The organism is Collimonas sp. OK412 (assembly GCF_900112135.1).
Lineage (GTDB): Bacteria > Pseudomonadota > Gammaproteobacteria > Burkholderiales > Burkholderiaceae_D > Collimonas > Collimonas rhizosphaerae.
The window spans coordinates 57,672-255,512 of record NZ_FOLC01000007.1; the positions used below are offsets into that span (position 1 = coordinate 57,672).

Genomic DNA, 197,841 nt, shown 5'->3' on the forward strand with positions numbered 1-197,841 from the left:
GCCGCCGACCCCGCTTGCCCGGGTTTTGCCGCAGCCGCATCGCCAGACTGATGGCTGCGGCCCCAGATCAGGTAAGCCGCCAGCGCCAGCACGACGACCGCGGCCAGCCACCACCAGCCGCGCTGGAATCCGCCCTGGCGTTGGCTGGCAAGGGCAGGCCGGGTTTGGCTGGATTGGTCGGTTTGAGAGGTCGGTGTAGTAGTCATCGCAGGCAGGAGGTCAGTCAGAATGTGGACGGATGCAATGCAACAATTTGCCGGGGGGCTGGCCTGCGGCAGATTGTTGAAAAATAATTACATGAGTTTAGCGAGTAAATTTTACCGCCGTGTGTATTTATTAGAAATTGTTTCAAATTAATGAAAGACGCTGCGAGGCAGTGTAGCCGCTGGCTAGGCGGTCGGCAATTGGGTTGTTTCGGCAGGATCCGCCGGCAAACGGCGAGGCCGCGGAATATGCGCCAGGAGGGAGTCGGGCCGGGCTGGTTCCGGGGCTGCGCCGTTTGCCGGGAGCCGGCTGCGGCCCGGTCGGAAACCGGGCCGTTTTGCAGTTAAGGGGCGGCGTCAGGACCGCCGCGGTGACCACCGCGATGGCCGAAACGATGCTGTTCCATTTGCTTGAAGTGGTCGTCAAACACCTTTTGCTGGACTGGCGTCAGCGCGGCGTAGAACTCCTTGACCGCAGCGGTGCGGTCGGCCAGGCGGCTTTCAGCCCGCTTCAGGAATTCCATCTTGTGCTCCATGCGTTCAGGGGCGGTTTGCTTGGCCCATTCTTCCTTGCTCGGGCGTTGCGGCTTGTCGGTAGGCGGGACCGGCTTGATTTTGCCGATAAAGGTCTGCCATGCGGGTTCCTGGGCCGAGGTGATTTTCAGGTCGTCATGCAGTTTGGCCTGCCGTTTTGCCATCTTTTCAGCGAATTTGGCCTGTTGTTCCGGCGTAGGCGCGTGACGTCCCGGGCCGCCGTCGACCTGGGCCTGGGCGGTCATGCCCATGGCAGCAAAGCTCAGTGCGGTCACGCCAATCAGCAGTTGTTTGCGAAGCTTGAACATCGTGAAATCTCCATGAATTTAAGTGCAATCCGCACAGTTCGCATTGGACCGCGCTGGTGTATCGCCGGTTTTTCATGGAAGTCCAGCTTTGTATCTGCATGTATGGCATCCAGTTTGCTTTGTATCTTAATGTGTCCACACAGGTGGCAGATATGCCAATATACAAATTACTATCGTCTTTCTTGTGCCGAGTTGCCATAATCCTAGAAACTACAGCCGCCGGCAGCTGCCGCCTACCAGGGATTGACCGCATTGAATACTTCGCCATTCATCATTAAGCACTTCTTTTTTCGATTGGCCGCACTTCCGGTCCTAGGATAATCACGCATATGGAAACTGCTGCTCACATATTGGTGGTCGATGACGACCACGAAATCCGCACCTTGCTGGCCGAGTACCTCGACGCCAACGGCTTCCGCACCTTGATGGCGACCAACGGCAACGACATGCGCAAGGTGTTGTCGGAAGCGCGGGTCGACCTGGTGGTGCTGGATCTCACCTTGCCGGGCGAAGACGGCCTGACGCTGTGCCGCAACCTGCGCGCCGATTCGAACATCCCGGTGATCATGCTGACCGCGCGCGGCGAACCGCTGGACCGCATCCTCGGCCTGGAAATGGGCGCCGACGATTATTTGTCGAAACCGTTCGAGCCGCGCGAGCTGTTTGCCCGCATCCGCAGCGTCTTGCGCCGCACCCAGGCGCTGCCGCCGAACATGGCCTCGCCGGAAGCCCAGCAGATCCAGTTCGGACGCTGGACGCTGGACCTGATCGCGCGCCACCTGGTCAACAGCGAGGGGCTGGTGGTGGCCCTGTCTGGCGCCGAGTACCGTATCCTCAAGGTGTTCCTGGACCATCCGAACCGGGTCTTGAACCGCGACCAGCTGCTGGAGCTGACCCAGGGGCGCGAATCCGATCCCTTCGACCGTTCGGTCGATATCCAGATCAGCCGCCTGCGCCAGAAACTGGGCGACGACGCGCGTACCCCGGTGATCATCAAGACCGTGCGCAACGAAGGTTATGTATTGGCCACCGCGGTGACGGTTGAGTCGTGACGCAGCGCGGTTGTGCGCTCGGATAAAGTAGAAGAGGAATGCCGTTCGTGAGAAATTTTTTTGGCTCGGTTGCCAACCGGGTATTCCTGATCCTGCTGACGGGCATACTGGTCGCCGCCGCCGCCACCAGCTGGCTGGCTGAAAACGAGCGGCGCAAGGCTTTCAAGGAATTTTATGAATTCCGCATCGCCGAACGGGTCGAGCAGATCGTTTTTTCGCTCGACAATGTCGGCCCCGACATGCGTTCCGTCGTGCTCCAGACCAGCGAGAATTTTGGCCTGGAAGCCAGCATGGTCAAAGACACCGAGAACGCCGTCGACGACAATCCGTCCCTGACCTCGCTGCTGAAGGCGCGCCTGGGCGCCGATCGCAGCATTGTGGTGGACAAGCAAAGCGACTGCAAGCTCCATATGCGCAGGAATTTCGATTTTCGCCGGCCTGAGGAATGCCAGGTGGTATACGTCAGCCTGAAAGACGGGGCGCTGCTCAAGCTCAAGCTGCGCATGACGCGCGGCCCCGGCGCGCCTCCTCCGGCGCGGCCGCCAGGCATGCCCTACCTGTCGCCTTATTTCGCCTTGTTCCTGACGTTGATCGGCGGCCTGGCTTATTTCGTCGCCAAGATGACGGCGCGGCCGATCAAGCACCTGGCGGTTGCCGCCGGTGAACTGGGGCGCGATATCGACCGGCCGCCGCTGGACGAAACCGGTCCGACTGAAGTACGGCAGGCAGCCACCGCTTTCAACGCCATGCAAGCGCGCATCAAGCGGCAGATCCAGCATCGCACCCACATGCTGGCGGCGATCACCCACGATTTGCAGACGCCCCTGACCAGGTTGCGCCTGCGCCTGGAAAAGGTGGGTGAGGCCGATTTGCGCCGCAAGCTGCTGGAAGACCTGGCGGTCATGCAAAGCATGGTGCGCGAGGGCCTGGACCTGGCGCGCAGCATGGATTCGGCTGAAGCGATGCAAAAGCTCGATATCGATTCCCTGCTCGACAGCGTGTGCGCGGATGCTGTCGACGCCCGGCAGGATGTGACGCTGGAAGGGCGCACGCGCGCTTCGATCATGGCGCAGCCGAACACGCTGCGGCGCTGCCTCACCAACCTGGTCGACAATGCGACCAAATACGGCCGTTATGCGCGCCTGCTGGCGGTGCGTGAAGGGAACGACATCGTGATCAGGATCCGCGACGGCGGCACCGGCATTCCTGCCGAGTTGCTGGAAACGGTGTTCGACCCGTTTTTCCGCCTGGAGACCTCCCGTTCGCGCGATACCGGCGGCACCGGGCTGGGACTGACCATCGCACGCAATATCGCCGAGAACCACCGGGCGACGCTGCAGCTGCGCAACCATCCGGAAGGCGGCCTGGAAGCGACCTTGAGGTTGCCGGCCTTGAACGGCATCTGAAAATAGCCGAGCGGCGGCCCAACAGAAAATCTTCCCCTGAATGCAAAAAGACATGCCTGAAGCATGTCTTTTTTTTTTGTGGTTGCGATCAGCCGGGATCAGTAAGGAACATAGTCTGGCGGCGGACCGTAGTTGCCGCGTTGCGGCGGGTAATAGTCAGGCGGCGCCGAGTACTGCGGAGCCGGAGCATACTGCTGGCGACGGCTGTTTGCATAGCCGCCGGCGACCGGCACCTGGTTGCCCTTGGCGTACATGCATTGGGTATAGACATTGTTGTACTCGCGCTGCATGCCGTAGCTGCTGCGCGCCGCCGAGTCGCCGGCGACCGAGCTGCCGGCCAGCAGGCCGACGCCGCCGCCAATCGCCGCACCGGCGCCGGCACGGCCGGTTGCCGCACCGATCAAGGCGCCGGCCGCGGCGCCGATCACGGTGCCTGCCGCTGCCGTTCCTACCGCATTATCGGCGGCTGCTTGCGGCGCGTATGGTCCTATACGTTCCTGGGCGTAACGCTGGCAGACTCCTTCGTCGTTACGGAACTGTTCATAGCTTTTACCCGCACCCGGCAGCGCCATCACATTCGGGCCTGACGGCGCGGTAACGCAGCCGGTCAGCATGACGGCCAGCGAGGCCGCGATTATCTTGGTCGTTCCACTTATCATCACACACCGCCTTATCTAGGTTGAGCTTCGTCCGGCATTACCTTCATCCAGCCCTTCGGGCAGCGAGGAATCTGGGGGTAGTAGCCAGCCGGACTAGGGCAGTAATAAGCATAGTTCGGGGCTTTTTCTATATAGGTTTGCGGCTCAGGTTCAACGTAGACCGGCGGTGGGGCGTAATACACCGGTGGCGGCGCGTAATACACCGGCGGCGGGCCCCAATACAGCGGTCCGCCTATGGTTACACCGAAGCGCGGGCCGTAAAAGCCGCCATGTCCGTAATAGCCGTAGGCAAAACTGGCCGAGCTGGTGACCATCAGGCCCGCAGCGGCAAGTACCAATAGAGCAATTTTTTTCATGATATGTCCCACGCATTTATCAGTGATTTAATCATAATCCCGGACAGCCGCAAGCGCAAAAAGGAGTTACGTCTGGTTGCAAATGTTGGCGTCAAGATCAATCATTTTAACTCTTTGATACAAAGCGGCTTATATGGGCGGAATGCAGGAGAGCCAATGCGGAGAATTGTTGCAGGACAGCAGGAGATTTTTACTTGCCCCTGCGCGGCAGTCTGCAAGGCAGTCGGCTTGCGACCTACTCTATAATCAGCCGATCCTCCGCATCGACAGACGACAGAAAACAGGTGAAAGAAATGCAGCAGCCAAGCGCACAACAGCAATCCTCCCTCCAGGGCGTCAAGGTGATCGAACTCGGCACCTTGATCGCCGGTCCTTATGCCGCCAGCCTGCTGGGCCAGTTTGGCGCCGAAGTGATCAAGATCGAAGCGCCGGGCGACGGCGATCCCCTGCGCAAGTGGCGCAAGCTGCACAACGGCACTTCGCTGTGGTGGTATTCGCAAAGCCGCAACAAGAAGTCGGTGACCTTGAACCTGAAGTCGGAGCAGGGCCAGCAGATTGTGCGCGACCTGGTCAAGGACGCCGATATCGTGATCGAGAATTTCCGTCCCGGCACGCTGGAAGGCTGGGGCCTGGGCTGGGAAGATTTGTCGAAGATCAATCCGAAGCTGATCATGGTGCGTGTATCCGGTTACGGCCAGGACGGCCCTTATCATGCGCGGCCCGGGTTTGCGGCGATTGCCGAATCGATGGGCGGTCTGCGCAACCTGGCCGGTTATCCCGACCGGCCGCCGGTGCGGGTCGGCGTCAGCATCGGCGATACGCTGGCGTCGCTGTATGGCGTGATCGGCGCCTTGCTGGCCATGCACCATCTGAAAGCGAACGGCGGTACTGGGCAGTTCATCGACATCGCTCTGTACGAAGCGGTGTTCGGCGTGATGGAAAGCCTGATTCCGGAATATGCCGAGTTCGGTTTCGTGCGCGAACGCACCGGCGCCAGTTTTCCGGGCATTTCACCATCCAGCACTTATCCCTGCCTGAGCGATGTCCGCGGCGAACACTATGTGATCATTGCCGGCAACGGCGACAGCATCTTCAAGCGCCTGATGCACGCCATCGGCCGCAGCGACCTGGCGGAAGATCCGCGCCTGGCGCGCAACGACGGCCGGGCGCAGCATAACGACATGCTTGATGCCGCCATCACGGAATGGACCTCGCGGCATGGCCTGGAGCATGTGCTGCAGGTGCTGGAACAGGCGGAAGTACCGAGCAGCAAGGTCTATACCGCGGCCGATATCCACCAGGACCCGCATTTCCGCGCGCGCGACATGATCCAGCAGCATGTGCTGCCGGACGGCCAGCCGATAGATTTGCCGGGCATCGTGCCCAAGCTGTCGGCGACGCCGGGCCAGACCAACTGGGTGGGGCCGGAACTGGGGCAGCATACGGCGGAAGTGCTGGCCACCATTGGCCGGAGCGCCGAGCAGATCGCACAGTTGCGGCAGCAAGGCGTGATCTGAACAGCTTCAGACCGGAATGTGGATAACCACCTTTAGTCCGTAAGGTGCTGTGCCGCGGGCATGCTGCAGCTCGATCCTGCCATGCAGCCTGGCCACGATCGACTTGACGATCGACAGTCCCAGGCCTGAGCCGTCCTGGCCGCTGCCCAGCACCCGGTAAAAGGGGTCGAATACCCGCTCGCGTTCAGCTTCTTCAATCCCCGGACCGCTGTCTTCCACTTCGATCGATACCAGGCCGGGCTGCATGCCGGCGCGCAGCTCTATGCTGCCGCCTTGGGGGGTATAGCGGATGGCGTTGTCGATCAGGTTGCGCACCAGGGCGACGATATCGACTTCCTGCGCCGCCAGCGTGATCTCGGTATCTGCTTCGATGCCTATATCGACCTGCCTGGCTTGCGCCAGCGGCAGGCTGTCCTCCATCACGCGCCGCAGCACGGCTTGCAGGGAAACCTGGGCGAGCTGGGGCGCGCCGGTATTTTGCGAACGCGCCAGCGTCAGCAGCTGTTCCAGCAAGGCTTTGCTGCGATTGAGGCCTTGCCGTAACGGCAGCAGGCGTGCTTTCGAGGCCGGCGAAAGATCGGTTGCGGCCAGGTTTTCCGCCTGCAGCGACAACGCCGTCAGCGGCGAGCGCAATTCATGGGCAGCGTCGGCCAGGAAGCGCCGCTGGGCATCCATGTTGTCGGCGACCCGCCGCAGCAGGCGATTGATCGAGCCAATCAGCGGCCGGATTTCATCGGCCACCTGCTGCTCGGCGAGCGGACGCATGTCCTGGTCGTCGCGGCGGTCGACTTCCTGCGACAGCAGGGCGATCGGCCGCAGCATGCGACGCACCAGGAAACTGACCAAGGCGATCAGTACCGGGATCAGGACCATGAACGGCATCATGGTGCGCAGGCCGCTGTCGCGCGCGATCTCGTCGCGCACCGCAGTCTGCTGGCCTACCGCCAGGCGCTGGCCGGAAGGCGTCGTCTGTACGAACAGACGCCAATGCACACGGCCCGCCTTGAATGTCTGTATGCCGTCGCGCAGATCGGCGGGCAGCCGCAGCGCATCATCGTCACCCTTGGCTGGCGCGGCCGGCGCCAGGACCTGGACGATGACTTTCGATTCCTCGTCCTTCATTTTCCCAATCGCATGGCGGTCCGGCGTGGCCGGCGGCAGATCGCGGCTAAGCACCAGCGCCGCTACCTGGCGCAGCTGGTCATCCTGCAGGTCGTTGGCTTCATGGTAAGCAGAATAAAAGGAAAACACGCCGGCCGGCACCGCCATCGCCAGGATCACCAGGGACAGCCACAGCGACAGCCGGAACTGCAACGAACGGCTTAGTCTTGCCTGGAAACCATCCATCCCAGTCCCCTGACATTTTTGATTGACGCCGCGCCCAGTTTTTTACGGATCGAATGAATCAGGAATTCCACCGCATTGCTTTCGACTTCTTCATTCCAGCCATAGATGCGGTCTTCCAGTTCCTGGCGCGAGAGGATCGCTCCCGGTCTCAGCAGCAGTGCATGAAGCAGGGAAAATTCGCGCGCTGACAGGCGGGTTGCGACACCGTCAGCGGTTACTTCGCGCGTGCTGGGGTCGAGGAACAGGGAGCCGTTGCTCATCACCGGATTGGCGTTGCCGGCCTTGCGCCTTACCACCGCGCGCATGCGCGCCAGCAGCTCGCCCATCTCGAACGGCTTGACCAGGTAATCGTCGGCGCCGAGGTCGAGGCCGCCGATGCGGTCTTCGACAGCGTCGCGCGCGGTCACGATCAGCAAGGGCAGCGCGCTGCCCTGCTGCCGCAGCTGGCGCAGCACGGCGAAGCCGTCCTGGCGCGGCAGGCCGAGGTCGAGCAGCATCACATCGTAGCTTTGGCCGGACGCGGCGCTCAGGGCAGCCGCGCCGTCATGCACCCAGTCGACGGCATGGCTGGCGTCGCGCAATGCCGTCTGCACCGCGTCGCCGATCATGCGGTCGTCTTCCACCAGCAGTACTCTCATTGCGTGCCTCTCCATGCGCCAGGTTGCCTTTGTCGCTGATTCTACCTTGCACGCCGCCTATTTCAATATCCAGCCGCGCCGGATCAGCGGCGCGAACAGGCGTTGGTGAATGAGGGAAGCGGCTCGGAACAGCGGCCCGATAAACCATTTTGCGCCGCTAAAGCAGAGTCCCGCGCTGAGCGCGGCGACCAGGGCGGCGCCCAGCATGTCCAGCGGGAAGTGGACGCCGAGGTAGATGCGGGCCCACGCCATGGGCAGGCCGAGCAGGCTTAAGGCCAGTCCCAGCGTGCGCAGCTGGCGATGCAGCAGGAAACTGAAAGCCACGGACCACTGCAAAGTCAGGTGGTCGCTGGGGAACGAAGAATCGGCGGCATGTGCAAGGAAATTCGTGCCAAGGCCGATCATGAACGGGCGCGGATGCGGCCACAGCGCGCCGACCAGCATGCTGACGGATAACGCGAGGACGCCGCAGGCGGCGGCTTCCAGCATCAGCTTGCGCGTCTGTTCGCCGCCGCGCAGCCAGCCTGACAGCAGGATGGCCGGGGCCAGGAAAATCAGCCATTCGGCGCATAGCATGGCGGCGTTCAGCAAGATCGGCGAGGGATGGGGGCTGGCATTGATCAGCAGAAACAGCGAGTGATTCAGTTCTTCCATGGGGGCCTTTGGCAAAGTGAGGCTAAACGCCGTATCGGACAGGTGGAAGCAGGATAGTTGCGGAGACTTAGCTATTACTGAGGAGAAGCGGGATGGGCGCCGCGGCCGGCCGTGCGCCATGAAAAAAGCCGGCGCTGACGTTAGTCATGGCCGGCTTTGCTTGCTGCGGGATTAAAAAATCAGAAGCGGGTACGCATGCCGACTGCGAATTCGGTCTGGTTCTTGAAGCCGTTGGCAGATCCTACGAGATAGCCGCCGCTGAGTTTCATATAATCGGCAGCCAAATACAGTTCTGTGCGCTTCGACAGGTGGTAGAAGGTCGAGGCGTACAGCGTCTTCTTGTTGCCGCTGCCGGTCGCAGTCGAACCGCTGGCGTCTGCATAGGCATTCAAGGTGCTGGTGCCGGCCGCATTGTAAGCCGCATTTTCAGCTTTCATTACCTGATAGCCGAGTTCATAGTCGAACGAACCCTGCGGCGTGAACTTGGCCGACACGGTGTACGCGTCGTCCTTACGCTTGCCGAGCGCACCTTGTTCTGCTGTGTAATGGAAATAGCCCGCATTCAAACGGACCAGGTCGAACATGTAGCTGCCGCCCACCGAATACGATTTGTGCTTTTCCAGGCTGCTGTCGATGCCGTTGCCGACGTCGGCCTGGTTGATGAAACCGGAAACGATGAAGTTCGAGCCGTTGTAGCCGATCGCCGCAGATTTTGTGGTGTTGCGCGCGAACTGGCCTGCTGTCTCGCCGAACTGATAACCAAGGCCGGCGACCACGCCGTTATTGAATACTTTCTTCCAGGTCACGCCATTGTCGTAGCGTGTGCCGGTTGCGCTGCCGGAGTAGAAAATCAGTTGCTTGAAATTGTTGTTGTTGGTGTAGCCGCCTTCTTCCAGGCCGAGCTTGGAGCCATATGCGTCGCCGTAGACCTGGGAGAAATCACGTGCCAGAGTATTTTGGCGGCCCAGAACGACCTGGCCGAAAGTAGTGTCTTGCAAGCCTACCCAAGCGTCGCGGTTGAACAATACGCCCGGGGTATCCATTTCACCGGTGCCGACCACGAATTCGGCTTCCAGTTTGAAAATCGCCTTGAGTCCGCCGCCGAGGTCTTCTGCACCGCGGAAACCGATGCGATTGCCGCTGAACCAGGCTACCGGGATACCGGTCAGGCGGTCGCCGGCCTTGTCAGCATGATTGACGGTGCTGATGGTGGCGTCGATCAGGCCATAGATCGTGACATTGGTTTGCGCATAGGCGGCATTGACGCATGTCCCCAGAACTGCCAGCGCAAGTAGCGTTTTTTTCATTGTTGTCTCCAGATATTTATAGTTGGCTTTACCGACCGCTTGGATCGGTGTAGCAACTATAAAATTCGCAAGCTTACTGATTGCTTTCAGGACGCCAAATGGCTGCCTCTCGGCTGTTGGATTTGCACCACAGTCAGGAGGAATGAATCCTGTTCTTGAAAGCTGCTGGTAAGTTTTTCTGGAGATTGCAGCCGGTTACCATGCTGCTTGTCCTGTATTCGGCGGGCCCGCGAAGGTAACTGTAACGATCAATCCGTTGCCGGCGGCAGGGCTGGACAAGACAATTTCCGCCCGGCTGGCCAGTGCGATTTCCCGCACGATGGCCAGTCCCAGGCCGCTGCCGTCCGAACCTGCTTCGCTCAGGCGGTAGAAACGTTCAAATACATGCTCCCGTTCTGCCTCGGGAATCCCTGGGCCATTGTCGACGACGCGCAGCACCACGGCATGTTCAGCCGTGGCGACGGCGACGGTTACCTTGCCGCCTGCCGGGGTATACCGCAACGCATTGTCGACCAGGTTGGCGACCAGTTCTTCCAGCATCGATGGCGTGGCATGGACCGTCACCGGCGCGCCTGCGAATTCAAAGCCAAGATCGATATTCTTGGACTGCGCCAGCGTCGCCAGCTCCTCCAGCACGCGCCGCACCACTTCGACCAGGTCGACATCGGTCTGGCGCAAAGGATGGCCGACGCCGGTTTCGGCGTTGGACAGCGTCAGCAGCTGGTTGACCAGCCGGATCCCGTGCTGCACGCCTTTGTTGATCGCGCGCAGCGCGGCGTCCTTGGCGTCGGCGTCGTTGCTGCGCAAGCCGTAGTTGACCTGGGTGTTGAGCACGGCCAGGGGCGTGCGCAGCTGGTGCGAAGCGTTGGCGATGAAGCGCCCATGCGCCGACACGTGGTCGTCCAGCCGCTGCACGTAGTCGTTGATGGCGTGCACCAGCGGCGCCAGTTCGGTCGGCACCGGCGCGGTGTCGAGCGCTTCCAGGGCGCCGGGCTTGCGGCGCTGGACCCGGTCGCGCAGGCGCATCATCGGCGCCAGGCCGTGGCGCAATCCGAGCAACAGCAGCAGCACCATCAGCACCAGTATCGCCAGCTGCTGCTGCACGGTGTGTTCCCACATGCGGTCCGACAGCGTCTTGTAGGAATGCTGGGTCTGTGCTACTTCGATCAGTACGGGCTCCTGCGCGGGCACACCGAACACCGGTTGCGAAAAGGCGACGATGCGCACCGGATCGCCGCGGAAGCTGGCGTTGAAATAGACCGATTCTTCATTGCGAGGCATGTGCGGCGGAGCGGGCAGGTCGAGCTGTCCGGCCAGCAGCTTGCCGTTGGCGGCGACTACCCGGTAGTAGACGCGGTCGTGTGAATCCGACTGGAACAGTTCCAGTGCGGCAGGCGGAATGGGCACTTGCAATACGTCGTCTTCGTAATGGATCTGCTCGCCGATGATGCGCGCCGAACCGAGCAGCGTGCGGTCGTGCACCACCGTCGCCATCTCGATCGCATTATGGTAGGAGACCCAGATGTTGAAGCCGACGAACAGCACCAGCGGCACCAGCAGCCACAGCAACAACTGGGTGCGCAGGCTGCTAAACTTCATGATGCTGCTTAAGCAGATAGCCGAGTCCGCGCAAGGTGATGATGACGGCGTCGCCATGTTCCAGTTTCTTGCGAATGCGGTGGATATAGACCTCGATGGCGTCCTGCGACACGTCTTCCGCCATTGCGTACAGGCTGTCGGCGAGGGCTTGCTTGCTGACGGTTTTCCCCATTTTCATGATCAGGGTTTCCAGCACGGCATGTTCGCGCCGGGTCAGGGTGAGCGCCACGCCGTCGATCGAGAAGATCAGGCTGTTGCTGTCGTAGCTCAGAGATCCGCACTGCAGGATCGGGTTTCTCTGCTGGTTGGAGCGGCGCAGCAGTGCACGGATGCGGGCTTCCAGTTCGTTGACGTCGAACGGTTTGGCCATGTAGTCGTCGGCGCCCGTATTGAGGCCGACGATACGGCCCTCGACCGAATTGTTGGCGGTCAGGATCAGCACCGGCACGTTGTTGTTGCGCGCGCGCAGGCGCTTGAGTACTTCGCTGCCGTCCAGTTTCGGCAGGGACATGTCAAGGATGACCAGTTCATATTGCTGCGTCAGCAGCAAATGGTCGGCGTCGGCGCCGTTATAAACGCAATCGACCGTGTATTTATTGCGGTGCAGGGTCAGCGCCAGCCATTCGGACAGGGGCCTGTTGTCTTCTACCAGCAAAATTCGCATGTTTGTTTCCGTCTCTGGGACGCCATTATTTTATGACTGCATGTGGCGATGAGGCGGATTATGAAAGGCATGCCCGGACTTGGCTATCGATAAATCGCTGTGCCGGCAAATTTCCAATTGCCTTGCGAAAATTGCACATGATAGTATTGGTCCATCCAATAGACCAATTGTGTGCAAAGCAATTGGTCCATGGAAACCAATTCGAGACCGACAATATGCCTGATACGACGCCTGCTCCCCTACGCATCGATGCCCACCAGCATTTCTGGCTGCTGGCGAACCGGACAGGGCAATGGCCGCCGCCGGAACTGGCGGAAATCCACCGCGATTTCCTGCCGCCGCAGCTGGAACCCTTGCTGCGGCAGCACGGTATGACGGGCAGCGTGCTGGTGCAATCGCTGCCCAGCATGAGCGATACCTTGTTCATGCTCGGCCTGGCCGAACGCAGCGAATTCGTAAGGGCCGTGGTGGGCTGGGCCGACTTGAAAGCAGCCAACGCCGAGCCGCAGATACAGCTGCTGGCCAGCCACCCGAAAATGCGCGGGTTGCGGCCCATGCTGCAGGACCTGGCCGACGACTGGATCTGCGATCCGCAACTGGCGCCGGCAATCGCTGCCATGCAGCGCCACCGGCTGAGCCTGGATGCGCTGGTCCTGCCGCGCCACTTGCCGTCGTTGCTGAAGTTCGCCGAGCGCCACCCGGACCTGCCTATCGTCATCGACCACGCCGCCAAGCCGCAGATCGCCAGCGCCGAGATGGAACCCTGGCGTACGTCGATGAGCCGGCTGGCGGCATTGCCGCAGGTGCATTGCAAACTGTCGGGACTGGTGACCGAGGCTGCGCCCGGCTGGCAGGTCGCCCAGCTGCAGCCGTATGCATCTCACGTGCTGGATGTGTTTGGCGCGGAGCGGGTGATCTGGGGCAGCGACTGGCCGGTGGTCAACCTGGCGGCCGATTACGGCAGCTGGCTGGCCGCGACCGATGTCTTGCTGGGCGGCCTGGCGCCGCTCCAGCGGCAGCAGGTCATGGGCTTGAATGCGCAGCGCTTTTACCGCCTGTAGCGCGGCTTAACGCAGGAACACCTTGTTCATGATCTGCGTAACCGGGTAGGCCACCAGCGACTGCACGGCAGGCGGCAGGTCCAGCGGGCGCATGATCATCTTGATCGTCATGTCGGGCGACAGGTGGGCGCGGATGGTGGTGTTCATCTTGCTGTGGATCTGCTGCAGCATGGCCTGGTCGTCGGCATGCCGCGGCGCCCTGGTGCCGAGCACATGGCGCAGGGCGCAAGCGGCGTCCTCGTTTTTCATTTCCAGGGTGCGGCGGCGCAGGGCGCCGAAGATGCGGTGGCGGCGTAGCCCCTCGTGCTGCCGGAAGCGGCGGAAATAGCGGAAGAAATGCTTGTAGTGGTTCACCTCGTCCTTGGCGATGCGCGAGGCCAGGTCCTTCAGCACCGGTTCATCGGTGCTGCGCGACAATGCGCCGTAGAAGGTGGCGGTCCCGGCTTCCACCACGCAGCGCGCCACCATTTCCAGGCCCTTGCTGGGCTCCAGCAGTTCAACCTTGCAATAGGTTGAATATTCGTCGAGAAAATTGCGGTACGCCGTCGGCCAGTCGAATTCAGGCCATATGTGCTCGACATAGGCGCGCAGCGCCTGGCCATGCTGCAATTCTTCGACTTCCCACTGCTCGCGCAGCCAGGTGGAGATTTCCGGCTCGTCGCCGTAGTAATCCACCAGGTTCTGGGTGTACAGGTCGGAGCCGCTTTCGACAAACGACGCGCAGGTGACCAGGTAAAAAAGGTTTTCGTCGGGCCGGACTTTGGGGATGTTGATTTTTGAAAAATCCAGGTCGGCGATTTTCCAGTGCGTATTCTGTTCGCTACCTCTGTGCATAATCAATCTCTCCATGTGGTTGTGACTGATATAGGACTACTTAGGTATGACGCATGCTTTTGCAATAGGTTCAAGGTACACGATTTTGCCGCGATGTGTGCATTTCGGGCTCATGCTAGGATTAAGCCTTATTTTGCAGCGAGGCCAATATGAGCGATCACACCAATGAAAACGTCGAATATCGCGGTTACGTCATCGTGCCGAAACCGGTGCAGGGCCATGATGACCTGTGGCATGACGGCTACCAGATATTGAAGGCGGGGACCAGCGTTTCCAGCCGCACCAACACCGAAAGCGCGCACACCAGCCTGGCTACCGCCTATGACAGCAGCGTCGAATTTGCAAAAATCGAGGTGGATAACCTGGTTGCGCTGACCGAATAAATTCTTCCGCGGCGGCAGTTGCCCGGCAAGCGCCGGTTTGTAAAAAAATACAAAAGAGACAAATGCTCATGCAACGATCTATCTGCGCTGCGGCGGCGCTGCTGGTGTTGTTGGCCGCAACCTCGAGCCAGGCCAGGGACACGCCGCCGGCCTCTGTCACCACCTACAAGATTGCAGGATTGAAAAAACCTGCGGAAATCCTGGTGGACCAATGGGGTGTACCGCACATATACGCCGCGAATCAGGACGATGCTTTTTTTGTCCAGGGTTTCAACGCAGCGCGCGACCGCCTGTTCCAGATCGATTTGTGGCGCCGCCGCGGCCTGGGACTGCTGGCGCAGGTGTTCGGTCCGGCCTACGTCCAGCAAGACCGCGCCGCGCGGCTGTTCCTTTACCGCGGCGACATGCAGCGCGAGTGGCAGTCCTACGGCCCGCATGCGCAGCAGGTGGCGAATACCTTCGTGGCCGGCATCAATGCCTATGTCGATCATGTCAACGCCCATCCCGAAAAATTGCCGTTCGAGTTCAGGCAGCTGGGTTATGCGCCGGCCAGGTGGCAGGCGGAAGATGTGGTACGCATCCGCAGCCACGGCCTTACCCGCAACCTGGACAGCGAAGTGGCGCGCGCCAACGTCGCCTGCAAAGCCGACCTGAAATCCGATGAAATCCGTTTCGGCCTCACGCCAAAATGGGAGACGACGATGCCGGACGGCCTGGATCCGTGCCTGCCGAAGGACTTGCTGAAAGTGTTCAAGCTGGCGACCCAGGGTGTCAAGATCAACAAGGACAGCTTGCAGAAAGGGCAGAGCGACGCCGCGGTGATGGCCGTTGCGGAGAATCCGGAAGAGGTCGCCGAGGGCAGCAACAACTGGGTGGTGGCGCCGGCAAAATCGGCCACCGGCCGCGCCATCATGGCGAACGATCCGCATCGCGCCTATTCGGCGCCGTCCTTGCGTTACATCGCCCATATCAATGCGCCGGGCTTGAACGTGATCGGCGCCGGCGAACCGGCGCTGCCGGGCATTTCGATCGGGCATAACGGCAGCGTCGCCTTCGGCCTGACCATCTTCAATATCGACCAGGAAGATTTGTACGTCTACAAGCTTAACCCTGAGCATTCCGACCAGTATGAATACCGGGGAAAGTGGGAGCCGTTCAACATCATCATGGAACAGATCCCGGTCAAGGGTGCTGCGCCCGTGACTGCCGAACTGGTGTTCAGCCGCCATGGCCCGGTGATTTTTTCCGAACCGGGGAAAAATCGCGCCTTTGCCGTCCGGTCCGGCTGGCTGGAGCCGGGCATGTCGCCGTATTTCGGCAGCATCGACTATATGCGCGCCAGGAATTTTGCCGAATTCAAGCACTCCTTGCTGCATTGGGGCGCACCGACCGAGAACCAGGTGTATGCCGACACCAAGGGCAATATCGGCTGGGTGCCGGGCGGCCTGGCGCCGATCCGCCCCAACTGGGACGGCTTGCTGCCGGTGCCGGGCGACGGCCGTTATGAATGGGCCGGCTTCTGGTCCGGCGACCAGCTGCCGTCCAGCTACAATCCAAAACAGGGCTGGTTCGCCTCCGCCAACCAGATGAACCTGCCGGATGGCTATCCGTATCGTGAACGCAAGCTCGGTTTTGAATGGACCAACAATTCGCGCTTTACGCGCATCAGCGAAGTACTGTCGGCGCTGAACAAGGTTTCGCTGGAAGATTCCATGCGCCTGCAAAACGACGACCTGTCGATTCCGGCGCGGCGCCTGGCTGCATTGCTGAAACCACTGTCTTCCAGCGACGCCCGGACCCAGGCGGCGCTGGATGTATTCACCGGCTGGGATTTCGTCGAGCGCGCCGATTCGGCACAGGCCGCCTTGTTTGAAGTCTGGCTCTCGCGCCATCTGGGCAAGGCGTTCAAGGCAGCGGTGCTGAGTCCGGCCGCGGCGGAGGCGATGGGCGCGCCCGACACCGCCGTGCTGCTGGATACCCTGGAGCAGCCGCAAACGCGTTTTGGGCCGGATGCCGCACGCAAGCGCGACCAGCTGCTGTTAAGCAGCTTGGGCGAGGCGTATGCCGAACTGCAGAAGCTGCAAGGCGAGGACGCCAGCCAGTGGCAGTGGGGCAAGCTGCATCACAACCAGATGGAGCATCCGCTGGCGGCCGCGGTGGATGACGCTACCCGGGCAAAATTGAATGTCGGTCCCATGCCGACCCATGGTGGCGCGTATTCGCCCAATCAGTCGACTTATCGCAGCAGCGATTTCCTGCAGACCAACGGCCCTTCGTTCCGGGTGGTGGTCGATGTCGGCAACTGGGATAACTCGCGTGCGGTCAATTCGCCGGGACAGTCGGGCGATCCGGATAGCCCGCACTATCGCGACCTGGCCGACAAGTGGCTCAAGGGCGAGTATTTCCCGCTGCTGTATTCGCGGGCGGCGGTGGAGAAAGCCACTGTGCAGAGGATTCGCTTGCAGCCGGAAAACTGAGCTGCCGGCGGAAAGTAAAAAGGGCGCCGGTCGGCGCCCTTTTTACGCTTGCCCGATGCGCTGCGTGGTCTGCGGATCAAACCAGTGCAGGGCCGCGGCGTCAAAACCGGCGGTGATCTGTTGCCCGGTCACGACCGCGGTCGCGGCTGGCACTCGCATCACCAGCAGCTGGTCTCCTATCGAAGCGTGCACCAGCAGGTCGGCGCCCAGCGCTTCCACCAGTTCTGCGCGCAGGTTCAAGCCGGGGCGGCCGAAGATCAGCTGTTCCGGGCGCAGGCCCATGATGCAATCGCGGCCAGCGATGGTGCCGCAGGTAGAGGGCAGCGCGACGGCATCGGCGTTGGCCAGCGTGAAGCTGTTGCCGTCCGCTGCCAGTTTTCCGTGCAGCAGGTTCATCGGCGGCGAACCGATGAAGCTGGCGACAAAAGTGGTGGCCGGCCTGGCGTAGACCTCGGCCGGCGTGCCTATCTGTTCGGCGCGGCCGCCGTTCATGACGATCATGCGCTGGCCCAGGGTCATGGCTTCGACCTGGTCATGCGTTACATACAGGCTGGTGGTGCCCAGCGTGCGGTGCAGCTTCTGGATTTCCAGGCGCATCTGCACGCGCAGCTTGGCGTCCAGGTTGGACAGCGGTTCATCGAACAGGAACACCGCCGGTTCGCGCACGATGGCGCGTCCCATCGCCACGCGCTGGCGCTGGCCGCCGGACAGCTGGCGCGGGGTGCGCTGCAGCAGGGCGCCCAGCTCCAGGATCTTGGCCGCCTTTTGCACCCGGACTTCGATGTCGTCCTTGCCCAGGCCGCGGATCTTCAGGCCGTAAGCCATGTTCTCGTAGACGCTCATGTGCGGGTACAGCGCATAATTCTGGAACACCATGGCGATGTCGCGGTCTTTCGGTTCCAGCTGGTTGACTACGCGGTCGCCGATCACGATGTCGCCCGAGGTGACTTCTTCCAGCCCCGCCACCATGCGCAGCAAGGTCGATTTGCCGCAGCCTGAAGGGCCCACCATGACGATGAATTCGCCGTCGGCGATATCGATCGAAATGCCGTGGATGACATCGACCGCCTTGGGCGCCTTGCCGTAGGTTTTCTTGACGTTTTCTAGGTGTACTTTTGCCATATCACTTCTCGGAATCAACCAGACCTTTAACAAACCATTTTTGCATCACTACCACCACCAGGCCCGGCGGCAGCATCGCCAGCACCAGGGTAGCCATCACCATGTTCCATTCCACCGCCGAATCGCCGCCGGCGATCAGGGTCTTGATGCCTATCCCGATCGGGTACATGTTTTGGTTGGTGGCGATCATCAGCGGCCACAGGTACTGGTTCCAGCCGTAGATGAACATGATGACGAACAGCGCGATGATATTGGTGCGCGACAGCGGCCAGATCACGTCCTTGAAAAAGCGCAAGGGGCCGGCGCCGTCGATGCGCGCGGCTTCGGCCAGTTCGTCCGGGATGGTCAGGAAGAACTGCCGGAACAGGAAAGTGGCGGTGGCCGATGCGATCAGCGGAATGGTCAGCCCGGCATAGGTGTTGAGCATGTGGAAATCGGAAACCACCTGGTAGGTCGGCGTGATGCGCACCTCCACCGGCAGCATCAGCGTCATGAAAATCATCCAGAAAAACAGCGAGCGCCCGGGGAAACGGAAGTACACCATGGCGAATGCCGACAGCATGGAAATCGAGATCTTGCCGATCGCAATCGCCAGCGCCGACACCAGGCTCACCAGCAGCATGCGCGCCACCGGCGGCGCCGAGACGTTGCCGGATGCGCCCTTGGTCAGCAAGGCGCCGTAATTTTCCACGAGATGACTGCCGGGCAGCAGCGACAAGGGCGCTGCAGCGGCCTCCTGCGCGGTTTGCGTGCTGGCGACAAAAGCCACATACAGCGGGAAGGCAATGATGATGACACCCAGGATCAGCACCAGGTGGCTGACCATGTCGAGGATGGGGCGGCGCTCAATCATGGGCGGCTTTCATGAGGTTTTTCATGCGTACTGGACTTTCTTTTCAACATACTTGAACTGCGCCACGGTGAGCACGATGACGATGGTCATCAGGATCACCGACTGCGCCGCGGCGCTGCCCAGGTCGCCGCCCTTGAAGCCGTCGATGAAGACCTTGTAGACCAGGATCTCGGTGTCCTTGCCGGGGCCGCCCTGGGTGGTGGCTTCGATGATCGCGAAGGTGTCGAAGAAGGCGTAGACGATGTTCACCACCAGCAGGAAGAAGGTGGTGGGCGACAGCAGCGGGAAAATGATGGTGGCGAAACGTTTGACCGGGCCGGCGCCGTCGATCGCGGCGGCTTCGACCAGCGATTTCGGTATGGCCTGCAGGCCGGCCAGGAAGAACAGGAAGTTGTAGCTGACCTGTTTCCAGACGGCGGCGATGACGATCAGTATCATCGCGTGGCGGCCGTTGAGCACGTGGTTCCAGTCGATGCCGACGTGATGCAGCCAGTTCGACACGATCCCGAGCGTAGGGCTCAGCATGAACATCCACAACACGCCGACCACCACCGGCGACACCGCATAAGGCCAGATCAGGAAGGTCTTGTAGATGGCCGCGCCTTTTATCACGCGGTCGGCAAACGCGGCCAGCATCAGCGACAGCGACAGGCCGAGCACCGCGACCAGGATCGAAAAGACCGCGGTGGTCTTGAACGAGGCAAGGTAATTGCTGTCAGCGAACAGGGTGCGGAAATTGTCGAACCAGACGAATTCGGAATAGCCGCCGAAGGCGTCCTGCAGCAGCATCGACTGGTACAGGGCTTGCACCGCCGGCCAGACGAAAAACAATAGGGTAACGATGATCTGCGGCGCGACCAGCGCATAGGGCAGCCAGGCAGACTTGAAGCGTGCGCGTTTTTCCAAGATGAGGCTTTCTTACCGGGCATCCGCGTTGACGCGGGATTTCAGGGCATGACAGGAGCAATTCCCGCAGTGCAGGTCAACACTGCGGGGGAAACCAGGTATCCGCTGGTTTTACTTGTTGGTTTTTTCAAAACGTTCCAGCAGCAGGTTACCGCGTTCCACCGCGGTATCCAGCGCCTGTTTCGGCGTGATCTTGCCGGTCCAGACGTTTTCCAGTTCTTCGTCGATGATGGTGCGGATCTGCGGCATGTTGCCGAGGCGGATGCCGCGCGACTTGTCGGTGGTCTTGGTGATCATCTGCTTGACCGGGACATCGGTGCCGGGATTGCGCTCATAGAAACCGGATTTCCTGGTGATTTCGTAAGCCGCCGTGGTGGTCGGCAGGTAGCCGGTTTCCTGGTGCCATTTGGCTTGCACTTCCGGTTTCGACAGGAACTTGAAGAACTTGGCGACGCCTTTATAGTCTTCGGTTTTCTTGCCGCCCATGACCCACAGCGAAGCGCCGCCTATCATGGTGTTTTGCGGTGCGCCGGGCACGTCGTTGTAATACGGCAGGGTAGCGATGCCGAACTTGAACTTGGAATTTTTCGCAATGTCCGCATAGCTGGACGAAGAACCGGTCAGGATGCCGCATTCGCCGGCATAGAATTTCGAAGTCGCTTCATCCTTGCGGCCGGCGTAGGTAAAGTAGCCTTGCTTGGCCCAGTTGGCCAGGTTTTCGATGTGCTTGACGTGCAGCGGGCTGTTGAATTTCAGGCGCGTGTCGAGGCCGTCGAAACCATTGTTCCTGGAGGCGAATTCAACGTTGTGCCAAGTCGAGAACGATTCCAGTTCGACCCACGATTGCCAGGTAGTGGTGTAGGCGCATTTGGCGCCGCTGGCTTTCAGCTTGGCGGCGTCGACCGCGAGTTCCTGCCAGGTCACCGGCGGCTTGTTCGGATCCAGTCCGGCCTTGGCGAACATGTCCTTGTTGTAGAACATCACGGTGGTCGAGCTGTTGAACGGCAGCGACAGCAGGCCGCCGCCTTTAGGCGCGGCGTAATAGCCGCCGATGGCCGGTACATAGGCGGAAGGATCGAACGGTTCGCCGGCCAGCTTCATGACTTCCGACACCGGCTTGATGGCGCCCTTGGAATACATCATGGTGGCGGTGCCGACTTCAAACACCTGCAGGATGTCGGGGGCGTTGCCGGCGCGATAGGCGGCGGTTGCCGCTGCCATGGCTTCGTCGTAGGCGCCCTTGTAAACCGGGGTGACCTTGTATTCCGACTGGCTCTTGTTGAATTCGTCGGCCAGCCCGTTGACGCGGTCGCCGAGAGCGCCGGCCATCGAGTGCCACCACGATATCTCGGTGGCGGCGTGCGCCGCAATGCTCATGGTCGCTAGTGTGCAAGCAATAGCCAGTGCTTTCAATTTCATCAGGGCCTCCGTAAAATTTTTTATGGTAGCGAAATCATATGACGACTGCATGACAGCAGCAGCCTCGCTGTAAAGCCGGATTCTATAGGTGAGTTTGTCAGCCGCGCAATGTTTGTTTTCCTTGTGCGCGATGAAAGCCGGAATGCGGCCCGGTTGACGGGCTTGGTTTGCGGCTCGCAGTTGCCGGATAAGCGCAGCTTCTGGAATCGCATATGGTGTAATAATAATTACCAAAAAGTCAGAGGTCTGTCTCTAGCATTCATATTGCAAACCGGCGTATTCTCAAATACCATCAATCAGGGTTGTTTTTGAATTGTGATCGATGAAAGTGTAAATTAAATTACACGGTAAAAATATCTGGAGACGCCATGCCTCACGTATTTGCCTGCCGTACCGCCGGCTTGATTGCGCTTGCCGTTTGCCGGAGCAACGCATGATCCCGCGCCTGTTGTTCAATTCCGACCATGAAGAGTTTCGCCAGAGCCTGCGGCGCTTCCTGCAGGCTGAAGTCTTGCCGCGCCATGCCGGCTGGGAGGAACAAGGGTTTGTCGACCGCGATATCTGGCAGCGCGCCGGCGAGCTCGGCTTCCTGTGCACCAACATGCCGGAAAACTATGGCGGCTCCGGCGTCGACCGCAAGTTCAGCACCATCGTGCTGGAAGAGCTGGCAAGCAGCAACGCGTCGGGCATAGGCTGGCCGCTGCATTCCGACATCGTCGCGCCTTACCTGCTGCGTTACGGCAGCGAAGAACTGAAGCAAGCCTGGCTGCCGAAGATGGCCGCCGGCACCGCGATCACGGCGATCGCGATGACCGAACCGGGCACCGGTTCGGACCTGCAGGCGATCCAGACCACGGCCATCGAAGATGGCGACGACTACATCGTCAACGGCGCCAAGATATTCATCACCAACGGCTATAACAGCGACATGGTGGTGGTGGCGGTGAAGGTGGGCGACAAGAGCCGCGGAGCGAAGAATGTATCGTTGCTGGTGATAGAAGCCGGGCGTCCCGGTTTCAGCAAAGGCAAGCCATTGAAGAAGATCGGCATGAAAGCGCAGGATACCTGCGAGCTGTTCTTTGACAACGTACGGGTCCCGAAGAGCAACATCATCGGCCAGGTCGGCGCCGGCTTCACCATGCTGATGCAAGAGCTGGCCTGGGAACGGCTGCTGATCGCGATTACCTCGGTGGCCAATGCGGAAGCGATGCTCGCCGCAACCATCGAATACACGCGCGACAGGCAGGCTTTCGGCCGTACCGTATCGTCATTCCAGAATACGCGCTTCAAGCTGGCGGAGATGAAAACCGAACTGCAGATCGCGCGCGTGTTTGTCGACCGCTGCGTCGAGCTGGAAGTCGAAGGCGAGCTGCGGGTGGATGCCGCCGCTGCCGCCAAGTACTGGTGTTCCGACCTGCAAGGCAAGGTGCTGGACCAATGCCTGCAACTGCATGGCGGTTACGGTTTCATGCAGGAGTACCCGATTGCGCGCGCCTATATCGATGCGCGCGCCCAGCGGATTTACGGCGGCACCAACGAAATCATGAAAGAGATCATTTCTCGGTCAATATGAGTGATGAGTGCGGTTTTTTCTATTTTGAATAAAGACAGAAACTATGGAAAATGAAATGCAAAATGCATTGCGCTACGACGGCCGGGTGGCGATCGTCACTGGCGCCGGCAACGGCCTGGGCCGGGTGCATGCCTTGCTGCTTGGTGCGCGCGGCGCCCATGTGGTGGTAAATGACCTGGGCGGCGATGTCCATGGCGGCGGCAAGTCCAGCGCTGCCGCCGACCAGGTGGTGGCGGAGATCAAGGCTACCGGCGGCAGCGCGGTCGCCAACTACGATTCGGTGGAAGACGGCAGCCAGATCGTGCAGGCCGCGCTCGATCATTTCGGCGGCGTCGATATCGTGATCAACAATGCCGGCATCTTGCGCGACAGCAGTTTCGCCAAGATGACAGAGGACGACTGGGACCTGATCTACCGGGTGCACGTGCTGGGGGCGTTCCGCGTCACCCATGCGGCTTGGCCGCACATGCGCAACAAGGGTTACGGCCGCATCGTCATGACCACCTCCGCTGCCGGCATCTACGGCAATTTCGGCCAGGCCAACTACAGCATGGCGAAGATGGGCCTGGTCGGCATGGCGAATACGCTGGCGATCGAAGGCGCCGCCAAGAACGTGCTGGTCAATACCATCGCGCCGCTGGCCGGCTCGCGCATCTCGGAAACGGTGATGCCGCCGCAGATGATGGCGGCGCTCAAGCCGGAGTTCGTGGCGCCGCTGGCGGCATACCTGTGCCACGAGAGCTGCAGGGAAAACGGCAGCCTGTTCGAAGTCGGCGCCGGTTTCCACGCCAAGCTGCGCTGGCAGCGCACGCAAGGCCATCATTTCCACGGGCAGGCTTTCGGTCCCGAACAGGTGGCCCGGCATTGGCAAGAGATCGTCGATTTCGACGACGCGACCTATCCTGCCAGCATAGGCGAATCGTTGACATCCATCGTGCAGGACGTCGGTTCGCCTTTCGGCCAGGGCAAGCCATGATGCGTAATGGCTAATCCGCTTCTGTCCGGCATCCGGGTGCTCGACCTGACCCGTTTGCTGCCCGGTCCCTTCTGCAGCTTTTACCTGGCGCAGCTGGGAGCCGAAGTGGTCAAGCTGGAAGAGCCGCAAGGCGGCGATTACGCGCGCATGCTGTCGCCTGAACTGTTTACCCTGCTCAACCGCGGCAAGAAATCGGTCACCCTGGATTTACGGCAGCCGCAAGCGGTCACCGTGCTCAAGGTCATGGCGGCGCAGGCCGATGTCCTGATCGAATCGTTCCGGCCCGGCGTGATGGACAAGCTGGGCTGCGGCTACCACGACCTGAAGCTGATCAATCCGCGGCTGGTCTACGCCGCGCTCACCGGTTACGGGCAGACCGGCCCCTACAAAGACCGCGCCGGGCACGACATGAATTACTGCGCCTATGCCGGCTTGCTGGACCAGACTGGCGCTGCCGGCGGCCCGCCGGTGCTGTCGAATTTCCAGGGCGCCGACCTCGCCGGCGGTGCGCTGACCTGCGCCCTCGGGATACTGGCGGCGGTGATCGGCGCGCGCGCCTCGGGCCAGGGCACCATGGTCGATGTCGGCATGCTGGACGGCACGCTGGCGCTGCAGGCGCTATCGCTGGCCACTATCCGCACGCTGGGCGGCAGCGCGGAGCGCGGCGGCGATATCTTGAGCGGCGGCCTGGCCAACTACAGCATCTACGCTTGCGCCGACGGCAAACATGTGGCGCTGGCGGCGCTGGAGCCTAAATTCTTCCTCAATTTCTGCAAGGCGGTGGATCGGCCCGACCTCGCGGCCTTGCCGCTCGCGCCGGGAGCGGATGGCGCAGCCTTGAGAGCGGCTTTAAGCGCATTGTTCAAGACCCGCTCGCGCGATGAGTGGGAACAGCTGCTGGCCGGCCGCGACTGCTGCGTATCTGGCATCTACACACCACAGGAAGCATTGGACAACCCGCAGGTCAAGGCGCGCGGCCTGGTCCGCATGGAAGACGGCAAGCCTGTATCGGACCTGCCGATCAGGTTCAGCGATGCTGTCGGCACGGCTGGCGATTGTCCGGCGCTGGGAGCGGATACTGCCGATGTGCTGGCGGGCCTGGGATTTGATGCGGCAGCGCTGGCCGCGTTGCACGCAAGCGGCGCGATTTGAAGCAAGGCTGTTCAGCAAAAATATCGGTAAACGGTTATCCAGATCGATGTGCGAGGAGAGGCCATGGACGTGCAAAGAATCCGGTCGCCGACCATGAAAGTCAAGCGCGGCGAAGTGGAAAAACGCTACGCCGCGTTGATGGAGAAGGAACTGCAGGTGCGGGATGCAGTCGGATGGGAATGACAGGCCGCTTGCCTGCATCCGCTTGCATTACTGCCGGCAACAGATTTTTAAACAACCAGAGGAAATGCAATGACAGTCAACGATATCATCAAGCTCATGCCGTCCTGCCTGAACACCGTAGCGGCGGCGGACATGAAAAGCAGTATCCAGTTCGATATTTCGAAGCCGATGTACCTGCTGATCGATCATGGAACCTGCGCCGCGCACGAAGGCGTGGTCGACTCCCCCGATGTGGCGCTGACCATGGCCGATGAAGACTTGAAGGCCATGCTTAAAGGCGAGCTGAACGGCGCCATGGCCTTCATGAGCGGCAAGCTGAAACTCAAGGGCGACATGATGCTGGCCCAGCGCATTCCTTCCCTGTTTGACGCCAGCAAGATCGGCTGAGTTGCCTGCAGCTCTTCGTCGTCGCCGAGGAAGAGCCTCAGCGTATCCCTGTATCACTCGAAGCGCTTGCCCTGTTCCGCCATTGTCACGAGGATTGCCGCCGGCGCGAAATAACTGCCGAACCGGGCTGACAGCTGGTTTGCCCGCTGGACAAAATCGGCGACGCCGTAGGCATTGATGTATTGCAGGGCGCCGCCCTGGAACGGCGCGAAACCCCAGCCGAAAATGCTGCCGATGTTGGCGTCGGCAACGGTCAGCACTACCTGTTCCTCGTAGCATTTTGCCGCCTCGTTGGCTTGCACAAACATCATGCGCTCGATCAGGTCCTTTTGCGGCAGCTGCGTGGCGGCGAGCGGAAACGCTTGCTGCAAGCCGGGCCACAGGTGCTTGTTCTGGTTTTCGGGATAATCATAAAATCCCTTGCCGGTTTTCTTTCCCTTGCGGTCCAGCTGGGCCACCATTTTTTCCAGCCCGGCATCGGCCGGATGGCCGGCGAAGGGCTTGCCGGCCTCGGCAAAATCCTTGCGCGTCTGTTCCAGGATATGCAGGGACAAGGACAAGCTGACTTCGTCATGCACGGCCAGCGGTCCTACCGGCATGCCGGCCTGCAAGCCAGCCATCTCGATGGCGCGCGGATGCTGGCCTTCCATCAGCAGCTTCAAGCCTTCCATCACGTAGGTGCCGAATACGCGCGAGGTGTAGAAGCCGCGTGAATCGTGGACCACGATCGGGGTTTTCCTGATCTGCTGCACGTAGTCGAAGCCGCGCGCCAGCGTCTGCTGGCTGGTCTGCTGGCCGACGATGATTTCAACCAGCGGCATCTTGTCTACCGGCGAGAAGAAATGCAGGCCGATGAAATTTTCCGGCCGCACGCTGGCTTGCGCCAGGCCGGTAATCGGCAGGGTAGAGGTGTTCGAAGCGAACACGGCGTCTTTACTGATCAACGCCTCGGTCTTGCGAGTCACCTCGGCCTTCACCTGGCGATCTTCAAACACCGCTTCGATAATCAGGTCGCAGCTCGCCAGGTCGTTGAAATCCACGGTAGGCGTGATGCGCTTGAGCAGGGCTTCCTTGCCCTCCGCGGTTTGCTGCTTGCGCTTGATCGCCTTGTCGAGCAGCTTGCTGGAATAATCCTTGCCGTGCGCCGCGGTTTCCAGGCTGTTGTCCAGCAACACCACGTCCATGCCGGCCTTGGCCGAGGCATAGGCGATGCCGGCGCCCATCATGCCGGCGCCGAGGATCCCTACCTTGCCGACTTTGGACGGCGCAAAGCCTTCCGGGCGCGACTTGCCCTTGTTGATGGCGTTCAGCTGGAACCACAAGGTGCCGATCATGTTCTTGGCCACCGGCGACAATGCGCAATTGACGAAGTAGCGCGATTCGATTTCGCAGCCGGTATCGAAATCGACGATGCCGCCTTCGAATACGCAGCTCATGATATTGGTCGCCGCCGGATAATTGCCATGCGTCTTGGCGCTTGCCATGGACGGCGCGATGGCCCACAGCTGGCCGTTGGCCGGACTGCGCGAGTCGCCGCCGGGCCAGCGGAATTTCTTGTCGTCCCACGGCTGCTTCGCCTTGGGATTGGCCAGGCACCAGGCCTTGGCTTTTGCCAGCAGCTGTTCCCTGTCGCTCACCAGCTCCTGGACAATGCCTTGCTGCAGCGCCTCTTCGGCGCGCAGTTCCTTGCCTTCCAGCATGAGCTGCAATGCGCCCTGGATGCCGATCATGCGCGGCAAACGCTGCGTGCCGCCGCCGCCCGGCAGCAGGCCGAGCTTGACTTCCGGCAGGCCGAACTTGGCTTTCGGGTTGTTGATGGCGATGCGGTGATGGCAGGCCAGCGCCAGCTCCAGGCCGCCGCCCAGGGCGGTGCCGTTCAGCGCAGCCACCACCGGCCGGTCGCACAACTCCAGGCGGCGCAGGAAACCTTTGAATTCCTGCACCAGGTCGAAAGCTGCTTGCGCGTCGGTGATCTGGAACAGTTTTTCAATATCGGCGCCGGCGACGAAATCCGCCTTGCCCGAGGTGATGATGACGCCGGTGATGGCTGGATCGGCTTCGATGGCGGCAATCGCCTCCATGAACGGCGCCGTCAGCGCTTCGTTCAATACATTCATCGACCGTCCTGGCATGTCCAGGGTCAAGGTCACGATATTGTCGCTGTCTTTTTGGAAATTTACACTCATGATCTGGATCCAGTCCGTTAGACACGTTCGATGATGGTGGCGATGCCCATGCCGCCGCCGACGCAGAGCGAGATCAAGGCGCTTGCCTTGCCGCTGCGCTCCAGTTCGTCGAGCGCGGTGCCGAGGATCATGGCGCCGGTTGCGCCCAGCGGATGGCCCATGGCGATCGAGCCGCCATTGACGTTGACCCGCTCCGGGTCGATATCGAGGTCGCGGATGGCGCGCATCACGACCGCGGCAAACGCTTCATTGATTTCAAACAGGTCGATATCCTTGGCTGACATCTTGGCCTTGGTCAGCGCCTTGCGGGCGGCAGGAGCGATGCCGGTCAGCATGATGGTCGGCTCCGAGCCGGTGACGGCGGCGGCGACAATCCGGGCGCGCGGCTTCAGTCCCAGCCTCTGGCCCATCTCCTTGCTGCCGACCAGCACCAGCGCAGCGCCGTCGACGATGCCGGAGGAATTGCCGGCATGGTGCACATGGCTGATTTTTTCGACGGTAGTGTATTTGCGCAGCGCGGTCGCATCGAAACCCATCTGGCCGATCTGTTCGAAGGACGGGTTCAGTGCTGCCAGGTTTTCCATGGTGGTCTGGGCGCGGATGTATTCGTCATGATCCAGCAGCACCAGGCCATTGAGGTCCTTGACTGCGACCAGCGACTTGCTGAAGCGCCCTTCGGCGCGGGCGCGCGCGGCTTTCTGCTGCGACTGCACGGCAAAGCTGTCGACATCGCTGCGCGAGAAATTTTCCAGCGTAGCGATCAGGTCGGCGCCTATGCCTTGCGGCGCAAAGCCGGTGATCTGGTTGACCCGCGGATCCATGAACCAGGCGCCGCCGTCCGAACCCATGGCCCAGCGCGACATGCTTTCAACGCCGCCGGCCACCACCAGCTGCTCCTGGCCGGACATGACTTTCATTGCCGCCAGGTTGACCGATTCCAGGCCCGAAGCGCAAAACCGCGATTGCGTCACGCCCGGCACCGACTGGTCCCAGCCGGCGTAGAGCACCGCAGTGCGGGCGATGTCGGCGCCTTGTTCGCCGACCGGCGTCACGCAGCCGAGCACTACATCGTCGACTTGCGAGGTATCGAGGCGGTTGCGTTGCTGCAGCGCCTGCAGCAGCTGGGCCAGCAGGTTGACCGGCGAGACCTGGTGCAGGCTGCCGTCTTTCTTGCCCTTGCCGCGCGGGGTCCGTACGGAATCGAAAATATAGGCTTCAGTCATAGCGTCTCCGGCTGGTATTTGCTTGTATGCGCTTGTATGTTTGCGTAATTATAATTACACTTCGATCGATGTCTCGCTTGATGTCCGATCCATGCTGAACAGCCACTGTAGTTAAAGCAATGGCCAGCGTCAATTGGTAATCTACTCTAAACCAGGACAGGAACTGTCTGGAGCGCGATAGTAATATTAATTACACGTATGGCAAAACCATCACTCAGCCCATGGCCTCTGAAAAACAGAAAATCGTATTGGACCGCGCTCTGCTCAAGCCATTGATCAGGCAAAGGATAGAAAACGCTGTGCTGGATTTGTTTTCAGAACGCGAATTCCACAGCGTCGCCTATGGAGAAATCGCTAGCGCCGCCAGTGTCTCCTTGCAGACTATCTATAAATACTACGGCAGCAAGGAAGCGCTGCTGTTTGCCTGCCTCGAGACCTGGCTGAGCACCCTGGCGTCGCGCATGCTCGATCACCTGCAAGGCATCGAGAGTTGCCAGGACAAGCTGCGCAAGGTGTTCTGGGTAGTGCTGGATTTTTTCGACCGCAATCCCAAGGTCAGCCAGCTGATCATGAGTTCGCTGCAGATCAGCGCATGGGGGCGCGACCGTACTTTCCGCCAGCCGGAAATGATGGAAGTGCTGATGAAAACCCTGGCCGACGGCAGGGCGCAAGGCGTGCTGATCGACGAAGTGGATGAAAAGATCCTGCTCGATTATTTCATCGGCATCCTGGAAAGGCTGGTGCACATGCACACCATGCGCGGCGCAAAAGAGCCGCTGGCATTACAGGCCAATGCGCTGTTCAGGATGCTGTGGCGGGCCATCGCCAAGCCTGAACCGGTTTAGGCAAATCTGGCTTGCCCATAAAAAAATAGCGCAGGCAATAAAGCCGGCGCTATTTTCATTTGCGGCGCCGATAAGATTTTATTCCTTACCGGCCATGACAAATTTGTCTTATGCGAAATTCTTCGAAGCAAATTCCCAATTCGCCAATGCCCAGAATGCTTCCAGGTATTTTGGACGGGCGTTGCGGTAGTCGATGTAATAAGCGTGTTCCCAGACGTCGACGGTGATCAAAGGCTTGGCGTCGGTAGTCAGCGGAGTGGCTGCATTGGAAGTCGACACCAGGCCGAGCGAACCGTCAGCGTTCTTCACCAGCCATGCCCAGCCGGAGCCGAAAGTGCCGACTGCAGTCTTGGTCAGTTCTTCCTTGAACTTGTCGAACGAACCCCATTTGGCGTTGATCGCATCTGCCAGTGCGCCGGTTGGTGCGCCGCCACCTTTTGGCGACAGGCTGTCCCAGTAAAAAGTGTGATTCCAGATTTGCGCTGCATTGTTGAAAATGCCGCCGGAGGATTTCTTGACGATCTCTTCCAGAGTCGCGTTTTCGAATTCTGTGCCTGGAACCAGGTTGTTCAGGTTGGTCACATAGGTCTGGTGATGCTTACCATAGTGGAATTCCAGGGTTTCCTTGGAGATGTGCGGAGCCAGTGCGTCCAGATCGTACGGGAGAGGCGGGAGTGTGTGTGCCATGGTGCGTCCTTTCTATAGTTTTATTGGGATTACAAGGAAGCTGTTGCCTATACATCTATCTCGTGAACAGTTTCCCGGAGAGGGCTATTGTAAAGCGCTTAGCTATTCCATGCAGCATGCTCGCGCTTTTATTCAATCCGCCATGTGACTTGCGTCGCCAAGAAACATGCCCTCAATCAAGCGTCGCCTGCACGCTGTCTATGCCGACCTGGGCGCTGCCTTCAGCCAGCTGCACGGTAATCACGTGGCGCGGCTGCAGCGCCCGCGGCGTCCGGATTACCTGGCCTTTGGCGTCGGAGACGATCGCGTAGCCGCGCTCCAGAGTGCGCTGCGGATTCAGCAGTTCCAGCTGGGCGTTGAGTGCTGCCAATGCCTGGCGGCGATCGCGGTTTTGCGCAGCCATCGCGCCGTTGAGGCGACGGCTCTGCTCCAGCAGCGCAGTGCGGGATGCAACCGTGCTGGGTATTTGCGCGGCCAAGCGGGTACGCAGATTCAATAATGCATGGCGCGATTGCGTCAGCGGGATGCGGGTGGCGTGCAGCAGCCTGGCTTGCAGGCTTTGCAGCTTGACGCGTTCGTGGGCGATGGTGGTGGCCGGACTGCTCAGGCGCCGGCTCAGCCAGTCCAGGGTCTGGCTGGTTTCGGCCAGCCGCCGGCGCAAGGCGCGCGTCAGGTCGTCGGCATGGGTTTCCAATGTCGCCAGCCAGTCGGCGCGCGCCACCGTCGCCAGTTCGGCGGCGGCAGTCGGGGTGGCGGCGCGCAGGTCGGCGGCAAAATCGGCGATGGTGAAATCGGTTTCGTGGCCGACGCCGGAAATCACCGGCATGGGCGCGGCGACGATGGCGCGCGCCACCGCTTCATCATTGAACGACCACAAGTCTTCGATGCTGCCGCCGCCGCGGCACACCAGCAGCAGTTCGCACTCGGCGCGTGCGGCGGCGGTATTGATGGCGCGCGCGATTTTCTCCGCTGCGCCGTCGCCTTGCACCGGCGTCGGATAAAGGATCACGCGCACATGCGGCGCACGGCGCGCGAGCGCGCTCAGGATGTCGCGCAGCGCTGCAGCCTGCAGGCTGGTGACGATGCCGATGGTGCGGGCGAATTGCGGCAGCGGCCGTTTGCGGGCCGGATCGAACAAGCCTTCCGCATTCAGTTTTTCTTTCAGGCGCAAGAATGCTTCGTACAGGTTGCCGACGCCGGCGCGCCGGATCGCTTCGACGTTGAGCTGGTAATCGCCGCGCGCCGCGTACAGCGTCACCAGCGCCCGCACTTCCACCTTGTCGCCGTCGCGCGGAGTGAAGCCGGCATGTTGGGCGCGGCCCTTGAACATCACGCCGCGCACTTGCGCCGCATCGTCTTTCAGCGTGAAGTACCAGTGGCCGGAGGCGTAGCTTTTGAAATTCGATATTTCGCCGGCAACCCAGGCCAGCGGGAAGCTGCGTTCCAGCAAACGCGCCACGGCTTGATTCAAGGCGGAAACCGTCAGTACTGGCGGTCCGCTGGAACGGTTGTCGGTGTCGCTGGAGAAATTCATACGGGCTTTCCGGGGTTCTTGATTGGCTGGAGCGTTGCCATTGTAAAGCACGGTCGCTGAACATCAATGGAAAAGCGAAACAAATCAAGGGCTTGTCCAGATTACAGTGTGCTTGCGCACAAGCTTATCCACAAATTCTGTGGGTAACTGCGGATCAGCCGGGGCTTGTGGATATCCATCGCCGCGGCTGCGGCAAAAACGCCAGGAAAGATGCATGAAAATCGTCGCCACCATCTGTAAACGGCTGTTCAAGGCGCATTTGCACCTATCCCCAACAGTAGTGAAAAGGCGTTTCCAATCAAGGACTTCGCGTGAATCCAGTGGGCTTGTGCACAAAGTTATCCCCAAAATCTGTGGAGAACTTTGCCGAGGTGGCGTCCGAAGATCCTGCACGTTTTTCATGCAGCACGAAAAAATCCTTTCAAATCATCGGCTTAAGTTTCGAGTTAAGTACTTGTCCACAATCTTGTTCACATAATATGTGTGGAACTTCGGACGGCAAGCGCCGGGCGTTGTTTCAGGCCGCTTTTATCCAGCCGTTGTGCGCCGTCCAGGATTCGAACAGGCGCGGCCAGGCATGCGGCTGGCTGCCCGGTTTTCCCAATCCCCAGCCATGTCCGCCATCCTGGAATACATGCATCTCCGCCGGGATCTGCGCGGCCTTGAGCGCGTTGAACATCAGCAGGCTGTTCTGGATCGGCGCAATCGGATCGTCCGCGGCTTGCGCCAGGAAGGTTGGCGGCATGCCGCTGCCGACATGCCGTTCCACCGAAAATTCTTCGCTGGCGGCAAGGTCCGGATGCTTGCCGACGATTTCACGGCGCGAGCGCGTGTTGTCGTAGGGCGGCATGAAAGTAAGCACGGGATAGATCAAGCCGGCGAAATCGGGGCGGGCGGAAAATTGATCCGCGGCGTCGATGGCTGCGTAACGCCGGGCATCCGGTTCTGCCGCTGTGGTTCCCGCCAGATGTCCGCCGGCGGAAAAACCGAGGATACCGATGCGATTGGCCGCCAGTCCGTACATTGGCGCCAGCGCCTTGATCAGCCGCATGGCCCGCTGGCCGTCCTGGAACGGTGCGATGTTCGACCAGCCTTCGCCTGGCAAGCGATAGACCAGTTCGAATACGGTGACGCCAATCGATTGCAGCCATTGGGCCGCCGGGATGCTTTCGCTGCCTCGCTCGATATGCCCATAACCGCCGCCTGCAATCACCAGCACCGCGCTGCCGTCAGGCCGCTCGGGACGATAGACCACCAGGCGCGGGCGCGAGACGTTGGTGACCGATCCTTTGGCATTGGTCTGTTCCGGTCCTTCGGGACCGTTTCCTCCGGGCGGCTTGGACCAGAGCGGAATCTCCTGCTGTTCCGCGGATGAGGATGCCGCGTAAAGATGGCGTGGAGCGACCAGCGCCGTTGCTCCCATGGCGCCCATTCCTAACAGGGTCCGCCGTTTGATGTTGTCCATGTCAAAAGTCCCGTTGAAATTGCCGATGTGGTTACGCCACTGATAATAAGAGGGCGGTAGGCCAATGTAAAATATAATAAAAACGGCATCTCCATACTTTATATGTATCGGTGTACTACATTGAGGGCAGCATGGAATTGAGGCACTTGCGTTATTTTGTGGTTGTTGCCGAGGAGAGGAATTTCACGCGTGCGGCGAAACGGCTGAACATGCAGCAACCTCCGCTCAGCCAGCAGATCCGCATGCTGGAGAACGAACTGGGATTTGCACTGTTTCACCGGCATCCGAAAGGCGTCGACCTGAGCATCGGCGGCGAGGTGTTTTTGCACGAGGCGAAGTCGATCCTGGCAAATGTCGCCCAAGGCACGCAGCGCGCGGCGCGTGCGGCAAGCGGCATCGAAGGCATCATTTCGGTAGGGTTCACCAGTTCGGCTGCAGCGCATCCCCTGATTCCAGAAATCCTGCGGGCGCACCGCGCGGCAAAACCTGGCGTCGCCGTCAAATTCAGCGAAGGCAATGCGGCCGAACTGACGAGCGCGGTCGCTTCGGGAAAACTCGATCTCGGGTTCCTGCGCATGCCGGTCAGCCGTCCTCCCGGACTGGCGTTCCACCGCCTGCTTGACGAGGAAATGCTGCTGGTGTTGCCTGTCGGACATGCGCTTTTGCAAAAGCGGCCGAAAAAAGGCATGCCGGTGATTTCCCTGAAGTCGTTGCGCGACGAGCAGTTCATCCTGGTCCGCAATCCGGGCGCTACAGGCATGTATTCCGGTTTCATCGATGCCTGCGTACGCGCCGGATTCTCGCCCAGCATCGCCGTCGAAGTCGACCGCATGCTGACCAATATCTGCCTGGTAGCCGCCGGCGTCGGCATTTCCGTCGTGCCGGCATCCATGAACGGTTTCCATACCGACCAGGTGGCGTATTGCCGTGTGCTGGAAAGCGGCGGTGGATTCAGCGCGCCGTTAACGCTGGTGTGCCGGCAGGCGGACACGCTGCCGGCCGTGCAACATTTTCTGGCGGAGGCTGGCCGTTTTGCCAGAGTGGGCGGGTGAAATCTGCACGTTTTTGATGCAGCACAAAAAAGTCCTTTGAAATCATGGACTTCGATGTACGGTTTTGGACTTGTCCACAGTCTTGTTCACATAATATGTGTGGAACTCGGAGCGTTGCCCGGCCACTGTGAAATTAAGTGAAAAAATTTCCGCTCCGCAACGCTACTCGCCCTTGCTCACAAGCCTTCAACAAGTTACATTCTGCATCCATGCTGATGAACCCCCTCATCCGCATTTGCCGATATTGAATGCGATTTCACCAAGGAGTTTCTTTTGTTTGCCATTATTCAAGCTGCGGGCTGGCCGATCTGGCTGTTGCTGATTGCCTCCATCATTGCCACCGCATTGATTATCGAACGTCTGGTTTACCTGCGCCGGCCGCGCATCCTGCCGCCGCAGCTGCTGCAGGAAGTGATACGGGTTTATCACAACGGCAAGATCAATACCGAAGTACTGACCAACCTGGAAACCAACTCGCCGCTGGGCCGGGTGCTGGCTGCCGGCCTGCGCAACGTCGATGCGCCGCGCGACCTGATGAAAGAATCGATCGAGGAAGCCGGCCAGGCCACCGCGCATGAACTGGAACGATTCCTCACCACGCTCGGCACGATTGCCTCGCTGGCGCCGCTGATGGGCCTGTTCGGCACCGTGGTCGGCATGATCGAGATTTTTGGCGCGACCAATGGCGCCGGCGCTGATCCGGCGCAGCTAGGCCACGGCATTTCGGTGGCCCTGTACAACACCGGTTTCGGCCTGGCGATCGCCATGCCGGCGCTGATTTTCTACCGCCATTTCCGCGCGCTGGTGGACAGCTTCATCGTTGACATGGAGCAGCAGGCTGTGAAATTTGTCGATACCGTTCATGGCGCACGCAAATGAACTTCCGCAAAGGCAAGGGCCGCGACGACCCTGAAATCAACCTGATTCCGTTTATCGATGTCTTGCTGGTGATCGTCATTTTCCTGATGGTCACCACCAGCTACAGCAAATTCACCGCGCTGCAGATTACCTTGCCGACGGCCGACGCCGACAAGGCAATGGTGCAGCCGCAGGAAATCAACGTTGCCGTCAATCAGCAAGGACAGTACGCAGTCAACAATGTCCAGGTCTCGTCGAAGGATGCGGCATCGCTGGCGCTCGACCTGAAGAACGCGGTGCAGGCCGACGGCAAGTCCAAGGGCGACCCGGTGGTGATCATCAACGCCGACGCCATGGCGACCCACCAGACCGTGATCAATGTGCTGGAAGCGGCGCGCCTGGCCGGTTTCGACAAGATCACGTTTGCCGCCCAGACTAGTGGGCACAAATAAGCCTTCGCTGGAATCGGTCCTGAGCGCCGCCTGGCAGCGGCGCGGTTTGCTGGCATGCCTGCTGTGGCCGCTGTCGCTGTTGTTCGGACTGGCGGCGGCGCTGCGCCGCCGTTTGTATGCCGCCGGCTGGCAAGCCAGCACGCGTTTGCCGGTGCCGGTGATCGTGGTCGGCAACGTCTTTGTCGGCGGCACCGGCAAGACGCCGTTGACGATCTGGCTGGTGCAAGCGCTGCGCCAGGCCGGTTATGTGCCGGGTGTGATTTCGCGCGGTTACGCCGCGCGGTCCGGCGACGGCCAGGCCGCAGTACGGCACGTGACCTCGGCGTCGCTGGCTGCCGAAGTGGGCGACGAGCCTTTGCTGATAGCCGCGCGCGCGCAATGCCCGGTGGTGGTGGGCCGCAACCGGGTAGCGGCCGCCGAAGCGCTGTTGCAGGCGCATCCTGAAGTCAACCTGATCCTGTCGGACGACGGTCTGCAGCACTATCGCTTGCAGCGCGACATCGAAATCGTGCTGTTCGATGCGCGCGGCGCCGGCAACGGCTGGCTGCTGCCGGCCGGGCCGCTGCGCGAACCGGCAAGCCGCCGCCGCGACTTTACCGTGGTGAATGCGGCAACCATCCCGGCCTCCATGCCGGCTTCCGCCATCCGCATGCAACTGGTGGGCGAGCAGGCCGAGCAGCTTGGCGATCCGGGCCGGACCAGGCCGCTGGCCAGCCTGCAGGATCCGGCCTTGCGGCTTGCCGCCGCCGCCGGCATCGGCAATCCGCAGCGGTTTTTTTCGCTGCTGAGCGCGGCCGGACTGAAGTTCGAGGCGCTCGCCTTGCCCGACCATCATGACTTTTCCGGCAACCCGTTTGCCGCGCTCCAGGCCGAGATCATCCTGATAACTGAAAAGGATGCAGTAAAATGTCGGCAAATAGAAACCATCAGGAACGATCCGCGCATCTGGGTCGTTCCCGTGACGGCGCAGATCGATGCTGCGCTGTCGCACCAAATTCTGGAGAAACTCCGTGGACATTCGACTGCTTGACATCCTGGTTTGCCCGATCTGCAAAGGTCCGCTGCATTACGATAAAAAAGCCCAGGAACTGATTTGCAACGCCGACAAGCTGGCTTTTCCGGTGCGCGACGGCATCCCCATCATGTGGGCCGACCAGGCGCGCGACCTGAACAGCCCGGCTGCGCCGGCTGCAGCTCCTGCGGCATAGGCGGCGTTTATCGTGAGTTCGAGCAAGCCTTTCACCGTCATCATTCCGGCGCGGCTGGCGTCGACCAGGCTGCCTAACAAGCCGCTGGCCGACATCGGCGGCAAGCCGATGATCGTGCGCACCGCCGAGCGCGCCGCGCTGTCCGGCGCGGCGCAGGTCATCGTGGCGACCGACCATGCCGAAATCCTGGCGGTCTGCGCCCAGCATGGCATCGCCGCGCGCCTGACGCGCGCCGACCATCCGTCAGGCACCGACCGCATTGCCGAAGTGGCAGCGGCGCTGGGACTGGCGGCTGACGCCGTGGTGGTGAACGTGCAGGGCGACGAACCGATGATCGAGCTGGAGCTGATCGCCGCCACTGCGGCGCAGATCACCGGCGAGGTGCCGATGGCGACCGCGGCGCACGCGATCGACTCGGTGGCGGATGCCTTCAATCCGAATGTAGTCAAGGTGGTATTGAACCAGGCCGGGCGCGCGCTGTATTTTTCACGGGCGACGATTCCCTGGCACCGCGACGGCTTTGCACAGTCGCGCCAGGATTTGCCGGCAGGCTACCTGCCGCTGCGCCATATCGGCTTGTACGCATACAGCAATGGTTTTTTGCAAACCTATCCGACCCTGGCGGTGTCGCCGCTGGAACAGATCGAGGCGCTGGAGCAGTTGCGGGTGCTGTGGCACGGCTATCCGATTGCGGTGCATATTGCGCCGGCGGCGCCTGCGGTGGGCGTGGACACGCCGGAAGACCTGGAGCGGGTAAGACGTTTTTTCAGCGCTTGATAGTGTGCAAAAAGAGCGCAAAGGCATCACGCAGCGGGCAGGAAATTATCGTTGAACCAACAGAAATAGTGCCGCGAGCTGGCTGTTTGGTAAAATTGTATGGTAAGTTTCATGCAAAGATAGCGTGGTACAAATAAAAGCATATCGGAGACGTCGCAGCAAACCCAGCAACCATTGGCCGCGCCGTCGCCACAATCAATTCACAAACTCACCTTAGGACTTTAACATGCGCCTCATCCTTTTAGGAGCGCCTGGTGCCGGTAAAGGCACGCAAGCGACTTTCATTAAAGAGAAATTCAACATTCCGCAGATTTCCACGGGCGACATGTTGCGCGCAGCAGTCAAGGCCGGCACTCCGCTCGGCGTCGAAGCGAAGAAGGTGATGGACGCAGGCGGCCTGGTCTCCGACGACATCATCATCGGCCTGGTCAAGGACCGGCTGAAGCAGCCGGATTGCGCCAATGGCTACCTGTTCGACGGTTTCCCGCGCACCATTCCGCAGGCTGACGCCATGAAGGATGCCGGCGTGACGATCGACTATGTGCTGGAAATCGACGTTCCCGACAGCGCCATCATCGAACGCATGAGCGGCCGCCGCGTGCATTTGTCGTCTGGCCGCACCTACCATGCCAAATTCAATCCGCCCAAGGTGGAAGGTAAGGACGACGTCACCGGCGAAGACCTGATCCAGCGCGACGACGACAAGGAAGAAACCGTCAAGAAGCGCCTGTCGGTGTATCACGAACAGACCGAGGTGCTGGTCAATTATTACGGCGACTGGGCCAAGGCGGGGCTGCCGGGCGCTCCGAAATACCGCAAGATCGCCGGCGTCGGTCCGGTTGAACAAATACGCGACAGCGCGTTTGCGGCGTTGGAAGCATAAACAAAAGCGGACTTCGGTCCGCTTTTTCTTTTGATCAACAAAATAATTTAGAATTCACCAGGGATCATTCGTCAGGACCGATCAACAGCACAGCAGCAAACCAGCCCGCTTACCTCTCCAAGAACAACAGGGCAGCGAAAAGAAATGCATTACGCAGTATTGATCTGCAGTCCACCCATTTGGGATACATGGTTGCAGATGAAATGGTGTAGTTGTTTTACTTTGTCGTGAAGCCGTACAAAAAAATTGGAGGAGTCAACATGGCATCAAGTCTATGGTTTGCCGTCGCTTGCGGCATCATTGCCGTTGTCTATGGGCTGGTCTCGCGCAGCTGGATCCTGAAGCAGGATCCCGGAAATGCGCGCATGCAGGAAATTGCCGCGGCGATCCAGCAGGGAGCTGCGGCCTACCTGGCGCGCCAGTACCGCACCATCGCTATCGTCGGCGTGGTGTTGTTCATCATTATCGCGATACTGCCTGGACTGGGCCTGGTGACCGCGACCGGATTCCTGATCGGCGCGGTGCTGTCGGGAGCCTGCGGCTTCATCGGTATGAATGTTTCAGTGCGCGCCAATGTGCGCACCGCGCAAGCCGCCACCAAGGGCATGGGGCCGGCGCTGGATGTCGCTTTCCGCGGCGGCGCCATCACCGGCATGCTAGTGGTCGGGCTGGGGCTGCTGGGCGTGACCTTGTTCTTCTTGTGGCTGCTGGCGTTCGCCGGACCTTCCGGACTTTCCCTGCACGACATCATCCGACCTTTGATCGGACTGGCGTTCGGCGCTTCCCTGATTTCGATTTTCGCGCGTCTCGGCGGCGGCATCTTTACCAAAGGGGCCGATGTCGGCGCCGACCTGGTAGGCAAGGTGGAAGCCGGCATCCCGGAGGACGATCCGCGCAATCCCGCGGTGATCGCCGATAACGTCGGCGACAATGTCGGCGACTGCGCCGGCATGGCGGCCGACCTGTTCGAAACCTACGTGGTGACGCTGATCGCCACCATGCTGCTGGGTTCCTTGCTGATCCACGGCGCCGAACTGCAAGCCGTGCTGTATCCGCTGGCTCTGGGCGGGGTGTCTATCCTGGCTTCCATCGTCGGCTGTTCCATGGTCAAGGCCAAGCCTGGCAAGAAAATCATGTCGGCCTTGTATACCGGCCTGTGGTGGGCGGCGATCCTGAGCCTGATCGGTTTTGTCGTGGTGACCTGGCTGATCCTGCCGGAGCCGATGCGGGTGCCGATGATGGGCTCGGCCCTGATCGGCATCGTGCTGACCGGCCTGATGGTGTACATCACCGAGTATTACACCGGCACCGATTTCAAGCCGGTGCGGCACATCGCGCAAGCTTCCACTACCGGCCACGGCACCAACATCATCGCCGGTCTTGGAGTCTCGATGAAATCGACTGCGTATCCGGTGCTGGCGGTGTGCGTCGCCATCCTGGCTTCATACTGGCTGGGCGGCCTGTACGGCATTGCGATTGCCGCTACCGCCATGTTGTCGATGGCCGGCATCATAGTCGCGCTGGACGCCTATGGCCCGATTACCGACAACGCTGGCGGCATCGCCGAGATGTCCGGCTTGCCTGATTCGGTGCGGGCGATTACCGATCCGCTGGATGCCGTCGGCAACACCACCAAGGCGGTCACCAAGGGTTACGCCATCGGCTCGGCCGGCCTGGCGGCGCTGGTGCTGTTCGCCGATTACACCCATGCGCTCGACTCGGTGGGGAAAAGCACGGTGTTCGACTTGTCGAATCCGCTGGTGATTGTCGGCCTGTTCATCGGCGGCCTGATTCCCTACCTGTTCGGGGCGATGGCGATGGAAGCGGTGGGGCGCGCAGCGGGCGCGGTAGTGATCGAAGTGCGGCGCCAGTTCCGCGACATCAAGGGCATCATGGACGGCAGCGGCAAGCCGGAGTACGACAAGGCGGTCGACATGCTGACATCATCGGCCATCAAGGAAATGATCATCCCGTCGCTGCTGCCGGTGGTGGTGCCGATCCTGGTCGGCCTGATACTGGGACCGGCAGCCTTGGGCGGCTTGCTGATGGGGACCATCGTCACCGGCCTGTTCGTGGCGATTTCGATGACCACCGGCGGCGGCGCCTGGGACAATGCCAAAAAATACATCGAGGATGGCAACCACGGCGGCAAGGGCTCGGAAGCGCACAAGGCGGCGGTGACCGGCGATACGGTCGGCGATCCTTACAAAGATACGGCGGGCCCGGCGGTCAATCCCCTGATCAAGATCATCAATATCGTGGCCTTGCTGCTGGTGCCGCTGCTGCCGGCTTCGGGCATGCAGCAGGCGGCGGCAGGCGCGCCGGTGGTGCTGGTGCCTGTGCCGGTAACCGCCCCGGCGACGGCGGTCATCGTCGACAACGGCGCTGCCGCGGCTACAGCTACAGCAGCGGTCCCGGCTTCTTCGCCGGCGACTGTTATCTACTTTGAATCCGGCAAGGCGGAAGCCCCGGCAGATACCGCTGAAAAACTGGCAGCCGTGGTGGATGCGGCGAAAGCCAAGGCCGGCTCCAAAGTCGTGGTCAGCGGCTTTCACGACACCACCGGCGACCCAGCCAGGAACGAGGAAATTTCCAAGGAGCGCGCCAAGAGCGTGAAAGCGATCCTGCTGATCGCGGGCGTGGCTGAAGACGCCATCGTGCTGGAAAAACCGCAAGTGACTACCGGCAGCGGCGATAACGCGCAGGCGCGGCGGGTCGAAGTCAGCGTCCGTTAAACCATTTGGCGAGGCCAGGGGAGCGGCGGGCACGGCTTGCCGCTCCCTTTTATCTTCTACAAATTTCTTCTCCCTGTTACTCTTCATATCCATGGAGACAAAACAAAAAACGGGCCTTATCCTGACCGGCGGCGGCGCCCGCGCGGCTTACCAGGTTGGCGTGATGGATGCGGTGGCGTCCATCTTGCGCGAGCAGGGCTGGGCGCCGGAACAGAATCCCTTCGATATCATTTGCGGCACGTCCGCCGGCGCCATCAACGCCACGGCGCTGGCTTGCCGGGTCGAGAACTTCGGCCTGGGCGTGCAAAAGCTGATGGATGTCTGGGAACACTTCACGGTTGAACAGGTATACCGCGCCGATTCGCTTGGCGTGCTGCGTTCGGGCGCACGCTGGCTGTCCCTGCTGTCGTTCGGCTGGCTGCTGCGCAAATGGCATGCGCATCCGCCCAATTCACTGCTCGACAATACGCCGCTGATTACCTTGCTGCACCGGCTGCTGGATCTGGAGCGGCTCGATGCGGCGCTGGTCAACGGCCACCTGGAGGCGCTGGCGATCACCGCATCCTCATACAGCGGCGGCCAGCACATTACCTTTTACCAGAGCGCCGTCGAAATCCAGGGCTGGACCCGCAGCCAGCGGCGGGCGGTCAGGGACCAGATCAATGTCGGCCATTTGCTGGCGTCGTCGGCGATTCCTTTCATTTTTCCGGCGATCCCGATTTATTGCGACGGCCGCCGCGAATATTTCGGCGACGGTTCGATGCGCCAGCTGGCGCCGATTTCTCCGGCGATCCACCTGGGTGCCAGCAAGGTGCTGGTGGTGGGCGCAGGGCGCCGCAAGGAAGCGCCGGCCGATGCGCCCGTGTTTGCCCGTTACCCCAGCCTGGCGGAGATCGCCAGCCATGCCTTGTCCAGCATTTTCCTGGATGGACTGGCGGTGGATATCGAGCGGCTGGAGCGCATCAATCACACGCTTTCCTTCCTGACGGACGAGCAACGCCAGCGCACGCCGCTGAAACCTGTGGAAATGCTGATCATTTCACCGTCGGAGCAGATCGATGATATTGCTACCAAGCATTTCGGCAGCTTGCCGTTGCCGATCCGCACCTTGCTCGGCGGCCTTGGCGCCAAGGACGCGCACGGCGGCGGTCTCGCCTCTTATCTGTTGTTCGAATCGGGATATACACGTGAACTGATACGCATGGGCCAGAAAGATACGCTGGCGCGGCGCGACGAAGTGGCCGATTTTTTTGGCCCGAGCCCGGCCGCCAGGCAAGCGGCGGAGAACTTGTGATCGGTAAATATTGTCAAATATTGCAACACTTGCAGCCGTGACAAGGATACGGGTTGATTCGTTTTCATCAACACGTTACCCTACGGTATCAGAACCATAAAATATTAAATTTATGAAAAGCCACGCAACCCGGCGCCATTTCCCTGGTCTAAGTTCCGATTTCGCCGTGGCTATATTGCGTAACGGAATCTTGCTGTTGCTTGGCTTGCTGCTGTCTTTTCAAGTATTTGCAAGGGAATCCCTGCCGCAGGATGTGGTTTCGGTAGGCCAGTTGCCGCAGGAAGCGCAAGCGACATTGATATTGATTAAGCAGGGCGGACCGTTCCCGTACGCCAAGGATGGCGTGGTATTCGGCAATTATGAAGGGATGCTGCCCAGGCAGCGGCGCGGGTATTACCACGAATTCACGGTGAAAACGCCGCGTTCCCGCAACCGCGGCGCACGCCGGATCATCGCCGGCGGCAATCCACAGACCTCAGGCGAGTATTACTACACTGATAATCATTATCAAACTTTCAGACGCATCCAAGAGTGACTGAGATACAAAAACAACAGCAATCCATCATCATTGCTCTAGCTGAGGGAAAAATGAGTTTGTTTAAAACCGTACCGCCAAATGTAGTGCAGTCCATCCGCGCCTTCCGTGTGACCGACCTGCAGGCGGAGGCCAGCCGCCTCGGGCAGCATTTCCTGTATGCCTATTGCGCGGAAGCAACGACTAAACAGCAAGTGCTGGCAAATATCGCCCACGCCTTCCATTTTCCCAAGCATTTCGGCAAGAATTTCGACGCGCTGGCCGATTGCCTGACCGACCTGGCCCACAAAGCCGGCCCGCAGCCGGGTTTCATTGTGGTGATCGAACAACTGCCGAATACCCCCAAGTTCGACAAGGAAGCACGGGAAACCCTGCTCGACGTATTCCGCGACAGCGCCGATTTCTGGGCCGACAAAAAAGTAGCTTTTCGCGTTTTTTATTCATTCCAGTAACACAGTTTTAATCAAAATTTACCGCTGTTTTTAATCAAAAACAGCATTGCAACGGGTACAATGCGCGCCATGAGAAGCATTGTTATCCTGATTTCCGGGCGTGGCAGCAACATGCAAGCCATCGTCCGCGCCGCTCAAACCGAACAATGGCCTGCCAGAATCGCCGCTATCATCAGCAACCGGGCAGATGCCGAGGGTTTGAAATTTGCCGCTGCCCAAGGCATTCCAACGGCAGTGGTTGCGAATAAAGACTATCCTGATCGTGAACAGTTCGACGCCGCCTTACGCCTCGTGATTGACGGATTTGCCCCGGACCTGGTGGTGCTGGCGGGTTTCATGCGTATTTTGACTGCGCCGCTGGTGGAGCATTATGCCGGCCGCATGCTGAATATCCATCCCTCTTTGCTGCCGAGTTTTCCAGGAATGGCGACCCACAGGCAAGCGCTGCAGGCCGGCGTTAAGGTGCATGGCGCGACCGTGCATTTTGTCACGCCGATGCTGGACCATGGCCCGATCGTGGCGCAGGTCGTGGTGGCGGTGCTGGAAGACGATACCGAACAGTCGCTGGAGCAGCGCGTGCTGGTCGAAGAGCATCAGCTATATCCGCGCGCAGTGCGCTGGTTTGTCGAAAATCGGCTGAGCATCGAAGATGGACGGGTGCATAACAGTGCGGCTCCGCACGAACGCTAATACCGGCGTTTGGCAAGCCCGAGCGCGACCAACAGATTAAAAAGATTTTTATGAAAGATTCATTATGAGATTGCCTCCCGCGATCATCGGTCACACCGAAGAAGTTCTGCGCGAAATTTTACGTTTTACCGGCCCTGCCGACGGCACCTTGTCGCGCTATTTCCGCGATCATCCGAAGCTCGGTTCGCGCGAGCGCGGCGTGATCGCCGAAGCGGTCTACGGCCTGCTGCGCAACAAGGCGATCTACACCAGCTTCGCCGAATCCGGCAACGGCCCGACCATGCGCCGCATGACCCTGCTGGGCCTGGCCGATGCGGTCAGCATCGAGTCGCTGGGCGGTTTGTCTGAAGAAGAAACCGAATGGCTGACACGGGTCGCCGAGATCGATCGTAACCTGATGCCGCCGCTGATGCGTTCCAACTTGCCGCAATGGCTGTTCGACAAACTGGTGGCGCGCGACGGCGAAGCCGCTACCTTGCAGCTGGCGCATGCGATGAACCAGCCGGCGCCGCTCGACCTGCGTGTGAATTCGCTCAAGGCTAATCGGGAAGACGTCATCGCCGCTTTGGCTGAAGCGCCGATCTTGTGCGAGCCGACCCCTTATGCGCCGCTTGGCTTGCGCGTCATCAAGAAACCGACTTTGCAAAACCTGCCGCTGTTCAAGAGCGGCGCGATCGAGGTGCAGGATGAAGGCAGCCAGCTGCTGGCGCAGATCGTCGGCGCCAAGCGCGGCGAGATGGTAGTCGATTTCTGCGCCGGCGCCGGCGGCAAGACGCTGGCCCTGGGCGCGACCATGCGCAACACCGGTCGCCTGTATGCCTTCGATGTTTCCGAGAAACGCCTGGCGAAACTCAAGCCGCGCATGGCGCGCAGCGGTTTGTCCAACATCCATCCGGTACTGATCGCGCACGAGAATGACGGCAAGGTAAAGCGCCTGGCCGGCAAGATCGACCGGGTGCTGGTCGATGCGCCGTGCAGCGGCCTCGGCACGCTGCGCCGCAATCCGGACGTCAAATGGCGGCAGACGCCGGAAGCGATTGTCGAGATGAATGCCAAGCAGATCGCGATCCTGTCCAGTGCTGCGCGCCTGGTCAAGTCTGGCGGCCGCCTGGTGTACGGCACCTGCAGCCTGCTGGATGAAGAAAACGACGCGATCGCGGCGCAGTTCCTGGCCAGCCACGAAGATTTCTCGCTGGTGCCGATGAAAGATGTACTGGCCGAGCAAAAGATTGAACTGGAGATGGGCGACTATCTCAAGCTGTTGCCGCACCAGCACCAGACCGACGGTTTCTTTGCCGCGGTGTTCGTGCGCAAATAAGCAGGCGGTTCGACTGATGACGTGACCGCCAGGACGTTACGCTGTACGCAAAATAATGCCAGATATCTTTACCGAACTACTCAACGACCTGCTGAACAGCTTGCGTGCGCCGGGTTTGCCGGCGCAGGTCGGCCTGCTGTTGTTATGCGTAGGCCTGGGCTGGCTGCTGGCTCGCCTGCTGCGGCGCACTTTCAGCGTCAGTACGGTGCAGCCGCCGGCGATGCAGATCGGACTCGGCAGTTTTGCCAAGGTCTTGACTCCCATCATTACCTTGCTTTTGCTGATACTGGTCAAGCTGGCGCTGCAGAAATGGCATCAGCCGGTGGATATCATGCGGCTGATGATCCCATTGGTGGCTTCGCTGGCGCTGATGCGTTTCGTGTTTTATGTCTTGCGCCGGGTTTTCGCGCGCAACAGCGGCGTCGGCACCTTCCTGCTGCTGTTTGAAAAGAGTTTCGGCGTGCTGGTCTGGATCGGCTTGCTGCTGTACATCACCGGCTGGTGGCCAGACCTGTTCGACTACCTGGACGGCACGGTGCTGCCTATCGGTCGCTACAAGGTGTCGCTGCTGGCGATCATGCAGGCGCTGGTCTCGGTGCTGGTGACGCTGGTGATTGCCTTGTGGGCCGGCGCCGCGCTGGAAGAGCGCCTGATGCGCGTCAATACCGTGCATTCGTCGGTACGCACGGTGGTGGCGCGCATGGCGCGCGCTGTCCTGATCCTGATTGCCGTATTGCTGAGCTTGTCACTGGTGGGCATCGACCTGACGGTGCTGTCGGTATTCGGCGGTGCTTTGGGCGTGGCGCTGGGGCTTGGTTTACAGAAAATCGCCAGCAGTTATGTGTCAGGCTTCGTGATTTTGCTGGAGCGCAGCCTGGCGATCGGCGATATGGTCGGGGTCAGCACGTTTTACGGCAAGGTGGTCCAGATCAACAGCCGCTACACCGTGCTGCAAGGGTTGGACGGGATCGATACGGTGGTGCCGAATGAAGTCTTCATGATCAATTCGGTGCAGAATTATTCGCTGACCAACCGCGTGCTGCGCCTGGCGGCGCATGTGACGATCGAGCATCAGGACGATGTCGAAAGCGTATTGTTGCTGCTGGAGCAGGTTGTGGTCGAGGTTGAGCGGGTGTCGCACGAAATCCTGCCGCAGGCCTTGCTGCTGAAGATCGGTCCCGACGGGCTAGAGCTAGAGGTCGGATTCTGGATCACGGATCCGGAGAACGGCCGGCTGAATGTGTTGTCTGACGTTAACCGTGCCATCTGGCGCGTGTTGCAAGCCCGTCACATTAAGGTTGCACAGGTGAAACGGGATATCAGGATGATGCACGAGACGGAGTTGTATAAAGGTAATTTCGACGCCGATTCGCAACAAGATTTGCCATTAGATCGCCTGCGCGGCGCGCCAAAACCCAAAAACATCTAATAATAAGGGTACAATTGCACTCGAAATTCGGGTAACTGTTCGGTAACTACCCGTCAACTTACCCGTATCTCACTGTAAATAAGCAGTGGCATCATCTACCCATCTACACATGGAGTACACATAGTGTTCAATGCAATACTCGATTTCTTATCGAATGGCGTAACAGGCGCGAGCGCCTGGCAGGTCGTCGTGTTCACGCTGGTCGTGACACATATCACGATTGCTGCAGTGACTATTTTCCTGCACCGTTGCCAAGCTCACCGCGCTCTCGACCTGCACGCGATTCCAAGTCATTTCTTCCGTTTCTGGCTGTGGCTGACGACCGGCATGGTGACCAAGGAATGGGCTTCGATCCACCGCAAGCATCACGCAAAGTGCGATACCGAGGAAGATCCGCATAGCCCGGTAACGCGCGGCATCAAGAAAGTATTCTGGGAAGGCGCGGAGCTGTACCGTGCAGAATCCAAGAACCTGGAAACCATGGAAAAATTCGGCCATGGCACACCGGACGACTGGATCGAGAGAAACCTGTATACCAAGCACAGCGCGCTGGGCATCGTGGCCATGCTGTTTATCGACATCATGCTGTTCGGCGTCATCGGCGTCAGCGTCTGGGCCGTGCAAATGGTCTGGATCCCGATTACCGCTGCCGGCATCATCAACGGCATCGGCCACTACTGGGGCTATCGCAACTACGATTGCAACGATGCTGCGACCAACATCATCCCGTTCGGCATCATCATCGGCGGCGAAGAGCTGCACAATAATCATCACACCTTCGGCACTTCCGCCAAGCTGTCGTCGAAGTGGTACGAGTTCGACATCGGCTGGATGTATATCCGCATGCTGGAAATCTGCGGCCTGGCCAAGGTCAAGAAAATCGCACCTGCGCCAAAATTCAACCACACCAAGCTGGTGCCGGACCTGGACACGCTGCAATCGGTGATCGCCAACCGCTACGACGTCATGGCCAAGTACGCCAAATCGCTGAAGAGCGCCTGGCATGAAGAGCGCGGCCAGCTGACAGACAAAGCCAAGCAGGGCGCCGTTTTCCTGAAGTCGTCGAAGAAACTGCTGCAACGCGAACCGACCAAGCTGGAAGCGCCGCAGAAGCAGCAATTGACCGAGTTGTTCCTGCATAGCAAAGCGCTGCAAACCATGCACGAGATGCGGGTTGAGCTGGGTGCGATATGGGAGCGTTCACACTTTACGCGCGATCAGTTGCTGCATCAGCTGCAAGACTGGTGCGCACGTGCCGAAGCGTCGGGCATCAAGTCGCTGCAGGATTTCTCGCTGCGCCTGCGTAGTTATTCCTGAGTCGCTGGACAGGGCGCTGTTGTATTGAGGCGTCTGATCCTGCCAAGAAAACGGTCCATGCAAATCGGACCGTTTTTTTTCGCCCGACGTGTTTGCGGGGGCGTTGCTGCACAGGCCCGGACGCCTGCCGCAGCGTAGGGACGTAAAAAAGCCCCGCAGGACAGATGTCTTGCGGGGCTTTTTGCAGAGCAGGATCAATTACTTGATCTTGGTCTCTTTGTATTCAACGTGCTTACGAACCTTCGGGTCGAACTTCATGATCGACATTTTTTCCGGCGTCGTACGCTTGTTTTTTGTGGTGGTGTAGAAATGACCTGTACCTGCGGTCGATTCCAGCTTGATTTTGTCGCGGCCTGATTTCGCCATGATTCTTCCTTTATTCTGCTAGTTAGACTTTTTCGCCACGAGCGCGCAAATCGGTCAACACGGCATCGATGCCGATTTTGTCGATCACGCGCAAGCCGGCGTTGGACAAGCGCAGGGAGACCCAGCGATTTTCAGACTCAACGAAAATGCGGCGATTTTGCAAGTTAGGCAAAAAGCGACGTTTCGTCTTGTTGTTTGCATGGGAAACGTTGTTGCCGACCATCGGCCCCTTCCCGGTGACTTGGCAGACACGTGCCATGTTTTTACTCCTAAAAGATTTCCGAAACTGGAAAAAAGGAGAGTATATATAAAAAAATGAGATTTTTCAATGACTTGCGGAAAACAATTGTGTCTTCTGCGCGCTCGTTGATTTAACAATTTGAAATCCAGGGATTTACAGCTGGCCATGCTCGGCGAAAGAGTGTACTTGCGTGCCGGCCACGATGAAATGATCCAGCACCCTGACGCTGATCAGGTCCAGCGCCTGCTTCAGGGTTTGCGTCAGCCGGCAATCGGCGGCGCTTGGCTCCAGCGTGCCGGATGGATGGTTATGCGCGAGCATGACGCTGGCGGCATTGTGCCGCAGCGCGGCCTTGACCACTTCGCGCGGATAGACGCTGGCGTGGGTCAGCGTGCCGCGGAATAGTTCTTCGGCGCAGATCAGGCGGTTCTTGACGTCCAGGAACAGCACCAGGAATGATTCATAGGGTTTGTTGGTCAGCAGCAGCTGCAGGTACTGCTTGACGGCGGCGGGGGCGTCGAAGCTGCTGCCGGCCTGCAGTTCTTCCACCAGCGAGCGCCTGCCCAGTTCGAGTATCGCTTGCAGCTGGGCAAATTTGGCGGGGCCGAGGCCGTTGATCGCAGAGAATTCCTTGAGCGGGGCGGAAAACAGGCGATTCAGGGAGCCGAAACGGCTGGTCATCTCGCGTCCCAGGTCGACCGCGCTTTTGCCGGCGGCGCCAACCCGCAGGAATACCGCCAGCAGCTCCGCATCGGAGAGCGCTTGCGGGCCAAGCTTGATCAAGCGTTCGCGCGGCCTCTGATCCGCAGGCCAGTCAGTAATTGCCATGGTGTAATCGGGGTAGGGCCGGTATCGGCCACGTCATATGGTCCAAGGTGGCTTACAATATCATCTTCTGATCGGCAGTTATTTTTTTGTTAATGGTGCTTTTGCCTAATTTATGTCTAATTTGTCTCTCCCAGTCGTTACCGAAGCATCCTATCTGACCTTGCACTATCGCCTCGCCTCGCAAGATGGCGAAGATATCGTCACCACTTTCAAGGAATCGCCTGCTACCCTGCAGTTCGGCATGGGCCAGCTGGCGCCTTTCCTGGAAGCTTGCCTGCTGGGTTTGCCGGAAGGCACGCATCAAACCTTCGATCTGCCGCCGGAGCAGGCTTTCGGGCCGCGCAACCCCGAGCTGATCCAGCGTGTCTCGCGCGCCACGCTGCGCCAGAACTCCCAGCTGGGAGAGGAGTATCGTATCGGTGACCTGGTGGAGTTCGCGGCGCCGGGCGGCGGCCGGTTTGCCGGCGTGCTGCGCGAGATTGACGAGCAGGGGGCCTTGTTCGATTTCAACCATCCCCTGGCCGGGCAGTCGCTCAAGTTCGAAGTGAAAATCATCGGCATTTTGTAGTTTGCGGCCGAAGCGCATGAACATGGATATGAATATGGATAAAGAGATTTTATTGGCGCAGCCGCGCGGTTTCTGCGCCGGCGTCGACCGCGCGATCGAAATTGTCGAGCGCGCGCTGGAGCAGTTTGGCGCGCCGATTTATGTGCGTCACGAAATTGTCCACAATGCTTATGTAGTGGCGGACCTGCGCAACAAGGGCGCCATTTTCATTGAGGAGCTGGCCGATGTCCCGGCCGGCAACACCGTGATTTTTTCTGCCCATGGCGTCTCCAAGGCGGTGCAGGAAGAGGCCGAAGTGCGCGGCTTGAAAGTGTTCGATGCGACTTGTCCGCTGGTGACCAAGGTCCACATGGAAGTCGCCAAGATGCGCCGCGAAGGCCGCGAAATCGTCATGATCGGCCATGAAGGCCATCCCGAGGTAGAGGGCACCATGGGCCAGACCAATGACGGCATGCACCTGGTCGAGACCGTAGCCGACGTCGAGCGGCTGCAGGTAGGCAATCCCGACATGCTGGCCTATGTGTCGCAGACTACCTTGTCGGTCGACGATACCGCCGACGTGATCGCGGCGCTGAAGCAGAAATTCCCCAGCATCACCGAGCCGAAAAAGGGCGATATCTGCTACGCCACCACCAACCGCCAGCAGGCGGTCAAATTCATGGCGCCGCAGGTCGACATGGTGATCGTGGTCGGCAGCCCGAACAGCTCGAATTCCAACCGCTTGCGCGAAGTGGCGGAGAAGAAGGGCACCGTCGCCTACATGGTGGACAACGCTGAACAGATCGACCAGGCCTGGCTGCAAGGGAAAAACCGGATCGGCGTCACCGCCGGCGCGTCGGCGCCGGAAATCCTGGTGCAGGCCGTGATAGACCGCCTGAAAGCCTGCGGCGCCAAGAATGTGCGTACGCTGGACGGCGCCGAAGAGAATGTCACTTTCCCCATGCCCAAGGGGCTGGCGAGGGTTTAGGCGGGAAGATGGCGGAACAGGCAATATGCCTATAATTATTTAGTGACAATTATTGGTAATACTATTTCACTTCCGCGTTACTTCTATTCCTTGTCTGCCTGGATTCCCTGGCAAAAGCCGCGTCCAGCGGCCTTGCCGCCCTATTCTGGCGCGAAATTATATTTCGAAGAAACTCCACTTTTCCATCGATAGTTTTTTGTTTTCCTAGCTATCATTGCGGCGCTGCGGTTTGAATGTAAAAAACTGTGCGAACCGCGGGCAGCAGGTTAATATTGCAGTACTGTCAGAGTTGATTATCGCTCAACGTTAGCTATAATCTGCACAGTAATAGTGCATTGCCGCCACGGCAAGGCGCTCTAAGACAAAAAACGTTTTTGCAGAAAGACGTATAGGAGACAAACGAGTATGCATACCCAATCCTTTTTTCTTATTCCGGCTATTCACGCGATGCCAAATTACCCTTCCAGCCATCGTTGCAGATGAGAGGAAGGGCGTCTCCCAACGGCACTAGGACTTTATCCAGGGTGCCGTTTTTGTATCGGGAATGATTTTTGCTGTGCTGCCTATGGTCGCAATAGTGTTCTGACCGATTTGACCCAAAACACATAGAACAAGGAAATTATGGATATCTTTATCCAACAAGTTATCAACGGCTTGGTGCTGGGAAGCATGTATGCGTTGATTGCCCTCGGTTACACGATGGTGTACGGGGTGCTGAACCTGATCAACTTCGCCCACGGCGACATCCTGATGATCGGGGCCATGGTCGGACTGTCCATCCTCAAGCTGCTGCAGCACGTGGCGCCAGGCCTGCCCGGGATTGTCCAGCTGGCGATCGCCATCATCGGCGCCATCCCGGTCTGCGTCATCATCAGCCTGATCATCGAACGGGTCGCCTACCGGCCGTTGCGCAATGCGCCGCGCCTGGCGCCGCTGATCACGGCGATCGGCGTTTCCATCCTGCTGCAGACTTTCGCCATGATGATCTGGGGCCGCAGCCCGCTGCCGGTGCCGCAAGTCATGCCTTCCGATCCTGTGCATATCTTCGGCGCGTTGATTTCGCCGACGCAGATCATGCTGCTGGTGCTGGCCGCCGCCTCGATGTTCGGCCTGGTGATGCTGGTCGAGAAAACCAAGATGGGCCGCGCCATGCGCGCCACTGCCGAGAACCCGCGGGTTGCCGGCTTGATGGGGGTTGATTCCAACCGCGTCATCGTGATGACCTTCGCCATCGGCGCCGCGCTGGCGGCAGTTGCCGGCGTGATGTGGGGCGCCAACTATTCATCGGCGCAGTTCGCCATGGGCTTCGTGCCTGGCTTGAAAGCATTTTCCGCTGCGGTGCTGGGCGGTATCGGCAATATCTACGGCGCCATGCTGGGCGGTATCCTGCTGGGCCTGATCGAAAGCCTGGGCGCCGGCTACATCGGCGACCTGACGGGCAATTTCTTCGGCAGCAACTACCAGGACATTTTTGCCTTCATCGTCCTGATTATCGTCTTGACCTTGCGTCCGTCCGGCATCATGGGCGAACGTGTTGCTGACCGTGCTTGACCGGAGGGGGACATATGGCTAATTTCTTCGACACCAAAAAGAACCCGACCAAGGCTTACACCAGCCTGGTCGCCCTTGTGATCCTGTTCGCGATCTTCCCGTTCATTGCCTTGAATTTCGGCAATTCCTGGGTCCGCATCATGGACTTCGCGCTGCTCTACATCATGCTGGCGCTAGGTCTCAACATCGTGGTCGGCTTCGCCGGCCTGCTGGACCTGGGCTACATCGCTTTCTATGCGATCGGCGCCTACATGACCGGCTTGCTGGCATCTCCGCAGTTTGCTTCGGTCCTGGAATCTTTCGTCAACACCTATCCGGCCATCGGCAATTTCCTGGTAATGGTCTGCGGTCCCGAGATTGTCCAGAACGGCATTCACCTGTCGCTGTGGGTGATCGTGCCGCTGGGCGCTGGCCTGGCAGGCCTGTTCGGCGCCATCCTCGGCGCGCCGACGCTCAAGCTGCGCGGCGACTACCTGGCCATCGTCACCCTCGGCTTCGGTGAAATCATCCGCATTTTCATGAACAACCTGAACGCGCCGGTGAATATCACCAACGGCCCGCAAGGGATCAACCTGATCGACCCGATCCGTATCTTCGGCGTTTCGCTGGCCGGCGAACGCGGTTCCAGCGCCATGGTGTATGTCGGCGGTTTCGGCATGCCGTCGGTCAATGCCTACTACTTCCTGTTCCTGATCCTGTGCATGGCGATCATCTTCATCTCGATCCGTCTGCAGAATTCGCGGCTGGGCCGCGCCTGGGTGGCGATACGCGAAGATGAAATCGCCGCCAAGGCGATGGGCATCAATACCCGCAACATGAAGCTGCTGGCGTTTTCCATGGGCGCCTCGTTCGGCGGCGTGGCCGGCGCCATGTTCGCCTCGTTCCAGGGTTTTGTCTCGCCTGAATCGTTCTCTCTGACTGAGTCGATTGCGGTGCTGGCGATGGTGGTGCTGGGCGGCATGGGCCATATCCCGGGCGTGGTGCTCGGCGGCATCCTGCTGGCGGCCTTGCCGGAAGTGCTGCGGCACACCGTGGAGCCGATGCAGATGGCGGTGTTCGGCAAGGTGCTGATCGATGCCGAAGTCTTGCGCCAGCTGCTGTACGGCCTGGCGATGGTGGTCATCATGTTGACTCGCCCTGCTGGTTTGTGGCCTGCGCCCAAGCACGAGGACCGGCCGGATGCCGATATCGATAAACCTACGCTGGCGACCGGCGTGGTAGAGGCATAAGGAGATCACATGAGCGCACCTACAATTCTGAGCATCTCCGGCGTCAATAAGCGATTTGGCGGCTTGCAAGCCCTGTCGGAAGTCAACATCCAGATCCTGAAAGGGCAGATCTACGGCCTGATCGGGCCGAACGGCGCCGGCAAGACGACTTTTTTCAACGTCATTACCGGTCTGTACCAGGCCGACACCGGCTCCTTCGAGCTGGCCGGCAAGCCCTATTCGCCGTCGGCGCCGCATAAAGTGGCCAAGGCGGGCATCGCACGCACCTTCCAGAACATCCGCCTGTTCGGCGAGATGACCGTGCTGGAAAATGTCATGGTGGGTTGCCATGTGCGTACCCACCAGGGCGTGTTCGGCGCGGTGTTCCGCCACAAGGCTGCGCGCATGGAAGAACTGGCGATCCGCAAGCGTTCCCAAGAGCTGCTGGATTTCGTCGGTATCGGCCGTTTTGGCGATCGTACTGCGCGTCACCTGTCGTACGGTGACCAGCGCCGCCTGGAAATCGCCCGCGCGCTGGCGACCGATCCGCAGCTGCTGGCGCTGGACGAGCCTGCCGCCGGCATGAACGCTACAGAGAAACTGGCGCTGCGCGAGCTGCTGGTGAAAATCAAGAATGAAGGAAAGACCATTTTGCTGATCGAACATGATGTCAAGCTGATGATGGGCTTGTGCGACCGCCTGACCGTGCTGGACTACGGCAAGCCGATTGCCGAAGGATTGCCGGCCGAAATCCAGAAGAACCCGGCCGTGATTGAAGCCTATCTGGGAGGTGGTCACTAATGGCAACCAATATCCTCAAAGTCAGCAACCTGAAAGTCGCTTATGGCGGCATCCAGGCTGTCAAGGGCATCAACCTGGAGGTCAACGAAGGCGAACTGGTGACGCTGATCGGCGCCAACGGCGCCGGCAAAACCACTACGCTGAAAGCCATCACCGGTACCTTGCCGCAGTGTAAAGTCGAAGGCGAGATGCACTACCTGGGCGAACACACTAAAGGCCTGACGTCGTTTAACCTGGTCAAGCAAAAGCTGGCCATGGTGCCCGAAGGCCGCGGCGTGTTTACGCGCATGAGCATCCAGGAAAACCTTTTGATGGGCGCATATACCCGTGACGACAAGGCCGGTATTGCGGCTGACATCGACAAGTGGTTTGGCGTATTCCCGCGCCTGAAAGAGCGCGCCGCGCAGATGGCTGGCACCTTGTCGGGTGGCGAGCAGCAGATGCTGGCCATGGCTCGTGCCCTGATGAGCCATCCCAAGCTGCTGTTGCTGGATGAGCCGTCAATGGGTTTGTCGCCGATCATGGTGGAAAAGATCTTCGAAGTGATCCGCACCGTTTCCGCGCAAGGCATCACGATCCTGCTGGTCGAGCAGAACGCCAAGCTGGCGCTGGAAGCAGCGCACCGGGCTTATGTGATGGATTCCGGCCTGGTGACCATGAGCGGCAATGCCAAGGACATGCTGGATGATCCTAAGGTCAAGGCAGCATACCTGGGTGAATAACTGCTACGGCCGGGTTGTCCGCAACCCCGGCCGGTTTGCCGGAACGAAAAAAAAGAGCCATAGGCTCTTTTTTTTATTGCAGGCGGAAGGGGCGATCAGGTCATCGGCAGCGAATTGAACTGATTGTCCGACTGCTGGATCCGATGCTCAATCGCATCCGGCACGGTCACAGCGGCTTCAGCCGGTGTCGGGCTGGCGTCGCTTGGCGACGCCGTGGTCTGGATTGCGCGCGGTTTCGGTGTAGCGATCGGTGCTGTCGAACCGGTCGAAGGCACATTCTTGCCGATGGCGACGTCTTGCAGGCGGCGATATTCAGCCAGTACCTTGTAGCCGTAACCGCCGTCATTGGCGAACGCCGCAGCGCCGACATAACGTTTCAAGCCGGCTTCGACCGAACCGCCCTGGGTTACATAATCCTTGAGGATCATGGAGCCGACCTTGATGTTGGCCGTCGGATTCAGGGCTGCCTTGATGCCGCCCATGCTTTCAAACTTGTCTTCATGCACCTTAGACATGACTTGCATCAGGCCTTGTGCGCCCACCGGGCTTTCGGCAAACGGATTCAGGCCGGATTCGATCGCCATCACGGCCAGGATCAGCAACGGGTCGAGCTTGGTTTCCCGTGCTGTCTTGTAGGCCGTGGTCACGAACACGTTGGTGGCGTCGCCCGCTACCCGATAACGCTTGGACAGCCAGCTGGTGACCCATTGCTGCTGGCGCGAGCTGTCGATCGGCTTGATGGCCTTGTTCGCCAAGCTGTCCATGTGCAGCACATGATTGTTGCCGGTCGCCGGCGCCGTCAGGTTCGCCACCTTGGGGGCGGTATCGGCCTGGCTGGAAAGCACCGGTGCAGCCGCAGCCAGCGGCGCAGCTTTAGGTTCAGTGCTGCTGGCGAACAGCGGCAGGTTTTGAATCTTGTATGCCAAGTCAGGTTTCACCAGCATGGTGGTGAAGCCGATGATGGCCAGCATGGCGCTGAACAGTACGGTGATGCGGGTAGTGGCGATGAGGCCGCCGACGGTGTCGCGGGCGTAAAACACGCCATTAACGGATTGCATGCCGAATTTCTTTGCTTGGTCGAGCGTCGCCCAACCGGGTAGTGCTCTGGTAGATCTTGCTAACAATTGAACCTCCTGAATCGTCGCGGCGCATGCAGGCTCCTTGATAAGGCTGGTTAAAGCTGGAGCGAATCTACCGAATGCTGCGTGCACCGTAATCAATATCGCAAGGCATCGCATATGATCTGCGGTGTGCCGTTGCGTCGTTGCTGCTTGCGCTTAAGTAGCTTTGGATCGATCGGCCGCAGTAGAGCGCGCCGGCTACAGGCAAACAACTTGTCCGGGGGAGAAGGCTGACGCCTTTTGAAAACACTCCTTAAAATGTCATGTGGGACCCCGATCCCGTGAGTATTGAGAGTCGACATGAAAATCGCTTTTTGGGCGATGCGACTGCTTCAAGCTGGGCGCATTGTAGGAGGCGTTTTATATCAAGTCAATACTATGAAAAATATAATCAATAACTTTTATGTCTAAAGAATGCGCCGGTTTGCCGCCGCAAGCCAATAAAATCAAGCACTTGGCCAAAATGGCTTAATTGCTGAATTAACATTCATTTAAATTGTAAAACCCATGAAATATTCAGATTTACGTGATTTTATTGTCAAATTGGAACAGATTGGTGAGCTGAAACGCGTTTCGACGCCGATTTCACCCTATTTGGAGATGACGGAAATCTGCGATCGCACTTTGCGGGCAGGCGGCCCGGCGCTCCTTTTTGAAAATCCGGTCGGACATTCGATACCTGTGCTAGGCAATCTGTTCGGCACGCCGCGCCGCGTTGCGCTTGGCATGGGAGCCGACGATGTCAGCGAATTGCGGCGCATCGGCCATGTGCTGGCGATGCTGAAAGAGCCCGAGCCGCCGAAAGGTTTCAAAGATATCCTCGGCCTCGGCACCCTGGTCAAATCGTTGTGGGACATGGCGCCCAAGGAGCATCGTTCGGCGCCGTGCCAGGACATCGTCTGGGAAGGCAACGACGTCGACCTTGCCCGGCTGCCGATCCAGCACTGCTGGCCAGGCGATGTCGCGCCGCTGATTACCTGGGGCCTGGTGATTACCAAAGGACCGCACAAGAAGCGCCAGAACCTTGGCATCTACCGCCAGCAGGTCCTCGGCCGCAACAAGGTGATCATGCGCTGGCTGGCGCATCGCGGCGGCGCGCTCGATTTCCGCGAGCACGCGATTGCAACCGGCGGCAAGCCGTATCCGGTGGCGGTAGCGCTCGGCGCCGACCCCGCTACTATATTAGGTGCGGTGACGCCGGTGCCGGACAGCCTGTCCGAATACCAGTTCGCCGGCCTGCTGCGCGGCAGCCGTACCGAGCTGGTCAAGGCCATCGGCAGCGAGCTGCGGGTGCCGGCGTCGGCCGAGATCGTGCTGGAAGGGCATATCAATCCCGACCCGTCCCATCCGTCCGGTTATGAAATGGCGCTGGAAGGGCCATACGGCGACCATACCGGCTATTACAATGAGCAGGACTGGTTCCCGGTATTTACCATCGACCGCATCACGATGCGCAAGTCGCCGATTTATCACTCTACGTATACAGGCAAGCCGCCGGACGAGCCGGCGGTGCTCGGCGTGGCGTTGAACGAAGTGTTCATCCCCTTGCTGCAAAAGCAGTTTTCCGAAATCACCGATTTCTATCTGCCGCCGGAAGGCTGCAGCTACCGCATGGCGGTGGTGCAGATGAAGAAGGCGTATGCCGGCCATGCCAAGCGGGTGATGTTCGGCGTCTGGAGCTTCTTGCGCCAGTTCATGTATACCAAGTTCATCGTGGTGGTCGATGAAGATGTCAACATCCGCGACTGGAATGAAGTGATCTGGGCGATCACTACCCGGGTCGATCCGATCCGCGACACCACGATAGTGGACAACACGCCAATCGATTATCTCGATTTCGCCTCCCCGGTCAGCGGCCTGGGCAGCAAGATGGGGATCGACGCCACCAACAAGTGGCCGGGTGAAACCAGCCGCGAGTGGGGGCGCACCATCAGCATGTCGGTTGAGGTGAAGACGCGCGTCGACCAGATCTGGCAGGAACTGGGCATATAAAACGAGGCTTGTTAGGCTGGGTTTGCCGGCGGTGCCGGCAGAAAATGGCGGCAGGGATGAAAAAGCCCTGCCAGCAATGCCGCAATGCGGTACAATTCACCCCGGCGGGCCCCTGCGCATTGTGGCGTGGTCAACCTGGTCAGGTCGGGAACGAAGCAGCCACAGCCATTTCCTGCAAGTGCCGCAGACAAGGCTCGCCTCTACCCTCTAGTTATTTCCGTATTACTCCCCACGTTCGTCTTCGCGATTGCCGTTTATTCATGGCAAGCGTCACCATCCGTGCAAGCCCGAGCTTGTCAAGGCAGCATCGCTGCGCCGGCAGGAATGCTGAAGCCTATCGTTGTCGTACCGTCCGTGCTGTCGGCAAACACGCCGCCGCCATGCATCTTGGCGATTGCCTTGACAATCGCCAATCCCAGGCCATGGCCGTGCAGCTGGCTCTGGTCCTTGTCGTTGCGGGCGGCGTCGACCCGGTAAAAACGATCGAACAGGCGCGGCAGATGGCTGTCGGCAATCGGCTTGCCCGGGTTCGACACGGCAATCCTGATCACCTCGGGCTGCTGCGTGATCGTCACCGCAATGGCGGCGCCGGGATTGGAATGCTGGATCGCGTTATGCAGCAGGTTGCTCATCGCGCGCTTGAACAGCGAGGTTTCGATGGAGGCTTCGGCATTCACGTCACCGGCCACTTTCACCGTCATTTTCGAATCGTCCAGGAGAAACTCAAAAAACTCCACGGTCTTGCCGATTTCCTGCGCAATCGAAGTGCGCACCAGGCTGGTGGCGGCCTCGCCCTGGTCGGCGCGCGCCAGGAACAGCATGTCGTTGATGATGGAGCGCAGGCGCTCAAGCTCTTCCAGGTTCGATTGCAGCACTTCCTCGAACTGCGGCGCGGTGCGTTGCCGCGACAGCGCTACCTGGGTTTCGCCGATCAGGTTGGCCAGCGGCGTGCGCAGCTCATGGGCGACATCGGCATTGAAGGCTTCCAGCTGGTTGTAGGCGCCTTCCATGCGCTCCAGCACGCCGTTGAAGGCAATCGTCAGGTCCGACAGCTCGCCCGGCAGCGGCGAAATCTGCAAGCGTTGCGACAAGGTCCTGGGCCCCAGCGATTGCGCGGCGCTGGACAGTTGTTTCAACGGCCGCAAACCGACTTGCGCGATCCAGTAGCCAAGCAGCATGACCAGCAGCACGCCCAGCAGGGACAGGCCGACCAGCGCAATCATGAAGGCATGCAAGGTGTGCATGTAAGGCGCGGCGTCGACCGCCACGATCAGGCGCACCGCAGGCCGTTCCTGGAACGGCTCGATGGTGCCTACCATGGTGTGCAGCGGGTATTCGCGGCCGTGCAGCGTCATGATGCCCATGCCGTTCGGATTGCGGTCCAGCTGCTCGACGTCGGCCAGGCCTTTGCCGTACTGGAAGCGGGGATCGTCGCTTAGCACCCAGTAACGGATGCTGCCGTCGGCCGGTGTCAGGGTGTCCAGCTTGGCTTGCACCCGCGGCCAGCGGACCGGATCGCCGTTGTGGCCGATCATGTAGCGGGTATCGAGGAAACGCGTGTTGAGTTCGTCTTGCTGGTGGCGCGCCAGCTCGCGTTGCAGCACGCCATACAGCGCGCTGCCGATCAGGGAAAAAATCAGCAGCGCCGCCAGCGCGAACATCGCCACCAGGCGTACGGTGATGGAACGTTTCATTCGCTGCTCTCCTGGAGAGTGCGCGGTTCCAGCACATAACCCATGCCGCGTATCGTATGCAGCAGCTTGGGGCTGAACGGCGTGTCGATCTTGGCGCGCAAACGCTTGATGGCGACTTCGACGACGTTGGTGTTGCTGTCGAAATTCATGTCCCAGACCAGCTCGGCGATTGCGGTCTTGGACAGGATTTCACCCTGGCGCCGCGCCAGCACCGCCAGCAGCGAGAATTCCTTGGCGGTGAGGTCGATGCGGATGTTGGCGCGATACGCCTTGCGGCTGATCAGGTCGATTTGCAGGTCGGCAATCCGCAGCTGCGCCGGCTCGAAGGCGCGGCCGCGCCGGGTCAGCGCCTGCAGCCGCGCCAGCAGTTCGAGGAAGGAAAACGGTTTCACCAGGTAGTCGTCGGCGCCGCCTTGCAAGCCTTTGATGCGGTCTTCCACGCGATCGCGCGCGGTCAGCATGATGACCGGAGTCTGCTTGATGGCGCGCAAGGCGTGCAGGACCGTAAAACCGTCTATGCCGGGCAGCATGACGTCGAGCACGATGACGTCGTAGTCGTGCTCCAGCGCCAGGTGCTGGCCATCGGTTCCATTGTGCGCAACGTCGACCGCGCAACCCTGCTCGGTCAGGCCCTTGCACAGGTAATCGGCTGTCTTCAGTTCGTCTTCGACGATCAGGATCTTCATGTGTAGCCTGTCTCCTGGCTAGTTTCCCGCATGCCGGCACTGTGCCGATATGCAGGAGGATGTTTCATTGCCTGCATTATATTTGTCGCGTTACCTTGAATTTATCATGCAGCAGCCTTGCGGGCCGCCTTGCGCGCCTGCCGCGCTTCCTTGCGCCGCATGTACCAGTAGTGGGCGCGGTCCAGGTACAGGTAAACCACCGGTGTCGTGAACAAGGTCAGCGCCTGCGACAGCACCAGGCCGCCCACCATGGCATAACCCAGCGGCCGCCGCAATTCGGAGCCGGCGCCATGGCCCAGCATCAGCGGCAAGCCGCTCAGCAGGGCGCACATGGTGGTCATCATGATCGGGCGGAAGCGCAGCAGGCAAGCCTGGTAAATCGCTTCTTCGGGCTTCATGCCGTGCTGCCGTTCCGCCGTCAGCGCAAAGTCGATCATCATGATGCCGTTCTTCTTGACGATGCCGATCAGCAGGATGATGCCGATCAGGGCGATCACGCTCAGGTCGTAACCGCCCATCATCAGGATCAGCAGGGCGCCGACGCCGGCCGACGGCAAGGTCGACAAGATCGTCAGCGGATGGATATAACTTTCATACAGCAGTCCAAGCACGATATACACCGCAACCAGCGCCGCCGCAATCAGGTAGGGCTGCGACGACAGCGAATCGCCGAACGCCTTGGCCGTACCCTGGAAAGCGCCGGTCAGGGTGGTTGGCACGCCCATCTCGCTCTGCGCCTTCTGGATAGCCTCGACCGCCTCGCCCAGCGCCACGTTCGGCGCCAGGTTGAAGGAAATCGTCACTGCCGGGAACTGGCCTTGGTGGCTGATCGACAGGTACGAAGTCTTGCTGGTGTCGATGGTGACAAAGGTCGACAGCGGGACTTGCTGGCCAGTCACCGGCGAGGTCAGGTAGAGCTTGTTGAACAGTTCCGGATCTTCCTGCAGCTTGGGCGTGACTTCCAGGATCACGTGGTAGCTGTTGATCTGGGTGAAGTACTGGGCCACCTGGCGTTGGCCGATGGCGTCGTAGATAGTCGAATCGATCAGCGCCGGCGTGATGCCGAAACTGGAAGCGCGCGCACGGTCGATGGTCAGGTTGGCGGCGGCGGCGGCATTTTGCTGGTCGGAGGCGACGTCGGTCAGTTGCGGCAGCTGGCGGAAACGGTTCAGCAGTTTCGGCGCCCAGACGTTCAGTTCATCCAGGTTGGAGTCGGTCACCGTGTACTGGTACTGGGTGCGCGACAGGCGGCCGCCGACGTTGATATCCTGGCCTGCCTGCAGGAACAGGTTGACCCCTTGCACCTTGGCCAGCTGCGGCCGCAGGCGCGTGATGATTTCATCGGCGCTGGCGGTGCGTCCTTCGTCCTTCGGTTTCAGGCTGATGAAGAAATTGCCGGTGTTGAAGGTGTTGCCGCCGCCGCTCATGCCGAAGCCGGTCACGTCCGGATCCTTGCGCACCACGTCAGCCAGGGCCAGCATGCGCTTGTTCATCGAAACAAAGGAAGAGTCCTGCGCCGATTCGGCAAAGCCGTAGACGAAGCCGGTGTCCTGTTGCGGAAAGAAGCCCTTCGGGATGACGATGAACAGCACCACGGTGGCAGCCATGGTGGCGAAGAACACCATCAGGGTGACGAATTGATGGCGCAGCACCACATTCAGGCCGCGTTTGTAGCCGTTCAGCATGGCGTCGAAACCGCGTTCGAACATCTGGTACATGCGGCCATGCGATTCAGCCGTATGCGATTTAAGGAAGCGCGAGCAGAGCATCGGCGTCAAGGTCAGCGAAATCACCACCGAGACTGCGATCGTCAGCGTCACGGTGATCGCAAATTCGCGGAACAGGCGGCCGACGATGCCGCCCATCAGCAGCAGCGGAATGAACACCGCCACCAGCGAGACCGAAATCGAGATAATCGTGAAGCCGATTTCGCTTGCCCCCTTGTAGGCCGCTTCCATCGGCGGCATGCCTTCTTCGACGTAGCGGTAGATATTCTCCAGCATCACGATCGCATCGTCGACCACGAAGCCCACCGCGATGGTAAGCGCCATCAGCGACAGGTTGTCGAGGCTGAAGCCGAGCAGGAACATGACGCCGGCAGTGCCGAGCAGCGCCAGCGGCACGGTCACGCTCGGGATCAGGGTGGCGGGGACGTTGCGCAGGAACAGGAAAATCACCAGCACCACCAGGGCGATGGTCAGCACCAGCGTGAATTCGACGTCGGCGACCGAAGCGCGGATGGTCTGGGTACGGTCGATCAGTGTGTTGACGTGCACCGTCGGCGGGATTGCCGCTTGCAGGCGCGGCAGGGCAGCCTTGATGCGGTCCACGGTTTCGATCACGTTGGCGCCCGGCTGCTTGGTGATCGCCAGCACGATCGAACGGCCGTTGGTAATCGTGTTGCCGGCCGGCGCGGCGGCGCCGGCGTAGGCCCAGCCGGCGACCTTCAGGTTTTCCGCGGCATCGACGGCGACGCCGACATCGCGCACCCTGATCGGCGCACCATTCTTGTAGGCCAGCACCATGTCGTTCCACGGTTCAGCGCTCAGCAGCTGGTCGTTGGTGTACACGGTAAAGCTTTGCTTGGCGCCGTCCACCGTGCCTTTGGGCTGGTTGACGGTGAGGCTGGCGATCACGCCCCTGATATCTTCCAGGCTGATGCCTATCGCCGTCAGCTTGGTCGGGTCGACCTGGATCCGGACCGACGGCTTTTGCACGCCGCCGATATTCACCAGCCCGACGCCGGGAATCTGCGAAATCTGCTGCGCCAGGATATTGTCGGCATAGTCATTCACCTGGATCAGCGGCAACGCGTCCGATTGCACCGCCATCACCAGGATCGGCGAGTCGGCAGGATTCACCTTGCGGAAGGTCGGCGGACTCGGCAGGTTGGCCGGCAGCTGGCCGCTGGCGGCGGTGATCGCTGCCTGCACGTCGAGCGCTGCGGCGTCGATGCTGCGGTTGAGGTCGAACTGCAGCGTGATCTGGGTAGAACCGAGCGAGCTGGTCGAAGTCATTTGCGACAGGCCGGCGATCAGGGAAAACTGCCGCTCCAGCGGCTGCGCCACGCTCGACGCCATGGTTTCCGGATTGCCGCCGGGCAGGTTGGCGGAGACCTGGATCGTCGGGAAGTCGACCTGCGGCAGCGGCGCCACCGGCAGCAGCGGCCACACCGCGGCGCCGATCAGGAAAATCGCGATGGCGAGCAGCGTGGTGCCGATCGGCCGTTTGATGAAAGTCGCGGAGATGCTCATTTGCCGGCCTTGCTTGCTTTTTCTGCCGCGGCTGCAGGAGCGGGGCTAGCCGCGGCGCCGGCGTCCACGATCTTGGCGCCGGGTTTCAGCTTGTACTGGCCGTCGACCACCACTCGCTGTCCCGCATCCAGTCCCTTGTCGATCACAGCCAGGCCGTCCTGGATATTGGCGACCTGGATCGCCTGTATTTTCACCGTGCTGTCGGCGTTGACGACATACGCGTAGGTGCCGTCCTGGCTGCGCTGCACTGCCGCCGCCGGCACCGTCAGCGCCTGCTTGCGGTCACCCAGGACCAGCCTGACATTGACATACTGGCCTGGCCACAATACATGCGAGGGATTCTGGAAAATGCCTTTCAGCTGCACCGTGCCGGTGCTGGTATCGATCTGGTTGTTGAGCAGCGCCAGGTTTCCCTGCGCCAGCAGGGCGCTGCTGTTGCGCGCATAGGTCAACACGCTGAGCGGCTTCTGGCTGCCGCGCAGGGCGCTGTTGATGCTCTGGAAGGTTTCTTCCGGCAGGGTGAACACCACCGCGATCGGATCGATCTGGTTGATGACCACCAGGCCGTTGGCGTCCGCGGCATGGACGATATTGCCCGGATCGACCAGGCGCGCGCCGACCCGGCCGCTGATCGGCGCCAGGATGCGGGTAAAGCTGAGCTGCACCTTGGCGTAGTTTATCTGCGCTTCATCGGCTTGCACCGCGGCCTGCAGCTGCGTGACCTGCGCCCGCGTGGCATCCAGCGTCTGTTGTGTCGCGGCGTCCTGTTGCACCAGCGTGGTGTAACGCTGCAGGTCAAGCCTGGAGTTGGCCAGCTGCGCCTGGTCCTTGGCTTTTTGCGCGACGGCCTGGTCCAGCTGCGCCTGCAGGGTGCGCGGGTCGATCTGCGCCAGCAGCTGGCCGGCCTTGACGTCCTGGCCTTCGATAAAACCGACCTTGTCGAGCTGGCCGTCGATGCGGGCCTTGACGGTGACGCTGGCATTCGAAGTAACGGTGCCGACTCCGCTCAGGTACATCGGCACATCCTGTTGCGAGACGCTGGCGGTGCTGACCGAGATCGGGCCGGCGGCAGCCTTCGGCGCCGTCTGGGCGTCGGCCTTGTGGACCATGGTCCAGCCGGCGGCGCCGATCAGGACCAGTATCGCGGCGGTGATCAGCAGCGTGGAACGCGGTTTGGAAAGTGTGGGGGTCATGTTTATCGGCTCGCGGAATTAATCTGTCGTTTTGTTTGTGTGCTGCGTATCGTTTTGCGCCTGGTCGCCGTTCAGCCGGCTGGCATCCCAGCCGCCGCCAACGGCCTTGATCAGCGCTACGCTCGCCAGCAGCTGGCGTCCCAGCAGCTGCACCAGGGTGCGCTCGTTGCTCAGGGCAAGGGTTTGCGCGGTGACCACGGCCAGGTAAGTCGCGGTGCCGGCGCGATACTGGCTCAGCGCCAGCCGTTCCGCCAGTTGCGAAGCTTGCACCGCCTGCTTCTGGGCGATCGCTTCCTGGTCCAGGACATTGAGCGTGGCCAGGTTGTCTTCCACTTCCTGGAAGCCGCCCAGCACGGTTTGCTTGTATTGCGCTACCGCGGCGTCGTAGGCGGCGATGGCCTGGTCGCTATGCGCGCGCCGCAGGCCGCCGTCGAAAATGGTTTCGGCCAGCGCCGCGCCGAGCGACCAGACCCGGCTGGGCGTGTCGAACCACTGGGCCAGGCTGGCGCCATTGAAGCCGCCGCTGGCGCTCAGGGTCAGCGCCGGGAAAAAGGCCGACTTGGCGACGCCGATATTGGCGTTCGCCTGCGCCACATGGCGTTCGGCGCTGGCGATGTCGGGCCGGCGTTCCAGCAGGTCGGATGGCAGGCCGGCCGGGACCGGCGGCAAGCCTGCCTGCATCTTGCTCAGCATTTGCGTGTCGGCCGGCAACGCCGCCAGGTTGAATCCGGAAGGCGCCTTGCCGGTCAGGATGGCGATTGCATGCTCCAGCTGGCTGCGCTGCGCCTGCAGGTCGATGGCTTGCGCTTCCGCGGTTTTCAGCTGGCTTTCGGCCAGCGCCACGTCGGAGCGCAGCGCCACGCCGGCGGCATACTGGCTTTGGGTCAGCTGCAGCGAACGGGCGTAGGCAGCCGTGGTGCGCGCATACAAATCTTTCAGCAGGTCGGTGATGCGCAGTTGCAGGTAGTCTTGCGCCAGGGTCGCCTGGATGCTGAGGCGGGCGGCAGCCAGGTCGGCTGCGCTGGCCTGGCTGCCGGCGTCGCCGGCTTCCACCGAGCGCCGCACGCTGCCCCAGATGTCGGGCTCCCAGCTGCCTTGCAGGCCGGCGTTGTAGCTGTTGCCGATTTTGACGCCACTGGTGTTGCTGCGCGAACGGTCTACCCCGGCGCTGACGCCCGCCGTCGGCCAGAAGCCGGCGCGCGCCGCGTCGCCGGCGGCACGCGCCTGGCGATACTGGGCCTCTGCCACGCGGATGTTCTGGTTGGCCTGGTTGGCTTGCTGTATCAGGCCGTTCAGGGTGGCGTCGCCATAGACTTCCCACCAGTTGCTGCTGTCTATCTGTTGCGGCTGCGCCTGTTTCCACGGACCGGTCTCTTTATAGGCGGCGGGCACGTCCATGGCAGGGCGCACGTAATCGGGGCCGACTGCGCAGCCTGCCAGCGCAAACGCCACCGCGGCAGCCATGACGGCGGCTGAGAAAGTTCTTGGGGGAGGGGGAAAATTCATGAGTCCTGAGCTGACACGTTCGGCACATCGGATGAAATATCCGATGTGCAGGTCAACAACAAGCGCAGCATCGGACAGTATTTGGAAACACTTTATAGCTTGCTGCGGTACGGGACGCTGTCGCTAATATGACAATTCTGTCAGTTTCGCCCGTGTTTGATGCGCAATGCGCTGATGATGGTCGCAAGCAAGGTGGCGCTGGCCGCCAGCCATAAGGACATGTGGACTGCGCTGGCGTCGATCTGGGCGGTGTCAGCCGCGGCCTGGGCGATGCTGGTCGCCGCCAGCACTACCGCGACCAGTGCGGCGCCGAGCGACTGGCCGAAGGTGCGGGCAATCGCCAGCACGCCGGAAGCGGTGCCGCTGCGTGCGCGCGACGCGTTGCTCAGCATTTCGCGATTGTTGGGGCTCTGGAAAAAACCGAAGCCGAGCCCGCAGACGAAGGCGCGCCACAGGATGTCCGGCACCGATGCGTGCGCGCCCAGGCAGGCCAGCAGCACCAGGCCCAGCGTCAGCACCAGCAGGCCGCAGGTCGACAGCAGCGAGGCCGAATAGCGGTCGGCCAGGCGCCCGGCGATCGGCGCGGTGATGGCGATCGCCACCGGCCACGGTGTGAACAGGGCGGCCGACAGCAGCGGGCTGAAGCCATATGCGCCCTGGAACAGGAACGGTAGTGCAATAAAGGCAATTCCTTGCCCGACAAAAGAGCAGAGCGAAGTGGCGACTGCCATCGAAAAGCGTTGCGATGCAAAAATGTCAAGCGGCAGCAGCGGTGCGGAATACCATCGTTGTCTAATGATAAACAAAACCACCGATGCCAAGGCGATCCCGCCAAGCAGCAACTCCTGAGTCCAGCTGTCGTGGCGCGACAAGCCGTCGACCGCCATGACGATGGCGCCCAGGGCCAGCGCCGAGAGCAGGGCGCCGAGCGCATCGAAGCGGCCGCCGCGGCCCGGATCGCGCGGCAGCACACGGCGCGCCAGCAGCAGGGTGAGGATGCCGATCGGCACGTTCACCGCAAACAGCCATTGCCAACTCAGCACCGACAGCATCAGGCCGCCGATGGCCGGCCCGGCAGCGGTGGAGGAGGCCACCACCAAGGCGTTGATGCCAAGCGCCGCGCCCAGCAGGCGGGTCGGGAAGATATTGCGGTAGAGCGCCGGCCCGATGCTCATGGCGGCAGCGCCGCCGACGCCTTGCAAGAATCGCATACCGTTCAGCATCGCCAGCGACGGCGACAGGGCGCAGCCCAGCGAGGCCAGGGTGAACACCAGGATGCCGCTCATATATACACGGCGAAAGCCCAGCACTTCGCCCAGCGAGGCGAAAGTGACCATGGTCATGGCGCCGGCAAGTATGTAGGCGTTGGCGATCCAGACCGCGGCAGCCGGGTCGACCTGCAAGCTGCGCGCGATCATGGGCAGCGCGACGTTGACAATGGAGCCGTCCAGCACGGTCATGCTGGTGCCGAGGATCATGACGATGATCGCTACCCGGCGCGCCGCGCCGGGCAGGCCGTCATCCTCGGGCAGGTCGCCGAACAGCCGACTCATGCAGCGAGGCGGCGCGGCTTTGGCGCAACACTTGGTTGAAATAATGGCGAGATAGGCACGGGCGACAATAGAATGAGGAAAGCATTGATTGGGCGGGGCGGAAGCCGCGAATTATCACATGAAGCGCAATTCCACGCAGACGCTGGGCCTGCCCGCCGGCCGGGCGATCGTGGGGCGGCCGGCAAAAAGGCGTTATTTTTCAGATCGCCGGCGGCTGCCGCGGCGCCTGTTTGATGTATAATTCGAATTTCCCGCATGTGCCGTTCGGCACCTTCCGTAATGACTAAGTTTGTATTTGTTACCGGCGGCGTTGTCTCTTCCCTTGGTAAAGGGATTGCAGCCGCCTCTCTCGCCGCGATTTTGGAATCGCGCGGCCTTAAAGTCACCCTTCTTAAACTTGATCCGTACATCAACGTCGATCCAGGCACCATGAGCCCGTTCCAGCACGGCGAAGTGTTCGTGACCGACGATGGCGCAGAGACCGATCTCGACCTCGGCCACTATGAGCGCTTCATTACGGCCAAGATGAAGAAGGTGAATAACTTCACTACCGGCCAGATCTACGAATCGGTGATCCGCAAGGAACGCCGCGGCGAGTACCTGGGCAAGACGGTGCAGGTTATTCCGCATATCACCAACGAGATCCAGGATTACATCTATCGCGGCGCCGAAGGTTTCGACGTGGCGCTGGTGGAAATCGGCGGCACCGTCGGTGATATCGAATCCTTGCCTTTCCTTGAAGCTGCGCGCCAGCTGAGCCTGCGCGCAGGCCGCAAGGCTGCGGCTTTCGTCCACCTGACGCTGGTGCCTTACCTGGTGTCGGCCGGCGAGCTGAAGACCAAGCCGACCCAGCACAGCGTGCAGAAACTGCGCGAAATCGGTATTTCGCCGGACGCCTTGCTGTGCCGCGCCGACCGTCCGATCCCGGATGACGAACGGGCCAAGATTTCCCTGTTCTCCAACGTCCAGGGCGACGCCGTGATTTCGGTGTGGGACGCCGACACCATCTACAAGATTCCACAGATGCTGCACGACCAGGGGCTGGACGCGATTGTCTGCGAAAAGCTGGGCCTGTCGCCCAAGCCTGCTGACCTCTCGGTCTGGACCAAGCTGGTGCACGCGCTGGAAAATCCAACCTACGAAGTCACCATCGGCATGGTCGGCAAATATGTCGACCTGACCGAATCCTACAAGTCGCTGACCGAAGCATTGCGCCACGCCGGCATCCATACCGGCAGCCGGGTCAATATTGAATACCTGGACTCCGAAGAAATTGAAGCCAGCGGCACCGGTGCCTTGGCCAAGTACGATGCGATCCTGGTGCCGGGCGGTTTCGGCAAGCGCGGCGTCGAAGGCAAGATCGCGGCGGCGCGTTTCGCCCGCGAAAACAAGATCCCTTACCTGGGTATCTGCCTCGGCATGCAAGTCGCACTGCTCGAATATGCGCGTAACAAGGCCGGCCTGCCGCACGCCAATTCAACCGAATTCGATGCGCAGACCGACCAGCCGGTAGTGGCCTTGATCACCGAATGGCAGAATCACGACGGCAAGGTAGAGCTGCGCGACGTCAATTCCGACCTGGGCGGCACCATGCGCCTGGGCGCGCAGACCTGCGATGTCAAGCCGGACACCCTGGCCGCCGAAGTCTACGGCCCGACCGTGACCGAACGCCATCGTCATCGCTACGAAGCCAACAACCATTACCTGGACCGGATCGAAGCGGCCGGCCTGGTGGTGTCGGCCCGCACCCCGACTGAAGACCTGTGTGAAATCATGGAATTGCCGCGCACCGGCGAGAATGCCCATCCGTGGTATGTCGGCGTCCAGTATCACCCGGAATTCAAATCGACTCCGCGCGATGGCCATCCCTTGTTTATTTCGTTCATCAAGGCTGCGCTGGCGCACAAGCAAGCTAATACTGCAACTGCAGCGTAAGGAAAGAACATGAAACTTTGTGGCTTTGACATCGGCCTGGATCAGCCGTTTTTCCTGATCGCCGGTCCGTGCGTGATCGAGTCGCGCCAGATGGCGCTCGACACTGCCGGAAAACTGAAAGAGATCACCAGCGAACTGGGCATCAACTTCATCTACAAGTCGTCTTTCGACAAGGCGAACCGTTCTTCCGGTTCTTCTTTCCGCGGCCTCGGCATGGAAAAAGGGCTGGAGATCCTGGCTGAAGTCAAAGCGCAAATCGGCGTGCCGGTGTTGACCGATATCCATGAAATCTATGAAATCGAGCCGGTGGCAGCAGTGGTCGATGTTTTGCAGACACCGGCTTTCCTGTGCCGCCAGACCGATTTCATCAACGCTTGCGCCCAGTCGGGCAAGCCGGTGAATATCAAGAAGGGCCAGTTCCTGGCGCCGCACGACATGATCAACGTCATCGCCAAGGCGCGCTCCGCCGCCCGCGAAGCCGGCCTGCCTGAAGACAATTTCATGGCCTGCGAGCGCGGCGCTTCGTTTGGCTACAACAACCTGGTGTCCGACATGCGTTCGCTGGCGATCATGCGCGAAACCGGTTGCCCGGTGGTGTTCGACGCCACCCACTCGGTGCAGCTGCCAGGCGGCCAGGGCAGCACATCCGGCGGCCAGCGCGAATTCGTGCCGGTGCTGGCGCGCGCTGCTATCGCAGTGGGCGTGGCGGGTGTGTTCATGGAAACCCATCCGAACCCTGCCGAAGCCAAATCGGACGGACCGAATGCGGTGCCGCTGAACCGTATCAAAGAATTGTTGTCGACCATGATAGACCTGGACCGGGTCGTCAAAAAGAATGGCTTTATCGAAAGCAATTTCGGTTGATTGCTTGAGGACGATGTGATGCTTCACGCTACAGCCGTGTTCGCGCGTTCTCCGAAATGCATGTTCGTTGAAATTTAGACGTTGTATCTGATTAGTTGGGGACAGAGCCGCACGGGGAGTGTAATTCGCCACGCTGCGGTGGCTCTTAAACCCTACCCGGGTGGCTCTGTCCCGCAAATATTTTTATCTGATAGGGAAATACATGAGTGCAATCGTTGACATCATTGGCCGCGAAATCATTGATTCGCGCGGTAATCCGACAGTCGAATGCGACGTCCTGCTGGAATCCGGCGTCATGGGCCGTGCGGCCGTGCCGTCCGGCGCCTCCACCGGTTCGCGCGAAGCGATCGAACTGCGCGACGGTGACAAGAGCCGTTACGGCGGCAAGGGCGTTTTGAAAGCCTGCGAGCATATCAACACTGAAATTTCCGAAGCCATCATGGGCCTGGACGCCAGCGAACAAGCGTTCCTGGACCGTACCCTGATCGATCTCGACGGCACCGAAAACAAAGGCCGCCTGGGCGCCAACGCCATGCTGGCGGTATCGATGGCGGTGGCCAAGGCCGCAGCTGAAGAAGCCGGCCTGCCGCTGTACCGTTATTTCGGCGGCAGCGGCGCGATGCAGATGCCGGTGCCGATGATGAACGTCATCAACGGCGGCGAACATGCCGACAACAACCTGGATATCCAGGAATTCATGATCATCCCGGTTGGCGCACCGAGCTTCCGCGAAGCGCTGCGTTACGGCGCCGAAGTGTTCCACGCGCTGAAGAAAATCCTGCACGACAAGGGCCTGTCGACCGCGGTCGGCGATGAAGGCGGCTTTGCGCCTAACCTGGCCAGCCACGAAGAAGCGCTGAAGCTGATCATCCAGGCGATCGAAGCCGCAGGCTACGAGCCAGGCACCCAGATCGCCCTCGGCCTGGATTGCGCCGCCAGCGAATTCTACAAAGACGGCAGCTATGTGCTGGCCGGCGAAAACATGACCCTGACCGGCGCCCAGTTCACCGGCCTGCTGGCGTCGTGGTGCGACAAGTACCCGATCATCAGCATCGAAGACGGCATGGCGGAAAACGACTGGGACGGCTGGAAACTGCTGACCGAAACACTCGGCAAGAAGATCCAGCTGGTAGGCGACGACCTGTTCGTCACCAACACCAAGATCCTGAAGGAAGGCATCGAGAAAGACATCGCCAACTCGATCCTGATCAAGATCAACCAGATCGGCACCCTGACCGAAACGTTTGCTGCGATCGAAATGGCCAAGCGCGCCGGCTACACCGCGGTGATCTCGCACCGTTCGGGCGAGACTGAAGATTCGACCATTGCGGATATCGCGGTTGGCATGAACGCCTTGCAGATCAAGACCGGTTCGATGTCGCGTTCGGACCGCATGGCGAAGTACAACCAGCTGCTGCGTATTGAAGAAGACCTGGGCGACATCGCCAGCTATCCTGGGCGCGGCGCGTTTTATAATCTGAAGTAATCAAGCCGGGGTGGGCATCAGTGTCCGCCCCGATTTACATATAAGACAGTAGAACCAAGCCCGAAACGATGCGCCTGATTGCCATTTTCCTGACTGCCTTGCTGATACTGGTCCAGTACCCACTGTGGCTAGGCAAGGGGGGCTGGCTGCGCGTCTGGGACATGGACCAGCAAGTGCATGCGGCGCATGACAAGATCGACGAATTGAAAGCCCGCAACGCCAAGCTGGATTCGGAAGTACACGATTTGAAAGAAGGCACCGGCGCGGTCGAAGAACGGGCGCGCACCGAGCTGGGCATGATCAAGCAGGACGAGATCTTTATCCAGATCCTCGATCCGAACGGCAATCCGGCCGATGCGCCGGCGCCGCCCAATGCCGCATTGACGGCGGTAGAAAAGACCGTAGCGGTCGCGGTGCCGACGGAAAAGAAACCAGAACGCTGATATCCCTCAACCGGCAGGGCGCCCATGCAGTTGCAGCGCCCCGGTCCCCACTTGATTCTTAATGTTTGCTGCTGCCGGCAGGCAGCAGCGCTTCAACCGGCGCCGCGCTGGCAAACAGATGCGCGCAATCGACTTTGTCGAACTCATAATGCTGGCCGCAGAAATCGCAGTCTACCGCCAGCTTGCCGAGGTCGGCGAGCGCTTCTTCGATTTCGGGCTGGCCCAGCATCTTCAGCATGTTGCCGACTTTTTCACGTGAACAGTTGCACTGGAAGCTTGGCTGCTGCGGTTCGAAAACACGGATGGTTTCTTCCCAGAACAAGCGGCGCAGCAAAGTCTGGATGTCGGTCGACAGCATTTCTTCAGGGCGCAAGGTGCCGCCCAGCGCCAGGAAGCGGTTCCATGTTTCCAGCTCATCGTTGACCGGGACGTCGATGCCGCCGTGATTCGGCAGTTTTTGCAGCAGCAGGCCGCGTGCGACCTTGTCGTCGGCGGCCAGCCACAGCTTGGTGTCGAGCTGTTCCGAACGCAGCATGTAGTTTTCAATGACAGTCGCGACATTCTCCCCGTCCAGCGGCACGATGCCCTGGTAAGCCTGCTGGCCCGGCATCTTGTCCTGCGGGTCTAGCGTGATGGCAAAGCGTCCCTGGCCGTTCAGGTTGACCAGCTGCGGCATGCTGGCGTCGAGATCGATCACCGCGTCTGGCGCCAGCTTGGCGGTGGCGCGCATCTGCAGCTGCGAATCGCATTCGACCACCAGCAGCCGGATCGGGCCGTCGCCATGGATCTGCATGACGATGACGCCGTTGAATTTCAGGTTGGCCGACAGCAGCGCCGCTGCCGCCATCATCTCGCCCAGCAAGGTCTTCACCGGTGCCGGGTAGTGGCGGTGCGCCAGCACCTGCCGCCAGGTGGAGGACAACTCCACCAGCTCGCCGCGCACGGCGGCATTCTCCACCATGAATTTTTGCAGCGAATCGCCATGCGCATCGCCTGCATCCGTCATCTTTGTTACGTCCATATTTTTTATCCGCTGATTTATTGCTTGATTGCTGCTGCTTGTTGCTCGATTGTTACCCGATTTGCTTCAGGCCGTTCTTGTACTCTTGTCCGCGTTCTATGTAGTGCCTGGCGTTGCCGGCCAGCGCCGCCACGTCCTGCTCGCTCAGGGTGCGCACGGCTTTGGCCGGGCTGCCGATGATCAGCGAGTTGTCCGGGAATTGCTTGCCTTCGGTAACCAGCGCACCGGCGCCGACCAGGCAGTTCTTGCCGATCTTGGCGCCGTTCAGGATCACCGCCTGGATCCCGATCAAGGCGCCGTCGCCAATCGTGCATCCGTGCAACATTGCCTGGTGGCCGACCGTCACGTTCTTGCCCAGCGTCAGCGGAAAACCCATGTCGGTATGCAATGTGCAGCTCTCCTGCACGTTGCTGCCCTGGCCGACCGTGATCAGCTCGTTGTCGCCGCGGATGTTGACCCCGAACCAGACGCTGGCGTCGGCTTCAATCCTGACCTTGCCGATCAGGTTGGCGGAAGGCGCAATGTACGCAGAAGGGTCGATATCGGGGGCATGTTCGCCCAATTGGTAGATGGCCATAAATTTCCGTAAAATGCTGGTTGCCGGGCATGGCCCTGATTCAATTCCTGTAGATAGGTCCAAGTCGCGATTTTTCAACCGTAGCGCCATTTTACCGCTGTCAACATGAACCATTCACTCTTTGCCGCGCCAGCCGACTTGCGTAGCGCTGCCTTGCACTGTTTGTGCGAGGCAGATGTCGCTGCCAAGGTCGCCGGCGTCGAGGCGATGGCGACGGCCTGGGAGAATGCCGCCATGGCGCTGGACAGCGAGTCTGAATTGCGTCCGGCCCTGGGCATACCGGGACGTCCGCCGCAGCCGCTGCTGGTCCCGCCGCGCGAGGTCAAGCATCGCTCCATGGCCACTGTGGAAGGGCGTGCCGCCATGATCCACGCCCTGGCGCATATCGAATTCAATGCCATCAACCTGGCGCTCGATGCGATCTGGCGCTTCGCCGGCATGCCGCATGATTATTATGCCGACTGGCTGCGTGTGGCCAAGGAAGAAGCTTATCACTTTAGCCTGCTGGCAAGGCATTTGCGCAGCCTCGGGTTTGTCTACGGTGATTTCGCGGCGCATGACAGCTTGTGGGAGCTGACCGAGAAGACCAGCCATGACATCCTGGCCAGGATGGCGCTGGTGCCGCGCCTGATGGAGGCGCGCGGCCTGGATGCGTCGCCGCGCACCCGCGCCAAGCTGGCGCAGGCCGGCGACGAACAGGCGGCTGCCATCATAGACATCATCCTGCGCGACGAGATCGGCCATGTGGCGATCGGCAACCGCTGGTATGGCTGGCTGTGCCAGGCGCGCGGATTGGAGCCGCTGGCGACATTCGCCGCCCTGGCCGTGCGGCACAAGGCGCCGCAGCTGCGCGGGCCGTTCAATCTGGAGGCGAGGAGGGCGGCGGGTTTTTCCGACGCAGAATTGCAGGTCTTGCTGCAGGAGATGGAGCAGGGGCTAAGCAGGCGTCCGGCCTAGTGATACCACTTGTGTTTGCCGGGACGCTTGGCGATTTCCGCCATATTGACCAGCTTGGTGCCGGCGATGCGGTCGTGCAGGAACTGGCGCTGCGGATCGAGGTAAACGGTCATCGCCCACAGCAGGAAATTCGCGGCCGGGATCCAGACCAGCATCCAGGTATGCGCGCCTAACGCCCACGCCAGCGCCAGCCCGGGCAGGAACCAGCACCAGCTGAGCAGGAAGCGGATGGCGGCGCGGCCGGCCTTGACTGCGCTGCCGTCTCGGTTGACCAGCTGGATGCGCCAGGTTTTCATGGCGAGCGTTTGTCCGCCGTGGCTCCAGCACCAGACGAAATACAGGGTCAGCACAAGGAACAGCCAGGCTTGCTGGGCGTGCCGCAGGTATAGCGCGTGGCGCTGCTGCAGCAAGGTGGAAAAAATCCAGCCGGAAATGAACAGGATGCCGAACAGCAGCATGGATTCATACATGATGCTGCCGAAACGGCGTTTCAGCGATGGCGTTTGCTGCTGGCTGGGGAGCGCGCTGGTAGCGGAAGGATCCAAAATGCTTATTTCGCGGTTGGCGCCAGTACCGGGCTCGGGCCTGGCGCCGTCGCCGCCGCAGGAGCGACCACGGCAGTCTGTTCCTGGCTGGCCGCCGGCGTCAGGCTGGCTGGCGCGGCAGGTTTAGGCTTGTTCAGTTTGGCCGGCGGCATGGTGGTTACCCGCTTGTGGTTCGGCGCGGCTTGTTCGGCCAGTTCTTTCTTTTGCTGTTCCGACAATTGCTGGTACTGCTGCCAGCGCAAGGCCCGTTGCTCGGTATCGAGCTTGTTGGCGCGGGCATAATTCTCGCGCGCGATACGGCGTTGTTCGGGAGTCAATGTTACCCAGCCGCGCATCCGGGCCTGCAGCCTCTCCTGCTCAGCCGGCGTCATGCTGGCGTAGCGGTTGCTGATTTCCAGCCATTTCTTGCGGGTAGCCGGCTTCAGCTTGTTCCAGTCGCCTGCCAGCGGCTCCAGCACATGCTGCTGGACAGCGCTCAATTCATTCCAGTTAGGCGCGGTGATGCCTACCACCTTGGTCATTTTTGGAGGGGGGAGCGGGGCCGGCTTGACACTGACGACAGCCGGCTGTGCAGCTGCAGGCTGTGCCGCAGCCTGGGTCGATGTGAACGGCCCCAGCACCGCCAGCGCCGCGCCGCCGCTCACCAGCAGTGCGCAGGCGGCGCCGATCAGGCGCTTGCGGCGGCTGCTCAGCATGCCTGGCTTGGAAGAGGAGGTTGGCGTCATTGGTCTTGCTGCTGTTGGGCGAGATAGGCGCTAAAGCCGTTATCCAGGTAGGCCGACGGCGGCAATTCGTCCGACAGCACGGCAGCGTCGATGTCGGCGGTGGCGGCGATCCGGTGTTGCTGTTCATATTGGTACAGGCCCGACAACAGCACCATGCCGACCAGGATAGGCGCAGCGACGCCGAGCCGCGTCAGCCAGGACAGGCGGTTGCCGAAAAAGCTGCCGGCGTGGCCCGCCAGCACGCCTTGGCGCGCCAGGACGCGGGTCGGCGCATCTTTTTTCTTGCGTGCCATGGCCGCCTTGCGGGCAGCCGCCAGGCGGTCGGCGGTCGGGGCCGGCAAATTGTCCAGGTTTTCATTCAGTGCGTGCCGCACCTTGAAAGCGAAATTGATTTGTTTGTGGTTCATAAACTGATTCCTTTGGCCTTGAGCGATAGCGCCAGGGCGTGCGTTGCACGAGAGCAGTGCGTTTTCACGCTGCCTTCCGAGCATCCCATTGCGGCCGCGGTCTCGGCAACATCCATGTCCTCCCAATAACGCATCAGGAAGGCTTCTCGTTGACGCGGCGGCAGCTTCTGTACTTCTTCGTCGATGATGTTGAGAATTTGCTCACGTTCCAGCTTGTTGGCGCTGGATTCGGTCGCTTGCGAATCTTCATCCGATTCGAAGGTCTCGAGGACGTCGTAATCCTCGTCATTGGCGTTGTTGCGCCCCATGCTGGAAAACAGGCTGACCCAGGTGTTGCGTACTTTTTCCCTGCGGAAATAGTCATGGATCGTGTTCTGCAAGATGCGCTGGAACAGCATCGGCAGCTCGGCTGCGGGTTTGTCGCCGTATTTTTCCGCCAGCTTGATCATCGCGTCCTGGACAATGTCCAGCGCGGATTCGTCTTTGCGGACGGCGTAGACCGCCTGCTTGAAAGCCCGGCGTTCTACGTTTTCAAGGAAATCGGAAAGTTCTTTATCGGTGGCCATGCATCGCGGCGGATTGGGTCATACACTACTGCTGATTCAAGATTCTCAAAATTCTGTTATGCGGCCGGAACACAGTCACAGGCAGGGAGGCCCCGGTGTTGACTGGTTTACGCTAGCCGCCCTTGGCCTGTGCCTGGAAATCGCGGTTCGCCTTGCCTTCATTACGATGGCTTGCGATTAATTTCCAGACTGGCCGAATGCTAGCAAAAAAGGCGGGGTTTGTGGGCAAATCTACTGCAAAAGACACGATTTAACTTGGATTTCATGTAATTTGGCTTGACCGGAATGAAACTACGCATTATGGTAGCTATCCACTTCAGAACCCTGGAGTGCCAGCCTTTTCGCTGACGACTCAAGATGTTGTTCAACGGACAGGCATGCTTCACATTTGTAAGCTGTTTGCTCCAACCCGTGCCACAAGCGCGAGAAACAGGCAACGGCGTAATCAGAATTTTCGGCCGAACGAGTAGCGTTTAGCGCCATTTTGAATCGTATCTACGGCTACGCAACGGAATGACGTGATCGCACAAAAAAGGGACGCCGTGGCACTGGTACGCTGCGCCATTTCGTCAGGAAAGAGCATCCGATCAATTTCCAATGGACCTTGAAAGGATCTAGTCATCATGAGCAAAGATACAAACCTGCCTGTTACCGGCGCGGAAATTCTCGTGCGCTGCCTGGCGGAAGAGGGTGTCGAACACGTGTTCGGTTATCCCGGCGGCGCAGTGCTGTACATCTACGACGCCATATTCCAGCAAGAAAAATTCCAGCATATCCTGGTACGTCATGAGCAAGCTGCGATTCACGCAGCCGATGCCTATTCCCGCAGTTCGAACAAGGTTGGCGTGGCCATCGTCACGTCCGGCCCCGGCGTCACCAATGCGGTGACCGGCCTGGCCACGGCCTACATGGACTCGATCCCGATGGTGGTGATCTCGGGCCAGGTGCCGTCGTATGCGATCGGCGAGGATGCGTTCCAGGAATGCGACACGGTCGGCATCACCCGTCCCTGCGTCAAGCACAACTTCCTGGTCAAGGATGTCAAGGACCTGGCGTCGACCATCAAGAAAGCTTTCTTTATCGCCAGAACCGGCCGTCCCGGCCCGGTATTGGTGGATATCCCTAAAGACATCTCCATGCACCGCCACGTTTTCGACTATCCGAAGGAAGTCGAAATGCGTTCCTACAAACCTGTCGACAAAGGCCACTCGGGCCAGATCCGCAAGGCGGTGCAACTGCTGCTGAGCGCGGAACGGCCGATGATCTACGCCGGCGGCGGCGTGATCCTGGCGAATGCCTCGCCTGAGCTGAACAAGCTGGTGGACCGCCTGGGCTACCCATGCACCACGACCTTGATGGGCCTCGGCGGCTACAAGTCGTCCAGCGACAAGTTTGTCGGCATGCCCGGCATGCACGGCACTTATGAAGCCAACATGGCGATGCAGAACAGCGATGTGCTGATCGCCATCGGCGCCCGCTTTGACGACCGTGTGATCGGCAATCCGAAGAATTTCACCTCGGTCTCGCGCAAGATCATCCATATCGATATCGACCCATCGTCGATTTCCAAGCGCGTCAAGGTCGATATCCCTATCGTCGGCAACGTCAAGGATGTGCTGCAGGAACTGCTGGCGCAACTGGATGCCGCAGAGACCCGGCCGAATGCGCCGGCCTTGTCCAACTGGTGGAAGCAGATCAACGACTGGCGCGGTCGCGAGTGCCTCAAGTTTGCCGATTCCAACGAAGTGATCAAGCCGCAGTCCGTGGTGCAGAAGGTATGGCAGATCACCGACGGCGACGCGTTCATCACCTCCGACGTCGGCCAGCACCAGATGTGGGCGGCCCAGTACTACGGCTTCGACAAGCCGCGCCGCTGGATCAATTCCGGCGGCCTCGGCACCATGGGTGTCGGCTTGCCGTACGCAATGGGCGTGCAGATGGCCAACCCGGGTTCGACCGTGGCCTGCATCACCGGCGAAGCATCGATCCAGATGTGCATCCAGGAACTGGCTACCTGCAAGCAATATCACCTGACGCCGAAGATCATCCTGCTCAACAACCGTTTCCTCGGCATGGTCCGGCAATGGCAGCAGATCGATTACGGTTCGCGCTATTCCGAGTCCTACATGGATTCGCTGCCGGATTTCACCAAGCTGGCGGAGTCCTTCGGCCACGTCGGCATGAAGATCGAAAAGCCGGGCGACGTCGACGGCGCGCTGAAAGAGGCGTTCGGCATGAAGGATCGCCTGGTATTCATGAATTTCATTACGGATCAAACCGAAAACGTCTGGCCTATGGTCAAGGCGGGCAAGGGCTTGACTGAAATGCTGCTCGGTTCGGAGGATCTGTAATCATGCGACACATCGTTTCTGTACTGCTGGAAAATGAAGCGGGCGCCCTGTCGCGCGTGGTCGGCCTGTTTTCCGCCCGTGGCTACAACATCGAGACATTGACGGTCGCACCGACCGAAGATGCCACCTTGTCACGCATGACCATCGTGACAAGCGGTTCGGATGACGTGATCGAACAGATCACCAAGCACCTGAACCGTCTGATTGAAGTCGTCAAAGTGGTCGACCTGACCGAAGGCGCACATATCGAACGCGAACTGATGCTGATCAAGGTGCGCGCAGTCGGCAAGGAACGTGAAGAAATGAAGCGCACCGCGGACATTTTCCGCGGCCGCATCATCGACGTCACCGACAAGTCCTATACCCTGGAACTGACAGGCAACAAGGGCAAGCTGGATGCGTTCATCGATTCGATCGACCGCGCGGCGATCCTGGAAACCGTCCGTACCGGCGGCTCGGGCATCGGCCGCGGCGAGCGCATCCTCAAAGTTTAAATAAAATAAGCAGTCATCGCGCTGGAGCGTCCAGCGCGTTTTAAAGCAAAATTCACATCAAATTACCTATATAGGATCAAAAATGAAAGTTTTCTACGACAAAGACAGCGACCTCTCCCTGATCAAAGGCAAGAATGTTGCCATCATCGGTTACGGTTCGCAGGGCCATGCCCACGCACAAAACCTGAACGATTCCGGCGTCAAGGTCACAGTCGGCCTGCGCAAGGGCGGCGCCTCGTGGGACAAGGCAAAGAACGCAGGCCTGAATGTGGCTGAAGTCAACGATGCGGTGAAAGCCGCTGACGTCATCATGATCTTGCTGCCGGACGAAAACATCGCCCAGGTTTATGCGGAAAACGTCGCGCCGTTCGCCAAGCAAGGCGCGACGCTGGCATTCGCCCACGGCTTCAACGTGCACTACGGCCAAGTCGTGCCGCGCGCCGACCTGGACGTGATCATGATCGCTCCTAAGGCGCCAGGCCACACTGTCCGTGCAACCTACACCCAAGGTGGCGGCGTACCGCACCTGATCGCTGTCTATCAAGACAAGTCCGGCAGCGCCCGCGACATCGCCTTGTCGTATGCAACCGCCAATGGCGGCGGCCGTGCCGGCATCATCGAAACCAACTTCCGCGAAGAAACCGAGACCGACCTGTTCGGCGAACAAGCCGTGCTGTGCGGTGGTGCGGTGGAATTGATCAAGGCTGGTTTTGAAACCTTGGTGGAAGCCGGCTACGCGCCTGAAATGGCTTACTTCGAGTGCCTGCACGAACTGAAGCTGATCGTCGACCTGATCTATGAAGGCGGCATCGCCAACATGAACTATTCGATCTCCAACAATGCTGAATACGGCGAATATGTCACCGGCCCGCGCATCGTTACCGAAGATACCAAGAACGCCATGCGCCAGTGCCTGAAAGACATCCAGACCGGCGAATACGCGAAGAGCTTCATCCTGGAAAACAAGGCTGGCGCGCCGACCCTGATTTCCCGTCGCCGCATCACGGCTGAACATCAGATCGAACAGGTTGGCGAACAACTGCGCGGCATGATGCCATGGATCAAAAAGAACAAGATGGTTGATCAGTCGAAGAACTAATCAGGGCTTTATGTTTTGAGGGCAGGCATCATGCAGCAAGCGCCTGCATGCGCTTGCCTGCCTTGGATCAAAAAAGACCAAGATGGTTGATCAATCGAAGAACTAATCGCTCTTCATTGATATGATGCAAAAAGGACGGCTTGGCCGTCCTTTTTGCTTTCTTGACCGGTAACCATACATTGTTTAGATTGTGGCATCACCAATCGAGTAACTTTCCTGGGCAATATGGCAACTAACACAATCGGCAGCAAATTCGGCAAGCCCGACCGCGGCTGGCGAGAACGGCTGTACACGATTATTTTCGAAGCCGACACCGCCGCCGGGCGCCGCTTCGACACCGCCTTGCTGATCGTCATCGTGCTCAGCGTCGCGACCGTGATCATCGACAGCGTCGGCGCCGTGCGTTCGCGCGATTTGCTGGCGCTGAATATCCTCGAATGGCTGTTCACCATCTTGTTCACCGTCGAGTATGTGGTGCGCCTGCTGTGCGTCAAGCACCCCTTGCGCTACGCCCTCAGCCTGTTCGGCATCATCGACCTGATATCGATCCTGCCGACCTACCTGGCGATCCTGCTGCCGGAATTCCATTTCCTGATCGATGTCCGCCTGCTGCGCATGCTGCGCGTATTCCGCGTGCTGAAGCTGCCGCGCTATTTCGACGAATCGCAGATCCTGCTGCAGGCGCTGCGCAACAGCCGCCACAAGATACTGGTGTTCCTCGGCGTGGTGCTGATCATGAGCGTGATCCTGGGCACCATCATGTATGTGATCGAAGGGCCGGAAAACGGCTTTACCAGCATCCCGGTCGGCATGTACTGGTCGATTGTGACGCTCACCACCACCGGCTATGGCGACATCCATCCGAAAACGCCGATGGGCCAGCTGATTACTTCCTGCGCCATGCTGCTGGGCTACGGCATCATCGCCTTGCCGACCGGGATCGTCGGCGTGGAACTGGCGATGACCATGATGAAGGGCACGCCGACTACCCGCACCTGCACCCATTGCCTGACCGAAGGGCATGAAGCCGATTCCCTGTTTTGCAAACACTGCGGCGAGAAGCTGGAGCCCTATCAATACGATGCCGCCGCAGCCGGCGCCGATCCGTTCAGCACGCTGGCGGAATTCAGAGGCCGCATGGGCCGTAATGTGCACCAGGATCCGCCGGAAAAATAAGGCTGCGCCACGGCTTTTTGCGATCTTGCGTTTGCCGCCAACTGCAGGCAATATTGTCAGCGAACTAATTCGACAGAACACACTCGAAGGTTGGTCTGTAATTGATAGTCTTTGGGGCGCACTTCCGGTAGCGCTCCATTTTTTCTTGGAGAAGAATATGTCGCGATCACGCAAATTGATGTTGTCGTCACTGCTGGCTGCAACGGGTTTCGCCGCGCACGCCCAGGCGCCGACCAGCGGTACCCTGGTAGTGGTGCCGGCCTACGGCGAAGTCAAGCACGTCAATGACCAGGTAAGGATTACCTTCAACGTTGAAGAGCAGGACAAGGACAAGGCGGCGGCGGCTTCGCGCGTCAACCTGAAGATGAAGCAGGGCACCGATATCCTCAAGCGCCAGGACCCGCAGGCCATCCTGCAGACACGCGGTTATTACACCTACCCGGTCTATCCGGAAGACCAGCCGCAGCCGCGCGGCAATGCCAACAAGCCGCGCCAGCCAACCGGCTGGCGCGTCGGCCAGTACCTCGATGCCACCACCACCAATCTGAACAACCTGCCGAAAACGGTCGCCGCGGTGCAAAGCATCCTGGGCCTCAATGGCCTGTATTTCGGCCTGAGCGACGCCACCAGCAAAAAGCTGGATGACCAGCGGATCGCCGCCACCTACCAGAACCTGACCGAGCGCATCGCTTCCATCGCCCGCGCCATGGGCCGCAATGCGTCTGACGCCGTGCTCGACACGATAGATTTTGAAGGTTCAGGCAACTATGCCCAGGAATCCGCGGCGGCGCCGAAGGCGATGATGATGCGCGCTGCGTCGATGGATTCCGCGCCAGTGGAAGAACCTAGTTTCGAACCGGGCGAAACCACCCTGAACATGCGCGTGGTCGGCAAAGTCCGCTTCAAATGAGCCGCCTGGCCGTCTTTAGCCTGGCCCTGGGCATGACATTGGCGCTGGCCGCCTGCAAGCCGTCGGCGCCGACGCCGCAAGTCTTCAAGGCCCAGACCGATGCGCTGGAAAAGGCAAAAGGGGTTGAACAGCAGTTGCAGCAGGCCCAAGACAAGGCCAAGGCAGCTGAAGAAGAACAGCAGAAATAAGAAAGAGAAGCTGGAGCGCTCGCTTCAGCTTCTTTTTTCTGCGATATCCCGCATATTTATTGTCATATTAAAAATATTTCCCTGATTGTGTTTATCCAGGCCAATAAAACCGAGCGAAAAGCTTGGTCTTTTTATACAATGCCAAGGCGCTGTTTCTTTCGATGAACATCCAGACCCCTGATATCATGCAGGCGGCCTCATATCACCGACTTGCCAGCGTTAGTTAACCAAGAAGCGGCATGGCGGCTGGCAGAACTGGCTGTGCGCCCCCGGCAAGCAATAAAGCGGCAGGTTACATTTATTTCCCGCTCGACTAGAATAGCCACGCTTTCAAATTTCCATCATTTACCCAGATAATCCGGAGTGCAGTTGAATAATTACCCCCATCCTATTATTGCCCGCGAGGGCTGGCCGTTTTTGGGCATCGCCTTTGCGGTCGCGCTGCTGATCACGTTTTTCTCTCCTGCATGGTCGCTGCCATTCTGGATTATTGCTTTGTTCGTATTGCAGTTTTTCCGCGATCCGGCCCGTGTGATTCCACAGAATCCGGCCGCAGTGCTGTCGCCGGCCGACGGCCGCATCGTGGTAGTGGAAAAAACCATGGATCCTTACGCTAATCGCGAAGCCCTGAAAATCAGTGTCTTCATGAACGTATTCAATGTCCATTCGAATCGCGCCCCGGTCGACGGCAAGATCGAGAAGGTAGAGTATTTCCCGGGCAAGTTCGTCAACGCCGACCTCGACAAGGCTTCGATCGAAAACGAGCGCAACGCCCTGGTCATCACCGCCGCCAACGGCCAGACCGTGACTTGCGTGCAAGTCGCCGGCCTGATTGCGCGCCGCATCCTGTGCTACGTCAAGGTGGCCGACGTGCTGGCGCGCGGCCAGCGCTACGGCTTTATCCGTTTCGGTTCGCGGGTCGACGTCTACCTGCCGCTGACGGCCACGCCCAAGGTTGCAGTGGGCGACAAGGTATCCGCCACCGAGACCATCCTGGCCGAATTTTAAGCAGTGTTGCTGGTAATCAGAGTCGATTGAAACGGAACTTACATGGCCACATTCAAGCGCCGTAAAGCGAAGAACAACATCGCGCAGTTCCCCAAGGCGCTGCGCCCGAACAAGAACACCGAACGCAGCGAATACCTGGACCAGGACGCAGGAGACCAGCCGCCGGTGCGGCGCCGGCGCGGCATCTACCTGCTGCCGAACGCCTTCACCACGGCGGCGCTGTTCTGCGGTTTTTATGCAATCGTGATGGCGATGAACCTGCGTTTCGACCAGGCTTCGATCGCCATCTTCGTGGCGATGGTGCTGGACAGCCTGGATGGCCGCGTGGCGCGCCTGACCAATACCCAGAGCGAGTTCGGCGCGCAATACGACAGCCTGTCCGACATGGTGTCGTTCGGCGCCGCGCCGGCGCTGGTAGTGTATGAATGGTCCTTGCGCGGCATGGGCAAGCTGGGCTGGCTGGCAGCTTTCGTGTATTGCGCCGGCGGCGCCTTGCGCCTGGCGCGCTTCAACACCAACATCGCGGTGGTCGACAAACGCTATTTCCAAGGCTTGCCCAGCCCTGCGGCGGCGGCCCTGGTGGCCGGTTTTGTCTGGCTGATGGACGATCTCGGTTTTCGCGGCGCATCGCTGAGTTGGGCTGCCTGGGCGATTACCCTGTACGCCGGCCTGACCATGGTCAGCAACGTCCCTTTTTATAGTTTTAAAGACATCAACCTGCGCAAGCCGATGCCGTTCATCGCGGCTTTCCTGGTAGTGCTGGCGCTGGTGGCGATTTTCAGCGACCCGTCGAAGGTGCTGTTCGGCCTGTTCGTGCTGTATGGCCTGTCCGGTTTTGGCGTGTATTTCTGGCGCTGGTTCAAGGGCAAGCCGGTCAGCATCGTGCAGACGGAACTAGAGCACGACGATAAGGACTAAGGTAATGCCTGTGAAACATTAGTAAGGTTAAATGTTGTTAAACCTTGGGTTGCAAGCGGCACTGTAGGGCAGCAAGTGGCATCATACTTTTTCAACTATTACTGGAGAAAAAAATGGGTTTACTTTCTTTTTTTAAGGATGCCGGTGAAAAGCTCCTGGGACATAAACCAGCGGAAGTTGCTGCTGCTCCTAATGTCGAAGAACTGCAAAACCAGGCAGCGGATGCGATCAAGGCCTACGTCGGCACGCAAGGCATCGACACCAGTGGCCTGACGCTCGCCTTTGATGCAACCAAATCGGAGGTTACCGTCAGCGGTGAAGCGCCGGACCAGGCGACGCGCGAGAAAATCATCCTGTGCTGCGGCAATGTCAAGGACGTCGCCAGCGTGAACAGCGACAACCTGAAGCCTGATGTCGATGAGTCGCAATGGTACACAGTGGTCAGCGGCGACAATCTGTCGAAGATCTCCAAGGAGTACTACGGCGATGCAAACAAATACAATGCAATTTTCGAAGCCAACAAGCCGATGCTGAAAAGCCCAGACCTGATTTATCCGGGCCAGATGCTGCGTATTCCGCCACAGTAATTCGGATTCAACCCGAACAGAACCGCCCGGTAAGCCCCGGGCGGTTTTTTTACGGCCGCCGCTTTGTGATTTTTATACCGGATTCCCTCAAAGTCTTTAAAATTGATGGTTTACAAGACCAATCAGGAGCACAGCATGGCAGCCAACTCGCCCGAAAAACTGATCATATTCGACACCACCTTGCGCGATGGCGAACAATCGCCCGGCGCCTCGATGACCAAAGATGAGAAGATCCGTATCGCCAAGCAGCTGGAACGGATGAAAGTCGACGTGATCGAAGCCGGGTTTGCTGCCGCTTCTCCCGGCGATTTCGAGGCGATCAAGGCAATCGCCGGCATCATCAAGGATTCCACGGTCTGTTCTCTGTCGCGCGCCAACGACAAGGACATCGCGCGCGCTGCCGAAGCGCTGCAGCCGGCCGAACGCAAGCGTATCCATACCTTCCTGGCGACCTCGCCGCTGCACATGGAAAAAAAGCTGCGCATGACGCCCGACCAGGTGTTCGAACAAGCCAGGCTGGCGGTGCGCTATGCCCGCAAATTCACCGACGATGTGGAGTTCAGCCCGGAAGACGGCAGCCGCTCCGACATGGACTTCCTGTGCCGGGTGCTGGAGGCGGTGATCGCTGAAGGCGCGACCACCATCAACTTCGCCGACACCGTCGGCTACGGCGTGCCGGAACTGTATGGCCATATGCTGAAGACCCTGCGCGAACGGATTCCGAATTCGGACAAGGCGATCTGGTCGGTGCACTGCCACAACGACCTCGGCATGGCGGTCGCCAATTCGCTGGCGGGCGTGATGATAGGCGGCGCGCGCCAGGTCGAATGCACCATCAACGGACTCGGCGAGCGGGCCGGCAATACGGCGCTGGAAGAGATCGTCATGGCGGTCAAGACCCGGCGCGATTACTTCAACCTGGACATCGGCATCGACACCACGCAGATCGTGCCGGCTTCCAAGCTGGTGTCGCAGATCACCGGGTTTGCAGTGCAGCCGAACAAGTCGGTGGTGGGCGCCAATGCCTTTGCCCACGCTTCGGGGATCCATCAGGACGGCGTGCTGAAGGCGCGCGACACCTATGAAATCATGCGCGCCGAAGATGTCGGCTGGAGCGCCAACAAGATCGTGCTGGGCAAGCTGTCGGGACGCAATGCGTTCAAGCAGCGGCTGGAAGAGCTGGGCATCGCGCTCGAATCGGAGACGGAAGTGAATGCGGCTTTTGCACGCTTCAAGGAACTGGCGGACCGCAAGTCGGAGATATTCGACGAAGACATCATCGCCCTGGTTTCGGATGAGCAGCATTCGCACGACAAGGAGTTTTATCGTTTCGTGTCGTTATCGCAGCATTCGGAGACTGGCGAAAAGCCTAGCGCCAGCGTGGTGTTTTCGATCGACGGCAAGGAGTCCAGCTGCGAAGCGGAGGGCAACGGACCGGTGGACGCCATCGTCAACGCCATCGAAACCAAGGTGGCCAGCGGCGCCGAGCTGCTGCTGTTCTCGGTCAACGCGATTACCACCGGCACCCAGTCGCAGGGCGAAGTGACCATGCGCTTGTCCAAGGCCGGCCGCATCGTCAACGGCGTCGGCGCCGACCTGGATATCGTGGTGGCGTCAGCCAAAGCCTACCTGTCAGCGCTCAACAAACTGCACTCGAAGTCCGAAAAACTGAACCCGCAGCTATAACAGCAGTTAAATAGGGTCAGAGTCGAATTATTCGAAATCCGAGAAGCTGGAATTAAATAGGGTCAGAGTCGAATTATTGAACAACAATAATTCGACTCTGACCCTATTTAACGAACTACGGGGTACGGGCCTTAGCGCTTGGAATTGCCTGATGAACTTCGATCGGATTCCAGTTGCGCCCACAGCCGCGCCAGGTATGGATCGCGGAATCCTTCTTTAAGCAGCCCTTCCAGGGTATGCCGCAAATAATCCCTGGCCGGCCCGTAGAGTCCGCAGGCGTCGCGCAGGTGGGAAACCACTTTCGGGTCCGGCAGCCGGCCGGTATAGCTTTCATGCTGGCGGTTCATGACGAACGCCAGCGCCTTGACGCGCGGGCCGTTCTTGCCCTTGAGCTGCATCGGCAGCCAGCGCGGATGGTAAGCGCCTGTCATCATTTCACGGCGCCACAGCATTTTCAGTTCGGTTTCGATGCTGATGGCGGGGATGCGGAAGGCGATGCCCTGGCAGGAGCCGCCGCGGTCCAGCCCCAGCACCAGGCCGGGATTATCCCAGGTGCCGCGGTTGATGCGCGAATACAGATAAAAGCCGCGGTGATAGCCGTACAGCATGGCCGGCACGCGCTCGCTGTATTCCACCATCGGATTCCAGATCAGGGAACCATAGCCGAACAGCCAGACATCGCCTCCGGGATCGGGCAGGGACGCCAGGGCGGCGCGCCAGGACGCCTCCAGCGCTGCTTCGGACAGCAGGGCGGAAGCAATCGGGGTGTTATCCAGGATGGTCCGCAGGCGGTCCTGTTCAAGATCTTCACGCGTGATACTCATGGCTACAGAATAAGCCAGATCAGCCGTCGGCAACAAGTGCTTTGCCAAACTGGCGGCGAGCTTGCCTCACTCCTTGAGGGCAGCCGGGATAAACGCTCGCCGCCACGAGGGAACAGCAGGCGCGCCGGCGCCGACGGCTGCCGTACAGGGTGCGATTGTCGGCAGGCTGCTGCAGCAATGCAACAGCCGGTCAACTAATTCGAACCTAGTATTTCTTCGACCTGCGCTGCGTGCGGAATCGGCGCAACCGCGCCATAACCTGTTGTCGACAAGGCGGCGCAGACATTGGCGTAGCGGGCGGCGTGGAAGGGATCGTCGCCGGCCGTCAGGCGCGCGATGAAAGCGCCGCCGAAACAATCGCCGGCGCCGGTAGCATCGACTGCTTCCACGCCGTAAGCCGGCACCAGGCGCCGTTCGCCGGCGGTAGCGACATAACAGCCTTCGGCGCCAAGCTTGAAGGCGACCAGGCCGATGCCGTAGGACAGCAGGGCGTCGACAATCGCATCGCGGTCGTCAAGGCCGGTGAGGGCGCTGACGTCGTCCCAGCTGGGCAGGCAGATATCGCACAGCGCAAACGCTTCGCGCATTTTTTCACGGGCCCGTTCCAGCGGCCAGAGTTTCAGCCGCAGGTTGGTGTCGAGCGAGGTGCGTACGCCGTGCTTGCGCGCATGCGCCATCGCCGCCAGGCCGGCATCGCAGGCCGATTCGCTGATCGCCAGGCTGATGCCCGACAAATGCAGCACCTTGGCCGCAGCGATCGCCGCCAGCGGCAGCTGTGTGCTGGCATAGCGGCTGGCGGCCGAGCCGGCGCGCAGGTAGTCGAAGTGATGGCCGTCCTGGTCGTGCGAAACGAAATACACGCCGGTGGCGGCGTGCGGATCGCTGGCGACATGGCTGGCGTCTACCTGTTCGGCCAGCCACAGGTCACGCAGTTTCTGGCCGAAATGATCGTTGCCGAGCGCGCTGATATAACCGCTGCGCGCACCCTGGCGGGCCGCGGCGATGCAGAAATTCGAGGTGTCGCCGCCGAAGCCCTGCAAGTACATGCGCGCATCGTGCTGCCGCTGGTTGAACTCCACCATGGCTTCGCCATAGGCCAGGATATCTGTAGTCATTGCGTGTGCCGGCATAAAAATTAAAAGAAGGTCTGGATCACGTCCACCACCTGGTGCTGCGCATCGAGCACCGCTATCTGGCGCCACTTGTCGAAGGTCAGGCAAGGATGGGAGATGTCGAAGCCGATCATGTCGCCGACCTTGATATCGTCGCCTTCGGCGATCTGCAGATAGGCATGCTGGTCCATCATGCCGGTCAACTGCCAGTGCGCCGGGGTGGCCGCCGGCGCCGTGCTGCCGGGACGATAGTGCAGCGCCGGCGACGGCAGGCCGGCGTCGAATGCGGCGTCGCGCTTGCCGAGTGCAATGATGGCCTTGCCGGTTTCCGGGATCGACTGCACATACGCCCACAGCTGCAGGGCCGGCTGCAGTTCGGTGCGCATTTTGCGCGCGATAGGATTGCGGGTCTGGATCTGTGCCTGCGCCGCGCGATAGATGCCGACATCGTGGGTCAGGTAGCAGCCGGGGCGCAGCACTACGTCCAGCGGCAGGCCGATCTCGGTCTTGGCGAATTCCTCGGCGACCACGTCGTACCAGGCCGAACCGGCGCCGGTCAGGATGACCGGCCGTGCCGCGCTGCCGCCGGTGCGGGCAGCAAAGCGGCCATCCTTGGCCAGCTGTTTGGTGCAGGTTACCGCATGCTGCAGGAAAGCGCGGATATCGGCTTCTTCTTTCAGCACGCCTTCGTAGACTTCGACGCCGGCCAGCACGATGCTCTCGGGCCAGCGCGCCAGCGCCGCCAGCACCGCCGCCTGCTGCTGCGCATTGCGGATGCCGGTGCGGCCGCCGTCCGGCCCCAGTTCCAGCAGCACATGCAGCTTTTGCTTGCGCGCCTGGAAGAACGCGCCCAGCTGGTCGACGCCGTCGGCCGAATCGACCAGGCAGCAGAATTCAAAGGACGGGTCAGCCAGCAAATCGGAAATGAGCGCCATGTTCTGCTTGCCGACCAGCTGGTTGGCCATGATCACGCGCCGCACGCCGTGCCGGTAGGCGACCCGGGTCTGGTGGGCGGTCGCCAGGGTAATGCCCCATGCGCCTCCGGCCAGCTGGCGTGCAAACAGTTTCGGCGCCATCGTGGTTTTGCCGTGCGGCGCCAGCTTGACGCCGTATTCCGTGACGAACTGCTGCATCCACTGCAAGTTGTGCGTCATGCGCTCGTCGGACAGCACGGCGGCAGGCAGGCTGAGGTCTTCCCGCAGCAGGTTCCAGTTGCGCGCCTTGACCTCGGCGGCGGGTAATCCCTGCTCGAATGCACCCAAGCCTTTGTTCAAGGGATCGATTACCGGATTTTCGTAATCGCTGTGATAGTCGCCGTGATAGTTAATAACATTAGTCATCAGATCTCCTCCTTCAGAATTCATTTGACGTAATCATATCCTTGAATTTACTATATTAAAAGTATGTTACAAAGTAACATGCCATTTTCTTCCTGCCGTGTCCGTTGCCGGGATGCTGCGCTTTTATTGCGATTCCACCCGTGTTGCTGGATTAGTAGCGGATGACCTAAGCCGATGACCCAATTATTCGATATTGTCTCGCGCATCGCCGAGCGCAGCAGCCAGCTGCGCCTGGCTGAGCAAAAAGTGGCGCAGGCAATCCTGGGCGACCTGCCGTTTGCGGCAAGCGCCAGCATCCAGACCCTGGCCAGGCAGGCCGGCGTCAGCGAAGCCAGCGTGACGCGTTTTGCCAAGGCCATCGGCTGCCGCGATGTGCGCGAACTGAAGATGCGCCTGGCCCAGGCGGCGGCGATCGGCCAACGGTTTTTGCGAGTGGAGAATTCCATTGCTGAAAACCAACTTCCGCAAATCGTCGACATTGTCTATGCCGATATCCACAAATCGCTGGAGGTCAACCGCAGCCTGCTGAGCCAGGACAACTTGCTGCAGGCGGCGCAGGCGCTGCTGCGGGCGCGCATGATTTACGCCTTTGGCATGGGCGGCGGCTCGACTATGCTGTCGGATGAGGCGCGCTATCGGCTGGTGCGCCTGGGGCGCCCGGTGGCCACCTACCACGACGCCATGCTGCAGAAAATGGTGGCGGCGACGCTTGACAAGGACGACGTCATCCTGGCCTTGTCGACTACCGGCAACGTGCCCGAACTCAACGCCAGCTGCGCCATCGCCAAGGAGTACGGAGTGCGGCTGGTGGCGATCACCGCCCTCGGCTCGCCGCTGGCGGCAATGGCCGATGTGCTGCTGCCGCTGAAGTCGCTGGAAACCGATTTCATTTTCAAGCCTTCGTCGTCGCGCTACGCCATGATGATGGCGCTGGACGTGCTGATGACAGAGTTGGCATTGCTGCAAAAAGATCGCAGCCAGGAGTTGCTGCGGCGCCTGAAATTCACACTGGATACACATCGCGGCGGCGGCAATCGCGAGCCGTTGGGAGATTGAGATGAGCACTGATTCACATTCAAATGCATTGCCTGCGCCGGGCGGCGACCTAAGCTGCGACACCCTGATCCGCAACGTATCGGTGATCGACGGCAGCGGCAGCCCGGCCTATGTCGCCGACGTCGCGCTGGCCGGCGGCCGCATCCTGCATATCGAACCGCACAGCGAAGCCCGCGCCGGCGCGCTTTCCGGCTGGCAGGCCGGGCAGGTGGTAGACGGCAGCGGCAAGGTCCTGAGCCCCGGTTTCATCGATGTCCACACGCACGACGATACCAACGTGATCCGCACGCCGAGCATGCTGCCGAAACTGTCGCAGGGCGTCACTACCGTGGTGGTCGGCAATTGCGGCATCAGCGCCGCGCCGGTCAGCCTCAAGGCGGAACCGCCGGATCCGATGAACCTGCTGGGCGAAGCCAGCGCTTTCAGCTATCCGACGTTTGCATCCTATGTCGCAGCCGTGACCGAGGCGCGGCCGGCGATCAACGTCGCCGCGCTGATCGGCCATACCGCTTTGCGCAGCAACCAGATGGACCGGCTGGACCGCGCCGCCACCGAAACGGAAATCGCCGCCATGTGCGCACAGCTGCGCGAAGCGCTGGCGCATGGCGCGCTCGGGCTCAGCACCGGCCTGGCCTACGGCAATGCCATCAATGCGCCGACCGCCGAAGTGCTGGCGCTGGCGGAACCGCTGGCCGAGGCAGGCGCGATTTACGCGACCCATTTGCGCAGCGAATTCGCCGACATCCTGGAAGCCATGGATGAAGCATTCCGCATCGGCAAGCACGCCAGGGTGCCGGTGGTGATTTCGCACCTGAAATGCGCCGGCGTCGAAAACTGGGGCCGCAGCGCCGAAGTGCTGGAAGCGCTGGAGCAGGCGCAGCGCTACCAGCCGGTCGGCTGCGACTGCTATCCCTATACCGCCAGCTCATCCACCCTGGACCTGAAACAGGTGACCGACACCATCGACATCATGGTGACCTGGTCCGAACCCGAGCCGGCCATGGGCGGCAAGCTGCTGGCCGAGATCGCCGCCGAATGGCAGGTCGACCTGATGGCGGCGGCGCGGCGCCTGCAGCCGGCCGGCGCCGTCTATCACTGCATGCAGGACGACGACGTCAACCGCATCCTGAGCCATCCGGCCAGCGTGGTCGGCTCGGACGGCCTGCCTAACGATCCCTTGCCGCATCCGCGCCTGTGGGGCGCATTCCCGCGTGTGCTGGGTTATTACAGCCGCGAACAGAAGCTGTTCCCGCTGGCCGTGGCGATCCGCAAGATGACCGGCTTGTCGGCTGAGCGTTTCGGCCTGGCCGAGCGCGGCCTGGTGCGCGAAGGTTATTGGGCCGACCTGGTGCTGTTCGATGCCGAGACCGTGCGCGACGCCGCCACGTTTGCTGATCCGATGCAGCCGGCCGAAGGCATCGAAGCGGTATGGGTGAATGGCGCCTTGTCTTACCTGGGCGGCGCGCAAAAAGCGCCGACCGAGTTGCGGGCGGGGCGTTTCCTGGCGCGGCAGGCCGGCGTCAGCGGCAGTCTTGCTGGTTGAATCTTGTTTTTTACTGAGGAGTAGTCATGACAATCAAACGATATGGTGTTGAAGGTGGTTCGGGAACCGGCGGCCAGCATCTGCCGTTCGCGCGGGCGGTGGAAGCCGACGGCTGGCTGTATGTATCCGGCCAGGTGGCGATGGTGGACGGCGAAGTGATCGACGGCGGCATCGTCGCCCAGTCGCACAAGACCATCCAGAACGTGCTGGCGATCCTGAAAGAAGCCGGCTACGGCCCGGAACACGTGGTGCGTTGCGGCGTCTGGCTCGATGATACGCGCGATTTCCAGTCGTTCAACCGGGTCTTCAAGGAGTATTTCGGCGCCAACCCGCCGGCACGCGCTTGCGTGCAGTCGAGCATGGTGGTCGATTGCAAGGTGGAAGTAGATTGCATCGCATATAAAAAATAAACCGGGTCCAGGCTGGCGAATAGACTGGCAACCGGTAGGGAATCGTTGCAAAATGGCGCCGTCATGGATTTGCGGCGCCGAGGCCGGCAGCGGACATGTGGCGGTGTCAAAAAATAAATCGGACTTTAGGAGGATTTGATGGAGATGGTTCAGGGAAATATGTTGCTGCTCTATGCAGTGATTGCCGTGATCGCACTGGTGGTGCTGATCGCAAAGTTAAAGATGAATCCGTTCATCGTGCTGATCGTGGTGTCGGTGATCTTGGGCCTGGTGGTCGGCATGCCGATGGCCAGCATCGTCAAGTCCTACGAAACCGGTGTCGGCGGCGCTTTGGGACATATCGCGCTGGTGGTCGGGCTGGGCACCATGTTCGGCAAGATGATGGCCGAATCTGGCGGCGCCGAGCGCGTGGCCAACACCTTGATCGGCGTATTCGGCCCCAAGCGGGTGCACTGGGCCATGATGGTGGTGGCGCTGATTGTCGGTTTGCCGGTGTTCTTTGAAGTCGGTTTCGTGCTGCTGATCCCGATCGCATTCAACGTCGCCAAGCGTACCGGGACGTCGATGATCATGGTCGGGATCCCGATGGTGGCCGGCCTCTCTGTCGTCCACGGCCTGATCCCGCCGCATCCGGCCGCGCTGTTCGCCGTGACCGCCTACAACGCTGATATCGGCCGCACCATCATGTATGCGCTGATCGTCGGCATTCCTACCGCGATCATTGCCGGCCCGCTGTTTGCCAAGCTGATCAGCCGCTTCGTCGTGCCGAATCCGGACAATCCATTGATCGCCCAGTTCGTGGAAGAAGACAAGAACCGCGAACTGCCGGGTTTTGGCATCACCATTGCGACCATCCTGTTGCCGGTGGCGCTGATGCTGATCGGTAGCTGGGCCGATGTGTTTTTCACTCCTAAAACCTTTGCCAACGATTTCCTGCGCCTGATCGGCAACTCGGTGATTGCGCTGCTGATTGCGACGCTGGTAAGTTTTTATACCTTCGGCAAGGCGCGCGGCTTTGATCGTGCGGCGATCCTGAAATTTACTACCGAGTGCCTGGCGCCTATCGCCGGCATCACGCTGATCGTTGGCGCGGGCGCCGGTTTTGGCCGGATCCTGATCGATGGCGGCGTGTCCAAGGCAATTGTCGAACTTGCCAACAATGCGCATTTGTCGCCGTTGCTGCTGGGCTGGTTCGTGGCGGCGCTGATCCGGGTTGCCACCGGTTCGGCCACCGTGGCGATGACTACCGCCTGCGGCATCGTCGCGCCTATCGTCACCGCCGCCGGCGTCACCGTCAGGCCGGAGCTGATGGTGCTGGCCACCGGCGCCGGTTCGCTGATCCTGTCGCACGTCAACGACGGCGGGTTCTGGCTGGTCAAGGAGTACTTCAACATGACCGTGACGGAAACCTTCAAGACCTGGACCGTGGCCGAGACCATCATTTCGGTAGTGGCGCTGTTGCTGACCCTGGGATTGGCTACAGTGATCTGATCCGCCTGAAGGCCAGTATTTCAAATACCGCGGCGGGCGGAACGATCGCCGTCAAAACGGTTTGCAGAACATCATTCTGCAAACCGTTTTTTTTCGCCTTGTATCTAGTCTTGTATCTAGCCTTGTATCCAGTGCCTATGGCGATCGCGTATTTAAAGATGACTCTGTAATGTTGTATTTTTGAAACATTATTTTGTTAATTCTAGAAATATTTTTATTTAACAAAATAAGGTAGTGCCTGATCCGGACCGATCAGGAAATAAACGGGATTTAGCGTTATCTAAACGTCGTCGTATATAGGCAGCTATTGCGTCGTGCTTGCACCTTGTGGTTCCGGATCGGGTAAAACCCGAGCGCAGGGACGTTATTTATTTGCCATATAAAATTGTAAAAACATTCTTTGAATGTTAATTAATGAAAATTAAACGTTAATTATTGTTAACTAACAAAATAAACATTACTTTCATATTCAATATCTTTGAAATACGTCTAAAATGACAATTAATTTCCATATGGAATTGTTTTTGTGTGGAAAGTACGATTTCGGATATTCAGCGTCGTTCCGGGCCTGATGCATCGCGCAGCATCATGCGCTTGCAACGATGCGGCAAGCATGTCGGTTTCTTGCATCTCATTTTCCTGATGTAGCTGCCGCCGCGGAAATTGAGCCAGAGGTTCCTGGACTAGCAATTGGAGTCAGCCATGGCAACACGGATTTACCCGCTCACAGAAAATATCTCTTTCCCCCATGCGTACTTCGTCATCCAGGCAAGGTGCAGCCTCATAGAAAGCTTTGTTGCCGCTGCAATGCGCTGGGGATGAGCCGCCTCAAAAGCATCGCCGGCAGTGCTTAGCCAAACGGGCAACGCTGCACTAGGCATGCTTGGTCTCAATCCAGACTGAGGCTACACCCCTGTTTTTACGCCGATTTTCTTCGCCACGGACTGTTCCAGGCGTTGAGGGCTCCTTTTTGCCTGTTTTTTTGTATTTTTCCGGAGAACGTGATGAGCAAGACCTATCGTTTGGTATGGAGCAAAACACAAGGTGCGCTGGTAGTGACATCGGAGCTTGCCAAGGCCAATGGCAAGGGAGCTTCCAACCTGCTGCTGTCGACTGCTCCGGCCGGCGCCGCCGGCGACCTGTCCGACCACGACGACGCAGTTCCGCAGCTGAGGCGTTTGCCGGCGCTGCTGGCATTGGCGACCAGCGGCTTTTTTGCCTTGAACGGTTCGGCAGCCTGGGCCAACTGCACCCCGGCCAATCCGGCCGCCGGCGCCACGGTCACCTGCTCCGGCGCCGCATCGCTGCTGGCGCCTTCGTTCAGCAGCGCCGCCAATAACCTGACAGTGAACGTGAACACCGGCGCCAGTGCCGGTGTGTTGCTGGGCCTGCTTGGCACGGCCATGAATTTGACCGGCAACAATGTCACGCTGAATAACGCCGGCACCATAGATCCGTCGCTGCTGGGAGCGGCCAGCCTGTTATCGACCGGCACCGTGATCGGCAATGCAGCGGCCAGCACGGTTACCGTTAACAACAGCGGCACCATGAAGGGCACCAGCGGCTTGCTGGGGGTGAGCCTGAGCAATTTGAACGGTGTCGCGCTGGCGGTGCAGAACGGCACCGGCGGCGTCAGCAATCTCTCCAATACCGGCACCATCGGCAGTTCGCCGCTGCTGGGCGTTTCGGTGCTGGCATCCGATGCGCCGGTGGTCGCAGCCTACGGCGGCGGCCAAGTCAACTTCGTCAACACCGGCACCATCAACGGCCGGGTTGCGTTCGAGGCTTCGGGCACGGCCGGCACCGGCAATACATTCATCAATTCCGGGACCATCAGCGGCAGCGTATCGATGGGCGCCAACAGCAGCAATACCTTTACCGCGGTGACCGGCTCCGTTGTCGATTCAGGCGGCAGCCTGGGCCTCAACCTGCTGAGCGTGGCCGGCCTGAATCTCGGGTTTGCCGCAACCGGGACAATCGACGGCGGCGCCGGCGGCAACAATACCTTGCTCCTGCAAAATTCGGCAACCGGCACCGGCAGCGGCAGCACCGGCTCGGGCACCATTACCAGCGGCACCTATATCAACTTCCAGCACCTCGGGCTCAACAGCGGCAGCTGGACGCTGAGCGGAGCGCAGACATTCCAGGATGCGACGCTGAACGGCGGCCTCGCGTTGTTCGACAATTCGGCATCCTTCGGCACCGGTGCGGTTTCGGTGAACGGCGGCGCGATCCAGGCTACTGCCGGCGGGCTCAACCTCGGCAACACCTTCAACCTGCAAGGCAGCGGACTCACGGTCCAGGGCGCCAGCGGGCTGACCATATCGGGCATCATTTCGGGCGCCGGCGGATTGACCAAGAACGATAGCGGGACGCTGACCTTGTCCGGCGCCAATACCTATAGCGGCAACACCAACCTCAACGCCGGCGGGCTGGCCCTGGGGAACGCGACGGCCATCGGTAGCGGGACCCTGGCCGTGGGAGGCAATGCGACACTGGATACCAGCATCGGACTGACGCTGGGTAATAACATCAGCCTGGCAGGCGGAGCCGACCTGACCCTGGCGGGCAGCAATAACCTTGGCTTGAGCGGCGTCATTTCCGGCGCCGGCGGCATTGTGAAAAATGGCGGCACCACTACCACGCTGACCGGCGCCAATACCTTCACCGGCGGCGCCACGATCAATGCCGGCACGCTGGCCATTGGCGCCGGCGGCAGCCTGGCGCCGACCGTGGCAGTCAACGTTGCAGGCGCCGGCGCCGGTTTCGATATTTCCGCGGGCGGCAACCAGACCATCGGCTCGCTGGCTGGCGTGGCAGGCAGCACGGTGGCCCTGGGCGCGAATAACCTGACCTTCGGCGACGCCACCAATCAAACCTATGGCGGCGTGATCGGCGGCACGGGCGGCTTGATCAAGCAGGGCGCCGGCACTGAAACCCTGACCGGCGCCAATACGTTCACCGGCGGCGCCACCATCAACGCCGGCACGCTGACCATTGGCGCCGGCGGCAGCCTGGCGCCGACCGTGGCAGTCAATGTTGCCGGCGCTGGCGCCGGTTTCGATATTTCCGCCGGCGGCAACCAGACCATTGGTTCGCTCGCTGGCGTGGCCGGCAGCACGGTGGCTTTAGGCGCCAACACGCTGACCTTCGGCGATGCGACTAATCAAACCTTTGGCGGAGCCATCGGCGGCACGGGTGGTTTGATCAAGCAAGGCGCCGGCACGGAAACCCTGACGGGAGCAAACACATTTACCGGCGGCGCCACGATCAATGCCGGTACGCTGGCCATTGGCGCAGGCGGCAGCCTGGCGCCGACCGTAGCAGTCAACGTCGCCGCAGCTGGCGCCAGCCTGGACATTTCCGCGGGCGGCAACCAGACCATCGGCTCGCTGGCTGGTGTGGCGGGCAGCACAGTGGGCTTGGGCGCCAACACGCTAACCTTCGGCGACGCGACTAACCAGACTTTTGGTGGCCTCATCGGCGGCACGGGCGGCTTGGTTAAGCAGGGTACAGGGACTGAAACCCTGACGGCCGCCAATACCTTTACCGGCGGCGCCACGATCAACGCCGGCACGCTGGCATTAGGCCCCGGCGGCAGCCTGGCGCCGACCGTGGCAGTCAATGTTGCCGGTGCCGGCGCCGCCTTGGATATTTCTGCGGGCGGCAACCAGACTATCGGCTCGCTGGCTGGCGTGGCAGGCAGCACGGTGGCCTTGGGCGCCAACACATTGACCTTCGGCGATGCGACCAGCCAGACCTTCGGCGGCGCGATTGGCGGCACGGGCGGTTTGATCAAGCAAGGAGCCGGCACCGAGACCTTGACCGGCGCCAACACCTTTACCGGCGGCGCAACCATCAACGCCGGCACGCTAGCCCTGGGCGCAGGCGGCAGCCTGGTGCCGACCGTGGCGGTCAATGTTGCCGGCGCTGGCGCCGGTTTCGATATTTCCGCCGGCGGCAACCAGACCATTGGTTCGCTCGCTGGCGTGGCCGGCAGCACGGTGGCTTTAGGCGCCAACACGCTGACCTTCGGCGACGCCACCAATCAAACCTTTGGCGGCGCGATCAGCGGCAGCGGCGGCTTGATCAAGCAAGGTGCCGGTACTGAAACCCTGACCGGCGCCAATACGTTCACCGGCGGCGCCACGATCAATGCCGGCACGCTGGCATTGGGCGCAGGCGGCAGCCTGGCGCCGACCGTGGCAGTCAACGTCGCCGCAGCTGGCGCCGGCCTGGATATTTCCGCGGGCGGCAACCAGACCATCGGTTCGCTGGCCGGTGTGACAGGCAGCGCGGTAGCCTTGGGCGCCAACACACTGACCTTCGGCGACGCCACCAACCAGACTTTCGGTGGCGTCATCGGCGGCACAGGCGGCTTGGTCAAGCAGGGTACAGGCACTGAAACCCTGACGGCTGCCAATACCTTTACCGGCAGCGCCACGATCAACGCCGGCACGCTGGCCCTCGGCGCGGGCGGCAGCCTGGCGCCGAGCGTGGCGGTCAACGTTGCGGGGGCCGGTGCAAGCCTGGATATTTCTACAGGCGGCAACCAGACCATCGGTTCGCTGGCTGGCGTAGCCGGCAGCACAGTGGCCTTGGGCGCCAACACACTGACCTTCGGCGATGCGACCAACCAGATCTTCGGCGGCGCGATCGGCGGCACGGGTGGTCTGATCAAGCAGGGTACCGGTACTGAAACCCTGACCGGCGCCAGCACCTACACCGGCGGCACCACCATCAATGCCGGCACATTGCAGGTCGGGAACGGCGGCACCACAGGCAGCATCGCCGGCAACGTGGTCGACAACGGCACGCTGGCTTTCAACCGCTCCGACAATATCACTTACGGCGGCGTGATCAGCGGCACCGGCAGCGTAGTCAAGCTGGGCGCGGGGGTGCTGGATTTGAGCGGCGCCAGCACTTACAGCGGGCCAACCACGGTGAATGGCGGCACGTTGGCGGTAAGCGGGTCGATCGCCAACTCGACTGTCACGGTGAACAGCGGCGCAACCGTACAGGGACCGGGGACCATCGGCGGACTACTGGTCAATAGCGGCGGCACCGCCGCGATTGCAGGCGCCGGCCAGCCTATCGGCAGCCTGACTGTCGCCGGCAACGCAGCCTTTGCGCCCGGATCGATTTACCAGGTAAAGGTCACGCCACAACAGAGCGACCTGATCAGCGTCGGCGGCAGCACCACCTTGAGCGGCGGCACGGTGCAGGTGCTGGCGGCGATCGGAGACTACAAGCCGACCAGCAACTACACGATTCTTACAGCCGCAGGCGGCCTCAGCGGCGCATTTTCCGGGGTGACGTCGAACCTGGTATTCCTGACCCCCAGCCTGAGCTACGACGCCAATAATGTATTCCTGCAGCTGTTGCGTAACAATGTGTCGTTCCAGCAGGCGGCCGCTACGCCGAACCAGCAAAGCGTGGCAAACGCCGTCACCATCCTTGGCGGCGGCAACACGATTTACGACACCATCACCTCGCTTGGCCTGGCATCCGCGCAAGCGGCGTTCGACAGCCTGTCCGGCGAGATTCACGCCAGCGCGCGCAGCGTCTTCCTGGAAGACAGCCGCTACATCAGGGACGCGGTCACGGCCCGGGCCCGCCAGGGTTCGGCTGCGCGTTCAGGCACCTTGTCGGCACTCTCCGGCGGCGGCTCAGCCACCTGCACGGCAGACAGCGCGACCCAGCAGAACGACCAGCTGCGCGCCGATAATGCCTGCAACGACGACCGGCGCAATGCGCGGGTTGTGTGGGGCCAGGTGTATGGCGCCAAGAGCAACCTGGATGGAGAAAACGGCGTCGCCAACGTGAATCGCAGCAGCGGCGGCTTCATTGTCGGCGTCGATACGCCGCTGAACGATACCTGGCGGGCCGGCGTCGCCGGCGGTATCGGCCACACCTCGTTCGACACCAGCCGCTCCAACGGCTCGGGTTCAGTCGACAGCTACCACCTGGCGCTATACGGCGATGCCCAGTTCGGCGCACTCGGCGTACGGCTGGGAACGGCGTATACCTGGAACAAGCTGGATACCGACCGCACCATCGTATTCCCAGGGTTCTCGGACAGCGCCAAATCCAGCTACGATGCCCACACCACCCAGGTTTTCGGCGAACTGGGCTACGCCATTGCGGCAGGCCAGGTAGCGCTGGAACCGTTTGCCAGCCTGGCGTATGTCAACCTGCATACCGGCGGCTTCAGTGAAAACGGCGGCGCCGCAGCCTTGAGCGGCAAGAGCGATAGCCAGGACGTGACCTTCTCCACGCTGGGCGTCAGGGCTGCAACCCGTCTCGGCGCTCCGGGCTCAAGCGTCACGGCGCGCGGCACGGTCGGCTGGCGCCACGCGTTCGGCGGCGTAACGCCGACCGCGGACCTGGCGTTCAAGAGCAACGCCGCGGCGTCGTTCGCGGTGACCGGCGTACCGGTAGCGCGCGACGCCATGCTGGTGGAAGCGGGGATCGACGTCAGCATCAGCAAGAGCGCAACGCTGGGCCTGGGATATTCGGGCCAGTTCGGCGACAAGGTAAGGGATAACGCCATCAAGGCAAACATCGCATGGAAATTCTGATGGCGTGATTTTGCGTAGCTGAAAACAGCCTTGCATTTGCGGCTTCATCTCGGAAACACCGGGACAGCCGCATCTGCAAGGCGATCGTCTGCCAGCCTCCAGGCCTGCCTGCCGGGCTTTCTCCTTGTCATTCCCGCGTCACATTCCATCCTTACAATCGGGATTGCCATATTGGTAATTGCTGAAAAATCCGCCCGTGTCCTTTCCCCCGACCATTTTCTGACCAGACCATGACTTTCCCATTGCTCAATCGCGAACTCGGCGTGCTTGCCTTTAACGAGCGGGTCCTGGCGCAAGCCGAAGACCCTGCGGTCCCTTTACTGGAACGGCTGCGTTTTGTCTGTATCACCAGCAGCAACCTGGATGAGTTTTCCGAGATTCGCATGTCCGGCCTGCAGGAGCAGATCCGGGTGGCGGTGGATGGCGTGACGCCGGACGGCATGTCGCTGCAGCATGCGTACAGCACCATCAGCGAGCGCGCCCAGAAACTGGTGGCGCGCCAGTATGCCTTGTTCAACGATGTGCTGCTGCCGGCGCTGAATGCGGAGGGCATCGCTTTCTACCAGGAATCCGAGTGGAACGAAGAGCAGACCGCCTGGGCGCATGAATTTTTCAAGACTGAGCTGTTGCCGGTGCTGACGCCTATCGGCCTCGATCCGGCCCATCCGTTCCCGCGGGTGCTCAACAAGAGCCTGAATTTCGCGGTCAAGCTGAGCGGCAAGGACGCCTTCGGCCGCGAGACTGAACTGGCTATCGTGCAGGCGCCGCGAGTGCTGCCGCGCCTGGTCCGGATGCCGGAGCATTTGTCGGCGCACGCCTACGGTTTTGTGCTGCTGAGCAGTTTCATGCAGCGTTTTGTCGGCGAGCTGTTTCCTGGTTTGTCCATCGGCGGCTGTTATCAATTCCGCGTGACGCGCAACAGCGACCTGTTTGTCGACGAGGACGAAGTCACCGACCTGCGGCTGGCGCTGCAAGGCGAGCTGCCGACCCGCCAGCTGGGCAATGCGGTGCGCCTGGAAGTGGCGGACGGCACGCCGGCCTCGCTGGTGCAGCGCCTGCTCAACCAGAACGGCCTGGCGCCTGGCGATTGCTACCGGGTCAACGGTGCGGTCAACCTGGTGCGCCTGATGCCCTTGCCGGACCTGGTCGACCGGCCTGACCTGAAATTCACGCCGCATGCGCCGGTGCTGCCGAAAGCCTTTGTTACCGGCGCTTCAGTGTTCGACATCATCGACCAGCAGGACGTGCTGCTGCATCATCCCTACGAAAGTTTCCAGCCGGTGCTGGAGCTGCTGCAGCAGGCGGCGATCGATCCCGATGTGCTGGCCATCAAGCAAACCATTTACCGCACCGGCAACGATTCACCGCTGATGAGCGCGTTGATGCAGGCGGCCAAGAACGGCAAGGAAGTCACGGTGGTGCTGGAACTGATGGCGCGCTTCGACGAAGAAACCAATATCGGCTGGGCGGCCAAGCTGGAAGCGGTCGGCGCCCATGTGGTGTATGGCGTGTTCGGCTACAAGACGCATGCCAAGATGCTGCTGATTGTGCGCCGCAAGCGCCACGCCAAACATATGAGGTTGAAGCGTTACGTGCATCTCGGCACCGGCAACTACCATCCGAAAACCGCGCGCCTGTACACCGATTTCGGCTTGATGACCAACGACGACAAGATTTGCGAAGACGTGCACAACGTGTTCCAGCAGCTGACCGGTTTCGGCAAGCAGGTAGCGCTCAAGCGCTTGTGGCAATCGCCGTTCACCCTGCACGCGAATGTGCTGCATGCGATCCAGAAAGAAGTCGATGCCGCCAAGGCCGGCAAGCAGGGCTACATCATCGCCAAGATGAATGCCTTGCTGGAGCCGACGGTGATCGAAGCCTTGTACCTGGCGTCACAGGCCGGCGTCAAGATCCAGCTGCTGATCCGCGGCGTATGCGCTTTGCAGCCCGGCGTGCCGGGCTTGTCGGAAAACATCAAGGTGCGTTCGGTCATCGGGCGCTTTCTTGAGCATCACCGGGTCTTCTATTTTTATGCCGACGGCGAGGAGCACGTGATGCTGTCCAGCGCCGACTGGATGGACCGCAACCTGTTCCGCCGCATCGAAACCGCATTCCCTATCCTCGACGGCAAGCTCAAGCGGCGCGTGATCGAAGAGAGTTTGCTGGTGCATTTGCAGGACAATGCGTCGGCCTGGGACATGGACAGCGACGGCGGCTATCATAGGGCCAATCCTGGCGACGCCACGCCTCTGGTCAGCCAGATCGATCTGCTGTCGCGTTTTTGATTTGCGTTTTTAGTTCGATTTGTGGGCCTGTCCCAGCTTGCTTTCCAGGCGGCTTTGCAAACGCTCGAAGCACAGGCTCAGGCACCAGTAGATCGCCGCGGCGGCCAGGTATAGCGGCAGCGGACGGAACGTCACCGCGATGATTTCCTTGGTGGCCAGCATCAGTTCGGTCACCGTGATGACCGATACCAGCGAGGTATCCTTGATCAGGCTGATCAGCGTATTGCTCATCGACGGCACCGCAATCCGGACCGCCTGCGGGATCACGATGTAGCGCAGCGTCTGCCAATAGTCCAGGCCGATGCTGTAGCTGGCCGACCATTGTCCTGCATGCACACCAAGAATGGCGCCGCGCAGGCTCTCCGACAAATAGGCGCCGGCATTCAGGCTCAAGGCCAGGATGCCCGCGGTCAGCGGCGAGAAACTGATGCCGATGCTGGGCAGGCCGTAATAAATCACGAAGATCTGCACCAGCAGCGGCGTGCCGCGCATCAGGCTGACGTATATGCTGGCCGGCCAGCGCGCCAGGCGCGACGGCAGGATCCGCGCAATCGCCAAAGGAAAACCGAGCAGCAGTCCGCCCAGCATCGAGGCTACCGCAAACACCAGGGTGTAGCCCAGGCCCCGGAACAGGGTCGGCGCCGCCTGCTGCAGCAAATCCAGTAATTCCATAAGGTCTCTGTTAAATCCGGACTTCCCAGGTTAAAAAAACATCCCCGCGGCGGGCGGGGATGGTGGGTGTCAGGAGTGTAGCGCGAAAATTGCCGATGCGTTACCGATGCGTTGCCAATGCGCCGTCAATCCGTTGTCACTGCGCTGATGGCGCTTTGCTAACATCGAAACCGAACCACTTGAAGGACGCTTGCTTGAAACTGCCGTCTTTCAGGATCTCGTCGAGCGCTTTGTTCAGCGCGGCTTCGAATTTCGGATTGCCTTTCTGGAACGGGATGCCGATCTTGTCGATGTCGCCGAAGGTGGCGCCGGCTTTCAGCGGCAGGCTGGAGCTCTTCAGCAGGTAGCCGACCAGCAGCCGGTCGTTCAAGGCCGCATCGATGCGGCCGCTGGCCAGGTCGGCCAAGTATTCCGGCGAACCGGGATAAGTCTTGACGTCGATGCCGGGAACCGCCTTGGCTTTTTGCTCAAAGTTGGTGCCCTGGCCCAAGCCGAGCTTGTAGCCTTTCAGCGATTCCAAAGTAGGGAAGCTGCGCTTCTCGTCTTTGCGCACAATCAGCTGCGCCGTCGACAGGGTGTATGGCTGGGAAAAATCGAAGGCTTTCTGGCGCGCTTCGGTAATCCCGACCTGGTTCAGGATGACGTCGTATTTGCCGGCGCCGAGGCCGGCCAGGATGCCGCTCCATTCGGTGGTCGTGAATTCCGGCTTCACGCCAAGCTTGGCTGCCAGCAGTTTAGCGACGTCGACTTCAAATCCGGTCAGTTCGCCGCTTTTCGGATCCTTGAAATTGAACGGCGGATAGTTGCCTTCCATCGCCACTTTCAGGGTGCCGCGGGATTTGACGGTATCCAGCAGGTCGGCCGCGAACGCATTGAGCGTGACGCCGGTGATCAGTATCGCTGCAGCAATCTTGCTGAGTTTGGACAGTGTGGTGGCCATCTTTTTTCCTTTTGGTTGGTGGGCATTGGCTGACGACTATGTTAAGCGCTTTCCCCGGCAAATGTGAAATGACCGTTTTGCCGCTCGATATGCATTTTTTGTCTTTGCATTTCAGAAAAATATCAGCTATCGGCGGTCTGCGCAATTTCTGGCTTGCTACGGCTTGCCGTTTTTCTTGCGCAGGGCCAGGTCGGCAGTCAACGCAGCGAACTGCTGGTACAGCCCGGCAACCTGTGGCCGCCACTCCTGGACTGCCTGGTATTGCCTGGCGACAGTAGCCATGTCGCCGCGCGCGATGGGGCCGGTGAGGGCGGCGGCGGGACCGAGCCTGAAGGCATTGGCCGCACTTTCGGACAGCAATGGCGCGATCAGCTGCAAGGCAAGGTCAGGCGCAATGCCGGCTGCAACGTAAGCCTGTTGCGCCACGTCTATCAGCGTCACCTGGTAGTTGGAGGCGAACACCGCGGCAGCGTGGTACAGGGTTTTTTGCTCACGCCGGATATCCACCAGCTGGGCGCCGATGGCGCCGAACGCCGGACCGAGGACGGCGAGCGCGGCGGCGTCGCCTTCGCTGCCGCACCAGGTGCCGGCGAAATGCTCGGCTACCTGCTGTGGAACGGCAAAGCTGCGGATGGGATGGATGCTGGCGACCGCGGCGCCGCGTTCGGAAGCGGCAGCGAGTTCGAGCGACGACAGGGCGCCGCTGCAGTGGAATACGATGCTGCCTGGCTGCAATTTGCCGGCTGCGGCGAGGGCGCTGCAGCAAGCAGCGATCTGGTCGTCGCCGGCGGCGATCAGGTAGACGTCAGCGCTGCGCAAGCCGTCATGGGAAGCCGCTACGCTGCCGGCGCCGATGAAGGCGCTGGCCTCTTGTGCGCTGGCGGCGGTGCGGTTCAGGATGTCGAGCAGGGAAAAAGTGCGGCTAGCGTGCCATAGCCGGCCCAGGGTGCGGCCGACCTTGCCGCAGCCGATGATGCTCAGGGTTGGCGGACGGCGTTCGCTGCCGCCCTGCATTGCGCCTAGCTGCCCAGTTGCTCCAGTGCTTCCTGCTGTTCCAGCCATTCGGCCTCCAGTTGCGTCAGTTCCTTGGCGTAAAACGCCTGATCGGCGAGCAGCGTCGCCAATTCCTTTTTCTTGTCTTTATCGTAGATTTCCGGATCGGCCAGGCGCGTATCGACAGTATGCTTCTGTGCGCTGCGTTTGGCGATCTGTTCGTCGAGGCGCTTGATGCGCGCTTCGATAGGCTTTTTCTGCGCCGCCAGCTTTTGCCGGGCTTCCGCTTCGGCGCGTTTCTGTTCGCGGCGGTCGGCGCTGTCGGCCGGCGCCGCGGCCGCTGGCGCCACCGCGCTGGCGATGGTGGCCTTGCTGCTGGCTTTTGGCAGCGCAGCGTCGGTGGCGCTGTTCTTGGCCGCCAGCTTGGTCTTGAACAGCCAGTCCTTGTAATCGTCGAGGTCGCCGTCGAACGGCGCTACCTTGCCGTCGGCGACGATGATGAACTGGTCGGTGGTGGCGCGCAGCAGGTGGCGATCATGCGACACCAGCACCAGCGTGCCCTCGAACTGCGCCAGCGCCATGGTCAGGGCCTCGCGGGTTTCCAGGTCCAGGTGGTTGGTCGGCTCATCCAGCAGCAGCAGGTTGGGGCGCTGCCAGACAATCAGCGCCAGCGCCAGGCGCGCTTTCTCGCCGCCGGAAAACGGTGCGATCGAACTGGTCACCATGGCGCCGTTGAAATTGAAGCTGCCGAGGAAATTGCGCAGTTCCTGCTCGCGTACCGTCGGCGCGATCTTGCCCATGTGCCACAGCGGCGATTCGTCATGGCGCAGCATTTCCACCTGGTGCTGGGCAAAGTAGCCGATCGACAGCCCTTTGCCGAACTGGGCGTCGCCGCGCAACGGCTTGAGTTCTTCCGCGATGGTCTTGATGAAGGTCGACTTGCCGGCGCCGTTGACGCCCAGCAGGCCGATGCGCTGGCCGATCTGCAGCGAGAAGTTGATGCCGGAGACGATCACTTTTTCAGTGACGTCGTGGCTGGTCTCGCTTTCGGTGCGATAGCCGGCGCTCACATCTTCCATCACCAGCAGCGGGTTCGGCGCGCTCAGCGGCACGCGGAATTCAAAAGAGAATTCGGCCGCCGCGCGCAGCGGCGCCAGTTCTTCCATCTTGGCCAGGGCTTTCATCCGGCTTTGCGCCTGGCGCGCCTTGCTGGCCTGGGCCTTGAAGCGGTTGATGAACGACTCCAGGTGGGCACGCTGGCGCATCTGTTTTTCCAGGGTGCCGGCCGCCAGTTCCAGCTGCGCGGAACGTTGCCGTTCGAACGAGGAATAGTTGCCCGAATAGCGTTTCAGCTTGCGTTCATCGATATGCACGATCACATTCACCACGCCGTCCAGGAAATCGCGGTCATGGGAGATGATGATCAGGGTGCCTGGATAGCGCTTGAGCCAGTCTTCCAGCCAGATGATGGCGTCCAGGTCCAAGTGGTTGGTCGGTTCATCGAGCAGCAGCAGGTCGGATGGGCACATCAGCGCCTGCGCCAGGTTCAGGCGCATGCGCCAGCCGCCGGAGAAGCTGGCTACCGGCTGGTCCATCTGCGCCAGCGAGAAGCCGAGGCCGGTCAGCAGCTGTTCGGCGCGCGAACGCACTGTGTAGGCATCGGCATCGGCCAGGGCGCTGTACAGTTCGCCGATCAGGATGCCGTTGGAGGTGCTTTCCGGTTCGCTTTCGAGGAACGCCAGTTCTTCTTCCAGGCGGCGCAGGGTGACGTCGCCGTCGATAGCGTATTCAATCGCCGAGCGGTCCAGCGCCGGGGTTTCCTGGGCAACGTAGGCCATGCGCCATTTCGACGGGAAGTCGATCTCGCCCAGGTCGGCATGGAGTTCCCCGCGCAGCAGTCCGAACAGGCTGGACTTGCCGGCGCCGTTGGCGCCGATCAGGCCGATCTTGTCGCCCGGGTTGAGGGTGACGTCGACATTGTCGAGCAAAGGCTTGATGCCGCGCATCAGGGAAACTTGTTGAAAACGTATCATGTCTGCTATCTGCTAACTATCTTGCTAAATGAGTGGCCATGCATGTGGTTGAAACGACATGCAGGTCGTGATGATCTTGCGTTGCTTATTGACTGTTATCGGGGCGCCGCGCCCGTGCCGCTTACGGCAGCTGGTCTGCGGTCAGCAGGAATACCATGTCGTCGCCGGCGCTGGTCGAGACCCAGGTCATTTCCAGGTCCGGGAATGCCGCTTCGGCGAAGGCGCGCTCGTTGCCGATTTCGACCACCAGCACGCCGTTTGCGGTGAGGCGCTGCCTGGCGCCGGCGACAATCTTGCGCACCAGGTCCATGCCGTCGTCGCCGCCGGCCAGGGCAATGTGCGGTTCACGCAGGTATTCCGGCGGCAGCTTGCCCATCGAACCGGAATTGACATACGGCGGATTGGTGACGATCAGGTCGTATTTTTTGGCCGGCACCTTGCTGTAGAGGTCGGATTCGATCAGCGTGACGCGGTCCTGCAGTTCGTAGTCATCGACATTGCGGCGCGCCACGGCCAGCGCATCGGCCGAGATGTCCGCGGTATCGACGTGCGCTTGCGGGAATGCGTCCGCCAGCATGATCGGCAGGCAGCCGGAGCCGGTGCACAGTTCCAGTATGTTGCTGACCGCCTCGGGGTCTTGCAGCCACGGCGAGAAATGGTCGGGAATCAGTTCCGCGATGAACGAGCGCGGCACGATCACGCGCTGGTCGACATAGAACCGGTAGTCGCCCAGCCAGGCTTCATTGGTGATGTAGGCGGCAGGAACGCGATCGGTGCTGCGCCTTTCGATGACCTGCAGCACGGCGTCGATTTCATGCGGCAGCAGGCGGGCGTCAAAGAACGGTTCAATCTTGTCCAGCGGCAGCTTCAGCGTATGCAGGATCAGGTAGGCCGCCTCGTCCAGCGCGTTGCTGCTGCCATGGCCGAAGAACAGGCCGGCAGTATTGAAACGGGTCACTGCATAGCGCAGCAAGTCGCGGATAGTGGTAAAGGATTGTGGTGTCATGGCACGGGCAGTAAAAGTAAGGCTGGTGATGCAGCGCCTGGGCGTGGCGCTTTGCAAATGTCAGGCGGATTCTAACGGAAATGCCAGGCTGGATGGGCGCGGCCGGCTTAATAAGCCGGGTATCGGCGCCATCTTGTCAGGATTTGGTCAAGACCGCATTATATCTGAGTGTGTCCAAGGCATTCCGGACATGATCGGCCGCCTCGGTGCGCAGCGCGTGGGGAGTGTCGGTGCGCCGGCCGTCCTTATCCTAGAATTCGAGCGTTTTCTGTTGTTCTTGTTGCAGGATAAAGCCGGCCAGCCGGGCTTGGGCATGGCTGCCGTCCAGTTTGGGAAGGGCCGGATCGTGCGCCCGAGCTCTTATGCCGCGGCTGGCGGCAACAGGTTCTCCAGCGTACGGCGGTAGATGTTTTTCAGCGGATCGATGAACTGCACTTCAACATGTTCGTCGATCTTGTGGATGCTGGCGTTGGGCGGCCCGAATTCGATCACCTGCGGGCAGATCTGGGCGATGAAACGTCCATCCGATGTGCCGCCGGTGGTGGACAGCTCGGTATTGATGCCGGTTTCGGCCTTGATGGCGGAGGCGATGGCGTCGCTCAGCGCGCCGCGCGGCGTCAGGAACGGCCGGCCGCCTACGGTCCAGGCCAGGGTGTACTCCAGGCCATGCTTGTCCAGGATCGCATGCACGCGCTGCTGCAAACCTTCGACGGTGCTGGCGGTGGAAAAGCGGAAGTTGAAATCGATCACCACTTCGCCCGGGATCACATTGGAGGCGCCGGTGCCGCCGTGGATATTCGACATCTGCCAGGAAGTCGGCAGGTAATATTCGTTGGCTTCGTCCCATTTTTCGGCAGCCAGTTCCGCCAGTGCCGGGGCGGCCAGGTGGATCGGGTTCTTTGCCAGCTGCGGATAGGCGATGTGGCCTTGTATGCCCTTCACCGTGAGCTTGCCGGACATGGTGCCGCGGCGGCCGTTCTTGATCATGTCGCCCAGCGTCGAACTGGAGGTCGGTTCGCCGACGATGCAGTAGTCGAGCTGTTCGCCGCGCGCCTTGAGTTTTTCGCAGACTACCACGGTGCCGTCGGTCGCCGGGCCTTCTTCATCGCTGGTGATCAGGAAGGCGATGGAGCCGGAATGACCGGGACGGGCTTGGGTGAACTCTTCCACTGCCACCACCATCGCTGCAATCGAGGTTTTCATGTCGGCGGCGCCGCGGCCGTACAGCTTGCCGTCGCGGTGGCTGGGCAGGAAAGGATCGGATTGCCATTGTTCGCGCGGGCCGGTCGGCACCACATCGGTATGGCCGGCAAACACCAGCAGCGGCCGCGTCGTGCCCTTGCGCGCCCACAGGTTGGTGACGTCGCCCGACTGGATGGTTTCGCAGGCAAAACCGAGCGGCGCCAGCAGTTCGATCAGGAGCGCCTGGCAGCCTTTGTCTTGCGGCGTGACGGACGACAGGGCGATCAGCTGTTCGGCCAGCGCCAGGGTTTTGCTATGCTTGCTCATTGTGGTTGTGTGCGGCATTTCTGTTATGTCTTGTGTGGAGCTTGTTGGTCGAACTTATTCGCTGCGTTTATTGGCTGAATATCTCTTGGTACAGCGCATCCGAAAAGCCGACATACGCTTGCTTGCCGGTGAACAGCACCGGCCGCTTGATGATGGACGGCAGTTCCAGCATCAAGGGAGTGGCGCTGATGCCGTCCGTGATGCCGTTGCGCCGCTGTTCCGGCAGGCCGCGCCAGGTAGTGCCCTTGCGGTTGACCAGGGTATCCCAGGGAATGTCCTTCAGCCAGGTGGCGACCAGCTCCGCGCTGACGCCGTCTTTCTTGAAATTGTGGAACGTGTACGCGATTTCCTGGTCTTCGAGCCAGGTGCGGGCTTTCTTGACCGTGTCGCAGTTGGGAATGCCGTACAGAGTAATTGCCATGGATTGCGTGCGGGTGAAAGTGTTTACAGGTCGAGCGTGAATTCGGTGAAGGTTGCTCCTTCGACGCGCTCCGGTTCCGGCAGCACCGGCACTGAGTTCTTTTTGGAGCTTGGCGTGTGGTTGTTGATCAGCCAGTACAGGTTGCTTGGCGAATCGGCGTGCGCCAGCGCTTCGTCCTGGGTGATGACGCCGTCGTCGATCAATTGCATCAGCGCTTGCTCGAAGGTCTGCGAGCCGGGCGCCAGGCTCTTCTCCATCGCTTCCTTGATCTGGCTGATGTTGTCTTCTTCGATCAGTTCGGAAACGTGGCGGGTGTTGAGCATGATTTCCACCGCCGGCGTGCGTTCGCCGGTGACGGTGGTGACCAGCCGCTGCGACACGATTGCCGCCAGGGTCGAGGCCAGGTCTTCCAGCAGCGCCGGCCGGTTCTCCAGCGGATAAAAACTGATGATGCGGTTCAGCGCGCGATAGGTATTGTTGGCATGCAGCGTTGATACCACCAGGTGGCCCGACTGGGCGTAGGCCATGGCGGCCGACATGGTGGCCTTGTCGCGGATTTCGCCGATCAGGATGCAGTCCGGCGCCTGCCGCAAGGCGTTCTTCAGGGCGCCGTTGAGGTCGGTGGTGTCGCTGCCGATTTCACGCTGGTTGACGATCGAGCGATGGCTCTGGAACAGGAATTCGATAGGATCTTCCAGGGTCAGGATATGGCCCGCCTGGGTCTTGTTGCGATAGTCCAGCATCGAGGCGATGGTGGTCGACTTGCCGGAACCGGTGGCGCCGACCACCAGCAGCAAGCCGCGCTTGCGGCCTATCAGCTCGGTCAGGGCAGGCGGCAGGCGCAATTCTTCAAAAGGCGGGATTTCATACGGAATATAGCGGATCACGGCCGAGATGCTGCCGCGCTGGCGGAACGCCGACAGCCGGAAACTGCCGACGCCGGCCACCGGCAAACCGAGGTTCAGTTCGTTGTTGCGCTCCAGTTCCTGCAGGCGGTCGGCCGGCAGCACTTCCTTCAGCAGCATCTGGATCGTGTTGTCGTCCATGGTCTGCTGGTTGACCGGGACCATCTGGCCCTTGATCTTCAGATGAATCGGCGAACCCGGCGCCAAGAACATGTCCGATGCTTCCTTCTCCTGCATCAGACGAAACAAGCGATCCATTGCCATCAAAAAACTCCTCGGTGCAAGAAAAGTGCAAATTATTATTATGAAATCGCAACGGGCTTGCGCATTTTTACGTCAAGCCCGGACCTGCCTGAATCAGGCTTCGCGCAGCAGTTCGTTGATGCCGGTCTTGGCGCGGGTCTTGGCGTCGACGCGCTTGACGATAACCGCGCAATACAAGCTGTATTTGCCGTCCGCCGAAGGCAGGCTGCCTGACACCACCACCGAACCCGACGGGATGCGGCCGTAAGTGACTTCACCGGTGGCGCGGTCATAGATCTTGGTCGACTGGCCGATGTAGACGCCCATCGAGATCACCGAGTTTTCTTCAACGATCACACCTTCGACGATTTCCGAACGGGCGCCGATGAAGCAGTTGTCTTCGATGATGGTCGGGTTGGCCTGCATCGGTTCCAGCACGCCGCCGATGCCGACGCCGCCGGACAGGTGGACGTTCTTGCCGATCTGGGCGCAGGATCCGACCGTGGCCCAGGTGTCGACCATGGTGCCTTCATCGACATACGCGCCGATGTTGACATAGGACGGCATCAGCACAACGTTCTTGCCGATGAAGCTGCCATGGCGGGCAACCGCCGGCGGCACCACGCGGAAACCGCCCTTGGCGAAATCTTCCGCGGTGTAGCTGGCGAACTTGGTCGGCACCTTGTCATAGAACTGCATGTTGTCGCCGGCCGGCATCGGCAGGTTGTCTTCCAGGCGGAACGACAGCAGCACGGCTTTCTTGATCCATTGGTTGACCACCCAGTTGCCGTCGGTTTTTTCGGCGACGCGCAATGTGCCCTGGTTCAGTTCGGCGATGACCTTGGCGACGGCTTCGCGGACGTCGGCCGGCGCTGTCTTAGGCGAGAATTCGGTGCGCTGTTCCCAGGCTTGGTCGATAAATGCTTGCAAGGATTGAGTCATGATTATTCGTTGATTGAAAGTTTAAAAACATGGATTTGACCATGACGGCGCATAAAGTGCATCGCCATGGCGCAATACCTAGGATCAGGCTGCCCGGAGCCGCAGGCTAGAGGCCTCGGCAAAACGCTGCGATGCGTTGCGCCGCCTCCAGGCATTCCTCGACTTCCGCCACCAATGCCATGCGGATGCGTTGCCGGCCCGGATTGCTGCCATGGGCGTCGCGCGCCAGATAGCTGCCGGGCAATACCGTTACATTATATTCGGCATACAGCCGCTTGGCGAAGTCGGTATCGGAGATTGCAGCCGACTTGTTGTCCTTGCTGCCTACCTTGGCCCACAGGTAAAAGCCGGCGTCCGGCAGCGCCACATCCAGCACGGTTTGCAGCACAGGGGTGACTTGTTGAAATTTAGCCATGTATTTGGCGCGGTTTTCGACGACGTGGGTTTCGTCGTTCCAGGCGGCGACCGAAGCCGCTTGCACCGGCGGGCTCATGGCGCCGCCGTGATAAGTACGATACAGCAGGAATTTCTTCAGGATGGCGGCGTCGCCGGCGACGAAACCGGAGCGCATGCCCGGCACGTTGGAGCGTTTCGACAGGCTGGAAAAGGCGATCAGGCGCGGATAACCCTCACGGCCCAGCATGTGGGCCGCCTGCAGCCCGCCCAGCGGCGCTTCCGGCTTGAAATAAATCTCGGAATAGCACTCGTCGGCGGCGATCACGAAACCGTGCCGGTCCGACAGCGCAAACAGTTCTTTCCAGTCCTCCAGCGACAGCACGGCGCCGGTCGGATTGCCGGGGGAGCACAGGTACAGCAGCTTGACGCGCGGCCAGACATCGTCCGGCACGCCGCGATAATCCGGGGCGAAGTTGCGGTCCGGGTCGGAATTGACGAAATACGGCTGGGCGCCGGCCAGGTAAGCCGCGCCTTCATAGATCTGGTAAAACGGATTGGGACACATCACCAGCGCATCCTGCTGGGCCGGATCGACCACCGTCTGCGCCAGCGCGAACAGCGCCTCGCGCGAACCGTTGACCGGCAGGATCTGGCTGGCCGGATCGAGCGGCGGCAAGCCATAGCGGCGCTCCAGCCAGCCGGCAATCGCAGCCCGCAAGGGTTCCGCGCCGATGGTGCTGGGATAGCTTGCTAGGCCGTTCAGGTTGTCGGCCAGGGCTTGCTGGATGAATTTCGGGGTCGGGTGCTTGGGTTCGCCTATTCCCAGGCTGATGGGCTGGTACGCAGGATTAGGCGTGACGCCGGCGAATAGGGCGCGCAGTTTTTCAAACGGATACGGCTGCAGCCGGTCTAGTAATGGATTCACGTGGCGGTTGGCAAATAAGGACGGATGAATAACAAAAATGGAAAGGGAAAAACGGCTGCAAAAGGCAGGATTGCGCTGTTTGCATTATATACAGAAGTGCGGCTTTGATCGCTGGCATTGCCGGGTTTTGCGAATGAGAAAAGCAGATTCCGCATGATTTTTTCGGCTTTCCATTGTCTTCTTGAACTTTTTTGGCGCTGCGTCCACAAAACGGAAGCTCATCCTTCTTGTGCGGCGGTCTGTTAATCGGCACAGGTTTTGCCGTTAAAGTAACAATCATATTTCCGGCCCATGACGGCCATCGGATCGCATATATGGCGGGGCGGAATGTTATGATGTCGACCTCCTGCGAGGTTTTTCCTCGTTTTTATAGTGTGAAGTGTGGCGGCTGCTTTTTCGCCGACTTTGATAAGAACTGTCGATAACGTGCGTCTAACCTCCATTAAATTATCAGGATTCAAGTCTTTCGTCGATCCCACCAATTTCCAGGTCCCCGGCCAGCTGGTCGGCGTGGTCGGACCTAATGGTTGCGGCAAGTCCAACATCATCGATGCTGTGCGCTGGGTCTTGGGTGAATCCAAGGCTTCCGAGCTGCGCGGCGAATCGATGCAGGACGTCATTTTCAACGGTTCTTCGCACCGCAAGCCGGCTGGCCGCTCATCGGTCGAACTGGTGTTCGACAACGGCCTCGGCAAAGCCGCGGGGCAGTGGAGCCAGTATGCGGAAATCGCCGTCAAGCGCACCTTGACGCGGGACGGCACCTCCACTTATTACATCAACAACCAGGCGGTACGGCGGCGCGACATCCAGGATATCTTCCTCGGCACCGGCCTTGGCCCGCGCGCTTACGCGATCATCGGCCAGGGCATGATTTCGCGCATCATCGAGGCGCGTCCGGAAGAATTGCGGATTTTCCTGGAAGAGGCCGCCGGCGTTTCCAAGTACAAGGAACGCCGCCGCGAAACCGAGAACCGGCTCAACGATACCCGCGAAAACCTGGTGCGGGTCGAAGACATCCTGCGCGAACTCAACGCCAACCTGGAGAAGCTGCAGTCGCAGGCGGCTGTCGCCCAGAAATTCCATGAGCTGCAAGGCGACCAGGAAGAAAAGCAGAAACTGCTGTGGCTGCTGCGCAAGAACGAGGCCAAGACCGAGCAGGAAAAACATTTCCGCGATATTGAAAAAGCCCAGCTCGACCTGGAAGAGCAGACCGCCAAGCTGCGCCATGTCGAAACCGAGCTGGAGCACATGCGCCAGGCGCACTATGCCGCCGGCGACCGCATGCACCAGGCGCAAGGCCACCTGTACCAGACCAATTCCGAAATCGGCAGCCTGGAAGCGCAGATCAAGTTTGTCATCGAATCGCGCAACCGCCTGCAGTCCCAGCTCAATTCCCTGACCGCGCAGCGCGACCAGTGGCAGCGCCAGGGCAGCCAGTTCCAGGACGACCTGGTCGAGGCCGAGATGCACCTGGAAGAACTGGCGGCGCGGGTCGAGCAATCGCAAGTAGCGTCGCAGCAGCACAACGACCAGCTGCCGGCGCTGGAGCAGAGCTGGCGCGAGGCGCAGCTGAAGAGCACCGAGTCGCGCGGCCAGATCATGCAGATCCAGCAGCAGATTGAACTGGAATCCACCCACCAGCGCAACGCCTCGAATATCCTGAACGGCCTGGGCAGCCGGCGCGAACGCCTGGCGCAGGAAAAGAACGGCTTGAACCTGCCGGACAATGCGCACCTGACCAACTTGCGCATGCAGCTGGAAGAGAAGCAGGCCGGGCTGGAAGAAGTCAGCATGCAGCTGGAAGAAGTACAGGAACAGCAGCCGCGCCTGGAAGAAGAGCGGCGCGACGCGCAGCAGCAGGTGAACGCCGAAAGCGCCAACAACGCGCAGCTGGAAGCGCGCCTGACGGCGCTCAAGCAATTGCAGGAAAGCGTACAGACCGAAGGCAAGGTGCAGCCCTGGCTGCAGAAACACGAACTGGCAGGATTGCCGCGCCTGTGGCAAAAACTGCATATCGACGGCGGCTGGGAAACCGCGCTGGAGTCGGTGCTGCGCGAACGTACTTCGGCGCTGGAGATGTCGAACCTGGACTGGGCCAAAGCCTTCTTCAACGACGCGCCGCCGGCCAAGCTGGCATTGTTCTCGCCGAACGGCGTAGCACCGGCCGGCAATATTGAAGCACCCGCCGGACTCAAGCCCTTCCTGAACCTGCTGCAGCTGAACGATCCGGGTTTGCGGGTATTGATGCAGGACTGGCTGCACAATTTCTACGCCGCCGACGACACCGTGACCGCCTTTGCCGAGCGCAGCAAACTGCCGCTGGGAGCCAGCTTCGTCACGCGCCAGGGTCACGTCATCAGCAAGACCGGCGTGCGTTTCTATGCTTCCGATTCGGAGCAGGACGGCATGCTGGCGCGCCAGCAGGAAATCGAAAACATCACCAAGCAGCTGCGCGCGCAGCAGATGCTGGCCGACGAAGCCCGCTCGCGTTCGGTGCGCGCTGAAGCGGCGCTGTCGCAAGCCACCCAGCGTTTGCAGGAAATGCGCCAGCGCCATGCCGGCCTGACGCAGGCCGTGCACGGTTTGCAGATCGATGTCATGAAATTGTCCGAGCTGCAGGAGCGCTTTAACCAGCGCAGCTCGCAAATTGCTTCCGACCTGGCTGAAATCGCCGCGCAGGAAAGCGAGCAGCAGCAGGTCAAGATGGAATCGGAAGCCAAGTTCGAGCAGCTGGACATGGAACTGGCGGAGCTGCAGGAAAAGCATGAAGACGGGCAGACCGACTACCTCGGCAAAGAACAGCAGCTTAACGATGCGCGCCAGCGCCTGCGCGAGATGGAGCGTGCGGCGCAAGAAGCCGAGTTCGCTGAAAAATCCCATCGCAACAAGATCGAAGAACTCAAGCGCAGCATCGCCACCGCGCTGGAGCAGGCGGCGCAGCTGTTCGCCAACATGCAGCAGGGCCACCTGGAACTGGAAAGCCTGGACGACCAGGCGGCGCAAGCCGGCCTGCAGGATCTGCTGGACAAGCGCAGCGAACAGGAACGCGCGCTGGCCGATACCCGCCACGAGCTGGACCAGGTGTCGCAGAACCTGCGCCAGCATGAAGAAACACGCTTGCAAGCCGAGCGCAGCCTGCAGCCGCAGCGCGAGCGCATCATGGAATTGCAGCTGAAAGAGCAGGCTGCGCGCCTGAACCAGGAACAGTACGTGCAGCAGCTGCTCGAAGCGCAGGCCGACGAAGCCGCCTTGAGCGAGAAGCTGACCGCCGAAATGCGGCCCTCGTATCTGCAGGGCGAAGTTACCCGCCTGACCAATGCCATCGCTAGCCTGGGCGCGGTCAACCTGGCGGCGCTGGATGAGCTGGCGCAGGCGTCCGAGCGGAAGAATTTCCTGGATGCGCAAAACGCCGACCTGACCGAAGCCATCAATACGCTGCAGGATGCAATCCACAAGATCGACAAGGAAACGCGCGACCTGCTGCAAGATACGTTCGACAAGGTCAACCACCATTTCGCCGAGCTGTTCCCGATCCTGTTCGGCGGCGGCCAGGCCAAGCTGATCATGACCGGCGACGAAATCCTCGACTCCGGCGTGCAGGTCATGGCGCAGCCGCCGGGCAAGAAGAATGCAACGATCCACCTGCTGTCCGGCGGTGAAAAAGCGCTCACCGCGACGGCCCTGGTGTTTTCGATGTTCCAGCTGAATCCGGCGCCGTTCTGCCTGCTGGACGAGGTCGATGCGCCGCTCGACGATGCCAATACCGAACGTTTCTGCAACATGGTGAAGCGGATGTCGGCCAATACCCAGTTCCTGTTCATTTCGCATAACAAGATCGCGATGGAAATGGCGCAACAGCTGATCGGGGTGACGATGCAGGAGCAGGGCGTGTCGCGGATCGTGGCGGTCGACATGGAAGCGGCGAGGAGTTTTGCCAGCGACGCCGTGGCAGCTTAAGCGGAAAACCAAGGCCGCCGGCGGGCTGTCATCGAAGCTTGGCCTGCTTGACAACTTTTTTAGACGCCACTAAGCTGAATTTCTGGTCGTAATGCAATATATTGTAAAAAATTGTCTCAATATTTTTACGTTGGCGGTATATACAGTAATACTTGTATTGTTTTTATAAGAAAAAATGGTTTTGATGGGGAGTACTTTGGGTTTTAAATAAGAAATAACCATATACGCGGTCACTGACAACTATTTTAGAAGTGTTTTTTCCTCGGATGCAATCAATGACCAGTCCTCGATTTCAATCGCGAATTCACAGCGCGTTTGCCGCTTGCTCGGCAGCGTCCGCTATTAAGGCATCAGCAGAATGACAGATTTACAAGCAAGCCTGTTTATCATCGGAGGCGCGTTTCTTGTCGGCGTCATTTCCTATAACAAGTGGCAGGAATACAAAGCCAAGAAGAGTGTCGAGCGGGCGTTTTCAGGGTCGCATGACGATGTCCTGATGACCCCCGGCAAGGCCGCCGGGAAAGACAGCGGCGAAGCGCCGGCGCGGCATGAACCGAAATTGTTCGACAGTGAGCTTGATGCCGACGCGCTGCCGCGCGACGACCTGGAGCAGAGCGCGGAGCAGCAGGCCATCGAGCCGCAGCTCGGCAATCCGGCCACTGCCGCCGCGCCTGCAGTGCGCAAGGACCTGCCGGTGGACGAACTGATCGATTGCGCGATTCCGCTGGCGCTGGAAGCGCCGGTGCGCGGCGACAAAGCCTTGCCGGCGCTGCAAACCCTGCGCCATGTCGGCAACAAGCCTATCCATTTCATCGGCGAAGACGCCAACGGCGAATGGGAACCGGTGGCGCACGGCGGCATCTACAGCACCTTGCTGGCCGGCGTGCAGCTGGCCAACCGCACCAATCCGCTGAACGAAATCGAATATTCCGAGCTGGTCACCCGTTTGCGCCAGATCGCCGACGACCTCGGCGCCGAGCCGGATTTGCCGGACATGTCGGAAGTGATGCACACCGCACGCTCTCTGCATCAGTTCGTGGTGGAACACGATGCCCAACTGGGCGTGAATATCCAGTCCAACGGCGCGCCATGGGCCATCAGCACCTTGCTGGCGGCGCTGACCCGCCAGGGATTCGACGCCCGGCCGGAGGGCCGCATGGTGATGTCGGACGGCGAGGGCGGCTTGCTGTTCTCTTTGTCCACCAATGCCAGCGCGGTGGCGGAAACCACCAGCCGCCTGACCTTGCTGCTCGACGTGCCGCGGGTTGCGCCTGACCGCGACGGCTACGGCGCCATGGTGGCCTGCGCACGTTCGTTGGCGGCGCGCCTCGGCGGCGTGCTGGTCGACGACAGCAACCAGCCCCTGGCCGATGTCCAGCTGGCCGAGATTGCCGGCCAGGTCGATGCCTTTTACCGTGAAATGGATGCCGCTGAAATTCCAGCCGGCTCGATTCGGGCTTTGCGTCTATTCAGTTAACTATGTCTTCACTATCATCACAAGCAGGCGGTCCGGGAAATGCTCCCGAGGCCGCCGAATGGCGTGCGCGCGCGGCCTGGCTGGCGGCCGAGCTGAACCGCCACAACCACTCTTACTACGTGCTCGACAATCCCTCGATTCCGGATGCCGAATACGACCAGCTGTTCCGCGAACTGCAGGCGCTGGAACTGGCGCATCCGGAACTCAATACGCCGGATTCGCCGACCCAGCGCGTGGGCGCTGCGCCGCTGCCGCTGTTTGAGCAGGTGACGCATTCGATACCCATGCTGTCCCTGGGCAACGGCTTTGAAGACAACGATATCGTTGAATTCGACCGCCGTGTCAGGGATGGCCTCGACACCCAGGTTGACAGCGATATCGAGTACGCCGCCGAACTGAAGTTCGACGGCCTCGCCATCAACCTGCGCTACGAAGACGGCGTGCTGGTGCAAGCCGCCACCCGCGGCGACGGCACCACCGGCGAAAACGTCACCAGCAACATCCGCACCGTGCGTGCGATTCCGCTGCGGCTGCATGCCGAGCATCCGCCGAAGGTGCTGGACGTGCGCGGCGAAGTGCTGATGTTCAAGGACGATTTCGCCAAACTCAACGCCCGCCAGCGCGAAGCGGAGATGAAAGAGTTCGCCAATCCGCGCAACGCCGCAGCCGGCAGTTTACGGCAGCTCGATTCGCGCATCACCGCGCAACGCACCCTGCGCTTTTTCGCCTATGGCATCGGCGCGCTGGAAGGCGCCGAGATGCCGCCGTCGCATTCGGCGCTGCTCGACTGGTACAGCCAGCTCGGACTGCCGGTGTGCAAGGAGCGCGGCATCGTCAAAGGCGCCAACGGCCTGCTGGACTTCTTCCGCGATATCGGCAGCAAGCGCGCGCAGCTGCCCTACGAAATCGACGGCGTGGTCTACAAGGTGAATCGTTTGCTGCAGCAGCAGACGCTGGGGTTCGTGTCGCGCGCGCCGCGTTTTGCGCTGGCGCATAAATTCCCGGCGGAAGAAGCCACTACCCAGGTGCTAGGCATTGAAGTGCAGATCGGCCGTACCGGCGCCGTCACCCCGGTGGCGCGCCTGGCGCCGGTGTTTGTCGGCGGCGTCACGGTAACCAACGCCACCCTGCACAATGAAGACGAGGTGCGGCGCAAGGATATCCATATCGGCGACACCGTGATCGTGCGCCGTGCCGGCGACGTGATTCCGGAAGTGGTGTCCTTTGTGCCGGAACTGCGGCCGGCGGATGCGCAGCCGTTTGTCATGCCGAGCGAGTGCCCGATTTGCGGTTCCGCCATCGTCAAGCTGGAGGATGAAGCTATCGCGCGCTGTTCCGGCGGCTGGGTGAAATGCGCAGCGCAGCGCAAGGGCGGCTTGCAGCACTTTGCATCGCGCCGGGCGATGGATATCGAAGGCTTGGGCGACCAGCTGATCGAACAGCTGGTTGACCGCGATATCATCCATACTGCGGCCGACCTGTACAAGCTGGGCCTGGTGAAGCTGGCGGCGCTGGACCGCATGGCCGACAAGTCGGCGCAGAATGTCATGTCCGCGCTGGAAAAATCGAAGTCGACCACGCTGGGGCGCTTCGTTTATGCGCTCGGCATCCGCCATGTCGGCGAGGCGACGGCGAAAGAGCTGGCGGCGCATTTCGGCAATATCGACGGCTTGATGCAGGCTTCCGAAGAACAGTTGATGGAGGTTGCCGATATCGGTCCTGTGGTGGCACGGTCATTGCTGGCTTTCTTTGCTGATCCGCTCAACCGGGAACTGGTCGAGCAGCTGCGCGCGGCCGGTATCCACTGGCCGGAGAACTTGCCGGCTGTCGGCGGGTCCAAGTTCTTGTTAGGCAAGACCTTCGTGCTGACCGGCAGCCTGCCGACCCTGACGCGCGATGCCGCCGCTGCCATGATTGAGGCGGCAGGCGGCAAAGTGACAGGTTCGGTTTCCAAGAAGACCAGCTATGTGGTCGCGGGCGCCGAGGCCGGCAGCAAACTGACTAAAGCGGAAGAACTGAACATCCCTATCCTGGATGAGGACGGATTCCGCACTCTTTTAGAAAGCGATCATGACCAAGATTAGAAAAGCCGTATTTCCCGTCGCCGGCCTGGGCAGCCGATTCCTGCCGGCCACCAAGGCCCAGCCTAAAGAAATGCTGCCCATCGTCGACAAGCCCTTGATCCAGTATGCGGTGGAAGAAGCGGTCGCCGCCGGCATCACCGACATGGTGTTCATTACAGGCCGCAACAAGCGCGCGATCGAAGATCACTTCGACAAAGCCTACGAACTGGAAACCGAACTGGAGGCGGCCGGCAAGGAACGCTTGCTGGAACTGGTGCAAAACGTCATTCCCAAGCATATCAACTGCATTTTCATCCGCCAGTCGGAAATGCTGGGCCTGGGACACGCGGTGCTGTGCGCGCGTCCGGTGGTCGGCGATGATCCGTTTGCAGTGTTGCTGGCCGACGATTTCATGGACGTGGCGGCCGGGCACAAGCCTGTGCTGGCGCAGATGACCGATATCTTCGCCACCGAAAAATCGAGCTTGCTGGCCGTGCAGGACGTGCCGCGCGCCGACACCAAGCAATACGGGATCGTCAGCATCGATGCGTATAAAAAGGACCTGGAAAAGGTCAACAGCATCGTTGAAAAACCGCAGCCTGACCAGGCGCCATCCACCCTGGCGGTGGTCGGACGCTACGTGCTGACCAATGGCATTTTCGATTGCCTGGAAGGATTGGGCAAGGGCGCCGGCGGCGAGATCCAGCTGACCGACGGCATTGCCGCGTTGATGAAAAAGGAACGTGTGCTGGCCTATCGCTACGCCGGCCAGCGCTATGATTGCGGCTCCAAGCTGGGTTACCTGAAAGCGACGCTGGCGATGGGCCTGAAGCATCCGGAAACCGGCGCCGAATTTGCCGAGTACCTGAAGCAGTTTAAATAACCACCCCGTTCCAGACTAACCAGAGACTGCATCATGACCGTTCGTGAAATCCTGAAAATGGGCGATCCGCGCCTGCTGCGGCAAGCCGAGCCTGTCACCGCTTTCGGCACGCCTGAGCTGGAGGCGCTGGTCGCCGACATGTTCGACACCATGCATGCAGTCAACGGCGCCGGCCTGGCGGCGCCGCAGATCGGCGTCAACCTGCAGCTGGTGATTTTCGGTTTCAAGAACAACGTGCGCTACCCGGATGCGCCGGCGGTGCCGGAAACGGTGCTGATCAATCCGGTGCTGCGTCCGCTTTCCGACGAAATCGAAGACGGCTGGGAAGGTTGCCTGTCGGTGCCCGGGCTGCGCGGCGTGGTGCCGCGCTGGACCAGTTTGCACTACGAAGGCTTCGACCAGTCTGGCGCCGCCATCAGCCGCGATGTCGACGGTTTCCATGCGCGTGTCGTGCAGCATGAATGCGATCACCTGAACGGCATCCTGTATCCGATGCGGATCAAGGATTTCACGCGCTTCGGTTACACCGAAGTGCTGTTCCCCGAGCTGGATCCCGGCCACGACGATTGAGCCGCCGCTTTTACAGCAACAGGTAAGCGGCAAGCCTGCATCCGGCGCCGGGGAATTCAATACGGCGTCGGCGATTGCCGTCAATATATAATTGCAAGAAAGCCAAGCGCGACGGGGTTGCTGCCTGCCGTGCCGGGTCCATCGCAGCCTTGCATCGCGGCGCATCTCCGCCGCTGCTGTCTGTGCGTCTCCCCAATTCGCTTACTTCGGAAACCCATCCATGCACCATGCGGTAGAAACGTTTATCCAGGACCTGGCCGTGATCATGCTGATCGCTGGCGTCGTGACAGTGCTGTTCAACCGTTTCAAGCAGCCGGTGGTGCTTGGCTACATCGTCGCCGGCGTCATCATCGGGCCGCATACGCCGCCGTTTTCCCTGATCACGGATGAACGCACGATCCAGATCCTGGCCGAACTGGGCGTGATCTTCCTGCTGTTTTCGCTGGGCCTGGAATTCAGCCTGAAGAAACTTGGCAAGGTCGGCGCCACGGCTTTTGTGGCGGCCCTGGCGGAGATTACGCTGATGCTGTGGGTCGGTTACGAGATCGGGATCTATTTCGGCTGGAAAACGATGGACGCGGTATTCCTCGGCGCCATGCTGTCGGTGTCGTCGACCACCATCATCGTCAAGGCGCTCAATGAACTGGGCATGAAACGCGAGAAATTCGCCCAGCTGATTTTCGGCATCCTGATCGTCGAGGATGTGCTGGCGATCGGCATGATCGCCTTGCTGTCGGGCGTCGCGACCAGCGGTTCGGTGGATGCCGGCGACGCCGCGATCACCATCGGCAAGCTGGTGCTGTTCATGATCGTGTCGCTGGTGGCCGGCATCCTGGTGGTGCCGCGCCTGCTTGATTACGTGGCTCGCTTCAAGAGCAAGGAAATGTTGCTGGTGACAGTGCTCGGCCTGTGTTTCGGTTTTTGCCTGCTGGTCATGAAAATGCAGTACAGCGTGGCGCTGGGCGCTTTCATCATCGGCGCGGTGATGGCTGAGTCGCGCCACCTGCACCAGATTGAACGCCTGATCGAACCGGTGCGCGACATGTTCAGCGCCATCTTTTTCGTCGCCATCGGGCTGCTGTTCAATCCCTCCATCCTGGCCCAGTACTGGCTGCCGATCGGAGTGATCACGGTGGCCGTGGTGCTGGGCAAGGTGGTCAGCTGCGGCCTGGCGACTTTCCTGTCGGGCCATGACGGCCGCACTTCGATGCGGGTCGGCATGGGCCTGTCGCAGATCGGCGAATTTTCTTTCATCATTGCGGCGCTTGGCGTCAGCCTGAAAGTCACCAGCGATTTCCTCTATCCGACCGTGGTCGCGGTTTCCGCCGTGACCACCTTGCTGACGCCCTACCTGATCAAGCTGGCCGATCCGCTGTCCACTCGCCTGGCGCAGGCCATGCCGCGGAAAATGGCGTCGGTATTCAGCATGTATTCAACCTGGCTGGACAGCTTGCAGCCGCAGGGCGATCGCGCCGAACTGTCGCGCATCATCCGCCGCATCCTGCTGCAGGTGGTGGTGAACCTGGCGCTGGTGGTGGCGATTTTCATCATCGGCGGCTATTTTGCCGAGGCGCTCGGCAGCCGCATGTCGGCCTGGGTGGCGGACGCGCAGGTGCAGAATGCGATAGTGTGGGGCGGAGCGCTGCTGGTTTCATTGCCTTTCCTGATCGCCACCTATCGCAAGCTGCATGCGCTGAGCATGCTGCTGGCGGAAATCAGCGTCAGGCCCGAATGGGCCGGATCCCACAGCCATGCGGTAAGGCGCGTGATTGCCGAGGTGATCCCGGTGGTGTCCATCATCGGTATCATGTTGATGATCGCCGCGCTCAGCAGCCGCATCCTGCCGCCGACCAACCTGCTGATCCTGGTGCTGGTGGCAGCGGCGGCGCTGGTGCTGATGTTATGGCAGCGGTTTGTGAAACTGCACTCGAAACTGCAAATCGCGCTGCGTGAAACGATGGAACAGCAGCCCGACGAAAATCACTGAGATCGGCGGACGAGGGTGCTGTTTTCCGAATCCGCCGCCGCGTTTGGTTAAAATAGCGCCTTTACTTCTTTTTCAAGACAAAGCCATGACTGCCATGACCCAGGACGAACTCAAGCAAGCTGTTGCCCGCGAAGCAATCAAATACGTGGTGGACGGCCAGATTGTCGGTGTCGGCACCGGTTCGACCGCCAATTTTTTCATTGATGAACTGGCCAAGATCAAGCACCGCATCAAGGGTGCGGTGGCTTCCTCGGAAGCGACCGCGGCGCGGCTGCGGGCGCACGACATCGAGGTGTACGACCTGAACCAGGTCGCGACCATGCCCGTCTACATCGACGGCGCCGACGAAATCACCGAGCAGGGCGCCATGATCAAAGGCGGCGGTGCGGCCTTGACGCGTGAAAAGATCGTGGCCTCGGTGGCCGAGAAATTCATATGCATCGCCGACGGCTCCAAGCTGGTCAAGGTGCTTGGCAAGTTTCCGCTGCCGATCGAAGTGATCCCGATGGCGCAGGCGGTAGTGGCGCGCAAGCTGATCAAGCTGGGCGGCGAACCGCGTTTGCGCTTCAAGGACGGCAAGCCGCTGATTACCGACAATGGCTGCGTGATCATCGACATGGTCGACCTGAAAATCACCGATCCGATCGAACTGGAGCGGCAGATCAACCAGATCACCGGGGTGGTGACGGTCGGCTTGTTTGCGCAGCAGGGAGCGGATGTCTGCTTGCTGGGAACGCCGGATGGCGTAAAGACGCTGAAATTCTGATCTTGCAGTCGTGCAGTGTTGAGAAGGGTCCGAGTTTCGGGCCCTTTTTCTTTTGCAGAGAAAATTCCAGAAGTTTGTTGCTTAGAAATAAATATCCTGGCTACCGCTATTCTGCAAGTCGTATGCTGGATGGATAATTTATTTCCAAATGGATATATGTAACAGCACCATCACCGGCCATTCCACATCCTGCGCCACGATTCCGGCGATGACCCTGTGTAAACTCAAATAACGCATATGCTGAGTCATAAATGTCATAAACAACTGCTAAAAAACAACATAAATCGTCAACTTCACCTAAATTTTATTTTTCTTTCTAAGAAACCCTTGGAAATCAATGCAATTTTTGTATGGATAGGTATTATCTAGGCCGTTCAGCTTGTAACAATTAGTAACATCGCTAATGCACGTTGCCAAAATATTCAGGCAGGACACCGGGATAAGACAACTTACATATTACAAAGGGTAGAAATGAAAAAGACCGTATTCGCACTGGCCGCCCTCGGCCTGATCGGCGCCAATGCGCAAGCACAAACCAACGTCACCATTTATGGCGTGATCGATGCCGGCCTTACTTACACCAGCAAAGTCGGACCAAAAAACGATAGCCGCATCAGCCTGGATTCCGGCGACATGGCGACTTCCCGCATCGGCTTCCGGGGGACGGAAGACCTGGGCGGCGGCCTGAAGGCGGTTTTCCAGCTGGAAAACGGTTTCAATGCGGACGACGGCTCGCTCGCAACCGCCAATACATTGTTTGACCGTAAAGCGGTAGTCGGCCTGTCCGGCAGTTTCGGCACCGTCACCCTCGGCCGCCAGACCGATTACCTGGACGACATCGGCAGCAAATATACTTCGGTGCAGACATTCGGCAGCAACGGCATCAAAGCCGGCCATTTCAATAACCTGGACCGTGTCGGCGGCGTCCGCGCCAATAACTCGATCCGCTATGACAGCGCGAACCTGAGCGGCTTCACCGGCAGCCTGTTCTACGGTTTCGGCGAAGTCGCCGGCCAAACCTCGGCAGGCCAATCGTTCGGCCTGGCAGGCAACTATGCGAACGGCCCGTTCGGCGTCGGCCTCGGTTACTTCCAGACCAAACTGGCTGCCGATGCGCTGCCAAGCAAGGCTGGCGATACCGACCTCAAGACTTTCACCCTCGGCGCCAGCTACCAGGCCGGCCCGGCCAAGATCTACGGCGCATGGTCGCAAACCAAGCGTCCGCTGGCTTCGGCGCTGGCAGCGACCGGCCTGGTCAACATCACTACCGCGACCAAGGCCAACATTTTCGACCTGGGCGTCGATTATTCGCTGACCGGCAACCTGCACCTGCTGGCCAGCGTGATCTATGACCGCGCTGACCTCAGCCGCAAGACTACCGGTCCGACCAAGGGCAAGACTACCCAGCTGAACCTGGGCGTGGATTACTTCCTGTCGAAACGCACTGACGTGTACGCTTTGTACACCAACCAGCGCGCCAACGATGTCAACAACCCAGGCGTGATCAATGCTGCATACAGCAGCGCGCCAGCGGACGACAGCAGCCAGAACGTATTGCGCGTGGGCCTGCGCCACAAGTTCTGATCGTTGGCAAATGATCGGCTGAGCAGCAATGGCTGACAGCATGGGCGGGGAGGCGAGTGCGCTTCCCCGCCTTTTTTTATCAGGCCAGCCAGCGCAGCACCAGCATGTTGATCATGGCGCCGCCGGCGATCAGCCAGCCGAACAGTACCGCGGCGAAAACCAGCGGCTTGACTCCTGCGGTGCGCAGCGAGGAAAAATGGGTGGATATGCCGAGCGCTGCCATCGCCATTGCCAGCAATACGTTGTCGGCATCGTTGACATGCGACACCAGCGCAGCCGGCAGCAGGCTCAGCGAATTGAACGCCACGATCGCCACAAAGCCGAAGGCAAACCAGGGAATCGCCAGGCCGCGGCCTTTTGCGGCGCCGCCTGCCTTGCCTTTCCTGGATAGATAGGCCGACAGCAGCATCAGGAACGGCGCCAGCATCATCACCCTCACCATCTTGGTGATCACCGCTGTATTGGCCGCATCGGGGCTGATAGCGCGGGCCGCGGCCACCACCTGGGCGACTTCGTGCACGGTCGAGCCGGTATAGATGCCGTAGGCTTGCGGCGAAGCGGCCAGGAATTGCCAATGCAGATTCAGCTGGTACAGCAGCGGATAAAGAAAGATCGCCAGCGAACCGAACACCACCACGGTCGCCACGGCCACTGTCACCTGGGCCGGCCTGGCTCGCAGCACCGGCTCGGTAGCCATCACGGCGGCCGCGCCGCAGATCGAGCTGCCGGCGCCGATCAGCATGGCGGTCTCGCGATCCAGCTTGAACACGCGGGTGCCGAGCAGCAGCGCCATGCCGAAGGTGGAGCACAGGACCATCGCGTCGATCAGCACGCCGCTCAGCCCGACGTGGCCGATATCCTGGAACGTCAGCCGGAAACCGTACAGGATGATGCCCAGCCGCAGCAGGTTTTGCTTGGAAAAATTGACGCCGGCGGCGCAGGAGGGGGCGATCCGCTGGTAGCCGAGGTTACCGGCCAGCATGCCGAGCACAATGGCCAGGGTCAATGCGCTGAAGCCGTGCGCCTGCAGCCAGTCGATCCTGGCGGCGGCGATCGCTGCTGCTGCAATCAGGGCGCTCAGGGCCAGTCCAGCGAGCAGGGGCAACGACGTTCTGGCCGGGCGGGTTGCGGTTAATGTAGGGGTATTCACCAGGATGTCCAATTCAGATGCGGCCGTGCCGCCATGGAAACCACTATAGCGATTTGATATCTAAAAGAAAAACAGATTAATTTTGTATAATCTACCTGTTTTATAAGTAGATAACAGATTGGTTGATATTTCCCCTCAGCGATACTCGCTGTTCCAGACAAAGGCTGGTCCAAGATGCGCCTCACCATCAGGCAGTTGCAGATTTTCCTGGCGATAGCCCAGTCCGGCAGCACCACTGCCGCCGCCGAACAGGTCGCGTTGTCGCAGTCGGCGGCCAGCGCCGCCCTGAACGAGCTGGAAAACCTGCTGGACTGCCGTCTGTTCGACCGCGTCGGCAAACGCCTGATCCTGAATGACAACGGGCGCCTGCTGTTGCCGCAGGCGGGGCAGGTGGTGGATGCCGCCAAGACCATAGAACAGCAGTTCCTGACGCCAGGCATGGCGCAGGGCGGCAGCCTGCAGATCGGCTCCAGCACCACCATCGGCAGTTATCTGCTGCCCTCGCTGGTCGCGGCTTACCGCCAGCAGCATGGCGAGCTGCAAGTGCGGGTGACGATCGCCAATACCGCCGACATCGTCGCCGCCGTGGTCAATTTTGAAGTCGACGTCGGCCTGATCGAAGGCCCCAGCCACGCCGCCGACCTGCAGGTGGAGCCGTGGATGGTGGATGAATTGCTGGTGGTCGCTTCGCCGCAGCATGCCTTGGCCGTCAGCGACAAGAAAGCCGGCGTGGCGCAGTTGCGCGAGGCCGAATGGCTGTTGCGCGAGCCGGGCTCCGGCACGCGCGAAGCGGTCGAGCAAGCCTTGCTGCCGCATTTGCACTACTTGCGTCAAAGTTACGAATTCGGCAATTCGGAAGCCATCAAGCACGCAACCGCCGCCGGCCTCGGCATCAGCTGCCTGTCGCATGCCGTGGTGGCCGATTTCCTGCAAAGCGGACGACTGGTGGAGCTGAAGACATCGCTGCCGAGATTGCACCGGCATTTCTACCTGGTCCACAGCAAGCACAAGATCCTGTCGCTGCGGCTGATGCAGTTCCTGGCTTACTGCCGCAGCTGGTCCTGAATAAGTACTGCTTGCAGCTGCCGCTGCCGGCCATCTTCCTGTCACTGATATCTAAATGGATATCGGTTGTGATAAAAAAGTGATTAGTAAGACTAGCCAAGTGTTTTTACACTGGCTTCGGTATTTATTCTCTTGGGATTGGTGGCGGAAAGCCTTCGATACAATTTTCGTCCACATCGTATTAATATCTAAAGCGATATCGAAAATACGAAAAAATTCATTTGTTTGATATCGATGATGTTCGTAAGATAGTGAGGAATTTCATCAGGAAAGGTCTATATTGACTGTTACCCGGCAACGGCGCAGGCAGTCAATGCAGGTGCATCACAATGTTTAGGCGCAAGATCAAAATAACTAAAGGAGACAAGCTGTGAAATTGATTAAAACAACGGTTGTTGGATTGTTGATTGGCGCGTTCGGCCTGGTGTCCCAGGCAGGCGCACAGGAAAAAGGTCCGATCGGCATTTCGATGCCGACCAAATCTTCCGCGCGCTGGATCGCCGACGGCGACAATATGGTCAAGGTGTTCAAGGAAAAAGGCTACAAGACCGACCTGCAATACGCTGAAGACGACATTCCAAACCAGCTGGCGCAGATCGAGAACATGGTGACCAAGGGCGTCAAGGTGCTGGTGATCGCTGCGATTGACGGCACTACCTTGTCCAACGCTCTGCAAAAAGCCGCCGACAAGGGCATCAAGGTCATCGCTTATGACCGCCTGATCCGCGGCTCCAAGAACGTCGACTACTATGCCACCTTCGACAATTTCCAGGTCGGCGTGCTGCAAGCCGGCTATATCGAAAAGACACTGGGCCTGAAGGAAGGCAAAGGACCGTTCAATATCGAACTGTTCGGCGGTTCGGCCGATGACAACAATGCTTTCTTCTTCTACAACGGCGCGATGTCGGTGCTGCAGCCGTATATCGATAAAGGCAAGCTGGTGGTGCGCAGCAAGCAGACCGGCATGGACAAGGTCTCGACCTTGCGCTGGGATGGCGCGGTAGCCCAGGCGCGCATGGACAACCTGCTCAGCGCCTACTACGGCAACGCCCATGTGGATGCAGTGCTGTCGCCGTATGACGGCATCAGCATCGGCATCCTGTCGTCGCTCAAGGGTGTCGGCTACGGCACGCCGAAGTCGCCGATGCCGGTGGTGACCGGGCAGGACGCTGAAGTGCCGTCGGTGAAATCCATCGTGCGCGGCGAACAGCGCCAGACCGTGTTCAAGGACACCCGTGAACTGGCCAAAGTGACGGTCGGCATGGTGGACGCCATGTTGAGCGGTAAAACGCCCGCCATCAACGATACCAAGACGTATAACAACGGCGTCAAGATTGTGCCTTCCTACCTGTTGAAGCCAGTCAGCGTCGATGCCTCCAACTGGAAGCAGGTGCTGGTCGGCAGCGGTTATTACACCGAAGCCCAGATCAAATAAGCGTCGGCTGGGACGTAGCGATACACAGCGATAAAGAGTCTTGTTTGGCCGGGCCTTGCAATGCGGATGAGCGCGTTGCAAGGTCCCGGAGTCAGGCGCTGGCGAAGTTTGAAGTAAGCGAGGTAACAACAGATGGAAACCATCCTGGAAATGCGCGGGATCGGGAAGACATTCCCGGGAGTCAAAGCATTAGACAATGTCAACCTGGCAGTCCGTAACGGCGAGATCCACGCCGTGGTCGGCGAAAACGGCGCCGGAAAATCCACCTTGATGAAAGTGCTGAGCGGGGTTTATCCGCATGGTTCCTATACCGGCGAGATCCGCTTCGAGGGAATGGCGCGGCAATTCGACGGCATCGCCGACAGTGAAAAAATCGGCATCATCATCATCCACCAGGAGCTGGCGCTGGTGCCGCTGCTGTCGATTACAGAGAATATTTTCCTCGGCAACGAGCAAGCGACAAACGGCGTGATCGATTGGGAAATCTCCTACGCCAAGACCAAGGAACTGCTGGCCAAGGTCGGCCTGAAGGAATCTCCCAGCACGCTGATCACCAACCTCGGCGTCGGCAAGCAGCAGCTGATCGAGATCGCCAAGGCGCTGTCGAAACAGGTCAAGCTGCTGATCCTCGACGAGCCGACCGCAAGCCTGAACGAAAGCGATAGCGACGCCTTGCTGGACTTGCTGCTGGAGCTCAAGGTGCAAGGCATTTCCTCGATCCTGATTTCCCACAAGCTCAATGAAATTTCCAAGGTCGCCGATTCGATCACGATCCTGCGCGACGGCTCCACGGTCGATACCCTGGATTGCCACAAGGAAGTGATCAGCGAAGACCGCATCATCCAGAACATGGTCGGACGCGAGATGGCGGACCGTTATCCGAAACGCCAGCCAGACATCGGCGAGACCATTTTCGAGGTCAGGCAATGGCAGGTGCATCACCCGATACACCCGGAACGGCAGGTCATCAAGGGCGTCGACTTCAATGTCAGGAAGGGCGAGATCGTCGGCATCGCCGGTTTGATGGGCGCCGGCCGCACCGAACTGGCGATGAGCATTTTCGGCCGCGCATACGGCCAGCGCATCAGCGGCAAGGTGTTCTTGCGCGGCAAGGAAATCGACGTCAGCACGGTGCAGAAAGCCATCGACAACGGCATCGCCTATGTCACCGAAGACCGGAAAGGCTACGGCCTGATCCTGGACCAGGACATCAAGAAGAACATTACGCTGGCCAACCTCGACGGCGTGGCCGACAAGACCGTGATCGACGAAGGGCGCGAATATTCGGTTGCCGCCGATTACCGGCGCCAGCTGAAGATCCGCTGCTCGAACGTGTTCCAGAAAGTGCTGAACCTGTCCGGCGGCAACCAGCAGAAAGTGGTGCTCAGCAAATGGCTGTTTTCCAATCCCGATGTGCTGATCCTGGACGAACCGACGCGCGGCATCGACGTCGGCGCCAAGTACGAGATCTACACCATCATCGACCAGCTGGCCCGCGAAGGAAAATGCATCATCATGATTTCATCGGAAATGCCTGAACTGCTGGGCATGTGCGACCGCATCTATGTCATGAACGAGGGGAAATTCGTCGGCGAAATGACGGCGGCGGAAGCATCCCAGGAAAAAATCATGCGCGCGATAGTGCGGAATGTGAAGAACGGAGACAACTGAAATGAACCACGATATAACCGCGCCGGCAGCAAGCGAAAACCGGCCCCAGCCCGCAGCCGAAAAGAAGGAATACAACGGCTTCCTGAAGCACAATATGCGCGAATACGGCATGCTGATGTCGCTGATCGCGATCATGGCGTTTTTCCAGTACATGACCAGCGGCACCTTGATGCAGCCGCTGAACCTGACCAACCTGGTGCTGCAGAACAGCTACATCGTCATCATGGCGCTGGGCATGCTGATGGTCATCGTGGCCGGGCATATCGACTTGTCGGTGGGGTCGGTTGTGGGATTCATCGGCGCGCTGGCGGCGGTGCTGATCGTCAACCTGCACATGAATTTCGTACTGGCCAGCATCCTCTGCATCCTGGCCGGCGCCGTGATCGGCGCGGCCCAGGGCTATTGGGTAGCGTTTTTCAAGATCCCGTCATTCATCGTTACCCTGGCCGGCATGCTGGTGTTCAAGGGATTGACGCTGGCGTTGCTGCAGGGGCAATCGATTGGACCGTTCCCTGACGATTTCCAGATGCTGAGCTCGGGTTTCATCCCGGATCTCTTCAGCGCCACCGATTTGCGCATCACTTCCCTGCTGGTAGGCGTCGTGGTCGCGGCCATCATGATTTTCGTCAAGGTGCGCGCCCGCAACAAGCAGGCCAAGCACGGCATGGAGGATGAGCCTTATGTATTCTTCATCTTGAAGAACGCCGTGTTTGCCGCTGTCATCATTTTCTTCAGCTATCTGCTGGCATCCTATAAAGGCATGCCGAATGTGCTGATCATCATGTTCCTGCTGATGGTGGTGTATACCTTCGTCGCCAACCGCACCACGATCGGCCGCCGCATCTATGCGGTCGGCGGTAACGAGAAGGCGGCCAAGCTGTCCGGCATCAAGACCTCGCGCGTCTCGTTCTACACTTTCATCAACATGGGCATGCTGGCTGCGCTGGCAGGATTGATTTTCGCAGCCCGCCTCAACACTGCCACACCGAAGGCCGGCACCGGTTTTGAGCTGGACGTGATTGCGGCCTGCTTCATCGGCGGCGCTTCGGCTTCCGGCGGCGTCGGCAAGGTCATGGGAGCGGTGATCGGCGCTTTCGTGATGGGCGTGATGAACAACGGCATGTCGATCATGGGTATCGGCATCGACTACCAGCAGGTGATCAAGGGCCTGGTGCTGCTGGCCGCGGTATTTGTCGACGTCTACAACAAGAACAAATAGCAAGGCGGCTGCGGGTCATTAACCGCGGCCGGCGATTTTCCAGATTCCAATTTTATAGCAGGCGTCCGTCTCGATGCGGATGGATGCCGCCCCGACAATTTCAAGAGGAAGCCAAAGATGACTGTCGATAAAAAGCGTCCACTCCGTTCCGCCGAATGGTTCGGCAGCAACGACAAGAACGGCATGATGTACCGCAGCTGGATGAAGAACCAGGGGATTCCCGACCACGAGTTCCAGGGCAAGCCCATCATCGGCATCTGCAATACCTGGTCGGAGCTGACGCCATGCAATGCGCATTTCCGCAAGATCGCGGAACACGTCAAGCGCGGCATTTCGGAAGCGGGCGGGTTCCCGGTGGAATTCCCTGTATTTTCCAACGGCGAATCGAACCTGCGGCCGACCGCCATGCTGACCCGCAACCTGGCCAGCATGGATGTGGAAGAATCGATCCGCGGCAATCCGATGGATGCGGTGGTGCTGCTGGTCGGTTGCGACAAGACTACGCCGGCCTTGCTGATGGGCGCCGCCAGCTGCGACATCCCGGCGATCGTGGTGACCGGCGGCCCTATGCTGAACGGCAAGCACGAAGGCAAGGACCTCGGTTCCGGCACCGCCGTCTGGCAACTGAGCGAAGCAGTCAAGGGCGGCGAAATCAGCATGCACCAGTTCCTGGCAGCCGAAGCCGGCATGTCGCGCTCCGCCGGCACCTGCAACACCATGGGCACGGCTTCCACCATGGCCTGCATGGCCGAGGCGCTGGGCACATCGTTGCCGCACAACGCGGCGATTCCGGCGGTCGATGCGCGCCGTTACGTGCTGGCGCACATGTCGGGCATGCGGATTGTCGACATGGTGTGGGAAGACTTGCGGTTGTCAAAGATCCTGACCCGCGAGGCATTTGAAAATGCGATACGGGTCAATGCTGCGATCGGCGGCTCGACCAACGCTGTGATCCATCTGAAGGCTATCGCCGCCCGCATCGGCGTGCCGCTGGAACTGGAGGACTGGACCCGCATCGGCCGCGGCACGCCGACCCTGGTCGACCTGCAGCCGTCCGGCCGTTTCCTGATGGAAGAATTTTATTACGCCGGCGGTTTGCCTGGCGTGCTGCGCCGCCTGGGCGAAGCCGGCCTGCTGCCGCACAAGGATGCATTGACGGTGAACGGCAAGTCGCTGTGGGAAAACAACCAGGATGCGCCTATCTACAATGACGAAGTGATCCGCGTCATCGACAAGCCTTTGATCGCCGACGGCGGCATCTGCATCTTGCGCGGCAACCTGGCGCCGCGCGGCGCCGTGCTCAAGCCCTCTGCCGCCACGCCCGAACTGATGCAGCACCGCGGCAAGGCGGTGGTGTTCGAGGACTTCGCGCATTACAAGGCGCGTATCAACGATCCCGAACTGGAGGTCGACGCCAGCTCGGTGCTGGTGATGAAGAATTGCGGCCCCAAGGGTTATCCCGGCATGGCCGAAGTCGGCAACATGGGCTTGCCGCCGAAGCTGCTGGCGCAAGGCATCAAGGACATGGTGCGCATTTCCGACGCCCGCATGAGCGGCACCGCCTACGGCACCGTGGTGCTGCACGTGGCGCCGGAAGCCGCTGCCGGCGGCCCGCTGGGGATCGTGCAGGACGGCGACTGGATAGAACTGGATTGCGCGGGCGGGCGTTTGCATCTCGATATCAGCGATGCTGAAATGGCGCAGCGCCAGGTGGCAAGGGAGGCGGTGAACGCCGCAGCGGTGACGGCGCACAGCGGATACCAGCGCCTGTACATAGATCGCGTATTGCAGGCCGACGAAGGCTGCGATTTCGATTTCCTGGTCGGCTGCCGCGGTTCGGCCGTACCTAAGCATTCCCACTAAGCATTATCACCAAGTGCAGTTCAGTCACCGGAGAAACACATGTTGTTGATTCAATTCAAGCAGGCCGACGGCCAGCGCCGGATCGGCGTACTGGAAGACGAGGGCCGTAAAATCCATGTGGTGGAAGGCTTTGCCTCGACTTATGCGCTGGCGCAAGCGGCGATTGCCGGCGGCCGGTCATTGCAAGAGCTTGCCGCTGCCGCGCTTGGCGGCGCCGTGCTGGATTACGCCGAGGTAGCGCAAGCGGGGCGCCTGCTGCCGCCGCTGGACCACAGCGACAGCGCCCACTGCTATGTCACCGGCACCGGCCTGACCCACCTGGGCAGCGCCGACGGCCGCGACGCCATGCACAAGAAAATCAGCGATGTCGACAGCCTCACCGACAGCATGAAAATGTTCCGCATGGGCCTGGAAGGCGGCAAGCCGCAGCCGGGGCAGGCGGGTGTGCAGCCGGAATGGTTCTACAAAGGCGACGGCAGCATCGTCTGCGCCGGCGAACAGGCGCTGGCGATGCCGCATTTTGCGCTGGACGGCGGCGAAGAGCCGGAGATCGCCGCGCTGTATGTGATTGCGGCGGACGGCACGCCATGCCGGCTCGGTTTTGCGATCGGCAACGAGTTTTCCGATCACGTCACCGAACGCCAGAATTACCTGTACCTGGCGCATTCCAAGCTGCGGATGTGCGCAGTCGGCCCGGCTTTGCTGCTGGGCGATTTGCCGCCGCATGTGGAAGGCATGTCGCGCATCCGTGACATCAGCGGCCGGGTCCGCTGGGAAAAACCGTTTGTCAGCGGCGAAGAAAACATGTCGCACACGGTGGCTAACCTGGAGTACCACCATTTCAAATATCCGCTGTTCCGCCGTCCTGGCGATGTGCATATCCATTTCTTCGGCACCGCGACCCTGAGCTGTTCGGATGGGATCCAGGTCGCACCCGGAGAAACATTCGAGATCGATGTCGCTGCCTTCGGGCCGCCGCTGCGCAACCGGCTGGCGGTCGAGACCTTGCCGGCGCCATCGATTCGCCAGCTGTAGACTATCCGCTGCGGCTCCGCATCCCGGAACCGCAGCCTTTCATTTTTAGGAAAAGCATGGACATTACAGGCGAATCCCTGATTGGCGCATCTCGCATCAAAGGCGGCGGCGCTGCCTTTTTTGCTTTCAATCCCACTACCGCAAGCGACATCGAACCGAAGTTCCATACCGCCGGCAAAGCCGAAATCGATTGCGCCTGCGATCTTGCGCGCATCGCTTTCGATTCTTATCGTGCCACCGATCCGGAAACGCGCGCCCGTTTCCTGGAAAGCATCGCTGCCAATATCCTGGCGCTCGGCGACCAGCTGATTGAACGTGCGATGAGTGAAAGCGGCTTGCCGCGCGCCCGGCTGGAAGGCGAACGCGGCCGCACCATGGGCCAGCTCAAGCTGTTTGCCGAAGTGCTGCGCGAAGGTTCCTGGCAGGATGCGCGCATCGATCCGGCGCTGCCGGAGCGCCAGCCTCTGCCGCGTGTCGACCTGCGCCTGCGCATGATCGCCCTGGGACCGGTCGCGGTGTTCGGCGCCAGCAATTTTCCGTTGGCGTTTTCAGTTGCCGGCGGCGATACCGCAGCAGCGCTGGCGGCAGGCTGTCCAGTTGTGGTCAAGGCGCACCCGGCACATCCCGGCACCTCGGAACTGGTTGGCCGCGCGATCCAGCAAGCGGTAGCGGCAGCGGGTTTGCCGGAAGGCGTGTTTTCGCTGCTGACCGGCGTCGGCAACGAACTCGGCATCGCACTGGTCAGGCAGCCGGCGATCCAGGCAGTCGGTTTTACCGGCTCGCGCCAGGGCGGCCTGGCCTTGATGGCCGCCGCCGCTGCACGGCCGCAGCCGATCCCGGTGTATGCCGAAATGAGCAGCATCAATCCCGTGTTCCTGCTGCCGCAGGCACTGGCCGGCAAGGCTGAAGCGCTGGCCGCGGCGTTTGTTGATTCGCTGGTGCTGGGCGTCGGCCAGTTCTGCACCAATCCCGGCCTGGTGCTGGCGCTGCAAGGACCGGATCTTGAACGCTTCAGCGCCGCGGCCGCAGCACAGCTGGCGCAGCGCAATGCCGCTACCATGCTGACGGCCGGCATCCATCATGCATATCAGAATGGCGTCAGCCGGCTGTCCGCCAATTCCCGGGTACGCCAGCTGAGCCAGGGCGTTGCCGGCGATGCCGCCGGCAGCGGCGTGCCGGCCTTGTTCAGCACCAGCGCCCAGGATTTCCTGGCCGATCCGCATTTGTCGGAAGAGATATTCGGGCCGGCATCGTTGCTGGTCGCCTGCCGCGACATGGGCGAGATGTTTGCCGTGGCGGAGCACCTGGAAGGACAGCTGACCGCGACCTTGCAGATGGCGGACGGCGACCATGAAACCGTGCGCCGGTTGCTGCCCGTCCTGGAGCGCAAGGTCGGCCGGATCCTGGCCAACGGTTTTCCGACCGGGGTCGAGGTATCGTATTCGATGGTCCACGGCGGACCGTTCCCGGCGACATCGGACAGCCGCGCCACCTCGGTCGGCACGGCGGCAATCCAGCGTTTCCTGCGCCCGGTTTCCTACCAGAACCTGCCGCAAGACTTGTTGCCGGCGGCAGTCCAGGACAGCAATCCGCTGGCGATCTGGCAGCGCATCAACGGTCAATTGAAAAAATAAGCCGGGTTCATCGGCATAACTCAGGAGTTGGCATGTCCGCAGTAAAAGATACGCAGCTGGCGCATTTTCCCAGCCTGAAAGACAAGAATATATTCATCACCGGCGGCGGCAGCGGCATCGGCGCGGCGATTGTCAGCGCGTTTGCCGGACAGGGCGCGCGCGTGGCTTTCGTCGATATCGAGACCGCTGCCAGCGAAGCCTTGTGCGAGCAGCTGTCCGCCGCAGGCTTGCCCAGGCCGCTGTTCCGCCATTGCGATATCCGCGACATCGCGGCATTGCAGTCGACCATGCAGGAGCTGGCGCAAGAACTGGGCGATTTCGATGTGCTGGTCAACAATGCGGCCAACGACCAGCGCCACCAGTGGCAGGACGTCACCGTCGATTACTGGAACGACCGTATCGCCATCAACCAGCGTCCGATGTTCTTTACCTGCCAGGCCGTAGCGCCCGGCATGCAGAAAAAAGGCGGTGGTTCAATCATCAACCTCAGCTCGATCAGCTGGCATCTGTCGAACGGCGGTTATCCGGTGTACACCACGGCCAAGGCCGCAGTGGTCGGCCTGACGCGCGGCCTGGCGCGCGACCTCGGGCCGCACAATATCCGCGTCAATACCGTGTCGCCGGGCTGGGTCATGACGGAAAGACAGATCGCCTTGTGGCTCGACGCCGCGGGCGAGGAAGACATCAAGCGCAACCAGTGCCTGCCTGGCAAGCTGCAGCCTTGGCACCTGGCGCGCATGGTGCTGTTCCTGGCGGCGGATGACAGTGCGATGTGCACTGCGCAGGAATTCATCGTTGATGCTGGTTGGGCCTGAGTGGGCCCGGCTGCTTAGCTGCGCGCATCCTTAGGCTTGTCGCCTAGCGGCCAGTCATGTGATTTTCCTTGGTAGACCGGGCGCGGCTGATGGGTGAAAAATGCCGATACATCCACGGCCTCCTGGTCCGTCAGGGTGCCGCCTTGGCCCAGCGGCATATTGTGCTTGACGAACGCCGCTGCCGTGTAGGTGCGGGCCATGCCGGCGCCGTCGTTGAAGGAGTCTGCTCCCCATAGCGGCGGGAAGGCATAACCGTGTTCGCCGTTTTTCATGCCAGATCCGTCCGCGCCATGACAGCTGGCGCATTTGTCTGCGTACACCTGCTTGCCATGGTTTGCATCCGCCTCGAGCTTCTGGTCGATCGCTCCGAAACCTCGTCCCGTCACGCTCACGCCAGTCGGCACGCCGGTCGACAGCCACTGCATGTATGCCAGGATATTCGTCATTTCTGTCGACGTATATGGCAGCGGCTTGCCATTCATCGAGCGTTCGAAGCAATCGTTGATCCGTTCCTGCAAGGAGATCAGCTTGCCGCTGCGCGAGCGGTATTCCGGGAAAACTCCCCAGATGCCGACCCAGGGCGAGGCATTCGCCGTGGCGCCGCCGGCCAAATGGCAATTGGTGCAATTGAGGCCGTTCCCGACATTTTTGGGGAGGCGCTGATGCGTCTCGTTCATCAGTTTCCGGCCTTCCTGAATCGCGCTGCCCCTGGGGCCGGCCGGAATGCTGGATTCCGCTGGCGGCCGTACCTCTGGCACGACCGTCTGTGCGCCCACATCACACACAAAGAAGGCGGCTGCGACAAACGCCGGAAATCGGTATTGTTCCAATTTGCTTAATTTGCCTGACATTGAGCACCCCCGTTTTTTCTGATTTTTATCGATGGCAGCAAATCACGATGCTTGTTGCCGCCTTCAAGGTTACGGTCGGCTAGTAGATTTGCGCCGCGACATCCCGAATCGTTTGCTGCAGTATTTTCGCGCCCGGGGAAAGTATCTGCAAGCGCCGGGTGATGATGCCGAAACCATCCATCTTGCACGGCAATTCTATCGGCAATATCGCCAGCACATTGACCTGGGCGTAAAAGCGCGCCACTTCGGCCGGCATCACGTGCAGGAAATCGGTTTGCTGCAGCAGGCTGCTGATCACCAGGATGGCGGTGGTGTCGACCACGTTGGCCGGCGGCGCCAGGCCATCCTTGTGGAACATCATGTCGACCCGGTGGCGCAGGATGCTGCCCTTGGGCGGCAGGATCCAGCCGGCGTCGGCGATATCCTTCAACTGCAGGCTGGAGACGTGGCGCAAGGGATGGTCGACCCGCGCCACCGCGCATACCGGCTCGTCCGACAACTCTTCGTATTCGAGGTTGCGGTTGTCTTCCTGGTCCAGGATGCGCGCCACCAGGAAATCGAGCGAGCCGCGCTGCAGCCGTTCCAGCAAGATGTTGCTGCTCTCGACCTCGACCCCGATGCGCAGCATCGGCGCCTGCTGCTTGAGCCGCGCAATCGCCGGCGGCAGCAGCACCATGCCCGGCGACAGGATCGCACCGACATTGACCTGGCCCGAGAGTCCCGACTTCAACGCGGTGATGTCGTCGTGCGCGTGCGACAGGCTGGTCAGGGCCATGCGTGAATGGCGGATCATCGCTTCGCCGTAGATGGTCGGACGCATGCCGCGCGGCAGCCGTTCGAACAGCTGCACATCGAGCATGTCTTCCAGGTCCTTGAGCTGTTTGGAGGCGGCCGGCTGCGTCATGTTGAGCGCTTCCGCCGCACGGTGGATATTGCGTTCTTCGTCGAGCGCGATCAGCAAGAGCAGCTGGCGGGTTTTCAGTCGCGCGCGCAGAAACCAGTTGGTGTCGTTGGTGGGCATTGTCGTCTCGCTGGTTTGTTTTTTTATACGCTGCTTGCTCATTACCGGATTTTCCCGATTTGGCAGAGCTCTCAAAATGATACCAAATACAGTATTGATGTAGTGGAAAAATTCATTGGATCGATATCAATCGAATCCTTACTATGAGGCCACATTCACGCAGGCCTGCGATTCCCGGATACGGAGGGCAGGCCGGCAGTGGATGAATTCATAATAATTTCAAGGAGACGACAACATGATTCTTTCCAAAAACCTCGCCGCAGCGGGCCTGTTCGGCCTGATCGCCGCCGCCTGCGGTCAAGCGCAAGCGCAGACCAACGTCACCATTTACGGGCGCGTCGATGCCGGCCTCGATTTCCAGAGCAACGTTGCATTGAAGGACGCCAACGGCAACCAGACCGGCGCCACCGGCAGCAAGTTCGGCACCTCCGGCAACCAATGGGGCACCAGCATGTTCGGTTTCAAAGGCACCGAAGACCTGGGCGGCGGGCTGGGCGCTTTCTTCCTGCTGGAGTCCGGCTTCAATGCGCCGACCGGGCAGACCAACGGCAGCGCATTGTTCAACCGCCGTTCCTACGTCGGCCTGAGCGGCAGCGCCGGTTCCATCAAGTTCGGCAAGAACCTGTTCATCGTCAACGATGTCTGGTACCTGGATCCGACCGGCCAGCAATTCATCGGCACCGCCAACCTGGTCAAGGGCCGCAACTGGCCGGGCGCCAACAATGTGATCGAATACCAGACCCCGACCTGGAGCGGTTTTAACGCTACCGTGCAAACCAGCCTGGGCGAGCAGGCAGGCTCGACCCGCAACGGCCGCAGCGACGGCGTGTCGCTGGTGTACACCAACGCCGGGCTGGAACTGCGCGCCATCTATGACGTGATCCGCGACGTCAATGGCAAGTACAGCGATATCTATGCGGCGTCCAAGGACTTGATCGTGGGCGGCACTTACACTATCGACGCCTTGAAGCTGTTCGCTGCCTACGAAAACGTTTCGGCGCCGGACAGCGTCGCCGGCAGTCCCGACAAGATCCAGCATTACTGGATCGGCGCCAACTACGTGCTGACGCCGGCGCTGACCCTGATCGGCGGCGCCTTCCACGCCAAGCTCAATAACGACGGCGGCAGCGGCAACCTGTTCATGCTGGGCGCCAACTACAATCTGTCCAAGCGCACCTTGCTGTACGCCAGCGTGGGCACCGTGCGCAACAAGGGCAACGCCAATTTCTCGGTCGAAATGAGCGGCGACAATCCGCTGGCCGGACATAGCCAGAATGGCGGCTACCTGGGCGTCAGCCATTCTTTCTAGGGCGCGGCTTTGAGGTAAGCTATCGGTTCTGCGTAGTATCGCAACGGGGTCTTCAAGACCTCGTTTGCATTTCAAGGAGGATGGAGACATGACCACCGAGATAGCCGCCGCCAGCCTGCTGTTCGACGGCAAGCATCTGCTGGGAGAGGGCGTGCTGTGGTGCGACCGCACGCAACGCTTGTTCTGGACCGATATCCTCGGCGCCAGCCTGTGGTGCCACGATCCGGCCGCCGGCGCCACCCGCAGCTGGCCGATGCCGGAGCGGCTGGCGACGTTTGCCTTGACCGAAGACGACGACCGCCTGCTGCTGGGGCTGGCCTCGCAGCTGGCCTGGTTCAGTTTTTCCAATAATGCAGTGACGCCGATTTGCGCGGTCGAAGCCGACCTGCCGCACACGCGGCTGAACGACGGCCGCTGCGATCGCTTCGGGCGCTTCGTGTTCGGCACCAAGAACGATGCTCCCGGCCTGGCGCGCTGCTGCAGTTTCTACCGGCTCAACGCCGACCTGACGCTGGAACGCCTGGCGTTGCCGCAGGTGGCGATCAGCAACAGCATATGCTTCAGCCCCGACGGCCGCACCATGTATTACTGCGATTCGCCGAGCAAGACGATACGCTGCTGCGACTACGACACCGCGGCCGGCACGATCAGCAATGACCGCCAGTTCGCCAGCCTGCACCAGCAGCCGGGCGAGCCTGACGGTTCAACCGTCGATAGCGAGGGTTACCTGTGGAATGCCCAATGGGGCGGCCATCGTGTGCTGCGTTTTGCGCCGGACGGCAGCATTGAGCGCATGGTGCGGGTCCCGGTAGCGCAGCCCAGTTGCGTAGCGTTCGGCGGAGCAGGCCTGGATACCCTGTACGTGACCAGCGCGCGCGAATCGCTGTCGGCGGCAGCCTTGCTGGCCGAGCCGGCAGCGGGCGGCGTATTCCAGCTGCGCTTGCCCGGTGTGCGCGGCTTGCCGGAAGCCCGCTTCGGCGGCTGACTTTACAGATAGCTGATGGTCATGAGCACCGGGCTGATGATGGCGCCGGCGGCCTGGGGCGCAACGCGCAGGCCGAGCTGGCTGTTGCCTTGCAAGGCCATGCGGTAGGCGGTGGCTTCCTGGCTTCCCAGCACCTTGCCGTCGCGCGTCAAGGTAACAATGGCGGCAGCCGAATTGGCAGCGGGACCGACGCGCTGGAATGAAACTGCAACGGCGCTGGATTTATCGCAGTGAATGTTGATTTTTCCGGCATCGAAGCTGCCGGTGCTGCAAGGCGGCTCGACGATGTTGCCGGTGAAGTGGATGACGCCGCCGTTGGCGCTGGCCATGGCGCCTGAGGCCAGGGACAGCAGGGCGGATGCGGCGGCGAGTTTTAACAGGAGAATGTTCATTGTTACCTTTTTAAAGATAGTAAAACCCGCAAATAAATTTCCATGAAGAAATGGTGCTACATGGAAATATCAGTTGCCAGTGTTTAACTTGTCTTTATTGAGAGAAACAATAAATCTTGTCTTGAAAATTCCCTGCCGGAAGAATGCCGCATCCGGCATCTGCCGTCACGCGGCCAGGATGCGTCCGATCGCCGCGCTGTTGACGGCGATTTTTTCACTGTCCTCGTAAAGCAGTTCCACCCGCTGCTGCAACGGTTGCCAGGCCGGCCATTGCTCTGCCCGGTTGCCCTCCGCTGCCGGCGCAGTGGCTGGCGCGGTAGCCGGTGCGGTAGCCCTTGCCGCCTCGGAAGGCGGCAAGGGCGCGTTCGGATCGAGCACCTGTTCCGCCAATCCCAGCGTCTTGCTGACGCGCGCGGTGGCGGCATCCAGTTCACCGTTGACCGCTGCCTGCGGCAAGCCTTCGGCATTGCGCCGCAACAGCATCCGCAGCGCCGCGACGTGGGCGATCACCAGGTAGTTATGCACGATGAACTGGTTCAGGTTTTCCACCGCGCGATGCTTGCTGGCCGGCTCGTCGAGCATGCGCACCAGGGTCGACACCAGTTCCGAAATGCTGTCGAGGAAACGCTTGCGGCAGACGCGGTAGATAAAGTCGTCGCGCACCTTGCCTTGCAACAGGTTGTTGCCGGCTTCCAGGAAGCGCTGGTTGCTTTTCAAGACATTGCGGATCAGCTGCGGCAGCGTGCGGTATTCCCAGCTCGGCAGGACGAAGCTGAATGCGGTGGCGATGGCGGCGCCGATCAGGGTGTCGATCAGGCGCTCGCCGATGACGTGGCCGCTGCTCGGGATCACCAGGTTGATCTGCAGCAGGATCTGCATGCTGGCGGCAATCGCCGTGTAGCGGTACTTGACGTAGATGAAGGCCGGCGCCGCCACGGTCGCCATGAACAGGAAGCCGAGCAGGGCCACCGGTTCGTGCACGAAACGCAGGATCAGCGCGGTCGCCACGCAGCCTATCAGGGTGCCTACCAGGCGGTCGCTGCGGCGCTGCTTGGTCTGGCTGAAGCTGGGCTTGAGGATGATGGCGATGGTGAGCACGATCCAGTAGCCGTGGCCGGCATACGGCAAGGCATCCGCCGCCAGCAGGCCGCAGGAAATCGCCAGCGCCGCGCGCACCGCAAAACGGAAAGTCGGCGATTGCCAGCGCAGGTTGGAGACCAGCACGCCCAGCTGGTATTTCTGCTGGGTCAGGAACGGCGTCATGTCCTTGCCCATCAGCACCGGCAGCGGCCCCTGCACGCTCTGGGTGGCGTGGTGCAGCTGGCCGATCATGTCGATCGCATCGCAGATCTTGGTATACGTGGCGCGCAGGATATCCAGGGCTTCCTCGGACACCTTGCCGGCCAGGCTGTCTTGCTGCAGCTGCTGCAGTTCGCTTTCGATGGAACGCATCTCGGCCTTGTAGCTGATGCTAGCGAACGAAGCGCGCTTGCGGGTGATGGCGTAGGCGATGGTTTCGATATCCTTGGCCGCCTTGCTGACCATGTCGCGCAGGTAGGTCAGGACTTCGGCGTCGGCCAGGTGGCGGCGCAGGATGACGTAGTCGGTATGGGTCGACAGGATGTGCTCATACAGGTCGAACATGCCGAAGTGGACCTGCACCAGGATCGCATCTTCCTGGTTTTTCGGGTCGCGCAGGATCAGGTCGCGCGAAGCCTGCTGCTTCTCGGCCAGCACGATCTGCTGGCGCACCAACGTATTGAACTGGCTGTTGAGGTCGACGTGCATGTCGTAGAAATCGGCCTTGATGTTGATATAGCGCGCCAGCTCGAACAAGGCTTCGGCCAGCACCTGCTGCTTGATGCGGCTGCGCAGGAACCACGACACGGTCATCGAATAAGCCAGGTAAGCCAGGCCGCCGCCCAGGAACAGGCCGGTATGGAAAAACGCCTGCTCCACGTTCATCGCGTTTTCCATCGACAGGGTCATCACGAACAGCGCGGAAAACTGCAGGGGCATGGCTTTTTTGCCATACACCACCATCATGCTGGCGAGGAAGGTGACCACCACCAGCATCAGGCTCAGCAGCCAGTGGAACGGCGCGCACAGGCTGATCACCAGGGTGACCACGGTGCACAGCAGCACGCTGGACAGCATTTCGTTGAACTTGTGGCGCAGCGTGCTCGGCAGGTCCATCAGGCTGGTCGACAGGGCGCCGATGCAGACCGTCATCGCGGTCGGCAGGTCGCTGAACTGCAGCACCAGCAAGGTCAGCCCCACCACGCCCGTGGCGATCCGCAAACCCGTATAGAAATAATGACTAAAAATAAAGGTGCGCAGATCTAGAGCGTAGTGCATGAGGAGTGTCTTTGCGGTAGCCGGCAAGGCTGAAAGTGTACCGCGTTTGCAACAGGAAATCGGGCTGGAAGGTGCAAAAAAGGCATGAGGCCGGGCAGGGCTCCGGGCGCCAGGGTTTTCCTGCGGATTTTTACGGCTTTTTTACACTTTGTTTACACCCCCGCCACGTCTCTTTACGACATTTTTAGAAGCTTCTCTATAGCCTGTCGGTACCGCAACTAATCTGTAACGAGGGTAATGATGGAGCTGGTAATGGATGGAATTTATGTCGGCGCGGTGGTGGCGATGTTTGTCGTCACCTGGGCGCTGGCGGTGGGATGCAAGAAGCTGGAGGATAAGCAATGAACCCGTTTTATGTACTCGGTGCGCTGGTCACCGTGGCGCTGCTGGTGTACCTGGTGGTGGCCTTGATAAAAGCGGAGGACTTCTGACATGACCTCCCAATCCACCATGTTGCTGGTCGCTTTCCTGGCCGTGCTGCTGTTGCTGAGCTATCCGCTCGGCAAATTCATCGTGCAGGTCGCCGCCGGGTCATCCGACCATGCCCCGGTGCCTGGCTTCGGCTGGTTCAACCGGATCGAGCAATGGCTGTACCGTTGCGCCGGCATCAAAGCCAAGTCCGAAATGAACTGGAAGCATTACGCGCTGGCGCTGCTGTTGTTCAACACCATCGGCGCGCTGGCGACCTATGGCTTGCAGCGCTTGCAGGTCTGGCTGCCGCTGAATCCGCAGCATTTTGCCAACGTCAGTCCCGACTCGTCATTCAACACCGCGGTCAGTTTCATCTCCAATACCAACTGGCAGGGATATTCGGGCGAAAGCACGATGAGCTACCTGACCCAGATGCTGGTGCTGGCAGTGCAGAATTTCTTTTCCGCAGCGACCGGCATCGCAGTTGCGTTTGCCCTGATCCGCGGCTTTTCGCGTCATTCGGTGCAGTCTATCGGCAATTTCTGGACCGACATCACGCGTTCCACCGTGTATGTATTGCTGCCGCTGTCGGTGATTTTCTCGGTATTCCTGATCAGCCAGGGCGTGATCCAGAACTTTGACTCCTATAAAGACGCCAACATCGTGCAGTCGCTGGACTATCAGCAGCCGAAAGTCGGCGCCGACGGCCAGCCGGTCATGGGAACCACCGGCGACGCAGCAGGCAAGCCCGTGATGGAAGCCGCCAACACCAAGGTGCAGACTTTGGCGATGGGCCCGGTGGCGTCGCAGGAAGCGATCAAGATGATAGGCACCAACGGCGGCGGTTTCTTCAACGCCAACTCGGCCCATCCTTATGAAAATCCGACACCGCTGTCGAATTTCATGCAGATGCTGGCGATCTTCCTGATCCCGGCGGCGCTGTGCTTCACGTTCGGCTTCATGGTCGGCGACATCCGCCAGGGCTGGGCGGTGCTGGCGGCGATGACGATCATCTTCGTCATCATGACCGCGGTAGTCATGTATGCGGAACAGCAGTCGCACCCCGGCCTGACCGCGATGGGCATCGACCAGGGCCACAGCCTGCTGCAGTCCGGCGGCAACATGGAAGGCAAGGAAACCCGCTTCGGCATCAGCGCTTCGGCCCTGTTTGCAGCAATCACCACGGCGGCGTCCTGCGGCGCGGTCAACGCCATGCACGATTCGTTTACGGCATTGGGCGGCATGGTGCCGATGGCCTTGATACAAATGGGTGAAGTGGTGTTCGGCGGCGTCGGTTCCGGCCTGTACGGCATGCTGGTGTTCGCGATCATGGCGGTGTTCATCGCCGGCTTGATGATCGGCCGCACTCCGGAATACCTGGGCAAGAAGATCCAGTCGTTCGAGATGAAGATGACTTCGATCGCGATCCTGGCGACGCCGATGCTGGTATTGGGCGGCACTGCGATTGCGGTGATGGCGACGGCCGGCGTGGCGGGCATCCTGAATCCCGGCGCCCATGGTTTCAGCGAAATCCTGTATGCGTTTTCTTCTGCTGCCAACAACAACGGCAGTGCGTTCGGCGGCCTGTCAGCCAACACGCCGTTCTATAACGTGATGCTGGCGATAGCCATGTGGTTCGGGCGTTTCATCATCATCGTCACGATCCTGGCGATGGCCGGTTCGTTTGCAGCTAAAAAACGGTTGGAACCGAACTCTGGAACCATGCCTACCCATGGCCCGCTGTTCATCGTATTGCTGATTGGTGTTGTGGTGCTGGTGGGCGTGCTGAACTATGTACCGGCCCTGGCGCTTGGCCCTGTTGTTGAGCACTTGCAAATGTTTGCACATTAAACTACTTGTGGGACAGAGTTTAAGAGCCACCGTAGCGTGGCGAATTACTCTGTCCTCAACTGATCAGAAGGATCATCATGTCTCGCACTAATCTGACGCTCTTCGATTCCGCGCTCATGGGCCCGGCCATCGTCGCATCGTTCAAAAAACTGGCGCCGCAAACGCAATTGCGCAACCCGGTCATGTTCGTGGTTTATGTCGGCAGCATCCTGACCACCTTGCTGTATTTCCAGGCCCTGGCCGGCAAGGGCGAAGCCAGCCCGGCTTTCATCCTGGCGATCTCGGTCTGGCTCTGGTTCACCGTGCTGTTCGCCAATTTCGCCGAAGCGCTGGCGGAAGGACGCAGCAAGGCGCAGGCGGAATCGCTGCGCGCCCTGAAGCAAACCGTATCCGCCAAAAAGCTGAACGGCAACGGCAAGCCCGATGGCCAGCTCAGCAAATGGTCGGCCACCCCGGCCGGCAACCTGCGCAAGGGCGACATCGTGCTGGTGGAAGCCGGCGACGTGATCCCGGTCGACGGCGAAGTCATCGAAGGCGTGGCCTCGGTTGACGAGAGCGCCATCACCGGCGAATCGGCGCCCGTAATCCGCGAATCCGGCGGCGATTTTTCTGCCGTCACCGGCGGCACCCGGGTGCTGTCCGACTGGCTGGTGGTGCGGGTCTCGGTCAATCCGGGCGAAGCCTTCCTTGACCGCATGATCTCGATGGTGGAAAGCGCCAAGCGGCAAAAGACGCCGAACGAGATCGCGCTGACCATCCTGCTGGTGGCGCTGACCATCGTGTTCTTGCTGGTGACCGTGACCTTGCTGCCGTTCTCGCTGTTCAGCGTGAGCGCCGCCAAAAGCGGCATGCCGATCACCATCACGGTGCTGGTGGCCTTGCTGGTGTGCCTGATCCCGACCACCATCGGCGCCTTGCTGTCCGCCATCGGCGTGGCCGGCATGAGCCGCATGATGCAGGCCAATGTGATCGCCACTTCCGGCCGCGCGGTGGAAGCGGCCGGCGACGTCGACGTGCTGTTGCTGGACAAGACCGGCACCATCACGCTCGGCAACCGCCAGGCTTCGGCATTCATTCCGGCGCCTGGCATCACCGAACAGCAATTGGCTGACGTGGCGCAGCTGGCGTCGCTGGCGGATGAAACGCCGGAAGGGCGCAGCATCGTGGTGCTGGCCAAGCAGCGTTTCAATATCCGTGAACGCGAGATGAATTCGCTGCACGCTACCTTTGTGCCGTTCACCGCGCAGACCCGCATGAGCGGCATCGATATCGGCGAAGCCGGCAACGCAGCCGGCAAAATTCGCGCGATCCGCAAAGGTTCGTCCGAGGCGCTCAAGAACTACCTGCAGGAACTGGGGCAGCCGTTCCCGGCCGAAGTCGCGCACAACGTCGACGACGTCGCCCGCCGCGGCAGCACGCCGCTGGTGGTGGTGGACGACGGCGTGGTGATGGGCGTGGTCGAGCTGAAGGATATCGTCAAGGGCGGCATCAAGGAGCGTTTTGCCGAGTTGCGCCGGATGGGCATCAAGACCGTCATGATCACCGGCGACAACCGCCTGACAGCGGCGTCGATCGCCGCCGAAGCCGGCGTCGACGACTTCCTGGCGGAGGCGACGCCGGAAGACAAGCTCAAGCTGATCCGCAGCTACCAGTCGGAAGGCCGGCTGGTGGCGATGACCGGCGACGGCACCAACGACGCGCCGGCGCTGGCCCAGGCCGACGTCGCGGTGGCGATGAACAGCGGCACGCAGGCGGCGAAGGAAGCCGGCAACATGGTCGACCTCGATTCGAACCCGACCAAGCTGCTGGAGATCGTCGAGATCGGCAAGCAGATGCTGATGACGCGCGGCGCCTTGTCGACCTTTTCGATCGCCAACGATATCGCCAAGTATTTCGCGATTATCCCGGCCGCCTTCATCACCACTTATCCGCAGCTCGCAGCGCTTAACGTGATGCACCTGGCCAGCCCGTCGTCGGCCATCATGTCGGCAGTCATCTTCAATGCCCTGATCATCGTGGTGCTGATTCCGCTGGCGTTGAAAGGGGTGCGCTACCGCGCAGTCGGCGCCGCTTCGCTGCTGCGCCGCAACCTGCTGATCTACGGCCTGGGCGGCATCATATTGCCCTTTATCGGCATCAAACTGATCGACATGATTTTGTCAGTCATGCACCTGGTGTAAATAGGAGTATAGAAATGAAATCCGCATCCACAACAACGCTGCCGCCGGCAAAACTGACGGTCAATTCAAAAACGGCTTCGTCGCAAGCGGCTTCGCAAGGCGTATTGCGTCCGGCACTGGTGCTGTTCGCCAGCCTGACAGTCTTGTGCGGCGTGATCTATCCGTTGGCAGTGACCGGCATCGGCAAGGCCGTCTTCCCTGACCAGGCGTCTGGCAGCCTGATCGTGCAAAACGGCAAGCTGGTCGGTTCGCGCCTGATCGGCCAGGAATTTTCCGCTCCCAACTATTTCTGGGGACGCCTGTCGGCCACCAGCCCGATGCCATATAACGCCCAGTCTTCCGGCGGCTCCAATTTCGGGCCTGGCAACCCGGCTTTGATCGACGCGGTCAAGGGCAGGGTCGATGCCTTGAAAGCTGCCGATCCCGGCAATACGCTGCCGATCCCGGTGGACCTGGTGACTGCTTCGGGCAGCGGCCTGGACCCGGAAATCAGCCTGGCGGCCGCCTACTACCAGGCCGGACGCATTGCGCGCGAGCGCAAGCTCAATGTCGATACGGTGCATGCCCTGATCGACAGCCTGCAGCTGCAGCGCAGCCTGGGCTTCTTCGGCGAGCCGCGCGTCAACGTCCTGGCGTTGAACCTGGCGCTGGACCGGCAGCATCCGGCCGCAAACTGAGTTTCACCACCCATTTCATTCCAGAGGGGATAGTGCCTGCAGGGCTGGCCGTACGGCGTGCGGCCAGCTTTCACACGTCCATGTTTCGTCTGGTTTGAAATACACCACCTCACGCTGTTTTTGTCTTGGAAAACATGAAGAAAATCATCTATTTTGCTGGCTTGCTCACCGTCATCGGCGTTACCGCCTTCACTGCAAACTGTTCGCAGGCTGAAGAAGCGGTCCCGGACAATTCCCTGACGTTCAATGCCAGTGTCGTCTCCGACTATCGCTTCCGCGGCATTTCCCAGACACGCCTGAAACCGGCCCTGCAAGGCGGCGCCGACTATAGCAACAATCCTACCGGACTGTATGCGGGCACCTGGCTGTCGACGCTCAAATGGGTCAAGGACGGCGGCGGCGACGGCAATATCGAATGGGATATCTATGCCGGCAAGAAAGGTAACTTCACCCAGGACCTGAGCTACGATTTCGGCGTGCTGTCGTATGTCTATCCATCCAACGGCCTGCATCCGGATGCCAATACGACGGAGCTGTATGGCCAGCTGGGTTATGGTCCGGCATACATCAAGTATTCGCAGTCGCTGACCAATCTGTTCGGCGCCGCCGACAGCAAGAACAGCGGCTACCTGGACATCGGCGCCAATATCGATGTCAGCAACGGCTATACGGTCAACCTGCATGCCGGCCACCAGACTGTCAAAAACAATTCGTCGTTGAGCTATAACGACTGGAAAGTCGGCTTGACCAAGGATTTCGGCTTCCTGTCCGGCAGCGTGGCCGTGATCGGCACCGACACCAAGAATTATGTGGGCCCAGCGCCGGATCGGAAGAACCTGGGGAAAACCGCGCTGGTAGTATCGGCGACCAAGACATTCTAAGGATTGCCGACCGGCGGTTCCAATAGTACGGGTCGGAAGGCGCAGAGCCTTCCGGCCTGTCTGCCATTGCGGGTCCGGCAGTGATTCCAAGTGGATTCCGGTATATCGTGACGATAACTGGATTCCATCTACAATTAGCGCTACGATTTTACACAACCGTCTTATCGATGGCTTTCACAAGGCAACCAGTGTCTTCACCCTATTCAAACGATAACCTGCGCCCCGATCCGGATGCTTTGCTGGCGCAGCTGCAGGTACAGGAAAGCCTGGCGGGGCGGGGCAAACTGCGCATCTATTTCGGCGCCTCGGCCGGCGTCGGCAAGACCTACGCCATGCTCAGCGCCGCGCACAAGTTGCATAGCGAAGGGCGCGAGGTGCTGGCCGGCGTGATCGAGAGCCACGGCCGGGCGGAAACGGCGGCACTGCTGAACGGACTGGAAGTGCTGCCTTTGAAGCAGGTCAGCTACCGCGACAAGCAATTGCCGGAATTCGACCTGGACGCCGCCCTGCGGCGCAAGCCATCGCTGATACTGGTCGATGAACTCGCGCATTCGAATGCCTCCGGCTCACGCCATCCGAAGCGCTGGCAGGATGTGGAAGAATTGCTGAACGCCGGCATCGATGTCTTCACCACGCTCAATGTCCAGCACCTGGAAAGCCTGAACGACGTCGTCGGCGGCATCACCGGCATCCGCGTCGCAGAAACCTTGCCGGACACCGTCTTCGACGCCGCCGATGAAGTGGTGCTGGTAGACCTGCCTGCCGATGAATTGCTGAACCGGCTGAAACTCGGCAAGGTCTACAAGCTGCCGCAAGCCGAGCGCGCCTCGCGCAATTTTTTCCGCAAAGGCAACCTGATCGCGCTGCGCGAACTGGCTTTGCGGCGCACCGCGGATCGCCTGCAGGGCGATGTCCAGGCATACCGGATCGAAAAATCCATCGGCGCGGTATGGCAGACCGACGCCGCCTTGCTGGCCTGCGTCGGTCCGTCGCCCGGCGCGGAACACGTCATCCGCAGCACTGCGCGGCTGGCGACCCAGCTCAATGCCGAATGGCATGCGGTGTATGTCGAGACGCCGAAACTGCAGCGCCTTCCGTCCGCCAAACGCGAACGCATCCTGAAGACGCTCAAGCTGGCGCAGGACCTGGGAGCGACTACCGCCGTGCTGGCCGGCAGCGAAGTGGGCGAGGTTGTGGCCGGTTATGCCCGCAGCCACAATTTCTCGAAGATCATCATCGGCCGCAGCCAGCGCCGCTTTCCATGGCAAGCCAGCCATTCCGCGCGGATCGCGGCGCATGCCCGCGACATCGACCTGATCGCCATCGGCGCAAATTCGGCCAGCGCCGCGGAAAAAGCGGAAGAGGCCGGCTCCATCCTGCCGCGCCATTTGCCGATGCAGAGCCGGGTCGAATGGTGGGGTTATGCCTGGGCGCTGGCGGTGTGCGTGCTGGTGACGCTGCTGGCGACGCCGATATTGCCGTTTTTCGACCTGGCCAACATCGTCATGCTGTACCTGCTGGCGGAAGTCCTGATCGCTATCCGCTACGGCCGCGGGCCGGCGATCTTTGTCGCCTTGCTAAGCATCGCTTCCTTCGATTTCTTTTTCGTGCCGCCGCGCTTTTCGTTTGCCGTCAGCGATTTCCAGTACCTGCTGACCTTCGGCGTGATGCTGGCGGTCGGCTTGACCATTACCCACCTGACCTCCGGCCTGCGCTACCAGGCCCGGATCGCCTCGGACCGTGAAGCGCGCTCGCGCGCCCTGTTTGAATTTGCCCGTGCCTTGTCGGGGGTGCTGCAGACGGAACAGATCTTCGAGACCAGCGGGCTGTTCCTGCAGCGCAGCTTCCAGGCCAAGACCTTGCTCCTGATACCTGACGACGCCGGCCGGCTGCACCTGCCTGGCGTGATACCGGACGACGTGGCCCATGTCGCCGCGGCGCTCGACATGGGCATCGCCCAGTGGGCTTTCGACAATGCCAGCAGCGCCGGCATCGGCACCGATACCCTGCCGGCCAGCAATTACCTGTACCTGCCTTTGGTGGCGCCGATGCGCACCCGGGGCGTGCTGGTGATCCTGCCGCACAACCGGCGCTGGATCCTTATCCCGGAGCAGCAGCAACAGTTGTATACCTTCGCTACCCTGACTGCGATTGCGCTGGAGCGCGTGCACTATGTCGAAGTGGCGCAAGACGCCCTGGTGCGCATGGAGTCGGAGCGTTTGCGCAATTCCCTGCTGTCGGCGCTGTCGCACGATTTGCGCACGCCGCTGACCGCCTTGATCGGCTTGTCCGAGTCGCTGGTGCTGTCGAAACCGCCGTTGCAGCAGAACCAGCAGGCGCTGGCCGCCGCGCTGCACGGCGAGATGCTGCGCATGAGCGCGCTGGTGACCAATCTGCTGGACATGGCGCGCATCCAGAGCGGCGAGGTCAAGCTGAACCTGCAGTGGCAGCCGTTCGAAGAAGTAGTCGGCAGTGCATTGCGCGCCAGCGGCTCGGCGCTGCATGGACACCAGGTCGAGATAAAGGTAGCGCACGAATTGCCGCTGATTCATTTTGACGCGGTGCTGATCGAACGCGTGCTGTGCAACCTGCTGGAGAATGCCGCCAAATACACGCCGGCCGGTTCCCACATCGTCCTGGCCGCGGTGGCGAACACGCGCGTCCTGACGGTCACCATCGCCGATGACGGCCCGGGGCTGCCGAGCGGCATGGAAGACACGATATTTGAAAAATTCACGCGCGGCGAGCGCGAATCGGCCAAGCCCGGCGTCGGGCTCGGGCTGGCGATCTGCCGCGCCATCGTGGAAGCCCATGGCGGCAGCATCCATGCCCGCAGCGGCCACCATGGCGAAAGCGGCGCTGAATTCATCTTCACCATTCCGCTCGGCGCGCCGCCCAGCATGCCGGACCTGGAAGAACATGAAGCAGGCGCCGGCGACGATACGGAGCAAGCATGACGATACAACCCACACCCATAGCGCTGCTGGTCGAGGACGAACCGCAGATCCGCCGTTTTGTACGCGCCGCCCTGGAGGATGAGGGCTGGCAGATTTTTGAAGCGGCCACCATGCAGCGCGGCCTGATCGATTGCGGCACCCGCAAGCCGAACCTGGTGATCCTCGATCTCGGCCTGCCTGATGGCGACGGCGTCGATTTCATCCTGGATGTCAGGAAGTGGTCGCGGGTGCCGATCATCGTGCTGTCGGCGCGCGTCAATGAAACCGACAAGATCAAGGCGCTCGACGCCGGCGCCGACGATTACCTGAGCAAACCTTTCGGCGTCGGCGAGCTGCTGGCGCGGGTACGCGCCACGCTGCGCCGCCAGCACCAGCCGCTGGCCGGCGATGACGGCCTGATCCGCTTCGGCGACGTCACGCTGGACCTGCAGGCGCGGCTGGTCACCAAGGCGCAGCAGCAGGTGCACCTGACGCCGACCGAGTATCGGCTGCTGTCGGTGCTGGTGGCCAATGCCGGGCGGGTGGTGACCAATCCGCAGCTGCTCAAGGAAGTGTGGGGGCCGTCGCATTCGGAGAGCGGCCACTATTTACGGATTTACATGGGGCACTTGCGGCAGAAGCTGGAAGACGATCCGGCCCAGCCCAAGCACTTGCTGACCGAGACCGCGGTCGGCTACCGGATCCTGCTGTCCCAATAAAATCCAGCAAGAGGAGAAGAGCATGACCAGGCCAGACTGCATCAAGCATTGGCAAGAGATTCAAGGCGCGGACGATTCCAGTTATCCCGGCAGCGCCGAGCTGATGTCCATAGGTTCGCCGTTCGGCCGCGTTTTCGGCCTGAACCGGCTCGGCATCCATCATGAACTGCTGCCGCCGGGACGGCGCACGTCCTGGCCGCATGCGGAGAAGACCGAGGAAGAATTCGTCTACGTCATCGAAGGCACGCCGGATGTCTGGCTGGATGGCCGCCTGCACCGGCTGGCGCCGGGAGACGGCGTCGGCTTTGCGCCCGGCACCGGCCTTGCCCATACCTTCATCAACAATACCGAGACCGATGTGCGGCTGCTGGTGGTGGGCGACCGCTTCCGCGCCGACAACCAGGTTTATTACGCCTTGCATGCGCAGCGCAACGCCGAGATCGGCGAGCAGCTTTGGCTGGATGCGCCGAAACAGCCGCTTGGTCCGCACGACGGCTTGCCGGACAAATTGCGGGCGTCCAACGGACCGTTCTGAAGGCGGGTATAGTCTTCATTCCTATCCACGCATACAGGACCGATCCATGCCAAGTCGAGAACACGTTGAAAGTTTTATCGCGCTGGTTGTGCAAGGGAAGTACGTAGAGGCAATCCAGGAGTTTTATACGGAAGATGCATCCATGCAGGAAAACCTGGAGCCGCCGCGCACCGGGCTGCAGGCGCTGGTGGCCGGAGAAGAAAAGGCGCTGGCGGCGTTCAAGGAAATCCGCACCGTGGCCGCCAAGTCCTTCCTGGTTGACGGCGACCGGGTCGCCATCAACTGGCTGTTCGAAATGGTCGCCCACGACGGCCGCAGTTTCCAGCTGGACGAAATCGCCTATCAGCTTTGGCGCGGCGACAAGATAAGCGAAGAACGTTTTTATTACGATCCTGGACAACGCAAGCTGGCCTGAAAACAGGGCGGTCGTCGTACCTCCTGCCAAGTTCCAGGAATAGGTGTAAACTAGCGGGCAGACAGATGCAACACTGCGTGCATCTGTCTTTTTGTTTACCCTACGGTTATCGGCAGTGCCACGTACTCTTCTCATTCCGCTCATTGTCGCCTGCGCGCTGTTCATGGAAAACATGGACGCGACGGTGATTGCCACCTCGCTGCCGGTACTGGCGCGCGACCTCGGCCAAGATCCCCTTACCCTTAAGCTGGCGTTGACCTCGTATGTGGTCGGCCTCGGCGTGTTCATCCCGATCAGCGGCTGGGTCGCTGACCGTTTCGGCGCGCGCACCGTGTTCCGTACCGCCATCCTGGTGTTCCTGACCGGCTCGCTGATGTGCGCAGCCTCGAGCTCGCTGGCGGCTTTTGTCGCGGCGCGCTTCTTGCAAGGCATAGGCGGCGCCATGATGGTGCCGGTAGGGCGTATCGTCATTTTCCGCTCGGTGCCGCGCACCGAGCTGGTCAAAGCCATCAGCTACCTGACCATTCCCTCCCAGCTGGGACCGGTGATCGGGCCGCCGCTGGGCGGCTTCATCACGACTTATTTCCACTGGCGCTGGATTTTCCTGATCAATGTTCCTATCAGCATCCTCGGCATGTACCTGGCCAGCCGCTACATAGAAAACTACCGTTCCGACGAATTGCAGCCGCTGGACATGAAGGGTTTCTTCTTGTCGGCCATCGGCAGCACCTTGCTGATGCTTGGCTTGTCGCTGATCGACGGCGAGCTGCTGGCGCCGGGTTGGGCGTTCGCCATGTGCTTGCTGGGCGGCCTGACCTTGTATGTGTATCTGCTGCATGCAAGGCGCGAACCGTTCCCGCTGCTGGACTTGCGCCTGCTGCGGATCCCGACTTTCCGCGCCAGCGTCATCGGCGGTTCGCTGTTCCGCATCGGCCTGGGGGCGGTGCCGTTCCTGCTGCCGCTGGCGCTGCAGGTGGGGTTTGGCATGAATGCCTTCCATGCCGGCACCATCACTTGCGCCTCGGCCTTCGGCGCGATCTTCATGAAAGCCATCGGCACTTCGGTCCTGCGCCGCTATGGTTTCCGTTCGGTGCTGGTCTGGAATGCTTTGCTGGCCGGATTGGCGCTGGCCTCGTATGGCTTGTTCACGCCGACCACGCCCTACCTGGTGATGATGGCGGTGGTGCTGCTGGGCGGGTTTTTCCCTTCTATGCAGTTTACCTGCCTCAATACCATGGCTTACGCTGACCTCGACAGCGCCGACGTCAGCCGGGCTACCAGCCTGGCCAGCGTGGTGCAGCAGATTTCCTTGGGTTTGGGAGTGACTATCGGCGGCCTGGCGGTGCATCTGTCGAGCCGCCTGCAGGGACACTCGACTATCGTGGCGGGGGACTTCTGGCCGGCCTTCATTGTCATCGGCTTGTTTTCGCTGGCGTCGATCCCGGTGACGCGGCGCCTGCCGCTGAATGCCGGCGCGGCCTTGACCGGGCACAAGCCGGCTTAAGCCCGCCGCCGCTGCCGGGATACCGAGGTATCCGATAGCGGCGGCGGCTCTACATCAAACTTCAGCAATACGCTTGGCGATATGCGCCAGCGCTTCTTCCACCTGGTCGACCAGGATCAGGCAAAGATCTCCCGGCTCCAGGTGCGACAGCGCAGTATCGATGGCGACGAATTCGCCGTTGATTTCCGCGGTCGATGTGGTGCGGCGGGCGTTCTGCAAACCTTCGCGCAGCAAGCCCAGCACTTCGCCGTCGGCGCGGCCGCGCTGGCACTGGTCCTGGTACAGGATCACCTGGTCGAATGCATCGCCCAGGATTTCGGTCTGGTGGCGGATGTCGATATCGCGCCGGTCGCCGGCGCCGCTGATGACCACCGAACGGCGTTTGGCGGGCATGCTGTCGATAGCCTTAACCAGCGCCTTGATCGCATCCGGGTTGTGGCCGTAGTCGGCAATCAGGGTCGCGCCGCGATAATCGAATACATTGAAGCGGCCTGGCGCGGTGGCGGCATCGTTGACGAAGCTGCCGAGGCCGGCGCGGATCACGTCCCAGTCCAGGTCCAAAGCCCAGGCCGCGGCGATCGAAGCCATGGCGTTTTCGACCTGGAAGCCGATGGCGCCGTTGCGTGTCAGGGGGATGTCCTGCAGCAGGATCCGATGTTCCTGCTTGCCCTTGGCGGCGACGATGGCGTTGCCGTCCTGGTACACCACCCGGTGGCCTTGCGCGCGATGGGTGGTCATCAGCGGGTGATGGAAATCGTGGGCGAAAAAGGTCACTGAGCCCGGGCAGGATTTGGCCATGCTGGCGACCATCGGATCTGCCGCGTTGAGGACCGCATGGCCGCCCGGGGCGACGTTTTCGACGATCACGCGTTTGACCACGCTCAAGTCTTCCACCGTGCTGATATAGCTCAGGCCGAGATGGTCGCCCATGCCGATATTGGTGACCACGGCAACGTCGCAGCGGTCGAAGCCGAGGCCCTCGCGCAAGATGCCGCCGCGCGCGGTTTCAAACACGGCCGCATCGACGTCCGGATGCATCAAGACATTGCGCGCGCTGCGCGGGCCGCTGCAATCACCGGTATCGATGCGCTGTTTTTCGATATAGACGCCATCGGAATTGGTCATGCCGACGCGCAGTCCCTTGCGGCCCAGCAGGTGGGCGATCAGGCGCACGGTAGTGGTCTTGCCGTTGGTGCCGGCCACCGCTACCAGCGGGATGCGGCCGTTGTCGCCGCTGGCGAACATGGTCGACATGATGGCGGCGCCGACCGCGCGGCCCTTGCCGTAAGAAGGGCTGATGTGCATGCGCAAGCCAGGTGCTGCATTGACTTCGACCACGCCGCCTTCCTGTTCTTCCAGCGGCTGGTGGACGTTGTTGCAGACGACGTCGACGCCGCAGATATCGAGCCCGACCATTTGCGCCGCGGCTACCGCGCGCGCCGCCAGTTCAGGATGGACATCTTCGGTGACATCGGTGGCGGTGCCGCCGGTGCTCAGGTTGGCGTTGTTGCGCAACACCACGCGCACGCCTTGCTGCGGGATCGAATCCGCGGCGTAATTCTGCTTGGACAGCGTCGCCAGGGCAATCGCATCGAAGCGGATCTTGGTCAGCGTGGTGGCATGGCCGTCGCCGCGCAGCGGGTCGCTGTTGACCTGGTCCACCAGCTGGCGGATGGTGCGCACGCCGTCGCCGATGACTTGCGGCGGATCGCGGCGGGCAGCGGCGATCAGCTGGTTGCCGACCACCAGCAGGCGGAAGTCATGCCCCGGCAGGTAGCGCTCGACGATCACTTCCGAACAGATCTTGGCGGCCACTTCGAACGCCGCCATGACCTGCTCGCGGGCGGTGATGTTGACCGCCACGCCCTTGCCCTGGTTGCCGTCGCGCGGCTTGAGCACCACCGGTCCGGCGATTTCCTGGGTCGCGGCCCAGGCTTCTTCCGCGCTGGAGACCACCCGGCCCATCGGCACCGGGACCCCGGCCGCGTTCAGCAGTTTCTTGGTCAGGTCCTTGTCCTGGGCGATCGATTCCGCGATCGCGCTGGTGTGGTTGGTTTCCGCGGCCTGGATGCGGCGCTGGCGGCTGCCCCAGCCGAACTGCACCATGCTGCCGCTGGTCAGGCGCCGGAACGGAATCCCGCGCATGACCGCCGCCTGCACGATGGAGCCGGTGCTGGGTCCGAGACGGATGTCTTCATCCAGTTCATGCAGGCTGGCCAGTGCGCCGGCGAGATCGAAGGGCTTGTCTTCCAGCGCTGCCTGGCACAGTTTCTGCGCCAGCTGGAACGCCATCCTGCCGACTTCTTCCTCGGTGTATTCAACGATGACCTGGTAGACGCCGCCTTCCAGGGTCGGCACGGTGCGGCTGAAGGTGACTGGGCAACCGGCTTCCGATTGCAGGCCGAGCGCCGCTATCTCGAGCGCGTGCGCCATCGACACCACGTCGTTCTTGCTGCCGGCTTCCAGGAAGCCGATTTTTGGAAAGCGTTCACGCAACCTGGCTTCGAAACCGGCGATGCCTGCAATGGCGCGTTCGGCATCGGTGCAAGACACGATGGCTTCGATAGCGGTATGTCGACTCCACAGATTGGGGCCGCGAAGTACTCGGATACGTGATACGTCCATCAACAGGTTTTCCTATTATTACTGATAAAAAAAGCAGGAGGGCAGCCGCCCGTCCTGCTTAGATTTTTTAAGCCATCTCGAACGTTTCTATCCCTGCACGCATCAGGTCGTGAGAGATGTCCAGCGCCCAGGCGGCGGCAACCGCCGCCAACACGTTTTCAACCTGGAAACTGTCCTTGCTGCGGGCAATCAGCGGCACGGTGGTGATGTCTGCCAGCAGCATTTCGTTTTTGCCGATCGCCAGCATGATCTGGTCGTTGCGCACGAACACGGCGCGGCGGTCTTGTTCCAGCTGTTCGGCGATCACCGGCAGGGTAGGGGAGAGGCCAAAAAAGATCACTTCGCCGTCGCACAGCGGCGCCATGCCCGCCACCAGCGAATCGGCGGCATTCAGCACGGCGACGCCGCTAGGCAGCACGACGTCGACCTGGGTGCGCGTGACCTTGACCATTTCCTCGGCATCGCCGATGTAGTACTGCGGCGAGCTGTCGGCAGGATCGATATTGGTGACGACGCCGACCTGGCAACGGTCATAGACCAGGCCTTCCGAGAGGATGGTGTCGTGGCTGTTCTCGAATACCGCCGCCTGGACCGCGCGGTTGATCAGCACCCGTTGCGCCGACTCCCAATTGGCGCGGTCGCCCTTTTCAACCCGGCGCTGGGCAAAATAAAGACCGTCGCCGCAAGCCAGGCCGACATGGTTGCCGCTCAAATGCAGCTGCCAGGCGATCAGGCGCGAGACGGTGGTCTTGCCGTGGGTGCCGGTGACGCCGACGATGGGGATGCGGCCATTGTCGGCAGCGGCGAACAGGTGTTCGATGATGGCGCGGCCGACCGGGCGCGGCCTGCCTTCGGCCGGCTTGAGATGCATCAGCAGGCCGGGGCCGGCGTTGACTTCGACGATCGCCCCGCGCTGCTCTTCCAGCGGACGGGAAATATCCTCGGCCACCAGGTCGACGCCGGCGATATCCAGGCCCACCACGCGCGCGGCGAGCGAGGCCGCTGCGGCGACGCTGGGATGGACCAGGTCGGTGACGTCGATGGAAACGTTGCCGTTGCGCTGGATCAGCACTTGCTTGCCTGCAGGCGGGATCGATTCGCCGTTGAAGCCTTGCCGTTCCAGCTCTACCCGCACCACCGGTTCTTCATCCAGCAGCACCAGGCTCAGCGGGCACTCTTCGAGTTCGCCGCGGCGCGGGTCGGAATTGATCTGGCTGTCTATCAGCTGGCGGATGGTCGATTTGCCATCGGCGCTGATCGACAGCGGCTCGCCGCGCGCGGCAGCCGCCAGGCGGCCGCCGACAATCAGCAGCCGGTGTTCGTTGCCGCGGATGAAACGTTCGACGATGACGCTGCTGCCTTCTTCCAGCGCCAGGGCGTAGGCGGTTTCGATTTCAGCCTGGGTATTGAGGTCGATGAAGACGCCGCGTCCATGGTTCGCATCGGAAGGCTTGACCACCACCGGCAAGCCGATATCTTCAGCGGCTTCCCAGGCTTCGGCGGCGCTTTCCACCAGTTGTCCTTCCGGCACCGGCACGCCGCAAGCCTGCAGCAGGCTCTTGGTCAGGTCCTTGTCGCTGGAGATGCTTTCGGCGATGGCGCTGGTCTGGTCGGTTTCCGCGGTCCAGATGCGGCGCTGGCGGATACCGTGGCCGAGCTGCACCAGGTTGCCTTCGGTGAGGCGGAACGAGGGGATGCGCCGTTCTTCCGCGGCTTCCACGATACAGGCCGTGCTCGGCCCCAGACAGCGCGAATCCACCATGCTGCGCAGTTCGACGATAGTGGCAGGGACGTCGAACGGCTTGTCTTCGATCGCCGCCATGACCAGGTCGCGTGCGGCATGCAGGGCGGCGCGGGTAACCTGCTCGTGGCGCGCGCGCACCGCAACCTTGTAGACGCCGCGCACTGAAGTGCTGCGCGCCTTGCCGAAACCGCCGGGCATGCCGGCCAGGTTTTGCAGTTCCAGGGTGACGTGTTCGAGGATGTGGCCGGGCCAGGTGCCGTCTTGCAGGCGTTGGACAAAACCGCCGCGTTCGCCATAGCTGCAGCGGTGCTCGATCAGGGTAGGCAGCCAGCTGGTCAGGCGCTGGTTGAAGCCGGGCAATGTATTCGACGGGAAATCTTCCAGTTCGCCAATATCGATCCACGCCTCAAGGGTTGACCGGTACGTCCAGATGTTTGGTCCGCGTAGCGACATGATGCGGAGAATTTCAATGTTTTTCATGAGTGAGCAATGAGGCTATGCAATAGGGCTGCGTTCGTGCTGAAAATTTTTTTCTTGTTTTCTGGTGCCGGTTCAACACCCTGCAACTATCTGTAACGCGCTAATGCACGAATCGGTTTACAGAAGCTCACTTAAAATAGCAAAATGATAGGGTTATGGTAACGAAATGTAACGTTTCCGAAAAACACGATAGGATATAATACTTGCGGCAGACGATGTGCGCCATTTGAGGCGATTTCACACAAAATTCAATCCGATCCGTGCATGCATGCGGACACACCATGCCGTTTAGATGAAAAGCAACCCTTTATCCCCTGTGCCTACTCCCGGTAATTATTTATCCCATATCCTGCCCGCCGATTTGCGTGCTGAAGTGATAACACTGCTTGCCCCGACTGAAGAAATATTGGCCTCGCTGCAGGTCGATCTTAACGCTTCACTGCATTTTGCGCGCGGCACGGTATTGCTCACCAATCGCCGCCTGCTGGCCAAGATGGAGCAGGACAGCAGCTGGCGCGAATGGGCTTACCGGCCCGGCCTGACGCTGGGCCACCACGACCATGCCGGCGTCGGCAGCCTGGAGCTGTGCGACGAGCAGCGGCAGCTGGCTTGCTGGCGCTACACGCTTGGCCTCAACCTGGAAGCGCTGCGCCTGATCAAGCTCTTCGAGCAGCAGCGCGACGATTACCTGGCCGGGCGTTCCGCCGCGCGCCAGGAGCAGGCGCTTTGCCCGCAATGCCAAGCGCCGCTGCCGCCGGGCAGCGACGAATGCCTGATCTGCCCGGAAAAAGGGGAAGCACCGTCCTCAACCTGGGCCTTGTTCCGGCTGGCGCGTTTCGCCACGCCGTACAAGGGCATGCTGCTGCTCGGTTTTATCCTGATGCTGATCTCGACCGCCGCCACCCTGGTGCCGCCGTACCTGATGGGCCCGCTGATGGACAATGTGCTGATTCCTTATCAGAACGGCAAGCCGATCAACCATGACCTGGTCAAGCTCTACCTGTCCGGCCTGCTGGCTTCCGCCCTGGTGGCGTGGAGCCTGGGCTGGGCCCGCACCTATATCCTGGCCTTGGTCAGCGAGCGCATCGGCGCCAATTTGCGCACTACTACCTATGAACATCTGCTGCGCCTGTCGCAGGAATATTTCGGCGGCAAGCGCACCGGCGACCTGATGGCGCGCATCGGCTCGGAAAGCGACCGCATCTGCGTGTTCCTGTCCTTGCACCTGCTGGATTTCGCGATCGACGTGCTGATGATCGTCATGACCGCGGTGATCCTGTTCTCGATCAATCCCTGGCTGGCGCTGGTGACCCTGGTGCCGCTGCCGTTCATTGCCTGGATGATCCACCTGGTGCGTGACCGGCTGAAGCACGGCTTTGAAAAGATCGACCGCATCTGGGCCGAAGTGACCAATGTCCTGGCCGACACCATCCCGGGGATCCGCGTAGTCAAGGCGTTTGCCCAGGAAAAGCGCGAAGCCGGGCGTTTCCGCGACGCCAACCAGCACAACCTGCTGGTCAACGACCGCGTCAACAAGATCTGGTCCCTGTTCTCGCCGACGGTCACCTTGCTGACCGAAGTCGGGCTGCTGGTGGTCTGGGTGTTCGGCATCTGGCAGGTCTCGAAAAACGAAATCACGGTCGGTGTGCTGGCCTCGTTCCTGGCTTACATCAGCCGCTTCTATACCCGCCTCGATTCGATGAGCCGTATCGTGTCGGTGACGCAAAAAGCCGCGGTCGGCGCCAAGCGCATCTTTGAAATCCTGGACCACGTATCGAGCGTGCCGGAACCGGCCAACCCGGTGCACCTGGAGCATGTGAAAGGCGCCATCGAATTGCGCAACATCGGTTTCCGCTACGGCAACCGGGCGGTCATGCGCGAGGTCAACCTGACCATTGCGCCGGGCGAGATGATCGGCCTGGTGGGCCATAGCGGCTCCGGCAAGAGCACGCTGGTCAACCTGATCTGCCGTTTCTACGACGTGTCGGAAGGATCGATACGGATCGACGGCGTCGATATCCGTTCCATGCCGATCTCGGAATACCGCCGCAATATCGGCCTGGTGCTGCAAGAGCCGTTCCTGTTCTTCGGCACCATTGCGGAGAACATCTGCTACGGCAAGCCGGAAGCCACGCGCGAAGAAATCGTCGCCGCCGCGCGCGCCGCCCATGCCCATGAATTCATCCTGCGCCTGCCGCAAGGCTACGACTCGCTGGTAGGCGAACGCGGCCAGGCGTTGTCCGGCGGCGAGCGCCAGCGCATCTCGATTGCGCGCGCCTTGCTGATCGATCCGCGTATCCTGATCATGGACGAGGCTACCTCGTCGGTCGACACCACCACCGAAAAGGAAATCCAGAAAGCGCTGGATAACCTGGTGCAGGGCCGCACCACGATTGCTATCGCGCACCGTTTGTCGACCTTGCGCAAGGCCGACCGGCTGGTGGTGCTGGACCGCGGCCAGATCGTCGAAGTCGGCAGCCATGACGAACTGATGCTGCGCGAAGGCGCTTATTACCGCCTCTACCAGGCGCAGCTGCGCAATGCGGATACCGAGCCGACCCTGGTCGATGAAGACAGCGAAGACAGTGACGAGAGGGCAGCATGACAAGCCATGATTTCAAACTCAGCCGCAATGCCTTCGGCCGCCTGGTGTACACCGCGGTCAACGGCGAAGTGCATGAAGGCGTGGTGCCGGTGCGGGCCTTTCCTATCGGCGCGCCGGACGACGGCATTTCGCTGGTGAACGGCGACGGTCAGGAACTGGCCTGGATTTCACGCTTGAGCGATTTGCCCGGCGAAACCCGGGCGATGGTTGAAAAAGAATTGGCGAGCCGCGAATTCATGCCGGAAATCCGGCGTATCCAGCGGGTTTCCAGTTTCACCGCGCCGAGCACGTGGTATGTGGAAACCAATCGCGGCGATGCTTCTTTCACGCTGAAAGGCGAAGAGGACATCCGGCGCATCGTGGCGACCAGCCTGCTGATCGCCGACAGCCATGGCGTGCAGTTCCTGATCCGCGACACCCAGGCGCTGGACAAGGCCAGCCGCAAGATCCTGGATCGTTTCCTGTAACCGGCAGCGGCCCTCGCGGGCCGTATTCCTTCAGAACTGTTCGTCCGCGCCCAGGTAGCGCCATTGCCCTTCAGGCAAATGCCCCAGCTTCACGCCGCCGATACGCACCCGTTTCAATCCCAGCACCTTGAGGCCGACCATGTCGCACATGCGGCGGATCTGGCGTTTTTTGCCTTCCCGCAAAGTAAAGCTCAGCTGGTCGTCGTTTTGCCATTTGACGATGGCTGGCTTGAGCTTCTTGCCGTCCAGCGTCAGGCCGTGGTTGAGGCGGCGCAGTTCGGCGTCGGGCAGCTTGTCGCCCTTGGTGTAGCGCACCCGCACCAGGTATTCCTTGTCGACGCTGGTTTCTTCGCCGATCAGGTGCTTGGCGATGCGGCCGTCCTGGGTCAGCACCAGCAAGCCGACCGAGTCGATGTCGAGGCGGCCGGCCGGCACCAGGCTGCGCAGCTGGGTCGGATGGAACAAGGTCGGCGAGCGGTCCTCGCTCCAGCGGTTGGCTTCCTTGACCAGCGCCACCGCCGGCTGGTAGCCGTCTTCGGCCTGGCCGCTGACGTAGCCGACCGGCTTGTTGATCAGGATGGTGACGCGTTTCGATTGTTCGGCCGCGGCCTGGCGCTCCACGCTGATGCGCTGGCTGGGCAGGACTTTGCTGCCGAGTTCCGATACGACCACGCCGTCGACCCGGACCCAGCCGCGCGCGATCCATTCATCGGCTTCGCGGCGCGAGCATAGCCCGAGTTCTGACATGCGTTTGGAAAGGCGTAATGGTTCGGTCATGAGAGGCAAGAAATAAAAAGGATAAAAAACAAAAACAGGATGGATCAGATATGCAGCGCATCCAGCAGGTCGGTTTCAAGCTGGATCTGCAAGCGCGCGTGGTTGAGCGCGTTGCCGTCGACCAGGAATACGTCTTCGACCCGTTCGCCGAGCGTCATGATCTTGGCCGTATGTAAATTGATCTTGTGCTTGGCCAGTACGCTGGCGACGGAAAACAGCAGCCCGGTGCGGTCGTTGGCTGTAATCGACAGCAGGTAATACTGGCCGCGCTCGTCGGGGCGCAGGTCGACCGTCGGTGTCACCGGGAAGGTGCGCGACAGGCGCGACAGGCGTCCCTTGGACGGCGCCGGCAGGGGACTGTCGGCTTGCAGCAGCAGGGTCAGTTCATGCTCGATCAGGTTGATGATGTCGCGGTAGTGCTTGGCGAACAGCGGCGCGCTGATCAGGAAAGAATCGAGCGCGTAGCCTTGCTTGGTCGTCTGGATCTTGGCATCCAGGATGCTGAAATTCTTGCTGTCGAAATAGCTGCAGATGCGGATGAACAGGTCGCTCCGGTCCTTGGTGTAGACCGCGACCTGCAGGCCCTCGCCGATCGGCGCCAGGCGGCATTTGACGATCGGGCTTGCGCTGTCGGTCTGGTTGTAGAAGGAACGGGTTTGCCAGGCGATGTCGGAGGCGTCGTGGCGCAGGAAATAGGCAACGTCGAGCTGGCGCCACAGGGTTTCATGGGCGTCTTCCGCCAGGCCGTACAGGCGCAGCGTTTTCAGCGCTTCTTCCTGGCGGTTTTTCAGCTCGCGGTCAGCCGACGGCGCTTCGCCGCCGAGCACGCGCAAGGTCATGCGGTACAGGTCTTCCAGCAGCTTGCCTTTCCAGGCGTTCCATACCTTGGGACTGGTGCCGCGGATGTCGGCCACGGTCAGCAGGTAGAGCGCGGTCAGGTGCCGTTCGTCCTTGACCGTATTGGCAAAATTGAGGATGACTTCGGGATCCGACAGGTCCTGTTTCTGCGCTACCTGCGACATGGTCAGGTGGTGCTCGACCAGGAACACCACCAGCGCGGTATCCGCCGGCGGCAAGCCGTGCTGCTGGCAGAAATGCAGGGCGTCGGTCATGCCCAGCTTGGAGTGGTCGCCGCCGCGGCCTTTGGCGATGTCGTGGAACAGGGCGGCGACATACAGCAGCCAGGAGCGCGGGAAGTTGGCGATCAGCTGGCTGCAGAACGGATATTCATGCGCATGCTCGCTCATCGTGAAGCGGCGCACATTGCGCACCACCATCAGGATGTGCTGGTCCACGGTGTAGACATGGAACAGGTCGTGCTGCATCTGGCCGACGATGCGGCGGAAGTTCGGCAGGTAGCGGCCGAGGATGCTGGTCTGGTTCATGCCGCGCAGCGCATGGGTAATCCCTTGCGGTGCCTGGATGATCTGGATGAACAGCGAGCGGTTGTGCGGATCGCGGCGAAAGCTGTTGTCGATCTTAACGCGGGCGTGCCACAAGGCGCGCCTGGTGCGCGCGGTCATGTCCTTCAGCTCGCTGTGCTGGGCCAGCAGCAGGAACAATTCCAGCATCGCCGACGGCGTGGTCTTGAACAGGTCGTCGTGGGCGATGTCGATCAGGCGGTTCAGGTGGTTGAAGCGGTCGTTGATGCGTTGCGGCACCATCGGTTGCGGGAACAGCTGCACTTCGATGTTCTGCAGCAGGATGGTGTTGAGCTGGGTTACCGCCTTGGCCGCCCAGTAATAACGCTGCATCAGGTATTCGCTGGCGCGCCGGGTTTCCGTGGTCTGGAAGCCGAGCGCTTCGGCGATCGGGGTCTGGACGTCAAACACCAGCCGGTCTTCGCGGCGGTTGGTATAGATGTGCAGGCGAATCCGGATATCCTTGAAAGCGCGCTCCTGGCGCGCCAGCTGGCGCGCCTCGGCGGCCGTGATCAGGCCGCGCTGGGCCAGCTTGGGCCAGGATTCGCCAAGGCCGGCAGCCTTCGCCACCCACAGGATCACTTGCAGGTCGCGCAGGCCGCCCGGGCTTTCCTTGCAGTTCGGCTCCAGGCTGTAGGGCGTATCTTCATATTTCACGTGGCGCTGCTGCATTTCCAGGATCTTTCCCTGGAAAAAGGCGCAGGCATCCATGGCCGCGCTGCAGCGTTCCTGCAGCTGCAGGAACAGCGGGTGGCTGCCGCTCACCAGCCGTGCTTCCAGCAGGCTGGTCTGGACCGTGATATCGGCGGCGGATTCGCTCAGGCACTCATCCACGGTGCGGATGCTGTGGCCGATTTCGAGTCCGATATCCCAGAACAGCTGCACCAGCTGCTCCAGCGTGGCTTTCAGCGCGGCGTCCGGGCTGGCCTCCAGCAGGATCAGGACGTCGACGTCGGAATGCGGAAACAGTTCGCCGCGGCCGTAACCGCCGACCGCCACCAGCGCTGCGCTGGACGGCAGTTCCAGCATTTTCCAGGCCTGCGTCAGGGCGATGTCGACGCTGCGCCGCAGCGCGGTCAGCAGTTCGCCGGGTTTACCGTCCGCCAGAAAGGCTGAGATGATGGTTTGCCGCTCGGTCCTAAGCTGTTTTTTGAGTGTGGCGGCAAGTGTCGTCATGTCTTAAGCGGCGGCAGTCGCTTGCTGGATAAAGGCGGGCGGGGGCGGAGTGTCCTTGGAGACGGTCAATACTTCGTAGCCGGTTTCGGTCACCAGTACGGTATGTTCCCATTGGGCGGACAGGCTGCGATCCTTGGTCTTGATGGTCCAGCCGTCGCCCATTTCGCGGATATCGCGGCGGCCGGCGTTGATCATCGGCTCGACCGTGAAAATCATGCCCGCTTCCAGCCGCTCCAGCGTGCCTGGACGGCCGTAATGCAATACTTGCGGCTCTTCATGGAACACCTTGCCGATGCCATGGCCGCAGAATTCGCGGACCACGCTGTAGCCGGCTTTTTCGGCGTGCTGCTGGATCACATGGCCGATATCGCCCAGGTGCGCGCCGGGTTTGATCTTGGCAATGCCCAGCCACATGCACTCATAGGTGATGTCGCCCAGGCGCTTGGCCATGATCGACGGTTCGCCGACATAAAACATGCGGCTGGTGTCGCCATGGTAGCCATTCTTGATGACGGTAATGTCGAGATTGACCACGTCGCCGTTTTTCAGCACCTTGTCGCCCGGGATGCCGTGGCAGATGACGTCGTTGACCGAGGTGCAGATGGCTTTCGGGTACGGCGTATAACCAGGCGGGCAATAATTCAGCGGGGCAGGGATGGTGTCTTGCACATTTGTCATGTACTCGTGGCACAGGCGGTCCAGCTCGCCGGTGGTGACGCCGGCCTTGACGAATGGCGTGATGTAATCGAGTACTTCCGAGGCCAGCCTGCCGGCGACGCGCATGCCGGCGATATCCTCGGCGGTTTTAATGGAGATGGAGGTCATAAGATAGGAAAAATCGAGAAAATTCGGTGAATTCTTTAGCAAAAGGCGCAAAAAACGCCCGGATTCAGTTAGATGTCGATTATAAACGAGGCCACGCAGATGCGCTGAAAGATATGCCTCGCGGCGCTTGAAGAAGTCAGGGGTTTTGGGGTACAATCTTGGGTTAGCTCGAATTGCTATTCGGCTATGTCGATGTTTGTGTAGTTTATTTGATGTTTAAATTGGTTTTAAAAGCGCGAATCCGCTCGAAAAGGGTGCTGTTTTTTGCCTGGCTGCAATGCTGGCGTCAACGGTGACTGAGCGGGTTCCAGACCTAACCCTGGAGAAAATTATGTCCGTAACAATGCGTGAAATGCTGGAAGCCGGTGTCCATTTCGGTCACCAAACCCGTTTCTGGAACCCAAAGATGGCGCCGTTCATCTTCGGTCACCGCAACAAGATTCATATCGTCAACCTGGAAAAGACCCTGGGCATGTACCAGGAGGCGATGAAGTACATCCGCCAACTGTCGTCCAACCGCGGCAACATCCTGTTTGTCGGCACCAAGCGCCAAGCGCGCGAAATCGTGGCAGCTGAAGCAGCACGTTCGGGTTCGCCTTTCGTCGACCAGCGTTGGTTGGGCGGCATGCTGACCAACTTCAAGACCATCAAGACCTCGATCAAGCGCCTGAAAGAAATGGAAGCTTCGATCGAAGACGGTTCGGTTGAGAAGCTGAGCAAAAAAGAAGGCCTGATGTTCCAGCGTGAGCTGATCAAGCTGCAAAAAGCTATCGGCGGCATCAAGGACATGGGCGGCATTCCTGACGCCATCTTCGTGATCGACGTCGGTTACCACAAGGGCGCCATCACTGAAGCCGCCAAGCTGGGCATCCCGGTTATCGGCGTGGTTGACACCAACCACTCGCCAGACGGCGTGACTTACGTCATCCCTGGCAACGACGACTCGTCCAAGGCAATCGCCCTGTACGCTCGCGGTGTTGCCGATGCAATCCTGGAAGGCCGCGCCAATGCAGTGAACGACGTGGTTGAAGCAATCAAAGGCGCAGCCGGCGATGAATTCGTTGAAGTCAACGACCAGGCTTAAGCCCTGAATCTGAGGTCTCATACTTCAGAATAAAAAGGGGGCGTGGTTGCCCCTTTTTTTGTATCACTTTTTGTATCACTTGCATGTGTTTTACCCGAATTTATACCTGGATATATTTTGAATGATGGCGCTGGAAGGCTGGTTGCCGACTGGGCTGCGCTTGCACCGCAAGGCGGCCGCGGATCACCGGCACGGCGTCAACTGTTAGGAGAATAGTATGGCGGCAATTACAGCAGCACTGGTAGGCGAACTGCGCGCAAAGACTGATGCGCCGATGATGGAATGCAAGAAGGCGCTGACCGAAGCCGGCGGCGACATGGACAAGGCGGAAGAAATCCTGCGCGTGAAACTGGGCGGCAAGGCTTCCAAGGCCGCTTCCCGCGTGACCGCCGAAGGCGTGGTTGCAGCTTATATCGCCGGCGGCGTTGGCGCCCTGGTGGAAGTCAACTGCGAAACCGACTTCGTGACCAAGAACGACGATTTCCTGGCCCTGGCGAATGCCTGCGCCAAGCTGGTGGCGGAAAACAATCCGGCCGACGTCGCCGCCTTGTCGGCCCTGCCGCTCGACGGCAGCACCGTTGAAGCGACCCGCGCTGCCCTGATCGGCCGTATCGGCGAAAACATGTCGATCCGCCGTTTCACACGTTTCGATACTGCCGCCAAGCTGGTTTCCTACCTGCATGGCACACGCATCGGCGTGATGGTCGAGTTCGACGGCGCTGACGAACAAGTCGGTAAAGACGTGGCGATGCACATTGCCGCGATGAAGCCGGTTTCCCTGTCTTCGGACCAGGTGCCTGCCGACCTGATCGAGAAAGAGCGTTCGGTAGCGACCCTGAAGGCGGCCGAATCCGGCAAGCCTGCCGATATCGCGACCAAGATGATCGAAGGTTCGGTACAGAAATTCCTGAAGGAAGTTTCCCTGCTGAACCAGACTTTCGTCAAGAACGACAAGCAAACCGTTGAACAGATGCTGAAGGCAACCAATACCAGCGTCAAATCGTTCACCATGTTCGTGGTCGGCGAAGGCATCGAGAAGAAACAGGATGACTTTGCTGCAGAAGTTGCAGCAACAGTTGCTGCGGCCAAGCAGGCGTAAGCAAGAATACGGGCCGAAAGGCCCGTTTTTTTGGCTCTGAGGAATTTTCTTCCCAAGCCACGGACTAAGGGATGCCTTGCTGAATTGCTGCCTCGTATCCAGGGGCAGGGAAAAGTCGCAGGAACCGGCGCCGCGTATTCTCGCTGTGTATGCTAAATAGCGCCGGTAGTGGATTTTGCTGCGGTTTGGCCTGACAATGGCGCTGCAGTCCTTCAGCCAGGCATTGACCAATATTTATATATCAATCGGAAAGCCATAAGGGGCCCAGACCATGACAAAACCAGCTTATAAGCGTGTTCTCCTGAAACTCTCCGGTGAGGCCCTGATGGGCGATGACGCCTACGGCATCAATCGTGCAACGATTGAACGCATGGTGGCCGATGTTGCCGAAGTGGCCAAGTTGGGCGTTGAACTGGCGATCGTGATCGGCGGCGGCAATATTTTCCGTGGCGTGGCGCCGGGCGCCCAGGGCATGGACCGCGCTACTGCTGACTATATGGGGATGCTGGCAACGGTGATGAACTCGCTGGCGCTGGCAGACGCCATGCGCCAGGTTGGCATCACGGCCCGCGTGATGTCGGCCATCAGCATCGAACAGGTAGTCGAACCATACGTGCGGCCTAAGGCGCTGCAATACCTGGAAGAAGACAAGATTGTCATTTTCGCAGCAGGTACCGGCAATCCGTTTTTCACTACCGACACTGCAGCGGCGTTGCGCGGTTCGGAAATCGGTGCGGAAATCGTCCTCAAGGCGACCAAGGTTGACGGCGTCTACAGCGCAGACCCAAATAAAGATCCAACGGCGACACGTTATTCGCACATCACTTTCGATGAAGCGATCACCAAGCATCTGCAAGTCATGGATGCTACCGCGTTTGCCTTGTGCCGCGACCAGAAACTGCCGATCAAGGTGTTTTCCATCATCAAGCCGGGTGCGCTGAGGCGCGTCATCCTGGGTGAAGATGAAGGCACTTTGGTACACGTTTAAATTATTTGCCTGATTTGCAATGTTTGTGCAGACGGCTTGCACAAATTGCTGGCGCAAATCGCAGGTATAAATAATTATTACTTAATTTAAAAAACACCCGTTTTCGAAGAGGAGAACAGCATGAGCATTGCTGACGTTAAAAAGAATACCGATCTGAGAATGCAAAAGTCGCTTGAGACTTTGCGCGCCGACCTGGCGAAAGTACGTACCGGCCGCGCCCACACCGGGATTCTCGACCACATCATGGTGGAATACTACGGTAGCCCGACCAACCTGAGCCAGGTTGCCAATGTGACCCTGATCGACGCGCGCACCATCGGCGTGCAGCCGTTTGAAAAGAAAATGATTGCAGTGGTCGAGAAGGCTATCCGTGAATCCGACCTCGGCCTTAACCCATCCACCCAGGGCGAAATGATCCGGGTGCCGACGCCGCCGCTGACGGAAGAGCGCCGCAAGGAAATGGTAAAGCTGGTCAAGGGCGAAGCGGAAGATGCGAAAATTGCAATCCGCAATATCCGCCGCGACGCCAACGAAGGCTTGAAGAAACTGGTCAAGGACAAGGAATGCTCGGAAGACGACGAGCGTCGTGCCCAGGACGAGATCCAGAAGCTGACCGACAAGTTCGTGGCTGAAATCGACAAGCAAGTGATCGATAAAGAAAAAGAGATCCTGACGGTATAGTCGGGGCCGGTCTGTCGCTCTTCCTTTCCTTATTTCATTATCTATGGCCCATACAAGTTCCACGCAAACGCTACCAGCAATTCCGACGGTGCCGCGGCACGTTGCCATCATCATGGACGGCAACGGCCGCTGGGCGACCAAGCGCTTTTTGCCGCGTGTCGCCGGCCATGGCAAGGGCGTTGAAGCAGTGCGGGCAGTGGTCGAAGCCTGCGTTGTGCGTGGCGTCGAATACCTGACGCTGTTTGCCTTCAGCTCGGAAAACTGGCGCCGGCCGGCGGATGAGGTGTCCTTGCTGATGCGTTTGTTCGTGGTGGCGCTGGAACGTGAAGTCAGCAAGATGCACGCCAACGGCATCCGCCTGAAAGTTGTCGGCGACCTGAGCCGCTTCGACGCCAAGCTGCAGCAAATGATCGACAGCGCCGAGCGCAAGACGGCCGGCAATTCGACCCTGACCGTGACCATCTGCGCCAACTACGGCGGCCGCTGGGACGTGATGCAGGCGGTACAGAAAATGATGGCGGCGCGCAGCGCGGCGGGCGCAGGCGCCGTGCAGGATCCGGCGGCATTTTCCGAAGACGAGCTGGCGCAGTACCTGGCGATGGCCTATGCGCCCGAGCCGGACCTGTTCATCCGCACCGGCGGCGAGCAGCGCATCTCGAATTTCCTGCTCTGGCAGCTGGCGTATAGCGAACTCTATTTCACCGACACCTATTGGCCGGACTTCGGCGCCGACGAGCTGGACCAGGCGATTGCCTCCTACCAGCAGCGAGAGCGCCGTTTCGGGCGCACCAGCGCGCAGCTGCTGGAACAGGCTTCCTGATGTTAAGGACGCGTGTCATCACAGCCTTGCTGTTGCTGGCAGTCTTGCTGCCGATCCTGTACTTCAATTATTTCCCCGCATTCGCCGTCGTCTCGACGCTCTTTTTTGCCGCCGCCATCTGGGAAAGCGCCAGGATCTTCGGCGCCGGCTCTAAAGCGGCCTTGGCCTGGGGACTGCTTGCACTGATCCTGTTTGCCGCTATCATGTATTTCGGTAGCGGCCCTGATATCCGCCTGCTGTTCATGTTGTGCGTGGCAATCTGGGGTTTGCGGTTCGTGCCGGCGCTGGGTTTTGGCTTGCCGCCGCTGGCCAGCTTCGCCAACCGCATGGTCGCCGGCACCTACGCCATTGCCATTTTCGGCTGTTTCCTGGCGATCGTGGTGCTGTTCCATCACTCTCCTTTGTATCTGCTGTCGGTCCTGGTGATCGTCTGGGTGGCGGACATAGGGGCTTATTTTTCCGGCAAGGCGTTCGGCCGCCATAAGCTTGCGCCGTCGATTTCTCCCGGCAAGTCCTGGGAGGGCGCGCTTGGTGGCTGGATCCTGGTGCTGGCCATGATGTTCGGGTTCAGCCTGGCGCCGGCGCTGGCCGAGACTTTCCCGGCGCGCCTGCTGGCAAGCTGGGGTTGGGCCGGGTTGCTGGCGGCGACGACGGTGCTGGTAGCCGCCAGCGTGGCCGGCGATTTGTTCGAGTCGCTGCTGAAGCGGCGCGCGGGCATCAAGGACAGCAGCAACCTGCTGCCTGGCCACGGTGGTGTACTGGATCGCGTCGATGCGCTGATCCCGGTATTGCCGCTGGCTGCATTATTGAGTTTCTGGTTCTAGGTCGTATGCAAAATATTACTATTCTCGGTTCTACTGGTTCGATCGGCATGTCGACGCTGGATGTGCTGGCGCGCCATCCGGAACGTTATTCCGTCTACGCCCTGACCGCGCACAGCCGGGTCGAACAGCTGGCTGAGCAGTGCCTGCGCTTCAAGCCGCAGCTGGCCGTGGTCGGCAGCGCGGCAGCGGCGCAGCAGCTGAGCGCCTTGCTGCAAGACAAGGCCCCTGCGATCGAAGTGCTGTACGGCGACGCCGCGCTGTGCCAGGTGGCCAGCGCCGAGGCTTGCCATACCGTGATGGCCGCCATCGTTGGCGCTGCCGGGCTGGCGCCAAGCCTGGCCGCCGCCAGGGCGGGCAAGAAAATCCTGCTGGCGAACAAGGAAGCCCTGGTCATGTCCGGCCAGCTGTTCATCGATGCAGTGAAGCAGAGCGGCGCTGTGCTGCTGCCTATCGATAGCGAACACAATGCGGTTTTCCAGTGCCTGCCGCATAACTATCAACGCCAGCCGGCTGCGCTTGGCGTCGAGAAAATCCTGCTGACAGCGTCGGGCGGCCCATTCCTGCACAGGGCGGTTGAAACGCTCGATTCAGTCACCCCCGAAGAAGCGGTTGCCCATCCGAACTGGGTCATGGGGCGCAAGATTTCGGTCGATTCCGCGACCATGATGAACAAGGGCCTGGAAGTCATCGAGGCGCACTGGCTGTTCGGCGCCTCGGCCAGCCAGATCGAAGTAGTGATCCACCCGCAAAGCGTGATCCACTCCATGGTGTCTTACATAGACGGATCGGTCCTGGCGCAGCTGGGCAATCCCGATATGCGCACGCCGATTGCCTACGCGCTGGCGTACCCCGAGCGGATTGCGTCCGGCGTCAGTCCGCTGGACCTGACGGTGGTGGGGCAGTTACAGTTTACCCGGCCCGACCTGCAACGTTTTCCCTGCCTGAAACTCGCGTATGATGCATTGTTGGCAGGCGGTTCGGCTGCTGCAATATTGAACGCCGCGAATGAAGTGGCTGTCCAAGCTTTCCTAGACGGAAAAATCGGGTTTCGCATGATTGACCAACTGATAGCGCGCACCATGGACAAGTTGCCGCTGTGCGCTGTAAGCGATATCGATTTGTTGCTTGAGCAGGATCTTCTTGCGCGCCAGACGGTTCACTCTTTCCTGAACGCATAAATCGTACAAATGGCCTTCCTGCAAACCATCCTCGCTTTTGTCGTCGCCCTCGGCTCCCTGGTCATCATCCACGAGCTTGGCCACTATGTTGTCGCCCGCTTGTGCGGGGTCAAGGTGCTGCGTTTTTCGGTGGGGATGGGCAAGGTCGTCTTCTCGCGCAAGTTCGGCCCGGACCAGACCGAATGGGCGATTTCCATCTTGCCGTTGGGCGGCTACGTCAAGATGCTCGACGCTCGCGAGCAAGACGTAAGCGGCTTGTCGCCGCAAGAACTGAAGCGCGAATTCACCGGCCAGTCGGTCTGGCGGCGCATGGCCATCGTGGCGGCCGGCCCCCTGGCCAATTTTGCTCTTGCCATTTTGTTATTTGCCGGCTTGTACATCCATGGCGAGATGGAGCCGACGCCAAGGGTGCGCGCCGTCGCCGAGCATACCGCGGCCTACCAGGGCGGCTTGCGCGGCAACGAATTGATTACCGCGGTGAACGGCGAAGCGATCCTGACCTGGTCCGAGCTGCGCTGGAAAGTGCTGCAAGGGGTCATCGACAAGACGCCGATCAGGCTCGACGTGCGCCGGTCGGATCCCGGCACGGCGGGCGGCGAACCGTCGGGCGGCAAACTGCTCGATACAGTGAATTTGCCGATAGACAGCCTGACGACCAAGGATCTCGAAGGTGACTACCTTGCCAAGCTAGGCATCAAGCTGGCGCGCGCCAAGCCTATCCTGGGCACGGTCATGCCGGGCGGCCCAGGCATGCTGGCCGGCTTGCATGAAGGCGACCTGATCACCAGCATCGACGGCGAGCCGATGGCTGACAGCGGCGCTTTCGTCGACAAGATCAAGGCCTCCCCGGGCAAGCCGCTGAGCCTGACGGGTTTGCGTAACGGCAATAGTTTCACCGTGAGCGTGACACCGCAGGCGGAAGCCGGCAAAGACGGGCAGGTCGGCCTGATCAAAGTTGTCATGTCGGGCATGCCGGAAATGGTCCTGGCCAGCAGCCCGCCGCTGGAAGCGCTCGCCAAGGGCGCCAGGCGGACCTGGGACAGCAGCATCATGACCCTCAAGATGCTGGGTAAAATGGTGATCGGCGAGGTTTCCTGGAAAAATATCACCGGCCCCATCACCATTGCCGACTACGCAGGCCAGACCGCGCGTATCGGCGCATTCAGCTACCTGAGCTTTATTGCCTTCATCAGCATCAGCCTTGGCGTCATGAATTTGCTGCCCATTCCGGTTCTAGACGGTGGCCATTTGCTGTATTATTCGCTGGAAGTTTTGACTGGACGTCCCATTCCCGAGCGAGTTGGTGCAATTGCACAGCGCGCGGGCATCGGCATTCTGATGACGTTGATGATGGTCGCCATGTTTAACGACGTCGTTCGGCTCATATTTTAGGTTTTCTCTCTTGTCTGACAATCGTGGCAGGCAAGGACATTGATAAAAAACGATCGCTAATGAAATTACATTCTGAGCACTTCCCTTTGTCGATTCTTCCCCGTCGTTTGATTGCTGCTGCCGCCTTTGCCCTGTGTTCGGGCCAAGCGCTGGCGGTGCAGCCGTTTGTGGTCAAGGATATCCGCATCGAAGGTATTCAACGTACCGAAGCCGGCACCGTTTTCAGTTACCTGCCTGTGCGCGTCGGTGAAACCTTCACCGATGAAAAAGGCACGGCGGCGATCAAGGCCTTGTACGCGACCGGCTTCTTCAAGGATGTGCGGGTCGAGTCCGAAGGCGACGTGCTGGTGGTCATGGTGGAAGAGCGGCCGTCGATTGCCGGCGTCGATTTTTCCGGCATCAAGGAATTCGACAAAGACCAGCTGACCAAGGCCCTGAAGGAAATCGGCGTCGGCGAATCGCGCATTTTCGACAAAGCCCAGGTTGATCGCGCAGAACAGGAATTGAAGAAACAATACCTGTCGCGCGGCCTGTACGGCATGAAGGTGACCACGACCGTTACGCCGATCGAGCGCAACCGGGTCAATGTGACGTTTGCGGTGGATGAAGGCGAAGTATCGCGCATCAAGGAAATCCGTTTCGTCGGCAACAAGGCGTTTTCCGACGGCAAGCTGCGCGACCAGATCAAGCTGCGTTCGCCGGGCTGGTTTACCTGGTACACCAAGGCTGACCAGTATGCAAAAGAGAAGCTGTCGGGCGACATCGAAACCCTGCGTTCGTATTACCTGAACCGCGGCTATATCGAGATGCAGGTAGAGTCGACCCAGGTCTCGATCACGCCGGACAAGAAAGACATCTACATCACCATCAATATCAATGAAGGTGAAAAATACACGGTTTCCGATATCAAGATGGAAGGCGAGATGTTTGGCCGCGAGGATGAACTGCGGTCGTTGATGGAGCTGAAAAAAGGCGAAATATTCAACGGCGAGAAGCTCAACAACAGCACCAAGAAGATGTCGGAGCGGCTGGGCAATTTCGGTTATGCGTTCGCCAACGTCAACGCCAATCCTGAATTGAACCGGGAAAAGAAAGAAGTGGCGTTTACCATCATGGTCGATCCAGGCAAGCGCGTTTACGTGCGCCATGTCAACGTCACCGGCAACACCAAGACGCGCGACGAAGTGGTGCGCCGCGAATTCCGCCAGTTTGAAGATTCCTGGTACGACGGTTCGAAGATCAAGCTGTCGCGCGACCGGGTTGACCGCCTGGGCTATTTCAAGGACGTCGGCATCGAAACGCCGGAAGTGCCGAACACGTCCGACCAGGTTGATATCAACATGGCCGTTACCGAGAAACCTACCGGCAACATCCAGGTCGGCGCCGGCTTCTCGCAGCAGGACAAGCTGAGCCTGTCCGGCTCGATCCAGCAGCAGAACGCTTTCGGCAGCGGCAACACCATCGGCCTCGACGTCAACACCAGCAGCTATTCGCGGGTGATTGCGCTGTCCCAGACCAATCCTTATTTCACGGATGACGGCATCAGCCGCACCTACGACCTGTACTACCGTACCGTGCGTCCATCGCAGTACACCACCGGCGACTACAAGGTGCGGACCATCGGTAGCGATATCAAGTTCGGCGTGCCGTTCTCGGAACTGGATACGGTGTTCTTTGGCATCGGCGTGGAAAACACCGCCGTTTCGGCCGATGCTTCCAGCCCGCTGCTGTACCAGCAATATGTTTCGGACTTCGGCAACGGCAGCCGGTCGGTCGATACCGGCCTCGGTTATAACGTGCTGGCCAACCCGGCGACGGCAACCACCAACAGTTTCCCGCTGACCGCAGCCTGGCAGCGCGATAGCCGCGACAGCGCCCTGGTCCCGACCAAGGGCCGCTACCAGCGCGCCAGCCTTGAACTTTCCGCGGTCGGCACCTTGCGCTACTACCGTGCAAGCTACCAGCACCAATACTTCCAGCCTTTGTTCAGCAATGCGGTGACGCTGGCCATGAACGGCGAAATCGACTATGGCCGCGGCATTGGCGGCAAGCCGTACCCTGTGTTCAAGAACTACTATGCCGGCGGTATCGGCACCGTGCGCGGTTTTGAAGGCTCGACCCTGGGCGTCGGCACCAACGTCGACCAGTACGGCGATTCGATGGGCGGCGCGTCGCGCGTGTTCGGCAACCTGGAAGCGCAGTTCCCGTTCCCCGGTTCCGGCAGCGACCGTACCCTGCGCTGGTTCACCTTCCTCGACGGCGGCCAGGTATACGCCGACAAGAAGCCGATGCAACTCAGCGAGTTGCGTTATTCTACGGGCATCGGCCTGAGCTGGGTATCGCCTATCGGCCCGCTGAAAATCAGCTACGGCAAACCGCTGAACGCGAAGCCGACCGACAAGCAGCAGTCCTTCCAGTTCCAGCTGGGCACAGGCTTCTAAAAAACCATAAGGATGGTGCACAATTGCAGATTCTGACAAGAGTGGCATAATGCACAAGTTGCATCATTTGAATTGCGGAGAATAGTGTTGAAATCTCTAATTAAAACCTTTACATCATTGCCCACCGCCGGCTTGCTGGCGGCGTGCTTATTGTCGGCAGCCCCGGCGCATGCTGATGAAGGTTCGAAAATCGCCTTCGTCAGCAGCGAGCGCATCTTGCGCGAGGCGACCCCGGCCAAGACCGCGCAATCCAAGATCGAAGCCGAGTTTTCCAAGCGCGACAAGGATTTGCAAGACCAGGCCACCCGCCTGAAAAACATGGCAGACAAGCTGGACAAGGATTCAGCCGTGATTTCGGAATCCGAGCGGGTCAGGCGCCAGCGCGAGCTGAGCGACCTGGACAAGGATTTCCAGCGCAAGCAGCGTGAGTTCCGCGAAGACCTGAACCAGCGCCGCAACGAAGAGCTGGCGATCGTGCTGGAGCGCTCGACCAAGGCGATCAAGCAGATCGCCGAAGCGGAAAAATACGATATGGTGTTCCAGGAAGGCGGCGTGTATGTCAGCCCGCGCATCGACATCACCGATAAAGTATTGAAAATCCTCAATAAGTAACCCATTCTGTCAAGGCCACTATATGAGCATTCGGCTAAAAGAACTGGTCGAAAGCTTGGGTGGCCAACTGATCGGTGATGCGGATACCCGGGTATCCGGCATCGCGCCGTTGAGCGACGCCAGCGCATCACAGATCACCTTCTTGTCCAATCCCAAGTTTCGGCCCCAGGCCGCGCAAACGCAGGCGGCCGCCATTATCCTGTCCGCGGCGGACGATGCGGCGATCGGCGCCGATTATCGCGGTGCACGGATTGTCGCCGCCAATCCTTATGCGTATTTCGCGCTGGCGGCGCAGTTTTTTGCTGCAAAAAACGCTATTCCGGTGGCGCCTGGAATCCATCCGGCAGCCAGCGTCGATCCTGCCGCCCAGGTCGCGGCGACCGCCTATGTCGGCGCCAACGCGGTCGTCGGCGCCGGCGCCACGATCGGCGAACATGTGAGCCTGGGAGCCGGCTGCGTGATCGGCCGCGGGGTCAGCATCGGCGCGGGCAGCCTGCTGCATCCCAACGTCACGGTTTATGACGCCTGCCAGATCGGCCAGCGCGCCATTATCCATTCTGGCGTTGTCATCGGCGCCGACGGTTTCGGTTTTGCCAATGACGGCGGGACCTGGGTCAAGATTCCCCAGACCGGCCGGGTGCTGATCGGCGACGACGTCGAAATCGGCGCCAACACCACCATCGACCGCGGCGCCCTGGCCGACACCGTGATAGAAGAAGGGGTCAAGCTGGACAACCAGATCCAGATCGCCCATAACTGCCATATCGGCGCCCATACCGCGATTGCAGCTTGCGCCGGGATTGCCGGCAGCGCCAGGATCGGCAAATTTTGCTCGATAGGCGGGGCGGCGATGATCCACGGCCACATTACCATCGTCGATCATGTGCATGTGTCAGCGGGTACGCTGGCGTTGCGCTCGATCTCCGAGCCAGGCCAATACACCGGTTTCTACCCGATTGCCAAGCATGGCGAATGGGAAAAATCTGCTGCCTTGGTGCGCAATCTGAATACAATGCGTGAGAAAATCCGGGCTCTGGAAAAATCCATTAAACAGCTCATCGAACAGTTACCGCAACAGGTTACCCAAAAAGATAATGAATAGTCCAAACCAAACGCTAGACATCAACCAGATCAAGACCTACCTGCCGCACCGTTATCCGCTGCTGCTGGTTGACCGCGTATTGAATTGGGAAAGCGGCAAGTCGATCACGGCGATCAAGAATGTCACCATCAATGAAGAATTCTTCAATGGCCATTTTCCCAACAAGCCGGTGATGCCTGGCGTCCTGACCATCGAAGCGCTGGCGCAAACCGCTGCCTTGCTGTCGTTCCTGACCGAAGGCCGCAAGCCGGATGAAAATACCGTGGTGTACTTCCTCGGCATCGACAAGGCCCGTTTCCGCCGCCCGGTCGAACCAGGCGACCAGATCAAGCTGGAAGTCGAGATCGTGCGCGTCGTGCGTGGCATCTGGAAATACAAGGCTGTCGCCAGCGTCGACGGCGAGATGGCGGTAGAAGCCGAATTCATGTGCACCATGCGCACCGCGGTCAGTCCCGGCGCTGCTGCGACTGTGGTGGTGGATGCCAGCCCGTCAGAGTGATCCCATGACGCGCATTCACCCTACAGCTGTCATCGATCCCAAGGCATCCCTCGACAGTTCGGTGGAAGTCGGCGCCTATGCGGTGATCGGCCCCCATGTAACCATCGGCGCCGGCAGCAAGATCGGTCCGCATGCCGTGATCGAAGGGCATACCGCGATCGGCCGCGATAACGCGATTTTCCAGTTCGGTTCGATCGGCGCCGTGCCGCAAGACAAGAAGTACGCCGGCGAGCCGACCCGGCTGGAGATCGGCGACCGCAACACCATCCGCGAATTCGTCACCCTCAATCTCGGCACCGTCCAGGATGGCGGCGTCACCCGTATCGGCGACGACAACTGGGTGATGGCCTATGTCCACGTGGCGCATGACTGCCAGATCGGCAGCAATACCACGATCGCCAATAACGCGACGCTGGCGGGCCATGTGCACATTGGCGACTGGGTGCTGCTTGGCGGTTTTACCACCGTACACCAGTTTTGCCGCATCGGCGCCCATGCGATGACGGCTTTCACCGCTGCCGTCAGCCAGGATGTTCCGCCGTTCGTGACCGCCGCCGGCAATCGCGCCGAACCCGCGGGCATCAACAGCGAAGGTTTGCGGCGGCGCGGTTTCAGCAGCGAGCAGATCATGGCGATCAAGCGCGCCTACCGCACCATTTACCGCTCCGGCCTGGCGCTGGAAGACGCCATGGCGGCGCTGGAACAGGAAGAGTCGAAAGCGCCGGCATCTGCTGCAGACCTGAAGTTGATGCGTGATTTCATTGCCGGCTCTACGCGTGGCATCATCCGCTGAACATGGCGGACGCTGACGCCAACGTAGCCATCGCCATGGTCGCCGGAGAAACCTCCGGCGATTTGCTTGCCAGCCGCCTGTTGTCCGGCCTGCGTCCGCACCTGCCGGATGCGCGCATGTACGGCATCGGCGGCGCCAAGATGGCGGAGTACGGTTTTGTCAGCGACTGGCCGATGGAAAAGCTGTCGGTCAACGGTTTGTTCGAAGTGCTGGCCCACTACCGCGAGCTCAAGGGCATCCAGGTCGCGTTGCGCGACCGCCTGCTGGCGGAGAAGCCGAATGTATTCATCGGCGTCGACGCCCCGGATTTCAATTTCGGCCTGGAAGCGCAACTGCGCCAGGCCGGCATTCCCACCGTGCATTTCATCGGCCCGTCGATCTGGGCCTGGCGCGGCGGACGCATCAAGAAGATTGCGCGTGCGGCGTCGCACATGCTGGTCATCTTCCCGTTTGAAGAAGAAATCTATCGCAAGGCCGGCATCCCGGTGACCTACGTCGGCCATCCGCTGGCGCAAGTGATCCCGATGGTGCCCGATGTCGCCGCGGCCCGCAGCGCGCTCGGCCTGCCGGCCGCCGGCCGGGTAGTGGCGATCATGCCCGGCAGCCGCATGGGTGAGCTGAAACATAACACGATAGCTTTTGTGCAAGCTGCCGCGATACTGGCGCAGCGCGATCCCGGCATGCGCTTCATCGCGCCAATGGCTGGAGAAAAGCAGAGCAAGCTGTTTAGCGAACTGGTCAGCCAGGCCGGTCTGCAAGACTTGCCTATCCAGTTGCTGGACGGGCAATCGCATACGGCAATGGCGGCCGCCGATGCGGTGCTGGTGGCCTCCGGCACCGCATCGCTGGAAGTCGCCTTGTACAAGAAACCTATGGTGATCGCCTATAAAATGATGCGCGCCACCTGGGAAATCCTGCGCCACATGAGCTACCAGCCGTGGATAGGTTTGCCGAATATCCTGGCGCGCGAATTCCTGGTGCCGGAACTGCTGCAGCATAATGCGACACCGCAGGCGCTGGCGGACGCGCTCTGGCAGCAGCTGGAGGATCCGGCGCGCCAGGAGATGCTGCGGCAGCGCTTCACCGACATGCATCACACCCTGCTGCGCGATACCGCCGGCGAAAGCGCGCAAGCCGTGCTGCAAGTGATTGAACAACATAAACGTCCATCCGGACTTTCGCCGGCCTGATCCGGCGTACTACTTGGTACTGAACGCCGTGAGCCCATCCGACCAGAATCTCTCTCTCTTCACCTACGACGGCGAAACCATTTGCGGCGTCGACGAGGCCGGCCGCGGCCCCTTGGCCGGACCGGTGTTTGCCGCCGCCGTGATACTCGATCCGGCGCGGCCGATCAGCGGCTTGCGCGATTCGAAGAAACTGACCGCCGAACGGCGTGAACTGCTGGCGGTGGAAATCAAGGCCAATGCACTAGCGTGGGCCATCGCCGAATGCTCCGAAGCGGAGATCGATAAGCTCAACATATTGCAGGCAACCATGCTGGCGATGCGGCGCGCGGTGGAAGGACTGTCCATGCAGCCGACGCTGGCGCTGATCGACGGCAACCGCTGTCCGCAGCTCAGCATCCGCTCCGAGGCCATCGTCAAGGGCGACGACAAGGTGCAGGCCATTTCGGCAGCCTCGATTCTCGCCAAGACCGCGCGCGACGCCGCGCTGCAGGTGTTGCACGCGCAATATCCGCACTACGCTTTCGACCAGCACAAAGGTTATCCGACGGCGCTGCACATGGAACGGCTGCGCCTGCATGGCGTGTCGCCGGTGCACCGCAAATCCTATGCGCCGGTGCGGGCTCTGCTGGCGCTGGATATCGATGGGGCGGCGGCATGAAAAGCATCACCTCGTCCGCCAATCCTTTGTACAAGGAACTGAAGCAGCTGGCGACCAGCGCCCAGGCCAGGCGCAAGGCGGGCCGTACGCTGCTGGACGGGATCCACCTGGCCGAAGCGTATTTGCAGAGCGGCGCCAGGCCGGTGTTGTGCGTCGCCAGCGAAACCGCGCTGACGCATGCCGAAGCGGCTGCGGTGATCCGGCAATGCCAGGCCGAGGCGGTGCAATGCGTGCTGCTGCCGGACGGCCAGTACCAGGCGCTGAGCCAGGTCGAGCACGGCGTCGGCCTGCTGTTTGTGGTTGAAACGCCGAAAGCGGCGGCGCCGGCCGCATTGACCCAGTCGGCCGTGCTGCTCGACAACCTGCAGGACCCGGGCAACCTCGGTTCCATCCTGCGCAGCGCTGCGGCCGCAGGCATCCGGCAGATCTATTGTTCAGAAGGCAGCGCATCTGCCTGGTCGCCCAAGGTGCTGCGGGCGGGCATGGGCGCGCATTTCATCCTGGACATCTTCGAAGGCGTTGACCTGGCGGCCCTGATGGCGACAGCGCAGATACCGGTGCTTGCCACCAGTTCGTATGCGACGCAAAGCATCTACCAGGCTGACCTGCACGGAGAACTGGCGTGGCTGTTCGGCCATGAAGGGCAGGGCGTCGCGGAAGATTTGCTGCAACTGGCCAGCCAGCAAGTCGTGATTCCGCATCGCGGGCAGATGGAGTCGCTGAATGTTGCCGCTGCGGCGGCGGTATGTTTTTTCGAGCAGCTGCGCCAGGCGCTGGATTGAGCAGGCCGGCTGTCCCGGCCCCTGCTTAGAAAGTCCGCATATCCGGCTTGATGTCCTGCAGGATCGTCGCCGCGATTTCTTCGATCGATTTGGTGGTCGACGACATCCAGCGTATCCCTTCGCGCCGCATGATTTTTTCCGCTTCATTCACTTCATAACGGCAATTTGCCAGCGCGGCGTATTTGCTGCCCGGACGGCGTTCATTGCGGATTTCCGACAGGCGGTCGGCCGCGATGGTCAGGCCGAAAATCTTTTGCTTGAATGGCAACAGGCCGCTGGGAAGCTTGTCGCGCTCGAAATCCTCTGGGATCAAAGGATAGTTGGCGGCCTTGACGCCGAACTGCATCGCCAGGTACAGGCTGGTAGGAGTCTTGCCTGAACGGGAGACGCCGACCAGGATAACGTCGGCGTCGGCCAGGTTCTTGTGCGACTGGCCATCGTCATGCGCCAGCGAAAAATTGATGGCTTCGATCCGGTTCTTGTATTCGTCGGTATTGGCCGTGTTATGGCTGCGGCCGATGGTGTGGGTGGACTTGACGCCCAGCTCCCGCTCCAGCGGTTCGACAAAAGTCTGGAACAGGTCCATATGCATGGCTTTGGCCTGCTGGATGACTTTTGACAAGTCGGCCTTGACCAGCGTTGAAAACACGATAGGCAATTTGCCGTCCGCCACGCATGCTTCATTGATCTTGCGGGTGGCGTCGTAGGCTTTGTCCAGGGTGTCGATGAAGGGCAGGCGCACCTGCTTGAAGCGCAGCTCGAACTGGGTCAGCACCGAATGGCCGAAGGTTTCGGCGGTGATGCCGGTGCCGTCGGAAACAAAGAAGACGGTGCGGTGGGCAGGAACCAGCGGTGCAGGAGCGGCATCTAGCATAATGTTGTCGAAAATAAAGTAAAAAATAAAAAGCAAGGCGTTGCCCGGCAACTGCGGCGGCGCCCGTGGGGCCGCCGAACTTTTAACTGAACACGGACTCTAGCCTGCTGACGGCTACGTGCTGCCTTGTGCGCCTGTGAACGCTAAATTGGCATAAAATGGCAGCCAACTGAATATTTGAAGCTACCTGACGAAGAATAACAAAAAGCCAAGGGCGGCGAAGGCAATTGTGAAGATTTCTTATCATCAAACTAGAGGTTGTTATGTCCAATGCAATACAGATGGGTGCTACCCAGGGGGCGGCTTACGTCATCTCCTTTGAAAATCTGCGGATGACGGATGTCGATTCCGTCGGCGGCAAAAACGCATCGCTGGGTGAAATGATCAGCCAGCTGGCCGGCGCCGGAGTTCGGGTGCCGGGCGGATTCGCCACCACGGCGCAGGCATTCCGCGATTTCCTGTCGCATAGCGCCGACGGCGGCCCGGCCTTGGCCGACCGCATCGCCGATCGCCTGGCGACCCTGAACGTCGAAGACGTACGGGCCTTGGCGCAAGCCGGCGCCGAGATCCGCCAATGGATTGTGGAAACGCCGTTCCAGCCGCGCCTGGAGCAGGAAATCCACGCTTTCTACAAACGCCTGGTCGAAGATTCTTCCAGCGAGATGTCGTTCGCCGTGCGTTCTTCGGCGACGGCGGAAGACTTGCCGGACGCCTCGTTCGCCGGCCAGCAGGAAACCTTCCTCAACGTGGTCGGCATTGAAAATGTGCTGGAAGCCATGAAGCACGTGTTCGCCTCGCTGTATAACGACCGCGCCATCTCTTACCGTGTGCACAAAGGCTTTACCCACGCTGAAGTGGCGTTGTCGGCCGGCGTCCAGCGCATGGTCCGTTCCGATGTCGGCGCCGCCGGCGTGATGTTCACCCTGGATACCGAATCCGGCTTCAAGGACGTGGTGTTCATCACTTCCAGCTACGGCCTGGGCGAGACAGTGGTGCAGGGCGCGGTCAATCCCGACGAGTTCTATGTCCACAAGCCGATGCTGGAGCAAGGCAAGCTGCCTATCATCCGCCGCAACATCGGCTCCAAGCTGATCAAGATGGAATTCACAGGCGAAGCCAAGGCCGGCCGTTCGGTCAAGACCGTCGATGTGCCTATCGAGCTGCGCAACCGCTATTCGCTCAACGACAACGAAATCGTCGAGCTGGCCAAATACGCCACCATCATCGAGAAGCACTACGAGCGCCCGATGGATATCGAATGGGGCAAGGACGGCCGCGACGGCAAGCTGTACATCTTGCAGGCGCGTCCGGAAACCGTGAAGTCGCAGGAAAAAACGACCGACGCCCAGCAGCGTTTCAAACTCAAGGGCACCGGCAACGTGCTGACTCATGGCCGCGCCATCGGCCAGAAAATCGGCGCCGGTCCGGTGCGCGTGATCCATGACGCTTCCGAAATGGAGCGCGTGCAGCCGGGCGACGTGCTGGTAGCCGACATGACCGATCCTAACTGGGAGCCGGTGATGAAGCGCGCTTCGGCGATCGTCACCAACCGCGGCGGCCGTACCTGCCACGCTGCGATCATTGCGCGCGAACTGGGCGTGCCGGCGGTGGTCGGCTGCGGCGACGCTACCGACGTGCTGAAAGACGGCACGCTGGTTACCGTATCCTGCGCCGAAGGCGACGAAGGCAAGATCTACGACGGCCTGCTGGAAACCGAAGTCAGCGAAGTGGCGCGCGGCGCATTGCCTGAGCTGCCGCTGAAGATCATGATGAACGTCGGCAATCCGCAGCTGGCGTTCGATTTCCAGTCGATCCCGAACGGCGGCGTCGGCCTGGCGCGGCTGGAATTCATCATCAACAACAACATCGGCGTGCACCCGCGCGCGATCCTGGAATATCCGAACATCGACGCCGACCTGAAGAAGGCGGTGGAATCGGTAGCGCGCGGCCATGCTTCGCCGAAGGCTTTCTACGTCGACAAGCTGGCCGAAGGGATTGCCACCATCGCCGCTGCATTCTGGCCGAAAAAGGTGATCGTGCGCTTGTCCGACTTCAAGTCGAACGAGTACAAGAAGCTGATCGGCGGTTCGCGCTACGAGCCGGACGAAGAAAATCCGATGCTCGGTTTCCGCGGCGCCGCCCGTTACCTGGCAGCCGACTTTGCCGAAGCATTCGAAATGGAATGCCAGGCGATGAAGCGGGTGCGCAACGACATGGGCTTGACCAACGTCGAGATCATGGTGCCTTTCGTGCGGACCCTGGGCCAGGCGGAAAAAGTCATCGGCCTGCTCGGCAAGAACGGCCTGGTGCGCGGCGAAAACGATTTGCGCGTGATCATGATGTGCGAAGTGCCGTCGAACGCCATCCTGGCCGAGCAGTTCCTGGATTACTTCGACGGCTTCTCGATCGGCTCCAACGACCTGACCCAGCTGACCCTGGGCCTCGACCGCGATTCCGGCATGGAATTGCTGGCGGCCGATTTCGACGAGCGCGACCCGGCTATCCTGGCTCTGCTGGAGAAGGTCATCGCAACTTGCCTGGCCAAGGGCAAGTATGTCGGCATCTGCGGCCAGGGTCCGTCGGACCATCCTGATTTTGCCGAATGGCTGATGAAGCAGGGCATCGAATCGATTTCCCTGAATCCGGATTCGGTGATCGATACCTGGCAGCTGCTGGCTGCCGCGCAATAAAGGCGATATGCGGGACGATGATGCGTCCTGGTCATAAGAAGAAACGCGAGCCAAGTGCTCGCGTTTTTATTTTCAGGGTCAGATGCCAGCCCGCTTGTCCAGGAAGAGATGCAAGGAATCGGCTACGTCCAGCATCAGATTTTGCCAGTTGCCGGCTTGTTCTTGCCGGAACAGCCTTGCACTCGGATACCACGGGCTGTCCTCGCGATCCAGCAGCCAGCGCCAGTCAGGCGCCCAGGGCAGGAGGATCCAGACCGGCGCGCCGAGGGCGCCGCTCAGGTGGGCGACCGAGGTGTCGACGCTGATCACCAGGTCCAGGCTGGCGACGATCGCCGCGGTATCGTCGAAACCTGCAATGTCCTCGGCGAGCGGCCGCAGCTTGGGCGTTTGCTGCAGGTATGCACGATCCGACTCCCTGATGTCTTTCTGCACCAGGAAAAAATCCGCGCCATCCAGCTGCAGCAGCGGTGCAAATTCCTGCAGCGGCATGGAGCGCCTGTGATCGTTGGTATTGCCGGCATTGCCTGAGCCGGCCAGGCCGATCTTCAGTTTGCCGCCGGTGGAGCCCATGCGTTTTGCCCAGCTTTCCTTTTTTCCGGCATCGGCCGCAAAATAAGGGATGGCGGCCGGGATGGTCGCCAGGCCGGTCTTGAAGACCAGCGGCAGGCTCATCAGCGGCGTCTGGCAGTCGACCGGCGCGAACCCTTCGCCGATGGCGATCACCTGGAAGTTTCCCATGGTCTGGGCGACCGCTTTCAGCGCCGGGTCTACCTCCAGCACGACCTCGGCTCCCAACGCTGCAACCAGGGTGGCGTAGCGGCAAAACTGGATCGTGTCGCCCAGGCCCTGTTCCGACCACAGCAAGATGCGCTTGCCTTCGATAGCCTGCTGGCCCAGCCATAGCGGGATTCCGGTATGGCGCTGGACATCCGCATTGCCTTTCTTCCATCGATACTCATAGCTCTGCCAGCCGGCTTCGAACTGCCCCAGCACCAGCTGCGATAGCGATTGATTCGATAGTGCATCCGCATAACCTGCCTGCAGGCTGAGGGCGCGCTGGTAGCTGTCGAGCGCTTGCTGGTGGCGGTTCATGCGGCTCAGGGTCAGGCCATGGTCGCCCCAGGCTTCGGCATTGCCGGGAGCCAGCGCCAGCCCGGTTTCGTTGTCGCTCAGGGACTCAGCGTAGCGTTCCAGCTTGTGCAGGATGACCGCGCGGTCCAGCCAGTAGGCGGCGGTTTTCGGCGCCAGCGCAATGGCGCGGTCGAGGCTGGCAAGCGCATCGGGATAGCGCTCCAGCTTGTCCAGGGCCAGGCCCCTTTTATACCAGCTGTCGGCCATGTCCGGCTGCAGCGCCAGCGCGCGCTCAAAGTGGAGCAGCGCATCCTCATGGTGCCGCAGCTGGTACAGCAGGGCGCCTTTGTGCGCCCAGCCGTCGGCATGGTCCGGCCATGCGGCCAGCGTCTGTTCGATGCAGGCCAGCGCCTCCTGCCGGCGCTGCAGGCTGAGCAGGGTCACGGCCTTGGCCAGCAGTATCTCGGGTTTGACATAGCCCAATGCAATGATTTGTTCATAAGCGAGCAGGGCGGCATCGAACTGGCCTGATTCAAACTGCACCCGGGCCAGCTTGTAATGCAGCGATACATTCTTGCCGTCCAGGGCCAGCGCTTGCCCGAACAGTTGCGCCGCTTCCTGGCGTTGCCCGGTGGCGGCGCAGATGACGCCGAGCACATGCAGGGCGTCGAAGTTTTTCGGCTGGGCCTTCAGGATCTCCTTGAGCGAGCGTTCGGCATGGCCGGTTTTGCCATTCTGGAAATCCTTGTATGCTTGCTGGATAAGATGGGTCGTGCTCATTTTGTACTCATGTATGGCTGGCTGACGGCGGCGTCAGCCCACGGCAATCTGTGGAAGAGGGAGCATAGCATTGGATCGGACAGCCATCAGCTTGGCGGCATGAACGAAATGAAGCGTGAGTTATTGTAACTTCAGTTGTCAGATGGATTACACTGTGTGCTCTACATAACGGAGAGGGTCATATGGCCGGATGGGTGATGTGGATATTGGCGGCTGGTTTGCTGGTCGTGGCGGAATTGTTCACCACGACCTTGTATTTGCTGATGGTGGCGATTGGCCTGGCCGTCGGCGGCATCGCTGCGCTGCTGGGCTGGGGCGTGGAATGGCAGCTGCTGGTTGCCGCGGTGGTGGCCCTGGTCGCCACGTATTTTCTACGGCGCAGCAAGTTCGGCCGCCGCACCAAGGTCCTGGCGGAGCGCGATCCCAATGTCAACCTGGATATCGGGCAATCGATCACGGTCGGGCAATGGCAGCAGGATGCGGGCACCGGCGGCGGATATACGGCGCGCGTCAAGTACCGGGGCGCGATGTGGGATGTGGAGCTGGCGCCGGCGGCAAATGCGGATGCCGGCCTGTTTTTTATCCGCGAGGTACGCGGCAGCCGGCTGATTGTCGGCGACAGGCCCGGCCAGCACTAAGCGAGCTCGACTTCCGCCGTAGCGCGGCGGATGACTCTGTCTTCTTCAATTCATAAGGAAAAAAATCATGTTCGGAAGCGTTTCGTTAATCGTGCTGGTGATCGTCATCATATTTATCGCCAAGACGATCAAAGTGGTGCCGCAGCAGCATGCATGGGTGGTGGAGCGCCTGGGCAAATATCATGCGACCCTGGGCCCCGGATTGAATATCGTGGTGCCGTTCATCGACCGCGTCGCCTACAAGCACATCCTGAAGGAAATCCCGCTGGATGTGCCGCCGCAGGTTTGCATCACGCGCGACAATACGCAACTGCAGGTGGACGGCATCCTGTACTTCCAGATTACCGATGCGATGCGCGCATCCTACGGTTCTTCCAACTACATCGCCGCCATCACGCAGCTGGCGCAGACCACCTTGCGTTCGGTCATCGGCAAGATGGAGCTGGACAAGACCTTCGAAGAGCGCGACCACATCAACACCACCATCGTCAGCGCCATCGACGAATCCGCCGCCAACTGGGGCGTGAAGGTGCTGCGTTATGAAATCAAGGACCTGACGCCACCCAAGGAAATCCTGCATGCGATGCAGGCGCAGATTACCGCGGAACGTGAGAAGCGGGCGCTGATCGCCGCTTCGGAAGGCCGCAAGCAGGAACAGATCAATATTGCGACCGGCGAACGCGAAGCGTCGATTGCCAAGTCCGAAGGTGAAAAGCAGGCGTCCATCAATCGTGCCCAGGGCCAGGCCGCGGCGATCCTGTCGATCGCCGAAGCCAGCGCTGAAGCAATCCGCAAGACTGCGGCGGCGATCCAGTCGCCAGGCGGTTCGGATGCCGTGAACCTGAAAGTGGCCGAGCAATATGTGGCGGCGTTCGGGCAACTGGCGAAGACCAATAACTCGATCATCGTGCCGGCCAACCTGGGCGACATCAGCGGCTTGATCGCCACTGCCTTGCAAGTGGTCAAATCCCAGACCAAGTCTTAGTCGGCGATAAAAAAAGGCGGGCCGGCGGAATTCAGGTTCCGCCGGCCCGCTTTTTTTTGGGGCATCGTTTATTGGCGCCGCTTCAACGCCGGTGCTGTTTCATCGCAGCCTGGACTTCCCGCTCACCATCGCGTTGCCGTTCGGTGTCGCGCTTGTCGTGCTGCTTTTTGCCCTTGGCCAGGCCGATTTCGCACTTGATGCGGCCGCGCAGGTAGTGCAGGTTGATCGGCACCAGCGTATAACCGGAACGTTCGACCTTGATGATCAGTTTCCTGATTTCCTCGGCGTGCAGCAGCAGCTTGCGGGTGCGCACGGCTTCCGGATGGACGTGGCTGGAGGCGCTGAGCAGGGCGCTGATGTGGGCGCCGAACAGGTAGATTTCGCCATTGCGGATGATGACGTAGGATTCTTTCAGGTTGGCGCGTCCGGCGCGGATGGACTTCACTTCCCAGCCATGCAGCTCCATGCCGGCCTCGAAACGCTCTTCGATGAAGTAGTCGTGGAAGACTTTTTTGTTGTCAATAATGCTCATGTATTAGGAAAATCGCGCAGGTCGGTTAAAATTTCAAGTTGTGATTCTATCAAACGGTTGATATTCAATGGCAGTAGTGCATAAAACGGTACTTTTGGGATATAGCGCTGAACAGATGTTTGCGCTGGTCGACCGGGTCGAAGACTACCCGCAATTCCTGCCGTGGTGCGGCGGGGTGGATGTGCGTGAACGCGATGCCGGCAAGCTGGTGGCGACATTGAATATACATTATCACGGCATCAAGCAATCGTTTACCACGGAAAACACCAACTCGCCGCCCAGCAACATGCAGATGCGGCTGGTGGAGGGACCTTTCAAGCATCTCGACGGCAACTGGAGCTTCAAGGCGTTGCGGGCCGACGCCTGCAAGATCGAATTCGACCTGCACTACGAATTCTCCAACCGCATCCTGGAAAAGCTGATCGGCCCGGTATTCAGCATGATCGCCAACAGTTTCGTCGACTCCTTCTGCAAGCGCGCCGACGCGGTATATGGCCACCATGGTTGAGGCGGCGTCCGGCGCGGCGTTGATACGGATACAGGTCTGCTACGCCAGCCCCGGCATGCAGGCCCTGAAGCAGTTGTCGGTGCCTGCCGGGACGCTGCTGCATGACGGCATCAAGCGCAGCGGCCTGCTGGAAGAAGTGCGCGAAATCGACCTCAGCTGCTGGCGGGTCGGCATCTACGGCAAGCTGAAGACGCTCGATACGGTGTTGCGCGACCAGGACCGGATTGAAATCTACCGTCCGCTGATTGCCGATCCGATGGAGTCGCGCCGCAAGCGCGCTGACAAAAAAGCCCGCTGAATCGCGGGCTTCAGGTTGCTGACAAAGCCTTCCGAAATTGGAAGGTTTTTTCTATAATGGGGAATGCTAAAAATCCCTGCGCCTTACCAGCACGAGCTGGAAATGGTGACACTGGAAAGCCTGGTGCCCAGTGATCATCTACTACGTAAGATCGCTGCGGCGGTCGATTTCGATTTTATCCGTGAGAAGGTAGCGCACCTGTACTGCGCCGATAACGGGCGTCCGGCGCTCGATCCGGTAGTGTTGTTCAAACTCTTATTCATTGGCTATCTGTTTGGCGTACGCAGTGAGCGGCAGTTGATGCGCGAAGTACAAGTGAATGTTGCGTATCGCTGGTTCGCCGGTTTCAGGCTCACCGACAAGGTACCGGACGCCTCGACGTTCTCGCAGAACCGGCGCCGGCGCTTCACCGACACCACTGTATATCAGGCGATCTTTGACGAGATCGTGCGTCAGGCGATGGGCCGGGGCATGGTCGATGGCCGCGTGTTGTACACCGACAGCACTCACTTGAAGGCCAACGCCAACAAAGGCAAATTTGATGTAGTGACAGTGCAGCAAACGCCCTCGGCCTATCTGGCCGAGCTCGATGCGGCGGTCGATGCGGATCGGGCCGCGCATGGCAAGAAGGCGCTCAAGCGCGATGACGACGATACCCCGCCGACCAAGGAA

At 60.5% G+C, this 197,841-nt stretch carries 170 protein-coding genes and 1 other RNA gene (1 of these 171 cut by a window edge); 108 read left to right on the forward strand and 63 right to left on the reverse strand.

The features are described from left to right. Together BM062_RS09630 and BM062_RS09635 are read right to left on the reverse strand one after the other, a co-directional pair. Nucleotides 1–206: the 5' portion of an MdtA/MuxA family multidrug efflux RND transporter periplasmic adaptor subunit gene (locus BM062_RS09630; protein WP_092396209.1), read on the reverse strand. It extends 1,213 nt beyond the left edge of the window; the window shows 206 of its 1,419 coding nt (coding positions 1–206); the start codon lies at nt 204–206; its stop codon lies off the left edge, out of view. Nucleotides 207–547: 341 nt separating this feature from the next. After that, entirely contained in the window at nt 548–1,045 is a 498-nt protein-coding gene (locus BM062_RS09635; protein ID WP_092396211.1) for a Spy/CpxP family protein refolding chaperone, read from the reverse strand. A gap of 329 nt (nt 1,046–1,374) precedes the next feature. Between BM062_RS09635 and BM062_RS09640 the strand changes: the two genes are divergently transcribed. After that, entirely contained in the window at nt 1,375–2,097 is a 723-nt protein-coding gene (locus tag BM062_RS09640; protein ID WP_175500945.1) for a response regulator, read from the forward strand. A gap of 38 nt (nt 2,098–2,135) precedes the next feature. Further along, on the forward strand, nt 2,136–3,503 hold the full coding sequence (locus BM062_RS09645) for an ATP-binding protein (protein WP_092396215.1): 1,368 nt from the start codon (nt 2,136–2,138) through the stop codon (nt 3,501–3,503). Nucleotides 3,504–3,601: 98 nt separating this feature from the next. Here the strand turns inward: BM062_RS09645 and BM062_RS09650 are convergent, their stop codons facing one another. Both BM062_RS09650 and BM062_RS09655 read right to left on the reverse strand, forming a co-directional pair. After that, complete coding sequence (locus BM062_RS09650; RefSeq protein ID WP_175500946.1) at nt 3,602–4,162, reverse strand: glycine zipper family protein; 561 nt, start codon at nt 4,160–4,162, stop codon at nt 3,602–3,604. Between the two features lie 11 nt (nt 4,163–4,173). Next, nucleotides 4,174–4,518 (reverse strand): hypothetical protein, encoded by a 345-nt coding sequence (locus BM062_RS09655; protein WP_092396219.1) that lies wholly within the window; start codon nt 4,516–4,518, stop codon nt 4,174–4,176. Nucleotides 4,519–4,811: 293 nt separating this feature from the next. On the opposite strand from BM062_RS09655, the gene BM062_RS09660 reads away from it, so the two are divergent. Then, nucleotides 4,812–6,035, forward strand: a complete 1,224-nt coding sequence (locus BM062_RS09660) for a CaiB/BaiF CoA transferase family protein (protein WP_092396506.1) — start codon at nt 4,812–4,814, stop codon at nt 6,033–6,035. Nucleotides 6,036–6,041: 6 nt separating this feature from the next. Here the strand turns inward: BM062_RS09660 and BM062_RS09665 are convergent, their stop codons facing one another. From BM062_RS09665 to BM062_RS09690, 6 genes are all read right to left on the reverse strand, one after another. Continuing rightward, complete coding sequence (locus tag BM062_RS09665) at nt 6,042–7,382, reverse strand: ATP-binding protein (RefSeq protein ID WP_092396221.1); 1,341 nt, start codon at nt 7,380–7,382, stop codon at nt 6,042–6,044. Beyond that, complete coding sequence (locus BM062_RS09670; protein WP_092396223.1) at nt 7,358–8,020, reverse strand: response regulator; 663 nt, start codon at nt 8,018–8,020, stop codon at nt 7,358–7,360. The genes BM062_RS09665 and BM062_RS09670 overlap by 25 nt, the downstream gene beginning before the upstream one ends. A gap of 57 nt (nt 8,021–8,077) precedes the next feature. Continuing rightward, nucleotides 8,078–8,674 carry an undecaprenyl-diphosphatase gene (locus BM062_RS09675; RefSeq protein WP_092396225.1) on the reverse strand — a complete coding sequence of 199 codons (597 nt, stop codon included), beginning with the start codon at nt 8,672–8,674 and terminating at the stop codon, nt 8,078–8,080. A 179-nt stretch (nt 8,675–8,853) separates the two neighbouring features. Then, entirely contained in the window at nt 8,854–9,981 is a 1,128-nt protein-coding gene (locus tag BM062_RS09680; RefSeq protein ID WP_092396226.1) for a porin, read from the reverse strand. Between the two features lie 195 nt (nt 9,982–10,176). Continuing rightward, complete coding sequence (locus BM062_RS09685; protein ID WP_092396228.1) at nt 10,177–11,580, reverse strand: sensor histidine kinase; 1,404 nt, start codon at nt 11,578–11,580, stop codon at nt 10,177–10,179. Continuing rightward, nucleotides 11,570–12,244: a response regulator gene (locus BM062_RS09690; protein WP_092396230.1), complete on the reverse strand. Its 675-nt coding sequence runs from the start codon at nt 12,242–12,244 to the stop codon at nt 11,570–11,572. The genes BM062_RS09685 and BM062_RS09690 overlap by 11 nt, the downstream gene beginning before the upstream one ends. 215 nt (nt 12,245–12,459) lie before the next feature. Between BM062_RS09690 and BM062_RS09695 the strand changes: the two genes are divergently transcribed. Beyond that, entirely contained in the window at nt 12,460–13,305 is an 846-nt protein-coding gene (locus BM062_RS09695; protein ID WP_092396508.1) for an amidohydrolase family protein, read from the forward strand. 6 nt (nt 13,306–13,311) lie between these two features. Here BM062_RS09695 and BM062_RS09700 read toward each other — a convergent pair whose 3' ends face one another. Next, nucleotides 13,312–14,139 carry a ferritin-like domain-containing protein gene (locus BM062_RS09700; protein ID WP_092396232.1) on the reverse strand — a complete coding sequence of 276 codons (828 nt, stop codon included), beginning with the start codon at nt 14,137–14,139 and terminating at the stop codon, nt 13,312–13,314. Nucleotides 14,140–14,288: 149 nt separating this feature from the next. Between BM062_RS09700 and BM062_RS09705 the strand changes: the two genes are divergently transcribed. Together BM062_RS09705 and BM062_RS09710 are read left to right on the forward strand one after the other, a co-directional pair. Further along, the gene (locus BM062_RS09705; RefSeq protein WP_092396234.1) at nt 14,289–14,522 is read left to right on the forward strand and encodes a hypothetical protein; all 234 of its coding nucleotides are present in this window, start codon (nt 14,289–14,291) and stop codon (nt 14,520–14,522) included. Nucleotides 14,523–14,584: 62 nt separating this feature from the next. Continuing rightward, nucleotides 14,585–16,999 carry a penicillin acylase family protein gene (locus tag BM062_RS09710; RefSeq protein WP_371326571.1) on the forward strand — a complete coding sequence of 805 codons (2,415 nt, stop codon included), beginning with the start codon at nt 14,585–14,587 and terminating at the stop codon, nt 16,997–16,999. Between the two features lie 42 nt (nt 17,000–17,041). Here BM062_RS09710 and BM062_RS09715 read toward each other — a convergent pair whose 3' ends face one another. The 4 genes from BM062_RS09715 to ugpB form a co-directional block, all read right to left on the reverse strand. After that, a complete protein-coding gene (locus BM062_RS09715; RefSeq protein ID WP_092396236.1) occupies nt 17,042–18,121 on the reverse strand; it encodes a sn-glycerol-3-phosphate import ATP-binding protein UgpC in 1,080 nt (359 codons plus the stop codon). Between the two features lies 1 nt (nt 18,122). After that, complete coding sequence (gene ugpE / locus BM062_RS09720; RefSeq protein ID WP_092396238.1) at nt 18,123–18,974, reverse strand: sn-glycerol-3-phosphate ABC transporter permease UgpE; 852 nt, start codon at nt 18,972–18,974, stop codon at nt 18,123–18,125. Between the two features lie 21 nt (nt 18,975–18,995). Next, nucleotides 18,996–19,880: a sn-glycerol-3-phosphate ABC transporter permease UgpA gene (gene ugpA / locus BM062_RS09725; RefSeq protein WP_092396240.1), complete on the reverse strand. Its 885-nt coding sequence runs from the start codon at nt 19,878–19,880 to the stop codon at nt 18,996–18,998. Between the two features lie 111 nt (nt 19,881–19,991). Then, nucleotides 19,992–21,299: a sn-glycerol-3-phosphate ABC transporter substrate-binding protein UgpB gene (gene ugpB / locus BM062_RS09730; RefSeq protein WP_092396512.1), complete on the reverse strand. Its 1,308-nt coding sequence runs from the start codon at nt 21,297–21,299 to the stop codon at nt 19,992–19,994. Nucleotides 21,300–21,732: 433 nt separating this feature from the next. Here ugpB and BM062_RS09735 point away from each other — a divergent pair, with 433 nt between their 5' ends. From BM062_RS09735 to BM062_RS09750, 4 genes are all read left to right on the forward strand, one after another. After that, nucleotides 21,733–22,872 (forward strand): acyl-CoA dehydrogenase family protein, encoded by a 1,140-nt coding sequence (locus BM062_RS09735; RefSeq protein ID WP_092396242.1) that lies wholly within the window; start codon nt 21,733–21,735, stop codon nt 22,870–22,872. Nucleotides 22,873–22,927: 55 nt separating this feature from the next. Further along, nucleotides 22,928–23,848 (forward strand): SDR family oxidoreductase, encoded by a 921-nt coding sequence (locus BM062_RS09740; RefSeq protein WP_092396514.1) that lies wholly within the window; start codon nt 22,928–22,930, stop codon nt 23,846–23,848. A gap of 6 nt (nt 23,849–23,854) precedes the next feature. Continuing rightward, a complete protein-coding gene (locus BM062_RS09745; RefSeq protein ID WP_092396244.1) occupies nt 23,855–25,000 on the forward strand; it encodes a CaiB/BaiF CoA transferase family protein in 1,146 nt (381 codons plus the stop codon). Nucleotides 25,001–25,252: 252 nt separating this feature from the next. After that, nucleotides 25,253–25,570, forward strand: a complete 318-nt coding sequence (locus BM062_RS09750) for an SCP2 sterol-binding domain-containing protein (RefSeq protein WP_092396246.1) — start codon at nt 25,253–25,255, stop codon at nt 25,568–25,570. 53 nt (nt 25,571–25,623) lie between these two features. On the opposite strand, the gene BM062_RS09755 is transcribed toward BM062_RS09750, so the two are convergent. Together BM062_RS09755 and BM062_RS09760 are read right to left on the reverse strand one after the other, a co-directional pair. Next, complete coding sequence (locus BM062_RS09755; protein ID WP_092396248.1) at nt 25,624–27,756, reverse strand: 3-hydroxyacyl-CoA dehydrogenase NAD-binding domain-containing protein; 2,133 nt, start codon at nt 27,754–27,756, stop codon at nt 25,624–25,626. Nucleotides 27,757–27,773: 17 nt separating this feature from the next. Continuing rightward, complete coding sequence (locus tag BM062_RS09760; RefSeq protein ID WP_092396250.1) at nt 27,774–28,979, reverse strand: acetyl-CoA C-acetyltransferase; 1,206 nt, start codon at nt 28,977–28,979, stop codon at nt 27,774–27,776. 248 nt (nt 28,980–29,227) lie between these two features. On the opposite strand from BM062_RS09760, the gene BM062_RS09765 reads away from it, so the two are divergent. Further along, a complete protein-coding gene (locus BM062_RS09765) occupies nt 29,228–29,824 on the forward strand; it encodes a TetR/AcrR family transcriptional regulator (protein ID WP_254785025.1) in 597 nt (198 codons plus the stop codon). 108 nt (nt 29,825–29,932) lie between these two features. Here the strand turns inward: BM062_RS09765 and sodB are convergent, their stop codons facing one another. The 3 genes from sodB to BM062_RS09780 form a co-directional block, all read right to left on the reverse strand. After that, nucleotides 29,933–30,511, reverse strand: a complete 579-nt coding sequence (gene sodB, locus BM062_RS09770) for a superoxide dismutase [Fe] (RefSeq protein ID WP_092396252.1) — start codon at nt 30,509–30,511, stop codon at nt 29,933–29,935. Nucleotides 30,512–30,683: 172 nt separating this feature from the next. Next, complete coding sequence (xseA, locus tag BM062_RS09775) at nt 30,684–32,045, reverse strand: exodeoxyribonuclease VII large subunit (RefSeq protein ID WP_092396254.1); 1,362 nt, start codon at nt 32,043–32,045, stop codon at nt 30,684–30,686. Nucleotides 32,046–32,562: 517 nt separating this feature from the next. Next, complete coding sequence (locus tag BM062_RS09780; RefSeq protein ID WP_092396256.1) at nt 32,563–33,510, reverse strand: alpha/beta hydrolase; 948 nt, start codon at nt 33,508–33,510, stop codon at nt 32,563–32,565. Nucleotides 33,511–33,641: 131 nt separating this feature from the next. On the opposite strand from BM062_RS09780, the gene BM062_RS09785 reads away from it, so the two are divergent. The 15 genes from BM062_RS09785 (at nt 33,642) to BM062_RS09855 (ending at nt 48,510) form a co-directional block, all read left to right on the forward strand. After that, complete coding sequence (locus BM062_RS09785; RefSeq protein WP_092396258.1) at nt 33,642–34,562, forward strand: LysR family transcriptional regulator; 921 nt, start codon at nt 33,642–33,644, stop codon at nt 34,560–34,562. A 273-nt stretch (nt 34,563–34,835) separates the two neighbouring features. Next, nucleotides 34,836–35,441, forward strand: a complete 606-nt coding sequence (locus tag BM062_RS09790) for a MotA/TolQ/ExbB proton channel family protein (protein WP_092396260.1) — start codon at nt 34,836–34,838, stop codon at nt 35,439–35,441. After that, nucleotides 35,438–35,872, forward strand: coding sequence for an ExbD/TolR family protein (locus BM062_RS09795; RefSeq protein ID WP_092396262.1), 435 nt, complete (start codon nt 35,438–35,440; stop codon nt 35,870–35,872). The genes BM062_RS09790 and BM062_RS09795 overlap by 4 nt, the downstream gene beginning before the upstream one ends. Beyond that, nucleotides 35,859–36,902, forward strand: coding sequence for a tetraacyldisaccharide 4'-kinase (gene lpxK / locus BM062_RS09800; protein WP_175500948.1), 1,044 nt, complete (start codon nt 35,859–35,861; stop codon nt 36,900–36,902). The genes BM062_RS09795 and lpxK overlap by 14 nt, the downstream gene beginning before the upstream one ends. After that, nucleotides 36,883–37,080: a Trm112 family protein gene (locus BM062_RS09805; RefSeq protein WP_092396266.1), complete on the forward strand. Its 198-nt coding sequence runs from the start codon at nt 36,883–36,885 to the stop codon at nt 37,078–37,080. Before lpxK ends, BM062_RS09805 begins: the two co-directional genes overlap by 20 nt. A gap of 12 nt (nt 37,081–37,092) precedes the next feature. Then, on the forward strand, nt 37,093–37,857 hold the full coding sequence (kdsB, locus tag BM062_RS09810; protein WP_092396268.1) for a 3-deoxy-manno-octulosonate cytidylyltransferase: 765 nt from the start codon (nt 37,093–37,095) through the stop codon (nt 37,855–37,857). A gap of 226 nt (nt 37,858–38,083) precedes the next feature. After that, nucleotides 38,084–38,740 (forward strand): adenylate kinase, encoded by a 657-nt coding sequence (adk, locus tag BM062_RS09815; RefSeq protein WP_092396270.1) that lies wholly within the window; start codon nt 38,084–38,086, stop codon nt 38,738–38,740. 260 nt (nt 38,741–39,000) lie between these two features. Then, nucleotides 39,001–41,475, forward strand: coding sequence for a sodium-translocating pyrophosphatase (locus BM062_RS09820; protein ID WP_092396518.1), 2,475 nt, complete (start codon nt 39,001–39,003; stop codon nt 41,473–41,475). Nucleotides 41,476–41,566: 91 nt separating this feature from the next. Next, nucleotides 41,567–42,769 (forward strand): patatin-like phospholipase family protein, encoded by a 1,203-nt coding sequence (locus BM062_RS09825; protein WP_092396272.1) that lies wholly within the window; start codon nt 41,567–41,569, stop codon nt 42,767–42,769. A gap of 112 nt (nt 42,770–42,881) precedes the next feature. Beyond that, entirely contained in the window at nt 42,882–43,304 is a 423-nt protein-coding gene (locus tag BM062_RS09830) for a guanyl-specific ribonuclease (protein WP_092396274.1), read from the forward strand. Nucleotides 43,305–43,357: 53 nt separating this feature from the next. Continuing rightward, nucleotides 43,358–43,756 carry a barstar family protein gene (locus tag BM062_RS09835; protein WP_092396276.1) on the forward strand — a complete coding sequence of 133 codons (399 nt, stop codon included), beginning with the start codon at nt 43,358–43,360 and terminating at the stop codon, nt 43,754–43,756. A gap of 60 nt (nt 43,757–43,816) precedes the next feature. Beyond that, nucleotides 43,817–44,446, forward strand: coding sequence for a phosphoribosylglycinamide formyltransferase (gene purN, locus BM062_RS09840; protein ID WP_092396278.1), 630 nt, complete (start codon nt 43,817–43,819; stop codon nt 44,444–44,446). A 64-nt stretch (nt 44,447–44,510) separates the two neighbouring features. Continuing rightward, nucleotides 44,511–45,764 (forward strand): RsmB/NOP family class I SAM-dependent RNA methyltransferase, encoded by a 1,254-nt coding sequence (locus BM062_RS09845; RefSeq protein ID WP_092396280.1) that lies wholly within the window; start codon nt 44,511–44,513, stop codon nt 45,762–45,764. Nucleotides 45,765–45,819: 55 nt separating this feature from the next. Beyond that, nucleotides 45,820–47,193 carry a mechanosensitive ion channel family protein gene (locus BM062_RS09850; RefSeq protein WP_092396282.1) on the forward strand — a complete coding sequence of 458 codons (1,374 nt, stop codon included), beginning with the start codon at nt 45,820–45,822 and terminating at the stop codon, nt 47,191–47,193. A gap of 123 nt (nt 47,194–47,316) precedes the next feature. Next, entirely contained in the window at nt 47,317–48,510 is a 1,194-nt protein-coding gene (locus BM062_RS09855; RefSeq protein WP_371326572.1) for a DesA family fatty acid desaturase, read from the forward strand. A gap of 198 nt (nt 48,511–48,708) precedes the next feature. On the opposite strand, the gene rpmG is transcribed toward BM062_RS09855, so the two are convergent. From rpmG to radC, 3 genes are all read right to left on the reverse strand, one after another. After that, nucleotides 48,709–48,876 (reverse strand): 50S ribosomal protein L33, encoded by a 168-nt coding sequence (gene rpmG, locus BM062_RS09860; RefSeq protein ID WP_009667251.1) that lies wholly within the window; start codon nt 48,874–48,876, stop codon nt 48,709–48,711. A gap of 22 nt (nt 48,877–48,898) precedes the next feature. After that, nucleotides 48,899–49,135, reverse strand: coding sequence for a 50S ribosomal protein L28 (gene rpmB / locus BM062_RS09865; RefSeq protein WP_014005219.1), 237 nt, complete (start codon nt 49,133–49,135; stop codon nt 48,899–48,901). 135 nt (nt 49,136–49,270) lie between these two features. Then, entirely contained in the window at nt 49,271–49,945 is a 675-nt protein-coding gene (radC, locus tag BM062_RS09870) for a RadC family protein (RefSeq protein WP_092396286.1), read from the reverse strand. Nucleotides 49,946–50,057: 112 nt separating this feature from the next. Here radC and BM062_RS09875 point away from each other — a divergent pair, with 112 nt between their 5' ends. The 6 genes from BM062_RS09875 to BM062_RS09900 all read left to right on the forward strand — a co-directional run bounded on the left by BM062_RS09875 (nt 50,058) and on the right by BM062_RS09900 (nt 55,762). Then, complete coding sequence (locus BM062_RS09875) at nt 50,058–50,513, forward strand: FKBP-type peptidyl-prolyl cis-trans isomerase (protein WP_092396288.1); 456 nt, start codon at nt 50,058–50,060, stop codon at nt 50,511–50,513. 28 nt (nt 50,514–50,541) lie between these two features. Beyond that, nucleotides 50,542–51,480: a 4-hydroxy-3-methylbut-2-enyl diphosphate reductase gene (gene ispH, locus BM062_RS09880; RefSeq protein WP_092396520.1), complete on the forward strand. Its 939-nt coding sequence runs from the start codon at nt 50,542–50,544 to the stop codon at nt 51,478–51,480. A 621-nt stretch (nt 51,481–52,101) separates the two neighbouring features. Continuing rightward, the gene (locus tag BM062_RS09885) at nt 52,102–53,031 is read left to right on the forward strand and encodes a branched-chain amino acid ABC transporter permease (protein ID WP_092396290.1); all 930 of its coding nucleotides are present in this window, start codon (nt 52,102–52,104) and stop codon (nt 53,029–53,031) included. Between the two features lie 14 nt (nt 53,032–53,045). Continuing rightward, nucleotides 53,046–54,260, forward strand: coding sequence for an ABC transporter permease subunit (locus BM062_RS09890; RefSeq protein WP_092396292.1), 1,215 nt, complete (start codon nt 53,046–53,048; stop codon nt 54,258–54,260). Between the two features lie 9 nt (nt 54,261–54,269). Beyond that, entirely contained in the window at nt 54,270–55,040 is a 771-nt protein-coding gene (locus BM062_RS09895; protein ID WP_092396294.1) for an ABC transporter ATP-binding protein, read from the forward strand. Continuing rightward, nucleotides 55,040–55,762: an ABC transporter ATP-binding protein gene (locus BM062_RS09900; protein WP_092396296.1), complete on the forward strand. Its 723-nt coding sequence runs from the start codon at nt 55,040–55,042 to the stop codon at nt 55,760–55,762. Before BM062_RS09895 ends, BM062_RS09900 begins: the two co-directional genes overlap by 1 nt. Before the next feature lie 95 nt (nt 55,763–55,857). On the opposite strand, the gene BM062_RS09905 is transcribed toward BM062_RS09900, so the two are convergent. Further along, nucleotides 55,858–56,820 (reverse strand): transglycosylase SLT domain-containing protein, encoded by a 963-nt coding sequence (locus BM062_RS09905; RefSeq protein ID WP_092396298.1) that lies wholly within the window; start codon nt 56,818–56,820, stop codon nt 55,858–55,860. Between the two features lie 570 nt (nt 56,821–57,390). Here BM062_RS09905 and ubiD point away from each other — a divergent pair. Beyond that, nucleotides 57,391–58,875, forward strand: a complete 1,485-nt coding sequence (gene ubiD / locus BM062_RS09910) for a 4-hydroxy-3-polyprenylbenzoate decarboxylase (protein WP_092396300.1) — start codon at nt 57,391–57,393, stop codon at nt 58,873–58,875. A gap of 103 nt (nt 58,876–58,978) precedes the next feature. Next, nucleotides 58,979–59,077, forward strand: an RNA gene (ffs, locus tag BM062_RS09915) — signal recognition particle sRNA small type. Between the two features lie 94 nt (nt 59,078–59,171). Here ffs and BM062_RS09920 read toward each other — a convergent pair. From BM062_RS09920 to BM062_RS09945, 6 genes are all read right to left on the reverse strand, one after another. Next, nucleotides 59,172–60,569: a heavy metal sensor histidine kinase gene (locus BM062_RS09920; RefSeq protein WP_092396302.1), complete on the reverse strand. Its 1,398-nt coding sequence runs from the start codon at nt 60,567–60,569 to the stop codon at nt 59,172–59,174. After that, complete coding sequence (locus BM062_RS09925; protein ID WP_092396304.1) at nt 60,566–61,255, reverse strand: heavy metal response regulator transcription factor; 690 nt, start codon at nt 61,253–61,255, stop codon at nt 60,566–60,568. The genes BM062_RS09920 and BM062_RS09925 overlap by 4 nt, the downstream gene beginning before the upstream one ends. A 104-nt stretch (nt 61,256–61,359) precedes the next feature. Continuing rightward, nucleotides 61,360–64,509, reverse strand: coding sequence for an efflux RND transporter permease subunit (locus tag BM062_RS09930; protein ID WP_092396306.1), 3,150 nt, complete (start codon nt 64,507–64,509; stop codon nt 61,360–61,362). Beyond that, entirely contained in the window at nt 64,506–65,702 is a 1,197-nt protein-coding gene (locus BM062_RS09935; RefSeq protein ID WP_092396308.1) for an efflux RND transporter periplasmic adaptor subunit, read from the reverse strand. The genes BM062_RS09930 and BM062_RS09935 overlap by 4 nt, the downstream gene beginning before the upstream one ends. Nucleotides 65,703–65,720: 18 nt before the next feature. Beyond that, nucleotides 65,721–67,208: an efflux transporter outer membrane subunit gene (locus BM062_RS09940; protein WP_092396310.1), complete on the reverse strand. Its 1,488-nt coding sequence runs from the start codon at nt 67,206–67,208 to the stop codon at nt 65,721–65,723. 140 nt (nt 67,209–67,348) lie between these two features. Next, nucleotides 67,349–68,761: an MFS transporter gene (locus BM062_RS09945; protein WP_092396312.1), complete on the reverse strand. Its 1,413-nt coding sequence runs from the start codon at nt 68,759–68,761 to the stop codon at nt 67,349–67,351. Between the two features lie 118 nt (nt 68,762–68,879). Here BM062_RS09945 and BM062_RS26125 point away from each other — a divergent pair, with 118 nt between their 5' ends. From BM062_RS26125 to ftsB, 5 genes are all read left to right on the forward strand, one after another. Then, on the forward strand, nt 68,880–69,002 hold the full coding sequence (locus BM062_RS26125) for a hypothetical protein (RefSeq protein ID WP_256381569.1): 123 nt from the start codon (nt 68,880–68,882) through the stop codon (nt 69,000–69,002). A gap of 38 nt (nt 69,003–69,040) precedes the next feature. After that, entirely contained in the window at nt 69,041–70,696 is a 1,656-nt protein-coding gene (locus BM062_RS09950; RefSeq protein WP_092396314.1) for a CTP synthase, read from the forward strand. Between the two features lie 9 nt (nt 70,697–70,705). Next, nucleotides 70,706–71,560, forward strand: coding sequence for a 3-deoxy-8-phosphooctulonate synthase (gene kdsA / locus BM062_RS09955; protein WP_092396316.1), 855 nt, complete (start codon nt 70,706–70,708; stop codon nt 71,558–71,560). Nucleotides 71,561–71,762: 202 nt separating this feature from the next. Continuing rightward, nucleotides 71,763–73,046, forward strand: coding sequence for a phosphopyruvate hydratase (eno, locus tag BM062_RS09960; RefSeq protein ID WP_092396318.1), 1,284 nt, complete (start codon nt 71,763–71,765; stop codon nt 73,044–73,046). 68 nt (nt 73,047–73,114) lie between these two features. Further along, a complete protein-coding gene (gene ftsB / locus BM062_RS09965) occupies nt 73,115–73,489 on the forward strand; it encodes a cell division protein FtsB (RefSeq protein ID WP_092396320.1) in 375 nt (124 codons plus the stop codon). Between the two features lie 58 nt (nt 73,490–73,547). Here the strand turns inward: ftsB and hslO are convergent, their stop codons facing one another. Next, the gene (gene hslO, locus BM062_RS09970; RefSeq protein WP_175500949.1) at nt 73,548–74,510 is read right to left on the reverse strand and encodes an Hsp33 family molecular chaperone HslO; all 963 of its coding nucleotides are present in this window, start codon (nt 74,508–74,510) and stop codon (nt 73,548–73,550) included. Nucleotides 74,511–74,562: 52 nt separating this feature from the next. Continuing rightward, a complete protein-coding gene (locus tag BM062_RS09975) occupies nt 74,563–75,087 on the reverse strand; it encodes a gamma carbonic anhydrase family protein (protein ID WP_092396324.1) in 525 nt (174 codons plus the stop codon). Between the two features lie 105 nt (nt 75,088–75,192). On the opposite strand from BM062_RS09975, the gene BM062_RS09980 reads away from it, so the two are divergent. After that, nucleotides 75,193–76,044 (forward strand): ferritin-like domain-containing protein, encoded by an 852-nt coding sequence (locus tag BM062_RS09980; RefSeq protein WP_092396326.1) that lies wholly within the window; start codon nt 75,193–75,195, stop codon nt 76,042–76,044. On the opposite strand, the gene BM062_RS09985 is transcribed toward BM062_RS09980, so the two are convergent. From BM062_RS09985 to BM062_RS10000, 4 genes are read right to left on the reverse strand one after another with little or no spacing between them, the layout of a single operon-like run. Beyond that, a complete protein-coding gene (locus tag BM062_RS09985; protein WP_092396328.1) occupies nt 76,041–76,589 on the reverse strand; it encodes an RDD family protein in 549 nt (182 codons plus the stop codon). The genes BM062_RS09980 and BM062_RS09985 overlap by 4 nt on opposite strands. Nucleotides 76,590–76,594: 5 nt before the next feature. Next, nucleotides 76,595–77,314: a DUF3106 domain-containing protein gene (locus tag BM062_RS09990; protein WP_092396330.1), complete on the reverse strand. Its 720-nt coding sequence runs from the start codon at nt 77,312–77,314 to the stop codon at nt 76,595–76,597. Continuing rightward, the gene (locus tag BM062_RS09995; RefSeq protein ID WP_092396332.1) at nt 77,311–77,721 is read right to left on the reverse strand and encodes a DUF3619 family protein; all 411 of its coding nucleotides are present in this window, start codon (nt 77,719–77,721) and stop codon (nt 77,311–77,313) included. The genes BM062_RS09990 and BM062_RS09995 overlap by 4 nt, the downstream gene beginning before the upstream one ends. Continuing rightward, nucleotides 77,718–78,287, reverse strand: coding sequence for an RNA polymerase sigma factor (locus BM062_RS10000; RefSeq protein ID WP_092396334.1), 570 nt, complete (start codon nt 78,285–78,287; stop codon nt 77,718–77,720). The genes BM062_RS09995 and BM062_RS10000 overlap by 4 nt, the downstream gene beginning before the upstream one ends. A gap of 623 nt (nt 78,288–78,910) precedes the next feature. Here BM062_RS10000 and BM062_RS10010 point away from each other — a divergent pair. The 10 genes from BM062_RS10010 (at nt 78,911) to BM062_RS10055 (ending at nt 88,704) form a co-directional block, all read left to right on the forward strand. Next, nucleotides 78,911–80,638, forward strand: coding sequence for an acetolactate synthase 3 catalytic subunit (locus BM062_RS10010; RefSeq protein WP_092396338.1), 1,728 nt, complete (start codon nt 78,911–78,913; stop codon nt 80,636–80,638). 2 nt (nt 80,639–80,640) lie between these two features. Beyond that, entirely contained in the window at nt 80,641–81,132 is a 492-nt protein-coding gene (ilvN, locus tag BM062_RS10015; protein WP_014005248.1) for an acetolactate synthase small subunit, read from the forward strand. A gap of 82 nt (nt 81,133–81,214) precedes the next feature. Beyond that, nucleotides 81,215–82,231, forward strand: a complete 1,017-nt coding sequence (gene ilvC / locus BM062_RS10020; protein ID WP_061942400.1) for a ketol-acid reductoisomerase — start codon at nt 81,215–81,217, stop codon at nt 82,229–82,231. A gap of 225 nt (nt 82,232–82,456) precedes the next feature. After that, nucleotides 82,457–83,407 (forward strand): ion transporter, encoded by a 951-nt coding sequence (locus tag BM062_RS10025; RefSeq protein WP_254785027.1) that lies wholly within the window; start codon nt 82,457–82,459, stop codon nt 83,405–83,407. 157 nt (nt 83,408–83,564) lie between these two features. Next, nucleotides 83,565–84,317 carry an SIMPL domain-containing protein gene (locus BM062_RS10030; RefSeq protein ID WP_175500950.1) on the forward strand — a complete coding sequence of 251 codons (753 nt, stop codon included), beginning with the start codon at nt 83,565–83,567 and terminating at the stop codon, nt 84,315–84,317. Beyond that, nucleotides 84,314–84,505 carry a hypothetical protein gene (locus BM062_RS10035; RefSeq protein ID WP_092396344.1) on the forward strand — a complete coding sequence of 64 codons (192 nt, stop codon included), beginning with the start codon at nt 84,314–84,316 and terminating at the stop codon, nt 84,503–84,505. Before BM062_RS10030 ends, BM062_RS10035 begins: the two co-directional genes overlap by 4 nt. Nucleotides 84,506–84,868: 363 nt before the next feature. Then, nucleotides 84,869–85,513 carry a phosphatidylserine decarboxylase gene (locus tag BM062_RS10040; RefSeq protein ID WP_014005253.1) on the forward strand — a complete coding sequence of 215 codons (645 nt, stop codon included), beginning with the start codon at nt 84,869–84,871 and terminating at the stop codon, nt 85,511–85,513. A gap of 42 nt (nt 85,514–85,555) precedes the next feature. After that, nucleotides 85,556–86,431, forward strand: a complete 876-nt coding sequence (gene pssA / locus BM062_RS10045; protein ID WP_092396346.1) for a CDP-diacylglycerol--serine O-phosphatidyltransferase — start codon at nt 85,556–85,558, stop codon at nt 86,429–86,431. A 113-nt stretch (nt 86,432–86,544) separates the two neighbouring features. Beyond that, the gene (lysM, locus tag BM062_RS10050) at nt 86,545–87,018 is read left to right on the forward strand and encodes a peptidoglycan-binding protein LysM (RefSeq protein WP_092396348.1); all 474 of its coding nucleotides are present in this window, start codon (nt 86,545–86,547) and stop codon (nt 87,016–87,018) included. Between the two features lie 135 nt (nt 87,019–87,153). Further along, complete coding sequence (locus BM062_RS10055) at nt 87,154–88,704, forward strand: 2-isopropylmalate synthase (RefSeq protein WP_092396522.1); 1,551 nt, start codon at nt 87,154–87,156, stop codon at nt 88,702–88,704. Nucleotides 88,705–88,835: 131 nt separating this feature from the next. Here BM062_RS10055 and BM062_RS10060 read toward each other — a convergent pair whose 3' ends face one another. The 3 genes from BM062_RS10060 to BM062_RS10070 all read right to left on the reverse strand — a co-directional run bounded on the left by BM062_RS10060 (nt 88,836) and on the right by BM062_RS10070 (nt 91,980). Then, nucleotides 88,836–89,528 carry a gamma-glutamylcyclotransferase gene (locus tag BM062_RS10060; protein ID WP_092396524.1) on the reverse strand — a complete coding sequence of 231 codons (693 nt, stop codon included), beginning with the start codon at nt 89,526–89,528 and terminating at the stop codon, nt 88,836–88,838. Between the two features lie 194 nt (nt 89,529–89,722). Then, a complete protein-coding gene (locus BM062_RS10065; RefSeq protein WP_092396350.1) occupies nt 89,723–90,643 on the reverse strand; it encodes a sugar kinase in 921 nt (306 codons plus the stop codon). A gap of 20 nt (nt 90,644–90,663) precedes the next feature. Beyond that, a complete protein-coding gene (locus tag BM062_RS10070) occupies nt 90,664–91,980 on the reverse strand; it encodes an amino acid deaminase (protein WP_092396352.1) in 1,317 nt (438 codons plus the stop codon). Nucleotides 91,981–92,154: 174 nt separating this feature from the next. On the opposite strand from BM062_RS10070, the gene BM062_RS10075 reads away from it, so the two are divergent. The 6 genes from BM062_RS10075 (at nt 92,155) to ppk1 (ending at nt 105,346) form a co-directional block, all read left to right on the forward strand. Then, nucleotides 92,155–93,036, forward strand: coding sequence for a MurR/RpiR family transcriptional regulator (locus BM062_RS10075; protein ID WP_092396354.1), 882 nt, complete (start codon nt 92,155–92,157; stop codon nt 93,034–93,036). Nucleotide 93,037: 1 nt separating this feature from the next. Continuing rightward, nucleotides 93,038–94,579: an N-acyl-D-amino-acid deacylase family protein gene (locus BM062_RS10080; protein ID WP_092396356.1), complete on the forward strand. Its 1,542-nt coding sequence runs from the start codon at nt 93,038–93,040 to the stop codon at nt 94,577–94,579. A 26-nt stretch (nt 94,580–94,605) separates the two neighbouring features. Then, the gene (locus BM062_RS10085) at nt 94,606–94,989 is read left to right on the forward strand and encodes a RidA family protein (protein WP_014005262.1); all 384 of its coding nucleotides are present in this window, start codon (nt 94,606–94,608) and stop codon (nt 94,987–94,989) included. Nucleotides 94,990–95,127: 138 nt separating this feature from the next. Further along, nucleotides 95,128–96,480 (forward strand): GntP family permease, encoded by a 1,353-nt coding sequence (locus tag BM062_RS10090; RefSeq protein WP_092396358.1) that lies wholly within the window; start codon nt 95,128–95,130, stop codon nt 96,478–96,480. Nucleotides 96,481–97,484: 1,004 nt separating this feature from the next. After that, on the forward strand, nt 97,485–103,061 hold the full coding sequence (locus tag BM062_RS10095; RefSeq protein WP_092396526.1) for an autotransporter domain-containing protein: 5,577 nt from the start codon (nt 97,485–97,487) through the stop codon (nt 103,059–103,061). Between the two features lie 230 nt (nt 103,062–103,291). After that, nucleotides 103,292–105,346, forward strand: a complete 2,055-nt coding sequence (gene ppk1, locus BM062_RS10100) for a polyphosphate kinase 1 (protein ID WP_092396360.1) — start codon at nt 103,292–103,294, stop codon at nt 105,344–105,346. A 9-nt stretch (nt 105,347–105,355) separates the two neighbouring features. On the opposite strand, the gene BM062_RS10105 is transcribed toward ppk1, so the two are convergent. The 11 genes from BM062_RS10105 to BM062_RS25785 form a co-directional block, all read right to left on the reverse strand. Beyond that, nucleotides 105,356–106,018, reverse strand: coding sequence for an amino acid ABC transporter permease (locus tag BM062_RS10105; protein WP_092396362.1), 663 nt, complete (start codon nt 106,016–106,018; stop codon nt 105,356–105,358). A gap of 136 nt (nt 106,019–106,154) precedes the next feature. Then, on the reverse strand, nt 106,155–106,958 hold the full coding sequence (locus BM062_RS10110; RefSeq protein WP_092396364.1) for a cystine ABC transporter substrate-binding protein: 804 nt from the start codon (nt 106,956–106,958) through the stop codon (nt 106,155–106,157). A gap of 156 nt (nt 106,959–107,114) precedes the next feature. Then, complete coding sequence (locus BM062_RS10115) at nt 107,115–108,020, reverse strand: Rossmann-like and DUF2520 domain-containing protein (RefSeq protein WP_092396366.1); 906 nt, start codon at nt 108,018–108,020, stop codon at nt 107,115–107,117. After that, on the reverse strand, nt 107,978–109,984 hold the full coding sequence (locus BM062_RS10120) for an ATP-binding cassette domain-containing protein (protein ID WP_092396368.1): 2,007 nt from the start codon (nt 109,982–109,984) through the stop codon (nt 107,978–107,980). Before BM062_RS10120 ends, BM062_RS10115 begins: the two co-directional genes overlap by 43 nt. A 121-nt stretch (nt 109,985–110,105) precedes the next feature. Next, nucleotides 110,106–110,990 (reverse strand): 50S ribosomal protein L3 N(5)-glutamine methyltransferase, encoded by an 885-nt coding sequence (prmB, locus tag BM062_RS10125; protein WP_092396370.1) that lies wholly within the window; start codon nt 110,988–110,990, stop codon nt 110,106–110,108. A gap of 360 nt (nt 110,991–111,350) precedes the next feature. Then, the gene (dapE, locus tag BM062_RS10135; RefSeq protein WP_092396374.1) at nt 111,351–112,499 is read right to left on the reverse strand and encodes a succinyl-diaminopimelate desuccinylase; all 1,149 of its coding nucleotides are present in this window, start codon (nt 112,497–112,499) and stop codon (nt 111,351–111,353) included. A gap of 67 nt (nt 112,500–112,566) precedes the next feature. Next, nucleotides 112,567–112,920, reverse strand: a complete 354-nt coding sequence (locus BM062_RS10140; protein ID WP_092396376.1) for an ArsC family reductase — start codon at nt 112,918–112,920, stop codon at nt 112,567–112,569. Nucleotides 112,921–112,943: 23 nt separating this feature from the next. Next, complete coding sequence (locus tag BM062_RS10145) at nt 112,944–114,089, reverse strand: PilT/PilU family type 4a pilus ATPase (protein WP_092396378.1); 1,146 nt, start codon at nt 114,087–114,089, stop codon at nt 112,944–112,946. 93 nt (nt 114,090–114,182) lie between these two features. After that, nucleotides 114,183–115,010, reverse strand: a complete 828-nt coding sequence (gene dapD / locus BM062_RS10150; RefSeq protein WP_092396380.1) for a 2,3,4,5-tetrahydropyridine-2,6-dicarboxylate N-succinyltransferase — start codon at nt 115,008–115,010, stop codon at nt 114,183–114,185. A 106-nt stretch (nt 115,011–115,116) separates the two neighbouring features. Then, a complete protein-coding gene (dapC, locus tag BM062_RS10155) occupies nt 115,117–116,331 on the reverse strand; it encodes a succinyldiaminopimelate transaminase (protein ID WP_092396382.1) in 1,215 nt (404 codons plus the stop codon). Then, nucleotides 116,291–116,611, reverse strand: a complete 321-nt coding sequence (locus tag BM062_RS25785) for a hypothetical protein (RefSeq protein WP_217647577.1) — start codon at nt 116,609–116,611, stop codon at nt 116,291–116,293. The genes dapC and BM062_RS25785 overlap by 41 nt, the downstream gene beginning before the upstream one ends. A 146-nt stretch (nt 116,612–116,757) precedes the next feature. On the opposite strand from BM062_RS25785, the gene smc reads away from it, so the two are divergent. The 8 genes from smc to BM062_RS10195 all read left to right on the forward strand — a co-directional run bounded on the left by smc (nt 116,758) and on the right by BM062_RS10195 (nt 129,618). Continuing rightward, nucleotides 116,758–120,288 (forward strand): chromosome segregation protein SMC, encoded by a 3,531-nt coding sequence (gene smc, locus BM062_RS10160; RefSeq protein ID WP_092396384.1) that lies wholly within the window; start codon nt 116,758–116,760, stop codon nt 120,286–120,288. Between the two features lie 358 nt (nt 120,289–120,646). Continuing rightward, nucleotides 120,647–121,765, forward strand: a complete 1,119-nt coding sequence (locus BM062_RS10165; protein ID WP_092396386.1) for a cell division protein ZipA C-terminal FtsZ-binding domain-containing protein — start codon at nt 120,647–120,649, stop codon at nt 121,763–121,765. Nucleotides 121,766–121,767: 2 nt separating this feature from the next. After that, a complete protein-coding gene (gene ligA / locus BM062_RS10170; protein WP_092396388.1) occupies nt 121,768–123,849 on the forward strand; it encodes an NAD-dependent DNA ligase LigA in 2,082 nt (693 codons plus the stop codon). After that, on the forward strand, nt 123,836–124,711 hold the full coding sequence (galU, locus tag BM062_RS10175) for a UTP--glucose-1-phosphate uridylyltransferase GalU (protein WP_092396390.1): 876 nt from the start codon (nt 123,836–123,838) through the stop codon (nt 124,709–124,711). The genes ligA and galU overlap by 14 nt, the downstream gene beginning before the upstream one ends. A gap of 33 nt (nt 124,712–124,744) precedes the next feature. After that, complete coding sequence (gene def / locus BM062_RS10180; RefSeq protein WP_092396392.1) at nt 124,745–125,281, forward strand: peptide deformylase; 537 nt, start codon at nt 124,745–124,747, stop codon at nt 125,279–125,281. 220 nt (nt 125,282–125,501) lie between these two features. After that, entirely contained in the window at nt 125,502–127,268 is a 1,767-nt protein-coding gene (locus BM062_RS10185) for a cation:proton antiporter (protein WP_092396394.1), read from the forward strand. Between the two features lie 94 nt (nt 127,269–127,362). After that, nucleotides 127,363–128,034 (forward strand): ribose-5-phosphate isomerase RpiA, encoded by a 672-nt coding sequence (gene rpiA, locus BM062_RS10190; protein ID WP_092396528.1) that lies wholly within the window; start codon nt 127,363–127,365, stop codon nt 128,032–128,034. Between the two features lie 471 nt (nt 128,035–128,505). After that, a complete protein-coding gene (locus BM062_RS10195; RefSeq protein WP_092396396.1) occupies nt 128,506–129,618 on the forward strand; it encodes a porin in 1,113 nt (370 codons plus the stop codon). 79 nt (nt 129,619–129,697) lie between these two features. Here BM062_RS10195 and BM062_RS10200 read toward each other — a convergent pair whose 3' ends face one another. After that, entirely contained in the window at nt 129,698–130,768 is a 1,071-nt protein-coding gene (locus BM062_RS10200) for a YeiH family protein (protein ID WP_092396530.1), read from the reverse strand. A gap of 174 nt (nt 130,769–130,942) precedes the next feature. Between BM062_RS10200 and BM062_RS10205 the strand changes: the two genes are divergently transcribed. From BM062_RS10205 to BM062_RS10240, 8 genes are all read left to right on the forward strand, one after another. Further along, the gene (locus tag BM062_RS10205) at nt 130,943–131,833 is read left to right on the forward strand and encodes a LysR family transcriptional regulator (protein WP_092396398.1); all 891 of its coding nucleotides are present in this window, start codon (nt 130,943–130,945) and stop codon (nt 131,831–131,833) included. Between the two features lie 376 nt (nt 131,834–132,209). Then, nucleotides 132,210–133,268, forward strand: coding sequence for a multiple monosaccharide ABC transporter substrate-binding protein (gene chvE / locus BM062_RS10210; RefSeq protein WP_371326574.1), 1,059 nt, complete (start codon nt 132,210–132,212; stop codon nt 133,266–133,268). 132 nt (nt 133,269–133,400) lie between these two features. Beyond that, nucleotides 133,401–134,939: a multiple monosaccharide ABC transporter ATP-binding protein gene (gene mmsA / locus BM062_RS10215; protein WP_092396402.1), complete on the forward strand. Its 1,539-nt coding sequence runs from the start codon at nt 133,401–133,403 to the stop codon at nt 134,937–134,939. Nucleotide 134,940: 1 nt separating this feature from the next. Beyond that, nucleotides 134,941–136,158, forward strand: a complete 1,218-nt coding sequence (gene mmsB, locus BM062_RS10220) for a multiple monosaccharide ABC transporter permease (protein ID WP_092396404.1) — start codon at nt 134,941–134,943, stop codon at nt 136,156–136,158. A gap of 117 nt (nt 136,159–136,275) precedes the next feature. Beyond that, nucleotides 136,276–138,021, forward strand: coding sequence for an IlvD/Edd family dehydratase (locus tag BM062_RS10225; protein ID WP_092396406.1), 1,746 nt, complete (start codon nt 136,276–136,278; stop codon nt 138,019–138,021). 39 nt (nt 138,022–138,060) lie between these two features. Then, nucleotides 138,061–139,056 carry an AraD1 family protein gene (gene araD1 / locus BM062_RS10230; RefSeq protein ID WP_092396408.1) on the forward strand — a complete coding sequence of 332 codons (996 nt, stop codon included), beginning with the start codon at nt 138,061–138,063 and terminating at the stop codon, nt 139,054–139,056. Nucleotides 139,057–139,112: 56 nt separating this feature from the next. Next, entirely contained in the window at nt 139,113–140,690 is a 1,578-nt protein-coding gene (locus tag BM062_RS10235) for an aldehyde dehydrogenase (NADP(+)) (protein ID WP_092396410.1), read from the forward strand. Between the two features lie 32 nt (nt 140,691–140,722). Continuing rightward, nucleotides 140,723–141,505: an SDR family NAD(P)-dependent oxidoreductase gene (locus BM062_RS10240; RefSeq protein WP_092396412.1), complete on the forward strand. Its 783-nt coding sequence runs from the start codon at nt 140,723–140,725 to the stop codon at nt 141,503–141,505. 14 nt (nt 141,506–141,519) lie between these two features. Here the strand turns inward: BM062_RS10240 and BM062_RS10245 are convergent, their stop codons facing one another. After that, nucleotides 141,520–142,182, reverse strand: a complete 663-nt coding sequence (locus BM062_RS10245; RefSeq protein WP_254785028.1) for a c-type cytochrome — start codon at nt 142,180–142,182, stop codon at nt 141,520–141,522. Between the two features lie 253 nt (nt 142,183–142,435). Then, the gene (locus BM062_RS10250) at nt 142,436–143,377 is read right to left on the reverse strand and encodes a LysR family transcriptional regulator (RefSeq protein WP_092396532.1); all 942 of its coding nucleotides are present in this window, start codon (nt 143,375–143,377) and stop codon (nt 142,436–142,438) included. A 235-nt stretch (nt 143,378–143,612) separates the two neighbouring features. Here BM062_RS10250 and BM062_RS10255 point away from each other — a divergent pair, with 235 nt between their 5' ends. Both BM062_RS10255 and BM062_RS10260 read left to right on the forward strand, forming a co-directional pair. After that, nucleotides 143,613–144,686: a porin gene (locus BM062_RS10255; RefSeq protein ID WP_092396416.1), complete on the forward strand. Its 1,074-nt coding sequence runs from the start codon at nt 143,613–143,615 to the stop codon at nt 144,684–144,686. A gap of 88 nt (nt 144,687–144,774) precedes the next feature. Further along, nucleotides 144,775–145,671 carry an SMP-30/gluconolactonase/LRE family protein gene (locus BM062_RS10260; protein WP_092396418.1) on the forward strand — a complete coding sequence of 299 codons (897 nt, stop codon included), beginning with the start codon at nt 144,775–144,777 and terminating at the stop codon, nt 145,669–145,671. A 2-nt stretch (nt 145,672–145,673) separates the two neighbouring features. Here the strand turns inward: BM062_RS10260 and BM062_RS10265 are convergent, their stop codons facing one another. Together BM062_RS10265 and BM062_RS10270 are read right to left on the reverse strand one after the other, a co-directional pair. After that, a complete protein-coding gene (locus BM062_RS10265; protein ID WP_092396420.1) occupies nt 145,674–146,063 on the reverse strand; it encodes a hypothetical protein in 390 nt (129 codons plus the stop codon). A gap of 165 nt (nt 146,064–146,228) precedes the next feature. Next, nucleotides 146,229–148,421, reverse strand: coding sequence for an FUSC family membrane protein (locus tag BM062_RS10270; RefSeq protein ID WP_092396422.1), 2,193 nt, complete (start codon nt 148,419–148,421; stop codon nt 146,229–146,231). A gap of 341 nt (nt 148,422–148,762) precedes the next feature. Between BM062_RS10270 and kdpF the strand changes: the two genes are divergently transcribed. The 10 genes from kdpF (at nt 148,763) to BM062_RS10320 (ending at nt 160,530) form a co-directional block, all read left to right on the forward strand. Next, the gene (kdpF, locus tag BM062_RS10275) at nt 148,763–148,852 is read left to right on the forward strand and encodes a K(+)-transporting ATPase subunit F (RefSeq protein ID WP_092396424.1); all 90 of its coding nucleotides are present in this window, start codon (nt 148,763–148,765) and stop codon (nt 148,850–148,852) included. Between the two features lies 1 nt (nt 148,853). Then, nucleotides 148,854–150,683, forward strand: a complete 1,830-nt coding sequence (gene kdpA / locus BM062_RS10280; protein ID WP_092396426.1) for a potassium-transporting ATPase subunit KdpA — start codon at nt 148,854–148,856, stop codon at nt 150,681–150,683. 77 nt (nt 150,684–150,760) lie between these two features. Continuing rightward, on the forward strand, nt 150,761–152,863 hold the full coding sequence (kdpB, locus tag BM062_RS10285; RefSeq protein WP_092396428.1) for a potassium-transporting ATPase subunit KdpB: 2,103 nt from the start codon (nt 150,761–150,763) through the stop codon (nt 152,861–152,863). 14 nt (nt 152,864–152,877) lie between these two features. Further along, complete coding sequence (gene kdpC / locus BM062_RS10290) at nt 152,878–153,540, forward strand: potassium-transporting ATPase subunit KdpC (RefSeq protein ID WP_092396430.1); 663 nt, start codon at nt 152,878–152,880, stop codon at nt 153,538–153,540. Nucleotides 153,541–153,674: 134 nt separating this feature from the next. Next, nucleotides 153,675–154,421, forward strand: coding sequence for a TorF family putative porin (locus tag BM062_RS10295; RefSeq protein ID WP_092396534.1), 747 nt, complete (start codon nt 153,675–153,677; stop codon nt 154,419–154,421). A 188-nt stretch (nt 154,422–154,609) separates the two neighbouring features. Beyond that, nucleotides 154,610–157,378: a two-component system sensor histidine kinase KdpD gene (gene kdpD, locus BM062_RS10300; RefSeq protein ID WP_092396432.1), complete on the forward strand. Its 2,769-nt coding sequence runs from the start codon at nt 154,610–154,612 to the stop codon at nt 157,376–157,378. Further along, the gene (kdpE, locus tag BM062_RS10305) at nt 157,375–158,076 is read left to right on the forward strand and encodes a two-component system response regulator KdpE (protein WP_175500952.1); all 702 of its coding nucleotides are present in this window, start codon (nt 157,375–157,377) and stop codon (nt 158,074–158,076) included. Before kdpD ends, kdpE begins: the two co-directional genes overlap by 4 nt. Before the next feature lie 22 nt (nt 158,077–158,098). Continuing rightward, a complete protein-coding gene (locus BM062_RS10310) occupies nt 158,099–158,611 on the forward strand; it encodes a cupin domain-containing protein (protein WP_092396434.1) in 513 nt (170 codons plus the stop codon). A gap of 46 nt (nt 158,612–158,657) precedes the next feature. Continuing rightward, nucleotides 158,658–159,026, forward strand: a complete 369-nt coding sequence (locus BM062_RS10315; protein ID WP_092396436.1) for a nuclear transport factor 2 family protein — start codon at nt 158,658–158,660, stop codon at nt 159,024–159,026. 115 nt (nt 159,027–159,141) lie between these two features. Then, nucleotides 159,142–160,530: an MFS transporter gene (locus BM062_RS10320; protein WP_256381570.1), complete on the forward strand. Its 1,389-nt coding sequence runs from the start codon at nt 159,142–159,144 to the stop codon at nt 160,528–160,530. A 54-nt stretch (nt 160,531–160,584) separates the two neighbouring features. On the opposite strand, the gene cphA (BM062_RS10325) is transcribed toward BM062_RS10320, so the two are convergent. Together cphA (BM062_RS10325) and cphA (BM062_RS10330) are read right to left on the reverse strand one after the other, a co-directional pair. After that, complete coding sequence (gene cphA / locus BM062_RS10325; protein ID WP_092396440.1) at nt 160,585–163,155, reverse strand: cyanophycin synthetase; 2,571 nt, start codon at nt 163,153–163,155, stop codon at nt 160,585–160,587. A 67-nt stretch (nt 163,156–163,222) separates the two neighbouring features. Next, nucleotides 163,223–165,379 carry a cyanophycin synthetase gene (gene cphA, locus BM062_RS10330; RefSeq protein ID WP_092396442.1) on the reverse strand — a complete coding sequence of 719 codons (2,157 nt, stop codon included), beginning with the start codon at nt 165,377–165,379 and terminating at the stop codon, nt 163,223–163,225. 292 nt (nt 165,380–165,671) lie between these two features. Between cphA (BM062_RS10330) and BM062_RS10335 the strand changes: the two genes are divergently transcribed. Together BM062_RS10335 and BM062_RS10340 are read left to right on the forward strand one after the other, a co-directional pair. After that, nucleotides 165,672–167,984 carry a cyanophycin metabolism-associated ABC transporter gene (locus tag BM062_RS10335; protein ID WP_092396444.1) on the forward strand — a complete coding sequence of 771 codons (2,313 nt, stop codon included), beginning with the start codon at nt 165,672–165,674 and terminating at the stop codon, nt 167,982–167,984. Further along, entirely contained in the window at nt 167,981–168,451 is a 471-nt protein-coding gene (locus BM062_RS10340; RefSeq protein ID WP_092396446.1) for a cyanophycin metabolism-associated DUF1854 family protein, read from the forward strand. The genes BM062_RS10335 and BM062_RS10340 overlap by 4 nt, the downstream gene beginning before the upstream one ends. 30 nt (nt 168,452–168,481) lie before the next feature. On the opposite strand, the gene BM062_RS10345 is transcribed toward BM062_RS10340, so the two are convergent. Genes BM062_RS10345 through map form a run of 3 tightly spaced genes read right to left on the reverse strand, consistent with a single transcriptional unit; the run spans nt 168,482 to nt 172,650 of the window. Beyond that, nucleotides 168,482–169,228 (reverse strand): pseudouridine synthase, encoded by a 747-nt coding sequence (locus tag BM062_RS10345; RefSeq protein WP_092396448.1) that lies wholly within the window; start codon nt 169,226–169,228, stop codon nt 168,482–168,484. A 44-nt stretch (nt 169,229–169,272) separates the two neighbouring features. After that, nucleotides 169,273–171,825 (reverse strand): [protein-PII] uridylyltransferase, encoded by a 2,553-nt coding sequence (locus BM062_RS10350; protein ID WP_092396450.1) that lies wholly within the window; start codon nt 171,823–171,825, stop codon nt 169,273–169,275. A 3-nt stretch (nt 171,826–171,828) separates the two neighbouring features. Continuing rightward, nucleotides 171,829–172,650 (reverse strand): type I methionyl aminopeptidase, encoded by an 822-nt coding sequence (gene map / locus BM062_RS10355; protein ID WP_092396452.1) that lies wholly within the window; start codon nt 172,648–172,650, stop codon nt 171,829–171,831. A 331-nt stretch (nt 172,651–172,981) separates the two neighbouring features. On the opposite strand from map, the gene rpsB reads away from it, so the two are divergent. The 16 genes from rpsB (at nt 172,982) to BM062_RS10435 (ending at nt 188,793) form a co-directional block, all read left to right on the forward strand. Further along, entirely contained in the window at nt 172,982–173,734 is a 753-nt protein-coding gene (gene rpsB / locus BM062_RS10360; RefSeq protein WP_014005317.1) for a 30S ribosomal protein S2, read from the forward strand. Nucleotides 173,735–173,951: 217 nt separating this feature from the next. Beyond that, nucleotides 173,952–174,833 carry a translation elongation factor Ts gene (gene tsf / locus BM062_RS10365; RefSeq protein ID WP_092396454.1) on the forward strand — a complete coding sequence of 294 codons (882 nt, stop codon included), beginning with the start codon at nt 173,952–173,954 and terminating at the stop codon, nt 174,831–174,833. Between the two features lie 271 nt (nt 174,834–175,104). Beyond that, complete coding sequence (gene pyrH / locus BM062_RS10370; protein ID WP_092396456.1) at nt 175,105–175,821, forward strand: UMP kinase; 717 nt, start codon at nt 175,105–175,107, stop codon at nt 175,819–175,821. 120 nt (nt 175,822–175,941) lie between these two features. Then, complete coding sequence (gene frr / locus BM062_RS10375) at nt 175,942–176,502, forward strand: ribosome recycling factor (RefSeq protein WP_092396458.1); 561 nt, start codon at nt 175,942–175,944, stop codon at nt 176,500–176,502. Nucleotides 176,503–176,545: 43 nt separating this feature from the next. Beyond that, nucleotides 176,546–177,322: a polyprenyl diphosphate synthase gene (gene uppS / locus BM062_RS10380; RefSeq protein WP_092396460.1), complete on the forward strand. Its 777-nt coding sequence runs from the start codon at nt 176,546–176,548 to the stop codon at nt 177,320–177,322. Continuing rightward, on the forward strand, nt 177,322–178,146 hold the full coding sequence (locus BM062_RS10385; protein WP_092396462.1) for a phosphatidate cytidylyltransferase: 825 nt from the start codon (nt 177,322–177,324) through the stop codon (nt 178,144–178,146). Before uppS ends, BM062_RS10385 begins: the two co-directional genes overlap by 1 nt. 5 nt (nt 178,147–178,151) lie before the next feature. After that, the gene (ispC, locus tag BM062_RS10390) at nt 178,152–179,324 is read left to right on the forward strand and encodes a 1-deoxy-D-xylulose-5-phosphate reductoisomerase (protein WP_092396464.1); all 1,173 of its coding nucleotides are present in this window, start codon (nt 178,152–178,154) and stop codon (nt 179,322–179,324) included. A gap of 9 nt (nt 179,325–179,333) precedes the next feature. Then, complete coding sequence (gene rseP / locus BM062_RS10395) at nt 179,334–180,716, forward strand: RIP metalloprotease RseP (protein WP_092396466.1); 1,383 nt, start codon at nt 179,334–179,336, stop codon at nt 180,714–180,716. Between the two features lie 59 nt (nt 180,717–180,775). Then, nucleotides 180,776–183,157 carry an outer membrane protein assembly factor BamA gene (bamA, locus tag BM062_RS10400; protein ID WP_092396468.1) on the forward strand — a complete coding sequence of 794 codons (2,382 nt, stop codon included), beginning with the start codon at nt 180,776–180,778 and terminating at the stop codon, nt 183,155–183,157. Nucleotides 183,158–183,244: 87 nt separating this feature from the next. Further along, nucleotides 183,245–183,769 (forward strand): OmpH/Skp family outer membrane protein, encoded by a 525-nt coding sequence (locus BM062_RS10405; RefSeq protein WP_092396470.1) that lies wholly within the window; start codon nt 183,245–183,247, stop codon nt 183,767–183,769. A 22-nt stretch (nt 183,770–183,791) separates the two neighbouring features. Then, the gene (lpxD, locus tag BM062_RS10410) at nt 183,792–184,871 is read left to right on the forward strand and encodes a UDP-3-O-(3-hydroxymyristoyl)glucosamine N-acyltransferase (protein ID WP_092396472.1); all 1,080 of its coding nucleotides are present in this window, start codon (nt 183,792–183,794) and stop codon (nt 184,869–184,871) included. Further along, the gene (gene fabZ / locus BM062_RS10415; protein ID WP_092396474.1) at nt 184,864–185,370 is read left to right on the forward strand and encodes a 3-hydroxyacyl-ACP dehydratase FabZ; all 507 of its coding nucleotides are present in this window, start codon (nt 184,864–184,866) and stop codon (nt 185,368–185,370) included. Before lpxD ends, fabZ begins: the two co-directional genes overlap by 8 nt. A 4-nt stretch (nt 185,371–185,374) precedes the next feature. Then, nucleotides 185,375–186,163: an acyl-ACP--UDP-N-acetylglucosamine O-acyltransferase gene (gene lpxA, locus BM062_RS10420; protein ID WP_092396476.1), complete on the forward strand. Its 789-nt coding sequence runs from the start codon at nt 185,375–185,377 to the stop codon at nt 186,161–186,163. A gap of 2 nt (nt 186,164–186,165) precedes the next feature. Further along, nucleotides 186,166–187,353, forward strand: coding sequence for a lipid-A-disaccharide synthase (gene lpxB, locus BM062_RS10425; RefSeq protein ID WP_092396478.1), 1,188 nt, complete (start codon nt 186,166–186,168; stop codon nt 187,351–187,353). A gap of 13 nt (nt 187,354–187,366) precedes the next feature. Further along, on the forward strand, nt 187,367–188,011 hold the full coding sequence (gene rnhB / locus BM062_RS10430; protein ID WP_254785029.1) for a ribonuclease HII: 645 nt from the start codon (nt 187,367–187,369) through the stop codon (nt 188,009–188,011). Continuing rightward, complete coding sequence (locus BM062_RS10435; protein ID WP_092396480.1) at nt 188,008–188,793, forward strand: TrmH family RNA methyltransferase; 786 nt, start codon at nt 188,008–188,010, stop codon at nt 188,791–188,793. The genes rnhB and BM062_RS10435 overlap by 4 nt, the downstream gene beginning before the upstream one ends. Nucleotides 188,794–188,818: 25 nt before the next feature. On the opposite strand, the gene BM062_RS10440 is transcribed toward BM062_RS10435, so the two are convergent. After that, nucleotides 188,819–189,667 (reverse strand): posphoenolpyruvate synthetase regulatory kinase/phosphorylase PpsR, encoded by an 849-nt coding sequence (locus BM062_RS10440; RefSeq protein WP_092396540.1) that lies wholly within the window; start codon nt 189,665–189,667, stop codon nt 188,819–188,821. A 332-nt stretch (nt 189,668–189,999) separates the two neighbouring features. On the opposite strand from BM062_RS10440, the gene ppsA reads away from it, so the two are divergent. After that, complete coding sequence (gene ppsA / locus BM062_RS10445; protein ID WP_254785033.1) at nt 190,000–192,357, forward strand: phosphoenolpyruvate synthase; 2,358 nt, start codon at nt 190,000–190,002, stop codon at nt 192,355–192,357. Between the two features lie 78 nt (nt 192,358–192,435). On the opposite strand, the gene BM062_RS10450 is transcribed toward ppsA, so the two are convergent. Then, a complete protein-coding gene (locus tag BM062_RS10450; protein ID WP_092396484.1) occupies nt 192,436–194,208 on the reverse strand; it encodes a tetratricopeptide repeat protein in 1,773 nt (590 codons plus the stop codon). Between the two features lie 182 nt (nt 194,209–194,390). Here BM062_RS10450 and BM062_RS10455 point away from each other — a divergent pair, with 182 nt between their 5' ends. Next, a complete protein-coding gene (locus BM062_RS10455; RefSeq protein WP_092396486.1) occupies nt 194,391–194,846 on the forward strand; it encodes an NfeD family protein in 456 nt (151 codons plus the stop codon). A 67-nt stretch (nt 194,847–194,913) separates the two neighbouring features. Beyond that, a complete protein-coding gene (locus BM062_RS10460) occupies nt 194,914–195,831 on the forward strand; it encodes an SPFH domain-containing protein (RefSeq protein ID WP_092396488.1) in 918 nt (305 codons plus the stop codon). 82 nt (nt 195,832–195,913) lie between these two features. On the opposite strand, the gene smpB is transcribed toward BM062_RS10460, so the two are convergent. Next, entirely contained in the window at nt 195,914–196,363 is a 450-nt protein-coding gene (gene smpB, locus BM062_RS10465; protein WP_092396490.1) for an SsrA-binding protein SmpB, read from the reverse strand. Nucleotides 196,364–196,430: 67 nt separating this feature from the next. On the opposite strand from smpB, the gene BM062_RS10470 reads away from it, so the two are divergent. The 3 genes from BM062_RS10470 to BM062_RS10480 form a co-directional block, all read left to right on the forward strand. Continuing rightward, nucleotides 196,431–196,871 carry a type II toxin-antitoxin system RatA family toxin gene (locus BM062_RS10470; RefSeq protein WP_092396492.1) on the forward strand — a complete coding sequence of 147 codons (441 nt, stop codon included), beginning with the start codon at nt 196,431–196,433 and terminating at the stop codon, nt 196,869–196,871. Further along, nucleotides 196,855–197,169: an RnfH family protein gene (locus tag BM062_RS10475; protein ID WP_371326573.1), complete on the forward strand. Its 315-nt coding sequence runs from the start codon at nt 196,855–196,857 to the stop codon at nt 197,167–197,169. The genes BM062_RS10470 and BM062_RS10475 overlap by 17 nt, the downstream gene beginning before the upstream one ends. 63 nt (nt 197,170–197,232) lie before the next feature. Further along, nucleotides 197,233–197,841, forward strand: a 609-nt coding sequence (locus BM062_RS10480) for a transposase (protein WP_139220022.1), incomplete at its 3' end; no start/stop codon positions are given.

Excerpts from the sequence above, each read along its gene's own strand:
- BM062_RS09635 (WP_092396211.1), bottom strand. The coding sequence starts at position 1,045 with ATGTTCAAGCTTCGCAAACAACTGCTGATTGGCGTGACCGCACTGAGC.
- BM062_RS09640 (WP_175500945.1), top strand. The coding sequence starts at position 1,375 with ATGGAAACTGCTGCTCACATATTGGTGGTCGATGACGACCACGAAATC.
- BM062_RS09645 (WP_092396215.1), top strand. The coding sequence starts at position 2,136 with ATGCCGTTCGTGAGAAATTTTTTTGGCTCGGTTGCCAACCGGGTATTC.
- BM062_RS09650 (WP_175500946.1), bottom strand. The coding sequence starts at position 4,162 with ATGATAAGTGGAACGACCAAGATAATCGCGGCCTCGCTGGCCGTCATG.
- BM062_RS09655 (WP_092396219.1), bottom strand. The coding sequence starts at position 4,518 with ATGAAAAAAATTGCTCTATTGGTACTTGCCGCTGCGGGCCTGATGGTC.
- BM062_RS09660 (WP_092396506.1), top strand. The coding sequence starts at position 4,812 with ATGCAGCAGCCAAGCGCACAACAGCAATCCTCCCTCCAGGGCGTCAAG.
- BM062_RS09665 (WP_092396221.1), bottom strand. The coding sequence starts at position 7,382 with ATGGATGGTTTCCAGGCAAGACTAAGCCGTTCGTTGCAGTTCCGGCTG.
- BM062_RS09670 (WP_092396223.1), bottom strand. The coding sequence starts at position 8,020 with ATGAGAGTACTGCTGGTGGAAGACGACCGCATGATCGGCGACGCGGTG.
- BM062_RS09675 (WP_092396225.1), bottom strand. The coding sequence starts at position 8,674 with ATGGAAGAACTGAATCACTCGCTGTTTCTGCTGATCAATGCCAGCCCC.
- BM062_RS09680 (WP_092396226.1), bottom strand. The coding sequence starts at position 9,981 with ATGAAAAAAACGCTACTTGCGCTGGCAGTTCTGGGGACATGCGTCAAT.
- BM062_RS09685 (WP_092396228.1), bottom strand. The coding sequence starts at position 11,580 with ATGAAGTTTAGCAGCCTGCGCACCCAGTTGTTGCTGTGGCTGCTGGTG.
- BM062_RS09690 (WP_092396230.1), bottom strand. The coding sequence starts at position 12,244 with ATGCGAATTTTGCTGGTAGAAGACAACAGGCCCCTGTCCGAATGGCTG.
- BM062_RS09695 (WP_092396508.1), top strand. The coding sequence starts at position 12,460 with ATGCCTGATACGACGCCTGCTCCCCTACGCATCGATGCCCACCAGCAT.
- BM062_RS09700 (WP_092396232.1), bottom strand. The coding sequence starts at position 14,139 with ATGCACAGAGGTAGCGAACAGAATACGCACTGGAAAATCGCCGACCTG.
- BM062_RS09705 (WP_092396234.1), top strand. The coding sequence starts at position 14,289 with ATGAGCGATCACACCAATGAAAACGTCGAATATCGCGGTTACGTCATC.
- BM062_RS09710 (WP_371326571.1), top strand. The coding sequence starts at position 14,585 with ATGCTCATGCAACGATCTATCTGCGCTGCGGCGGCGCTGCTGGTGTTG.
- BM062_RS09715 (WP_092396236.1), bottom strand. The coding sequence starts at position 18,121 with ATGGCAAAAGTACACCTAGAAAACGTCAAGAAAACCTACGGCAAGGCG.
- ugpE (WP_092396238.1), bottom strand. The coding sequence starts at position 18,974 with ATGATTGAGCGCCGCCCCATCCTCGACATGGTCAGCCACCTGGTGCTG.
- ugpB (WP_092396512.1), bottom strand. The coding sequence starts at position 21,299 with ATGAAATTGAAAGCACTGGCTATTGCTTGCACACTAGCGACCATGAGC.
- BM062_RS09735 (WP_092396242.1), top strand. The coding sequence starts at position 21,733 with ATGATCCCGCGCCTGTTGTTCAATTCCGACCATGAAGAGTTTCGCCAG.
- BM062_RS09740 (WP_092396514.1), top strand. The coding sequence starts at position 22,928 with ATGCAAAATGCATTGCGCTACGACGGCCGGGTGGCGATCGTCACTGGC.
- BM062_RS09745 (WP_092396244.1), top strand. The coding sequence starts at position 23,855 with ATGGCTAATCCGCTTCTGTCCGGCATCCGGGTGCTCGACCTGACCCGT.
- BM062_RS09750 (WP_092396246.1), top strand. The coding sequence starts at position 25,253 with ATGACAGTCAACGATATCATCAAGCTCATGCCGTCCTGCCTGAACACC.
- BM062_RS09755 (WP_092396248.1), bottom strand. The coding sequence starts at position 27,756 with ATGAGTGTAAATTTCCAAAAAGACAGCGACAATATCGTGACCTTGACC.
- BM062_RS09760 (WP_092396250.1), bottom strand. The coding sequence starts at position 28,979 with ATGACTGAAGCCTATATTTTCGATTCCGTACGGACCCCGCGCGGCAAG.
- sodB (WP_092396252.1), bottom strand. The coding sequence starts at position 30,511 with ATGGCACACACACTCCCGCCTCTCCCGTACGATCTGGACGCACTGGCT.
- xseA (WP_092396254.1), bottom strand. The coding sequence starts at position 32,045 with ATGAATTTCTCCAGCGACACCGACAACCGTTCCAGCGGACCGCCAGTA.
- BM062_RS09780 (WP_092396256.1), bottom strand. The coding sequence starts at position 33,510 with ATGGACAACATCAAACGGCGGACCCTGTTAGGAATGGGCGCCATGGGA.
- BM062_RS09785 (WP_092396258.1), top strand. The coding sequence starts at position 33,642 with ATGGAATTGAGGCACTTGCGTTATTTTGTGGTTGTTGCCGAGGAGAGG.
- BM062_RS09795 (WP_092396262.1), top strand. The coding sequence starts at position 35,438 with ATGAACTTCCGCAAAGGCAAGGGCCGCGACGACCCTGAAATCAACCTG.
- adk (WP_092396270.1), top strand. The coding sequence starts at position 38,084 with ATGCGCCTCATCCTTTTAGGAGCGCCTGGTGCCGGTAAAGGCACGCAA.
- BM062_RS09820 (WP_092396518.1), top strand. The coding sequence starts at position 39,001 with ATGGCATCAAGTCTATGGTTTGCCGTCGCTTGCGGCATCATTGCCGTT.
- BM062_RS09825 (WP_092396272.1), top strand. The coding sequence starts at position 41,567 with ATGGAGACAAAACAAAAAACGGGCCTTATCCTGACCGGCGGCGGCGCC.
- BM062_RS09830 (WP_092396274.1), top strand. The coding sequence starts at position 42,882 with ATGAAAAGCCACGCAACCCGGCGCCATTTCCCTGGTCTAAGTTCCGAT.
- BM062_RS09835 (WP_092396276.1), top strand. The coding sequence starts at position 43,358 with ATGAGTTTGTTTAAAACCGTACCGCCAAATGTAGTGCAGTCCATCCGC.
- purN (WP_092396278.1), top strand. The coding sequence starts at position 43,817 with ATGCGCGCCATGAGAAGCATTGTTATCCTGATTTCCGGGCGTGGCAGC.
- BM062_RS09845 (WP_092396280.1), top strand. The coding sequence starts at position 44,511 with ATGAGATTGCCTCCCGCGATCATCGGTCACACCGAAGAAGTTCTGCGC.
- BM062_RS09850 (WP_092396282.1), top strand. The coding sequence starts at position 45,820 with ATGCCAGATATCTTTACCGAACTACTCAACGACCTGCTGAACAGCTTG.
- rpmG (WP_009667251.1), bottom strand. The coding sequence starts at position 48,876 with ATGGCGAAATCAGGCCGCGACAAAATCAAGCTGGAATCGACCGCAGGT.
- rpmB (WP_014005219.1), bottom strand. The coding sequence starts at position 49,135 with ATGGCACGTGTCTGCCAAGTCACCGGGAAGGGGCCGATGGTCGGCAAC.
- radC (WP_092396286.1), bottom strand. The coding sequence starts at position 49,945 with ATGGCAATTACTGACTGGCCTGCGGATCAGAGGCCGCGCGAACGCTTG.
- BM062_RS09875 (WP_092396288.1), top strand. The coding sequence starts at position 50,058 with ATGTCTAATTTGTCTCTCCCAGTCGTTACCGAAGCATCCTATCTGACC.
- ispH (WP_092396520.1), top strand. The coding sequence starts at position 50,542 with ATGAATATGGATAAAGAGATTTTATTGGCGCAGCCGCGCGGTTTCTGC.
- BM062_RS09885 (WP_092396290.1), top strand. The coding sequence starts at position 52,102 with ATGGATATCTTTATCCAACAAGTTATCAACGGCTTGGTGCTGGGAAGC.
- BM062_RS09890 (WP_092396292.1), top strand. The coding sequence starts at position 53,046 with ATGGCTAATTTCTTCGACACCAAAAAGAACCCGACCAAGGCTTACACC.
- BM062_RS09895 (WP_092396294.1), top strand. The coding sequence starts at position 54,270 with ATGAGCGCACCTACAATTCTGAGCATCTCCGGCGTCAATAAGCGATTT.
- BM062_RS09900 (WP_092396296.1), top strand. The coding sequence starts at position 55,040 with ATGGCAACCAATATCCTCAAAGTCAGCAACCTGAAAGTCGCTTATGGC.
- BM062_RS09905 (WP_092396298.1), bottom strand. The coding sequence starts at position 56,820 with ATGCAATCCGTTAATGGCGTGTTTTACGCCCGCGACACCGTCGGCGGC.
- ubiD (WP_092396300.1), top strand. The coding sequence starts at position 57,391 with ATGAAATATTCAGATTTACGTGATTTTATTGTCAAATTGGAACAGATT.
- BM062_RS09920 (WP_092396302.1), bottom strand. The coding sequence starts at position 60,569 with ATGAAACGTTCCATCACCGTACGCCTGGTGGCGATGTTCGCGCTGGCG.
- BM062_RS09925 (WP_092396304.1), bottom strand. The coding sequence starts at position 61,255 with ATGAAGATCCTGATCGTCGAAGACGAACTGAAGACAGCCGATTACCTG.
- BM062_RS09930 (WP_092396306.1), bottom strand. The coding sequence starts at position 64,509 with ATGAGCATCTCCGCGACTTTCATCAAACGGCCGATCGGCACCACGCTG.
- BM062_RS09935 (WP_092396308.1), bottom strand. The coding sequence starts at position 65,702 with ATGACCCCCACACTTTCCAAACCGCGTTCCACGCTGCTGATCACCGCC.
- BM062_RS09940 (WP_092396310.1), bottom strand. The coding sequence starts at position 67,208 with ATGAATTTTCCCCCTCCCCCAAGAACTTTCTCAGCCGCCGTCATGGCT.
- BM062_RS09945 (WP_092396312.1), bottom strand. The coding sequence starts at position 68,761 with ATGAGTCGGCTGTTCGGCGACCTGCCCGAGGATGACGGCCTGCCCGGC.
- BM062_RS26125 (WP_256381569.1), top strand. The coding sequence starts at position 68,880 with ATGAAGCGCAATTCCACGCAGACGCTGGGCCTGCCCGCCGGCCGGGCG.
- BM062_RS09950 (WP_092396314.1), top strand. The coding sequence starts at position 69,041 with ATGACTAAGTTTGTATTTGTTACCGGCGGCGTTGTCTCTTCCCTTGGT.
- kdsA (WP_092396316.1), top strand. The coding sequence starts at position 70,706 with ATGAAACTTTGTGGCTTTGACATCGGCCTGGATCAGCCGTTTTTCCTG.
- eno (WP_092396318.1), top strand. The coding sequence starts at position 71,763 with ATGAGTGCAATCGTTGACATCATTGGCCGCGAAATCATTGATTCGCGC.
- ftsB (WP_092396320.1), top strand. The coding sequence starts at position 73,115 with ATGCGCCTGATTGCCATTTTCCTGACTGCCTTGCTGATACTGGTCCAG.
- hslO (WP_175500949.1), bottom strand. The coding sequence starts at position 74,510 with ATGGACGTAACAAAGATGACGGATGCAGGCGATGCGCATGGCGATTCG.
- BM062_RS09975 (WP_092396324.1), bottom strand. The coding sequence starts at position 75,087 with ATGGCCATCTACCAATTGGGCGAACATGCCCCCGATATCGACCCTTCT.
- BM062_RS09980 (WP_092396326.1), top strand. The coding sequence starts at position 75,193 with ATGAACCATTCACTCTTTGCCGCGCCAGCCGACTTGCGTAGCGCTGCC.
- BM062_RS09990 (WP_092396330.1), bottom strand. The coding sequence starts at position 77,314 with ATGACGCCAACCTCCTCTTCCAAGCCAGGCATGCTGAGCAGCCGCCGC.
- BM062_RS09995 (WP_092396332.1), bottom strand. The coding sequence starts at position 77,721 with ATGAACCACAAACAAATCAATTTCGCTTTCAAGGTGCGGCACGCACTG.
- BM062_RS10000 (WP_092396334.1), bottom strand. The coding sequence starts at position 78,287 with ATGGCCACCGATAAAGAACTTTCCGATTTCCTTGAAAACGTAGAACGC.
- BM062_RS10010 (WP_092396338.1), top strand. The coding sequence starts at position 78,911 with ATGAGCAAAGATACAAACCTGCCTGTTACCGGCGCGGAAATTCTCGTG.
- ilvN (WP_014005248.1), top strand. The coding sequence starts at position 80,641 with ATGCGACACATCGTTTCTGTACTGCTGGAAAATGAAGCGGGCGCCCTG.
- ilvC (WP_061942400.1), top strand. The coding sequence starts at position 81,215 with ATGAAAGTTTTCTACGACAAAGACAGCGACCTCTCCCTGATCAAAGGC.
- BM062_RS10025 (WP_254785027.1), top strand. The coding sequence starts at position 82,457 with ATGGCAACTAACACAATCGGCAGCAAATTCGGCAAGCCCGACCGCGGC.
- BM062_RS10030 (WP_175500950.1), top strand. The coding sequence starts at position 83,565 with ATGTCGCGATCACGCAAATTGATGTTGTCGTCACTGCTGGCTGCAACG.
- BM062_RS10035 (WP_092396344.1), top strand. The coding sequence starts at position 84,314 with ATGAGCCGCCTGGCCGTCTTTAGCCTGGCCCTGGGCATGACATTGGCG.
- pssA (WP_092396346.1), top strand. The coding sequence starts at position 85,556 with ATGGCCACATTCAAGCGCCGTAAAGCGAAGAACAACATCGCGCAGTTC.
- lysM (WP_092396348.1), top strand. The coding sequence starts at position 86,545 with ATGGGTTTACTTTCTTTTTTTAAGGATGCCGGTGAAAAGCTCCTGGGA.
- BM062_RS10055 (WP_092396522.1), top strand. The coding sequence starts at position 87,154 with ATGGCAGCCAACTCGCCCGAAAAACTGATCATATTCGACACCACCTTG.
- BM062_RS10060 (WP_092396524.1), bottom strand. The coding sequence starts at position 89,528 with ATGAGTATCACGCGTGAAGATCTTGAACAGGACCGCCTGCGGACCATC.
- BM062_RS10065 (WP_092396350.1), bottom strand. The coding sequence starts at position 90,643 with ATGACTACAGATATCCTGGCCTATGGCGAAGCCATGGTGGAGTTCAAC.
- BM062_RS10070 (WP_092396352.1), bottom strand. The coding sequence starts at position 91,980 with ATGACTAATGTTATTAACTATCACGGCGACTATCACAGCGATTACGAA.
- BM062_RS10075 (WP_092396354.1), top strand. The coding sequence starts at position 92,155 with ATGACCCAATTATTCGATATTGTCTCGCGCATCGCCGAGCGCAGCAGC.
- BM062_RS10080 (WP_092396356.1), top strand. The coding sequence starts at position 93,038 with ATGAGCACTGATTCACATTCAAATGCATTGCCTGCGCCGGGCGGCGAC.
- BM062_RS10085 (WP_014005262.1), top strand. The coding sequence starts at position 94,606 with ATGACAATCAAACGATATGGTGTTGAAGGTGGTTCGGGAACCGGCGGC.
- BM062_RS10090 (WP_092396358.1), top strand. The coding sequence starts at position 95,128 with ATGGAGATGGTTCAGGGAAATATGTTGCTGCTCTATGCAGTGATTGCC.
- BM062_RS10095 (WP_092396526.1), top strand. The coding sequence starts at position 97,485 with ATGAGCAAGACCTATCGTTTGGTATGGAGCAAAACACAAGGTGCGCTG.
- ppk1 (WP_092396360.1), top strand. The coding sequence starts at position 103,292 with ATGACTTTCCCATTGCTCAATCGCGAACTCGGCGTGCTTGCCTTTAAC.
- BM062_RS10105 (WP_092396362.1), bottom strand. The coding sequence starts at position 106,018 with ATGGAATTACTGGATTTGCTGCAGCAGGCGGCGCCGACCCTGTTCCGG.
- BM062_RS10110 (WP_092396364.1), bottom strand. The coding sequence starts at position 106,958 with ATGGCCACCACACTGTCCAAACTCAGCAAGATTGCTGCAGCGATACTG.
- BM062_RS10115 (WP_092396366.1), bottom strand. The coding sequence starts at position 108,020 with ATGGCTGGAACAGCAGGAAGCACTGGAGCAACTGGGCAGCTAGGCGCA.
- BM062_RS10120 (WP_092396368.1), bottom strand. The coding sequence starts at position 109,984 with ATGATACGTTTTCAACAAGTTTCCCTGATGCGCGGCATCAAGCCTTTG.
- prmB (WP_092396370.1), bottom strand. The coding sequence starts at position 110,990 with ATGACACCACAATCCTTTACCACTATCCGCGACTTGCTGCGCTATGCA.
- dapE (WP_092396374.1), bottom strand. The coding sequence starts at position 112,499 with ATGAGCAAGCATAGCAAAACCCTGGCGCTGGCCGAACAGCTGATCGCC.
- BM062_RS10140 (WP_092396376.1), bottom strand. The coding sequence starts at position 112,920 with ATGGCAATTACTCTGTACGGCATTCCCAACTGCGACACGGTCAAGAAA.
- BM062_RS10145 (WP_092396378.1), bottom strand. The coding sequence starts at position 114,089 with ATGGCAATGGATCGCTTGTTTCGTCTGATGCAGGAGAAGGAAGCATCG.
- dapD (WP_092396380.1), bottom strand. The coding sequence starts at position 115,010 with ATGACTCAATCCTTGCAAGCATTTATCGACCAAGCCTGGGAACAGCGC.
- BM062_RS25785 (WP_217647577.1), bottom strand. The coding sequence starts at position 116,611 with ATGATTGTTACTTTAACGGCAAAACCTGTGCCGATTAACAGACCGCCG.
- BM062_RS10165 (WP_092396386.1), top strand. The coding sequence starts at position 120,647 with ATGACAGATTTACAAGCAAGCCTGTTTATCATCGGAGGCGCGTTTCTT.
- ligA (WP_092396388.1), top strand. The coding sequence starts at position 121,768 with ATGTCTTCACTATCATCACAAGCAGGCGGTCCGGGAAATGCTCCCGAG.
- galU (WP_092396390.1), top strand. The coding sequence starts at position 123,836 with ATGACCAAGATTAGAAAAGCCGTATTTCCCGTCGCCGGCCTGGGCAGC.
- def (WP_092396392.1), top strand. The coding sequence starts at position 124,745 with ATGACCGTTCGTGAAATCCTGAAAATGGGCGATCCGCGCCTGCTGCGG.
- BM062_RS10185 (WP_092396394.1), top strand. The coding sequence starts at position 125,502 with ATGCACCATGCGGTAGAAACGTTTATCCAGGACCTGGCCGTGATCATG.
- rpiA (WP_092396528.1), top strand. The coding sequence starts at position 127,363 with ATGACCCAGGACGAACTCAAGCAAGCTGTTGCCCGCGAAGCAATCAAA.
- BM062_RS10195 (WP_092396396.1), top strand. The coding sequence starts at position 128,506 with ATGAAAAAGACCGTATTCGCACTGGCCGCCCTCGGCCTGATCGGCGCC.
- BM062_RS10205 (WP_092396398.1), top strand. The coding sequence starts at position 130,943 with ATGCGCCTCACCATCAGGCAGTTGCAGATTTTCCTGGCGATAGCCCAG.
- mmsA (WP_092396402.1), top strand. The coding sequence starts at position 133,401 with ATGGAAACCATCCTGGAAATGCGCGGGATCGGGAAGACATTCCCGGGA.
- mmsB (WP_092396404.1), top strand. The coding sequence starts at position 134,941 with ATGAACCACGATATAACCGCGCCGGCAGCAAGCGAAAACCGGCCCCAG.
- BM062_RS10225 (WP_092396406.1), top strand. The coding sequence starts at position 136,276 with ATGACTGTCGATAAAAAGCGTCCACTCCGTTCCGCCGAATGGTTCGGC.
- araD1 (WP_092396408.1), top strand. The coding sequence starts at position 138,061 with ATGTTGTTGATTCAATTCAAGCAGGCCGACGGCCAGCGCCGGATCGGC.
- BM062_RS10235 (WP_092396410.1), top strand. The coding sequence starts at position 139,113 with ATGGACATTACAGGCGAATCCCTGATTGGCGCATCTCGCATCAAAGGC.
- BM062_RS10240 (WP_092396412.1), top strand. The coding sequence starts at position 140,723 with ATGTCCGCAGTAAAAGATACGCAGCTGGCGCATTTTCCCAGCCTGAAA.
- BM062_RS10245 (WP_254785028.1), bottom strand. The coding sequence starts at position 142,182 with ATGAACGAGACGCATCAGCGCCTCCCCAAAAATGTCGGGAACGGCCTC.
- BM062_RS10250 (WP_092396532.1), bottom strand. The coding sequence starts at position 143,377 with ATGCCCACCAACGACACCAACTGGTTTCTGCGCGCGCGACTGAAAACC.
- BM062_RS10255 (WP_092396416.1), top strand. The coding sequence starts at position 143,613 with ATGATTCTTTCCAAAAACCTCGCCGCAGCGGGCCTGTTCGGCCTGATC.
- BM062_RS10260 (WP_092396418.1), top strand. The coding sequence starts at position 144,775 with ATGACCACCGAGATAGCCGCCGCCAGCCTGCTGTTCGACGGCAAGCAT.
- BM062_RS10265 (WP_092396420.1), bottom strand. The coding sequence starts at position 146,063 with ATGAACATTCTCCTGTTAAAACTCGCCGCCGCATCCGCCCTGCTGTCC.
- BM062_RS10270 (WP_092396422.1), bottom strand. The coding sequence starts at position 148,421 with ATGCACTACGCTCTAGATCTGCGCACCTTTATTTTTAGTCATTATTTC.
- kdpF (WP_092396424.1), top strand. The coding sequence starts at position 148,763 with ATGAACCCGTTTTATGTACTCGGTGCGCTGGTCACCGTGGCGCTGCTG.
- kdpA (WP_092396426.1), top strand. The coding sequence starts at position 148,854 with ATGACCTCCCAATCCACCATGTTGCTGGTCGCTTTCCTGGCCGTGCTG.
- kdpB (WP_092396428.1), top strand. The coding sequence starts at position 150,761 with ATGTCTCGCACTAATCTGACGCTCTTCGATTCCGCGCTCATGGGCCCG.
- kdpC (WP_092396430.1), top strand. The coding sequence starts at position 152,878 with ATGAAATCCGCATCCACAACAACGCTGCCGCCGGCAAAACTGACGGTC.
- BM062_RS10295 (WP_092396534.1), top strand. The coding sequence starts at position 153,675 with ATGAAGAAAATCATCTATTTTGCTGGCTTGCTCACCGTCATCGGCGTT.
- kdpE (WP_175500952.1), top strand. The coding sequence starts at position 157,375 with ATGACGATACAACCCACACCCATAGCGCTGCTGGTCGAGGACGAACCG.
- BM062_RS10310 (WP_092396434.1), top strand. The coding sequence starts at position 158,099 with ATGACCAGGCCAGACTGCATCAAGCATTGGCAAGAGATTCAAGGCGCG.
- BM062_RS10315 (WP_092396436.1), top strand. The coding sequence starts at position 158,658 with ATGCCAAGTCGAGAACACGTTGAAAGTTTTATCGCGCTGGTTGTGCAA.
- cphA (WP_092396440.1), bottom strand. The coding sequence starts at position 163,155 with ATGGACGTATCACGTATCCGAGTACTTCGCGGCCCCAATCTGTGGAGT.
- cphA (WP_092396442.1), bottom strand. The coding sequence starts at position 165,379 with ATGAAAAACATTGAAATTCTCCGCATCATGTCGCTACGCGGACCAAAC.
- BM062_RS10335 (WP_092396444.1), top strand. The coding sequence starts at position 165,672 with ATGAAAAGCAACCCTTTATCCCCTGTGCCTACTCCCGGTAATTATTTA.
- BM062_RS10340 (WP_092396446.1), top strand. The coding sequence starts at position 167,981 with ATGACAAGCCATGATTTCAAACTCAGCCGCAATGCCTTCGGCCGCCTG.
- BM062_RS10345 (WP_092396448.1), bottom strand. The coding sequence starts at position 169,228 with ATGACCGAACCATTACGCCTTTCCAAACGCATGTCAGAACTCGGGCTA.
- BM062_RS10350 (WP_092396450.1), bottom strand. The coding sequence starts at position 171,825 with ATGACGACACTTGCCGCCACACTCAAAAAACAGCTTAGGACCGAGCGG.
- map (WP_092396452.1), bottom strand. The coding sequence starts at position 172,650 with ATGACCTCCATCTCCATTAAAACCGCCGAGGATATCGCCGGCATGCGC.
- rpsB (WP_014005317.1), top strand. The coding sequence starts at position 172,982 with ATGTCCGTAACAATGCGTGAAATGCTGGAAGCCGGTGTCCATTTCGGT.
- tsf (WP_092396454.1), top strand. The coding sequence starts at position 173,952 with ATGGCGGCAATTACAGCAGCACTGGTAGGCGAACTGCGCGCAAAGACT.
- pyrH (WP_092396456.1), top strand. The coding sequence starts at position 175,105 with ATGACAAAACCAGCTTATAAGCGTGTTCTCCTGAAACTCTCCGGTGAG.
- frr (WP_092396458.1), top strand. The coding sequence starts at position 175,942 with ATGAGCATTGCTGACGTTAAAAAGAATACCGATCTGAGAATGCAAAAG.
- uppS (WP_092396460.1), top strand. The coding sequence starts at position 176,546 with ATGGCCCATACAAGTTCCACGCAAACGCTACCAGCAATTCCGACGGTG.
- BM062_RS10385 (WP_092396462.1), top strand. The coding sequence starts at position 177,322 with ATGTTAAGGACGCGTGTCATCACAGCCTTGCTGTTGCTGGCAGTCTTG.
- ispC (WP_092396464.1), top strand. The coding sequence starts at position 178,152 with ATGCAAAATATTACTATTCTCGGTTCTACTGGTTCGATCGGCATGTCG.
- rseP (WP_092396466.1), top strand. The coding sequence starts at position 179,334 with ATGGCCTTCCTGCAAACCATCCTCGCTTTTGTCGTCGCCCTCGGCTCC.
- bamA (WP_092396468.1), top strand. The coding sequence starts at position 180,776 with ATGAAATTACATTCTGAGCACTTCCCTTTGTCGATTCTTCCCCGTCGT.
- lpxD (WP_092396472.1), top strand. The coding sequence starts at position 183,792 with ATGAGCATTCGGCTAAAAGAACTGGTCGAAAGCTTGGGTGGCCAACTG.
- fabZ (WP_092396474.1), top strand. The coding sequence starts at position 184,864 with ATGAATAGTCCAAACCAAACGCTAGACATCAACCAGATCAAGACCTAC.
- lpxA (WP_092396476.1), top strand. The coding sequence starts at position 185,375 with ATGACGCGCATTCACCCTACAGCTGTCATCGATCCCAAGGCATCCCTC.
- lpxB (WP_092396478.1), top strand. The coding sequence starts at position 186,166 with ATGGCGGACGCTGACGCCAACGTAGCCATCGCCATGGTCGCCGGAGAA.
- BM062_RS10435 (WP_092396480.1), top strand. The coding sequence starts at position 188,008 with ATGAAAAGCATCACCTCGTCCGCCAATCCTTTGTACAAGGAACTGAAG.
- BM062_RS10440 (WP_092396540.1), bottom strand. The coding sequence starts at position 189,667 with ATGCTAGATGCCGCTCCTGCACCGCTGGTTCCTGCCCACCGCACCGTC.
- ppsA (WP_254785033.1), top strand. The coding sequence starts at position 190,000 with ATGACGGATGTCGATTCCGTCGGCGGCAAAAACGCATCGCTGGGTGAA.
- BM062_RS10450 (WP_092396484.1), bottom strand. The coding sequence starts at position 194,208 with ATGAGCACGACCCATCTTATCCAGCAAGCATACAAGGATTTCCAGAAT.
- BM062_RS10455 (WP_092396486.1), top strand. The coding sequence starts at position 194,391 with ATGGCCGGATGGGTGATGTGGATATTGGCGGCTGGTTTGCTGGTCGTG.
- BM062_RS10460 (WP_092396488.1), top strand. The coding sequence starts at position 194,914 with ATGTTCGGAAGCGTTTCGTTAATCGTGCTGGTGATCGTCATCATATTT.
- smpB (WP_092396490.1), bottom strand. The coding sequence starts at position 196,363 with ATGAGCATTATTGACAACAAAAAAGTCTTCCACGACTACTTCATCGAA.
- BM062_RS10470 (WP_092396492.1), top strand. The coding sequence starts at position 196,431 with ATGGCAGTAGTGCATAAAACGGTACTTTTGGGATATAGCGCTGAACAG.
- BM062_RS10475 (WP_371326573.1), top strand. The coding sequence starts at position 196,855 with ATGGCCACCATGGTTGAGGCGGCGTCCGGCGCGGCGTTGATACGGATA.